General features: G+C 71.6%; 184 protein-coding genes, 1 pseudogene and 1 riboswitch (1 of these 186 cut by a window edge). Of the genes and pseudogenes, 72 read left to right on the top strand and 113 right to left on the bottom strand.

All coding sequences use genetic code 11. The annotated features are described in order from the left end of the window. Nucleotides 1-347 precede the first annotated feature (347 nt). Nucleotides 348-998: a DNA-3-methyladenine glycosylase gene (locus ACIPSJ_RS08605; protein WP_359220459.1), complete on the bottom strand. Its 651-nt coding sequence runs from the start codon at nt 996-998 to the stop codon at nt 348-350. Between the two features lie 137 nt (nt 999-1,135). On the opposite strand from ACIPSJ_RS08605, the gene ACIPSJ_RS08600 reads away from it, so the two are divergent. The 3 genes from ACIPSJ_RS08600 to ACIPSJ_RS08590 all read left to right on the top strand — a co-directional run bounded on the left by ACIPSJ_RS08600 (nt 1,136) and on the right by ACIPSJ_RS08590 (nt 3,178). Next, complete coding sequence (locus ACIPSJ_RS08600) at nt 1,136-1,918, top strand: sporulation protein (RefSeq protein WP_359220461.1); 783 nt, start codon at nt 1,136-1,138, stop codon at nt 1,916-1,918. Between the two features lie 43 nt (nt 1,919-1,961). Next, nucleotides 1,962-2,501 carry a YbhB/YbcL family Raf kinase inhibitor-like protein gene (locus ACIPSJ_RS08595; RefSeq protein WP_355716162.1) on the top strand — a complete coding sequence of 180 codons (540 nt, stop codon included), beginning with the start codon at nt 1,962-1,964 and terminating at the stop codon, nt 2,499-2,501. Between the two features lie 167 nt (nt 2,502-2,668). Beyond that, nucleotides 2,669-3,178, top strand: a complete 510-nt coding sequence (locus ACIPSJ_RS08590) for an HNH endonuclease (protein WP_355716159.1) — start codon at nt 2,669-2,671, stop codon at nt 3,176-3,178. A 113-nt stretch (nt 3,179-3,291) separates the two neighbouring features. On the opposite strand, the gene ACIPSJ_RS08585 is transcribed toward ACIPSJ_RS08590, so the two are convergent. From ACIPSJ_RS08585 to ACIPSJ_RS08575, 3 genes are all read right to left on the bottom strand, one after another. Next, a complete protein-coding gene (locus tag ACIPSJ_RS08585; protein WP_355716156.1) occupies nt 3,292-4,242 on the bottom strand; it encodes an SPFH domain-containing protein in 951 nt (316 codons plus the stop codon). Between the two features lie 130 nt (nt 4,243-4,372). Further along, nucleotides 4,373-4,804, bottom strand: a complete 432-nt coding sequence (locus tag ACIPSJ_RS08580; protein WP_359220465.1) for an NfeD family protein — start codon at nt 4,802-4,804, stop codon at nt 4,373-4,375. 61 nt (nt 4,805-4,865) lie between these two features. Beyond that, nucleotides 4,866-5,657, bottom strand: coding sequence for an ABC transporter ATP-binding protein (locus ACIPSJ_RS08575; protein ID WP_355716152.1), 792 nt, complete (start codon nt 5,655-5,657; stop codon nt 4,866-4,868). 150 nt (nt 5,658-5,807) lie between these two features. On the opposite strand from ACIPSJ_RS08575, the gene ACIPSJ_RS08570 reads away from it, so the two are divergent. Next, on the top strand, nt 5,808-6,593 hold the full coding sequence (locus ACIPSJ_RS08570; protein ID WP_359220467.1) for a hypothetical protein: 786 nt from the start codon (nt 5,808-5,810) through the stop codon (nt 6,591-6,593). Nucleotides 6,594-6,642: 49 nt separating this feature from the next. Here ACIPSJ_RS08570 and ACIPSJ_RS08565 read toward each other — a convergent pair whose 3' ends face one another. From ACIPSJ_RS08565 to ACIPSJ_RS08550, 4 genes are all read right to left on the bottom strand, one after another. Continuing rightward, nucleotides 6,643-6,882 (bottom strand): chaplin, encoded by a 240-nt coding sequence (locus ACIPSJ_RS08565; RefSeq protein WP_359220470.1) that lies wholly within the window; start codon nt 6,880-6,882, stop codon nt 6,643-6,645. A 212-nt stretch (nt 6,883-7,094) separates the two neighbouring features. After that, nucleotides 7,095-7,343, bottom strand: a complete 249-nt coding sequence (locus ACIPSJ_RS08560) for a chaplin (RefSeq protein WP_359220472.1) — start codon at nt 7,341-7,343, stop codon at nt 7,095-7,097. A 170-nt stretch (nt 7,344-7,513) separates the two neighbouring features. Further along, nucleotides 7,514-8,155 (bottom strand): response regulator transcription factor, encoded by a 642-nt coding sequence (locus tag ACIPSJ_RS08555; RefSeq protein ID WP_359220474.1) that lies wholly within the window; start codon nt 8,153-8,155, stop codon nt 7,514-7,516. Further along, nucleotides 8,148-9,293, bottom strand: coding sequence for a GAF domain-containing sensor histidine kinase (locus ACIPSJ_RS08550; RefSeq protein WP_359220476.1), 1,146 nt, complete (start codon nt 9,291-9,293; stop codon nt 8,148-8,150). Before ACIPSJ_RS08550 ends, ACIPSJ_RS08555 begins: the two co-directional genes overlap by 8 nt. A gap of 226 nt (nt 9,294-9,519) precedes the next feature. Between ACIPSJ_RS08550 and ACIPSJ_RS08545 the strand changes: the two genes are divergently transcribed. From ACIPSJ_RS08545 to ACIPSJ_RS08535, 3 genes are all read left to right on the top strand, one after another. Next, nucleotides 9,520-10,215: an SDR family NAD(P)-dependent oxidoreductase gene (locus ACIPSJ_RS08545; RefSeq protein WP_401344498.1), complete on the top strand. Its 696-nt coding sequence runs from the start codon at nt 9,520-9,522 to the stop codon at nt 10,213-10,215. Further along, entirely contained in the window at nt 10,212-11,345 is a 1,134-nt protein-coding gene (locus tag ACIPSJ_RS08540; protein ID WP_401344496.1) for an S-adenosylmethionine:tRNA ribosyltransferase-isomerase, read from the top strand. The genes ACIPSJ_RS08545 and ACIPSJ_RS08540 overlap by 4 nt, the downstream gene beginning before the upstream one ends. A gap of 301 nt (nt 11,346-11,646) precedes the next feature. Then, nucleotides 11,647-12,480, top strand: coding sequence for a transglycosylase SLT domain-containing protein (locus ACIPSJ_RS08535; RefSeq protein ID WP_359220484.1), 834 nt, complete (start codon nt 11,647-11,649; stop codon nt 12,478-12,480). Nucleotides 12,481-12,564: 84 nt separating this feature from the next. Here ACIPSJ_RS08535 and ACIPSJ_RS08530 read toward each other — a convergent pair whose 3' ends face one another. Continuing rightward, nucleotides 12,565-15,108: an FHA domain-containing protein gene (locus tag ACIPSJ_RS08530; RefSeq protein ID WP_401344493.1), complete on the bottom strand. Its 2,544-nt coding sequence runs from the start codon at nt 15,106-15,108 to the stop codon at nt 12,565-12,567. Between the two features lie 232 nt (nt 15,109-15,340). Here ACIPSJ_RS08530 and ACIPSJ_RS08525 point away from each other — a divergent pair, with 232 nt between their 5' ends. Continuing rightward, nucleotides 15,341-17,695: a streptophobe family protein gene (locus ACIPSJ_RS08525; protein WP_401344491.1), complete on the top strand. Its 2,355-nt coding sequence runs from the start codon at nt 15,341-15,343 to the stop codon at nt 17,693-17,695. Nucleotides 17,696-17,925: 230 nt separating this feature from the next. After that, nucleotides 17,926-19,134, top strand: a complete 1,209-nt coding sequence (gene serB, locus ACIPSJ_RS08520; protein ID WP_401344489.1) for a phosphoserine phosphatase SerB — start codon at nt 17,926-17,928, stop codon at nt 19,132-19,134. A gap of 99 nt (nt 19,135-19,233) precedes the next feature. On the opposite strand, the gene ACIPSJ_RS08515 is transcribed toward serB, so the two are convergent. The 4 genes from ACIPSJ_RS08515 to ACIPSJ_RS08500 form a co-directional block, all read right to left on the bottom strand. After that, nucleotides 19,234-19,752 carry a histidine phosphatase family protein gene (locus tag ACIPSJ_RS08515; protein ID WP_355716126.1) on the bottom strand — a complete coding sequence of 173 codons (519 nt, stop codon included), beginning with the start codon at nt 19,750-19,752 and terminating at the stop codon, nt 19,234-19,236. 79 nt (nt 19,753-19,831) lie between these two features. Continuing rightward, nucleotides 19,832-20,038 carry a hypothetical protein gene (locus tag ACIPSJ_RS08510; RefSeq protein WP_365680969.1) on the bottom strand — a complete coding sequence of 69 codons (207 nt, stop codon included), beginning with the start codon at nt 20,036-20,038 and terminating at the stop codon, nt 19,832-19,834. Between the two features lie 207 nt (nt 20,039-20,245). Beyond that, a complete protein-coding gene (locus tag ACIPSJ_RS08505) occupies nt 20,246-20,362 on the bottom strand; it encodes an SGM_5486 family transporter-associated protein (protein WP_089107830.1) in 117 nt (38 codons plus the stop codon). A gap of 56 nt (nt 20,363-20,418) precedes the next feature. Continuing rightward, entirely contained in the window at nt 20,419-21,678 is a 1,260-nt protein-coding gene (locus ACIPSJ_RS08500; protein ID WP_401344618.1) for a CynX/NimT family MFS transporter, read from the bottom strand. 129 nt (nt 21,679-21,807) lie between these two features. Here ACIPSJ_RS08500 and ACIPSJ_RS08495 point away from each other — a divergent pair, with 129 nt between their 5' ends. Continuing rightward, nucleotides 21,808-22,500 (top strand): FadR/GntR family transcriptional regulator, encoded by a 693-nt coding sequence (locus ACIPSJ_RS08495; protein ID WP_401344485.1) that lies wholly within the window; start codon nt 21,808-21,810, stop codon nt 22,498-22,500. Here ACIPSJ_RS08495 and ACIPSJ_RS08490 read toward each other — a convergent pair. The 3 genes from ACIPSJ_RS08490 to fabG form a co-directional block, all read right to left on the bottom strand. Continuing rightward, nucleotides 22,478-22,828 (bottom strand): hypothetical protein, encoded by a 351-nt coding sequence (locus tag ACIPSJ_RS08490; protein ID WP_359220501.1) that lies wholly within the window; start codon nt 22,826-22,828, stop codon nt 22,478-22,480. The two genes, ACIPSJ_RS08495 and ACIPSJ_RS08490, sit on opposite strands and share 23 nt — an antisense overlap. Before the next feature lie 151 nt (nt 22,829-22,979). After that, on the bottom strand, nt 22,980-23,747 hold the full coding sequence (gene fabI / locus ACIPSJ_RS08485; RefSeq protein WP_401344483.1) for an enoyl-ACP reductase FabI: 768 nt from the start codon (nt 23,745-23,747) through the stop codon (nt 22,980-22,982). A 5-nt stretch (nt 23,748-23,752) separates the two neighbouring features. Beyond that, nucleotides 23,753-24,472 carry a 3-oxoacyl-[acyl-carrier-protein] reductase gene (gene fabG, locus ACIPSJ_RS08480; protein WP_355716113.1) on the bottom strand — a complete coding sequence of 240 codons (720 nt, stop codon included), beginning with the start codon at nt 24,470-24,472 and terminating at the stop codon, nt 23,753-23,755. A 236-nt stretch (nt 24,473-24,708) separates the two neighbouring features. On the opposite strand from fabG, the gene ACIPSJ_RS08475 reads away from it, so the two are divergent. The 3 genes from ACIPSJ_RS08475 to tyrS all read left to right on the top strand — a co-directional run bounded on the left by ACIPSJ_RS08475 (nt 24,709) and on the right by tyrS (nt 28,960). Further along, on the top strand, nt 24,709-26,232 hold the full coding sequence (locus ACIPSJ_RS08475; protein ID WP_401344481.1) for a TldD/PmbA family protein: 1,524 nt from the start codon (nt 24,709-24,711) through the stop codon (nt 26,230-26,232). Then, the gene (locus ACIPSJ_RS08470) at nt 26,229-27,623 is read left to right on the top strand and encodes a metallopeptidase TldD-related protein (RefSeq protein ID WP_401344479.1); all 1,395 of its coding nucleotides are present in this window, start codon (nt 26,229-26,231) and stop codon (nt 27,621-27,623) included. The genes ACIPSJ_RS08475 and ACIPSJ_RS08470 overlap by 4 nt, the downstream gene beginning before the upstream one ends. 68 nt (nt 27,624-27,691) lie before the next feature. Continuing rightward, nucleotides 27,692-28,960: a tyrosine--tRNA ligase gene (tyrS, locus tag ACIPSJ_RS08465; RefSeq protein WP_359220509.1), complete on the top strand. Its 1,269-nt coding sequence runs from the start codon at nt 27,692-27,694 to the stop codon at nt 28,958-28,960. Nucleotides 28,961-29,091: 131 nt separating this feature from the next. Here the strand turns inward: tyrS and ACIPSJ_RS08460 are convergent, their stop codons facing one another. Continuing rightward, nucleotides 29,092-29,370: a GlsB/YeaQ/YmgE family stress response membrane protein gene (locus ACIPSJ_RS08460; RefSeq protein ID WP_355716103.1), complete on the bottom strand. Its 279-nt coding sequence runs from the start codon at nt 29,368-29,370 to the stop codon at nt 29,092-29,094. Between the two features lie 245 nt (nt 29,371-29,615). Between ACIPSJ_RS08460 and ACIPSJ_RS08455 the strand changes: the two genes are divergently transcribed. After that, entirely contained in the window at nt 29,616-30,014 is a 399-nt protein-coding gene (locus ACIPSJ_RS08455; RefSeq protein WP_401344475.1) for a DUF3099 domain-containing protein, read from the top strand. A gap of 241 nt (nt 30,015-30,255) precedes the next feature. Beyond that, entirely contained in the window at nt 30,256-30,471 is a 216-nt protein-coding gene (locus tag ACIPSJ_RS08450; RefSeq protein ID WP_359220510.1) for a hypothetical protein, read from the top strand. Here the strand turns inward: ACIPSJ_RS08450 and moaA are convergent. From moaA to ACIPSJ_RS08435, 3 genes are all read right to left on the bottom strand, one after another. Continuing rightward, complete coding sequence (gene moaA / locus ACIPSJ_RS08445; protein WP_401344473.1) at nt 30,468-31,457, bottom strand: GTP 3',8-cyclase MoaA; 990 nt, start codon at nt 31,455-31,457, stop codon at nt 30,468-30,470. The two genes, ACIPSJ_RS08450 and moaA, sit on opposite strands and share 4 nt — an antisense overlap. Before the next feature lie 154 nt (nt 31,458-31,611). Continuing rightward, the gene (locus ACIPSJ_RS08440) at nt 31,612-33,240 is read right to left on the bottom strand and encodes a cation acetate symporter (RefSeq protein WP_401344471.1); all 1,629 of its coding nucleotides are present in this window, start codon (nt 33,238-33,240) and stop codon (nt 31,612-31,614) included. Beyond that, nucleotides 33,237-33,593: a DUF485 domain-containing protein gene (locus ACIPSJ_RS08435; protein WP_355716089.1), complete on the bottom strand. Its 357-nt coding sequence runs from the start codon at nt 33,591-33,593 to the stop codon at nt 33,237-33,239. The genes ACIPSJ_RS08440 and ACIPSJ_RS08435 overlap by 4 nt, the downstream gene beginning before the upstream one ends. A gap of 334 nt (nt 33,594-33,927) precedes the next feature. On the opposite strand from ACIPSJ_RS08435, the gene ACIPSJ_RS08430 reads away from it, so the two are divergent. Together ACIPSJ_RS08430 and ACIPSJ_RS08425 are read left to right on the top strand one after the other, a co-directional pair. Further along, nucleotides 33,928-35,454 carry a S8 family peptidase gene (locus tag ACIPSJ_RS08430; RefSeq protein ID WP_401344469.1) on the top strand — a complete coding sequence of 509 codons (1,527 nt, stop codon included), beginning with the start codon at nt 33,928-33,930 and terminating at the stop codon, nt 35,452-35,454. Between the two features lie 62 nt (nt 35,455-35,516). Continuing rightward, nucleotides 35,517-37,058 carry a S8 family serine peptidase gene (locus tag ACIPSJ_RS08425; protein ID WP_359220524.1) on the top strand — a complete coding sequence of 514 codons (1,542 nt, stop codon included), beginning with the start codon at nt 35,517-35,519 and terminating at the stop codon, nt 37,056-37,058. 56 nt (nt 37,059-37,114) lie between these two features. On the opposite strand, the gene ACIPSJ_RS08420 is transcribed toward ACIPSJ_RS08425, so the two are convergent. Beyond that, complete coding sequence (locus ACIPSJ_RS08420; RefSeq protein WP_401344467.1) at nt 37,115-37,267, bottom strand: DUF6281 family protein; 153 nt, start codon at nt 37,265-37,267, stop codon at nt 37,115-37,117. A gap of 267 nt (nt 37,268-37,534) precedes the next feature. After that, nucleotides 37,535-37,888 carry a hypothetical protein gene (locus ACIPSJ_RS08415; RefSeq protein WP_401344465.1) on the bottom strand — a complete coding sequence of 118 codons (354 nt, stop codon included), beginning with the start codon at nt 37,886-37,888 and terminating at the stop codon, nt 37,535-37,537. Nucleotides 37,889-38,064: 176 nt separating this feature from the next. Here ACIPSJ_RS08415 and ACIPSJ_RS08410 point away from each other — a divergent pair, with 176 nt between their 5' ends. Both ACIPSJ_RS08410 and ACIPSJ_RS08405 read left to right on the top strand, forming a co-directional pair. Continuing rightward, on the top strand, nt 38,065-39,456 hold the full coding sequence (locus tag ACIPSJ_RS08410) for a CoA transferase (protein WP_401344464.1): 1,392 nt from the start codon (nt 38,065-38,067) through the stop codon (nt 39,454-39,456). A gap of 132 nt (nt 39,457-39,588) precedes the next feature. After that, a complete protein-coding gene (locus ACIPSJ_RS08405; protein WP_401344462.1) occupies nt 39,589-40,599 on the top strand; it encodes a CopD family protein in 1,011 nt (336 codons plus the stop codon). A gap of 72 nt (nt 40,600-40,671) precedes the next feature. Here ACIPSJ_RS08405 and ACIPSJ_RS08400 read toward each other — a convergent pair whose 3' ends face one another. The 8 genes from ACIPSJ_RS08400 to ACIPSJ_RS08365 form a co-directional block, all read right to left on the bottom strand. After that, entirely contained in the window at nt 40,672-41,718 is a 1,047-nt protein-coding gene (locus tag ACIPSJ_RS08400) for a zinc-dependent alcohol dehydrogenase family protein (protein WP_401344460.1), read from the bottom strand. A gap of 36 nt (nt 41,719-41,754) precedes the next feature. After that, nucleotides 41,755-42,420 carry a lysoplasmalogenase gene (locus ACIPSJ_RS08395; RefSeq protein ID WP_401344459.1) on the bottom strand — a complete coding sequence of 222 codons (666 nt, stop codon included), beginning with the start codon at nt 42,418-42,420 and terminating at the stop codon, nt 41,755-41,757. Further along, the gene (locus ACIPSJ_RS08390) at nt 42,417-43,283 is read right to left on the bottom strand and encodes a sterol desaturase family protein (protein WP_401344457.1); all 867 of its coding nucleotides are present in this window, start codon (nt 43,281-43,283) and stop codon (nt 42,417-42,419) included. The genes ACIPSJ_RS08395 and ACIPSJ_RS08390 overlap by 4 nt, the downstream gene beginning before the upstream one ends. 100 nt (nt 43,284-43,383) lie before the next feature. Continuing rightward, entirely contained in the window at nt 43,384-44,097 is a 714-nt protein-coding gene (locus ACIPSJ_RS08385) for a VIT family protein (protein WP_401344455.1), read from the bottom strand. 45 nt (nt 44,098-44,142) lie between these two features. Continuing rightward, on the bottom strand, nt 44,143-45,375 hold the full coding sequence (locus tag ACIPSJ_RS08380; RefSeq protein WP_401344454.1) for an amidohydrolase family protein: 1,233 nt from the start codon (nt 45,373-45,375) through the stop codon (nt 44,143-44,145). Then, entirely contained in the window at nt 45,372-46,658 is a 1,287-nt protein-coding gene (locus ACIPSJ_RS08375; protein WP_401344452.1) for an amidohydrolase family protein, read from the bottom strand. Before ACIPSJ_RS08375 ends, ACIPSJ_RS08380 begins: the two co-directional genes overlap by 4 nt. Nucleotides 46,659-46,683: 25 nt before the next feature. After that, the gene (locus ACIPSJ_RS08370) at nt 46,684-47,568 is read right to left on the bottom strand and encodes an SDR family NAD(P)-dependent oxidoreductase (RefSeq protein ID WP_359220549.1); all 885 of its coding nucleotides are present in this window, start codon (nt 47,566-47,568) and stop codon (nt 46,684-46,686) included. Further along, nucleotides 47,568-48,362, bottom strand: coding sequence for an acetoacetate decarboxylase family protein (locus ACIPSJ_RS08365; protein WP_401344449.1), 795 nt, complete (start codon nt 48,360-48,362; stop codon nt 47,568-47,570). The genes ACIPSJ_RS08370 and ACIPSJ_RS08365 overlap by 1 nt, the downstream gene beginning before the upstream one ends. A gap of 242 nt (nt 48,363-48,604) precedes the next feature. Here ACIPSJ_RS08365 and ACIPSJ_RS08360 point away from each other — a divergent pair, with 242 nt between their 5' ends. The 5 genes from ACIPSJ_RS08360 (at nt 48,605) to ACIPSJ_RS08340 (ending at nt 53,373) form a co-directional block, all read left to right on the top strand. After that, nucleotides 48,605-49,597, top strand: a complete 993-nt coding sequence (locus tag ACIPSJ_RS08360; RefSeq protein ID WP_401344447.1) for a DEDDh family exonuclease — start codon at nt 48,605-48,607, stop codon at nt 49,595-49,597. A gap of 79 nt (nt 49,598-49,676) precedes the next feature. Further along, nucleotides 49,677-49,910: a hypothetical protein gene (locus ACIPSJ_RS08355; protein ID WP_046727968.1), complete on the top strand. Its 234-nt coding sequence runs from the start codon at nt 49,677-49,679 to the stop codon at nt 49,908-49,910. A gap of 49 nt (nt 49,911-49,959) precedes the next feature. Next, entirely contained in the window at nt 49,960-50,757 is a 798-nt protein-coding gene (locus tag ACIPSJ_RS08350; protein ID WP_401344445.1) for an SURF1 family protein, read from the top strand. A 70-nt stretch (nt 50,758-50,827) separates the two neighbouring features. Then, a complete protein-coding gene (locus ACIPSJ_RS08345) occupies nt 50,828-52,612 on the top strand; it encodes a glycoside hydrolase family 15 protein (protein ID WP_401344443.1) in 1,785 nt (594 codons plus the stop codon). A gap of 5 nt (nt 52,613-52,617) precedes the next feature. Continuing rightward, nucleotides 52,618-53,373, top strand: a complete 756-nt coding sequence (locus ACIPSJ_RS08340; RefSeq protein WP_359220562.1) for an SDR family oxidoreductase — start codon at nt 52,618-52,620, stop codon at nt 53,371-53,373. Nucleotides 53,374-53,457: 84 nt separating this feature from the next. Here the strand turns inward: ACIPSJ_RS08340 and amaP are convergent, their stop codons facing one another. Genes amaP through ACIPSJ_RS08315 form a run of 5 tightly spaced genes read right to left on the bottom strand, consistent with a single transcriptional unit; the run spans nt 53,458 to nt 55,680 of the window. After that, nucleotides 53,458-54,036: an alkaline shock response membrane anchor protein AmaP gene (gene amaP / locus ACIPSJ_RS08335; protein ID WP_401344441.1), complete on the bottom strand. Its 579-nt coding sequence runs from the start codon at nt 54,034-54,036 to the stop codon at nt 53,458-53,460. A 4-nt stretch (nt 54,037-54,040) separates the two neighbouring features. Next, on the bottom strand, nt 54,041-54,646 hold the full coding sequence (locus ACIPSJ_RS08330) for a DUF6286 domain-containing protein (RefSeq protein ID WP_401344439.1): 606 nt from the start codon (nt 54,644-54,646) through the stop codon (nt 54,041-54,043). Continuing rightward, entirely contained in the window at nt 54,646-55,005 is a 360-nt protein-coding gene (locus ACIPSJ_RS08325) for a hypothetical protein (protein WP_359220569.1), read from the bottom strand. Before ACIPSJ_RS08325 ends, ACIPSJ_RS08330 begins: the two co-directional genes overlap by 1 nt. Next, complete coding sequence (locus tag ACIPSJ_RS08320; protein ID WP_355716039.1) at nt 55,002-55,196, bottom strand: hypothetical protein; 195 nt, start codon at nt 55,194-55,196, stop codon at nt 55,002-55,004. The genes ACIPSJ_RS08325 and ACIPSJ_RS08320 overlap by 4 nt, the downstream gene beginning before the upstream one ends. Nucleotides 55,197-55,215: 19 nt before the next feature. Beyond that, nucleotides 55,216-55,680 carry an Asp23/Gls24 family envelope stress response protein gene (locus ACIPSJ_RS08315; RefSeq protein ID WP_359220571.1) on the bottom strand — a complete coding sequence of 155 codons (465 nt, stop codon included), beginning with the start codon at nt 55,678-55,680 and terminating at the stop codon, nt 55,216-55,218. A gap of 87 nt (nt 55,681-55,767) precedes the next feature. Here ACIPSJ_RS08315 and ACIPSJ_RS08310 point away from each other — a divergent pair, with 87 nt between their 5' ends. Then, entirely contained in the window at nt 55,768-56,463 is a 696-nt protein-coding gene (locus ACIPSJ_RS08310) for a nucleopolyhedrovirus P10 family protein (protein ID WP_359220573.1), read from the top strand. Between the two features lie 85 nt (nt 56,464-56,548). Here the strand turns inward: ACIPSJ_RS08310 and ACIPSJ_RS08305 are convergent, their stop codons facing one another. From ACIPSJ_RS08305 to ACIPSJ_RS08290, 4 genes are all read right to left on the bottom strand, one after another. Next, nucleotides 56,549-57,352, bottom strand: a complete 804-nt coding sequence (locus tag ACIPSJ_RS08305) for an enoyl-CoA hydratase/isomerase family protein (protein ID WP_355716030.1) — start codon at nt 57,350-57,352, stop codon at nt 56,549-56,551. Nucleotides 57,353-57,480: 128 nt separating this feature from the next. After that, entirely contained in the window at nt 57,481-57,699 is a 219-nt protein-coding gene (locus tag ACIPSJ_RS08300; RefSeq protein ID WP_046727957.1) for a helix-turn-helix domain-containing protein, read from the bottom strand. Nucleotides 57,700-58,068: 369 nt separating this feature from the next. Beyond that, the gene (locus tag ACIPSJ_RS08295; protein ID WP_359220575.1) at nt 58,069-59,667 is read right to left on the bottom strand and encodes an ABC-F family ATP-binding cassette domain-containing protein; all 1,599 of its coding nucleotides are present in this window, start codon (nt 59,665-59,667) and stop codon (nt 58,069-58,071) included. Between the two features lie 92 nt (nt 59,668-59,759). Further along, nucleotides 59,760-60,635 carry a hypothetical protein gene (locus ACIPSJ_RS08290; protein WP_401344436.1) on the bottom strand — a complete coding sequence of 292 codons (876 nt, stop codon included), beginning with the start codon at nt 60,633-60,635 and terminating at the stop codon, nt 59,760-59,762. A 234-nt stretch (nt 60,636-60,869) separates the two neighbouring features. Between ACIPSJ_RS08290 and ACIPSJ_RS08285 the strand changes: the two genes are divergently transcribed. Beyond that, nucleotides 60,870-61,760, top strand: a complete 891-nt coding sequence (locus ACIPSJ_RS08285) for a neutral zinc metallopeptidase (protein ID WP_401344434.1) — start codon at nt 60,870-60,872, stop codon at nt 61,758-61,760. A gap of 164 nt (nt 61,761-61,924) precedes the next feature. Beyond that, entirely contained in the window at nt 61,925-62,338 is a 414-nt protein-coding gene (locus tag ACIPSJ_RS08280; RefSeq protein ID WP_355716021.1) for a VOC family protein, read from the top strand. Between the two features lie 30 nt (nt 62,339-62,368). Here ACIPSJ_RS08280 and ACIPSJ_RS08275 read toward each other — a convergent pair whose 3' ends face one another. The 3 genes from ACIPSJ_RS08275 to ACIPSJ_RS08265 form a co-directional block, all read right to left on the bottom strand. After that, a complete protein-coding gene (locus ACIPSJ_RS08275; RefSeq protein ID WP_355716018.1) occupies nt 62,369-63,757 on the bottom strand; it encodes a hypothetical protein in 1,389 nt (462 codons plus the stop codon). A gap of 687 nt (nt 63,758-64,444) precedes the next feature. Then, nucleotides 64,445-65,572 carry an alpha/beta hydrolase family protein gene (locus ACIPSJ_RS08270; RefSeq protein ID WP_401344431.1) on the bottom strand — a complete coding sequence of 376 codons (1,128 nt, stop codon included), beginning with the start codon at nt 65,570-65,572 and terminating at the stop codon, nt 64,445-64,447. Nucleotides 65,573-65,748: 176 nt separating this feature from the next. Then, on the bottom strand, nt 65,749-66,483 hold the full coding sequence (locus ACIPSJ_RS08265; protein ID WP_355716013.1) for a class II aldolase/adducin family protein: 735 nt from the start codon (nt 66,481-66,483) through the stop codon (nt 65,749-65,751). A 196-nt stretch (nt 66,484-66,679) separates the two neighbouring features. On the opposite strand from ACIPSJ_RS08265, the gene ACIPSJ_RS08260 reads away from it, so the two are divergent. From ACIPSJ_RS08260 to cobI, 10 genes are all read left to right on the top strand, one after another. Then, nucleotides 66,680-67,456 (top strand): lysozyme, encoded by a 777-nt coding sequence (locus ACIPSJ_RS08260; RefSeq protein ID WP_401344429.1) that lies wholly within the window; start codon nt 66,680-66,682, stop codon nt 67,454-67,456. Nucleotides 67,457-67,632: 176 nt separating this feature from the next. Next, entirely contained in the window at nt 67,633-68,871 is a 1,239-nt protein-coding gene (locus tag ACIPSJ_RS08255; protein WP_359220586.1) for an inorganic phosphate transporter, read from the top strand. A gap of 19 nt (nt 68,872-68,890) precedes the next feature. Next, nucleotides 68,891-69,118, top strand: coding sequence for a hypothetical protein (locus ACIPSJ_RS08250; RefSeq protein WP_401344427.1), 228 nt, complete (start codon nt 68,891-68,893; stop codon nt 69,116-69,118). 151 nt (nt 69,119-69,269) lie between these two features. Continuing rightward, nucleotides 69,270-69,412, top strand: a riboswitch (cobalamin riboswitch). Between the two features lie 99 nt (nt 69,413-69,511). After that, complete coding sequence (locus tag ACIPSJ_RS08245) at nt 69,512-70,453, top strand: cobalamin biosynthesis protein (RefSeq protein WP_401344426.1); 942 nt, start codon at nt 69,512-69,514, stop codon at nt 70,451-70,453. Beyond that, nucleotides 70,450-71,982 carry a cobyric acid synthase gene (locus ACIPSJ_RS08240; protein WP_359220592.1) on the top strand — a complete coding sequence of 511 codons (1,533 nt, stop codon included), beginning with the start codon at nt 70,450-70,452 and terminating at the stop codon, nt 71,980-71,982. The genes ACIPSJ_RS08245 and ACIPSJ_RS08240 overlap by 4 nt, the downstream gene beginning before the upstream one ends. Next, the gene (gene cobN / locus ACIPSJ_RS08235; protein ID WP_401344424.1) at nt 71,979-75,635 is read left to right on the top strand and encodes a cobaltochelatase subunit CobN; all 3,657 of its coding nucleotides are present in this window, start codon (nt 71,979-71,981) and stop codon (nt 75,633-75,635) included. The genes ACIPSJ_RS08240 and cobN overlap by 4 nt, the downstream gene beginning before the upstream one ends. Next, entirely contained in the window at nt 75,632-77,644 is a 2,013-nt protein-coding gene (locus ACIPSJ_RS08230; RefSeq protein WP_359220597.1) for a putative cobaltochelatase, read from the top strand. The genes cobN and ACIPSJ_RS08230 overlap by 4 nt, the downstream gene beginning before the upstream one ends. Further along, nucleotides 77,644-78,243: a cob(I)yrinic acid a,c-diamide adenosyltransferase gene (cobO, locus tag ACIPSJ_RS08225; RefSeq protein ID WP_355715989.1), complete on the top strand. Its 600-nt coding sequence runs from the start codon at nt 77,644-77,646 to the stop codon at nt 78,241-78,243. Before ACIPSJ_RS08230 ends, cobO begins: the two co-directional genes overlap by 1 nt. A gap of 15 nt (nt 78,244-78,258) precedes the next feature. Further along, nucleotides 78,259-79,710, top strand: coding sequence for a cobyrinate a,c-diamide synthase (locus ACIPSJ_RS08220; RefSeq protein WP_401344421.1), 1,452 nt, complete (start codon nt 78,259-78,261; stop codon nt 79,708-79,710). Beyond that, complete coding sequence (gene cobI / locus ACIPSJ_RS08215; protein WP_359220603.1) at nt 79,695-80,441, top strand: precorrin-2 C(20)-methyltransferase; 747 nt, start codon at nt 79,695-79,697, stop codon at nt 80,439-80,441. Before ACIPSJ_RS08220 ends, cobI begins: the two co-directional genes overlap by 16 nt. A gap of 11 nt (nt 80,442-80,452) precedes the next feature. Here cobI and ACIPSJ_RS08210 read toward each other — a convergent pair whose 3' ends face one another. Next, nucleotides 80,453-81,181 carry a ZIP family metal transporter gene (locus ACIPSJ_RS08210; RefSeq protein ID WP_359220606.1) on the bottom strand — a complete coding sequence of 243 codons (729 nt, stop codon included), beginning with the start codon at nt 81,179-81,181 and terminating at the stop codon, nt 80,453-80,455. Nucleotides 81,182-81,265: 84 nt separating this feature from the next. On the opposite strand from ACIPSJ_RS08210, the gene cobM reads away from it, so the two are divergent. From cobM to cobC, 6 genes are read left to right on the top strand one after another with little or no spacing between them, the layout of a single operon-like run. Next, nucleotides 81,266-82,090, top strand: coding sequence for a precorrin-4 C(11)-methyltransferase (gene cobM / locus ACIPSJ_RS08205; RefSeq protein WP_359220608.1), 825 nt, complete (start codon nt 81,266-81,268; stop codon nt 82,088-82,090). After that, nucleotides 82,087-83,394 carry a precorrin-6y C5,15-methyltransferase (decarboxylating) subunit CbiE gene (gene cbiE, locus ACIPSJ_RS08200; RefSeq protein WP_401344419.1) on the top strand — a complete coding sequence of 436 codons (1,308 nt, stop codon included), beginning with the start codon at nt 82,087-82,089 and terminating at the stop codon, nt 83,392-83,394. The genes cobM and cbiE overlap by 4 nt, the downstream gene beginning before the upstream one ends. Further along, a complete protein-coding gene (gene cobJ, locus ACIPSJ_RS08195; protein WP_401344417.1) occupies nt 83,391-85,082 on the top strand; it encodes a precorrin-3B C(17)-methyltransferase in 1,692 nt (563 codons plus the stop codon). The genes cbiE and cobJ overlap by 4 nt, the downstream gene beginning before the upstream one ends. Then, nucleotides 85,079-85,663, top strand: a complete 585-nt coding sequence (locus tag ACIPSJ_RS08190) for a precorrin-8X methylmutase (protein ID WP_401344415.1) — start codon at nt 85,079-85,081, stop codon at nt 85,661-85,663. The genes cobJ and ACIPSJ_RS08190 overlap by 4 nt, the downstream gene beginning before the upstream one ends. After that, a complete protein-coding gene (locus ACIPSJ_RS08185) occupies nt 85,660-86,580 on the top strand; it encodes a sirohydrochlorin chelatase (protein ID WP_355715964.1) in 921 nt (306 codons plus the stop codon). The genes ACIPSJ_RS08190 and ACIPSJ_RS08185 overlap by 4 nt, the downstream gene beginning before the upstream one ends. Beyond that, the gene (gene cobC, locus ACIPSJ_RS08180) at nt 86,570-87,646 is read left to right on the top strand and encodes an Rv2231c family pyridoxal phosphate-dependent protein CobC (RefSeq protein ID WP_401344413.1); all 1,077 of its coding nucleotides are present in this window, start codon (nt 86,570-86,572) and stop codon (nt 87,644-87,646) included. The genes ACIPSJ_RS08185 and cobC overlap by 11 nt, the downstream gene beginning before the upstream one ends. A 127-nt stretch (nt 87,647-87,773) precedes the next feature. On the opposite strand, the gene ACIPSJ_RS08175 is transcribed toward cobC, so the two are convergent. From ACIPSJ_RS08175 to ACIPSJ_RS08150, 6 genes are all read right to left on the bottom strand, one after another. After that, on the bottom strand, nt 87,774-88,670 hold the full coding sequence (locus ACIPSJ_RS08175; protein WP_401344411.1) for an SCO1860 family LAETG-anchored protein: 897 nt from the start codon (nt 88,668-88,670) through the stop codon (nt 87,774-87,776). 142 nt (nt 88,671-88,812) lie between these two features. Then, the gene (locus tag ACIPSJ_RS08170) at nt 88,813-89,904 is read right to left on the bottom strand and encodes an amidohydrolase family protein (protein WP_401344409.1); all 1,092 of its coding nucleotides are present in this window, start codon (nt 89,902-89,904) and stop codon (nt 88,813-88,815) included. A gap of 5 nt (nt 89,905-89,909) precedes the next feature. Beyond that, nucleotides 89,910-90,536, bottom strand: a complete 627-nt coding sequence (locus tag ACIPSJ_RS08165) for a hypothetical protein (RefSeq protein ID WP_401344407.1) — start codon at nt 90,534-90,536, stop codon at nt 89,910-89,912. Between the two features lie 44 nt (nt 90,537-90,580). Continuing rightward, nucleotides 90,581-91,363 carry an amino acid ABC transporter ATP-binding protein gene (locus tag ACIPSJ_RS08160; protein WP_401344405.1) on the bottom strand — a complete coding sequence of 261 codons (783 nt, stop codon included), beginning with the start codon at nt 91,361-91,363 and terminating at the stop codon, nt 90,581-90,583. Continuing rightward, nucleotides 91,360-92,193: an amino acid ABC transporter permease gene (locus tag ACIPSJ_RS08155; RefSeq protein ID WP_401344403.1), complete on the bottom strand. Its 834-nt coding sequence runs from the start codon at nt 92,191-92,193 to the stop codon at nt 91,360-91,362. The genes ACIPSJ_RS08160 and ACIPSJ_RS08155 overlap by 4 nt, the downstream gene beginning before the upstream one ends. Then, nucleotides 92,190-93,044 (bottom strand): transporter substrate-binding domain-containing protein, encoded by an 855-nt coding sequence (locus ACIPSJ_RS08150; protein WP_355727275.1) that lies wholly within the window; start codon nt 93,042-93,044, stop codon nt 92,190-92,192. The genes ACIPSJ_RS08155 and ACIPSJ_RS08150 overlap by 4 nt, the downstream gene beginning before the upstream one ends. Before the next feature lie 198 nt (nt 93,045-93,242). On the opposite strand from ACIPSJ_RS08150, the gene ACIPSJ_RS08145 reads away from it, so the two are divergent. The 6 genes from ACIPSJ_RS08145 to thpD all read left to right on the top strand — a co-directional run bounded on the left by ACIPSJ_RS08145 (nt 93,243) and on the right by thpD (nt 98,277). Continuing rightward, on the top strand, nt 93,243-94,343 hold the full coding sequence (locus ACIPSJ_RS08145; protein WP_401344401.1) for a pyridoxal-phosphate-dependent aminotransferase family protein: 1,101 nt from the start codon (nt 93,243-93,245) through the stop codon (nt 94,341-94,343). 51 nt (nt 94,344-94,394) lie between these two features. Next, entirely contained in the window at nt 94,395-94,922 is a 528-nt protein-coding gene (locus ACIPSJ_RS08140; RefSeq protein ID WP_401344399.1) for a DinB family protein, read from the top strand. Nucleotides 94,923-95,161: 239 nt separating this feature from the next. Next, a complete protein-coding gene (gene ectA / locus ACIPSJ_RS08135; RefSeq protein WP_359220632.1) occupies nt 95,162-95,677 on the top strand; it encodes a diaminobutyrate acetyltransferase in 516 nt (171 codons plus the stop codon). 11 nt (nt 95,678-95,688) lie between these two features. Next, entirely contained in the window at nt 95,689-96,960 is a 1,272-nt protein-coding gene (gene ectB, locus ACIPSJ_RS08130; protein WP_401344397.1) for a diaminobutyrate--2-oxoglutarate transaminase, read from the top strand. Between the two features lie 28 nt (nt 96,961-96,988). Then, a complete protein-coding gene (locus tag ACIPSJ_RS08125; RefSeq protein WP_355727268.1) occupies nt 96,989-97,387 on the top strand; it encodes an ectoine synthase in 399 nt (132 codons plus the stop codon). A gap of 2 nt (nt 97,388-97,389) precedes the next feature. After that, nucleotides 97,390-98,277, top strand: coding sequence for an ectoine hydroxylase (thpD, locus tag ACIPSJ_RS08120; RefSeq protein WP_401344394.1), 888 nt, complete (start codon nt 97,390-97,392; stop codon nt 98,275-98,277). 68 nt (nt 98,278-98,345) lie between these two features. On the opposite strand, the gene ACIPSJ_RS08115 is transcribed toward thpD, so the two are convergent. The 5 genes from ACIPSJ_RS08115 to ACIPSJ_RS08095 all read right to left on the bottom strand — a co-directional run bounded on the left by ACIPSJ_RS08115 (nt 98,346) and on the right by ACIPSJ_RS08095 (nt 103,122). After that, nucleotides 98,346-99,407, bottom strand: coding sequence for an aminotransferase class V-fold PLP-dependent enzyme (locus tag ACIPSJ_RS08115; protein WP_359220639.1), 1,062 nt, complete (start codon nt 99,405-99,407; stop codon nt 98,346-98,348). Between the two features lie 97 nt (nt 99,408-99,504). Next, entirely contained in the window at nt 99,505-100,221 is a 717-nt protein-coding gene (locus ACIPSJ_RS08110; protein ID WP_359220641.1) for a DsbA family oxidoreductase, read from the bottom strand. Between the two features lie 88 nt (nt 100,222-100,309). Beyond that, nucleotides 100,310-100,816, bottom strand: coding sequence for a GNAT family N-acetyltransferase (locus ACIPSJ_RS08105; protein ID WP_401344392.1), 507 nt, complete (start codon nt 100,814-100,816; stop codon nt 100,310-100,312). Between the two features lie 64 nt (nt 100,817-100,880). Beyond that, nucleotides 100,881-101,489, bottom strand: a complete 609-nt coding sequence (locus tag ACIPSJ_RS08100; RefSeq protein WP_359220646.1) for a DUF1349 domain-containing protein — start codon at nt 101,487-101,489, stop codon at nt 100,881-100,883. Nucleotides 101,490-101,592: 103 nt separating this feature from the next. Further along, a complete protein-coding gene (locus ACIPSJ_RS08095) occupies nt 101,593-103,122 on the bottom strand; it encodes an aldehyde dehydrogenase (NADP(+)) (RefSeq protein ID WP_359220648.1) in 1,530 nt (509 codons plus the stop codon). Nucleotides 103,123-103,263: 141 nt separating this feature from the next. On the opposite strand from ACIPSJ_RS08095, the gene ACIPSJ_RS08090 reads away from it, so the two are divergent. Both ACIPSJ_RS08090 and ACIPSJ_RS08085 read left to right on the top strand, forming a co-directional pair. Next, a complete protein-coding gene (locus tag ACIPSJ_RS08090; RefSeq protein ID WP_046727921.1) occupies nt 103,264-104,037 on the top strand; it encodes an IclR family transcriptional regulator in 774 nt (257 codons plus the stop codon). A gap of 85 nt (nt 104,038-104,122) precedes the next feature. After that, nucleotides 104,123-105,580, top strand: a complete 1,458-nt coding sequence (locus ACIPSJ_RS08085) for a peptidoglycan D,D-transpeptidase FtsI family protein (protein ID WP_401344389.1) — start codon at nt 104,123-104,125, stop codon at nt 105,578-105,580. Nucleotides 105,581-105,701: 121 nt separating this feature from the next. Here the strand turns inward: ACIPSJ_RS08085 and ACIPSJ_RS08080 are convergent, their stop codons facing one another. Beyond that, on the bottom strand, nt 105,702-107,153 hold the full coding sequence (locus tag ACIPSJ_RS08080; RefSeq protein WP_359220653.1) for an NCS2 family permease: 1,452 nt from the start codon (nt 107,151-107,153) through the stop codon (nt 105,702-105,704). Between the two features lie 244 nt (nt 107,154-107,397). On the opposite strand from ACIPSJ_RS08080, the gene ACIPSJ_RS08075 reads away from it, so the two are divergent. Together ACIPSJ_RS08075 and ACIPSJ_RS08070 are read left to right on the top strand one after the other, a co-directional pair. Continuing rightward, nucleotides 107,398-107,967, top strand: a complete 570-nt coding sequence (locus tag ACIPSJ_RS08075) for a SigE family RNA polymerase sigma factor (RefSeq protein ID WP_359220655.1) — start codon at nt 107,398-107,400, stop codon at nt 107,965-107,967. After that, nucleotides 107,964-108,815, top strand: a complete 852-nt coding sequence (locus tag ACIPSJ_RS08070; protein WP_401344387.1) for a hypothetical protein — start codon at nt 107,964-107,966, stop codon at nt 108,813-108,815. Before ACIPSJ_RS08075 ends, ACIPSJ_RS08070 begins: the two co-directional genes overlap by 4 nt. A 263-nt stretch (nt 108,816-109,078) precedes the next feature. Here ACIPSJ_RS08070 and ACIPSJ_RS08065 read toward each other — a convergent pair whose 3' ends face one another. The 18 genes from ACIPSJ_RS08065 to ACIPSJ_RS07980 all read right to left on the bottom strand — a co-directional run bounded on the left by ACIPSJ_RS08065 (nt 109,079) and on the right by ACIPSJ_RS07980 (nt 127,959). Continuing rightward, nucleotides 109,079-110,233 (bottom strand): right-handed parallel beta-helix repeat-containing protein, encoded by a 1,155-nt coding sequence (locus tag ACIPSJ_RS08065; RefSeq protein WP_359220659.1) that lies wholly within the window; start codon nt 110,231-110,233, stop codon nt 109,079-109,081. Between the two features lie 145 nt (nt 110,234-110,378). After that, complete coding sequence (locus ACIPSJ_RS08060) at nt 110,379-111,176, bottom strand: HAD family acid phosphatase (protein ID WP_401344385.1); 798 nt, start codon at nt 111,174-111,176, stop codon at nt 110,379-110,381. A 108-nt stretch (nt 111,177-111,284) separates the two neighbouring features. Next, nucleotides 111,285-112,397: a chondroitinase-B domain-containing protein gene (locus ACIPSJ_RS08055; RefSeq protein WP_401344383.1), complete on the bottom strand. Its 1,113-nt coding sequence runs from the start codon at nt 112,395-112,397 to the stop codon at nt 111,285-111,287. Nucleotides 112,398-112,419: 22 nt separating this feature from the next. Continuing rightward, nucleotides 112,420-113,454 carry a pectinesterase family protein gene (locus ACIPSJ_RS08050; protein ID WP_401344381.1) on the bottom strand — a complete coding sequence of 345 codons (1,035 nt, stop codon included), beginning with the start codon at nt 113,452-113,454 and terminating at the stop codon, nt 112,420-112,422. A gap of 1 nt (nt 113,455) precedes the next feature. Then, nucleotides 113,456-114,571: a pectinesterase family protein gene (locus ACIPSJ_RS08045; RefSeq protein ID WP_401344379.1), complete on the bottom strand. Its 1,116-nt coding sequence runs from the start codon at nt 114,569-114,571 to the stop codon at nt 113,456-113,458. Between the two features lie 102 nt (nt 114,572-114,673). Further along, nucleotides 114,674-115,990 (bottom strand): pectate lyase, encoded by a 1,317-nt coding sequence (locus ACIPSJ_RS08040; RefSeq protein ID WP_359224823.1) that lies wholly within the window; start codon nt 115,988-115,990, stop codon nt 114,674-114,676. 17 nt (nt 115,991-116,007) lie between these two features. After that, nucleotides 116,008-116,781, bottom strand: a complete 774-nt coding sequence (locus ACIPSJ_RS08035) for a rhamnogalacturonan acetylesterase (protein WP_401344377.1) — start codon at nt 116,779-116,781, stop codon at nt 116,008-116,010. 87 nt (nt 116,782-116,868) lie between these two features. Further along, the gene (locus ACIPSJ_RS08030) at nt 116,869-118,206 is read right to left on the bottom strand and encodes a sugar ABC transporter substrate-binding protein (protein ID WP_359224828.1); all 1,338 of its coding nucleotides are present in this window, start codon (nt 118,204-118,206) and stop codon (nt 116,869-116,871) included. 175 nt (nt 118,207-118,381) lie between these two features. Then, nucleotides 118,382-119,233, bottom strand: coding sequence for a PmoA family protein (locus ACIPSJ_RS08025; RefSeq protein ID WP_401344375.1), 852 nt, complete (start codon nt 119,231-119,233; stop codon nt 118,382-118,384). Beyond that, a complete protein-coding gene (locus ACIPSJ_RS08020) occupies nt 119,230-120,369 on the bottom strand; it encodes a Gfo/Idh/MocA family oxidoreductase (protein WP_359224833.1) in 1,140 nt (379 codons plus the stop codon). The genes ACIPSJ_RS08025 and ACIPSJ_RS08020 overlap by 4 nt, the downstream gene beginning before the upstream one ends. Nucleotides 120,370-120,463: 94 nt before the next feature. After that, nucleotides 120,464-121,348, bottom strand: coding sequence for a carbohydrate ABC transporter permease (locus ACIPSJ_RS08015; protein ID WP_401344373.1), 885 nt, complete (start codon nt 121,346-121,348; stop codon nt 120,464-120,466). Continuing rightward, entirely contained in the window at nt 121,345-122,280 is a 936-nt protein-coding gene (locus tag ACIPSJ_RS08010; protein WP_359224838.1) for a sugar ABC transporter permease, read from the bottom strand. The genes ACIPSJ_RS08015 and ACIPSJ_RS08010 overlap by 4 nt, the downstream gene beginning before the upstream one ends. A 115-nt stretch (nt 122,281-122,395) precedes the next feature. Next, on the bottom strand, nt 122,396-124,129 hold the full coding sequence (gene araD, locus ACIPSJ_RS08005; protein WP_401344371.1) for an L-arabinonate dehydratase: 1,734 nt from the start codon (nt 124,127-124,129) through the stop codon (nt 122,396-122,398). Next, entirely contained in the window at nt 124,126-125,037 is a 912-nt protein-coding gene (locus tag ACIPSJ_RS08000) for a dihydrodipicolinate synthase family protein (RefSeq protein ID WP_401344369.1), read from the bottom strand. The genes araD and ACIPSJ_RS08000 overlap by 4 nt, the downstream gene beginning before the upstream one ends. Then, the gene (locus ACIPSJ_RS07995; protein WP_359224845.1) at nt 125,034-125,690 is read right to left on the bottom strand and encodes a GntR family transcriptional regulator; all 657 of its coding nucleotides are present in this window, start codon (nt 125,688-125,690) and stop codon (nt 125,034-125,036) included. The genes ACIPSJ_RS08000 and ACIPSJ_RS07995 overlap by 4 nt, the downstream gene beginning before the upstream one ends. 163 nt (nt 125,691-125,853) lie before the next feature. Continuing rightward, on the bottom strand, nt 125,854-126,408 hold the full coding sequence (locus tag ACIPSJ_RS07990; protein WP_359224848.1) for a GNAT family N-acetyltransferase: 555 nt from the start codon (nt 126,406-126,408) through the stop codon (nt 125,854-125,856). 165 nt (nt 126,409-126,573) lie between these two features. Continuing rightward, the gene (locus tag ACIPSJ_RS07985; RefSeq protein ID WP_401344366.1) at nt 126,574-127,326 is read right to left on the bottom strand and encodes an MBL fold metallo-hydrolase; all 753 of its coding nucleotides are present in this window, start codon (nt 127,324-127,326) and stop codon (nt 126,574-126,576) included. Nucleotides 127,327-127,377: 51 nt separating this feature from the next. Continuing rightward, a complete protein-coding gene (locus ACIPSJ_RS07980; protein WP_359224853.1) occupies nt 127,378-127,959 on the bottom strand; it encodes a TIGR03086 family metal-binding protein in 582 nt (193 codons plus the stop codon). 169 nt (nt 127,960-128,128) lie between these two features. Between ACIPSJ_RS07980 and ACIPSJ_RS07975 the strand changes: the two genes are divergently transcribed. Further along, complete coding sequence (locus ACIPSJ_RS07975; RefSeq protein ID WP_401344364.1) at nt 128,129-129,358, top strand: MFS transporter; 1,230 nt, start codon at nt 128,129-128,131, stop codon at nt 129,356-129,358. On the opposite strand, the gene ACIPSJ_RS07970 is transcribed toward ACIPSJ_RS07975, so the two are convergent. Continuing rightward, nucleotides 129,301-130,458 carry a hypothetical protein gene (locus tag ACIPSJ_RS07970; protein WP_401344362.1) on the bottom strand — a complete coding sequence of 386 codons (1,158 nt, stop codon included), beginning with the start codon at nt 130,456-130,458 and terminating at the stop codon, nt 129,301-129,303. The genes ACIPSJ_RS07975 and ACIPSJ_RS07970 overlap by 58 nt on opposite strands. Before the next feature lie 26 nt (nt 130,459-130,484). Next, nucleotides 130,485-131,426: a 5-dehydro-4-deoxyglucarate dehydratase gene (locus ACIPSJ_RS07965; protein WP_401344360.1), complete on the bottom strand. Its 942-nt coding sequence runs from the start codon at nt 131,424-131,426 to the stop codon at nt 130,485-130,487. A gap of 224 nt (nt 131,427-131,650) precedes the next feature. Between ACIPSJ_RS07965 and ACIPSJ_RS07960 the strand changes: the two genes are divergently transcribed. The 7 genes from ACIPSJ_RS07960 to ACIPSJ_RS07930 all read left to right on the top strand — a co-directional run bounded on the left by ACIPSJ_RS07960 (nt 131,651) and on the right by ACIPSJ_RS07930 (nt 138,990). Then, nucleotides 131,651-132,460, top strand: coding sequence for an NAD-dependent epimerase/dehydratase family protein (locus tag ACIPSJ_RS07960; RefSeq protein ID WP_401344358.1), 810 nt, complete (start codon nt 131,651-131,653; stop codon nt 132,458-132,460). Nucleotides 132,461-132,739: 279 nt separating this feature from the next. Continuing rightward, nucleotides 132,740-133,510 carry a DeoR/GlpR family DNA-binding transcription regulator gene (locus ACIPSJ_RS07955; protein WP_359224874.1) on the top strand — a complete coding sequence of 257 codons (771 nt, stop codon included), beginning with the start codon at nt 132,740-132,742 and terminating at the stop codon, nt 133,508-133,510. Between the two features lie 79 nt (nt 133,511-133,589). Next, a complete protein-coding gene (locus ACIPSJ_RS07950; RefSeq protein WP_359224876.1) occupies nt 133,590-134,957 on the top strand; it encodes a sugar ABC transporter substrate-binding protein in 1,368 nt (455 codons plus the stop codon). Beyond that, nucleotides 134,954-135,889, top strand: a complete 936-nt coding sequence (locus ACIPSJ_RS07945) for a sugar ABC transporter permease (protein WP_359224879.1) — start codon at nt 134,954-134,956, stop codon at nt 135,887-135,889. Before ACIPSJ_RS07950 ends, ACIPSJ_RS07945 begins: the two co-directional genes overlap by 4 nt. Then, complete coding sequence (locus ACIPSJ_RS07940) at nt 135,886-136,731, top strand: carbohydrate ABC transporter permease (RefSeq protein WP_401344355.1); 846 nt, start codon at nt 135,886-135,888, stop codon at nt 136,729-136,731. The genes ACIPSJ_RS07945 and ACIPSJ_RS07940 overlap by 4 nt, the downstream gene beginning before the upstream one ends. Beyond that, complete coding sequence (locus tag ACIPSJ_RS07935; protein WP_401344353.1) at nt 136,728-137,717, top strand: zinc-dependent alcohol dehydrogenase family protein; 990 nt, start codon at nt 136,728-136,730, stop codon at nt 137,715-137,717. Before ACIPSJ_RS07940 ends, ACIPSJ_RS07935 begins: the two co-directional genes overlap by 4 nt. A 70-nt stretch (nt 137,718-137,787) precedes the next feature. Beyond that, on the top strand, nt 137,788-138,990 hold the full coding sequence (locus ACIPSJ_RS07930) for a TerD family protein (protein ID WP_401344351.1): 1,203 nt from the start codon (nt 137,788-137,790) through the stop codon (nt 138,988-138,990). 34 nt (nt 138,991-139,024) lie between these two features. On the opposite strand, the gene ACIPSJ_RS07925 is transcribed toward ACIPSJ_RS07930, so the two are convergent. Beyond that, nucleotides 139,025-139,591, bottom strand: a complete 567-nt coding sequence (locus ACIPSJ_RS07925; RefSeq protein ID WP_355715154.1) for a helix-turn-helix domain-containing protein — start codon at nt 139,589-139,591, stop codon at nt 139,025-139,027. 152 nt (nt 139,592-139,743) lie between these two features. Here ACIPSJ_RS07925 and ACIPSJ_RS07920 point away from each other — a divergent pair, with 152 nt between their 5' ends. After that, complete coding sequence (locus ACIPSJ_RS07920; RefSeq protein WP_401344349.1) at nt 139,744-141,198, top strand: MFS transporter; 1,455 nt, start codon at nt 139,744-139,746, stop codon at nt 141,196-141,198. Here the strand turns inward: ACIPSJ_RS07920 and ACIPSJ_RS07915 are convergent, their stop codons facing one another. The 10 genes from ACIPSJ_RS07915 to ACIPSJ_RS07870 all read right to left on the bottom strand — a co-directional run bounded on the left by ACIPSJ_RS07915 (nt 141,199) and on the right by ACIPSJ_RS07870 (nt 156,097). Next, on the bottom strand, nt 141,199-142,068 hold the full coding sequence (locus tag ACIPSJ_RS07915) for a carbohydrate ABC transporter permease (RefSeq protein ID WP_401344347.1): 870 nt from the start codon (nt 142,066-142,068) through the stop codon (nt 141,199-141,201). After that, entirely contained in the window at nt 142,058-143,056 is a 999-nt protein-coding gene (locus ACIPSJ_RS07910; protein ID WP_401344345.1) for a carbohydrate ABC transporter permease, read from the bottom strand. The genes ACIPSJ_RS07915 and ACIPSJ_RS07910 overlap by 11 nt, the downstream gene beginning before the upstream one ends. Before the next feature lies 1 nt (nt 143,057). Further along, nucleotides 143,058-144,362, bottom strand: a complete 1,305-nt coding sequence (locus tag ACIPSJ_RS07905; protein ID WP_401344343.1) for an ABC transporter substrate-binding protein — start codon at nt 144,360-144,362, stop codon at nt 143,058-143,060. Between the two features lie 183 nt (nt 144,363-144,545). Further along, the gene (locus ACIPSJ_RS07900; RefSeq protein WP_401344341.1) at nt 144,546-145,598 is read right to left on the bottom strand and encodes a LacI family DNA-binding transcriptional regulator; all 1,053 of its coding nucleotides are present in this window, start codon (nt 145,596-145,598) and stop codon (nt 144,546-144,548) included. A 51-nt stretch (nt 145,599-145,649) separates the two neighbouring features. Beyond that, on the bottom strand, nt 145,650-148,937 hold the full coding sequence (locus ACIPSJ_RS07895; RefSeq protein WP_401344339.1) for a hypothetical protein: 3,288 nt from the start codon (nt 148,935-148,937) through the stop codon (nt 145,650-145,652). A gap of 125 nt (nt 148,938-149,062) precedes the next feature. Further along, nucleotides 149,063-150,079, bottom strand: a complete 1,017-nt coding sequence (locus ACIPSJ_RS07890; RefSeq protein WP_401344337.1) for a 1-aminocyclopropane-1-carboxylate deaminase — start codon at nt 150,077-150,079, stop codon at nt 149,063-149,065. A gap of 23 nt (nt 150,080-150,102) precedes the next feature. Further along, entirely contained in the window at nt 150,103-150,759 is a 657-nt protein-coding gene (locus tag ACIPSJ_RS07885) for a GntR family transcriptional regulator (protein WP_359224910.1), read from the bottom strand. 112 nt (nt 150,760-150,871) lie between these two features. After that, nucleotides 150,872-152,461: a TROVE domain-containing protein gene (locus ACIPSJ_RS07880; protein ID WP_401344335.1), complete on the bottom strand. Its 1,590-nt coding sequence runs from the start codon at nt 152,459-152,461 to the stop codon at nt 150,872-150,874. Between the two features lie 453 nt (nt 152,462-152,914). Beyond that, nucleotides 152,915-154,357, bottom strand: a complete 1,443-nt coding sequence (locus ACIPSJ_RS07875) for an alkaline phosphatase PhoX (RefSeq protein ID WP_359224915.1) — start codon at nt 154,355-154,357, stop codon at nt 152,915-152,917. 309 nt (nt 154,358-154,666) lie between these two features. Beyond that, the gene (locus ACIPSJ_RS07870) at nt 154,667-156,097 is read right to left on the bottom strand and encodes a hypothetical protein (RefSeq protein WP_359224919.1); all 1,431 of its coding nucleotides are present in this window, start codon (nt 156,095-156,097) and stop codon (nt 154,667-154,669) included. Nucleotides 156,098-156,467: 370 nt separating this feature from the next. Between ACIPSJ_RS07870 and ACIPSJ_RS07865 the strand changes: the two genes are divergently transcribed. Beyond that, a complete protein-coding gene (locus ACIPSJ_RS07865; protein WP_359224921.1) occupies nt 156,468-158,294 on the top strand; it encodes an endonuclease/exonuclease/phosphatase family protein in 1,827 nt (608 codons plus the stop codon). An 11-nt stretch (nt 158,295-158,305) separates the two neighbouring features. Here the strand turns inward: ACIPSJ_RS07865 and ACIPSJ_RS07860 are convergent, their stop codons facing one another. The 5 genes and pseudogenes from ACIPSJ_RS07860 to ACIPSJ_RS07840 all read right to left on the bottom strand — a co-directional run bounded on the left by ACIPSJ_RS07860 (nt 158,306) and on the right by ACIPSJ_RS07840 (nt 161,372). Then, on the bottom strand, nt 158,306-159,049 hold the full coding sequence (locus ACIPSJ_RS07860; RefSeq protein WP_401344332.1) for an SRPBCC domain-containing protein: 744 nt from the start codon (nt 159,047-159,049) through the stop codon (nt 158,306-158,308). A 17-nt stretch (nt 159,050-159,066) separates the two neighbouring features. Continuing rightward, nucleotides 159,067-159,675: a helix-turn-helix domain-containing protein gene (locus ACIPSJ_RS07855; protein WP_359224925.1), complete on the bottom strand. Its 609-nt coding sequence runs from the start codon at nt 159,673-159,675 to the stop codon at nt 159,067-159,069. Between the two features lie 199 nt (nt 159,676-159,874). After that, nucleotides 159,875-160,459: a circumsporozoite protein gene (locus ACIPSJ_RS07850; protein ID WP_401344329.1), complete on the bottom strand. Its 585-nt coding sequence runs from the start codon at nt 160,457-160,459 to the stop codon at nt 159,875-159,877. 77 nt (nt 160,460-160,536) lie between these two features. Then, nucleotides 160,537-161,238: pseudogene (locus ACIPSJ_RS07845) on the bottom strand (hypothetical protein). After that, nucleotides 161,235-161,372 (bottom strand): hypothetical protein, encoded by a 138-nt coding sequence (locus ACIPSJ_RS07840; RefSeq protein ID WP_359222022.1) that lies wholly within the window; start codon nt 161,370-161,372, stop codon nt 161,235-161,237. The pseudogene ACIPSJ_RS07845 and the gene ACIPSJ_RS07840 overlap by 4 nt, the downstream one beginning before the upstream one ends. A 172-nt stretch (nt 161,373-161,544) precedes the next feature. Between ACIPSJ_RS07840 and dapA the strand changes: the two genes are divergently transcribed. Next, nucleotides 161,545-162,456 (top strand): 4-hydroxy-tetrahydrodipicolinate synthase, encoded by a 912-nt coding sequence (dapA, locus tag ACIPSJ_RS07835; RefSeq protein WP_401344327.1) that lies wholly within the window; start codon nt 161,545-161,547, stop codon nt 162,454-162,456. Here dapA and ACIPSJ_RS07830 read toward each other — a convergent pair whose 3' ends face one another. Both ACIPSJ_RS07830 and ACIPSJ_RS07825 read right to left on the bottom strand, forming a co-directional pair. Continuing rightward, nucleotides 162,457-163,674 (bottom strand): WD40 repeat domain-containing protein, encoded by a 1,218-nt coding sequence (locus ACIPSJ_RS07830; protein WP_401344325.1) that lies wholly within the window; start codon nt 163,672-163,674, stop codon nt 162,457-162,459. Then, the gene (locus ACIPSJ_RS07825) at nt 163,671-164,231 is read right to left on the bottom strand and encodes a SigE family RNA polymerase sigma factor (RefSeq protein ID WP_359222028.1); all 561 of its coding nucleotides are present in this window, start codon (nt 164,229-164,231) and stop codon (nt 163,671-163,673) included. The genes ACIPSJ_RS07830 and ACIPSJ_RS07825 overlap by 4 nt, the downstream gene beginning before the upstream one ends. A gap of 138 nt (nt 164,232-164,369) precedes the next feature. On the opposite strand from ACIPSJ_RS07825, the gene ACIPSJ_RS07820 reads away from it, so the two are divergent. Further along, nucleotides 164,370-164,879, top strand: coding sequence for a hypothetical protein (locus tag ACIPSJ_RS07820; protein WP_359222030.1), 510 nt, complete (start codon nt 164,370-164,372; stop codon nt 164,877-164,879). Nucleotides 164,880-165,351: 472 nt separating this feature from the next. Here ACIPSJ_RS07820 and ACIPSJ_RS07815 read toward each other — a convergent pair whose 3' ends face one another. The 3 genes from ACIPSJ_RS07815 to ACIPSJ_RS07805 all read right to left on the bottom strand — a co-directional run bounded on the left by ACIPSJ_RS07815 (nt 165,352) and on the right by ACIPSJ_RS07805 (nt 167,362). Continuing rightward, nucleotides 165,352-166,212, bottom strand: a complete 861-nt coding sequence (locus ACIPSJ_RS07815; protein WP_401344323.1) for an RNA polymerase sigma-70 factor — start codon at nt 166,210-166,212, stop codon at nt 165,352-165,354. Next, the gene (locus tag ACIPSJ_RS07810; RefSeq protein WP_401344322.1) at nt 166,209-166,787 is read right to left on the bottom strand and encodes a carboxymuconolactone decarboxylase family protein; all 579 of its coding nucleotides are present in this window, start codon (nt 166,785-166,787) and stop codon (nt 166,209-166,211) included. Before ACIPSJ_RS07810 ends, ACIPSJ_RS07815 begins: the two co-directional genes overlap by 4 nt. Nucleotides 166,788-166,879: 92 nt before the next feature. After that, complete coding sequence (locus tag ACIPSJ_RS07805; RefSeq protein ID WP_401344320.1) at nt 166,880-167,362, bottom strand: hypothetical protein; 483 nt, start codon at nt 167,360-167,362, stop codon at nt 166,880-166,882. A 149-nt stretch (nt 167,363-167,511) separates the two neighbouring features. Here ACIPSJ_RS07805 and ACIPSJ_RS07800 point away from each other — a divergent pair, with 149 nt between their 5' ends. Together ACIPSJ_RS07800 and ACIPSJ_RS07795 are read left to right on the top strand one after the other, a co-directional pair. Beyond that, nucleotides 167,512-167,883 carry a hypothetical protein gene (locus tag ACIPSJ_RS07800; protein ID WP_401344318.1) on the top strand — a complete coding sequence of 124 codons (372 nt, stop codon included), beginning with the start codon at nt 167,512-167,514 and terminating at the stop codon, nt 167,881-167,883. A gap of 33 nt (nt 167,884-167,916) precedes the next feature. Continuing rightward, nucleotides 167,917-168,240 carry a hypothetical protein gene (locus ACIPSJ_RS07795; protein WP_401344316.1) on the top strand — a complete coding sequence of 108 codons (324 nt, stop codon included), beginning with the start codon at nt 167,917-167,919 and terminating at the stop codon, nt 168,238-168,240. A gap of 126 nt (nt 168,241-168,366) precedes the next feature. Here the strand turns inward: ACIPSJ_RS07795 and dapD are convergent, their stop codons facing one another. The 6 genes from dapD to ACIPSJ_RS07765 all read right to left on the bottom strand — a co-directional run bounded on the left by dapD (nt 168,367) and on the right by ACIPSJ_RS07765 (nt 173,251). Further along, nucleotides 168,367-169,356 carry a 2,3,4,5-tetrahydropyridine-2,6-dicarboxylate N-succinyltransferase gene (gene dapD / locus ACIPSJ_RS07790; RefSeq protein ID WP_359222046.1) on the bottom strand — a complete coding sequence of 330 codons (990 nt, stop codon included), beginning with the start codon at nt 169,354-169,356 and terminating at the stop codon, nt 168,367-168,369. Nucleotides 169,357-169,468: 112 nt separating this feature from the next. Beyond that, nucleotides 169,469-170,479: a CU044_5270 family protein gene (locus tag ACIPSJ_RS07785; protein ID WP_401344314.1), complete on the bottom strand. Its 1,011-nt coding sequence runs from the start codon at nt 170,477-170,479 to the stop codon at nt 169,469-169,471. A gap of 2 nt (nt 170,480-170,481) precedes the next feature. Then, nucleotides 170,482-171,135, bottom strand: a complete 654-nt coding sequence (locus ACIPSJ_RS07780) for an RNA polymerase sigma factor (RefSeq protein ID WP_401344312.1) — start codon at nt 171,133-171,135, stop codon at nt 170,482-170,484. Nucleotides 171,136-171,268: 133 nt separating this feature from the next. Beyond that, nucleotides 171,269-171,805, bottom strand: a complete 537-nt coding sequence (locus ACIPSJ_RS07775; protein ID WP_359222051.1) for a TetR family transcriptional regulator — start codon at nt 171,803-171,805, stop codon at nt 171,269-171,271. Further along, complete coding sequence (locus ACIPSJ_RS07770; protein ID WP_355715218.1) at nt 171,805-172,125, bottom strand: multidrug efflux SMR transporter; 321 nt, start codon at nt 172,123-172,125, stop codon at nt 171,805-171,807. Before ACIPSJ_RS07770 ends, ACIPSJ_RS07775 begins: the two co-directional genes overlap by 1 nt. 112 nt (nt 172,126-172,237) lie before the next feature. Continuing rightward, nucleotides 172,238-173,251, bottom strand: a complete 1,014-nt coding sequence (locus ACIPSJ_RS07765; protein WP_401344309.1) for a sulfotransferase family protein — start codon at nt 173,249-173,251, stop codon at nt 172,238-172,240. 244 nt (nt 173,252-173,495) lie between these two features. On the opposite strand from ACIPSJ_RS07765, the gene ACIPSJ_RS07760 reads away from it, so the two are divergent. Then, on the top strand, nt 173,496-174,392 hold the full coding sequence (locus ACIPSJ_RS07760; RefSeq protein ID WP_401344307.1) for an AbfB domain-containing protein: 897 nt from the start codon (nt 173,496-173,498) through the stop codon (nt 174,390-174,392). 56 nt (nt 174,393-174,448) lie between these two features. On the opposite strand, the gene ACIPSJ_RS07755 is transcribed toward ACIPSJ_RS07760, so the two are convergent. From ACIPSJ_RS07755 to ACIPSJ_RS07720, 8 genes are read right to left on the bottom strand one after another with little or no spacing between them, the layout of a single operon-like run. After that, nucleotides 174,449-174,781: a metal-sulfur cluster assembly factor gene (locus ACIPSJ_RS07755; protein WP_355715227.1), complete on the bottom strand. Its 333-nt coding sequence runs from the start codon at nt 174,779-174,781 to the stop codon at nt 174,449-174,451. Then, nucleotides 174,778-175,248, bottom strand: a complete 471-nt coding sequence (sufU, locus tag ACIPSJ_RS07750; protein WP_355715230.1) for a Fe-S cluster assembly sulfur transfer protein SufU — start codon at nt 175,246-175,248, stop codon at nt 174,778-174,780. Before sufU ends, ACIPSJ_RS07755 begins: the two co-directional genes overlap by 4 nt. Before the next feature lie 18 nt (nt 175,249-175,266). Next, nucleotides 175,267-176,523, bottom strand: coding sequence for a cysteine desulfurase (locus ACIPSJ_RS07745; RefSeq protein ID WP_359222059.1), 1,257 nt, complete (start codon nt 176,521-176,523; stop codon nt 175,267-175,269). Further along, complete coding sequence (sufC, locus tag ACIPSJ_RS07740; protein ID WP_355715235.1) at nt 176,520-177,284, bottom strand: Fe-S cluster assembly ATPase SufC; 765 nt, start codon at nt 177,282-177,284, stop codon at nt 176,520-176,522. The genes ACIPSJ_RS07745 and sufC overlap by 4 nt, the downstream gene beginning before the upstream one ends. A 7-nt stretch (nt 177,285-177,291) precedes the next feature. Then, nucleotides 177,292-177,615: a non-heme iron oxygenase ferredoxin subunit gene (locus ACIPSJ_RS07735; RefSeq protein ID WP_355715238.1), complete on the bottom strand. Its 324-nt coding sequence runs from the start codon at nt 177,613-177,615 to the stop codon at nt 177,292-177,294. Continuing rightward, the gene (sufD, locus tag ACIPSJ_RS07730) at nt 177,612-178,832 is read right to left on the bottom strand and encodes a Fe-S cluster assembly protein SufD (RefSeq protein WP_359222062.1); all 1,221 of its coding nucleotides are present in this window, start codon (nt 178,830-178,832) and stop codon (nt 177,612-177,614) included. Before sufD ends, ACIPSJ_RS07735 begins: the two co-directional genes overlap by 4 nt. Nucleotides 178,833-178,889: 57 nt before the next feature. Then, on the bottom strand, nt 178,890-180,311 hold the full coding sequence (gene sufB, locus ACIPSJ_RS07725) for a Fe-S cluster assembly protein SufB (protein WP_189260921.1): 1,422 nt from the start codon (nt 180,309-180,311) through the stop codon (nt 178,890-178,892). Further along, complete coding sequence (locus ACIPSJ_RS07720; RefSeq protein WP_359222065.1) at nt 180,308-181,042, bottom strand: metalloregulator ArsR/SmtB family transcription factor; 735 nt, start codon at nt 181,040-181,042, stop codon at nt 180,308-180,310. The genes sufB and ACIPSJ_RS07720 overlap by 4 nt, the downstream gene beginning before the upstream one ends. Nucleotides 181,043-181,214: 172 nt before the next feature. On the opposite strand from ACIPSJ_RS07720, the gene ACIPSJ_RS07715 reads away from it, so the two are divergent. The 4 genes from ACIPSJ_RS07715 to ACIPSJ_RS07700 are packed head-to-tail and all read left to right on the top strand — an operon-like array spanning nt 181,215 to nt 184,821. After that, nucleotides 181,215-182,018, top strand: a complete 804-nt coding sequence (locus ACIPSJ_RS07715; protein WP_401344302.1) for an aminoglycoside N(3)-acetyltransferase — start codon at nt 181,215-181,217, stop codon at nt 182,016-182,018. Between the two features lie 46 nt (nt 182,019-182,064). Then, entirely contained in the window at nt 182,065-182,988 is a 924-nt protein-coding gene (locus ACIPSJ_RS07710; RefSeq protein ID WP_355715251.1) for an ABC transporter ATP-binding protein, read from the top strand. Continuing rightward, the gene (locus ACIPSJ_RS07705; protein ID WP_401344300.1) at nt 182,985-183,767 is read left to right on the top strand and encodes an ABC transporter permease; all 783 of its coding nucleotides are present in this window, start codon (nt 182,985-182,987) and stop codon (nt 183,765-183,767) included. The genes ACIPSJ_RS07710 and ACIPSJ_RS07705 overlap by 4 nt, the downstream gene beginning before the upstream one ends. 34 nt (nt 183,768-183,801) lie before the next feature. Continuing rightward, entirely contained in the window at nt 183,802-184,821 is a 1,020-nt protein-coding gene (locus ACIPSJ_RS07700) for a heme A synthase (protein WP_401344298.1), read from the top strand. On the opposite strand, the gene ACIPSJ_RS07695 is transcribed toward ACIPSJ_RS07700, so the two are convergent. The 3 genes from ACIPSJ_RS07695 to ACIPSJ_RS07685 form a co-directional block, all read right to left on the bottom strand. Then, the gene (locus ACIPSJ_RS07695; RefSeq protein ID WP_401344296.1) at nt 184,776-185,513 is read right to left on the bottom strand and encodes a nucleotidyltransferase domain-containing protein; all 738 of its coding nucleotides are present in this window, start codon (nt 185,511-185,513) and stop codon (nt 184,776-184,778) included. The two genes, ACIPSJ_RS07700 and ACIPSJ_RS07695, sit on opposite strands and share 46 nt — an antisense overlap. Nucleotides 185,514-185,531: 18 nt before the next feature. Continuing rightward, nucleotides 185,532-186,638, bottom strand: coding sequence for an amidohydrolase family protein (locus ACIPSJ_RS07690; protein ID WP_359222077.1), 1,107 nt, complete (start codon nt 186,636-186,638; stop codon nt 185,532-185,534). Between the two features lie 178 nt (nt 186,639-186,816). Next, nucleotides 186,817-187,061 carry the 3' portion of a hypothetical protein gene (locus tag ACIPSJ_RS07685; RefSeq protein ID WP_365680673.1) on the bottom strand. Its footprint extends 82 nt past the window's final position, so only the last 245 of its 327 coding nucleotides appear in the window; the start codon falls outside the window, past its right edge — the gene reads right to left on this strand; the stop codon is at nt 186,817-186,819.

Genomic DNA, 187,061 nt, shown 5'->3' with positions numbered 1-187,061 from the left:
CCGTTTTCCGATCCGATTTCCTCGGTGCTTTCCAGGTTTCCGCTCTCGCGTTTCCCTTTCCGGCGGTTCCGACTCTATCAGATCCTTTCGGCGTCCGATTCCCGGTCGGCGGGATTGTCTTCAGGCTTTCCGGCTTTCGCCTGTCGGCCTTTCGACATTCACTACGTTAGCCGACTCCCGTCGAGACTCATAATCGAGTTCCGCGAGTTCGAATTCAGGCATGCGGGCATGACGAATTCGACCCCGTCAGGGGAAGTCGTAGGTAGTGGGTGGCCACTTCCGGCTGCTGGCGATTGCCGTACCCGGTTCAGCGGCTCGGGCTACATTACGCACCTTCCAGGGACGCGTCAACTTGAGCGGCGCCGGGGTACGTGGGCCCGATAGGGGCTGACGGTCGGGTCGTTGGCGACCCAGAAACGCCAGGGGTGGATGTCGCCGTCGCCGCCCTCGCCGGCGACTCCGGTGCGCGGACCGTTGCGTACCTGGTCGGAGGGCACGGGAGTACCGGTCAGTATCCGCAGCGGTGTCTCGCCGGCGGCACACGCGTCGGTGCCGTCCAGGGCCCGGTCGACGCCCAGGGCGGTGGCGAGGCGGGCCGGGCCTTTGGCCAGTTCTCGGTCGTATCGGGCCGAAAGTCGACGTTTGCGGGCGAGCTCGGTGCCTTCGAGGATCTCGCCCGCGCGGAGCAGGACCGCGCTGGCGGTGCCCGCCGGACCGCAGACGAGGTTCATGCAGAACCACATGCCGTAGGTGAAGTAGACGTACACATGTCCGGGCGGACCGAACATCACGTCGTTGCGGGGTGTGGGACCGCGATAGGCGTGCGATCCGGGGTCGTTCGGGCCGTCGTACGCCTCCACCTCTGTGAGGCGGACCGCGATCGGACCGTCCGGGGTGGTGCGGACGAGGATGCGGCCGAGGAGGTCGGGGGCGACCTCCAGTACAGGGCGGTCGAAGAAGTCCCTGGGGAGTGGCGTACGGTCCGGGGGCGCGATCATGGCGTCCGAGCCTAGTCCAGGCCGGTGGAGCCCAAGGGGTGGTCAAGGATTCGTCTCCTTGCCAGGGTGTGGGCCGGAACCGGTCGCGGCCGGATCGCGTTTGTAGGGGTCAGAGGTCCGTACGTAAAGGGAGAGTCATGGGGTTCAAGAAGCTGCTCGCGAGCCTGGGTGCCGGCGGGGCGTCGGTCGAGACGGTGCTCACCGAGGTGAACGTCGTTCCGGGCGGTGTCGTCCAGGGCGAGGTACGGATCCAGGGCGGCTCGGTGAACCAGGAGATCCAGGGGCTGTCCGTGGGGCTCCAGGCGCGGGTCGAGGTGGAGCGCGGCGACGAGGAGTACAAGGAGAACATCGACTTCGGCAAGGTGCGGCTCGGCGGTGCCTTCGAGATTCAGGCCGGGGCGGTGCACGCGGTGCCGTTCGGGCTGGAGATCCCGTGGGAGACCCCGGTCACGATGATCGACGGGCAGGCGCTGCGCGGGATGCACATCGGCGTGACGACGGAGCTGGAGATCGCGCGGGCCGTCGACTCCGGGGACCTGGACCCGATCAACGTGCACCCGCTGCCGGCGCAGAAGGCGATCCTGGACGCCTTCATCCAGCTGGGCTTCCGCTTCAAGAACGCCGACCTGGAGAAGGGGCACATCCGGGGGACACGGCAGACGCTGCCGTTCTACCAGGAGGTGGAGTTCCACCCGCCGGCGCAGTACCGGGGCCTGAACCAGGTCGAGCTGAGCTTCGTGGCGGACGCGCACGCCATGGACGTCATCCTGGAAATGGACAAGAAGCCGGGGCTGTTCAGCGAGGGCAGCGACACCTTCCGGTCGTTCCAGGTGGGTCTGCACGACTTCCACGGGACCGACTGGGCGGCTTACCTCAACCAGTGGCTGTCCGAGGTCGGCAGCAAGCGCAACTGGTTCTAGGCTCGGTACTGCTGATTCCGTTGATCGATCAGGAGGTACCGAGGTGTCCGAGCTCAAGCGGCGGCCTCTCCCCCATGACTTCCACCCGTCCGTCCCGTCGTTCACGGTGACGAGCGAGGACATCGAGGAAGGGGCGACGCTCAAGGACGCTCAGGTCTACGCCGAGGGCAACACCTCGCCGCATCTGCGGTGGGCGGGCTTCCCGGACGGGACCAAGAGTTTCGCCGTGACCTGCTACGACCCGGACGCCCCGACGGGCAGCGGGTTCTGGCACTGGGTGGTGTTCGACATCCCGGCCTCGGTGACCGAGCTGCCGGTGGGTGCGGGCAGCGGCAAGTTCGAGGGGCTGCCCGAGGGTGCGGTGCAGGTGCGCAACGACTACGGGTCGAAGGACTTCGGTGGCGCCGCGCCGCCGCCCGGGGACGGGCCGCACCGGTACGTCTTCACGGTGTACGCGGTGGACCAGGCCAAGCTCGGTCCGGACGCCGATGTCTCGCCCGCCGTCGTCGGGTTCAACCTGCGGTTCCACGCGATCGCGCGGGCGCAGTTGATCGGCGAGTACGAGAACCCCGAACAGGGCTGACGCACCGCGCGATATCAGCCGAGCGTTCATTGAACGTTTGCCCGCCTCTGGTCTTGGAAGTGATCAGAGGCGGGCAGTTTTTATTGCGTTGTCCATCTCGGCGCGCCCGTCCAGAGTTGATCCAAGCCCGCCGGGGGTGGGCACGGTGCACAAAGGAGGTGGGCTGGATGCGTGACACGCTGGTGCTGAACGCGAGCTTCGAGCCGCTGTCCACGGTGACGTTGAACCGCGCTGTCGTCCTGGTGCTCCAGGACAAGGCCGTCGTCGAGCAGGCCCACCCCGAACTGCGCATGCGCGGTGCCGAGGTGGACATACCCGCTCCTCGGGTCATACGGCTGTGCAGGTATGTGCGGGTGCCCTTTCGGAGACAGGCGCCCTGGTCGCGGCGGGGGGTGCTGGTCAGGGACCGGCACCGGTGCGCGTACTGCGGGAAGCGGGCGACGACCGTGGACCATGTGGTGCCCCGGGCGCAGGGTGGCCAGGATTCGTGGCTGAACACGGTGGCCTCGTGCGCGGAGGACAATCACCGCAAGGCGGACCGGACGCCTGAGCAGGCGGGTATGCCGTTGCTGCGGGAGCCGTTCGAGCCTTCGCCGCAGGACGCGATGCTGCTGGCGATGGGGGCGGAGGATCTGGCGGCGCTTCCCGAGTGGCTGGCGGGGGATGTGGCCGCCTAGGCGTCTGCCGGGTTGGTCCCGTCCCGCGGCTGCGGGTTCGCTGTGGCTTGTCGCGCGGTTCCCCGCGCCCCCAAGAAGAGGTGGGCGCGGGGAACGTCGGCTTTGGGGCGCCGCTAGTCGATGTTCGGCTTCTCGCGGCGTTCCTGGGTGGGGATGTTGCCGCTGCCGCCGTTGCCCGAACCGCCGCCCAGGGAACCGAAGTTGCCCATGGCCCCGGAGAGGCCCTTGAGGGCGTCGCCGATCTCGCTGGGGACGATCCAGAGCTTGTTGGCGTCGCCTTCGGCGATCTTCGGGAGCATCTGGAGGTACTGGTAGCTCAGGAGCTTCTGGTCGGGGTCTCCGGCGTGGATCGCCTCGAAGACCGTACGGACCGCCTGGGCCTCGCCCTCGGCGCGCAGGGCGGCCGCCTTGGCCTCACCCTCGGCGCGCAGGATCTGGGACTGCTTCTCGCCCTCCGCGGTGAGGATCGCGGCCTGGCGGGTGCCTTCCGCGGTGAGGATCGCGGCTCGCTTGTCACGGTCCGCGCGCATCTGCTTCTCCATCGAGTCCTGGATGGAGGTCGGCGGCTCGATCGCCTTGAGCTCGACGCGGTTGACGCGGATGCCCCACTTGCCGGTGGCCTCGTCGAGGACGCCGCGCAGGGCCGCGTTGATCTCCTCGCGGGAGGTCAGGGTGCGTTCCAGGTCCATGCCGCCGATGATGTTGCGCAGCGTCGTGACGGTCAGCTGCTCGATGGCCTGGATGTAGCTGGCGACTTCGTAGGTGGCCGCCCGGGCGTCCGTCACCTGGTAGTAGATGACGGTGTCGATGTTCACGACCAGGTTGTCCTGGGTGATCACCGGCTGGGGCGGGAACGGTACGACCTGTTCACGCAGGTCGATGCGGTTGCGGATGGTGTCTATGAACGGGACCACGATGTTGAGGCCGGCGTTGAGCGTCCGCGTGTAGCGGCCGAAGCGCTCGACGATGGCGGCGCTCGCCTGTGGGATGACTTGGATTGTCTTGATCAAGGCGATGAAGACCAACACCACCAGAATGATCAGGACGATGATGACCGGTTCCATCGTCGTTCCCCGTACCCTTCTCCGCCTCGGCGCTTCGGCAGATCTTATGGTTGTTGAAGATCTTGCTGGACGAGTCTGACAGACCCTTGCCCAACTCGGGAGTCGTTCAGCCCAGTTGCGTCGTACGAGGTCAGATGACGATGGCCGTGGCCCCCTCGATCTCCACGACATCCACTTCCTCTCCGGCTTCGTAGGCCCGCCCGGTGTCGAGGGAGCGCGCCGACCAGACCTCGCCGGCGAGCTTGATCCGTCCGCCCGAGCCGTCGACGCGTTCCAGTACGACGGCCTGCCTGCCCTTCAGGGCGTCGACGCCGGTGGCGAGTTGGGGTCGCTGGGCGGCGTGCCGGGCCGCGATGGGCCGTACGACGGCGATCAGCGCGACGGAGACGAGGACGAAGACGAGGACCTGGGCGACGATGCCCGCGCCGAGCCCGGCGGTGCCGGCCGCTGCCACGGCGCCGACCGCGAACATGCCGAACTCCGGCATCGCGGTCACCACGAGCGGGATGCCGAGTGCCGCCGCGACGACGAGCCACCACACCCATGCGTCGATGTTGTTCACATTGTCATGGTAGGGCCGCGGGTACCGAACCCGACAGGGCGCTCCGCCATGACAACGCCCGTCAGGACAGGGGCAGTCCGTGGGCGGTCCAGCGGTCGCCGACCTGCTCGACGACGAGCGGCAGGCCGAAGCAGAGGGAGAGGTTGCGGGAGGTCAGTTCGAGCTCCAGCGGGCCGGCGGCGAGGACCTTGCCCTGGCGGATCATGAGGACGTGGGTGAAGCCGGGGGCGATCTCCTCGACATGGTGGGTGACCATGATCATGGAGGGCGCGATCGGGTCGCGGGCGAGCCGGCCGAGGCGGCGGACCAGGTCCTCGCGGCCGCCGAGGTCGAGGCCGGCGGCGGGCTCGTCGAGGAGCAGCAGCTCGGGGTCGGTCATCAGGGCGCGGGCGATCAGGGTGCGCTTGCGCTCGCCCTCGGAGAGGGTGCCGAAGCGGCGGTCCACGTACTCCGTCATGCCGAGGCGGTCGAGGAAGGCGCGGGCGCGCTGCTCGTCGACCTCGTCGTACTCCTCCTGCCAGTGGGCGGTCATGCCGTAGGCGGCGGTGAGCACGGTCTCCAGGACGGTCTGGCGCTTGGGGAGCTTTTCGGCCATGGCGACGCCGGCCATGCCGATGCGGGGGCGCAGGTCGAAGACGTCGACCTTGCCGAGGGTGTCGCCGAGGATGGTGGCGGTGCCCTTGCTGGGGAAGAGGTAGCTGGACGCGATGTTCAGGAGAGTGGTCTTGCCGGCGCCGTTGGGGCCGAGGATGACCCAGCGCTCGCCCTCCTTCACCGACCAGGAGACCTGGTCCACCAGAGCCCGGCCCTCGCGGACCACGGATACGTCCTGAAGCTCCAGAACATCGCTCATGAGCGCGTTGTCTCCCCTTGCAGTGTGGCCGGTCTCGGCTGTCGCGTACGCCTGTGGCTCGGGCGGCGGCACCGGTGGGCGCAGCCCTTATGAAATCTACGCCACGAGTGCGGCGCTCCATTCCATCGGTCCGGTCCTTAGGGTGGGGGCATGCTCTCGGAACCGCGTTCAGGACGCCTCGCCGCTTGGGGAAATGCCCTCTTGGCCGGACTTGTCTCCCCGGATGACGCCGTGCTCGCCATCGTCGGTGAGGACGCGGTGCACCGGGTGGAGGGGCTGCCGGGTGAGTCGGCGCCGGTCGGGCTCACGCTGGCGCTGGGGCGGCTGCGGGCGCTCGGGGTGACCGGGCTGCGGGTCGCGCTGCCGGCGCCGGGGCATCCGCTGGGGCTGAGCGGGCCGCCGGAGTTCAACGCGCGGGCTCTGGAGGCCGAGGAGGCGGTGGTCTGTCACGGCGCCGCGTTCGGTCTGGTGCCGGAGGTGTCCGAGGCGGGGCCCGCCGGTGATGTGCATGTCGAGGTGGTCTGGCATGTGCTGCCGGTGCGGGAGGCGCCGCCGGCCGACGTGCCGTCGCTCGGTGAGGCCGAGCGGGAGCTGGCGGAGGCGCTGCGGGATGCGACCGACGTGCTGTCGAAGCTCGATGTCGCCGGGTCGGGGCCGGTGGCGGACGCGGCGATCGACGCGTACCGGGCGCGGTCCGAGCGGGGGCGGGAGGTGCTGGCTCCGGGGTATCCGCCGCGGGCGGTGCGGGTGCTGGAGCTGGCGCAGCGGGTGGGGCTGCTGGTCTCGCTGGCTTACGAGAACGGGCACGGCGGGGCGGTGAGCGCCTCGGAGATGGCGGCGCGGGGGGCGGCGCTGCGGCCGGTCGAGCGGACGGCCCGGCGGGCGCTGGTCGCGGCCTACAACTCCGTCGTGGAGGAGCGTGAGCGGGGGCGCTAGGGACCTGGGGTCACGCCGGACGGCGTGGCCCCCAAGGGTCGTGTCGGTGCTACTTGTTGACCGCGGTGTTGCCGAACGCCGGGTTCAGCAGGCCGATGATGTTGACGGACAGGCCGCTGGCGTTGACCGGGACGTTGACCGGGATCTGGGCGATCAGGCCGGAGGCGACACCCGGGGAGTTCGCGGCCACGGCGGCGGCGTCCGCGTCGGCGGCGGCGGAACCGGCGGAGGCGCCCGCCGCGATGCCGGCGACGGTCATGGCGACGGCGGCCTTCTTGGCGATGTTCATGGGATGGGTTCCTCCTGCGGGTGCGGGTGCGGGTGCGGGTCCGGCCCGGCCGTGGGCCGTGCGCTGACCAACGGCGCGGGGGCTTCGGCGGTACGGGACGCCGGACCGTGTGTGCCCGTTCGGATCATTGGGCGTAAGAGTCGCTGGGAGGACAAGCCGACCGGCCTTCCGGGGGCGCCCGGAAGGCCGGAGGTCGATGCCGCGGTGCGGTCTCAGCGGTTGACGCAGACGTTGCCGAACGCGGGGTTCAGCACGCCGATGACGTTCACGCTGTTGCCGCAGGCGTTGACCGGGATGTGCACCGGGACCTGGATGACGTTGCCGGAGACGACGCCCGGAGAGCCCTGGGCACCGCCGTCGGCGTGGGCGCCGCCCGTGTGGGCGGAGGCCATGCCCGCACCGGCGGCCAGGATCCCGCCGGCCACCATCGTCACGGCCGCTGCCTTCTTCAGGTTCTTCACTTCTTGAGCCCTCCTTGGCGATCGCCGCGGCGGTCGCCGCGGCACGCACTGAAGAACGGCGGTGGCCGGGAGAGGATGCGCCGTCCGGGTGACATTCCCACGACGGTATGAATCTCAGCCCGGAAGGCGACCCTCCATGTTGCCGTCGGTGAAGCGTTACGGAGGGCGTCTCAGCCGGTCACGCCATGGCGAACGGCCCACAGGGCGGCCTGGGTGCGGTCGGCGAGGTCGAGTTTCATCAGGATGTTCGAGACGTGCGTCTTGACGGTCTTCTCCGACAGCACCAGGGCGCGGGCGATCTCGCGGTTGGAGCGGCCGTCCGCTATCAGGCCGAGCACCTCGCGCTCCCGCTCGGTGAGCGAACCGCCCCGGCCCTGACCGGAGTTGGCCTCCTCCTGGGAGAGCAGGGCACCGGCCACCTCGGGCTGCAGCAGGACGTGCCCGGCGTGCACCGAGCGGATGGCGGTGGCGAGCGCGTCGGGATCGACGTCCTTGTAGACGTACCCGGCGGCGCCCGCGCGCAGCGCCGGGACCACCGTGCGCTGTTCGGTGAAGCTGGTGACGATCAGCACGCGCGCGGGGTTGTCGAGTTCGCGGAGCCTGCGCAGCGCCTCCACGCCGTCCATGCCGGGCATCTTGACGTCCATGAGGACGACGTCGGGGCTCAGTTCTTGAGCGCGCTCGACTCCTTCGGCGCCGTCGGCGGCCTCGCCGACGACCTCGATGTCGTCCTGGACCTCCAGGAAGGTGCGCAGGCCCCGGCGGACGACCTGGTGGTCGTCGACCAGCAGCACCCTGATCGCATCAGCCACCGGGGACCTCCATCTCGATCGTGGTGCCCTTGCCGGGCGCCGATTCCACGGTGAGCGTGCCGCCGACGCCGCCGGCCCGGTCCCGCATGGAGACCAGGCCGAGGTGGCGTCCGGCGCGCCGGGTGAGGTGCGGGTCGAAGCCGCAGCCGTCGTCCGTGACCCGCAGGACGGCGCCGCCGCCGCGCCGGTTCACCGTCACGTCGACGTGCTCGGCGGCGGAGTGCCGCAGGGCGTTGTGCAGCGCTTCCTGGGCGACCCGGAGCAGGGCCTCCTCCTGGGCGGCGGGCAGGGCGCGGAAGCCGCTGGCGGCGAAGGTCACGCGGGCGGTGTGGGCGCGGTCGAGGACCTGGACCTGGGTGCGCAGGGTGGCGATCAGGCCGTCCTCGTCGAGGGCGGTCGGGCGCAGCTCCACGACGGCGGCGCGCAGTTCGTCGGCGGCCTCGGCGGCGAGCACGGCCACCTGCTGCAACTCGCCCTTGGCGCGGGAGGGATCGCGGTCGACCAGGGCGGCGGCGGCCTGGGCGGTGAGGCGCAGCGAGAACAGCTTCTGGCTGACCGCGTCGTGCAGTTCGTGGGCGAGCCGGGAGCGTTCCTCGGAGATGGTCAGTTCGCGGCTGCGCTCGTAGAGGCGGGCGTTGGTGAGGGCGATGGCGGCGTGCTGGGCGAGGATGGAGAGGAGTTCCTCGTCCTCGGCGGTGAAGCCGCAACCGCCCTCGGGCTTCTCGCAGTTCTTGTTCGCGAGGAACAGCGCGCCGATGACCTCGTCGCCGTCGCGGATCGGCAGGCCCAGGAAGTCGGACATGTCGGGGTGGGCGGACGGCCAGCCCTCGAAGCGGGGGTCGGTGCGCACGTCGGCCAGCCGCTCGACCTTCGCCTCGCGGAGCATCGCGGCGAGGATGCCGTGCTGGCGCGGGAGCGGGCCGATGGCCTTCCACTGGGCGTCGCTGACGCCGTCGACGACGAACTGGGCGAAGCCGCCGTGGTCGTCGGGGACCCCGAGCGCGGCGTACTGCGCGTCGAGCAGTTCACGGGCCGAGGCGACGATCGTCTTGAGGACGTCGCGCACCTCCAAATGCCTGCTCATGGCCAGCAGCGCGGTGCTCACCGCGGCGAGGCCGGACCGGGGACCTTGACTCATGTCCTCACGGTACCGGCGGGGTGTGACACCGGGGATCGGGCCGAGGGCGGCAGGGCCTGCACCGGTGGCCCTAGACCCGGGGACCTAGGGCGCGCGGCCCGGACCGGCGGCGTAGTCCGAAGGGCCCCGCCCGGTTGCGGCCCGCGTCCGAGGCGGCCGGGGCGGTCCCGTTCCTACGTTGGGGTCACCGCCGACACGGGCGGACGGAGCCGAGGGGACGGTTGTCATGCCGGTAGCGATCATCACGGGGGCCTCCAAGGGGCTGGGGCGGGCGCTGGCCGGGGCGCTGGCCGAGCGGGGCTGGGACCTGGTGCTGGACGCCAGAGGTGCCGGAGCCCTGAAGGAGACGGCGGAGGCGGTCGCGCGGCCCGGAACGCGGGTGGCGGCGCTGCCGGGGGACGTCACGGACGCCGGGCACCGGGCCGCTCTGGTGGCCGCCGCGCGGGGGCTGGGCGGGGTCGATCTGGTGGTGAGCAATGCCAGCGCGCTGGGGGCCGAGCCGCTGGTCCGGCTCGGGGAGCTGCCTCTGGAGGGGCTGCGCCGGGCGCTGGAGGTGAACGTGGTGGCCGCGCTGGGCCTGGTGCAGGAGGCGTTGCCGCTGCTGCGGGAGTCGGCGGCGGGCGCGGTGATCGCGGTCAGCTCGGACGCGGGCGCCGAGGCGTACGAGACCTGGGGCGGCTACGGCGCCTCGAAGGCGGCCCTGGACCAGCTGGCGGCCGTGCTGGGCGTGGAGGAGCCGGGGCTGCGGGTGTGGGCGGTGGATCCCGGGGACATGGCGACCGGCCTGTACGCGGCGGCCGTACCGGACGACGACGATCCGCGGCCGGCGCCGGACAGTGTCGTACCGGCGTTCCTGCGGTTGCTCGACGAGCGGCCGGTGAGCGGGCGGTACGGGGCGCCGGCTCTGGTGGAGGGGCGATGACGACCGTGGTGCGGGTGCCGGAGGAGCTGTCCGCGCGGGTGCCGGCCGAGCAGCGCGGGCCGGGTCTGGAGCGGGATGCCGTACGGCTGCTGGTGTCGCGCGGGACGGCGGTGTCGCATCACGCCTTCGCCGAGCTGCCGTGCCTGCTGCGGGCCGGGGACCTGCTGGTGGTGAACACCTCGCCGACGCTGGCGGCCGCGGTGGACGGGCGGGTCGGGCACGCGCGCGTGGTGGTGCACTTCTCCACGCGCGGGGACGACGGGCGGTGGGCGGTCGAGCTGCGGGAGCCGGACGGACACGGGACCACACGCGCGCGTGCGGGTACACGCGCGGGGAGTGCGGTGCGGCTGCCCGGGGGCGGGCGGCTGGTCCTGGAGGAGCCGCTGAGCGCGTCGGGCGAGCGGCTGTGGTGGGCGCGGGCCGGGGCGGACACGGACGTGCCGGGGCTGCTGCGGGAGCACGGGCGGCCCATTCGCTACTCCTATACGGAGCGGGACCAGCCGTTGTCCGTGTACCAGACGGTGTTCGCGCTGCCCTCGGCCGACGGGACGGGGAGCGCGGAGATGCCGAGTGCGGCGCGGCCCTTCACCGCGCGGCTGGTGGCGGAGCTGGTGAGCCGGGGCGTGCAGTTCGCGCCGATCACGCTGCACACCGGGGTGTCGTCGGCGGAGGTGCACGAGCCGCCGTACGCGGAGCGGTTCGTGGTCCCGGAGGCGTCGGCGCGGCTCATCAACAACGTGAAGGCGAATCAAGGAGGGCGCGAAGCGCTTCCTCGGAAGGGTGGTGGCGGGCGACGGGCGGGCGGCCGAGTCGTGGCGGTGGGGACGACGGCCGTGCGGGCGGTGGAGTCGGCCGCGGGGGCGGACGGGGTGGTGCGGGCGGCCTCGGGGTGGACGGAGCTGGTGGTGACGCCCGAGCGCGGGGTGCGGGTGGTGGACGGGCTGCTGACCGGTCTGCACGAGCCGGAGGCCTCGCATCTGCTGATGCTGGAGGCGGTCGCGGGGCGGGCCGCGGTCGACCGTGGTTACGAGGAGGCGCTGCGCGGGCTCTACCTGTGGCACGAGTTCGGGGACGTACACCTCATCCTCCCGGAGGAGAAGCCTCACGCAGAGCATTGCTCCAGCAACTAGCGGTGAGATTCATATGAGGCCGATGTGAGGACGCACATAGGGCGCACATCACGTACGAACGGACATAGGAGATAAAGGCCCCCCGCACGAACGGGACAGACGCTCCAGTCTGTCCCGTTTTGCCCCTCCAGGCTCTCCTATGGAGGATCGTACGTCACACCTTTGCCAGGGCATTTTGCTGCCGCTAAGAATGGCTGCCGTCGCTCTGCACCGCGGGTTCCCCCCGCGGTGTTCGTGCAGGAAGAGCCGGTCTCCCCCACGGACAACGAGCGACCTCCGCGCTATTCGAAGAGGTCCTGCCATGCCGAAGAACACCCACAGTCCCGCGCTGACCAAGCACCACAAGATCGCGCTCGCCGGTGTAGCCACCCTCGGCGCCGCAGCCCTCGCCCTCTCGGCCGTGCCGAGCAGCGCCGAGACGCTCGTGTCCGGGTCCCCCCAGGCCGCGGCCAACGTGGCCTACACCACCCAGCAGATCAAGGACGTCAAGGGCACGGTCACCGACCAGCTCGCGCTCCAGAACGTCAAGATCGAGGCCATCGCCGCCAAGAAGAAGGCGAAGACGGCCCACGAGCTGCACGTGGCGCACCTGAAGAAGGTCCACGCCGCGCACGTGGCACACGTGAAGAAGGCGCACGCCGCCCACGTGGCCAAGGTGAAGAAGGCCCACGCGGCCCACGTCAAGCACGTCGCCGCGCAGAAGGCCCACGCCGCCCACGTCCAGCACGTCGCCGCCAAGAACCGCGCCGCCCAGCAGGCCGCGAGCCGGTCCGCCGCGCGCCCGCAGATCCAGCAGGTCGCCGCGAAGACCTACGCCAACAACCTCGACGGCTGGATCCGCCAGGCCCTCGACATCATGAACGCCAAGGGCATCCCGGGCTCCTACAGCGGCCTGCACCGCAACATCATCCGGGAGTCCTCCGGCAACCCCAACGCCATCAACAACTGGGACATCAACGCCATCAACGGCATCCCCTCCAAGGGCCTGCTGCAGGTGATCCCGCCGACCTTCGCCACGTACCACGTCTCCGGCACGTCCTGGAACATCTACGACCCGGTCGCCAACATCACCGCCGCCGCCAACTACGCGGCCCACCGGTACGGCTCGATCGACAACGTCAACAGCGCGTACTGAGGCAGGCGCGGACCTCTGCACGCACACGCCGAAGGGCGGCACCCCACTGCGGGGCGCCGCCCTTCGGCGTACCTACGGGAACCGCTACTTGCGCATGACCTCGGGCTCGTGGCGGCGCAGGAAGCGGGCCACCAGGAAGCCGCAGATCACACCGATGGCGATCAGCGCGGCCATGTCCATGGTCCAGGCGCCGGCCGTGTGGTTCCACAGCGGGTCGGTGTTGGTCGGGTCGTCGGTGTTGGGCGCGATGTTGTTGAAGTCCAGCGTGGCGCCGTCGGCGCCGACCGCCCAGCGGGACGGCATCAGGAACGAGACCTGGTTCACGCCGACCGCGCCGTTCAGGTTGAACAGGCAGCCGGTGAACACGACCTGGATGATCGCGAACATCACCAGCAGCGGCATGGTCTTCTCGGACGTCTTCACCAGCGAGGAGATGACCAGGCCGAACATCATCGAGGTGAAACCGAGCCCCATGATCGGGATGCACAGCTCGAAGAGGGTGGAGTGGCCGAGGACCACGCCCTCGCCGGGGATCGTGCGGCTGGAGAAGCCGATCAGGCCGACCATCAGGCCCTGCAGCACGGTGATCACGCCGAGCACGACCACCTTGGACATCAGATACGCCGACCGGGACAGGCCGACGGCGCGCTCCCGCTCGTAGATGACCCGTTCCTTGATCAGCTCACGCACGGAGTTCGCGGCGCCCGCGAAACAGGCACCGACCGCGAGGATCAGCAGGACCGTGGTGGCCGTGCCGTTCGGGACCGGCACCCCGGTCTTCGAGTTGATCGGGTTCACCAGCAGGGTCTTGTCGCTGTCGATCAGCAGGCTGACCGCGCCGAGCACCGCCGGCAGGATCACCGTCAGCGCCAGGAAGCCCTTGTCCGAGGCGATGACCGACACGTACCGCCGGACCAGGGTCAGCAGCTGCGAACCCCAGCTCTGCGGCTTCTTCGGCTTCATCACCTGCATCGGCGGCATCTGTACGGACTGCGGAGCGATCGCGTCGATGTCCGCGGCGTACATCTGGTAGTGCTGCGAGCCCTTCCAGCGTCCCGCCCAGTCGTAGTCGCGGTAGTTCTCGAAGGCGGAGAAGACGTCGGCCCAGGTGTCGTAGCCGAAGAAGTTCAGCGCCTCCTCGGGCGGGCCGAAGTAGGCGACCGAGCCGCCCGGGGCCATCACCAGGAGCTTGTCGCACAGCGCCAGCTCGGCCACCGAGTGGGTGACGACGAGGACCGTGCGGCCGTCGTCGGCGAGCCCGCGCAGCAGCTGCATGACATCGCGGTCCATGCCCGGGTCGAGGCCCGAGGTGGGCTCGTCCAGGAAGATCAGCGACGGCTTGGTGAGCAGCTCCAGGGCCACCGAGACGCGCTTGCGCTGGCCGCCGGAGAGGGAGGTGACCTTCTTCTCCTTGTGGATGTCCAGCTTCAGCTCGCGCAGCACCTCGTCTATCCGGGCCTCGCGCTCCTCGCCCGTGGTGTCGGCGGGGAAGCGGAGCTTGGCCGCGTACTTGAGGGCCTTCTTGACGGTCAGCTCCTTGTGCAGGATGTCGTCCTGCGGGACCAGACCGATGCGCTGGCGCAGCTCGGCGAACTGCTTGTACAGGTTGCGGTTGTCGTACAGCACCTCGCCCTCGTTGGCGGGCCGGTAGCCGGTGAGCGCCTTGAGCAGCGTCGACTTGCCGGATCCCGACGGGCCGATGACCGCGATCAGGGACTTCTCCGGGACGCCGAAGGAGACGTCCTTGAGGATCTGCTTGCCGCCGTCGACCGTGACGGTCAGCCGGCGTGCGGAGAAGGAGACCTCACCGGTGTCGACGAACTCTTCCAGGCGGTCGCCGACGATCCGGAAGGTGGAGTGGCCGACGCCGACGATGTCGTTCGCGTCGAGGACCGCCGTGCCGCCCTTGGAGATCGGCATACCGTTGACGTACGTGCCGTTGTGCGAGCCCAGGTCGCGGATCTCCATGCGGCCGTCGGGCGTGGAGTGGAACTCGGCGTGGTGGCGCGAGACCTGGAGGTCGGACACCACCAGCTCGTTGTCCAGGGCACGGCCGATCCGCATCACGCGGCCGATGGAGAACTGGTGGAACGTGGTCGGGCTGCGGTCGCCGTAGACCGGCGGCGCCCCCGCGCCACCACCGGAGGCCACGGCCGGCGCGCCCTGCTGCTGCGGGATCGCCGGCGAGGCCTGCTGCCAGCCCTGTTGCGGAGCCTGCTGCGCGGCCGACGGCTGCGGCGCCGGCGGCTGGGACCAGCCCGCGCCGCCCGCGCCCTGCGCGGCGAACGGCTGCTGCCGGGGCTGCGGTTGGGCGACGGCGGTCGCGGCGCCGGACAGGCCGAGGCGCGGTCCGTCGTTGGCGTTGCCGAGGTGCACGGCCGAGCCCGGGCCGATCTCCGACCGCTGGACCCGCTGGCTCTGCACGAAGGTGCCGTTGGTACTGCCGTGGTCCTCGATGACCCAACTGCGGCCGTCGAAGCTGATCGTGGCGTGTCGCCAGGAGACCCTGGCGTCGTCGAACACGATGTCCCCCTGCGGATCACGTCCGAGGGTGTATGACCTGGACATGTCGAGCGTCCAGGTGCGTCCGTTTGATTCCAGTACGAGTTCCGGCACTCCAAGCCCCATGAGTAGTCCCCCGAGTTACCCCCATCACAGGGAGTCTAGGGATGTCGAACATCGTCGGGAACTATTTCAGGCTCGGCCCTCTGACCGAAAGTCGGGCCTTGTGGAGGGCTCGTGCGAGCGCTTCAACTCTTTCCGTTGACGGGGTTGAAACCGGGCCGGAGAGTGGTAATCCACGCGAGGGGGACATGCGCGACGGAGCGGCCCCGGGCGTTCGCGGATCGGGGGGTCTGCCATGGGTTCTGGCACGTCTGGCACTTCCGGCACGGGAGTCGAGAGCACAAGGCATGGCGCGCGGCTGCCGTGGGGCGACATCCTGCTGTCCGGGATCGCCGCCGTGAGCTGGGCGTTGATCGGCATGGCGGGTACGGCGGCGCTGGGTCTGCACCTGTTGCAGGCGGACGCGGCGGGCTCACTGGGCCCGATGACCGCGGCGGTTGTGGCGCTCGGGGCGGGTGGTTCGGTCACTCCGAACGGGGATCTGTCCGCTTTCGGCCTGAGTGGAGCGGAGGCCACGACCGCCATCGAGATCACGCCATTGGGAGTGAGCCTGGTCGGTGCGCTCCTTTTGTCATGGTTCTTCTTACGATCCCTGCGCGCGGCCGGAGTCGTGATCGCACCGGCCGAACTGCTCGCCCGGGCGGGCGCGGTGGTCGTGCTGTTCGTGGCGACGCTGGGCGGGCTGGCGTGGGCGGGGCACTCCGTCGTGACGATCGACGGCGGTGCGCTCGGCCTTGACAAGCTGCCGGGGGGCGGCGGTGGCGGCGGAGGGCTGAAGATCCCCGGCATCGGTGACGTCGGCGGGCTGCTGCCGGACCGCCTCGGCGACCTGGTGCACGCGAACGCGGCGGTCGGCTTCCGGGTGGACACGGCGCAGACCCTGCTCGGCGGACTCGGCTGGTGCACCGGCATCCTGCTGATCGCCCTGCTGGCCTCGCGCCGCACTCCGCTGCCGCGCGGCTGGGAGGCCGTGCACCGGGTGGTGCGGCCGGCGGCCTCGGCGCTGGTGACGGTCCTGCTGGTGGCCGTGGCGGCCGGCTGGGCGGCGGCGGCCTACGCGGCGATCGGCGACCCGCACCCGGCCCGGATCATGGGCGCGGCGCTGCTCGGCGCCCCGAACGGCGTCTGGCTCGGCATCCCGATCGGCCTCCTCGTCCCGTTCGACGGCCGGGCCACGGGCGTCCTGACCGCCTTCCTGCCCCACCCCCTCGACGACCTCCTGAACTCCGGGTCCGACCAGTCGGTGACCCTCGGCCACCTGGCCGACCTGGACGGACGGGTGTGGCTGCTGGGGGTCGCGGCGGCCCTGATGATGCTGCTGGCCGGGGTGTTCATGGCGGTGCGGACGCCGGTGGGCCCACCGGGCGGAGCGCAGGCCACCGGCAGCGGGCGCACGGCCCGTCCCGGCGCCCTCGGTTTCGCCGGACGGTGTGCCGTACGACTGGGGATCGCCACCGCGCTCACCCTGCCGCTGCTGGCCTGGCTGACGAACGTCTCCGTGGACGCCTCCCTGTCAGTGCTGGGCTTCGACGCGTTCGGCGCCGGGATCCGACTCCACGGGCACCTGGGCATGGCCCTGCTCCTCGGGGCCGCCTGGGGTGCGGCGGCCGGAGCGACGGGCGCCCTGCTGGCCTGGGCCACCGGCGCGGCCGGCTCCCACGCGGCACCACTGGCACGGGGTGACATGGCAGCCGGCGGAACGGACACCACCGGGAACCCCGCGTCGGCCTACCCGAGCGCCCCCACCGGGCCACCGGACCGGACCGGCGACGGCACGACCGGCCCCTACGCCCCGGGAACTCCGTACCGTCCCCCCAACCCGAACACCAATCCCTACCTCCGCGTACCGGACGAGCTGCGGGAAACGGACGGCGGCCCCGACGCCCGGCCCGGGAGAGGACAGAGCCGGGGCCGACAGACACCCGGGCCCTACGAGGGGCAGGCCGCCCAGCCGTACGAGGAGCGCGCCGCCGAACGTCCGTACGGCGAACGGACACCCAGGCGGTACGGGCAACAGCCGCCCGGACCGTACGACAGGCAGCCACCCGGGCCGTACGGCGAACAGAGCCCCGGCCCCTACGACAGGCAGCCACCCCGGCCCTACGACGGACAGGCCACCGAGCCCTACGACGGGCGGCCGCCCCGGCCGCACCAAGGGCAGACGCCAGGGCCGTACGGCGGGCAGGCCGCCGAGCCCTACGGCGGGCAGGAGCCGTGGGCCGGTGGGGTGCCGGAGGCGGGGGGAGCGCCGTCGGAGCGGTGGGCTCCCCCGGGGCATCGGTATCCGCCGGGCGCACCGCCCCCTGCGGACGCCCCGCGCGCAGACAGCGGACGGCCCTCGGAGGAGGGGCGGCCCGGCAGCGGCGGCGGCCCCTCCTCGGACGTACCGCCCGGCTCGGGCGATGTGTACGGCGCTCCCACCATGGCCCGGCCGGTCGACCCGCCGCCCCGGTCCCCGCGGCGGCGGCCGGGGGTGCGTCCCGGTGACGGTGACGGATCCCCGGACGGTCCGGGCGCCGGGCCTCCACCACCGCCTCCGCCGCCTCCCCCGCCGCCCGCTCCGCCGCCGCCCAGGCGGCCCCGCCGGTGAGGCCGGCCGGCGGGCACGGGCGCCGTGTCCGCACTGTGCGTGGCGCGGTGCTGAACCGTGCGTGAAGGCCGGGCCCGATGCGGCGTGCGCCGGGCCGCCGACATCGCACGCACGTTCGCTCGTAGTGCGGAAGCAAGGCGTCCGACACCGATCCGACACTTATTGTTCCGTGTCCGTCAGGCGGACCACCTGCGCCGCAGGCACTGGGTGCCGGTTACGGTGGTTACACCATGAGCGATCCGCAGACCTCCGAGGTCCCCACTCTCCTCGTCAAGATTTTCGGCAAGGACAGGCCGGGCATCACGGCCGGCCTCTTCGACACCCTTGCCGCGTACATGGTCGACGTGGTCGACATCGAGCAGGTCGTCACGCGTGGCCGCCTGGTGCTGTGCGCGCTCGTGACCCAGCCCCCGGCGGGCCTGGAGGGCGACCTCAGGGCGACCGTGCACAGCTGGGCCGAGTCGATGAAGATGCAGGCGGAGATCATCTCGGGCCGCGGTGACAACCGGCCGCGTGGTCTGGGCCGCTCCCTGGTCACCGTCCTCGGCCACCCCCTGACCGCCGAGTCGACGGCCGCCATCGCCTCCCGGATCGCCAAGGCCGGCGGCAACATCGACCGTATCTTCCGGCTCGCCAAGTACCCGGTGACGGCCGTCGAGTTCGCGGTCTCCGGTGTGGCGACCGAACCGCTGCGCACCGCGCTGGCCTCCGACGCGGCCGAACTCGGCGTGGACGTGGCGGTCGTCGCGGCGGGCCTGCACCGGCGGGCCCAGCGGCTGGTCGTCATGGACGTGGACTCCACGCTCATCCAGGACGAGGTGATCGAGCTCTTCGCCGCGCACGCCGGCTGCGAGGACCAGGTCGCCGAGGTGACGGCGGCCGCGATGCGCGGCGAGCTGGACTTCGAGCAGTCGCTGCACGCGCGCGTGGCGCTGCTGAAGGGGCTGGACGAGTCGGTCGTGCGGAAGGTGCGCGCCGAGGTGCGGCTGACGCCGGGGGCCCGGACCCTGATCCGCACGCTGAAGCGGCTCGGCTACCAAGTCGGCGTCGTCTCGGGCGGTTTCACCCAGGTCACCGACGATCTGAAGGAGCGGCTGGGGCTGGACTTCGCCCAGGCCAACACGCTGGAGATCGTCGACGGGAAGCTGACCGGCCGGGTGACCGGCGAGATCGTGGACCGGGCGGGCAAGGCGCGGCTGCTGCGCCGGTTCGCCGCCGAGGCGGGCGTGCCGCTGGCCCAGACGGTGGCCGTCGGTGACGGCGCCAACGACCTGGACATGCTGAACGCGGCCGGTCTCGGTGTCGCCTTCAACGCCAAGCCGGTGGTCCGCGAGGCCGCGCACACCGCGGTGAACTTCCCCTTCCTGGACACGGTCCTGTATCTGCTGGGCGTCACCCGCGAAGAGGTCGAGGCGGCGGACACCCACGACGAGAGCTGAGCCGTCCGGCCGCTGTCCGCGAACGAGGGCCCGGCACCGATCTCCACGGTGCCGGGCCCTCGTCGTGTCACGTCAGTGGTGGTGCGGTGGTCGCACGTCTCATTCGGAGGGTGCCCAGTAGTCCGCGAGCGTGGCCACACCGGGCTCCAGGCCCTTCCAGGTGCCCTCGAAGGTCACGACGGCGAAGGCGGCGGCCGGAAAGCCCCGGCGGTTCATCCGCTCGCGGACGTCGCCGTCGGCGGATCCGGCCAGGATCTCGGTCACTCCGTGCACGCCGGGGTTGTGACCGATCAGGATCACGTCCTTGGCGTCGTCGGGCACCTCGTTGAGCACGGCGATCAGCTCGCCGGGCGAGGCCTCGTACACCCGCTCCTCGTAGACGGTTTTCGGCCGGTGCGCCAGCTCGTGGACGGCGAGCTTCCAGGTCTCCCGGGTGCGCACGGACGTGGAGCACAGGGCAAGGTCGAAGGTGATGCCGCTGTCCGCCAGCCTGCGTCCGGCGACGGCTGCGTCCATTCGGCCCCGGTCAGCGAGCGGTCGCTCGTGGTCGGTCACCTGTGGCCAGTCGGCTTTCGCATGGCGGAAGAAGACAATCCTGCGGGGTTCTGCGACGCTCATGGCACCCAGCTTCGCATGAAACAGGCCATCGGGCGCAGGGAGTTGACATGCGGATTCGCCCTGCCGGGAGGTGCGGGCGCTAGCGGGTGACGATCTGCTGTACGCGCTCGAAGAGGTGGGTGACGGCCGGGTCGCCGGTGGCCGCGTGGGCGTCCGCCGGGTTCAGTATGAGCAGCAGCAGGGTCACGAAGGCGAGCGCGGGGAGGGCCAGTGCCCACCAGGGAAGCCGGATGTCGACGCTGCCCGGGGTCGCCGGGTGGGGCCGGGTGTGCGTTCGGGCCGACATGATCGCCTCCGCTGGTCTCCGCGTTCCGGTGACCACCCCTCGTGGCCACATCTCGAAACTACGGAATCCGCGGTCGCCAACCCATCCGGTGACCCACCCACTTGACCCTGACCCTCACCCCCTAGGGGATGGGGGGGCTAGCACCACCATGGGCCGCCGGGCAGCCGGGGCGCCAGGCCGCCGGGGCGGTGGCCACGGCGGCAGCGGTCAGGGTGACGCGAGGGTCGCGATGACGGCGATGACGATGAAGATGGCGAAGAACGAGCCGAAGACGATCAGCATCTTCTTCTGACCGTTCTGGGGGTTCGGGTCGAGCACTGGCATGCGCCCAGTCTGGCACCTCCCGGAGCGGACGGGCCGGGCGGGGTGCTCGCGGCGTGTCAGCCGGCCGCGGCCTCGTCCTCCACCGTACGGTCGCGGCCCGCCAGGACACCGACCGCCATCTGCGGGATCATCAGGCCGATCATGAGGGCGATCGGCAGCCCCCAGCCGCCGCCGCTCTGGTAGAGCACGCCCACCAGCAGCGGGCCCGGGATGGAGATGAGGTAGCCGGCGCTCTGCGCGAACGCGGAGAGCTGGACGACACCCGCGCCGGTCCTGGCCCGCATCCCGACCATGGTGAGGGCCAGTGGGAAGGCGCAGTTGGAGATGCCCAGCAGCACGGCCCAGGCCCAGGCGCCGCCGGCCGGGGCGGCCCACAGGCCGGCGTATCCGGCGAGGCCGCAGACGCCGAGCGCGATCACGATCGGGCCCTGGTGCGGCAGCCGGGTGGCCACGCGCGGGATGACGAAGGCCAGCGGCACGCCCATCACCATGGTGACGGCCAGCAGCAGCCCGGCCGTGCCCGCGGGCACCCCGGCGTCCCGGAAGATCTGTGCCATCCAGCCCATCGTGATGTAGGCGGCGGTGGCCTGGAGCCCGAAGAAGACGGCGAGCGCCCAGGCGGTACGGCTGCGGGTGATCCGCAGGGCGGGCGGCTGCCGGTCCGCACGCGCGCGTGCCTCGGCCGCGGGCGCCGGGGCGACCCCCGGGCCCCGGTCCCGGACCAGCGGCAGCCACGGCAGTACCGCGAAGGCCGCGAGGCCGCCCCACACGGCGAGCCCGGACTGCCAGCCGCCGCCCAGCGCGTCCGTCAGGGGCACGGTCACCGCGGCGGCGACCGAGGTGCCCGCGGCGAGGGCCATCGAGTACAGGCCGGTCATGGAGCCGACCCGGTCGGGGAACCAGCGCTTGACGATGACCGGCATCAGCACGTTGCTGACCGCGATCCCCATGAGCGCGAGCACACTGCCCGCCAGGAATCCGGCCGTGTTTCCGGCGTACGGCCGTATCAGCAGGCCGGCCGTGATGGCCACCATGCCGGCGCAGACCACCGCCGCCGGGCCGAAGCGGCGGGCGAGGCGCGGGGCCATCACACCGAAGACGGCGAAGCAGAACGGGGGCACCGAGGTGAGCAGCCCGGCCACGCTGCCGCTCATGCCCAGCCCGTCGCGGACCTCCTCCAGGAGGGCGCCGAGGCTGGTGATGGCGGGACGGAGGTTGACCGCGGCCAGCAGGATGCCGACGACGACCAGCCGCGTCGTCCACGCGCGCGTGGAGTTCGCGGGGGTCCGGTCGGGTGCCGTCGGGGGTGCCGCCATGGATGCCGTCGTCGTTTCCTCGCTCGCCATAAGACCATCATAGAATCATAGGATGATTGGTTGTCCAGCCTCGGGCCTGCCCAGCAGCCCCCGCCGCTCCCGCCCGGCCGTCTCGTGCGAAGGTGTGTCATGCCTCTGAGCCACCCGCGCCGCTCGGCGCTCTCCGAGCAGGTCATCGCCGCGCTGCGGAACCAGATCGCCTCGGGCGAGTGGCCGGTCGGCTCGCGCATCCCCACCGAGCCGGAGCTGGTCGAGCAGCTCGGGGTGGCCCGCAACACCGTGCGGGAGGCCGTCCGCGCGCTGGCGCACAACGGCCTGCTGGACATCCGCCAGGGCTCGGGGACGTATGTCGCGGCCACCAGTGAGCTGGCCGGCGTGATGCACCGCCGGTTCGCCGACGCCGACCCCCGGCACATCGCCGAGCTGCGCTCCACCCTGGAGTCCTCGGCGGCCCGGCTGGCCGCGGCCCGGCGCACCGACAAGGACCTCAGGCAGCTGGACACCATGCTGACGCGCCGCGAGCAGGCCTGGGGGTCGGGCGAGGCGGAGGCCTTCGTGACCGCGGACGCGGCCTTCCATCTGGCGGTGGTGGCCGCCTCGCACAACGACGTGCTGACGGCGATGTACGCCGACCTGGGCGAGGTGCTGCGGGACTGGCTGCGCGCGGACGTCGGCGCCGAGCTGACGCCGGAGACGTACATGGACCACGCGCGGCTGGTCGACGCGATCCGCGCGGGCGACGCGGACGCGGCCGCCAAGGAGGCGGCGAGCTATCCGTTCCTGTGCCGTCCGGACCGGTTCAGTCCGCCTTCTGGTGGCTGATCCACACCGCGCGGACGTCCTTCCAGCAGCGGCCGGTGAGCCGTACCGTCATCGCGGGTCCGGTGTCCACCGGGGAGCCGTCGGTGTCGATGTCCCACCACTGGGCGCACTCGATGTGCAGCCGTACCCGATCGGTGTCGACGTAGGGGTTGTGGCAGTAGGCCACCACATGGGACCCGCGGACGGTGGTCCGGCACTCGGCGCCGAACAGCTGCGGCGCCGGACCGTGCCCGCTTCCCACGCGCGCGTGGGAAGCGGCGTCGTACGGCAGGGACAGCACGAGGGCGACGGCCAGGGTCAGCGGAGCCAGGCTGCGGGACAGGCGCACAAGGGGACCTCCTCGGCCGGGCTGGGGAGGGACATCGCGCGGGGGACGCGTCTCCAGGGTGCGCCGCCGGAAGGGTGACGGCCCGGCCGGTGGGCCGAACGGGTGAGGCCCGCACCCTCGCGGGGTACGGGCCTCGAAAACCGCGTGCGGATCAGGCGCCGATGGCGTGCAGACCGCCGTCCACGTGGATGATCTCGCCGGTGGTCTTCGGGAACCAGTCGCTCAGCAGGGCGACGATGCCCTTGCCGGCCGGCTCCGGGTCCTTCAGGTCCCACTCCAGTGGGGAGCGGTGGTCCCAGACCGAGGCGAGCTCGGTGAAGCCCGGGATGGACTTGGCGGCCATGGAGCCGAGGGGGCCCGCGGAGATCAGGTTGCAGCGGACGTTCTGCTTGCCCAGGTCGCGGGCGAGGTAGCGGCTGGTGGCCTCCAGGGCGGCCTTCGCCGGGCCCATCCAGTCGTACTGCGGCCAGGCGTACTGGGCGTCGAAGGTGAGGCCGACGACCGAGCCGCCGTTCTGCATCAGCGGCAGGCAGGCCGTGGTCAGCGACTTCAGGGAGTACGCCGAGACGTGCATGGCCGTGGCGACCGACTCGAAGGGCGTGTTGAGGAAGTTGCCGCCGAGCGCGTCCTGGGGGGCGAAGCCGATGGAGTGCACGACGCCGTCGAGGCCGCCGAGCTCCTCGCCGACGAGGTCGGCCAGCCGGCCGAGGTGCTCGTCGTTGGTGACGTCGAGCTCGATCACCTTGGTGGGCTTGGGAAGCTTCTTGGCGATGCGCTCGGTCAGCGTGGGCCGCGGGAACGCGGTGAGGATGATCTCGGCGCCCTGCTCCTGGGCCAGCTTGGCCGCGTGGAAGGCGATGGAGGACTCCGTCAGTACACCCGTGATCAGGATGCGCTTGCCCTCGAGAATTCCACTCATGGTGATCAGTGACCCATTCCCAGTCCGCCGTCAACAGGGATGACGGCTCCAGTGATGTACGAGGCGTCGTCCGAGGCGAGGAACCGCACCGTCGCGGCGACCTCCTCGGGCTGCGCGTACCGGCCGAGCGGCACCTGCGACACGATGGTGGCGCGCTGCTCGTCGGTGAGCACCTTCGTCATGTCGGTGTCGACGAAGCCGGGCGCGACGACGTTGAAGGTGATGTTGCGCGAACCGAGCTCACGGGCGAGGGAGCGCGCGAAGCCGACCAGGGCGGCCTTGGAGGCGGCGTAGTTGGCCTGGCCGGGGCCGCCGTAGAGGCCGACGACCGAGGAGATCAGGACGACGCGGCCCTTCTTGGCCCGCAGCATGCCGCGGTTGGCGCGCTTGACCACGCGGAAGGTGCCGGTGAGGTTGGTGTCGACGACCGAGGTGAAGTCCTCCTCGGACATGCGCATCAGGAGCGTGTCCTTGGTGATGCCGGCGTTGGCGATCAGGACCTCGACCGGGCCGTGCGCGTCCTCGATCTCCTTGTAGGCCTGCTCCACCTGCTCGGAGTCGGTGATGTCGCACTTGACGGCGAGGCAGCCCAACTCCTTGAGGGCCGCCGGCGGCTCACCGGAGCGGTACGTGATGGCCACCTTGTCGCCGGCTTCGGCGAAAGCACGGGCGATGGCGAGGCCGATGCCCCGGTTGCCTCCGGTGACAAGAACCGAGCGGCTCAACGGATCACCCTTTCGTTCGGTCTGACAACCCGCCCGAGCAGCTGGCATGACAGGCGGCTTCATCGAAAACCTATCGGTCCGGCCATCGCCGCGGGCAAGCGGGCACCGACAGTGGCTCGGGGGCGTCGCTGTCGGGTCCCTACAGAAAGGCCCGACGCCGGAGCCAAACCTGTGGTCCCCGCGCCCGCGCGCGCGACATGATCGGACCGACAGGCCACGACAACAGGGAGACCTCCGTGCCTCATTCCATCGACGAAGCCTTCACGGCGCTTCCGCTACGAGCCCTGGCCGACGCCGCGCTGGCACGCGCGCGTGCGCTGGGGGCCGAGCACGCGGACTTCCGGTTCGAGCGGGTGCGCAGTGCGTCCTGGCGGCTCAGGGACGCGAGGCCCGCCGGGTCGTCGGACACCACCGACCTCGGGTACGCGGTCCGGGTCGTGCACGGCGGTACCTGGGGCTTCGCGTCGGGGGTGGACCTGGCCCTGGACGCGGCCGCCAAGGTCGCCTCGCAGGCCGTGGCCATGGCGAAGCTCTCGGCCCAGGTGATCAAGGCCGCCGGGTCGGACGAGCGGGTGGAGCTGGCCGCCGAGCCGGTGCACGCGGAGAAGACGTGGGTCTCGTCGTACGAGATCGATCCGTTCTCCGTGCCGGACGAGGAGAAGGCCGGGCTGCTCGCGGAGTGGAGCAGGCGGCTGCTGGCGGCGAACGGGGTCGACCACGTCGACGCCTCGCTGCTCACCGTGCACGAGAACAAGTTCTACGCCGATACGGCGGGGACCGTGACCACGCAGCAGCGGGTGCGGCTGCACCCGGAGCTGACCGCCGTGTCGGTGGACGGGTCGAGCGGCGAGTTCGACTCGATGCGGACCATCGCGCCGCCGGCCGGCCGCGGCTGGGAGTACCTGACCGGCACCGGCTGGGACTGGGACACGGAGCTGGAGCAGATCCCCGAGCTGCTCGCCGAGAAGATGCGGGCGCCCAGCGTCAAGGCGGGGCTCTACGACCTGGTCGTCGACCCGTCCAACCTGTGGCTGACCATCCACGAGTCCATCGGCCACGCCACCGAGCTGGACCGCGCGCTCGGCTACGAGGCCGCCTACGCCGGCACCTCCTTCGCCACCTTCGACCAGCTCGGCAAGCTCAGGTACGGCTCCGAGCTGATGAACGTCACCGGTGACCGCACCGCCGAGCACGGCCTGGCGACCATCGGCTACGACGACGAGGGCGTCGCGGGCCAGTCCTGGGACCTGGTGAAGGACGGCACGCTCGTCGGCTACCAGCTGGACCGCCGGATCGCGCGGCTGACCGGCTTCGAGCGGTCCAACGGGTGCGCGTACGCCGACTCCCCCGGGCACGTGCCCGTGCAGCGCATGGCCAACGTGTCGCTGCAGCCGGATCCGGGCGGTCTGTCCACGGAGGACCTGATCGGCGGGGTCGACCGGGGGATCTACGTGGTCGGGGACCGGTCCTGGTCCATCGACATGCAGCGCTACAACTTCCAGTTCACCGGCCAGCGGTTCTTCAGGATCGAGAACGGGCGGCTCGCCGGGCAGCTGCGCGATGTCGCCTACCAGGCGACGACCACCGACTTCTGGGGCTCCATGGCGGCTGTCGGCGGCCCGCAGACGTATGTCCTGGGCGGCGCCTTCAACTGCGGCAAGGCCCAGCCGGGCCAGGTCGCCGCCGTGTCCCACGGCTGCCCCTCGGCCCTCTTCAAGGGCGTCAACATCCTCAACACCACGCAGGAGGCCGGTCGATGAGCGCCCGTAGCAACAAGCCGCACGAGATCGTCGAGCGCGCTCTGGAACTCTCCCGGGCCGACGGCTGCGTGGTCATCGCCGACGAGCACTCCACCGCCAACCTGCGCTGGGCCGGCAACGCGCTCACCACGAACGGTGTCACGCGCGGGCGTTCGCTCACCGTCGTCGCGACCGTCGACGGCAAGGAGGGCACCGCCTCGGGTGTGGTGTCCCGGGCGGCCGTCACCGCCGAGGACCTGGAGCCGCTGGTGCGGGCCGCCGAGGCCGCCGCACGCGGCGCCGGTCCCGCCGAGGACGCGCAGCCGCTGGTCACCGGCGTACCGGAGTCGCCCGACTTCGCGGACGCGCCGGCCGAGACCTCCTCCGCCGTGTTCGCCGACTTCGCCCCGGCGCTCGGCGAGGCCTTCGCACGCGCGCGTGCGGGCGGCCGGGAGCTGTACGGCTTCGCCAACCACGAGCTGGTCTCCACCTACGTGGGCACCTCGACCGGGCTGCGGCTGCGGCACGACCAGCCCACCGGCACGCTGGAGCTGAACGCCAAGTCGCCGGACCGCACCCGGTCGGCCTGGGCCGGGCGGTCCACCCGGGACTTCAAGGACGTCGACCCGGGGGCGCTCGACGCCGAGCTCGCCGTACGGCTCGGCTGGGCGGAGCGGCGGATCGAGCTGCCGGCCGGCCGGTACGAGACGCTGCTGCCGCCGACCGCCGTGGCCGACCTAGTGATCTACCAGCTGTGGTCGGCGTCCGGGCGGGACGCGACCGAGGGGCGGACGGTGTTCTCCAAGCCGGGCGGCGGCACCCGTGTCGGCGAGAAGCTGACCGACCTGCCGCTGACCCTGCGCACCGACCCGAACGAGCCGGGCCTGGAGTCCGCGCCGTTCGTCGTGGCGCACTCCTCCGGCGGTGACCAGTCCGTCTTCGACAACGGGCTGCCGGTCGCCGCCACCGAGTGGGTCTCGGGCGGCGAGCTGAAGCACCTGACGACCACCCGGCACAGCGCCGGCCTCACCGGGCTGCCGGTCGCTCCGGCGGGCGGCAACCTGATCCTGGACGGCGGCCAGGACCGCTCCCTGGAGGAGATGGTCGCCGCCACCGAGCGCGGGTTGCTGCTGACCTGTCTCTGGTACATCCGCGAGGTCGACCCGGCGACGCTGCTGCTCACGGGCCTGACCCGGGACGGCGTGTACCTGGTGGAGAACGGGCAGGTCACGGGGCAGGTGAACAACTTCCGGTTCAACGAGTCGCCGGTGGACCTGCTGGGGCGGGCGACCGAGGCGGGGTGCACGGAAAAGACGCTGCCGAGGGAGTGGAGCGACTGGTTCACTAGGGCTGCGATGCCCGCGCTGCGGGTGCCCGACTTCAATATGAGCTCTGTCAGTCAGGGCGTATAACCTCGTAGCCGGTGGTCGCACGACCGCCCAGAGATCGCACGAAGATCATCCAAGGAGATACGAGAACCGTGACGGACATCGTCGACGAGCTGAAGTGGCGCGGGCTGTTCGCCCTGTCCACTGACGAGGACGCTTTGCGCAAGGCGCTCGCGGACGGTCCCGTCACGTTCTATTGCGGTTTCGACCCGACCGCGCCGTCCCTGCACGTCGGGCACCTGGTGCAGGTGCTCACCGTGCGCCGGCTCCAGCAGGCCGGGCACCGGCCGCTGGCGCTGGTGGGCGGGGCCACGGGTCTGATCGGCGACCCGCGCCCGACGGCCGAGCGCACGCTGAACGCGCCCGAGACGGTCGCCGGCTGGGTCGGCAAGCTCCGCGCCCAGATCGAGCCGTTCCTGTCCTTCGAGGGCGAGAACGCGGCCGTCATGGTCAACAACCTCGACTGGACCGAGGGTCTCTCCGCCATCGAGTTCCTGCGGGACATCGGCAAGCACTTCCGCGTCAACAAGATGCTGACCAAGGACTCCGTGGCCCGCCGCCTGGAGTCCGACCAGGGCATCAGCTACACGGAGTTCAGCTACCAGATCCTCCAGGGAATGGACTTCCTCCAGCTGTTCCGGCGGTACAACTGCACCCTCCAGCAGGGCGGCAGCGACCAGTGGGGCAACCTCACGGCCGGCCTGGACCTGATCCACCGCCTGGAGCCGCACGCGAGCGTGCACGCGCTGGCGACGCCGCTGATGACCAAGGCGGACGGCACCAAGTTCGGCAAGACCGAGGGCGGTGCGATCTGGCTCGACGCCGAGATGACGACGCCGTACGCGTTCTACCAGTTCTGGCTGAACGTGGACGACCGGGACATCTCGACGTACCTGCGGATCCTGTCCTTCAAGTCCCGCGAGGAGCTTGAGGAGCTGGAGAAGCAGACGCAGGAGCGGCCGCAGGCGCGGGCGGCGCAGCGGGCGCTGGCCGAGGAGCTGACGACGCTGGTGCACGGGGCCGACCAGACGGCCGCCGTGATCGCCGCGTCCAAGGCGCTGTTCGGGCAGGGCGAGCTGGCGGAGCTGGACGACCGGACGCTGGCCGCGGCGCTGGCCGAGGTGCCGCATGTGCGGGTGGCCGAGCTGGGGCCGGTGGTCGACCTGTTCGCCGAGGTCGGGCTGGTCGCCAGCAAGTCCGCTGCGCGACGGACCGTGAAGGAGGGCGGGGCCTACGTGAACAACGTGAAGGTGACCGCCGAGGACGCGGTGCCCTCCGGGGAGGAGCTGCTGCACGGGCGGTGGCTGGTGCTGCGGCGGGGGAAGAAGAACCTGGCGGCCGTGGAGGTCGTGGGTTCGTAGCCGCCGTGGGGGTGCGGGTGCGTTGCGGAGTGCCGGTGCGTTGTGGCTGGTCGCGCCCGCGCGGCGGTAGCCGCAGATCGAAACAGCCCCGCGCCCCTTTCGGGGCGCTCCGGTGCGGGGCGTTGAAAAGCTCAGGTGTGCTGCTTTCGCTTGCCCAGGGTCGCCATGTACGCCATGTCGCCCAGGAAGACGATGATGATCGCGGCGACCAGCTGGAAGAGGTGGCGGCTCCAGTCGATGCCGCGGGTCGCCTCCACGCCCAGGGCGCGGGCGATCGCGTTGCCGGCGATGGCGCCCAGCATGCCGAAGATGGTCGTCAGCCAGAGGGGGCTGTGCTGCTTGCCCGGGATGACCGCCTTGGCGATCAGGCCCAGCACGAAACCCACGATGATCGCCCACAACCAGCCCATGGCTGCCTCCTCGTACGGCTCGACGTGAGCATTACGCCAAGTCTCGGGCCGTCCGCCGTACGGCGCATGTCGGTACGCCCGTACGCGGTACGGCGCAGGACGTTCACGCAGGCGGGCGGGCGACCCGGTCTCGAAGGCGGCGCAGACGCGGCGTAACGTGGGAGGCGTCCCGGCCCGGTTCCCCGTACGGGTGCGGACAGGGTACGGGCCGGGGAGAGTCCGATGCGGGCGGATGGTGGAATGTGATGCGGAAGCAGCGCGACGGCGGGAACGTCCAGGTGTTCCGGATCAGCGGAGCCCGCACCGGCCTGACGGAGGACGTGCGCGGCCGGCAGCGGCGGTACATCATCTCGATGTCGGTCCGGACCGTGGCGGTGATCATGGCGGCCACGTTGTGGAACGTCGAACGGTATGTCGCCGTCGTGGCGTTGGTCCTCGGGGCACTGCTCCCCTATGTCGCGGTCGTCATCGCCAACGCGGGCCGGGAACGGCCGCCCTCGCTTCCGTCGACGTTCGGTATCGCGCCGACGCGGCTGATGATCACGGCGCCGCGGGCGGAGGAACCCCACGCGGAACCCGTCCCGGAGGACAGGGTGACCGATCCGGCGGCGGGGGTACGCGGTGAGCGGCCGGAGTCGATGTGAGCGTCGACGACGTGGTTTGAGCACTTGGTAGTTCCGCACGAACCTCAAGAAAAGCTCAGATCAATCGTGCTGTTCCAGTGCCGGGTGGCGGGTGACCCATGACATACTGCGTGAGCGCTCCGCATCCCCCGTCGGAGCGACGGACCGACGCCGGGCAGCTCCCCCCGTGGCTGCTCGGCGTCGCCTTTTCTACGGGGCCTTTGCGCAAGTCGATCAAGACGACGGGGTGCGGGACGAAGCAGTGAGTGACGTCATTTGTTCAGCGAAGGGGTGCCGGGCCGCCGCCGTGTGGGTGCTCGCCTGGAACAACCCGAAGATCCACACTCCCGAGCGCCGGAAGACCTGGCTCGCCTGCGAGGAGCACCGGGAGCACCTTTCCCAGTTCCTGGGCGTGCGGGGGTTCTTGAAGGACGTCGTGCTGTTGAAGGAGTGGGAGGAGCGCGAGGGCCCGGCCTAGCCTCCGATCGCGGACATCGGCCGGTCCGGCTGGATGAAGGTCGGGTCGTCCAGGCCCGCGCCCGCCTTCTTGCCCCACATCGCGAGCCGCCAGAGGCGGGCGATCTCCTCGTCGGAGCCGCCCGAGCGGAGCGCGCCGCGCAGGTCGGTCTCCTCCCGGGCGAACAGGCAGGTCCGTATCTGGCCGTCGGCGGTGAGCCGGGTGCGGTCGCAGGCCGCGCAGAAGGGGCGGGTCACCGAGGCGATGACGCCGACGCTCTGCGGGCCGCCGTTCACCAGCCAGCGCTCCGCCGGGGCCGAGCCGCGGTCGTCCGCGCCCTCGGGGGTGAGGTCGAAGCGGGTGCGGAGCGAGGCGAGGATGTCCGCGGCGGTGACCATGCTGTCGCGCTTCCAGCCGTGCTGGGCGTCCAGGGGCATCTGCTCGATGAAGCGCAGTTCGTAGTCGTGGTCGAGGGCCCAGGCCAGGAGATCGGGGGCCTCGCCCTCGTTCAGCCCGGGCATCAGGACCGTGTTGACCTTGACGGGGGTGAGTCCGGCGTCGCGGGCCGCCCGGAGGCCGTCGAGGACGTCCTGGTGGCGGTCGCGGCGGGTGAGGGTCTTGAAGACGTCCGGGCGGAGGGTGTCCAGGGAGACGTTGACCCGGTCGAGACCGGCCGCCTTCAGGGCCGTCGCGGTGCGGCGCAGGCCGATGCCGTTCGTCGTCAGGGACATCCGGGGGCGGGGTGCCAGGGCCGCCACCCGCTCCACGATGCCGACCAGACCGGGGCGCAGCAGCGGCTCGCCGCCGGTGAAGCGGACCTCCTCGACGCCCAGCAGGCGCGCGGCGATGTCGATCAGGCGGACGATCTCGTCGTCCGTGAGCAGGTCGGGCTTGGCCAGCCACTGCAGCCCTTCCTCCGGCATGCAGTAGGTGCACCGCAGATTGCACCGGTCGGTCAACGAGACTCGCAGGTCGGTGGCCACCCGGCCGTAGGTGTCGATGAGCACGTGGGCCCCCTCCCTCGCTCCGGACCAGATCTCTACCGTCACCTGCGAGCCTACGTGACCGGACTGACAACGCGAGAGGCCCGATGCCACGAGGTACGGCGCGGCCGCGTCGTAGGACCCTACGATCCCGTCGACGCGGCCGGTCGTACGAAGGTCAGTGCGCTCCGGTGCCCGTGAGGGACCGCACCTCCAGCTCCGCGTACTTCTGGGTGTCGGGCTCCTCCTTGGACAGGAGGGTGCCCACGATGCCGAGGAGGAATCCGACCGGGATCGAGATGATGCCGGGGTTCTCCAGCGGGAACCAGTGGAAGTCGACGTCCGGGAACATCGAGGTCTCCTTGCCGGACACCACCGGGGAGAAGAGGACCAGGCCGACGGCGGTGACCAGGCCGCCGTAGATCGACCAGAGGGCCCCGGCGGTGGTGAACCGCTTCCAGAAGAGGCTGTAGAGGATGGTCGGCAGGTTGGCGGAGGCGGCGACCGCGAAGGCGAGGGCGACCAGGCCGGCGACGTTGAGGTCGCGGGCGAGGGCTCCCAGGACGATCGAGACCGCGCCGATGCCGACGGTGGCCCAGCGGGCGGCGCCCAGCTCCTGCTTCTCGGTGGCCTGGCCCTTCTTGATGACGTTGGCGTAGATGTCGTGGGCGAAGGAGGAGGAAGAGGCCAGGGTGAGGCCGGCGACCACGGCGAGGATCGTCGCGAAGGCCACCGCGGAGATCGTGGCCAGCAGGATCGCGCCCCAGTTGGAGTCGACACCGCCCAGGTGCAGGGCGAGCAGTGGTGCCGCGGTGTTGCCGGACTTGTTGGAGGCGATGATCTCGTCCGGTTTGATCAGCGCGGCGGCGCCGAAGCCGAGGGCGAGGGTCATCAGGTAGAAGGCGCCGATCAGGCCGATGGCCCAGAGGACCGACTGCCGGGCGGCCTTGGCGGTGGGGACGGTGTAGAAGCGGATCAGGATGTGCGGCAGGCCGGCGGTGCCCAGGACCAGGGCGATGCCGAGGGAGAGGAAGTCCAGCTTGCTGGTGCCGGTGGCGCCGTACTTCAGGCCGGGCTCCAGGAAGGGGGAGCCCTTGCCGCTGTTGTCGGCGGCCTTTCCGAGCAGATCGGAGATGTTGAAGTGGAACTTGGCGAGGACCATGAAGGTCAGCAGCAGGGCGCCCGCGATGAGCAGCACGGCCTTGACCATCTGGACCCAGGTGGTGCCCTTCATGCCGCCGATGGTGACGTAGACGATCATCAGGACGCCGACCAGGGCGACGATGGCGATCTTGCCGCCGTCGCTGGTGATGCCGAGCAGGAGGGAGACGAGGACGCCCGCGCCCGCCATCTGGGCGAGGAGGTAGAAGATCGACACGACGATCGTGGAGGTGCCGGCGGCCGTGCGGACCGGGCGCTGGCGCATGCGGTAGGCGAGGACGTCGCCCATGGTGTAGCGGCCGGAGTTGCGCAGCGGTTCGGCGACCAGGAGCAGGGCGACCAGCCAGGCGACCAGGAAGCCGATGGAGTAGAGGAAGCCGTCGTAGCCGAAGAGGGCGATGGCGCCGGCGATGCCCAGGAAGGACGCGGCGGACATGTAGTCGCCGGAGACGGCGAGGCCGTTCTGGAAGCCGGTGAACTGGCGGCCGCCCGCGTAGAAGTCGGCGGCGTCCTTGGTCTGGCGGCCGGCCCAGATGGTGATGACGAGGGTCGCGGCGACGAACACCGCGAACAGGGTGATGATCAGCGTCCGGTGCTGGCTCGCCTCGCCGGCCGCGAGCAGGGTGGTGTGCTGTGCGGGGCTCATGCGCCGCCCTCCATCCGGGACTTGATGGCCTCGGCCTTGGGGTCGAGCTTGGCGGCGGCGTGCCGCGCGTACCACCAGGCGATGAGGAACGTGGTGAGGAACTGGGCGAGGCCGAGGACCAGCGCCACGTTGATGTTGCCGACGACCTTGGTGCCCATGAACCCGTCCGCGTAGCTGGAGAGCAGGACGTACAGCAGGTACCAGGCGATGAAGGCGACGGTCAGCGGGAAGGCGAAGGAGCGGTAGGAGTGCCGCAGTTCGGCGAACTCCGGACTCTGCTGCACCTCGGCGAACTCCTCGCTGGAGGGGTGCCGGGTCTGCGCGTTCGAGGGCGGTGGTGTCTCGGTAGCCACGGAGTCTCCTCGCGATACGGACATGCGGATTCTGACCTCACAGACACATGGACCACCTACTCGGAGTGAGGGAACGACTCCTGTGGGTGATTCCAACAGGGGGCCTCGATCCTGCTGCGGCTCCCTGCCCAAGGTCACGGCGCCACGCGTGGGCAGGTTCAACTCGCCCGGGTTCTTTCGGAAGTCGACCGCGCGAGTGGTCTCCGGTCATTGCTGGCCGGTGAGTGCGGGAGATAGCTTCACCCTGCACAACCAGTCATGTACCTGCCCAAGCGCCACACGCGTCTTGGGCGGTCCCGTTTTCGGTTGCCGTTCCGGATGATGTGGAGATCCCATGGCTCATCTGCGTTCCAGACGCGGGCTGGCGCTCGCCGTACCGGTCGTCCTGTCGCTCACCGCCTCGCTCGGCCTGCTGCCGACGGCGGCTTCCGCGGCCCCGTCGACGACCTTGGCGACGTCGGCGGCGGAGGGACCGAATCTTGCCTATGTCGTCAACACCAGGACGGATCACCGCACGATCGAGTCGGTGCGGCGCGCGATCACGCGCAACGGCGGCACCATCGTCGTGTCGTACGACAGGATCGGTGTGATCGTCGCGCACTCGGCGAACCCCGGCTTCGGTTCGGCGATGCGCGCGGTGCGCGGGGTGCAGTCGGCCGGGGCCACCCGGACGGCTCCGCTGAGCGCGGCCGGGACCACGGACGAGGGGGCCGTGCAGGTCCTGTCGAAGTCGGCGGCCGCGAAGATCGAGCAGAAGGCGACGGCCGGCCAGGAGCCCCTGGAGGCCGACCAGTGGGATCTGCGGGCGATCGGTGCCGACAAGGCCGCCGCGATCAACCCGGGGAGCCGCTCGGTGACCGTCGGCGTCATCGACACCGGCGTGGACGACACCCACCCGGACATCGCCCCGAACTTCTCCGCCTCGCAGTCCGCCAACTGCGTCAGCGGCAAGGCGGACACCACGTACGGCGCCTGGCGGCCGGTGGACGCCGACCATTACCACGGCACCCATGTCGCCGGTGAGATAGCCGCCGCCCGCAACGGCATCGGCGTGGCGGGCGTGGCACCGGGCGTGAAGGTCGCGAGCATCACCGTGGCGCAGCCCGACTCGACGCAGCTGTTCTACCCGGAGAGCGTGGTCTGCGCGTTCGTGTTCGCCGCCGACCACGGCGTGGAGATCACCAACAACAGCTACTACGTTGATCCATGGCTGTACAACTGCATGGACGACCCCGATCAACGTGCCATCGTTGACGCGGTCAACAGGGCGCAGCTGTACGCCCAGAGCAAGGGCACGCTCAATGTGGCCTCGGCGGGCAACTCGAACGACGACCTCGACGCGGACGCCCTCGTCGACGACTCCAGCCCCGACGACTCGACCGCGACCACCCGCACGGTCGACCCGCACGAGTGCTTCGACGTGCCGACCCAGCTGCCCGGTGTGGTCACCGTGAGCGCGGTCGGCGTCAACGACACGAAGTCGTACTACTCCAGCTACGGCCGGGGCGTCATCGACGTGGCGGGCCCGGGCGGCGACAAGTACCAGATCCCGGACACGCCGTCGAAGAACGGCCGCGTCCTGTCCACGCTGCCGAACGACCAGTACGGCTTCCTCCAGGGCACCTCGATGGCGTCCCCGCACGTGGCCGCGGTCGCCGCGCTGCTGAAGTCGACCCACCCGCACGCCACCCCGGCACAGCTCCAGGCCCTCCTCAAGGCCGAGGCGGACAACCCGGGCTGCCCGGCGGGCCCGTACGACGGCGACGGCGACGGTGTCGTGGACGCCACCTGCGTGGGCGGCAAGCACGTCAACGGCTTCTACGGCTCCGGTGTCGTCGACGCCCTCCGCGCCGTCAGGTAGCCACCGCAGAGCAGGACTTCCCGCACGGCATGCCCGTTCCGCGAACGAACTGGAGACCTCAGATGACCGCGCCCAAGCCGCGCCACCGCCGCGCCCTCGCCCTCCCGCTCGGCATGGCCATGGCCACGGCCCTCGCCTTCCTGCCCGACGTCTCGGCGTCCGCCGCCGACACCGGTACGTCCGCGTCCGTCTCCGCGGCCGACGCCACTGACGCGACGTCCCTCAGTTATGTCGTCAACATCCGTCCCGGACACGGCACTTCCGAGCGCGTCCAGAAGGCGATCGCGCGGGCCGGCGGTTCGGTGGTGATCGCGTACGACGAGATCGGCGTGATCGTCGTGCACTCGTCCAACGCCGACTTCGCCAAGACCATCCGCAAGGTGCCCGGCGTGGACTCGGCCGGGAACACCCGCAACGCGCCGCTGCCCGCCCAGTCGACCACCGACGTCGGCACGCCGGAGGTGCTCAGCTCCGAGCAGGTCGCGGCGGCGGACGCGCAGGCGACCGACGGCCAGGACCCGCTGGAGCCGCTGCAGTGGGACCTGCCGGCCATCCAGGCGGACAAGGCGCACGAGAAGACGCTGGGCAGTTCGAAGGTCACCGTCGCCGTCATCGACACGGGCGTCGACGACACCCACCCGGACATCGCCCCCAACTTCTCCGCCGCGCAGTCCACCAACTGCGTCACGGGCAAGCCGGACACCACCTACGGCGCCTGGCGGCCCACCGCGGCGGAGAGCCCGCACGGCACCCATGTGGCGGGCGAGATAGCGGGCGCCAAGAACGGGATCGGCATCACCGGTGTGGCGCCGGGCGTCAAGGTGGCCGGCATCAAGGTCGCCACCACCGCCGGTTACTTCTACACGGAGGCCGTGGTCTGCGGCTTCGTGTGGGCGGCCGAGCACCACATCGACGTGACCAACAACAGCTATTACACCGACCCCTGGTACTTCAACTGCACCGACGACCCGGACCAGAAGGCGCTCGTCGACGCCATCACCCGGGCCTCGCGGTTCGCGGAGCGCAAGGGCACGGTCAACGTCGCGGCGGCCGGCAACGAGAGCTACGACCTGGCCTCCGACTCGATCACCGACCCGGTCTCGCCGAACGACGGCACGCCGGTCGACCGGGTGATCGACCCGCACACGTGCTTCGACATCCCGACCCAGCTGCCGGGTGTCGTCACGGTCGCGGCGACCGGCGCGAAGGGCCTCAAGTCGTCGTTCTCCAACTACGGCCTCGGGGTCATCGACGTCGCCGCGCCCGGCGGCGACTCGACGGCCTACCAGCCCCCGGCGCCCCCGGCGACCAGCGGCCTGATCCTGGGCCCGCTGCCGGGCGGCAAGTGGGGCTACATGGCAGGCACCTCGATGGCCACCCCGCACGTCGTCGGCGTCGCCGCATTGATCAAGTCAACCCATCCGCACGCCTCCGCCGCCCTGGTGAAGGCCCTGCTGTACGCCGAGGCGACCGCCACCCCGTGCACCGACCCGTACGACATCAACGGCGACGGCAAGGTCGACGCGGTGTGCGAGGGCTCGAAGAACCGCAACGGCTTCTACGGCTGGGGCACGGTCGACGCGCTGGCGGCAGTGACCAAGTAGCGCACCGCGACGAAAGTGCGGGGTGCCGGGGTACGAGGTCTCCCCGGCACCCCGCGTCATGAGCCCTTGACCGACTTCTTCACCTCGGGCGGGAGTTCGTTGCCGGAGCAGACCGCGACGAAGGTCGTGTCGCCAGGCGTGTCCCCGACGGCGATGGCCACCTCAGGGGAGACACCCGTCACGGCATAGGCGGTCTCCGCCGACCCCACGGTAGATGCTACGGAGACCGAGGACGTCTCCCTTGCCGAGCGGCCTGGCCTTCGTGTTGCACAGGAACTCCGGCCTCATGAGTACCGACGGCGCGGATGTCGTATTTGTTCGTGCAACTGCTCGTCGGTTTGTTGGTGAAGTCGTGATCGTGGGTGTTGAAGCGGACGCCGGCCTCGCGCAGATCGTTCTTGACGCCTGGCATCGGCCAGGTCCGCGAGCAGGTCACAGCGACGTGATCGCCTTGAGATCGCCCGCGTCCCAGGTGCTCAGCCCGTCCCAGGAGGTGCACTGGGACTTGTCGTTGATGTCCGGTCAGCGGTGGCGTACGCCCCGTCGCTGCTGGCTCCGGTCGAGCTGAGGGCGTCCGTGTCCGCCACCTCGGCGCCCTCCGCCGCGGCGTCGGACGCGACCTCCATCGTGAAGCCGTGTGTCCCACCGTCGGTGGCCAGCGCGTCGGTGCTCACAGCCGTGCCCGGCTCGGGCACGGTCAGACCGGTGTCGTCGTACGTGACGACCCGCCCCACCGCGTCACACTTGATCACCGACGAGCCGGCAGGCAGGTCGCTGATCGTCAGGTCTCCCTCTCCCAGCTCGCAGACGTCCGCCCCTGCCACCGCCACGTTCGCGCTGCTGCCGAGCGCCGACAGCGAAGCGACAAGCGCGAGAGTCGTGATCGTTCTGCCGACGTTCCACTTGAGCCCCGGGAGGCGAGCACCGGGAACGGCTTGATATCAACCCCCATCGGGCGCCATCCTTGAGCAGTAGATTGATTGGATCAATACTGCACAATGCAATCATGACTGGAATCAAGTATGCGTGGTCCGCGCTGGGCGGCGATCCTTCGCTGCTCGCGCGGGTCGCGACCGTGCCGCGTCGGGGCACGCTTCAGGCACGCCTTCCGGTACGAGAGCTCGCCCGCGCGTGCGTGGGGGCGTGCGCGCTCGCCGCGGCCGAGCTGGGCGCGCGGCGGGCCGGAGCCGCGGAGGTGCGCGAGGTCCTGGTGGACGACGGAGCCGTGGCGACGGCGTTCAGCAGCGAGCGGCAGGTGCTGATCGACGGGCGGGCCCCGGTGTCGTTCGCCCCGCTGTCGCGGTTCTGGCGTACGGCCGACGGGTGGGTGCGGACGCACGCCAACTACCCGCACCACAGGTCCCGGCTGCTGGGCGCGCTGGGCCTGCGCGAGGACGCCTCGGTCGAGGACGTGGCGGCGCGGATCGCCGAGCGGCGCGCGGTGGAGACGGAGGAGGCGGTCTACGGCGCGGGCGGGCTCGCCGTGGCGCTGCGGTCGCCCGCGGAGTGGGCCGCGCACGGGCAGGCCGCCGAGGTCGCCGCGCGCCCCCTGGTCGAACGGGGCCGGCTGGACGCGGCACCCCCGCGCGTGTTCCCGCCGCTCGGCTCCGCCGCCGCTCCCCTGCTGCCCGCCGCCGGGCTGCGCGTCCTGGACCTGACCCGGGTCCTCGCCGGGCCGGTCGCGACCCGCACCCTGGCGCTGCTGGGCGCCGACGTCCTGCGCCTGGACGCGCCGTGGCTGCCCGAACTCCCCGACCAGCACGCCGACACGGGCTTCGGAAAGCGGTCGGCGACGCTCGACCTGACGGCGGACCGGGCGGCCTTCGAGGAGTTGCTGGGCTCGGCGGACGTCGTGGTCACCGGGTACCGGCCGGGTGCCCTGGACCGGTTCGGGCTCTCCCCCGAGGCGCTGGCCGAACGGCGGCCCGGGCTCGTCGTGGCCCAGGTGTCGGCGTGGGGCGGATACGGGCCGTGGGGCGGGCGGCGCGGCTTCGACAGCCTGGTGCAGGTCGCCACCGGCATCGCGGAGATCGAGGGCTCGGCGGAGCGGCCGGGTGCCCTGCCCGCGCAGGCGCTGGACCACGGGACCGGCTATCTGCTGGCGGCGGGCGTGCTGCGGGCACTCACCGAGCAGTCGTACGAGGGCGGTGGCAGGTTCGTACGGCTGGCCCTGGCGCGGACCGCGCGGTGGCTCATGGCGGAGGCGGAGCCGGGTCCCGAGGCCGGTGAGCCCTACGCGGGGCCGGACGCCTGGCTCGCCGGGACGGACAGCGCGCTGGGGCGACTGCGGTACGCCCGGCCGCCGTTGTCCTTCACGGGCGGCCCGTCCGACTGGGCACGGCCTCCGGTGCCCTGGGGATCGGATCCGGCGCGCTGGGGGTCGGCTCCGGCGCGCTAGGGACGGGATCCGGTGCGCGGGCGTGGTCGCGCCCGCGCGAGTGGCCGGAAACGAACGAATGGGTGGATTGGCGAACGGTCAGTTGATTTCCTGTACTTGCCCGGTTCTGTCATGGCTGGCGAAGATCATGGGGTGACGGTGACACGACCGACCGCCGAAGCGGCCGACGCGAGCGGCCCCGCGAGACGCCCCGGGACCGGCCGGGCCTTCGCCGTCCTGACCCTGGTGACGCTGGGTGCGCTGGTGCCGCTGCTCGGGCCGTCCGTCGCGCTGCACGACACCGGGGAGGCCGCGGCGCCGGGGGTGGGCGGGATCGCGTTGCTGCGTGGGGTGCTGTTCGCCGCCCTGTGCGTGCCGGCGGGCGAGCTGTTCGTGACCCGGCTGGCCCGCCGGCTGCCGGACGCGCCGCCCGAACGGCCGTCCAGCTGGGCGGTGTTCGCGGCCGTGGCCGGTTTCGCGGCCGCGCTGGGGCTGGCGTCGGTGGTGTCGACGGGCAACCTGGTGCCGCGTTCGCTCGCCGACGTCGACGTGGGCGGCCTCTACCAGTCCCGCGACGGCAAGCTGGCGCTGATCGAGGTCAACGCCTTTCTGCTGGCAGGACTGTGCGCCCGCGCGCGCCGCCCGGTCCTCCAGGTGTGGCCGCTCGGGGCGGTGGTCGTGGCCGAGGCGCTGCGCGCGCATCCCGCGCCCGAGCACAACCCGTTGCTCGGGTCCACGCTGACCCTGGTGCATCTGACGTGCGCGACGCTGTGGGTGGGCGGTCTGCCGTACGCGCTGCGCATGCTGCGCCGGTGGCCCGACCGGGCGGCCGGGGCCGCGCTGCTCGGTCTCTACGCGCGCGTGGCCGCCGTCCTGCTCGCGGCCATCACCGCGACGGGCGTGTGGAGCGCGCTGCGGCGGATGCCCGCGGGCACCGTCCTGGACCAGCTGACGACGACGGCGTACGGGCGCACCCTGGTGGCCAAGGTGATCCTCGTCGCCGCCGTCGCCGTACTCGCGCTGTGGGCGCGGTACCGGCTGCGCCGGGCGGCCGATCCGCTGACCGCGTACGTCCCCGCGCGGGCCGAGGTGGTCGCGCTGGGGGCGGTGGTCGCGGTGTCGGGGGTGCTGACGGCGCTGCCGCTGCCGATCAGGTGGACTTGATCAACCATTGATCGGATCGTTGATCCAGCCGTTGGTTCAGTCGTTGATCCAGCGATTGATCCAGCCGTCGGTTCAGCCGTTCGTGACGAGCACCTTCAGGGCGGTGCGCTCGTCCATCTCCTTGTAGCCGTCGGGGACGCCCTCGATGCCGACGGTCAGGTCGAAGACCGGCGACGGGTCGATCGTGCCGTCGAGGACGTCGGGCAGCAGGTCGGGGATGTAGGCGCGGACCGGGGCGACACCGCCGCGCAGGGCGATGTTCCGGTCGAACATCACGCCGAGGTCCAGGCCGGTGCCGCTGCCGTGCGGCACGCCGACGAAGCCGATGGCGCCGCCGTCCCGGGTGATCTCGACGGCCGTCCGCATGGACTGCTCGGTGCCGACGGCCTCGACGACGGCGTGCGCGCCCTGGCCACGGGTGAGTTCGCGTACGGCGGCCACGGCCGCGTCGCCGCGTTCGGCGACGACGTCGGTGGCGCCGAAGCGGCGCGCGATGTCGGTACGGACCTCGTGCCGGCCGAGCGCGATGATCCGCTCGGCGCCCAGCCGCTTGGCGGCCAGCACGGCGCACAGGCCGACCGCGCCGTCCCCGACGACGGCGACCGTGGCACCGGGACGGGCGCCCGCGCCGAGGGCCGCGTGGTGGCCGGTGCCGAGCACGTCGGAGAGGGTCAGCAGGGCGGACAGCAGATGGTCGTCGGAGGCCGCCTCCTTGGGCAGCTGGACCAGCGTGCCGTCGGCGAACGGCACGCGCACGGCCTCGCCCTGGCCGCCGTCGTAGCCCACGGCGCCCCAGAAGCCGCCGTGCTCGCAGGACGTCGTCAGACCTTCACGGCAGTAGTCGCAGACGCCGTCGGACCACATGAAGGGCGCGACCACGAGGTCCCCGCGCCGCACGGTGCCCACCTCGGAGCCGGTCTCCTCGACGACACCGAGGAACTCGTGCCCGATGCGCTGCCCCGGCTGCCGGGCCGCCTCGCCCCGGTACGCCCACAGGTCGCTGCCGCAGATACAGGCGCGCAGCACCCGTACGACGGCGTCGGTGGGCAGTTGCACCACGGGCTCGGGTACGTCCTCCACGCGCATGTCGAACGGGGCGTGGATGGTGGTGGCGCGCATGGCGAGGGTCCTTCTCGTGCGGTGTCGTGGGTGCGCTCAGGGGGTGGTCGAGCGCACTTCACGGTACGCCGTGGCCGGTGCGGGCCGCGCGTCGAGGGTGCCCCGGACCAGCAGGAACTGTCCGGCCGCGTAGGTGAGCATGATCCAGAAGTCGGGCCGGGGCAGCTGCGGCCAGTCGGCGACGCCGGTCGCGATGAGGGTGTCGGAGAGCATGAAGAGCGCGCCGCCGAGCCCGGCCACCGGACCGAGCCGGACGGCGGCGGTGTACGCCATGGCCGTCAGGAGGGCGCTGTAGCAGGCGACGGGGACCCTGAGGCCGGCGGGCAGGTCCGGCCAGAGCAGGGCGACCAGGGTGACGAGGGCGGCGGCGTAGCCGGCGGCGAGCACGCGCGCGCCCGCGCGGGGCGGACCCTGCCGGCGGAACAGGACGAGATAGCAGACGTGTCCGGCGGCGAAGCAGGCCATGCCGGCCATGAAGGCCGGGTCGGCGTCGGAGAGCAGCAGTACGTCGCCGCCCCAGCCGCACAGCAGGGCGGCGACCAGGAGCCGCGGGCCGCCCGCGCGGGCGGCACCGGCGGCGAGCAGCGGCATCAGGAGCACCTTGGCGACCACGTGCCCCGCGTGGAAGCCAGCGGCGAGACAGCCGAGGTCTACGACGGTGGCGAGGAAGAAGGCGGCGAGCAGCGCCCGGGGCACTCTCACGCGGCCACGGACTCCTCGGCCTGCTCCACGGCGGCCGGCGGCGCCCAGCCCGGCCCCCGGAACACCCGCCCGGCCCGCTCCCGCCAGTTGCGCGCGGCCTTGAGGTCCCGGCCGATGGCCGCGTACTCGTGGGTGGCCACCTTGATCGGATTGAACGTGTTGATGTTCTTGGTCAACCCGTACACGGGTCGCTCGACCTCGGGCACCCACGATCCGAACAGCCGGTCCCAGATGATCAGGATCCCGCCGAAGTTGCGGTCCAGGTAGCCGCCCTGGGAGGCGTGGTGCACACGGTGGTGGGACGGCGTGTTGAACACGAACTCGAACCACCGGGGCATCTTGTCGATGCGCTCGGTGTGGATCCAGAACTGGTAGACGAGGTTCGCCGAGGAGCAGAAGGCGAGCGCGGCCGGATGCACACCGGCGGCCACCAGCGGGACGTAGAACGGCCAGACGGTCAGGGAGGTCCAGGGCTGGCGCAGCGCGGTGGAGAGGTTGAACTTCCTGCTGGAGTGGTGGACGACGTGGCAGGCCCACAGGATGCGGATGACGTGGTGGCCGCGGTGCGACCAGTAGTAGAAGAAGTCCTGCGCGAGCAGCATCAGCGGGACCGTCCACCACAGGACGGGCACGCGCAGCGGGGTGAGTTCGTAGACCGCCGTGTAGATCGCGACGATCGGGATCTTCCACACGAAGTCGAAGACGAGCGACCCGAGCCCCATGCCGATGCTGGTGGCCGCGTCCTTGGCCTGGTACCCGGCGGCATCGTCGTCGGGATGGACGCGGTAGCTGATCACCTCGATCACGGTGAGCAGCACGAAGGCGGGTATCGACAGCAGCACGACATCGGGCAGGTTCGGCATGGGGGCACCGTAGAACCGCCGGTCGGCCGCGGCTAGACGTTGTTACCCACAAGTATTTCCAGCGGTATGCGCTTGCTTGTTGGCGATCTCCGCCAACGGGCTAGATCCCCACCGCCCCCAGCAGCCTCCCCGCCCCATAGGTGACCCCCATGGCCAGCGCCCCGCCCACCACGTTCCGCAGGATCGCGCGGCCCGGGGCCGCCGCACCCAGCCGTGCGCTGGCCCAGCCCGTCAGGACCAGGGCCGCCAGCACCGAGACCACGGTCACCGGCAGCCGCCACTCCGCCGGCGGCAGGACGATCGCCAGGAGGGGCAGCAGAGCCCCCACCGTGAACGCCAGGAAGCTGGCGAGGGCCGCGTGCCAGGGGTTGGTGAGCTGGTCCGGGTCGATGCCCAGCTCCACGCGCGCGTGGGCGCGCAGGGCGTCCCGTTCCGTGAGCTGGACCGCCGCCTCGCCGGCCACCTCACGCGAGAGGCCGCGCCGCTCCAGCAGCCCGGTCAGCTCCTCCAGCTCGGCCTCCGGCTGCTCCTTCAGCTCGCGCTTCTCCAGGGCCAGCGCGGCCAGTTCCGAATCGCGCTGGGTGGACACCGACACGTACTCGCCCGCCGCCATCGACATGGATCCGGCGAGCAGACCGGCCAGCCCCGCCGTCAGCAGGGTGCTCCGGTCACCCGTCGCCCCGGCCACGCCGACGACGATGCCCGCCGTCGACACGATGCCGTCGTTCGCGCCCAGTACGGCCGCCCGCAGCCAGTTCAGCCGGGAGCCGAGCGCTCCCCCGTGGGCCTCGTTGTCGTGCGTTGGTTCGGTCACAGCAGGGAGGATCGCACCCGGAGGCCCACGGGCGCCGTACCGACGTCACCAGACCCGTACCGAGGCGCCCTTCGCGAACACCGGACTCGTCGCGTCCGCCGGAGGGGTCGACAGCGGTTCGGCGATCTCGGCCACCGTCGGTCCCACCTTCGCCGCGATCGGGTCCAGGAGGTCCAGATCGAAGCCGTAGACGCGGGCCGCGTTGCCGCCGAGCATCGCCGCGAGCTCGCCCCGCGGGACGCCGGCGAAGGCGAAGCGCAGGCCCTCACGGGTGTAGGGGTACGTCCCCTCGTCGTGCGGGAAGTCGCTGCCCCACATGATCTTGTCCAGGCCGATGCGGTCGCGCAGCGGTACCTCGTGCGGACGCATGAAGCTGGCGCCGACGAAGCAGTTGTCCCGCCAGACCGCGGACGGCGCCTCGCCCATCGAGTCCGCCAGGCCGACACCGAACTTCGACTCCGCGGTCGTCGCCCTGGTGGCCGCCGCCAGCATGCGGCCGTGGTAGTAGTCCAGCATCGCCAGCACCCCGGGGATCCAGCCCGAGCCCTGTTCCGTCAGGACCAGCTTGAGGTCCGGGTGGCGGCGGAAGGCGCCGCCGAAGATCAGGTGCCACAGCGCCCGGTGCGAGAACCAGGTCGTCTCGACCATGAAGACCGCGCGGGCGGCCGGTTCGTCGCCGAGCGGCGGGGACGCCGAGCCGGCGTGGTGGTTGACGGGGACGCCGAGTTCCGCGCAGACGGCCCAGATCGGGTCGTACACGCGCGCGTGGAGTTCGGGCAGGCCCGAGCCGGGGGGCGTGCCGGGCAGCAGGAGGCCGCCCTTGAGCCCCGCGCCCGCCGCCCAGCGGATCTCCTTCACCGCCTCCTCGACGTCGTTCAGGAGGATCTGGAAGACCCCGGCCCTGCGCCCGGGCGCGGCGGCGCAGAAGTCGGCCAGCCAGCGGTTGTGGGCGCGCAGGCCCGCCCAGCGCCGTTCGAACTCGGCCGCCGTCGGCGCCGGGGCCATCAGGGACCCGGACGGGAAGAACGGCGGGATGGTGTTCGGGAAGATCACCTCCGCGACGATCCCGTCCTCCTCCAGCTCCGCGAGCCGCCGCGCGGAGTTCCAGTTCCGGTCGGCCGAGTCGGCGAGCAGGTCCTCGTACGGGTTGACGTACGTCGCCGCCCAGACGTCGAAGTCGTCGTGGTGGCGCTTGTCCAGGTACGGCTTGTAGTCGAGGAGGTCGGCGCCCGCGTGGCAGTCGGCGGAGATCACCGTGTAGCGGTCCTGTCCGTTCATCGTTCCGCTCCCAGCACAGGGAAGTCGTTGTCCGTCAGCCAGTGCCGGCCCACCTCGCGCGAGCGGGCCCAGGAGGCCTCCACCACCGTCTGGTCGGCCTGCTGGCCGAGGTCGGCGGGGGTGGGGCCGATCCGGCGGGCCAGCGGGGCCAGGCGGTCCACGTCGAAGCCGAAGACCTCGGCCGCCGCGAGGCCCAGCATCCGGCGGGTCTCGGCCACCGGGATGTCGTGGAAGGTGCGGCGCAGCCACGCGCGCGTGTCGGGCCAGGTGCCCTCGGGGTGCGGGAAGTCGCTGCCCCAGAGGATGTTGTCGACGCCGATCTCGTAGCGCTGGGCGAGTTCACGGCGCTTGGTGTTGGTGGCGCAGACGAAGACCTGCCGGTCCAGGTACTCGTGCGGCGGGCGGCGCAGTTCCTCGAAGGGGGACAGCTTCTTGCCGCCGTGGGCGCCGAGGTAGAGGCGGTCCATGAACCACAGCAGGTTCGGCAGCCACCAGCAGCCGGACTCGGCGACGCCGAAGCGCAGCCCCGGGTGCCGTTCGAACGCGCCGGACCAGAGCAGGAACCACAGCGGACGGGCCGGCCACCACGTCACCTCGCTGACGTAGATGCCGAGATGGTCGCCGTACTCGTGGCGGGGGGCCGCCCCGGAGTGCGTGACGACCGGCAGCGCGCACTCGGCGGCGGCCGCCCACACGGGGTCGTAACGGCGGTCGTGGTAGGGCTCCTTGTCGACCCACATGGCCGGGATCATCAGCGCGCCGAGGCCCGACTCCTTCGCGCGGTACACCTCGGCGACCACGCGCTCCGTCGGTGCCGTGACGGGCAGCAGGGCGACCCCGCAGTGCCGTTCGGGGTGCTCCGACACGAACTCCGCCAGCCAGCGGTTGTGGGCCTGGGCGCCCGCCATGCCCAGCTCCGGGTCGTGGTCCCCGGAGAGGCCGAGGCCCACCCCGAAGGGCGCGGCCGTCCGGCTGTCGACCGCGTCGGCGTCCGGGAACACCACCTCGGCGGCCACCCCGTCGCCGTCCAGCTCCTTGAGGCGCTGCGCGCTGTCCCAGCCCCCGCGCAGCCCCTCCTCGTTGTCCTGGAACCACTTGGCCGCGAACGCCTCGTTGCGGATGCCGAGCCGGGTCATCTCCTCCCGGCGGCGCTCCCGTCCGGCGAGGAACTCGTCGAAGTCCCGGTGGAACCGGGCGTCCAGATAGGGCCGGTACTCCTCGGTGGGCAGTCCGGCGTGGCAGTCGGAGGAGATGATCAGATATGGGTCGTCGTACGCGGTCACCACTGCCCCCTGTCGGTCCAGGTGCTCAGTCCAGGATGAAGCTCTCGAGGTACGACGGGTTCGCACGGTCCAGCATCGAGGCGGCCCGTGCCCGGATCTGCGCGTCGCTGTGCGCGCTGTCGGGCAGCAGCCAGAAGCGGTCCGCGCGGATGCCCGCCACGACGAAGTCGGCGACCTCCTCGACGGGCGTGAAGGCGACCTCCTCGCCCGCCGCGCGCATCGCCGCCTCCCACTGGTCGAGACTGCGGTACGGCGTCCTGCGCGGCCGTTCCTTGGCCCAGCGCTCGGGCCGGTTGCGGTGCGACTCCCACAGCCCCGTGCGCAGCATGTGCGGCCCCGGGAAGAGCACCGAGGCGCCCACGCGCGCGTGCTCGGCCTTCAGGTGGGCGTACAGGGACTCGGTGAGGGTGACCACGGCCGCCTTCGTCACGGCGTACACGGAGGCCGTCGGGAGCGGGGCGATACCGCCGTCGCCGGAGGATGTATTGACCACATGACCGGGTTGACCCGACTTGATCATCCTGGGGAGGAAAGCCTGTACGCCGTGGAAGACGCCCCACACATTGACCTCGAACGCCCACTTCCAGTCGTTCGGTTCGTGCTCCCACATCCGGCCCTCGGCGCCCGAGCCGACCCCGGCGTTGTTGCACAGGACGTGCACCGCGCCGTAGGTGTCGTAGGCCGACTCGGCGAGTTCCAGGACCTGTTCGCGGACGCCGACGTCGACCACGCGCGCGTGCACGTCGGCGCCCTCCGCGCGCAGGCCGTCGGCGGCCTTCTCCAGCGCGGCGGTCTCGACGTCGGCGAGGACCACCTTGAGGCCCTCGGCGGCGAACCGCCGTGCCATCGCGAGCCCGAGTCCGCTCGCGGCGCCCGTGACGACGGCGACCTGTCCGGCCCGCAGCTCCATCAGGCCTCGCTTCCCTCGGGCGGCGCGTCGTGGATCTGGCGCGGGTCGTCGTACCGCTGGTGGACGTACGGCAACAGGGCCTGGGCGTCGACCCGTTCGGCGACCCGGCCGCGCTGGTCGCTGGTCTTCTCGCCCAGGGTGAGGTCGAGCAGGCGCAGCACGGGGAGGTCGGCGACCGGGTCGTAGGCCGACTCACGGAGGATCACCTCCCCGGTGACGCGCTCCAGTCGGCGGACCTTCTCCTCGCGTACGCAGTGCACGAGCAGCGGGTCGCCGTCGAAGCCCGAACCGTCCACGGCCGGGAGGAACTTGAAGTAGAAGTCGGTCTTCGGGGCGGGCGCGGGCGGCGGCAGCGGGCCGTCGACCCTGCCGCGCACCTCCACGAAGGCGACGCCGTGCCGGGCGAGGGCCGCGCGAACCTCCGGGCCCTCCCGTTCGACGGTCACCTCGCCGAGCTTCTTGGGCTCGCCGAACACCTCGCGCCCGCCGGTCAGGGCGCGTTCGTGGGTCATCGGCATCACCAGCGGGTACCAGCCCTCGACCGCGCCATGGGCGGCGGCGACGGCGAACGAGCCCGCGCCGAGCGGGTATCCGGGCAGCTGGACCTTGCTGATGCTGACCCGGGCCAGGGGCCGGCCGGTGGGTTTGAGCGGGGGCGGCAGCACCGCCGCGACCGCGTCCGGGTCGGTCTCCCAGACGGCCACCACCCCGGTGGACCAGACGTCCGGGAGCCGCGCGGTGCGCGCGGCCCCGATCTCCGCCTCGGTCCGAGCGCCGTACCGTACGCGTGCCATCCGCCGTACCGCCCTTCCGTCGGCCGCCGTCTGCGCCGGGCGGGGTGCACGCTTGCACCGGGCGGTGAAAAGGTCCATAGCCGCGCGAAGGGCAATCAGGACAAAGGTCCGCGCGCGGGCGACGGATTATCAGGACGAAGGTGCGCGGGTGTGCGACGGATTATCAGGACATGCGAACGGGTGGCTGACGCAGGTGACCTGACGGACCGGACTGTCGGTCGGGGCCCGTATCCTCAATGACCATGCTCGAAGACCGTACGACCGCAGTGTCCCCCGGCACCCCGTGGCCGGCCGCGTATCCGAAGGGATACGCGGTCGTCGACGTGGAGACCACCGGACTGGCCCGGGACGACCGGATAATCTCCGCGGCCGTCTACCGGCTGGACGAGCGCGGCGAGGTCGAGGACCACTGGTACACGCTGGTCAACCCCGAGCGGGACCCGGGTCCGGTGTGGATCCACGGTCTGACGAGCGAGGCGCTCGAAGGGGCTCCGCTCTTCAACGACATCGCCGAGGAGTTCTCGGCCCGGCTGGACGGCCGGGTGCTGGTCGCGCACAACGCCGTCTTCGACTGGCAGATGATCGCGCGGGAGTACGCGCGCGCGAAGGCCGAGCCCCCGGTGCGGCAGCGGCTGTGCACGATCGCGCTCTCCAAGGAGCTGGCGCTGCCGCTGCCCAACCACAAGCTGGAGACCCTGGCCGCGCACTTCGGTGTCGTGCAGCGGCGGGCGCACCACGCGCTGGACGACGCGCGGGTGCTCGCGGAGGCGTTCCGGCCCAGTCTGCGGGCCGCGGCGGCGGGCAACGTACGACTGCCGCTCCTTGAGTGCCGACCGCTGACGGAGTGGTCGGACACGCCCCGGATCGGGCAGCAGGCGAGCGGCGGCCACGGCGGCGGCTACCGGCCGACCAGCTGGCGGCCGTCCCGCAAGCGCCCGGCGTGCCCGTACCCGAACCCGGGGCGGTACGAGGACGGCGCGCCGCTCCGGCAGGGCATGCGGGTGGCGTTCTCCGGGGACACCTCGGTCGACCGGGAGCTCCTGGAGGACCGGGCGGCGGAGGCCGGTCTGCATGTCTCCACCAGCATCTCGCGGCTGACCAGCCTGCTCGTCACCAACGACCCCGACTCGGGGACGTCGAAGGTCGTCAAGGCCCGCCAGTTCGGCACCCCGGTCGTCGACGAGGCGGCCTTCGGCCAGCTGCTGCGGGACGTGGCACCGGCCTTTGGGAAGTGACCGTACGGACGGGTGATTGCCGTGCGACTCGCCCCGCGCCCGCTCGCCCGCGCGAGGACGACCGCCCACCCTGTGGCGCATGGCGAAATGCGAAGTATGCGGCAATGACTACGGAATGACCTTCGAGGTGCACGCGCAGGGCGCGGTCCATGTCTTCGACTGCTTCTCCTGTGCGATCCACCGCATGGCCCCGGTCTGCGAGCACTGCAAGGTCTCGATCATCGGCCAGGGCGTGGAGGCCGAGAACCAGTGGTTCTGCGGCGCCCACTGCGCCCGCGAGGCCGGGAAGGCGGGCATCGTCGACCGCGTGTGACCCGGTACCCGCCCGATCGCGCCCCACGACCGAGTTGTACGGTCGTGGGGTGTACCGCTTCCTGTTGACCCGGCAGTGGGTGATCCTCACCCTGATCTCGCTGCTTCTCATCCCCACGATGATCCGGCTGGGGATCTGGCAGAAGCACCGGTACGAGGAGCGCAGCGCCCGCAACCAGTTGGTGGCCGAGGCGCTGCACGCCAAGCCGGTGCCCGTGGAGCGGGTGACCGAGCCGGGGCACGCGGTGACCCGCAAGGAGCGGTACCACACCGTCACCGCGACCGGCACCTTCGACACCGCCGACGAGGTCGTCGTCCGCCGCCGTACCAATGACGACGACGAGGTCGGCTATCACGTCCTCACCCCGTTCGTCCTGGCCGACGGCAGGGTGCTGCTGGTCAACCGGGGCTGGATCCCCTCGGACGGCCCCAGCCAGACCGCGTTCCCCAAGATCCCGGCCCCGCCGGCCGGCCAGGTCACCATCGAGGGCCGGCTGATGCCCGACGAGACCACCGCGGCGAGCGGCATCAAGGACATCAAGGGCCTGCCCGACCGTCAGATCATGCTGATCAACAGCGCGGAACAGGCGCGCCGGCTCGGCAAGCAGGTGCTCGGCGGTTACATCCAGCAGACCGCGCCCGAGCCCAAGGGCGACACCCCGGAGCAGATCTCCGACCCGGGCAAGGAAGACGCCCCGCTGAACTACGCGTACATGATCCAGTGGTGGCTGTTCGCCGCGGGCGTCCCGTACGGCTTCTTCGTCCTGGCCCGCCGCGAGGCACGCACGCGTGCGGAGGCGGCGGCCGAGCAGGAGACGGCCGAGGAGGCGGAGCCCGCCGCCGTCTGAGCGCGGTCCCGTGTCACTCCCCCGGCCCACCCCCTGATTGGCCCCCCGGCCGGACGGGAAACCGGCTCCCGTGGACCGACGCATCGAGGACTACGCCCTCATCGGCGACGAGCAGACCGCGGCCCTGGTCGGCCGGGACGGCTCCATCGACTGGCTGTGCCTGCCCCGCTTCGACTCGGCCGCCTCCTTCGCCCGGCTCCTGGGCGACGAGGACCACGGTCACTGGCGGATCGCCCCGCAGGGCGCCACCGTCTGCACCCGGCGCGCCTACCGGCCCGACACCCTCGTCCTGGACACCGAGTGGGAGACGGCCGAGGGCACGGTCCGGGTGACCGACCTGATGCCCCAGCGCGACCGCGCCCCCGACGTCGTACGCATCATCGAGGGCGTCAGCGGCCGGGTCACCGTGCAGAGCACGCTCCGGCTCCGCTTCGACTACGGCTCGGTCATCCCGTGGATGCGCCGCTCGGGCGGCAACCGGGTCGCCGTGGCCGGACCCGACGCGGTGTGGCTGCGCAGCGAGCCGTCCGTACGGACCTGGGGCGAGGACTTCGGCACGCATTCGGAGTTCACCGTCGCGGAGGGCGAGCGGGTCGCGTTCGTGCTCACCTGGCACCCCTCGCACGAGCCCCGGCCGCCGCTCGTGGACCCGTACGAGGCGCTGCGCGCCAGCGTCACCGACTGGCGGCGCTGGACCGCCCGCTGCACCTACGACGGCCCCTACCGGGACGCGGTCGTGCGCTCCCTGATCACCCTGAAGGCGCTCACCTACCGGCCGACCGGCGGCATCGTGGCGGCCGCCACCAGCTCGCTGCCCGAGGAGCTGGGCGGGGTGCGCAACTGGGACTACCGCTTCTGCTGGCTGCGCGACTCCACCCTCACCCTCGGCGCGCTGCTCTCCGCCGGCTACCACAAGGAGGCCGAGGCCTGGCGCGACTGGCTGGTGCGCGCGGTCGCCGGCGACCCGGCGGACCTGCAGATCATGTACGGTCTCGCGGGCGAACGCCGGCTGCCCGAGTTCGAACTGCCCTGGCTGCCCGGGTTCGCCGGATCGGCGCCCGTACGCGTCGGCAACGGCGCCGTCGACCAGCTCCAGCTGGACGTCTACGGCGAGGTCATGGACTCGCTGTCGCTGGGCCGCACCGCGGGTCTGCCCACCAAGCCGCACATGTGGGCCATCCAGTGCGCGCTGATGAAGTTCCTGGAGAAGAGCTGGCGGCAGCCGGACGAAGGGCTGTGGGAGGTGCGCGGCGGCCGCCGCCACTTCGTGCACTCCAAGGTGCTGGTGTGGGTGGCCGCGGACCGCGCCGTGCGGACCCTGGAGGATCACGCGGAACTCAAGGGCGAGCTGGAGGGCTGGCGGGCGCTCCGCGACGAGGTGCACCGGGAGGTCTGCGAGAAGGGGTACGACCCGAAGCGCAACACCTTCACGCAGTACTACGGCTCGCGCGAGCTGGACGCCTCGCTGCTGCTGATCCCGCGCCTGGGCTTCCTGCCGCCGGACGACCCCCGGGTGATCGGCACGGTGGACGCGATCCGCGACGACCTCGGCCACGACGGTTTCGTGCGCCGCTACGACACCGACGCGGTCGGCGTCGACGGCATGCCGGGCGGTGAGGGCGCCTTCCTGGCCTGCTCGTTCTGGCTCGCCGACGCGCTGCACATGACGGGCCGCACCGACGAGGCGAAGGAACTGTTCGAACGGCTGGTGGGGCTGGTCAACGACGTGGGGCTGCTCGCCGAGGAGTACGACGCGGGGCTTGAGCGCCAGCTGGGCAACTTCCCTCAGGCGTTCAGTCACATCGGGCTGGTGAACACCGCCCTCACGCTGTTCGGGAGCGACCAGGCAGGATAGGGGCCATGGATCTTGGACTGAAGGACCGGGTGTACGTCGTCACCGGAGCGACCCGCGGGCTGGGCAACGCGACCGCGCGGGAGCTGGTCGCCGACGGGGCGAAGGTCGTGGTGACCGGACGGGACGAGAAGCGGGCCGTGGAGGCCGCCGCCGAACTGGGCCCGAACGCGGTCGGCGTCGCCGTCGACAACGCGGACCCGGACGCGCCGGCGCGGCTGATCGCGGTCGCGCGGGATCACTTCGGCGGCTTCGACGGCATCCTCGTGAGCGTGGGCGGGCCCCCGGCCGGGTTCGTCGCCGACAACACGGACGAGCAGTGGCGGAGCGCCTTCGAGTCGGTGTTCCTCGGGGCCGTACGGCTGGCCCGGGCCGCCGCGGCCGAACTGACGGACGGGGGTGTCATCGGGTTCGTGCTGTCCGCGTCCGTGTACGAGCCGATTCCCGGGCTGACGATCTCCAACGGGCTGCGGCCGGGTCTCGCCGGGTTCGCCAAGTCGCTGGCGGACGAGCTGGGGCCGCGCGGGATCCGGGTGGTGGGGGTGCTGCCGTCCCGGATCGACACGGATCGCGTGCGCGAGCTGGACGGGATGTCCGCGGATCCGGCGGCGACGCGAGCGGAGCACGAGTCGCGGATTCCGTTGCGGCGGTATGGGACGGCGGAGGAGTTCGGGCGGGTGGCCGCGTTCCTGATGTCTCCGGGAGCTTCTTATCTGACGGGGATCATGGTTCCTGTCGATGGGGGGATGAGGCACGGGTTCTGACGGTTGTTCGTCGGGTGCGGGTTGTGGGGGCTGGTCGCGCAGTTCCCCGCGCCCCTGACGGGGCGCTTCTTCTTGACGGGATTTTCAAGTGACCCTCTCCGCGCGGTGTTTGACTGACGTCAGTCGGACATCTGCGGGGAGTTTCTTCAGGGCCGCCGAGTCACGGGCGTGTGCGAGGGCCTGGGCGGTCAGGTCGTCCAGGGCCGTGGCCGGGGAGACGTCCGGCTCCAGTTGGAGCCAGACCCGGACCTCCGGGGCCGTGCGCTTCCCCCGGAGGACCGCCTGGGCGTGGGCCACGCCCTCCTGGTGGGCCGCGTCCGTCGCGAGGACCGTCTCCAGGGCCCGGCCGCGCAGGAGTGCGCTCTCGCCGTCTCCGGTGTCCACCAGGACCTCGGGCAGCCGGCGGCGGCGCAGTTGGGCGGTCAGCCACCACAGGGAGAGCAGGACCAGCACGGCCAGTGCGGCGAGGACCGTCGGCCACCACCAGCCCGCGGCCCGCCAGTGGGTGCGCTCGGCGGTGCTGAGCAGCACGTCGTGGCGGCCGGTGTGGATCCACCAGGACGGCGGCGGGGCGCCGAGGCCGACGGCCAGCACAGCGCCGCCCAGGGCGAGGAGCAGCAGGCCCGCCAGTCCGACCAGTACGCGGTTGACCGCACCGAGCATGACGTCACCCCTTCCGGCCGGGTCGCAGCACCAGCAGGGTCAGTTTGGGCGGGCGGGCGAGGCCCAGGCCGCGGATCGCGTCGTTGAGGGTCGCGTCCAGGTCGGCCCGTACCTCGTCGAGTTCCCGGAAGTGGGAGATGACGAGGACGTGGGCCCGGGAGCGGTGCAGCCGGACCCGGACCCGCCGGACGCCGGAGATCTCCATGGCCCGGTCGCGCAGCACCATCGCGGCCGCGTCGCGGCGCAGGCCCGCGCGGACGTCGGGGTGGGTGCGGCGCATGGGCAGCAGGTGGCGCAGGCCGGGGGTGGCGGCCAGGATCAGCAGCCACAGGCCGAGGGCGGCGGCGACGCCCGCGCCGGCCAGCACCCAGGTGTCGTCGAGGGGCCGCTCGGCGAGTTGGCGGGCCAGTGCGCGGCGCCAGTGCATGGCGGGGTGGTGGGCGCGTACGGCCGCGATGTCGTACAGGAAGGCGCCCGCGGTCACGAGGACGAGCACGGCCACCACGGCCGCCGGGACGCGGCGCGGGGACCAGAAGCGGGCCTCGCGTCCGGCCGGGGGTGCGGTCTCAGGCGGCGGTTTCTCGATGACCTGTGTCTGCTCGGTGCTCATCACGCCCTCCCCTGGGTCCGGGCCGGATGCAGCCGTTCCACGTGGACGGCGACCTCCGGGACCTCCATGTCCACCAACGCGCCTACCCGCTCAACCACATGCCGACGCACGGCCGCGCACCGGGCGCCGATGTCGGACGGATAGTCCAGTTCGAGATGGACCCGGACCCGGACCGCCTCGTGGAGCACGACGACCGTGGCGTGCGGGGGCACGGCGTCCTTCGGGAGGCCGCCGAGCGCCTCGCGGGCCGCCTGGGAGGCGACCTTGGCCACCACCCGGTCGGCGATCCGCAGGGCGCCGCGCTCGCCGGGCGCCACGGCCGCCGGGGCGCTCTGTGTCTCACCGCTCGTGGAGGTCATCGCCGACGGTCACGCCGGTCGTCGCGGGTGCGGAAGAAGTCACCGAGTTCGATGTCGCCCTCCGCGAACCGGCCGACGACGAACCCGACCGCTCCCAACGCGGCCACCAGCAGGAAGGCGCCGAATCCGCCGAAGTACCCGGCGAAGCCGAGCGCCATGCCGGCGATCATGCCGACCACGGCCGTGCTCATGGTGCGCTCCCCTCAGCGGTCACTGGAGCCGGGACTCCGGCTCTTCTTCCTCTTCCTCCGGGAGCTTCACATCACTCACGGCGATGTTGACCTCGACCACTTCGAGTCCGGTCATGCGCTCCACGGCGGCGATCACGTTCTCCCGCACCGCGCGGGCGACATCGGAGATCGACACGCCGTAGTCCACGACGATCTCCAGGTCGAGCGCGGTCTGCACCTCGCCGACCTCGGCCTTCACCCCGCGGGTCACGGACTTCGAGCCGCCGGGCACCCGGTCGCGCACCACGCCGAAGGTGCGGGCCAGTCCGCTGCCCATCGCGTGCACGCCGACCACGTCCCGCGCCGCCAGTCCGGCGATCTTCTCCACGACGCCGTCGGCGATCGTCGTACGCCCCCGGGAGGCCGGATCGCCGCCGCCCCGTCTGGTCGTCTTGCGGGTGGTCACCGTGGGGTCCTTCTCGGCCTCGGCCGCCGTCTCGCTCATCGCCGCGCGTCCCTTCCGGTCGTCGTCCTGCGACCACGGTAAGTGCGGATGCCCCGTCATGCCCCGGTGATGCGGCAGGCTGGAGGAATGACGGCGGACCGATGGACAGAGGCGGTACGGCACCCTTTGGGCTTCGGCAGACTGCTTCCGCTGGGTGGCCCGCACGACGGGGCCTGGCTCGCGGAGGCGGCGGCCGACGGGGTGCTGCGACGGGCGGCGACCGAGGTGCCGGGTGTACGACTGGGTGCGCTCAGGATCGCGCCGGCGGATCCGGCCGACGTCCAGGAGCCGGCCGTACCCCCACCGCCCGGCGCCGTCCCACCGGGTCCGCTGCGCCTGACGGCGGACTTCGCGGCGACCGCCGCGGAGCCCCTGCCGACAACAGCAGCCGCGCTGCGCCGGGCCCTGGCAGCGGCCACGGACCGCCTCGGACTGGCGGTGACCGAAGTGGACCTGCGCGTGACCGACCTGCTGGACGAGGACACGGCGGAACCGGCGGCCGTACGTCCGCCTCGGCCGCCGTCGGTCCGGGAGGGCACCGATCCGGAAGGGGCCAGGGTCACCGCGGCGGCGCTCACCGTGCCCGGAGTGGACCGGGTCACGGGCGCCCTGAGCCGCGAGATCCACTTCGACGCCGCACTACCGCGCCGCCACGTCCGGGTGGAGGTCGCGGTGAGCGACGGCCTGCGGGCCGTGGAGGTGGCCCGGCAGGTCCGTACGACGGTCGGCGAGGCGTTGGACGATCAGCCGACAGTGGCTGTACTGGTGACAAGCGTCGATTGAAGCGCGCCCCTCAGGGGCGCGGGGCCGCATTCGATGTGCGGCTCCGCCGCGTGGGCGCGACCGGCCCCCACCGGCCCGCAGCGAACTACTCCCCCACCCCCGCGAGGTCCCGCAGCCGCCGAGCCTGCGCCTGCCGCTCGGCGGCCCGCTGCTCGTCATACGTACGACCCCCGGCACCGCGCAGCAACGCCTTCGTCTCCACCACGGCGTCCCGCGGCGCAGCCAGCAGCGCCCCGGCCAGGTCCCGCACGGCCGCGTCGAGTTCGCCCACCGGTACGGCCACGCTCGCCAGCCCGGAGGCCACCGCCTCCTCGGCCAGCACGTACCGTCCGGTCGCGCAGATCTCCAGCGCGCGGGCGTAGCCCACCAGGGAGACCAGCGGATGCGTACCGGTCAGGTCCGGCACCAGCCCCAGGCTGGTCTCGCGCATGGCGAACTGCACGTCGTCCGCGACGACGCGCAGGTCACAGCCGAGGGCAAGCTGGAAGCCGGCCCCGATGGCGTGTCCCTGCACGGCGGCGATCGACACGATGTCGTTGCGCCGCCACCAGGTGAACGCCTCCTGGTATTCGGCGATGGTCGCGTCGAGTTCGGCGTCGTCGCGGTGCGCGAGCTCGATGAAGGTCGGCTCGCCCGGGATCCCTTCCGGCGTGAACATCTGCCGGTCGAGGCCCGCGGAGAAGGACTGGCCCTCGCCGCGCAGCACGACAACCCGGACCGACCCCGGCAGTGACCGCCCGGCCTCGGCCAACGCCCGCCACAGTGCGGGGCTCTGGGCGTTGCGCTTGGCCGGGTTGGTCAGCGTCACCGTGGCGAGCGCGTCGTCGACGGTGAGCCGTACGCCGTCCTTGTCGAGAACAGGAGTGAGGTCCTGGTCGGGCGAAGCCATGGGGCGCCTCCGATGTGTGCGGTCATCACGCATTGCCGTACGGCATGCTAAGTGACTGCACAGTAACCACCCGGTCGATCACCCGACCGACCGGGTGGCCACCATCGAAGCCGATGGGCCGCCCGGGGTCAGGACGCGGCTTTCTTGCCCCGCGTCGCCCCGCCACGCCCACGCAGCGTGACACCCGACTCACTGAGCATCCGGTGGACGAAGCCATACGAGCGGCCGGTTTCCTCGGCCAGTGCCCGAATGCTCGCACCGGAGTCGTACTTCTTCTTCAGGTCTGCCGCGAGCTTGTCGCGCGCGGCGCCGGTTACCCGGCTGCCCTTCTTCAGAGTCTCGGCCACCCGTGCCTCCTCATGGGAAGTGCGCTCTGGTCCCCTCATGATCACCCCTCCGGGGCGTGATGGCCACCCATTCGGCAAGGTCCGTGAGACATCGTTGTGACGACAGGAGCACATCCCCACAAGCGGAATCTGTGATTCCGGTGAGAGTTGTCCACACGGCCGAACGGGTTCATTCGTGAAGTACCAGGTCAGGCACGACGAGCGGCCGACCCCTTGTCGACAATGGGATCGGCCGCGAAATCGATGTAGGACACACCTCGATACGAGGAGATCTCACACAGATGATGGATCACCGATAGGCCGAATGATCCATAGCCAGTGGATCAGGCATTCGATCAAACGACGGCGACACACGCGTTCCACGTGTTCTCAGGCGAGGGCGACGAGGTCCGCGTAGTCGGCGCCCCACAGGTCCTCGACACCGTCGGGCAGCAGGATGATCCGCTCGGGCTGGAGCGCCTCGACCGCGCCCTCGTCGTGGGTGACGAGGACGACCGCGCCCTTGTAGGTGCGCAGGGCCCCGAGGATCTCCTCGCGGCTGGCGGGGTCGAGGTTGTTGGTCGGCTCGTCGAGGAGCAGGACGTTCGCGGAGGAGACGACCAGGGTGGCGAGGGCGAGACGGGTCTTCTCGCCGCCGGACAGGACGCCGGCCGGCTTGTCGACGTCGTCGCCGGAGAACAGGAACGAGCCCAGCACCTTGCGGACCTCGACGAGGTCCATGTCGGGGGCGGCCGAGCGCATGTTCTCCAGGACCGTGCGGCCCGGGTCCAGGGTCTCGTGCTCCTGCGCGTAGTAGCCCAGCTTGAGGCCGTGGCCCTCGATGACCTCGCCCGTGTCGGGCTGCTCCACGCCGCCGAGCAGGCGCAGCAGGGTGGTCTTGCCGGCGCCGTTGAGGCCGAGGATGACGACCCGGGAGCCCTTGTCGATGGCCAGGTCGACGTCGGTGAAGATCTCCAGCGAGCCGTACGACTTCGACAGCCCCTCGGCGGTCAGCGGGGTCTTGCCGCAGGGCGAGGGCTCCGGGAAGCGGAGCTTGGCGACCTTGTCGGAGACCCGGACGGCGTCCAGGCCGGCCAGCAGCTTGTCCGCGCGGCGGGCCATGTTCTGCGCGGCGACCGTCTTGGTGGCCTTCGCCCGCATCTTGTCCGCCTGGGAGTGCAGCGCGGCGGCCTTCTTCTCGGCGTTGGCGCGCTCGCGCTTGCGGCGCTTCTCGTCGGCCTCGCGCTGCTGCTGGTAGAGCTTCCAGCCCATGTTGTAGACGTCGATCTGGGAGCGGTTGGCGTCCAGGTAGAAGACCTTGTTGACGACCGTCTCGACCAGGTCGACGTCGTGGGAGATCACGATGAAGCCGCCGCGGTAGGTCTTCAGGTAGTCGCGCAGCCAGACGATCGAGTCCGCGTCGAGGTGGTTGGTCGGCTCGTCGAGCAGGAGCGTGTCCGCGTCGGAGAACAGGATCCGGGCCAGCTCGATACGGCGGCGCTGACCGCCGGAGAGCGTGTGCAGCGGCTGGCCGAGCACCCGGTCGGGCAGGTTGAGCGCGGCGGCGATGGTGGCGGCCTCGGCCTCGGCGGCGTACCCGCCCTTGGTGAGGAACTCGGTCTCCTGGCGCTCGTACTGCTTGAGCGCCTTCTCGCGGGTGGCGCCCTGGCCGTTGGCGATGCGCTGCTCGTTCTCGCGCATCTTGCGGATCAGTACGTCGAGGCCGCGCGCGGACAGGACGCGGTCGCGGGCGAGGATGTCGAGATCGCCGGTGCGGGGGTCCTGCGGGAGGTAGCCGACCTCGCCGGAGCGGGTGACGGTGCCCGCGGCGGGGATGCCGTCACCGGCCAGCACCTTGGTCAGGGTGGTCTTGCCGGCGCCGTTGCGGCCGACCAGCCCGATGCGGTCGCCCTTGGCGACACGGAACGTGGCGTTCTCGATGAGGATGCGGGCACCGGCGCGCAGCTCGATACCGGAGGCGGAGATCACGGACAGACTCCAGAGCGTACGGAGAGTGACGGGTGGGCGGCTGAGGACGTTCCCGCCGTCTAATGCGCGAGGAGAATGGCCATGGGCCAAGTCTAACGGGGCGGCGCAAGCGCTTTTTCGGTGCGCGCGTGTTCGGGGCGGCCGGCGCCGGGGCGGTCGTTGCCCAGGGGTGCGCGGTGCGGGGCGATCCCGCCCAGGTCGTCCACGGCGACGAGCTGCGCGGTCCAGGCGCCGTACCGACAGGGCTGGGCGACGAGCAGGGCGGTGCCGTGACGAACGGCACGCTCCGGGTGGAACGCGCATCCCGCGCGGGCGGGCAGCAGCCAGCGCAGGTCGCCGTCGGCGGTGCGGTAGGCGGCGATGCGCGACGGGGTGACGACGGCGAGGATGCCCCGGCCCAGGGGGCGCAGGACTCCGGTGCCGCCCTGGCGCCGGAGCCAGCCGGTGGCGGCGGGCAGGGCGCGGTGCCAGCGCACGGCGCGGCCGTCGGTGTCGGTGACGAGCCCGTCGTCCCAGAGGGCGATCGCGTGCCCCCGCGCGGGCAGCACGCTGAGCGGCCGGCGGCCCACGCGCGCGTACCGCCACCGCAGACTCCGCCCCTCGTAGGCCTCGACGACGTCCCCACGCGCGCGTGCGGTGTGCGCGGGCGGGCCAGGGGTGCCGGGCGTGAGGTGGTCGCCGTAGGGGGCCGGGCGGATCGCGTGGGCGACGGCCAGCAGGGCGGTCATGACGAGGAGGGCGCCGGCGACGGCCAGGGAGCGGTGGGGGCGGAGCGGGCCGAGGGAGCGCTTCCGGGTGGGGTGCGTCGGCGCGGGGGCGGCCGGTGGGTGCGCCGGGTGATGCGCCGGAGGCCGCGCCGGGGAGTGCACATGGGAGCGGGTCGGATGGTGGGCCAAGGAGTGGGCCGCTTCGTCCGGGGGGTTCTCCGCTTCGGGTGGCGCGGTCCTCCCGTACGGCAGAACGGCCACCGTTTCCCCCCTTCGGCGCCCGGTCGGGTGCCCGTGTCCCATGGATCAGGCGCAGAGCGTAGCCACGCCCGCGAGGCGGGGCCGGGCGTGACGCGGCGGCCGCGCGGGACGTCGCCCGATCGGGGGTCGGTCCGGCCACCGACGCGAAGTGGCGGCGCGAATGGCGCAAGGTGGATGCGGAGGGGTGCAGCGGTATCCGGGGGACGGTGCGGTGCGAGCAGGAGGCGGTGCCCCATGCAGTTCGACGACGACGCGAACCTGGACACCTCCGAGGTCCAGGACGTGCGCGGCAGGCGGGTCCCGGGCGGGAAGGCGACCATCGGCGGCGGCCTGGCCGGTCTGATCGCGCTGCTGCTCGCCCTCTTCTTCGGTGTCGGCCCGGACCAGCTGGGCCTCTCCTCCGGTGACAGCTCGCCCGCGCCCGCCTCCTCCTCACTGGCGCAGGTGCAGCAGAGCTGCCGTACCGGACAGGACGCGAACACCAAGGAGGACTGCCGGATCGTGGCGGTGGTCAACAGCGTGCAGGACTTCTGGAGGCAGGAGTTCCAGGAGCGCCGGGGCACCTACACCGCCGCCCCCACGGTCTTCTTCACCGGGCAGGTCGGCACCGCGTGCGGGACGGCGACCTCGGCGGTGGGCCCGTTCTACTGCCCGCGCGACCGGAAGGTCTACCTGGACCTCGGCTTCTTCGACGAGCTGCGGTCCAAGTTCGGGGCGAGCGGCGGGCCGTTCGCCCAGGCGTACGTCGTGGCGCACGAGTACGGGCACCATGTGCAGGACCTCATGGGCACGTTGAGCCGGTCGCAGGACAACATGACCGGGGTGAACAGCAACGCGGTGCGGGTGGAGCTCCAGGCCGACTGCTACGCGGGGGTGTGGGCGCGGCACGCGACGACCACGAAGGACGAGTCGACCGGCCGGCCGCTGATCACCAGTCTGACGAACGCCGACATCCGGGACGGCCTGGACGCGGCGGCGGCCGTGGGCGACGACCGGATCCAGGAGCGGTTCCAGGGGCGGGTGACCCCGGAGACCTGGACGCACGGGTCGGCGCAGCAGCGGCAGGCGTGGTTCTACCAGGGCTACCGGACCGGGGACATGGCCCGCTGCGACACCTTCCGCTGAGCCGCCGGGCCACTGCGCCGATGCGCTGCCGGACCGATGCGCTGCCGAGCCGCTGACCTGCAACGACCGTGCGGGCATGGGACGTTGTCAGTGCCGGGTGCGAGACTGTGCAGCAGGTCGGAACGACGGCTTTCGGGGGACCGGCACACGAGGGAGTGATCGGGATGGCAGGTACGACCGGCGGACGGCCGAGCATCTATCCGTCGCTGCTGTACGCGGACGCGAAGGCGGCGATCAAGCAGCTGACGGAGGCCTTCGGCTTCACCGAGCTGTCGGTGTACGAGGGCGAGGACGGCATGGTGCTCCACGCCGAGCTGGTGCAGGGCAACGGCGCGATCATGCTGGGTTCCAAGGGCCGCGGCGGCCGCTTCGACGCCGCGATGGAGGGCGCGGGCCCGGCCGGGGTGTACATCGTCGTGGACGACGTCGACGCACACCACCAGCGGGCCGTGGACCACGGCGCCGAGATCCTGATGCCCCCGACGGACCAGGACTACGGCTCGCGGGACTACATGGCCGTGGACGTCGAGGGCAACGTCTGGAGCTTCGGCACCTACGCCCCCGAGATAACGGCCTGACCCGGGGCCCCCTGACCCGGCCCCCGTCGGCTATCCGCCGGTGTGCACCTGGAAGGCGGCCCGGCGGACGGCCTTGGCCAGCGCCGGGTCGGGGTGGGCCGCGGCGAGCGCGACCAGGACCTGCACGGTGCGCGGGTGACCGACGGCGCGCACCTCGTCGAGCAGCGCGGGGACGGTGGGCTGCAGCGCCGACTCCAGATGGCGGACGAGCAGCGGCGCCTCGCCGTGGTCGGCGACCGCGGCGGCGGTGTCCACCCAGAGCCAGGTGGCCTCTTCGCGGGTGAGCACCTCGTGGGCGTCCTCGGGGTCGACCCCGTCGTGCTCGGCCAGCCACAGCAGGGCGTACGGCCGCAGGGTGGGCTCGTCGACGACCGCGCGGACGTCCGGTTCGGCGGGGGCGCCGACGACCCGCAGCGCCTCGAAGGCGAGACCGCGCAGCAGGGCGTCCTCGCCGCGGGCGGCGTCGACGAGCTCCGTGACGGCGCCGCCGACGGGGCGGGCGGCGAGCCAGGCGCGGTACTCGGCGCGGGCCGCGTTGGGGCGGAGCTGGGCGCAGCCGCGGAGCATCTCCTCGGCGGCGACCTCGATGTTGCCGGCGGGGCTCTGCGCGGCCACGCAGATCTGCTCCAGCTTGACCCAGACCGCCCAGCTGCCCAGCGGGGTGAGGGTGGCCTGGCCGTCGCCGTAGGTCAGCGCGCCGACGGAGCCGAGGGCGTGCAGGGACCAGTCGAGGAGGGGGGCGAGCTCGGCGTTCTCGGCGGGGGCGGGGTCCTCGGCCGGTGCGCGGTCCGCCGGGTCGGCGTCGGCGGAGCGCAGGGCGGCGACCGGCCCGGCGGACCCGGTCCCGTTCTCCGTGTCGTAGGGCACCTCGCACCGCTCGGTGCGCAGTTCGGTGACCCGCTGCCGGAGCAGGTCCAGGAGCTGCTCGACCGGGACGGGGCCCGCGGACAGCTGGAGGAAGGAGAGCACCTGGGGCATGGCCGAGACGACCTCGGCGACGGCGCCCGCCTCGACGTCCGTGGGCTCCGGATGGGCGAGCGACCAGGCGTCGAAGAGGGCGACCCAGCCGCGCAGTACGGCGCTGTCGTCGCGGTCCCAGGCGCGCAGGCGCCAGCCGGGGCGTGCGCTGTCGCCGTGCACCTCGACCAGACCGGCGAGCCGGGCGGTGTCCCAGTCGGCCCGGATCTGAGCCACGGTCAGGCCCAGGTCGCCGGCCGCGCGTTCGGCGGTGGCGTCGGCGAGGGTGGCCTTGCCGTCGGCGGTCGCGCCGTCGCTGCCGGGGCCGAGGGCCGCGTCGGCCCAGTGGGCGACGCGGGCCGCTCCGGCGAGCCCGGAGCGTGCCATTCTGGCCAGCTCGCCGGGGGCCGGGGTGCCCTCGGGCGGGCGTGGTGCGGGGCGGCGCGCGGGCCGCTGGTTCATCGCTCGGGGGGCGGCGGCCAGGGGTCGCGTTCGGACGAGTCGAAGCCTTGAGTCGCGCGGGATACGGGACGTCACGGGTGCAGTCTTCCGGTTGACGGTCCGAAAACCCAAACGGAATGTCACGGCGGGCGACGGGGCTGGCCAACGCACGGGGTTCGGCGGGAGGCGGGGAGACATGTTCAGGCCAGTGGTACGGCCTTAAACGGAACCTGTGCGACCGACTGGAATCAGGGCCTCCGACCCGGGCCGAGGCGGCGCGCCGGGTGGGACCGCAGATGCGGGAAGAATCACATCGCGGGGCGCGCCCGGGGGGGACGGCGGGGAGGACGGGGCGGGTCTGCCCGATACCCGGAGGGGACGGGCCCAGGGATGGTCAGGGGCGGCTCTGCGCGATGCCCGGAGGGGGCGGGTCCTGGGGATGGTCAGGGGCTGGTCCGGGCGATACCCGGGGCCGGGGGGGTCCCGGTGACCCAAGGAGTCCCGAGGGCTGTCGCTGGGGCGCGTCCGGGGATGTCGCGGAGCCCTGTGCGGGGGGGATGCCGCGGAGCCCTGTGCGGGGGGGGGGGATGCCGCGGAGCCCTGTGCGGGGGGATGCTGCGGAGCCCTGTGCGGGGGGATGCTGCGGCACCTGCGCGAGGAGAGGGATGCGGCGGGCCCTGTGCCAGGGGATGTCGCGTGGGAATGCCGTCACATCAGGGGGGTGAGGAAGCGGCGGAGTCGCTCCTCGTAGTGCTTGGGGTCGGCGTTCCACATCGCGCCGTGCGGGGCGTCGGGCACGGTGTACAGGGCGACGCGGTCAGGGCTCCGGGCAGCGAGGCGGCGGGAGTGGAGCCAGGGGGCCACCGTGTCGTCGGGGCCGTGGATGATCAGGGTGGGCACGGTGGGGTGGTCCGGGCCGACGGGGTCGGCGAGGTGGTCGGGATGCAGGCCGGCGCGGCCCTGGGCGGCGCGCACCGCGAGCGGCAGCAGGGGCTCGGGGGTGTGCCGGGCCTGGGCGAGGGCGCGCAGGGTGGCCTCCCAGCTGAGCACCGGGGAGTCCAGGACCAGCCCGGAGACGCGCTCGCGCAGTGCCGAGTGGGCGGCGGCGCGCAGCGCCATGGTGGCGCCGGTGGACCAGCCGTACAGGACGACGCGGCGGGCGCCGTAGCGGACGGCGTAGCGGATGGCCGCGTCCAGGTCGCGCCACTCGCTCTCGCCGAGGTGGTTCAGGCCGTCCGGGGGGCGTGGGGCGCCGAGGTCGCCGCGGTAGGCGAGGGCGAGGACCGGCAGCCGGCGGCCGTGCAGGAACCCCATGACGTTCATGGCCAGCTCGCGGGTGGTGCCCAGACCGTGCACGGCGATCACCCAGGTGTCCCGGTAGCCGGGCACGAACCAGCCGGGCAGCGGGCCGAGTTCGCCGGGGATGTCGATGTCGGCGCACTCCAGGCCGAGCGCGGCCCCCGGGTCGCCGATGTGCACGTTGGGGGTGAGCCAGACCTTGTCGCCGGTCTCCAGGGTGCCGTGGGTCACCCGCTCCAGGCGCCGTACGACGCTGTCCGGGGTGCTCTCGGCGGACTCCAGGACGGCGCCGACGACCGCGTGCGTGCCGTCGCCGGCCAGGCCGTACCGGCCGGGGCGCAGCGAGGCGAGGTCCCGGGTGAGGGTGATGCGGCCGGCCGCGGTGGAGTGCACGGTGAGCCGGGGTTCGGTGGGCAGGGGCCGGCCCGGCTGCGCCTTGAGCGCGGCGCCACTGGCGAACCGCCCCGCGGCCACACCGGCCGCGCCGGCGGCGAGTACGGCACCGACGGCGGCGGCCGTGACTTTGACTGGGCGCACCTGTCCAGTGTCGGGGCGGACCGGGACGGCGGCCAGTGGAGGGAGACGCGTCTCCCCCAAGGGACCGGACCGCCAAGGAACCGGACCCCGCCAAGGAACCGGACCGCCAAGAGACCGGACCCGCCAAGGGACCGGACCCCGCCATGGGCCCGCGACGGGACCTGGCCCCGTGGCCTTCACTCCTTCCGCTGTCCGTATCCGCGCAGCTTCTCCCCCGCCTCCGCCACCTGTTCCGCGGAGAGCAGGGTCGGGGTCAGGCCGGGCACCGAGGACGCCGTCAGCCACAGGCGGCACATCCACTCCAGCTGGGCGGTGCGGTCGTAGGCCTGGGACAGGGTGGCGCCGTGGGTGATCGTGCCGTGGTTGCGCAGGAGGCAACCGGAGCGGTCGGTCAAGGCGCGGAGCATGTTCTCGGCCAACTCGTCGGTGCCGTAGGTCGCGTAGGGGGCGACCCGGACGGCGCCGCCGAGGGCCCCGGACATGTAGTGGATCGCCGGCAATTCGGGGACGAGCGTCGAGACGGCCGTCGCGTGGACGGCGTGGGTGTGGACGACGGCCCGGGCGTCGGTGGCGCGGTAGACCGCGAGATGCATCGGCAGCTCGCTGGTCGGGACCAGGGCGCCGAGCACCTGTCGGCCGGAGAGGTCCACGCCCGTCATGTCGTCGTCGGTGAGCCGGTCGTAGGGCACGCCCGACGGTGTGACCAGCACGGTGTCGCCGACGCGCACCGAGACGTTGCCGGAGGTGCCGACGACCAGTCCGTCGGTCACGGTGCGGCGGGCCGTGGCGACGAGTTCCCGCCAGGCGCTCGCCTCCGCCGCGCGTACATCGCGCCTTCGCGGCTCCGACACACCCTGTGCGCCACCCCGTTCAGCCCGCCCGTCACGCTCGTCCCGCCACCGCTCAGCCATGGCTCGATCCTGTCAGCCGACGCCCCGAACGGCCCGCGCGGCAGGGCACTTTAGGCCGGGTGTCCCGAATCCAGTAGAGCGCAAATCACTGCAAAGAGCCCTATGTCAAGGCTTGGCTGAAGATCGCCGATCATAGGCCGATCTTCCAATAATCTCTGGACGATTTTCCGTGCGCGTTGCCATTCCGGGGGGAAACATGGCCCGTGACAGCTCTCCGCCGTACCGCCACCGCCACCGCCGTCGCCACCGCGTCCGCGGCCTCGCGGCGTCCGTGGCGGCGCTCGCCCTCGTGGGGGCCGCGACCGCGCTCGCCGGGGCGCCGGCGTCCGCCGCGGACCCGCCGAAGGGGCACGACGTCTCCTCGCACCAGAAGAACGTCGACTGGTCGGGCGCCAAGGCGAAAGGCGCCCGGTTCGTCTACATCAAGGCGACCGAGTCCACCACCTACCGCAACCCCTACTTCAGCCAGCAGTACGACGGCTCGCGCAAGGCGGGGATCCTGCGGGGCGCGTACCACTTCGCCCTGCCGGACAAGTCGTCGGGCGCGCGGCAGGCCGCCTACTTCGTGAGCCACGGCGGCACCTGGACCGCCGACGGCTGGACGCTGCCGCCCGCGCTCGACGTCGAGTACAACCCGTACGACAAGAAGCACCGGTGCTACGGGCTGAGCAACTCCGGGATGGTCCGGTGGATCAGGTCCTTCAGTGACGAGCTGAAGCGGGAGACCGGCCGGCGGCCGGTGATCTACACGACCACCCACTGGTGGAACCTGTGCACCGGCGGCAGCAGCGCCTTCGCCGCCGACCACGCGCTGTGGATCGCCCGCCACGGCTCGGCGGACGCGGGAACGCTGCCGGCCGGATGGTCGTACTGGACCTTCTGGCAGTACGACAACAGCGGCAGCCTGCCGGGTGACCAGAATCTCTTCAACGGGTCGATGGGCCGGCTGAGGTCGTTCACCCTGGGCCGCTAGCCGCGAGGCCGACCAAGGGGCGCCTGGGCCGCCGGACCGGAAACGGAACGGCGGCCCGGGCGTCCTTCTTCACAGACCCGATCAGTGACACTCCAACGCCCACCCCAGTTCACCTTCCGTTCATCCAGGTTGCCTACGGTCCAACGGCTGATGACCTCTAAAGATTGTCTGGGTAAATGGAAAGCTTCTCGCTGATCCTCGCGATTGTGGTCGTCACCGCACTCGCGTTTGATTTCACGAACGGTTTCCACGACACCGCCAACGCGATGGCCACGACCATCTCGACCGGCGCGCTCAAGCCCAAGATCGCGGTGACCATGTCCGCCGCGCTCAACCTGGTGGGCGCCTTCCTCTCCGTGGAGGTCGCCAACACGATCTCCAAGGGCCTCGTCGACGAGAACGGCATCCGCCCCGAGGTCATCTTCGCCGCCCTGGTCGGCGCGATCCTCTGGAACCTCGTGACCTGGCTGGTGGGCCTGCCCTCCAGTTCCTCGCACGCCCTCATGGGCGGTCTGATCGGCGCCACCGTCGCCTCGGCCGGCTTCGGCGCGGTCCACGGCGACGTGCTCGTCGCCAAGGTCCTGCTGCCGGCGGTCGCCGCCCCGCTCGTCGCGGGACTCGCGGCGACGCTCGCCACCCGCCTGTCCTACGCGCTCTCGAAGAACGCCGAGGACGAGGCCACCCGCAAGGGCTACCGCGCCGGCCAGATCGCCTCGGCCGGCCTGGTCTCGCTCGCGCACGGCACCAACGACGCGCAGAAGACGATGGGCATCATCACCCTCGCGCTGATCGCGGGCGGTTCGATCGCCCCCGGCTCGAACCCTCCCACCTGGGTCATCCTCTCCGCCGGTCTCGCCATCGCGCTCGGCACCTACATCGGCGGCTGGCGGATCATCCGCACCATGGGCAAGGGTCTGACCGACCTTCAGCCGCAGCAGGGCTTCGCCGCCCAGACCAGCGCGGCCACCGCCATCCTGGCCTCCTCCCACCTCGGCTTCTCCCTCTCCACCACGCATGTCGTCTCCGGCTCGGTGATGGGCGCGGGCCTCGGCCGCAAGGGCGGCACGGTCCGCTGGTCCACCGCGACCCGCATGGTGATCGCCTGGCTGCTCACCCTCCCGGCCGCCGCGCTGGTCGGCGCGCTCGCCGAGTCCGTGACGGACCTCGGCGACTGGGGCACCGCGGTCGTCGCCGTCTTCCTGGTGGCCGCCAGCGCCACGATCTGGAAGCTGTCCCGCCGCGAGGTCGTGGACAGCGCCAACGTCAACGACACCGAAGCCGGCGAGCCGGCCGGTGTGGTGACCGCGGCGATCGCCGCCGTGACCCCGCCGCCCGCGGGCACCGTCACGGACGGCCTGACGGCCACCATCCCCTCCCCCGCCGCTCCCGCGACCGACCCGGCCGCCACCGTCTGACCCCCGAGGAAGAACCGACATGAACATCGACTGGGCAGCCATCGGCTCCGTCTTCGGCGTCAGCCTCGTGGTCGCGGTGGGCCTGGTGGCCCTCTTCACCCTCGGCATCAAGGGCCTCTCCGCCCGCGAACGCGCCACCGCCAGGGGCAACTCGGCGGCCCTCGCCGTGACCGCCGCCTACCTCTGCTTCGCGGGCTGCGCGGCCGCCGTGGCGTACGGCATCCACCTGATCGTGGCCAAGGCCTGACCGAGGCCCGGAAGGCTCCTCCCCCGCACGTTCGGGGAGGAGCCTTCGTCATGCACTTCGTCACGCCCTTCGCTATGCCCCAGGAGTCCCGCCGGGCAACCGGTGTGGGCCTTCGCACACTCTCCCCTCGCAGGTCAACGGCAAGTTGACGGCTCTTCCGGGGGCGTGGTGGACTTCCTGAGCCATGTACGGCGGCAAGAGAGGAAGCCGGTGTGAATCCGGCGCGGTCCCGCCACTGTCACCGGGGTAGCAATCCCCGGGAGCCAGGAACTCTCACCGCCGGTCTCGTCGAACCAGGGCGTGGACACCCTGAGTGAGGACATATCGCCATGCGCGGCTGCCGATCGAGGTTCCGTACCCGGCCCTTCCCCGACCCCTCGGCCGGCTGAGCCGATGGGTGCCGATCGCGTCTTCGCGTACGGCGCCGCCGCCGGCCTTCTCGGTGACCTGCTGCTCGGCGATCCTCGCCGGGGGCATCCGGTCGCCGCGTTCGGGCGGGCGGCCGGGGCCGTGGAACGGGTGCTGTGGCGGGACCACCGCGGGTGGGGCGCGCTGCACACCGCCGTGTGCGCCGGCGGCGCCGTGGCGCTGGGCGCCCTGACCCAGCGGGTCGTACGACCGTCCACCGCCGCGTCCATGGCGCTCACCGCCGCCGCCACCTGGGCCGTCGTCGGCGGCACTTCGCTCGCCCGCGAGGCCCGGGCCGTCGGGCACGCCCTGGAGGCGGGGGACGTCGAGGCCGCCCGTGCCCGGCTGCCGCATCTGTGCGGGCGGGACCCGCAGGCCCTGGACGCCGACGGGATCGCCCGGGCCGTGGTGGAGTCGGTCGCCGAGAACACCAGCGACGCCGTCGTGGGCGCGCTGGTGTGGGGGGCCGTGGCCGGGGTGCCGGGGCTGCTGGGCTTCCGGGCGGTGAACACGCTGGACGCCATGGTCGGGCACAAGTCGGCGCGGTACCGGCGCTACGGCTGGGCCTCCGCCCGGCTGGACGACGTCGCCGGGTGGCCGGGGGCGCGGCTGACGGCCGTACTGGCCACGGTCGCCGGTGGCGATCCCCGGGGTGCCGTACGGGCCTGGCGGGCCGACGCCGCGAAGCATCCGAGTCCCAACGCCGGGCCCGTGGAGGCCTCGTTCGCGGGGGCGTTGGGGGTGCGGCTCGGGGGGACGTTGTCGTACGGCGGCCGGGTCGAGCACCGGCCCGTGCTGAATCGGAAGGGGCGGGCCGTGGCGGTCGCGGACATCAGGCGGGCGGTACGGCTCTCCCGTCGCGTGGGGGTGCTCGCGCTCGGCGCGACCGTCACCGCACGCCTCGTCGCGAAGGGACGGACGTCATGAACGGTGGTCTCCTCGTCGCCGGCACCACCTCCGACGCCGGCAAGAGCGTCGTCACCGCCGGTATCTGCCGGTGGCTGGTACGGCAGGGGGTGAAGGTCGCGCCGTTCAAGGCGCAGAACATGTCCCTCAACTCCTTCGTCACCCGCGAAGGCGCCGAGATCGGCCGGGCGCAGGCCATGCAGGCGCAGGCCTGCCGCGTCGAGCCGACCGCGCTGATGAATCCCGTGCTGCTCAAGCCGGGTGGCGAGCAGAGCAGTCAGGTCGTGCTGCTCGGGAAGCCGGTCGGTGAGCTGAGTGCGCGCGGCTACCACGGCGGGCGGCAGCAGAAGCTGCTCGGGACCGTGCTCGACTGTCTCGCGGAGTTGCGGGGCACGTATGACGCGGTGATCTGTGAGGGGGCCGGCAGTCCCGCCGAGATCAATCTGCGGCGGACGGACATCGTGAACATGGGGATCGCGCGCAACGCGCGGCTTCCCGTGCTGGTCGTGGGGGACATCGACCGCGGCGGCGTGTTCGCCTCCTTCTTCGGGACCGTCGCGCTGCTCTCGCGGGAGGACCAGGAACTCGTCGCCGGGTTCCTCGTCAACAAGTTCCGGGGGGATGTCTCCCTGCTGGAGCCCGGGCTGGACATGCTGCACGGGCTGACCGGGCGCCGGACGTACGGCGTCCTCCCCTTCCGGCACGGCCTCGGCATCGACGAGGAGGACGGGCTCCGGGTCTCGCTGCGCGGGACCGTCCGCGAGTCGGCCGTCGCCCCGCCCGTCGGCGCGGACGTGCTCCGGGTCGCGGTCTGTGCCGTCCCCCTGATGTCCAACTTCACGGACGTGGACGCGCTGGCCGCCGAACCCGGGGTCGTGGTGCGGTTCGTGGACCGGCCGGAGGAGCTGGCCGACGCCGATCTCGTCGTGATTCCGGGGACCCGGGGGACGGTCCGGGCCCTGGAGTGGCTGCACGAGCGGGGGCTCGCGGACGCGCTGCGCCGCCGGGCCGCCGAGCAGCGGCCGGTCCTCGGCATCTGCGGCGGCTTCCAGATCCTCGGCGAGCACATCGAGGACGAGGTCGAGAGCCGGCGGGGGCGGGTGGAGGGTCTCGGGGTGCTGCCCCTAAGGGTGCGGTTCGCCCCCGAGAAGATCCTTACCCGGCCGGAGGGGAGGGCACTCGGCGAGCGGGTCGAGGGGTACGAGATCCATCACGGGGTCGCCGAAGTCACCGGCGGGGACGCGTTCTTCTCCGATGACGAGGGACGCCGCCTGGACGGGTGCCGGGTCGGGCAGACCTGGGGCACGCACTGGCACGGCTCCCTGGAGTCGGACGGTTTCCGGCGGGCCTTCCTGCGCGAGGTGGCGGCCGCCGCGGGCCGCCGGTTCGTGCCGGCCCCCGACACCTCGTTCGCCGCGCTGCGCGAGGAGCAGCTCGACCGGCTCGGCGACCTGATCGAACAGCACGCGGACACCGACGCGCTCTGGCGGCTCATCGAGTCGGGCGCGCCGCAAGGACTGCCTTTCATTCCACCGGGAGCGCCCGCATGAGCACTGTGTTGTTGTTGTCGACCGCCGACACCGATCTGCTGGCGGCCCGGGCCGCCTCCGGTGCCGACTACCGGATCGGCAATCCGACGCGCGTCGACGTCGCCGAGGAGCTGCCCGCGCTCGTCGAGGGCGCGGACATCGCCGTCGTACGGCTGCTCGGCGGCAAGCGGGCCTGGGAGGACGGGCTCGCCGCGCTGAAGGCCGCCGGGATCCCGACCGTGCTGCTCGGCGGCGAGGCGGTGCCGGACGCCGAGTTGATGGCCGAGTCGTCGGTGCCCGCCGGTGTGGTGGCCGAGGCCCTCAAGTACCTCGTGGAGGGCGGGCCCGCCAACCTGCTGGAGCTGTCCCGGTTCCTCTCCGACACGGTGCTGCTGACCGGTGAGGGGTTCGACGAGCCGCGGAAGATGCCCGAGTACGGGGTGCACGGCTCCTACGAGGTCCGAGACGGCCGTCCCACGGTCGGCGTGCTCTTCTACCGGGCGCATGAACTGAGCGGCAACACCGCCTTCGTGGACACCCTGTGCGAGGCGATCGAGGCGCGGGGCGCCAACGCCCTTCCGGTGTACTGCGGTTCGCTGCGCGGGGCGGACGCCGGGCTGTACGAGACCCTCGCCGGGGCGGACGCGCTGGTCGCCACCGTGCTGGCGGCCGGCGGCACCCACGCCTCGCACGCCTCGGCCGGCGGCGACGAGGAGGCCTGGGACATCGGCGCGCTCGCCGACCTCGACGTGCCGGTGCTGCAGGGCCTCTGCCTGACCTCCTCGAAGAGCGCCTGGGACGAGTCCGACGCCGCCCTCTCCCCCATGGACGCGGCGATGCAGGTCGCCATCCCGGAGTTCGACGGACGGCTGATCACGGTCCCGTTCTCCTTCAAGGAGCAGGGTCCGGACGACGTCCCGGTGTACGTCGCCGACCCCGAGCGGGCCGGACGCGTCGCCGGAATCGCCGTACGGCACGCCCGGCTCAGGCACAAGCCGAACGCGGAGAAGAAGGTCGCGCTGGTCTTCACCGCGTACCCGACCAAGCACTCCCGGGTCGGCAACGCGGTCGGTCTGGACACCCCCGCGTCGGCGGTGCGGGTACTGGACGCCCTCGCGGCGGCGGGTTACGGGGTCACCGAATACCCCTCCGGCGGCGATGAGTTGATCCACCGGCTCATCAACGCCGGCGGGCACGACGTCGAGTGGCTGACCGAGGAGCAGCTGGCCGCCGCGCCCGCGCGGGTGCCGCTGGCCGACTACCGGGCGTGGTTCGAGAAGCTCGACCCGGAACTGCGGGACGCGATGACGGAGGCGTGGGGGGAGCCGCCGGGCTCGCTGTACGTCGACGGGGACGACATCGTGCTCGCTTCCCTGCGGTTCGGGAACGTCGTCGTGATGATCCAGCCGCCGCGCGGCTTCGGGGAGAACCCGATCGCGATCTACCACGACCCGGACATGCCGCCGTCGCACCACTACATGGCCGCCTACCGCTGGCTGGAAAACTCGTTCGGCGCGGACGCGATCGTGCACATGGGCAAGCACGGCACCATGGAGTGGCTGCCGGGCAAGGGCCTCGGGCTGAGCGCCGGTTGCGCACCGGACGCGGTCCTCGGCGACCTGCCGCTGATCTATCCGTTCATCGTCAACGACCCCGGTGAGGGCACCCAGGCCAAGCGGCGCGGGCACGCCACCGTCGTCGACCACCTGGTGCCGCCGATGGCCCGCGCCGACACCTACGGCGACCTGGCCAAGCTGGAGCAGCTGCTCGACGAGTACGCGCTCGTCTCCGACCTGGACCCGACGAAGGCGCCGGCCGTCCGCGCCCAGATCTGGACGCTGGTCAAGGCGGCCGAGCTCCACCACGACCTGCATGTGGACGAGCAGCCCGGAGACGACGACTTCGACTCGTTCGTCATGCACATCGACGGCTATCTCTGCGAGATCAAGGACGTGCAGATCCGCGACGGACTGCACATCCTCGGCGGCGGCCCGGTCGACGAGGCCCGCGTGAACCTGGTGCTGGCCGTGCTGCGCGCCTCCCAGGTGTGGGGCGGGCAGGCCAACGCGCTGCCGGGGCTGCGGGCCTCCTTCGCGGCCCACTTCGGGCTCGGCGAGCAGGAGTTGCTCGCGGAGCCGGGCGCGCCGGTGAAGGTGCCGGTCGAGCTGTCGGATCTGGTCGAGGGTCCCTCGCGTACCGCGGCCGACGCCATCGACCTGCTGGAGCAGCTGTGCCGCCGGGTCGCGGAGGGCATGGAGCAGCGGGGCTGGGCCGTCGGCGAGAGCCGCGCGCTCGTGCGGGAGGTGCTGGGCACCGAACTCCCGGAGGCGGTCGCCGTGCTGGAGTTCGCCTGCACCGAGGTCGTACCGCGGCTCGCCCGGACCACGGACGAGATCGGGCACATCCTGAAGGCCCTGGACGGCGGTTACGTCCCGGCGGGTCCGTCGGGCTCGCCGACCCGCGGACTGGTCAACGTCCTGCCCACCGGCCGGAACTTCTACTCGGTCGACCCCAAGGCCATCCCGTCCCGGCTGAGTTGGGAGGTCGGCCAGTCGCTCGCGGACTCGCTCGTGCAGCGGTATCTGAGCGACACCGGTGAGTATCCGAAGTCCGTCGGACTGACGGTGTGGGGCACCTCCGCGATGCGCACCCAGGGCGACGACATCGCCGAGATCCTGGCGCTGCTCGGCTGCCGTCCGGTGTGGGACGAGGCCTCGCGGCGCGTCACCGGCTTCGAGGTGATCCCCCTCGACGAGCTGGGCCGGCCGCGCATCGACGTCACGGTCCGTATCTCGGGCTTCTTCCGGGACGCGTTCCCGCACGTGGTCGGGCTGATCGACGACGCGGTGCGCAAGGTCGCCGAACTGGACGAGCCGGCGGAGTCCAACTACGTGCGGGCGCACGCCGACGAGGACACCGCCGAGCACGGCGACCGGCGGCGCGCGACGGCCCGTGTCTTCGGCTCCAAGCCGGGGGCGTACGGGGCCGGGCTGCTGCCGCTGATCGACGCCCGGAACTGGCGCTCGGACGCCGACCTCGCCGAGGTGTACGCGGTGTGGGGCGGTTACGCCTACGGGCGCGGGCTCGACGGGCGGGCGGCGCGCGGGGACATGGAGACCGCGTTCAAGCGGATCGCGGTCGCCGCGAAGAACGTGGACACCCGCGAGCACGATCTCGTGGACGCCGACGACTACTTCCAGTACCACGGCGGCATGGTCGCCATGGTGCGCCACCTGACCGGCGCCAACCCCGAGGCGTACGTGGGCGATTCGGCCACGCCCGACCAGGTGAGGACGCGGACGCTGGGCGAGGAGACGCACCGGGTCTTCCGGGCGCGGGTGGTGAACCCCCGCTGGATGGCGGCGATGCGCCGGCACGGCTACAAGGGTGCCTTCGAGATGGCGGCGACCGTCGACTATCTCTTCGGCTACGACGCCACGGCGGGCGTGGTAGACGACTGGATGTACGAGAAGCTCAGCGCGGAGTACGTCTTCGACGCGGAGAACCGGGACTTCATGAAGAAGTCCAACCCGTGGGCGCTGCGCGGGATCACCGAACGGCTCCTGGAGGCCGCCGACCGGGGCCTGTGGGCCGAGCCGGACGCGGACACCCTGGAGCGGCTGCGCGCCACCTATCTGGAGCTGGAAGGCGACTTGGAGGGCGACGACCAGTGAGCACCCCCTTCCCCTTTACCGCCGTCGTCGGCCAGGACGACCTGCGGCTCGCGCTGCTGCTGAACGCCGTGTCCCCGGCGGTCGGCGGGGTGCTGGTGCGCGGCGAGAAGGGCACCGCCAAGTCCACGGCCGTACGCGCCCTTTCGGCGCTGCTGCCGGCCGTGGACGTGGTCGCCGGCTGCCGGTTCTCCTGCGATCCGGCGGCGCCGGACCCGGCCTGCCCGGACGGCCCGCACAACCCGCCCGGGGCCTTCGAGTCCCGTCCGGCGCGGATGGTCGAGCTGCCGGTCGGCGCCTCCGAGGACCGGCTGGTCGGGGCGCTGGACATCGAGCGTGCGCTCGCCGAGGGCGTGAAGGCCTTCGAGCCGGGGCTGCTCGCCGACGCGCACCGGGGCATCCTCTACGTCGACGAGGTCAACCTCCTCCACGACCACCTGGTCGACCTGCTCCTTGACGCGGCCGCGATGGGCGCGTCCTACGTGGAACGCGAGGGCGTCTCGGTCCGGCACGCGGCGCGGTTCCTGCTCGTCGGCACGATGAACCCCGAAGAGGGCGAGCTGCGGCCGCAGTTGCTCGACCGGTTCGGACTGACCGTGGAGGTGGCCGCCTCCCGCGAGCCCGACCAGCGGGTGGAGGTCGTACGGCGGCGGCTCGCGTACGACGACGATCCGGCCGGGTTCGCGACGCGGTGGGCCGGTGAGGAGGCCGCCGTCCGGCAACGGATCGTGGCGGCGCGGGAGTTGCTGCCGTCGGTGCGGCTGGGTGACGGGGCGCTGCGGCAGATCGCGGCGACCTGCGCGGCCTTCGAGGTCGACGGGATGCGCGCCGACATCGTGATGGCGCGGACCGCGACGGCGCTGGCCGCGTGGGCCGGGCGGACCGAGGTGCTGGCGGAGGACGTCCGGCAGGCCGCGTTGCTCGCGCTGCCGCACCGCAGGCGCCGCAACCCCTTCGACGCGCCGGGACTCGACGAGGACAGGCTGGACCAGACGCTGGAGGAGTTCTCCGGGGAGGACGAGAGCGAGGACGATCCGGATCCCGACGGTCCCGGCGGGGGCGGCGGGCAGCCGCGGCCCGACGAGGGGCCGCAGGGCGACGGCGGCTCGGACGGTGCCGCCCGGCCCGAGGCCGGGGAGGGCGACGGCGTACCGCGGCAGGCCGGGGGCGGCGAGCAGGCTCCGGTGCGGGCCGCCGAGCCCTTTCGCACCAAGGTGCTGAGCGTGCCGGGGATCGGCGAGGGGGCCGCCGGGCGGCGGTCCCGGGCGCGGACCGAGCATGGGCGGACCACCGGTGCGCGCCGGCCGCGCGGTGCGCTGACCAAGCTGCACCTGGCGGCGACCGTGCAGGCCGCCGCCCCGCACCAGCGGGCCCGTGGGCGGTCCGGGCCGGGGCTGGTGATCCGGCGGGACGATCTGCGGCAGGCGACCCGGGAGGGGCGCGAGGGCAACCTCGTGCTGTTCGTGGTCGACGCGTCCGGGTCGATGGCGGCCCGGCAGCGGATGACCGCCGTGAAGGGGGCCGTGCTGTCGCTGTTGCTCGACGCGTACCAGCGGCGGGACAAGGTGGGACTGGTGACGTTCCGGGGTTCGGCAGCCGATGTCGCGCTGCCGCCGACCTCGTCCGTGGACGCGGCGGCAGCCCGGCTGGAGTCGCTGCCGACCGGCGGTCGTACACCGCTCGCGGCGGGGCTGCTCAAGGCGCACGACGTGCTGCGGGTGGAGCGGTTGCGGGATCCCGCGCGGCGGGCGCTGGTGGTGCTGGTGACCGACGGACGGGCCACGGGCGGTCCCGAACCGGTCGCCCTGGCGGGGCGGGCGGCCCGGCTGTTCGCGGCCGACGGGGTCGCCTCGGTGGTCGTGGACTGCGAGTCGGGGCCGGTGCGGCTGGGGCTCGCCGGACAGCTGGCCGGTGAACTGGGCGGGACGGCGGTGACGCTCGACGAGTTGCGGGCGGACTCGATCGCCGGGCTGGTCAAGGATGTTCAGGGTCGTTCGAGGAGGGCCGCGTAATGCCGCAGGGGCAGCCGAGTGTCGTGCCGGAGGACGGGCTGACGACCCGTCAGCGCCGTAACCGGCCGTTGGTGGTCGTGCACACGGGCGTGGGCAAGGGCAAGTCCACCGCCGCCTTCGGGCTCGCGTTGCGGGCCTGGAACCAGGGGTGGCCCATCGGGGTGTTCCAGTTCGTCAAGTCGGCGAAGTGGAAGGTCGGCGAGGAGCGGGCGCTGCGCGTCCTCGGGGACTCCGGGGAGGGCGGGTCCGTCGCCTGGCACAAGATGGGCGAGGGCTGGTCCTGGGTGCAGCGGGACGCGCAGATGGACAACGAGGAGAAGGCCCGGGAGGGCTGGGAGCAGGTCAAGCGGGACCTCGCCGCCGAGTCGTACCAGCTGTACGTGCTGGACGAGTTCGCGTACCCGATGCACTGGGGGTGGGTGGACACCGACGAGGTCGTCGAGGTGCTGCGCAACCGGCCCGGGACCCAGCATGTCGTGATCACCGGGCGGAACGCGCCGGAGAAGCTGGTCGACCTCGCCGATCTCGTCACCGACATGTCCAAGGTCAAGCACCCGATGGACGCGGGGCAGAAGGGGCAGAGGGGCATCGAGTGGTGAGGTCATGGTGAGGTCGTGGTGAGTTCCCTCTCCGTCCCACGGCTGGTCATCGCCGCGCCCTCCTCGGGGAGCGGCAAGACCACCGTCGCCACGGGTCTGATGGCCGCGTTCGCCGCGCGGGGGCTCGCCGTGTCTCCGCACAAGGTGGGGCCGGACTACATCGACCCCGGGTATCACACGCTCGCCACCGGGCGGGTGGGGCGGAACCTCGACGCGTACCTGTGCGGGCCGGAGCTGATCGGCCCGCTGTTCGCGCACGGTGCGCGCGGCTGTGACCTGGCCGTCGTCGAGGGTGTGATGGGGCTGTACGACGGGGCCGCGGGCGACGGCGAACTCGCGTCCACGGCGCATGTGGCGAAGCTGCTGCGGGCGCCGGTGGTGCTGGTCGTGGACGCGTCCTCGCAGTCGCGGTCGGTGGCGGCGCTGGTGCACGGGTTCGCGTCGTGGGATCCGGAGGTGCGGGTCGGGGGCGTGATCCTGAACAAGGTGGCGTCGGACCGGCACGAGGAGTTGCTGCGGGAGGCGCTGGAGTCCTCCGGTGTGCCGGTGTTCGGGGTGCTGCGGCGGATGGCGCGGGTGGACACGCCGTCGCGGCATCTGGGGTTGGTGCCGGTCGCCGAGCGGCGGGCGGAGGCGGTGGACGCGGTGGCGGCGATGGCCGCGCAGGTCGCCGACGGGTGTGACCTGGAGGGGCTGCTGGGGCTGGCGCGGGGGGCGGGGGTGTTGTCGGGTGCGGCTTGGGACGCGGCCGAGGCCCTGGTTTCCTCGCCCCCGTCTCCGGGGGCCGCCGCCCCCGGACCCCCGCTTCGGCCCGAAGGGCCCCGTCCTCGAACTCCCCCGGAGGGGGCACCCCCGGACGGGCCAAGCGGAGTGGTGGCGGTCGCCGGTGGGGCCGCGTTCACCTTCTCGTATGCCGAGCATGCCGAGTTGCTTGCCGCTGCCGGGGCCGAGGTGGTGGTGTTCGATCCGCTTCGGGACGAGCGGTTGCCCGAGGGGACGCGCGGGTTGGTGATCGGGGGCGGCTTTCCCGAGGTGTACGGCGGTGAGCTGTCCGCCAACGAGTCGCTCAGGAAGGACATCGCCGCCCTCGCGCGGCGCGGCGCGCCGGTCGCCGCCGAGTGTGCCGGGCTGCTGTATCTCTGCCGGGAGCTGGACGGGCTGCCCATGTGCGGGGTGCTGGAGGCGGACGCGCGGATGTCGGAACGGCTGACTCTCGGGTACCGGGATGCCGTCGCCGTCGGGGACAGTGTGCTGGCCGTGGCCGGGACGCGGATGCGGGGGCACGAGTTCCACCGGACCGTGGTGGAGCCGGGGGCGGGGGCGGCGCCCGCGTGGGGTGTGCGCACCCCCCGGCCGCATGTCGAAGGTTTTGTACAGCAGGGTGTGCACGCGAGTTATCTGCACACGCACTGGGCGTCCGAGCCCGGTGTGGCCCGAAGGTTCGTGGAGAGGTGCCGGACGTCATGAGCAGCAGCAGGTTGGTCGGAGTCGGGGTGGGTCCCGGTGACCCCGAGCTGGTGACCGTCAAGGGGGTCAACGCCCTGCGCGCGGCCGAGGTCGTCGTCGTCCCGGTGATGGACACCGGCGAGCGGGGGCGGGCCGAGGCCACGGTGCTGCACTACGTGGGCGCGGAGAAGGTCGTACGGGTCGTGTTCGCGCTCAACGAGCGCAGTGACCGGGGGCGGCGGGAGGCCGCCTGGGACGCGGCGGGGGCGAGGGTCGCCGAGTTGCTGCGGGTGCACGGGTCGGTCGCCTTCGCGACGATCGGGGATCCGAACGTCTATTCGACGTTCACGTATCTCGCGCAGACCATCGCCGAACTGGTGCCGGAGACGGTCGTGGAGACCGTGCCCGGTATCACCGCCATGCAGGATCTCGCCGCCCGCTCCGGGGCCGTGCTCACCGAGGGGACCGAGCCGCTGACGCTGGTGCCCGTGACGGCCGGCGCACAGGCGCTGAAGGACGCGCTGAACGGGCCGGGGACGGTCGTGGCGTACAAGTTCGGCCGGCAGGCCGGTGCGGTGGTGGCGGCGTTGCGGGAGTCCGGACGGGTGGACGACGCCGTGTGGGGGTCGGCGCTGGGCCTCGACGAGGAGTCGATCCGGCCCGCCGCCGAACTCGACGGCTCCCCGCTGCCGTACCTCTCCACGCTGATCGCGCCCCCGCGCCGGGACGGTGGCAGAGGCGGGAAACTGTGAGCGGCGCGGCCTCAGCCGGACACGCCCACCACCAGCCAGATGAAGGCGGCGCCGGCCACCGTGCAGAGCAGGGTGGAGCGGGCCGGGTGCTCGTGGTGGGCCTCGGGGAGGATCTCGGCGGCGGCCAGGTAGAGCAGGACACCGCCGAAGAGGCCGAGATAGCCGCCGAGCAGGGTCTCGGGGATGGTGAAGAAGATCGTGGAGAGGGCGCCGAGGACCGGTGCGCAGGCGTCCGCGATCAGCATGCCTATCGCCCGGCGGCGCGCGTTGCCGTACAGGCTCGTGAGGGTGAACGTGTTGAAGCCGTCCGCGAAGTCGTGGGCGATCACGGCCAGCGCGACCGCCGCGCCCATGCCGCCGCCCACCTGGAAGGCCGCGCCGATCGCCACGCCGTCCATCGCGCTGTGGCCGACCATCGCCCCGGCCGCCGTCAGCCCCACCTCGGGGGCCCGGTGACCGTGCTCGTCGCCGCCGTGCGCGGCCTGGCGCAGGGCCAGGGTGCGCTCCACCAGGTGGGCCAGCAGGAAGCCGGCCACGAACAGGAGCAGGGCGGCCGGTACCCCGAAGACCTCGCGGCCGGCCGCGCGCAGCGCCTCCGGCAGCAGGTCGAGTCCGACCACCCCGAGCATCAGACCGCCGGCCAGACCCAGGACCAGGTGGCGACGGTCGGTCACGCGCTGTGCCGTCCAGCCGCCGGCCAGCGTCATCAGGAACGCGCCGAGCGCGACGAAGACCGCCATGGGGCCTTCGTATCCGATCGACCCGCCTCAGCGCACATCCAGCACCACCCGTAACACCCTTTGTCCAGAGAGGACCGAAATTTCATGGCCGATGCCGCCGCTTCCGCAGGCAAGGTGACCTTCGTCGGTGCCGGCCCCGGCGCCGCCGATCTGCTGACGTTCCGGGCCGCGCGCGCGATCGCCGAGGCCGATGTCGTGATCTGGGCCGCGAGCCTGGTGCAGGCGGAGGTCCTCCAGCACGCGCGCGAGGACGCGGAGATCCTCGATTCGGCCACGATGTCGCTGGAGGACGTCGTCGCCGTGTACGAGCGGGCCCGGGCGGAGGGGCTGCGGGTGGCCAGGATCCACTCCGGGGACCCGGCGCTCTGGGGCGGCACGCAGGAGCAGGTCGACCGGTGTGCCGGGATCGGTATCGAGGTGGAGATCGTGCCGGGGGTCTCCTCCTTCTCGGCCGTGGCCGCGATCGCCCGGCGCGAGCTGACCATTCCCGAGGTCGCGCAGTCCGTGGTGCTCACCCGGCTCGGCGGCGGCAAGACGCCGATGCCGCCGGGCGAGGAGGTGCGCGAGTTCGCGCGGCACGGGACGACCATGGCGGTCTTCCTGTCCGCCGCGCGCAGCGGGCAGCTGGTGCGGGAGCTGCTGGAGGGCGGCTATCCGACGTCCACCCCGGTGGTCGTCGCCTACCAGGCGACCTGGCCGGAGGAACTGGTCGTGAGGTGCACGATCGAGACGCTGGAGGAGACGGTCAAGGAGCACAAGCTCTGGAAGCACACGCTCTTCCTGGTCGGCCCGGCCCTGGACGCCGAGGGCACCCGCTCGCACCTGTACCACCCCGGCCACTTCCACGGCTTCCGCAAGGCGGACCCGCAGGCCCGCAAGGCGCTGCGCGAGCGGGGGGCGAGTACGTGATCACGGTCATCGGTACGGGAACGGGTGCGCCCGTCCCGCCGGAGGCGGTGGCCGGGGCCGAGCTGGTCGTCGGCGGCCGGCGGCACCTGGACGCCGTACGGCTGCCCGAGGGGGCCGAGCGGGTCGTCCTCGGGCCGCTGGCGCCCGCCCTGGACATCGTCGAGGAGTACGTCGGCAAGGACCGGCCGGTGCTCGTGCTGGCCTCCGGCGACCCCGGGTTCTTCGGGATCGTGCGGGCGCTGGCGGAGCGGTTCGGGGCGGACCGGCTCGATGTGCGGGCCGGGGTGTCGTCCGTCGCCGCCGCCTTCGCGCGGGTCGGGCTGCCGTGGGACGACGCGGTGGTCGTGAGCGCGCACGGGCGGGAGCTGCGGACGGCCGTCCATGTCTGCCGGGCGCATCCCAAGGTGGCGGTGCTGACGGGTCCGGGGGCGGGTCCCGCGGAGCTGGGGGCGGCGCTGCGGGATGCCGTCGGCACGCCACCGGGCGAGCCGGCGGACGGTTCCACGGAGGGCTCCGCACACGATTTCGCGAACGGTTCCGGGGCGCGTGTCCTCGTCGTCGCGTCGGCGCTCGGCTCCGCGCGGGAGCGGGTCGAACGGGTCACCCCTGCCGAGGCCGCCGCCCGGGACTGGGGACCGGACGTCAGCGTGGTGCTGTGCCTGGACGAGACCCGGGCGCCGGGCGGCGTGCGCACGGTCGCCGGGGCACCGGCCGGGCCCGCCGGATGGGCCCTGGACGAGCGGGAGTTCGCGCACCGCGACTCGATGATCACGAAGTTCGAGGTACGGGCGCTGGCCCTGGCCCGGCTCGGGCCCCGGCTCGGCGACCTGGTCTGGGACATCGGCGCGGGCTCCGGGTCGGTGGCCGTCGAGTGCGCACGCCTGGGCGCCGCCGCCATCGCCGTGGAGAAGACGGCGGACGGGGTGGAGCGGATCGCCGCCAACGCGCGGGCGCACGGGGTGTACGTGGAGGTGGTATGTGACATAGCACCGGACGCCCTGACCGCGCTCCCCGACCCCGACGCCGTCTTCGTCGGCGGCGGCGGAGCCGAACTGCCCGCCATCGTCGCCGCCTGCGCGCAGCGCGCCCGGCGGACGGTGGTGGTCGCGATGGCCGCCCTGGACCGGGTGCCGGCGGCGCGCGAGGCGCTCACCGGTGCCGGGTTCTCCTGCGACGGGGTGCTGCTGCAGTCCTCCCGTCTCGCGCCGCTGCCGGGTGACGTGACCCGGCTCGCCGCGACCAATCCCGTGTTTCTGCTGTGGGGAACCAGAATCCCCGTTTCCGACGAAGGAGTTGCCCAGTGATCGGCCTCATTTCCGCCACCGCGGCGGGGGCGGCGGCGCGCGACCGGCTGGCCGCGGCGTGGCCGGACCGTACGCGGGTGTACGACGGTCCCGTCGGGGACGCCGTGCGGTCCGCGTTCGCGGAGTGCGAGCAGCTGGTGTGTTTCCTGGCCACCGGTGCGGTGGTCCGGCTGATCGCCCCGCTCCTTCGCGAGAAGGCGACCGACCCGGGGGTGGTCTGTGTCGACGAGGGCGGGCGGTTCGCCGTGTCGCTGGTCGGCGGGCACGGGGGCGGCGCCAATGAACTCGCCGTGGCGGTGGGCGAGGTGCTGGCCGCGCGGCCGGTGGTGACGACAGCGACCGACGCCGTCGGCCTGCCGGGGCTCGACACCCTCGGCTTCCCCGTCGAGGGCTCGGTGGCCGCCGTGTCCCGGGCCCTGCTGGACGGCGAACCGGTCGCCCTGCGCGCCGAGTCGAGCTGGCCGCTGCCCCCGCTGCCGCTGGCCGACGAGGGCGCGTACACCGTCCGGCTGACCGACCGCGCGGTCGAACCCGCCGCGAACGAGGTGCTGTTGCGGCCGCCGTCCCTCGTGGTGGGCGTCGGTGCCTCCAAGGGCGCCCCCGTCGAGGAGGTGCTCACGCTGATCGAGGCGGCCGTGCGGGACGCGGGGCTGTCTCCTCGGAGCATCGCCGAACTCGCCACCGTCGACGCCAAGGCCGGTGAACCCGGGATCGTCGAGGCGGCCGCGCGGCTCGGGGTCCCCCTGGTGACCCACTCCGCCGAGGAGTTGGCCGAGGTCCGGGTCCCCAACCCCTCGGACGCGCCGCTCGCCGCCGTCGGCACCCCCTCCGTGGCCGAGGCGGCGGCGCTGCTGCGGGGCGGTGAACTCCTGGTCCCCAAGCGGAAGTCGGACGGCCGGCCCGCGATGGCGACCTGTGCCGTCGTACGGCGCCCCGCGCGCGGCCGGCTCGCGGTCGTCGGGCTCGGCCCCGGCGCCCGGGACCTGCTCACCCCGCGTGCCAGGGCCGAACTCCGGCGCGCCTCCGTGCTCGTCGGGCTCGACCAGTACGTCGACCAGATCCGCGACCTGCTGCGGCCCGGCACCCGGATCCTGGAGTCGGGGCTCGGGGCCGAGGAGGAGCGGGCGCGGACGGCGGTCGCCGAGGCGCGGGCCGGGCAGGCCGTCGCGCTGATCGGCAGCGGGGACGCGGGCGTGTACGCGATGGCCTCTCCGGCGCTCGCCGAGGCCTCGGACGACATCGACGTGATCGGCGTCCCCGGGGTCACCGCCGCGCTCGCGGCCGGGGCGATCCTGGGCGCGCCGCTCGGCCACGACCATGTCTCGATCAGCCTGTCCGACCTGCACACGCCGTGGGAGGTCATCGAGCGCCGGGTGCGGGCGGCGGCCGAGGCGGACCTCGTCGTGACGTTCTACAACCCGCGTTCCCGGGGCCGTGACTGGCAGCTGCCCAAGGCGCTCGCGATCCTCGCCGGGCACCGTGCGCCGGCGACGCCCGTCGGCGTCGTACGCAACGCCTCGCGCCCCGACGAGTCGAGCCGGCTGACCACCCTGGGTGCGCTCGACCCGGCGTGGGTCGACATGATGACGGTGGTGACCGTGGGCAACACGGCGACCCGGAACATCGCCGGACGCATGGTCACCCCGCGCGGCTACCGCTGGCAGACGTCCGAGGAGGGCGCCAAGTGAACCGAGTCGTCCACCCCATCGAGCAGGAGTCCTTCCGGCGGCTGCGCGCGCGTCTGGACACCTCGCACTTCCCGCCGCTGACCCGGGCGGTGGTCGAGCGGGTCGTCCACTCCGCCGCCGACCTGGAGTACGCGACCGATCTCGTGACCGACGAGGGCGACCTGGCGAAGGCACATGCCGCGCTGCACGCCGGGGCGCCGGTGGTCGTGGACGTGGAGATGGTCGCGGCCGGGATCACCCGCCGGGAGACGGTGTGCCGGCTGCGCGACGCCGGGTCCGGTCCCGGCCTGACCCGTTCGGCACACGCGATCCGGCTCGCCTACGAGCAGGTCGGGCCCGGCGCCCTGTGGGTGATCGGCAACGCGCCGACCGCCCTGGAGGAGTTGCTCACCCTGGACGCCTCCCCCGTGCTCGTCATCGGCCTGCCCGTCGGTTTCGTCGGCGCGGTCGAGTCCAAGGCCGCGTTGCGCGAGAGCGGGCTGCCCGCCGTCAGCAACGTGTCCGAGAAGGGCGGCTCGGCGGTCGCCGCCGCCGCGCTCAACGCCCTGCTGTACCACCCCACTTCCGAGGAGAACCTGTGACCACCCCGCCCGCCCTGCTCATCGCCGGCCATGGCACCCGGGACGACGCCGGGGCCGAGGCGTTCCGCGACTTCGTACGGGAGCTGGGGCGCCGCCACCCCGAACTGCCCGTCGCCGGCGGCTTCATCGAGCTGTCCCCGCCCCCGCTGGGCGAAGCCGTCACCGAGCTGGTGGAGCGGGGGGTACGACGGTTCGCCGCCGTACCCCTGATGCTGGTCTCCGCCGGGCACGCCAAGGGGGACATCCCGGCCGCGCTGGCGCGGGAGAAGGAGCGGCACCCGGGGATCTCCTACACCTACGGCCGTCCGCTGGGCCCGCACCCCGCGCTGCTGTCGGTCCTGGAGCGGCGGCTGGACGAGGCGCTGGGCGCCGGTGAGGGGCGCACCCCGCTGGACCGGGCGGACGTGACCGTGCTGCTGGTCGGGCGCGGTTCGACCGACCCCGACGCCAACGCCGAGGTGCACAAGGCGGCGCGGCTGCTGTGGGAGGGGCGCGGATACGCCGGAGTGGAGACGGCGTTCGTGTCGCTGGCCGCGCCGGACGTGCCGAGCGGACTCGACCGGTGCCGGAAACTGGGGGCGCGCCGGATCGTCGTCCTGCCCTACTTCCTGTTCACCGGGATCCTGCCGGACCGGGTGCGGCACCAGACCGAGGGCTGGGCGGACGCGCACCCCGAGGTCGAGGTGCGGTCGGCGGACGTCATCGGGCCCGAGCCGGAGCTGCTCGACCTGGTGATGGAGCGGTACCGGGAGGCGGTCGCGGGCGACCTGCGGATGAACTGCGACTCGTGTGTGTACCGGATCGCGCTGCCCGGCTTCGAGGACAAGGTGGGGCTGCCGCAGCAGCCGCACTTCCACCCGGACGACGACCACCACCACGGGCACCACCACCACGGCGGACACGCCCATGCGCACTGAGGACGGTCCCAGACCCGAGCACGATCTGCGCCACCACGGCGACGCCGAGGTCCGTGACGAGGGTTCCGCGCTCGTCGACCTCGCGGTCAATGTGCGCACCGGTACTCCCCCGGTCTGGCTGCGGGAGCGGATAGCCCGGTCGCTGGGCGGTCTCGCGGCCTACCCGGACGGGCGGGCGGCGCGGGCGGCGGTGGCGGCGCGGCACGGGCTGCCGGTGGAACGGGTGCTGCTGACGGCGGGCGCGGCGGAGGCGTTCGTGCTGCTGGCGCGGGCGCTGAAGGTGCGCCGGCCGGTGGTGGTGCATCCGCAGTTCACCGAGCCGGAGGCGGCGCTGCGGGACGCCGGGCACACCGTGGACCGGGTGCTGCTGCGGGCGGCGGACGGGTTCCGGCTGGATCCGGCGGCCGTCCCGGAGGACGCGGACCTGGTGGTGATCGGCAATCCGACCAACCCGACGTCGGTGCTGCACCCGGCCGAGGAGATCGCCCGGCTCGCCCGTCCCGGGCGGACGCTGGTGGTCGACGAGGCGTTCATGGACGCGGTGCCGGGCGAGCGGGAGGCGCTGGCCGGGCGGACGGACGTGCCCGGTCTTGTGGTGCTGCGGAGCCTGACGAAGACGTGGGGGCTGGCCGGGCTGCGGATCGGGTACGTGCTGGCGGCGCCGGAGGTCGTCGCCGAGCTGGAGCGGGCGCAGCCGCTCTGGCCGGTGTCGACGCCGGCGCTGGCGGCGGCCGAGGCGTGTGTGGCGCCGCGGGCGCTGGCGGAGGCGGCGCACGCGGCGCATCGGGGGGCGGCCGACCGGGCCCATCTGGTGGCGGGACTGGAGGAGTTCGCGCCGGAGGGGGTGCGGGTGGCGGGGCCCGCGGAGGGGCCGTTCGTGCTGGTCCGAGTGCGGGAGGCGGCCGCCGTGCGCCGACAGCTGAGGGTGCTGGGGTATGCGGTGCGGCGGGGGGACACGTTTCCGGGGCTGGACGAGGAGTGGGTGCGGATCGCTGTGCGCGACAGGGTGACGGTGAACGGGTTTCTGCAGGCGTTCGATCAGGCGTTGATGTTGATACGCGGATGAGGGAAGAGACGAGGGAAGAGGGGGGACTGCGCGCCGTGGGCGGGTGCGGGTGCGTTGTGGCTGGTCGCGCCCGCGCGGCGGTAGCCGCAAATCGACTACCGCCCCGCGCCCCTAAAAGACGGGCATGCTAGCGGCGGCGTCGGGTGAGAGTTGCCGCTCCTCCGCCTGCCGCGAGCAGGGCCAGCGCTCCTCCGACCATGTAGGGGGTCAGTGAACTGCCGCCTGTCTCCGCGAGCTTGGTCTGCTTGGCCGGGGCGCCCTGGGGTTGGACGTCGGTGACGGGGTCGGCCGGGTCGGTCGGTGCCGGCGGGGTCTCGCAGGTCGCCCTCGCCAGGGTCAACGTCCCCTCCACGTCCGCGACGTTCAGCTTCAGCGGGTTCACGGAGACCTTGAGTTCGAGGGCGCTGGCGGCCGCCGTGGTCGAGGTCGTCTCGCGGTGGGAGAGGTCGAGGCGGACCTCGCCGACGCCGGGGACCTTGACGTCGGTGGGGCCGCCCGCGCTGAGGGTCACCCGCTTGCCGAGCACCGTGACGGCGCCGAGCACGTTGGCGGAGGCCTCGGGGCGCTTGCCGGCCTCGCAGGTGGCGGTGGAGGTGACGGTGTCGAGTTCGACGAGGGACAGCAGGGGCAGGCCGGGCAGGTGCAGCCGGGCGTGGGCGAGGTGGACGGAGCCCTCGGCGCGGGTGGCGGAGACGGTCGCCTTCGCGGCGGCGACGTCCGCGCCGAGGACGCTGAACGGCTTGCCGTCGTCGACTCCGTCGAGGGTGGCGGTCAGGGCGGTCCGGTCGGCGCTGCGCGGTGCCTGGACCTCGTTCAGCGAGACCGCGAGCGGGACGTCCACGGTCTTGTTCAGGAGGGAGACGTCCAGGCCGGTGCGGAGGACGACCGCGCTCGCGCGACCGTGGTCGGCGGTGGCGTGCGCGGTGCCCGCACCGGCCAGGGCCGCGGGACCGGCGACCAGGGCCGTGGCCGTCGCGACGGTCGCGAGACGGCGTGCGGGCATGCGGAAGGCGTAGCTGTTCACTGTGGTGGGACCCCCAGAGGAAACTTGCTCGGGACCCGCCAAGAATTACGCACTGTGGGTGAACGGGCGGCAATCCTGCGTTACTTCACTCATTAGTGGACTTTCCGTGAATCTATTCGACCCGACCGGCACAGGAGTTCCCTTACTCCACGACCTGCCCGTTCAGCACCACCCGCCGGGGGGACGCGAGGACGCGTACGTCGGCGCGCGGGTCGCTCTCGTACACCACCAGGTCCGCCGGTGCGCCCTCCTCCAGGCCCGGCCTGCCGAGCCAGGCGCGGGCCGCCCAGCTGGTCGCCGCGAGCGCGTCGAGGGGCGGGATCCCGGCGGTCACCAGCTCGGCCACCTCGGCCGCGACCAGGCCGTGCGCGAGGGAGCCGCCGGCGTCCGTGCCGACGTACACCGGGATGCCGGCGTCGTAGGCGCCCCGGACGGTGTCGTAACGGCGCTCGTGCAGTCGGCGCATATGGGCGGACCACTGCGGGAACCTGGTGTCGCCGCCCGCCGCGAGCTGCGGGAAGGTGGCGATGTTGACGAGGGTCGGGACGATGGCGACGCCCCGGGCGGCGAAGAGGGGGATCAGGTCGTCCGTGAGGCCGGTCGCGTGCTCGATGCAGTCGATGCCGGCCTCGACCAGGTCCTGGAGGGAGTTCTCGGCGAAGCAGTGGGCGGTGACCCGGGCGCCGAGCCGGTGCGCCTCCGCGATCGCCGCCTCCACCGCGTCCCGGGGCCAGCTGGGGGCGAGGTCGCCGAGGTCGCGGTCGATCCAGTCGCCGACCAGCTTGACCCAGCCGTCGCCGCGCCGGGCCTCCTCGGCGACGTAGGCGACCAGGTCCTCGGGCTCGATCTCGTGGGCGAAGTTCCTTATGTAGCGGCGGGTGCGCGCGATGTGCCGGCCGGCCCGGATGATCTTCGGCAGGTCCTCGCGGTCGTCGACCCAGCGGGTGTCGGAGGGCGAACCGGCGTCCCGGATCAGCAGGGTGCCCGCCTCGCGGTCGGTGAGGGCCTGCTTCTCGGCGGTCGCCGCGTCGACCGGGCCGTGCGTGCCGAGGCCGACATGGCAGTGGGCGTCGACGAGTCCGGGCAGCGCCCAGCCCTCGACGGTCGTGATGTCACGGGCGGCGCCGGGACGGTCGTAGGAGATCCGACCGCCCACCACCCACAGTTCGTCGCGGACGTCCTCGGGTCCCGCAAGGACCCGGCCCTTCACGTGCAGCACCGCTTGATCGCTCATGGGCCTCAGCCTAGGACGACGGGGAGCCCCTCATCGATACGGCTCAGCAGCCGGCCGCCGTGCACGCGCGGGGCGTCGAAGCCGCGCGGGCAGTCCTCGCCGTCCGCGCGGAGCACCTCGGGGACGAGGACCGAGGCGGGGTCGACGTCCTGGGCGAGGTCGAGGTAGGCGGGCGCGACGACGGCGCCGTGCAGGGTGCCGCCGACGAGGTCGGGGCTGAACTCGCCGGACAGGACGGTCACCCTGGCCCGCAGATCGCCCTCGATCATGACGAGCTTGTCGGTCATGCCGCCTATGAAGGCGTCCACGGTGACGCTGCCCAGCACCAGCAGCTTGGCGTCGCCTTCGAGATAGACGTGCGCGGCCCGCAGGTCGCCGAGGACGACCAGCGCCGGACAGCCGTCGTCGACGTTGACGATGCTGCCCTCGACGGTCAGGTCACCGTCGACCACCACGCCGGTGCCGGAGGTCTCCAGGGCGTCCAGGTCCAGCCCGCCCGTGATCGTGAGCGGGCCGGGGTGGACGTCGTACGGCTCCTCGTAGAGGTTCTCGTACGACGACTCGGGCAGCCCGCGCCGCTCGAACAGGGCGACGGTCTCTTCCCAACCCTGGTCCAGGTGCTCTGTGTTCATGGCCGAACCCTCGCACACGGCACTGACAGCCGGACCTCGCCCGCCTAGTTCGCCTGGTCCGGGGCCCCCTCCTCCACCTGGGCCATGGCCGGGTCGAGGAGCCGGGAGAGGAAGTGGCGGGTGCGGTCGTGGGTGGGGGCGCCGATGACGCGGTCGGGGGTGCCGTCCTCGACGATCACCCCGCCGTCCATGAAGGCGACCCGGTCGGCGACCTCGCGGGCGAAGGTCATCTCGTGGGTGACGACCATCATGGTCATGCCCTCCTGGGCCAGCATCCGCATCACCGCGAGGACATCGCCGACCAGCTCCGGGTCGAGGGCCGAGGTCGGCTCGTCGAAGAGCATCACCTCGGGGCCCATGGACAGCGAGCGGGCGATCGCCACGCGCTGCTGCTGGCCGCCGGAGAGGGACGCGGGGTAGGCGTCCGCCTTCTCGGAGAGGCCCACGCGGGCGAGGTTCTCGGCGGCGACCCGTGCCGCCGTCGCCTTGTCCCTGCGCAGCACCCGGCGCTGCGGGAGCGTGAGGTTCTCGGTGACGGTGAGGTGCGGGAAGAGGTTGAACTGCTGGAAGACCATGCCGATCCGGCGGCGGACGGCATCGATGTCGACGTCGGGGTCCGTCAGCTCCGTGCCGCCCACGAACACCTGGCCCTGGGTGGGCTCCTCCAGGAGGTTGACGCAGCGCAGCAGGGTGGACTTGCCGGAGCCGGACGGGCCGATGACGCAGACGACCTCGCCCTGGCCGATCTCCAGGTCGATGCCGCGCAGCACCTCGTTGGCGCCGAAGGACTTGTGCAGGCCCTTCACCTCGATCTCGGGTCGGCTCATTTCACGGCCTCCCGGGCCTTCGCCTCCATGCGGCGCACGACGAAGCCGAGCGGGATCGTGACCAGCAGGTAGCACAGGCCGGCGACGAGGATCGGCGTGGAGTTGGCGGTCGTACTGGCCAGGTCGCGGCCGTACTTGGACAGTTCGCGCTCCTCCAGGGTGACGCCGAGGAAGAGGACCAGGGAGGAGTCCTTGAAGAGCAGGACCAGCTCGTTGGTCAGAGGCGGCAGGATGATGCGGAACGCCTGCGGGATGATGATCGAGATCATCGCGCGGGCGGGTGAGAAGCCCAGGGAACGGGCCGCTTCCAGCTGGCCCTTGGGGACCGCCTGGATGCCCGCGCGGATCGTCTCGGCCATGTAGGCGGCGGCGACCAGGCCGAGGGCCAGGGCCACCTTGCCGTAGGTGCCGCCGATGATCTCCGTGCCGGGGAAGGCCAGCGGGACCGCGACCCCGATGAAGATGAAGATCAGCAGGGCGGGCAGGCCGCGGAAGATCTCGATGTAGACGCCGGCCAGCCAGCGGTAGGGGCCGACGGACGACAGCCGCATCAGGGCTATCACCATGCCGAGCGCCAGTCCGACGACGAAGCCGGACAGGGTGTAGAGCACGGTGTTCTTCAGCGCCAGCGTGATGACGTCCGGGAACATCTGCTTGGCGATGTCCCACTGGGCGAACTGGTTCCGCAGCCGTCCCCAGTCGGCGGCGACCGCGAAGGCGATCACCGCGGCGACGAAGACGACGTACTGCACGCCGCGCGACAGGCTGCGCTTCTGCCGCCGGGTCAGGCCCTTTCTGCGGGGCTGGAGTTCCGTGTCCGCGGTGGTCATGACGCGGAGGGCGAGGCGGCCGACTCGTCGTAGGGGCCGATCCACTTCTCGTAGAGCTTCTTGTACGTGCCGTCGGCCTTGGCGTCGGAGATCGCCTTGTTGATCGCGGCGACGAGCTTGGTGTTGCCCTTCTTCACCGTGAAGCCGTACTGCTCGCCGGTGTTGATGTTGCCGGCGAGCTGGAAGGCGTCCGCGTTGGCCTTGTCCTTCAGCCAGCCCTGGACCACCGGGTAGTCGATGATGACGGCCTTGACCTGGCCGGTGCGCAGGCCGTTGAGGACGGCGTCGGAGGACTCGAAGGAGACCGGGTCGAAGCCCTGCGCCTTGGCGTAGTCCTCGCCGGTGGTCTGCGCCTGGGCGCCGAGCCGGGCCTTCTTGGCCTTGGCGTCGGCGAGCGAGGTGATGCCGCTGTCCTTGGCGACGAGGAGGGCCTGGGTGGCGTCGAAGTAGGGGTCGGAGAAGTCGACGTTCTTCTTGCGCTCGGCGGTGATGGTCATGCCGGCCGCGGCCAGGTCGCACTCGCCGGAGTTGAGGAAGGCGCCGGTCTTGAAGTTCTCGAAGGGCGTGTCGAGGATCTGCTGCTTCACGCCGAGGTTCTTGGCGACGAGGTCGATCATCGAGACGTCGAAGCCCTGCACCTTGCCGTCGATCTCCGACTGGAACGGCGGGTAGGGCAGGTGGGTGCAGGTGGTGAGCTGGCCGGCCTTGACGAGTTCGACCCCGCCGGCGGCGGTTCTGGAGGCGCTGGAGCCGTTGCCGCTCGACGTGCAGCCGGCCACGAGGGCCAGCCCGGCCGCGGCGGTGACGGCGGCCAGGGCGCGAGCCCGGCGGCGCCCGAGGAGCGTGGTCACGAGACCTCCAGAAGTCTGTGGGGGAGCTTTGCGTTCCAGTTCTGCGGGTTCCGATTATAAGGAGATGTTTGGGTCTCTCAAATCAAACCGATGGCCGTGGAGCCGTCCGGCCTAAGAAGTCGCCGGTCGGGGCCGGTGATCGCCCTGCCGGTTACGCTCATCCGGATCTCCCCCGCACCGACCGAAGAGAGCACCGCCGTGACCCATCCCTTCCTCGACCTGCCCCCGCTGAGCGCCGCGCACTTCGCCGCGATCGAGGACCGGGTGGCCCGGCTGCTGGATACCCGCCAGGACGTGGTGATCATGCAGGGCGAGGCGCTGCTGCCGCTGGAGGGCGCGATCCGGGCGACGGCGGGGCCGGAAACGGTCGCCCTGAACGTGATCACCGGCCCGTACGGGCAGACCTTCGGGAACTGGCTGCGGGACTGCGGCGCGACCGTGATCGACCTCGCCGTGCCGTTCCACACGGCGGTGACGGCCGCGCGGATCCGGGAGGCGTTCGCGGAGCACCCGGAGATCGACTTCGTCTCCCTGGTGCACGCGGAGGCGGCCACCGGCAACACCAACCCGGTCGCGGAGATCGGTGAGGCGGTACGGGAGCAGGGCGCCCTCTTCTACCTCGACGCGGTCGCCTCGGTCGGGGCGGAGCCGGTGCTGCCGGACGCGTGGGGTGTGGACCTGTGCGTGATCGGGGCACAGAAGGCGATGGGCGGGCCGGCCGGCGTCTCGGCGGTGTCGGTCAGCGAGCGGGCCTGGGCCCGGATGGCGGCGAACCCGCGCGCCCCGCGCCGCTCCTACCTCTCCCTGCTGGACTGGAAGGAGCGCTGGGTCGACGGCGGCCGCAAGGCGCTGCTGCACGCGCCGGCCCAGCTGGAGATGCTGGCCCTCGAAGCGTGCGTGGAGCGGATCGAGGCGGACGGCCTGGACACGGTGATGCGGCGGCACCGTACGGCCGCGCTGGCCACCCGGGCCGGGGCGGTGGCCCTCGGCGGCGGCCTGACACCGTACGTCCACGAGGAGTCCGACGCGGCACCGGTCGCCACGACCCTGCGGGTACCGGCCGGCGTGGTGGCCTCGGAACTGGTCGCCGAGGCCCTGGCGAGCGACGGCACCCTCCCGCTGGCCGCCGGCGGCGGCGCCCTGTCCGGCGAGATGATCCGGGTCAACCACTACGGACTCGACGCCACGGTCCGCGCCGTGCAGTCGAGCCTCGCGGCCATCGGCGCCGGCCTCGCCGCGCAGGGCCTGACCGTGGACCTGGAGGCCGCCCGGCGCGCGGCGGAGTCCGCCTGGCGATAGGGACCGAAAAGCGGCGGGTGGCACCGCGGCCTTCCGTGCCACCCTGCCCCCATGACCACCGAGACGCCCAGCACCCTCCCGGACGGCCGCCCCTTCCCGCTCCTGACCGGCGCCGAACGCCCCCTGCTGGAAAGCTGGCTGGACTACCACCGGGCGACCCTCGCGCTGAAGTGCTCGGGCCTGGACGACACCCAGGTACGGACGGCGTCGGCGGCGCCGTCCGCGCTGACGCTGCTGGGGCTGGTGCAGCATCTCGCCGAGGTCGAACGGAACTGGTTCCAGCGGGTGTTCGCGAGGCTCGACGTGGCTCCGGTGTATGAGGACGAGACGGGGTACGCGCTCGACCCCGGGCGCGGGCTCGGTGAGGCGCTGGGCGTGTGGCGGCGGGAGATCGCGCGGGGGCGGGAGTTGTGCGCGGGGCGGTCGCTCGACGACACCGGGCGGATCTCCGGTGGGCCGCTGGACGGTGTCGAGGTCAGTCTGCGGTGGGTGTTCGTGCATCTTGTCGAGGAGTACGCGCGGCACAACGGGCACGCCGACATCCTGCGCGAGGGTATCGACGGCGTTACCGGAGCCTGAATTCAAAGCAATTCCGAATTCCCTTTCAGTGGATGGCTTACCCGAGTTCTTCTGCCCGCTTTTTGCGGAGCTAAACAGGGGAGATTTCATCCGGGTTTCAACCCTGTGACACACTCCACATGACAGGGTTTTTTGTCTGGTTTGCGGTGGGAAATATCGGCACATACGGGCACCCCCGACTGAGCCGACAAGGCCACCCGCCGTGCATTTTCGTATTTGCCTCGCTAAATTCAAGCCGCATGACTGCCCCACAAGCAGACCTGACCGTCGAGCGCCCGCTGGTGACCGACGGCGCCGCTCTCTGGCGTATCGCGAAGGATTCGAGAAGCCTCGATCTGAACTCCTCCTACAGCTATCTGCTGTGGTGCCGGGATTTCGCCGGCACGTCGGTGGTGGCGCGCGGCGCGGACGGTGAGCCCGTCGGGTTCGTGACCGGGTACACCCGGCCGGACCGGCCGGACACCCTGCTCGTCTGGCAGGTGGCCGTGGACGCCGCGCAGCGCGGACGCGGTATCGCGGCACGGCTGCTGGACGGCCTCACGGCCCAGGTGGCGGCCGACCGGCCGCTCACCGCCGTCGAGACCACCATCACGCCCGGCAACACCGCCTCGGAGCGCCTGTTCACGTCGTACGCCGCCCGGCACGGCGCCGCCCTGGAGCGCTCGGTGCTGTTCGAGGCGGGCGAGTTCCCCGACGGTCCGCACGACCCCGAAGTCCTGTACCGCATCGGCCCCTTGACCCCCACATCGCACTGAGGAGCCCTACCGTGACCATCACCCAGCCCGACCTGAGTATCTTCGAGACCCTGGAGTCCGAGGTCCGCAGCTACTGCCGTGGCTGGCCGACCGTCTTCGACCGTGCCCGGGGCAGCCGGATGTACGACGAGGACGGACACGCGTACCTGGACTTCTTCGCCGGCGCCGGGTCGCTCAACTACGGCCACAACAACCCCGTACTGAAACGGGCGTTGCTCGACTACCTGGAACGCGACGGGGTCACCCACGGCCTCGACATGTCGACCACGGCCAAGCGGTCGTTCCTGCAGACGTTCCAGGACCTGGTGCTGCGCCCGCGCGACCTGCCGTACAAGGTCATGTTCCCGGGGCCGACCGGCACCAACGCCGTGGAGTCCGCGCTGAAGCTGGCGCGCAAGGTGAAGGGGCGCGAGGCGATCGTGTCGTTCACCAACGCCTTCCACGGGATGTCCCTCGGTTCGCTGGCCGTCACCGGCAACGCGTTCAAGCGGGCCGGGGCCGGGATCCCGCTGGTGCACGGGACGCCGATGCCCTTCGACAACTACTTCGACGGGACCGTGCCCGACTTCCTGTGGTTCGAGCGGCTGTTGGAGGACCAGGGGTCCGGGCTCAACAAGCCCGCCGCGGTGATCGTGGAGACCGTGCAGGGCGAAGGCGGCATCAACGTCGCCCGGCCCGAGTGGCTGCGCGCGCTGAAGGCGCTGTGCGAGCGGCAGGACATGCTGCTGATCGTCGACGACATCCAGATGGGCTGCGGACGCACCGGCGCCTTCTTCTCCTTCGAGGAGTCGGGGATCGTCCCGGACATCGTCACCGTGTCCAAGTCCATCAGCGGGTACGGGCTGCCCATGTCCCTGTGCCTGTTCCGGCCCGAGCTGGACGTGTGGGAGCCGGGCGAGCACAACGGCACCTTCCGCGGCAACAACCCCGCCTTCGTCACCGCGACCGCCGCCCTGGAGAGCTACTGGAGCGACGGCCCGGCGATGGAGAAGCAGACCCGGACCAAGGGCGAGCAGATCGAGCAGGGGCTCATCGCGATCGTCGAGGAGAACCTCGCCGACGTCCGCGAGTACCGGGGGCGGGGCCTGGTGTGGGGCCTGGAGTTCCACGACAAGGAGCGGGCCGGGCGGATCGCCGCGCGCGCCTTCGAACTCGGGCTGCTCATCGAGACGTCGGGGCCTCAGAGCGAGGTCGTCAAGCTGCTGCCGGCCCTGACCGTCACCCCGGAGGAGCTGGACGAGGGGCTGAGCATCCTCGCCCGCGCCGTCCGGGAAACCGTCTGAAACACCAGCTAGGAGGCATCGCAGAACCGTGATCGTCCGATCGTTCAAGGAAATCGAAGGCACCGACCGGCATGTGAGGTCCGCGTCCGGTACCTGGGAGAGCAAACGCATCGTCCTCGCCAAGGAGCGGGTCGGGTTCTCGCTGCACGAGACGATCCTGTACGCGGGCACCGAGACGTCGATGTGGTACGCCAACCACATCGAGGCCGTCGTCTGCGTCGAGGGCGAGGCCGAGCTGACCGACCGCGAGACCGGGACGTCGTACACGATCACGCCCGGGACCATGTACCTCCTCGACGGGCACGAGCGGCACACGCTGCGCGTCAAGGAGGACTTCCGCTGCGTCTGCGTGTTCAACCCGCCGGTCACCGGGCGGGAGGACCACGACGAGAACGGCGTCTATCCCCTGCTGACGGAGGAGGGCTGACCATGACCACGATCACCGACCTGTACCCGAGCCGTGGCCCCGCCGAGGTCGCCGTCCCCCGCAAGGACCCGGTCGTCTGGTCGGCGCCCGGCGCGCCCGGGCCGTTCGCCACGGACCGGCTGGAGGCGTTCGACCGCGACGGCTTCCTCGCCGTCGAGCAGCTGATCGCGGACGACGAGGTCGCCGTCTACCGGCGGGAGCTGGAGCGGCTGGTCGCCGACCCGGCGGTCCGGGCCGACGAGCGCTCGGTCGTCGAGCCGAAGTCGCGGGAGATCCGGTCCGTCTTCGAGGTGCACCGGATCAGCGAGATCTTCGCGAACCTGGTGCACGACGAGCGGGTGGTCGGCCGGGCCCGGCAGATCCTCGGCTCGGACGTGTACGTCCACCAGTCGCGGATCAACGTCAAGCCGGGGTTCGGGGCCAGCGGCTTCTACTGGCACTCGGACTTCGAGACCTGGCACGCCGAGGACGGCCTGCCGAACATGCGGGCCGTGTCCGTCTCGATCGCGCTGACCGAGAACCACGACACCAACGGCGGGCTCATGATCATGCCGGGCTCGCACAAGACGTTCCTGGGCTGCGCCGGCGCCACGCCCAGGGACAACTACAAGCAGTCCCTGCAGATGCAGGACGCGGGCACCCCGTCCGACGAGGCGCTCACCGCCATGGCGGGCGAGTACGGCATCAAGCTGTTCACCGGCAGGGCCGGCTCGGCGACCTGGTTCGACTGCAACTGCATGCACGGCTCGGGCGACAACATCACGCCGTTCCCGCGCAGCAACGTCTTCATCGTGTTCAACAGCGTGGAGAACGCGGCGGTGGAGCCGTTCGCGGCGCCGGTCCGCCGGCCCGAGTTCATCGGCGCGCGGGACTTCACGCCCGTGAGGTGACCGCTCCATGAGCCCCGGGCCGGGATCTCCTCGCGGGACGGGAGGTCCCGGCCCGGCCGTGTCCCCGGTCAGCCGGCCAGGACGTCCAGCAGGCGGTCCACGTCGGCGGGCGTGTTGTACAGGTGGAAGGCGGCCCGCAGGTTGCCGGCGCGGTTGGAGACCTCGATGCCCGCCCGGCTCAGCTCGGGCTGCCGGCCGCCGAGCCCGGGGACCGAGACGATCGCGGAGCCGGGGGCGGCCACCGGCTCGTGCCCGAGGCGCGCAAGACCGGCCCGGAACCGGTCGGCGAGGCCCACGTCGTGGGTGTGGACGGCGGCCACGCCGAGTTCCTCGATCAGGTCGAGCGAGCGGCGCAGGCCGGCGCAGGTGAACAGGGCGTGGGTGAGGTCGAACCGCCTCGCGGAGTGGGCGAGTTCGGCGACCGGGCCGTAACAGCTGTCCCACGGCTCCTCGGCCGCGACCCAGCCCGCGAGCACGGGGGTGAGCCCGCCGAAGTCCTCGGGGACCACGAGGAAGGCCGCGCCGTGCGGGCCGAGCAGCCACTTGAAGGCGACGGACGCGGTGAAGTCGAAGGCGTCGGCGTCCATCGGCAGCCAGCCGGCGGCCTGGGAGAAGTCGACGTAGGTCCGCGCCCCGTGGGTGCGGGCGGCCTCGCGCAGCGCGGGCAGGTCGGCGATCCGGCCGTCCGCGGACTGGGCCGCGCTGACCGCGACCAGGGCGGTGCCCGGGCGGACGGACTCGGCGATCCGCTCCAGCGGCACCGCGCGGACCTTGAGGTCGCCGCGGACGTGGAAGGGGTTCAGTACGGAGGTGAAGTCGTCCTCGGCGGTGAGCACTTCGGCGCCGGCCGGCAGCGAGGCGGCGATCACGCCGGTGTGCGCGGCGACCGAGGCGCCCACCGCCACCCGGGTCGGCGGAACACCGGCGAGCCGGGCGTACCCGGCCCGGCACGCCTCCACGTCCTCGTACAGGGAGGTCAGTGGCCGCCCCTCGGCGCGCAGCAGCGCCGCCGCGTGCAGGGCGGCCACGGTACGGGCGGGCAGCAGGCCGTTGCTGGCGGTGTTGAGGTAGGTGCTCTGCGGGGTGAACTCGGCGCGGACGAGGTTCTCGAACGTCTCCGTGGTCTCCATGCGTCCACTCTGCGGCCCACGGAACCCCCCGTCCATTGCGGATTATTACGTGGAACCGCTAAGCGATGCTTATACGACCGCGCCGACCTGGCCTTTCTCAGTGCTGCGGGACCGCGCACCCGTCCGGCCCACAGGCCTCGGCGCCGCCCTCGTCGATGAGCTTCAGCGGGGAACGCGCGTCCCAGGCCTGGCCGAGCGCCTGGGCGAAGAGCTCGGCGGGCTGGGCGCCCGAGACCCCGTACTTCCGGTCCAGCACGAAGAACGGCACCCCGTTCGCGCCGAGCTCGGCGGCCTCGCGCTCGTCGGCGCGGACCTCGTCGGCGTAGGCGGCCGGGTCGGCGAGCACCTCGCGCACGGCCGCCGCGTCCAGTCCGGCCTCCACGGCCAGCTCGACGAGCCGCTCGGGGCCCTCGGTGAACAGGGACCGCTCCTCGGCGAAGTTCGCCCGGTAGAGGATCTGGACCAGCTCGTCCTGGCGGCCCTCCGCCTTGGCGAGGTGCAGCAGCCGGTGCATGTCGAAGGTGTTGCCGTGGTCACGGCCCCGGGTGCGGTAGTCGAGACCCTCGGCGGCGGCCTGCGCGCCCAGGTTGTCCTCGCCCGCCTGGGCCTGCGCCTCGCTCATGCCGTACTTCTTGCCGAGCATGGCGAGCACCGGCTGGACGTCGTCCTTGGCGCGGCCGGGGTCCAGCTCGAAGGAGCGGTGCACGACCTCGACCTCGTCACGGTGCGGGAAGGCGGCGAGGGCCTTCTCGAAGCGGGCCTTGCCCACGTAGCACCAGGGGCAGGCGATGTCGCTCCAGATCTCGACGCGCATGTTCTCGGCTCTCCAGGTAGTGAAGGGGACGTCTCCGAACTACCTGAACCTTCAACCAGCCCGCTTCATTCCCGCTTCGTCCGCCGCGTCATTCCCCATGCACCGCGTACCGCAGGTAGAGATGGTGGTCGTCCTCGGCGGGCGGCTGCTCCGGATCCGGCACCCAGCCCTGCCGGGCGTAGAAGGCCTGGGCCCGCCGGTTGTCGACATGCACGTCCAGTACGGCCGTCCGCCTGCCCTCGGCCCGCCACTGCTCCACACAGGCGGTGTGCAGGGCGGTGCCGATGCCGGCCCGCCAGCGCCCGGGGTCGACATGGAACTGGAACAGCTTGACCGTTTCGGCGGGGGCGCCCTCCGCCGGGGGCCGGAAGGAGGCGACGCCGATGATCTCGCCCGCCTCGACCGCGCACAGCACCTGCCCGTCGGGCCGTTCGACGGCGGAGCGCCAGGCGGCCGTCCAGTCCATCCCGTCGTCCGGCAGCCCGTCCGGGTAGTACGTCGAGCGGGCCCGGTGGTGCAGCGCGGCGATCTTCTCCGCCTCGGCGGACAGCGCCGTACGGATCACACGGAGTCCATGCACACGGTCACTGATCATGCACCGGAAGACGCGCCCGGGCCCGCTCCGGTTCCCTGCCGCCGCGCCGCCCCGGCGTTCCCGGTCAGCTGCCGTCGCGCAGATCGGCCGGCCAGTCGGTCCTGAACTCGAGGTGGTCGTACGTCACCACGCACCCCTCGCCCATCGGCGACTGCGTCATGAAGCCGACCAGCGCGCCCCCCGTCTCCTTCTCGCCGCCCAGGGTGAACAGCCGGACGAAGACCCACTTCTTGCCGTCGCGGGAGGCGTGGAAGGCGAGCGCCCGCCCGGTCCGGCTGATCCGCAGCCACACCGAACTGCCCTCCACGGTGAAGGCGTTGGAGTCGTCGGAGTGCCCCCGGGTGACCACCGTGCAGACGGTCGGCACGTCCGGGGAGTTCTCCAGACAGAGCTTGGCCCAGGCCCGGTCGCCGACATGCACGTACAGCACACCGGCGTCGAAGGCGGCACCGAACCCGACGGTGACCCGGGCGATCAGCTGGAAGTCCCCTTCGGGCGCCCCAAGGAGCCGGGGCGCATCGGAAGCAGGATCCAGCGCCTCCCCGGTCGGCGAGACGAACCGGTCCTGCCGGGCCCCGGCCCACCCGGTGAGCACACCGTCCTCATAGAACCAGTGCCCGTCGGGCCCATAGGTGCGGAGGGGGAAAGGAAGTTCGGGAAGTTCCACGTCCATGGTCAGATTGTGTCAGCAGCCGCGCCCCGTCAGGGGCGCGGGGAACTGCGCGAGCAACCACATCGAACCGGCACTCCGCAACGCACCCCGCACCCCCACGGCGCTACCGCTCCAGCACCCCGTTGAACCGCCGAGGAAGCCCCAGCGGATTCTCGTCCCTCAACTCCGCCGGCAGCAGAGCCGACGGCGCCCCCTGGTACGCCACCGGCCGCAGCCACCGCTCGATGGCGGTCCCGCCCACGGAGGTCGACGTGGAGGTCGTCGCCGGGTAGGGCCCACCGTGATGCTGGGCCGGCGCCACGGCCACCCCCGTCGGCCACCCGTTGACCAGCACGCGCCCGGCCAGCGGCGTCAGCTCCGCGAGGATCTCCGCGCCGAGCCCCTCCCCCGCGGCCTCCCCGTCGGAGACATGGACCGTGGCCGTGAGGTTGCCCGGCAGCCGCGACAGCACCGCCGTCGCCTCGCCCCGGTCCTCGTAACGGACCACCACGGTCACCGGCCCGAAGCACTCCTCCAGCAGCAGGTCGTAGGCGCCGGCCTCGGCCAGCCGGCTCGCCGCCACCGTGAGGAACCCCGCGCTGACGGTGTGCTCGCCGCCCGCCCCCGGCGTCACCGGGCTGTCCACGTCGGGGAGTTCGCCGCGCTCGGCGACCCCGGCGATGAAGTTGTCCCGCATCCGGTGGTCGAGCAGCACCCCCGCGTCGGTGTTGCTGACCGCGTCCGTGAGGGACTTGACCAGGCCGTCACCGGCGGCACCGGCCGGTACCAGGACCAGGCCCGGCTTGACGCAGAACTGCCCGACGCCCAGGGTCATCGACCCGGCGAGCCCGGCACCGATCTCCTCGGCGCGCTCGGTGGCCGCGGCCTCCGTGACGAGGACCGGGTTCAGGGAGCCCAGCTCGCCGTGGAACGGGATCGGCACCGGTCGCGCGGCGGCCGCGTCGAACAGCGCCCGTCCGCCGCGGATGGAGCCGGTGAAGCCGGCCGCGGCGACCAGCGGGTGCCTGACCAGTTCGAGGCCGGCCTCGAAGCCGTGCACGAGTCCGAGGACGGCGTCCGGGATGCCGTGCTCGGCGGCGGCCCGGCGCAGCACCTTGGCGACCAGCTCGGACAGGGCCGGGTGGTCGGGGTGGGCCTTGACGACGACCGGGTTGCCGGCGGCCAGCGCGCTCGCGGTGTCGCCGCCGGCGACGGAGAACGCGAAGGGGAAGTTGGAGGCCGAGTAGACGGCGACGACGCCCAGCGGGACCTTGTAGCGGCGCAGGTCCGGGATGGGCGGGGTGGCGGTGGCGTCCGGGTGGTTGATGATGACGTCGAGGAAGGCGCCCTCGTCGACGATGTCCGCGAAGGCCCGCAGCTGGTAGACGGTGCGGGCGAGTTCGCCGGTGAGCCGGACCGGGCCCAGCGCGGTCTCCGCGTCGGCGGCCTCGACCAGCCGGTCCTTGGCCGCGTCGAGTCCGGCGGCGGCCGAGCGCAGGAAGGCGGCGCGGACCGTGCGGTCGGCGAGGGAACCGCGTACGGCGTGCGCGGCCGTGACGACGGCGTCCACCTCTTCGGCTGTGGCCTCCACCGCAACCTGTTCACGCTGCTTCCCGGTGCGCGGGTCGACACTCCAGACTGGTGCTGCTGCCACCGCGGGTCCCTCCATGAGTTGCGTTTTCTTACCGCAGTATCCGGGTTCATTCACCAGGGGTGTTCGATATACTGAACGCTGTCTCTGATGATGAATATGCTGTTGGAGACTATTTCCCGTCCAACGAAGGGGTCAAGGGCGATGTCGGCAGGCGAGACAGGCGGCGGGGCGCAGGTCAAGTCCGCGGTGCGGACCGTGGAATTGCTCGAGTACTTCGCCGGCCGGCCCGGTATGCACTCCCTCGCGGCGGTCCAGGAGGCCGTCGGATATCCCAAGTCCAGCCTCTACATGCTGCTGCGCACACTCGTGGAGCTGGGCTGGGTGGAGACGGACGCGACCGGCACCCGGTACGGCATCGGGGTGCGGGCGCTGCTGGTCGGCACCTCGTACATCGACGGCGACGAGGTGGTCGCGGCGGCCCGTCCGACCCTGGACCGGCTCTCCGACGACACCACGGAGACCATCCACCTGGCGCGCCTCGACGGCACCAACGTGGTCTACCTGGCCACCCGCCAGTCCCAGCACTACCTGCGCCCCTTCACCCGGGTCGGCCGCCGCCTCCCCGCGCACTCCACCTCCCTCGGCAAGGCGCTGCTCGCCACCCACACCGACGAGCAGGTCCGCAAGCTGCTGCCGGAGACCCTCCCGGCGCTCACCGAGCACACCCTCACCGACCGCGAGAAGCTCATCGAGGAGCTCCACCAGATCCGCGAGCAGGGCTTCTCCGTCGACCGCGAGGAGAACACGCTGGGGCTGCGCTGCTTCGGCGTGGCGATCCCGTACCGCACCCCGGCCCGCGACGCGATCAGCTGCTCGGTACCGGTGGCCCGCCTCACCCCCGCCCACGAACAGATGATCAAGGACGCCCTGTTCGACGCGCGGGACCGTCTGACGCTGGCGACGCGCAGGCTGTGAGGCGGTCGTCCGCCCCATGAGCGAACCATGAGAAATCGGCTCCGGGGGAACGAACACCCCGCCTTCGCTCGTCTGTCCGAGTGGGATGAACAAGACGATCAGGCGGGCGTCCGTCTTCACGCTGCTGCTCGTGCTCGCCCTGCTGGGCAGGGCGACATGGGTGCAGTTCTACGATGGACAGGCCCTCGCGGACGACACGCACAACCGGCGCAACGTCATCGAGACGTACTCACAGCCGCTCGGGAACATCATCGTGGCCGGTGAGGCGATCACCGGCTCGACGAGGTCCTCGGGCAACAGCGATCTCAAGTACAAGCGCACGTACACGGACGGCAAGCTGTACGCGGCGGTGACGGGCTACGCCTCGCAGAGCTATGCCCCGACCCAGCTGGAAGGCATCTACCAGGACCTGCTCAACGGCACCGACACCCGGCTCAAGACGGTCATGGACACGGTCACCGACCGGCGCGCCGACCCGGGTGACGTGGTCACGACGATCGACCCGGCCGTCCAGAAGGCGGCGTACAAGGCGCTCGGCGGCAACAAGGGCGCGGCCGTCGCCATGGACCCGAAGACCGGCAAGATCCTGGCGGTGGTGTCGACCCCGTCGTACGACCCCTCCTCGCTCACCGACGCCAACACCGCCGGCACGGCCTGGAAGAAGCTGAACGCCGACAGCGACAAGCCGCTCACCAACCGGGCGCTGCGCCAGCCGCTGCCGCCGGGTTCGACCTTCAAGCTGGTGGTCGCGGCGGCGGCCCTGGAGGACGGGCTCTACGCGAACGTCGACACCAAGACCGACAGCCCCGACCCGTACACCCTGCCGGGCACGACCACCCCGCTCAAGAACGAGAACACCTCGGCGCCCTGCGAGGACGCCTCGATCCGCACCGCCCTGCGCTTCTCCTGCAACAACGTCTTCGGCAAGATGGCCGTCGATCTGGGCCAGGACAAGGTGCGGGCGATGGCCGAGAAGTTCGGCTTCAACGACGACAAGCTGGACGTGCCGGTGCGCGCCTACACCAGCGTCTACCCCAAGGACATGGACAAGGCCCAGACCGGCCTCTCCGGCATCGGCCAGTTCGACGTCACTGCGACCCCGCTCCAGATGGCCATGGTGTCGGCCGCCATAGCCAACGGCGGCAAGCTGGTCTCGCCGCATATGGTCTCGCAGATCACCGACAGCGGCGGCGACGTGCTGAAGAACTACGACGACGAGGCGAGCAGCAAGGAGATCGTCAGCTCCTCGACCGCCGACCAGCTGCAGTCCGCGATGGAGACGGTCGTCAAGGACGGCACGGGTACGAACGCGCTGATCGACGGCGTGACCGTGGGCGGCAAGACGGGCACGGCCCAGCACGGCGAGAACAACAGCAAGACGCCGTACGCCTGGTTCACGTCCTACGGCAAGTCCGACAGCACGGGCAAGGAGGTCGCCGTGGCCGTCATGGTCGAGCAGTCCGACGCGGCCCGGTCCGAGGTCAGCGGCAACGGGCTGGCGGCGCCGGTGGCGAAGGCGATGATGCAAGCGGCTCTCAAGTAGACGCCCCGAGCTGAAGCGCCCCCTAAGGGGCGCGGGGCTGTATCAATATGCGGCTCCGCCGCGTGTGCGCGACCAGCCACGACGAACCCGCGGCCGACAACGCACTCCCGCGCCCCGCCCCCTACTTCACGCCCAGCACCTGCTCCACCGGATCGATCGCGAAGTACACCAGGAACAGCGCCGAGACCACCCACAGCAGCCAGTTGACCTCCTTCGCCTTCCCCAGCACCGCCTTGATGACGACGTACGACAGGAAGCCCGCCCCGATGCCGTCCGTGATGGAGTAGGTGAACGGCATCGCGGCGATCGTCAGGAACGCCGGGATGGCGATCTCGTACCTGTCCCAGTCGATGTGCTTGACGTGGGTCATCATCAGGAAGCCCACGGCGATCAGCGCGGGCGCCGCCGCCTGCAGCGGGACGATGGTCAGCAGCGGGGTGAGGAAGAGCGCGAGCCCGAACAGGCCGCCGGTGACCAGGTTGGCGAAGCCGGTGCGGGCGCCCTCCCCCACCCCGGCGGCCGACTCGATGTACGCGGTGTTGGAGGAGGCCGAGCCGATGCCGCCGGCCACGGCCGCCGCGCCGTCGATGAACAGCACCCGCCCGATGCCCGGCACCTGCCCCTTGTCGTCGAGCAGTCCGGCCTCCGCGCTGATGCCGACGATCGTGCCCATGGCGTCGAAGAAGTCGGACAGGATCAGGGTGAAGACCAGCAGCACGGCGGTGAGCACACCGGCCTTGGCGAAGCCGCCGAACAGGCTGAAGTGACCGACGAGCCCGAAGTCGGGGGCGGCCACGATCTTGTCGGGGACCTTCGGCGTGGTCAGGCCCCAGCTCTTGATGTCGGCGACCGAGTCGATGACGATCGCAACGACGGTCATCGTGACGATGCTGATCAGGATCGCGCCCTTCACCTTGCGGGCGACCAGCGCGATGGTCAGGAGCACGCCAAGACAGAAGACGAGTACGGGCCAGCCGGTGAGCCGGCCGACAGCACCCAGCTGCACCGGCACCGTGGTCTGCGCGGCGTCCGGGATCCGGCTGACGAACCCGGCGTCGACAAAGCCGATGAACGCGATGAACAGGCCGATGCCGACGCCGATCGCCTGCTTCATCTGCTGCGGGATCGCGTTCATGATGGCCTCGCGCAGGCCGGTCACCACGAGCACACAGATCAGCAGGCCTTCGAGGACGACCAGCCCCATCGCGTCGGACCAGCTCATCAGCGGCGCCAGTTGGAAGGCGACGACGGCGTTGAGGCCGAGACCGGCGGCGATGGCGAGGGGCAGGTTGCCGCCGACGCCCATGATGATCGTCATCACGCAGGCCACCAGCGCGGTGGCGGTGACGAGTTGGCCGGTGTCGAGGGTGTGGCCGAACTTGTCCTTGGCGCTGCCGAGGATGATGGGGTTCAGGACAAGGATGTAGGCCATGGTGAAGAACGTGGCGAAGCCGCCGCGTATCTCCCGGCCGAAGGTGGAGCCCCGTTCGGAGATCTTGAAGAACCGGTCGACGCCGTTCCCTACAGGTGGCGCCGCGCCGCGCGGCGGGTCCACCTTCTGCGTCTCGGACATGGTCGTACTCCTCGTCGACTGAGCGTTCGTGTGCGGATGCTGGCTGGATTGTTCCCGCGTTGAACCAGTTTCAGGTTTTCCCCGTGTTACGGAATCAGGCTCGGCACACCGAACCCCCGTACGAAGCACACGAAATGACCACTGCTACGCTCCGGATCTCGCCGAAACGTCTCTCCGGACGTTCACATGTCATCTGCATGACACAAGCACCCTGCCAGAAGCACCCCGACAGAAGAGGTCACCCGTGGGCACAGTCGTCGACGACGCCGCCTCCGTGGAGTTCCATGCCTTCTTCGAACGCCACTACGCGGAGCTCTCCCGCCTCGCCTACATGCTGACCGGCGAGTCCGACGCGGCCGACGACCTGGCGGCCGACGCGCTGCTGGCCCTCTGGCACCGCTGGGACCGGGTGCGCGCGGCCGACCACCCGGTGGCCTACGCCCGGGGTGTCGTCGCCAATCTGGCCCGCACCCGCATCCGCAGCGCCGTGCGCGAGCGGCGCCGTATCGCCCTGTTCTGGTCGCAGCGCGAGGAGAAGACCGAGAACCCCGATGTCGCCGGGGTGGTCGACGTCCAGGGGGCGTTGCGCCGCCTGCCCTTCCGCAAACGGGCGTGTGTGGTGCTTCGACACGCGTTCGACCTGTCGGAGAAGGACACCGCGCTCGCCCTGGGAATCTCGGTGGGTACGGTTAAGAGCCAGACGTCGAAGGGCATGGCCGAGCTGCAGAAGCTCCTGGGCGACCAGAGTGTTCCGCAGCGGGTGCACGCGGCGATGGCGCCGCGCGCCGGCCAGAGCGGAGGAAGGAACCGATGAGGCAGCAGGACGTGCACGACGAGCTGCGCGCCCGGCTGCACGAGGCGGCCGAGGCGCACGAACCGGACCGCGCCCGGATCCTGGCCCGGGTCGAGCGGGGCATGGCACCGCAGGCCCGCACCGGCCATCGCGCCACCCTGCCGCCCGTGTTCGGCTGGATCCGTGTGGTCAGCGCCACGGCCGCGGTCGCCGCGGTCCTCGGAGTCGGCGGCTACGCGGTCGCCTCGGCCGTGAAGGACACGCCCACGGAGAAGACGGTCGCGGTGTCTCCGGCGCCCTCCGGGTCCCCGGACGCGACCTCGCGCCCGCCGTCCCGCTCGGCCGCCCCGCCGGCCCCCAGCACGTCCGCCACGGCCTCCTCCCCGCGGGCGAGTGCGCCGCCCTCGTCGACCCCGAAGGCCTCCGCCACCCCGGTCGCGCCCGTCGCGAAGGGTGAGGAGGACGGCCCGCTGTGGTCGGACGGCTCGGTGGACCCGCACAGCAACGACTTCTGGGCCCAGTCCGACGTGACCCTCAAAGCCTCGCGGCAACTGACCTCGCTCACGGTTCAGTTGAAGGTCGCCCAGACCGGCGGGGTGTCCGACGCCGGAGCCTGGCGCTCGCTGCCGGAGAACGACTTCACGCAGACGGTGGCCGAGCAGGACGGCTTCCTGGTCTACACCTGGACGCTCAAGCCGGGCAGCAAGGTCGCCGTCGGCGAGTGGGTGTTCGCGGGCCAGTACAACCACCAGCAGGGCGGCCGCGACGCCAAGAAGGACAGCTACACGATCACCGGCGGCGCGGACGGCAAGCAGTACGCGGTGACCGGCGACTTCGCGACCCACACGACAGCCGACGGCGACTCGTAGAGAAGTTCCGCGGGCACGGCCAGAAGAAATTGCGCGGGCACGGCAACCTTCTGCCCGCCGGCGGCGACCGGGAAGTGACGGGCGAGCCCGGCCGTACTGCGGCGAACCGGCTCGCCCCGGCGGTCGCGAGGGCGGTGGTACGACCCCCGGTGGTGAGGTCCGGGAACATGCCGTCCGCAGCGGCCGTTCGAACACGGTTCCCCGCGCCCCCAGAAGAAGCGGCAGGGGCGCGGGGAACCGTGAGCCTCGGGCACGGACCGGCCTCAGTCCATGGTCGCCCCGATGGTGGTGGACCCCGTGGTCAGGAAGGTCGTGGCGGGCAGCGAGCCGTCGGAGCCCCGGGCCCCGTACGCGGTCGTCGCGTCCGTCGACCTGAACGTCGGGGCGCTCACCGCGCTGTCCCAGTTGTTCGCGGCGGAGACCGTGGCGGAGCCGAGCGTGGCCTTGCCGCCCTTGTTGCTCACCGACAGGTTCCGCGCCAGCCGCGACTTGCCGGTCTGGAAGAAGAACCCGGCCTCGCCGTTGGCGTACGCCGTGTTCCGGTTCAGCACGATCGCGCCGGTGTTGGAGTTCTCGGTGAACCCGTTGAGCGTGTTGTCCCAGGACGCGTCGTCGTTGACGACATGCGCGACGGCGACGCCGCCACCGCCCAGCTTGAACCCGTTCCCGTTGCCCTCGAACGCCGAGTCGTTCCACCGGTTCTTGCCGTTGCCGAAGGCCCAGCTGTGCTCGATCCTGACCGGCGAGGAGAACTGCCAGAGGTCCAGGCCGTCGTCCGAGTTGTTGTAGAGGCGCGCGCCGGTCACCTTGTTGCCCGTGCCCGAGCCGAACTTGATGGCGATCCCGTCGGCGTTCTGCCCGTGCCCGGCCTTGTCGTAGTTGCCGTAACTGTCCAGGTTCTGCACGAGGTTGTTCACGGTGTTGTCGCCGCGCAGGGTGAACCCGGAGTCGCCGTTGTTCGCGGTGACGAGGTTCTTGAAGATGCCGCCCGTGGACGAGGTGACGACGAAGCCCTGGGCCGGGGAGTTCTGGAAGGTGAGGTTCTGTACGGTCCAGTAGCTGCCGTAGATCCCGGTGAGCCAGGAGCCGGCGGGCAGCTTGGAGCCGTCGATCCTCACCTTCTCGCTGCCGTGGGCCTCAAGGGTGATCCGGGCGGAACCCGTGCCGCTGGCCGTCGACTTGAGGGTGGCGGTCGGGTAGTACGTGCCCGCGCGCACCTGGATGACGGCACCGGCGGCGGCGTTAGCGACGGCCGACTCCAGCTGTGCGGTGGTGGAGACGGTGACCGTGCTGCCGGCGGCCTGGGCACCGCCGTTCGACAGGCCGAGGTAGACGCCTCCCGCTCCCGCGGCGACGGCCACCGCCGCGGCGATCGAGAGGGTACGCGTCCTGCGGTGGCGTCCGGTGCTGAAGCGCACTGGCCGTTCCTTTCCTTGACGCCCCTGACGGGACGTACTGACGAGGGGGGGACGAAACGGGCCGGAGGGGCCGCCCCGGCCCGTTTCTGTCTCCCAGTCGCCGCCGTGGCCGGAAAGGGTTGCCACGGCGGCCGGGAAACTTTCGTCAGGACACGAAGTACGTCGGGTTCGGCAGCTTGTACGTGCGGTCCGCGTAACCGCCGTCCAGGTCCGAGTACTGGTCGCCGAGGTTGGCGACGATCTCGTAGCCGAGGTCGTCCTCGATGTGCTTGCGGGTGCCGGACTTGTACTGCACGGTGGTGCAGTTCCAGGTGCCCGGGGTGGCGCAGGCGCTCAGGTAGGCCGGCGGGTTGGCCTTGTCCTTGAGGAACATGTGCGCGGAGTCGAGGTTGACGTCGGCGCCGATCTTCTTCAGGTTCTCCACGGCGGCGGTGCGCTGCGCCTCGCTCAGACCGGAGTTGTAGAAGACCTCCACACCCTTGCTCGCCGCGTACCGCACGAGCTCGGCGCTGCCGAACACGCCCGGCCGGTCGGCCTTGTTGACGTAGTCGGCCCAGGTGGTCGAGTTGTACGTGTAGTTGTAGCGCTTCTCGTAGTCGAGGCTGAGCAGCAGCGTGTCGTCGATGTCGAAGACGACCGCGGGCTTCTCGCCCCGGTGGTGCGCCTTGCGCGCGGCCTGGTCGATCTGGCGCCTGGCGGCCGCGTCGACGCGCGCGAGGTCCTTTGCGTACGGGCTGTCCGCGGACGCCTGGTAGACACCGTCGGCGTCGGCGGTGGTGCCGTAGTAGGTGTCGATGTCCTTCACCAGGAGCCCGATGTTGTACGGCTCGTGGGTGGAGTTCGCGGTCGACTGACCGGCGGTGGCGGCACCGGCGCCGTACAGGGCGCCTCCCGCGACGGCACAGGCGGCGGTGATCGCCGCGATCCGAAGTGACTTATGCATGACAGGAGTTCTACGCGCGTCACCCCGGTGGGCGCGAGACCCGTTGCCTGATCGATATCTCATCCACAGGCAAAAACCGGGTCAAGCGCCCCGGACCGCGGATTCCGGTCAGTTCATCGTGGCGCCGATCGTGCTGCTGCCGGTGGTGAGGAACGTCGTCGACGGCAGGGAGCCGTCCGACGTGCGGGCGTTGTACGTGGTGGAGGCGTCCGTGGAGACGAACGACGGCGTGGAGATGCCGCTGTCCCAGTTGTTGCCGGCGGAGACCACCGAGGAGCCCTTGCTCACCGAGCCGCTGCCGTTGCTCACCGCGAGGTTCTTGCCGAGGCGGGCCGCGCTGGTGGCGAAGTAGTAGCCCCAGCCGCTGTTGGCGTAGGCGGTGGTGCGGTTGATGACGATCGCGCCGGTGTTGGAGTTCTCGGTGAAGCCGTTGCCGGCGTTCCCCCAGGCGGCGGAGTTGTTGACGACGTGGGCGACGGTGACGCCGTTGCCGCCGAGCTTGTAGCCGTTGCCGTTGCCCTCGAAGGCGGAGTCGCCCCAGCGGTTGACGCCGTTGCCGAAGGACCAGGTGTGCTCGATGGTGACCGGCGAGGAGAAGGACCACAGGTCGATCCCGTCGTCCGAGTTGTTGTACAGCCGGGCGCCGGTGACCAGGTTGCCGGTGCCGGAGCCGAACTTGATGGCCACGCCGTCCGCGTTCTGACCGTGGGTGGCGGCGTCGTAGTTGCCGTACGAGTCGAGGTTCTTGACCGTGTTGTTCACGGTCCCGTCCCCGGTGAGCGTGAAGCCGGAGTCGCCGCCGTTGATGGTCTTGACGTTGCTCCAGTTGGTGCCGGTGCAGGACTGGCAGACCACCGCGCTGTCCGGGGAGTTCTGGAAGGTGATGTTGGAGACGTTCCAGTAGTCCGCGGTCAGCTTGAAGATCCAGGAGCCGGCGGCGAGCGAGGAACCGTCGATCTTGACGGTCTCCGAGCCGTACGCGGTGAGCGTGATCGGCGCGGAGGAGGTGCCGTTCGCCGTGGACTGGAGGGTGGCCGTCGGGTAGTAGGTGCCGCCGCGGACCTGGATGACCGTGCCGGCGGTGGCGTTCTTGATGGCGCTGGTCAGGTCGGTGGAGTTGCTGACCACGACGGTCGCCGCGTGGGCCGGGGTGGCGATGACGGCGAGTCCGAGCGAGGCCGTGGTCACGGCGAGCGCGGTGAAGGTGCTGAGTCGACGCATGACGTGCGGGTCCTTTCGTCGATCAGGGGAGGGGAACGCGCTGGGGCTTCCAGTCGCCGAGGTAGGCCGCGGGGGTGTGCGACAGCGCCTCGGCGTCGGTGAGCTGGGGCCGGTTCCCGGGGACGGTGATCACCGCGCCCGGCCCGGAGTTGCGGTACTCGGCGAACCGCATGGACTGCCAGGGGTAGGCGTCCCGCATGTTCGTGTAGGGCGCGACGGGGTCGATCCCGGGGCCGATGAGGCTGTCCCGCACGACCAGCGAGGGCCAGGCGGTGGTCTCGTACGTCGGCACCCAGGGCCGCGCCAGCTTGTACGCCCCGTCCTCCGCGCCGGAGGAGAACCGGCAGCGGACGGCGAGGAACCCGTACGGGTTCGCACGGGCGGTCGAGGGGGCGAACACCATGCCCTTGGGGGTGAAGGCCACGTCCCGTGGCAGGGTGCGGAAGCGGCAGTGCTCGTACACCGCCCGCGCCCGCCCGAAGACGAAGTCGACATCGCCCTCGATGTGGCAGCCGTGGAAGAACTGCCGGTCGAAGGAGTCAAGCGCGGTGGTGTCCGCGAACAGGGTGTCCTGGTGGGCCAGGAGCCGGACGTTCTCGAAGTGGGTGCGGTCCCCGGTCAGGTACGCGGCGACGGCCTGGGTGCCGGTGATGTCGGGGTGGTCGGCGCGCAGCCAGTCGTTGGCGAGGGTGAGGTCGCGGACGACCAGCCCCGGCGCCGCCGAGGTGAAGGTGGCGGAGCCGGCCGTGCCGTAGGTCCCCGAACCGTCGGGCCGCTGCGTCCCGTTGGCGTTGTCGTAGACGATGACGGCGGCCCGCGGGTCGCGGCCGGCGCCCCGGATCGTCAACTCGGCTTTCTCGGCAGGCACGTTGACGACCTGGCGGTAGGTTCCCGGGTGCACGACGATGGTCCACCCGGGTCCGGCCACCGCGTCCACGGCGGCCTGCACGGAGTCACCGGGGCGGACGTGCAGGACACGGCGGTCGTGGGTGAAGCCGGTGGCCGAGCCCATGGCCAGCACGGCACCGGCGGCGAGGAGTGTGCGTCGGGTCGGCATGTCAGCACCCCCGCCACGGGGTCCAGTCGCCGAGGTAGGTCTCCCGGGTCGCCGACCCGGCCTGCTCGTCGGTGAGTTGGGGCCGGTTCTCGGGGACGGAGACGACCGCGCCCGGGCCGCTGTTGCGGTACTCGGCGAACCGCATGGACTGCCAGGGGAAGCTCGCCGACATGTCGGTGTAGGGGGCGACGGCGTCGATCCCGGGGCCGAGGACGGTGTCCCTCACGACGAGTGAGGGCCGGGCGGTGGTGTCGGAGCTGGGCACCCAGGGCCGGGCCAGCTTGTAGAAGGCGTCCGGGGCCGCGCTGCTCACCCGGCCGCGGGTCACCAGGTAGCCGCGCGGGTTGGCGCCGGCCGTCGAGGGCCCGAGGACGAACCCGTACGGGGCGGCGGCGAGGTCGCCGCGGTCCAGGGTGCGGAAGTGACAGCCCTCGTACACCGCCGTGGCCCGCCCGAAGACGAAGTCGACATCGCCCTCGACGTAGCAGTGCGCGAAGTACTGCCGGGCGAAGACACCGAGGGCCGTCGAGTCGGCGTACAGGGTGTCCTGGTGGCCGAGGAAGCGGCAGTGGTGGAAGGCGCTGCGGTCGCCCTGCACCTTCAGGGCCACGGCCTGGGTCCCGCTGATGTCGGGGTGGTCGGCGCGCAGCCAGTCGTTGGCGAAGGTGATCCAGCGGGCGGTGAAGCCGTCGCCCTGCACGGTGGCGGTGGCGGACCCGGTGGTGCCGTACGTCCCGCCGCCCGGCTTGGGGGTGCCGGCCGCCCTGTCGTAGACGATGACGACGTCACGGGGGTTCTCGGAGGCGCCGATCCAGGTGGCCTCGGTGCGGGTGGTGTCGGCGACGACCGTCTCCCGGTAGACGCCCGGCGCGAGGACCAGGGTCCGTCCGCTGCCGGTGGCGGCGGTGACGGCGGCCTGGACGGTGGTGAAGTCACCGCGCCCGTACGGGTCGACGTAGAGGGTCTGCGGGGTGAGGCGGCGCTGCGGGGAGCCATAGCGGCCGAAGGGGCGGCCCGAGGCGTGCGCGGGGAGGGCGGCCGGGCCGAGCGCGGCGCCCGCCCCGGCGCTCGCGAGCAGGAAACCCCGTCTGGACAGGGGAAGGTGGGGCGAGGACATGCGGGTGCTCCTTGACGGTGGCGAAGAAGGAGGGGTGGCGGTACGTCCTTTGCCGTGGGGGGTGTGGGGGCCGGGGCGCGCGCCGCCCCGGCCCCGGGGGTGTCAGCGCAGGCGGCCGGCGCCCGCGCCGCAGTCGACGACGCGCGGCACGGCCTGCGCCGGGTCGATCCGCGTGCGCAGGGTCGGGGTCCAGCCGGCGCCGGACTGGAGGATCTCGCCGGGGACCTCGGTGTTGTGGACGGCGATGAGGTCCGTCGGTTCACCGTTGACGTAGTTGTCGTCGGCGGTGAGCGGCGCCTCCTTCCACTTCTTCAGGATCGTGCCGGCGCCGATCCCGTCGGCGAGGGTGAACGCGTTGTGCTCGGCGACGAGTTGGGACTCCATGCCGATGCCGTAGCTGTAGCCGTAGCCGTCCTCGGCGACGAAGTGGTTGTTGTAGGAGTCGACCTGCCCGAACCGCACCCGCGGGGCCCGCTCCACCAGGTTGGCGAACAGGTTGTGGTGGAAGGTGACCTTGAGGTGCCCGCGGTCGACGGCCGCCGTGGACGCGCTGTCGCTGTTGCCGATGAGGATCGTCTTGTCGTGGTCCTCGAAGACGTTCCAGGAGGCGGTGACGTAGTCGGCGCCCTTGACGATGTCCAGTTCGCCGTCGTGCTGCTCGTAGATCCGCCCGAAGTAGTACGGCAGCGTGCTGTCCGGGTGGTCCCCGTCGGTGAACGTGTCGTGGTCCATCCAGACATGGGTCGCCCCGTAGACCACCGCGCTGTCGTACTCGGAGTTCCAGTTGCCGTCGGCGGTGTCGGTCGGGTCCCACTGCGGGAAGCAGTCCAGGGGGCTCTCGAAGCCCAGGTTGCGGACGATGACGTTGTCGACGGCCTTGATCTGCAGGCTGGCGCCCTTGAAGCCGGCGTCCTTGCCGACGCCGACGATGGTGGTGTTGGCCGGCACGTAGGCCTTGATGTAGGCGTCCTGCTGGGCCTGGGAGGCGCGGCGCAGCCCCTCCGGGCTGTCGTCGGGCTCGCTGTCCAGGGTGGTGGAGTGGCCCCAGGCCTCCGGTGAGTACTTGGCGAGGTAGGCGGCGAAGTCGTAGCCGGGCACGGCGAACGAGTCGCAGCTCGGCCCGTCCGCGTCGATGGTCCCCACGACCCTGACGATCTTCGGCGCGCTGCCGCCGTCGGCGAGGGCGGCCTTGAACTCGTCCCAGGTGGTGACGGTGTAGACGTGCGCGGCGTCGGCGGCGGACCCGCCGCTGGTGCCGGTGGTCGCAGAGCCCCAGCCGTCGTTGGCGGCGAGCACCTGGCGGTCGAGCGCGGTCCGGTGCGGGGCGGCGGCCTGGGCGGTCCCGGTCGCGGCCAGGACGAGGGCCGTGCAGCCGGCCAGCGCGCCAATGACGCGTCCATGACATATCTGTGTACGCACTGTGCGGTTCTCCTCGGCTATGCGGGTGGCCAGGTGATCCAGGACGTCGGTATGTCCTCGTGCAGCCGGATGACGTCGTGCCGGGCCAGCACCCGGGTGCGCAGCAGCTCCTGCGCCACGAGCCGGGCCACGGCGATGGCCCCCGGCGGGTTGAAGTGCGTGTTGTCCTGCTCGGTGTCGGTCCAGTTGAAGTACGTCTTGGTCGCCTCGACCCCGAGCGACTGCCACAGCGCGAGCGACAGCGCCTCGATGTCGAGCAGCGCCACGTGCTCCCGCTCGGCCAGCGCACGCATCGCCGCCGGGTAGTCGCCGTGGGTCGGCACGGCGTTGCCGTCGGCGTCGAACTTCCTGCGCTCGACCGGGGTGGCGAGCACGGGCCGGGCACCGCGCGCCCGCGCCCCGTCGATGTACCTCCGCAGATACTCCTGGTACGTCGACCACGGCTCGGTGTACCGGGTCGGATCGGCGCTCTTCTCGTCGTTGTGCGCGAACTGGACGAGCAGCAGATCGTGCGGCCGGATGGTGGCGAGGATGGCGTCCAGCCGTCCCTCGTCGACGAAACTCTTGGAACTCCGGCCGTTCACGGCCTGGTTGGAGACGCCGACCTCCTTCCGGAGGAAGAAGGGAAGCGCCATTCCCCACCCGGTCTCCGGAGCCGCGTCGGCGTATTTCTGGGCGGCGGTGGAATCACCGGCGATGTAGAGGGTTCGAGAGTTCCTCCCGGGAGACCGGCCGACGAGAGGAACGGCGGCGAGAGCCGCGGAAGTCACCTGCCTGCGCGTAAGGGACACAAGGGTGCACCTTTCAGGTCTTTGTCTTGGGGGCGCGGGGAACTGCGCGACCAGCCACAACGGACCCGCAGCTCCCCACAACCGCTCTCAGTGATGGGCCTTCCAGTCCGCCTGGGCCTTGTTCAGCTGGTCGGCCAACGTGTCCAGGAATTCCTTCGCCGTCATCTTCCCGAGCAGCACCTTCTGGAAGTTCGGCTCGTTGTCGGCCTTGGAGATGGTGTTCCAGTCCGGCAGGTAGTAGGGAAGCTGCACGATCTTCGTCGTGGCCCCGTTCAGCGCCTCGGCCGCCAGCTTCGTCGGCTCGGCCTTCTGGATCCACGCGTCCTGGGCGGCCTCCGTGTTCGCCGGAATCTGCCCCGCCGACTCGTTGAACTTCGAGTTCTCCTCGTGCGACACCGCGAACTCGACGAACTTCCACGCGGCCGACTTGTTCTTGCTGGACTTGAAAACGCTCAGCCCGTCGACGGGATTGGAGATCTGTACGCGCGTGCCGTCGTCCTGCGTCGGATTCGGCAGCCCCCGGAACTTGTCCGCGCCCAGCGCCTTCAGATGGTCCTGGTACGACCCCAGGTTGTGGCTCAGCATTCCGATCGTGCCGCTGTCCCACTGGGCGACCATCTTGGTGAAGTCGTTGTTGACGTCGGCGGACGGGGTGTCCTTCTTGTACAGCGCGACGTACTTCTCCAACGCGGCGACGTTCTCGGGGTCGTTGACCGTGGTCTTGTCGCCGTTCCAGAACGAGGTGATCCCGCTCTGGCTGTACGACGCGTCGAGCGCCGGCGCGATCGACCCCTCACCGCCCCGAATGGTGAACCCGAACTGGTTCTTGCCCTTGTCGGTGAGCTTGTCGGCGGCCGCATAGAACTTCGTCCACGTCGTCGGCGCGTCCAGCCCCGCCTTCTTGAACAGGTCGGTCCGGTACCACAGCACACCGTTGTTGGACGAGGTCGGGACCTGGTACAGCTTGTCGCCGCCGCCCGCGGCCCGGCTGCTGTCCAGCAGTTTCTGGTTCAGCTTGCCGTTCAGCGAGCTCTTCGCGAGCCGGCTGTCCAGCGGCTCCAGCGCGCCCTGGACCGCGACCTCGGCGAGCATCGCGGTCCCGACACCGCCGACGTCGGGCAGGCCGCCGCCCTGGATGGCGGTGTCGTACTTGGACTGGGCGCTCGCGGCGGGAATGCCGACGTATTTGACCTTGATGTCGGGGTTCTGCTTCTCGAAGTCGGCGATGATCTGCTTCCAGATGTCGGTGCGGACACCGCCGTTGTTGTCCCAGAAGGTGATCGTGCCCTTGCCCGAGCCCTCGCCGCCCTTGTCCCCCGCGCTGCCGCTGCCGCCGTCGCCGCAGGCGGTGGCGGTCAGCGCGAGCACGGAGCCCAGGGCGACGGCGAGGGCCGCGCGCCTGCTTCTGCGAATGCTGCTCTTCATCGGTCGGCTCTCTTCTCCGGGTCTCTGCTTCGGGATCCAGCGGACAGGTGCGGGCGTGGGGGAAGTCGGCCCTTGATCTGGTAAGCGCTTGCTACGGAGGTGTGGCATTGCGGCTCCCAACGGGGTGACGGAGGTGCGGACTAGGCGAGGCCGATCCGGGACTGCGGGTACGTCGTCACTGGGCCACCGCCTTGCGGACCAGCGTGGCCGCCTCGTCCCGGCCCGGGCGGCCGTCGGCGACGACGGTGACGATCCGGCGTACGACGGTCTCGCCGGCCGGGATCGGCAGCCGTGCGGCGGCGGCCAGCGAGGAGCCGACGCCCGGGTACTCGGCGGTGCGGACGAACCAGGGGTCGCGGCGGGTGTCCTCGGTGGCCCCCGCGAGGACGAGCGTCCAGTCGGCGCCGGCCAGCGCCAGCCAGTCGGCGCTCCGGCCGTGCACCGCCGCCTCGCCCTCCCGGTCCGCCGTGAACACGTCCGGGGCGACGGCCTCCTTGCGGGCCCGCCAGAAGAAACCGCCGTAGCCGGCGCCGGGGCGGCCGTTCGTGGCGGGGCTGCCGATCGAGAGCGGTCCGCCGCTGACGTTGGTGAGGGAGAACGTGAAGTCCAGCGCCCAGGCGGTGTCGGTGAGTTCGGTGGCGGCGACGGTGCGCCGCTCGCGCAGCAGGTCCGTCCCGCCGGCGACCCAGCGCAACTCCTCCACGAAGCCGTCGGGGTCGCTGAGCTGGAAGGCCACGTGGTGCTGGGTGCCGTGGTTGTCCAGCTCGGTCGGGCCCTGGTCGCGTACGTAGGTCCGCCCGCCCCAGAAGTTGTACCCCTCGACGTCGGGAACGGCGACACCGACGCCGAGGTGGTGGGTGTGGTCGGCCGGGGTCAGCTCGGTGACCGTGGTGCCGGCCGGGGTGGTGACGGGGTGGAGGTGGGGGCGCGGGGAGAGACGGGCGGGGAGCCTGTGGTATGTCACATAGCGGCCCACCGGCCGCCCGCCCACCCGCAGCACCGCCCCACCCGTCCTGCCGTCCGTCATGTGCCCACCTCCTTCGAAGTGGCCCAGGGGGCGCCCAGCTCGGAGTAGAGGGCGAGGGTGTCGGCGGCGGCCGCGACCAGTCCGTCGATGCCGGTCACCACCCGGCGGTCCTCCTCGGGGAGGAAGCGCCAGGTGTCGGCGGGCAGGACGGCCGGGTCGTCGGCCAGTCGAATCGCTTCAACGACCTTCATGAAGGCACCCGTCGAGTCCGGCTCCACCAGCAGCTCGGCGCCGTTGGTGAGGTGGTCGACGAGGTTCTCCAGCAGGTCCGTGCTGCCGTACTCGGTCTCCTCGGGACCGTGTCCGGCCCGCTGCACCAGCACCCGGTCCTGCTTGTACCAGAAGGTGATCCGGCCACCGGTGCCGTGCACCAGGACGTACGGGTCCCCCGGCTGCTCGGCGCAGAGCGTCGCGGCGACCGTGACCGGGCCGCGCGGGGTGGAGACGCGGACGCAGGAGGTGTCGTCGGACTCGATGTCGTTGGCGCGCAGCAGTTCGGTCTCGATGCCGGTGACGTCCTCGGCGCGGGTGGTGCCGAGCAGCGCGAGCCCGGTGGCGACGGCGTGCGCGAGCGGGTTGGTGAGGACGCCGTCGACGACGTCGACCCCGTTCAGGCGGCGCTTGCCCGCCCAGGGCGCGCGCCGGTAGTAGGACTCGGCGCGGGCCCAGGCGCCCGCCCCTCCGACGCCCGACACCGCGCCGATCGCGCCCTCCTCGATCAGCTTGCGGATCGCGGGCACGGCGTGCGAGCCCAGCGACTGGAAGCCGATCTGGCACACCACCCCGGCCTTGGCGACCCCGTCGGCCATCCGCCGGAACTCGGCGTACGACGGCGCCGGCGGCTTCTCCAGCAGCAGGTGCACGCCCCGCTCGGCCGCGGCCAGCGCCAGGTCGGTGTGGGTGGGGATCGGGGTGCAGATCACGGCGATCCGGGCGCCGGTCTCGTCGAGCAGGGTGCCGAAGTCGGCGGACTGGGCGGGCTGTCCGAGGCCCTCGGGCAGCTCGTCCGGGCCCAGCGGGGTCAGCTCGCAGATGCCCGCGAGCCGTACGACCCCCTTCTCCTGCAACCGCCGGATGTTCTCCAGGTGCCAGCGGCCGTGGCCCCGCGCGCCCGCCAGGACGATGTCGATGGTCATGGTGTCCTCCCTGCGTCGTCGATCTTTGCGTGCAGGGTAAGCGTCCGGCCCGGTCGGCCCCGGAGGCGTCTCATGAGGTGTCCCGCGAGGCGTGTCATCCCTTCACCGCCCCCGCGCTGAAGCCGGTGATCAGCCACTTCTGGATGAAGGCGAAGACGATCACGACGGGTACGGCGGCGATGATCCCGCCCGCGGCCAGCGCGCCCAGGTCGACGCTGTCGGCGCTCATCAGGGTGTTGAGGCCGACCGGGATGGTCTGCTTGCTCTGGTCGGAGAGGAACATCAGGGCGAACAGGAAGTGGTTCCAGGCGTGCACGAAGGCGAAGGAGCCGACCGCGATCAGCCCCGGCCGCAGCAGCGGGAGGACGACGATCCGGAACGCGGTGAACCGGTTGCAGCCGTCGACCCAGGCGGCCTCCTCCAGGGAGTACGGCACGTTCCTGATGAAGCCGCTGATCAGGATCATCGACAGCGGGAGCTGGAAGACGGTCTCGGCGAGGATGACGCTGCCGAGGGAGTTGATCATCTGGAGTCTGGCGAAGATCTGGAAGAGCGGGACCAGGAGCAGCGCGCCCGGCACGAACTGGGAGCAGAGCAGGGCCAGCATGAAGCCGCGCTTGAGCCGGAAGTCGAAGCGGGCCAGGGCGTAGCCGCCGGCCAGGGCGACGACGGTGGTCAGCACCAGGGTCGCGACGCCGACGTAGACGCTGTTGGTGAAGTAGGTGGCGAAGCTGCGCTCGGTCCACACCTTCTGGAAGTGGTCGAAGGTGACCGGCCAGGGCACGAGGGAGGTGGAGCCGGCCGGGCGGAGCGCGAAGAGCAGGATCCAGTAGAAGGGGACCAGGGTGAAGAGGAGGTAGATCCCGAGGGGGAGGTAGATCTGCCAGCGGGGGGCCTCGTCCCAGGCGCGGCGCTGTTTGCGCGGACGGGCGGGGGCCGTCCTGACGGGGCTGGCCTCGGGTGCGATCTCGGTGATCACTTCGTCTCGCCTCCGAACTTGCTCAGCCGCAGATAGACCACCGAGCAGAAGAGCAGGATCACGAACGCCACGGTGGTCAGGGCTGAGGCGTAGCCGAAGTTGTGGGCGTCGACGCTGGTGTTGGCGATGTAGAGGGGCAGGGTCGTGGTCTCCCCGGCCGGTCCGCCGCCCGTCAGGGTGTAGAGCAGGTCGACGTTGTTGAACTCCCAGACCGCGCGCAGCAGCGTGGACAGGACGATGGCGTCCTTGAGGTGCGGGAGCGTGATGTGCCAGAACTGCTTGAGCCGGCTCGCCCCGTCGACCTCCGCGGCCTCGTAGAGGTCCTTGGAGACGGACTGGAGGTCGGCGAGGATGAGGATCGCGAAGAAGGGGACGCCTCGCCAGAGGTCGGCGACCACCGCCGCCGGGAAGACGGTCGAGGTGTCGGAGAGCCAGCTGGTGCCGTACGACCCGATGCCCGCGTCGGCGAGATACCGCGTGATGCCCGTCTGGGAGTTGTAGAGCAGCACCCAGATCGCGGAGGTCAGCACGCCGGAGACGGCCCACGGCGAGAAGACCAGCGCCCGCCCCAACGCCCGCCCCACGAACGTCTGGTTGACGATCAGCGCCAGCGCGAGTCCGAACAGCAGCTGCAACCCGACTTCCACCACGACCCACTTGGCGCTGAAGGTCAGCGTGTCCCAGAACTGCGGGTCGTGGGCGAAGGCCTGGGTGAAGTTGTCGAGGCCCGCGAAGCCGTTCCGCCAGGGCTTGGTCGGGTTGTAGTTCTGCAGGCTGTAGTAGAAGACGCTGAGCACCGGGTAGGCGATGAAGCCCAGCATCAGCAGCGCGGCCGGCGCGATCAGCAGATACGGCAGTCTGCGCGGCGTCGCCGAGACACGGCGCCGCCTGGGTGGCGCGGGCGGTTTCGCCACGGCTGCGGCTTGGGCCATGACCTGTTCTCCGTTCGCGATGGGACGCTTACAGCGGGTGCAGGAAGCGCTTGCTGCATACACGTGATTGAAGCGCTTCGACGATCGTCAGAGGGAAACAAGGGGAAAGACGGGGTCAGCCCGCGTACGGGTCCGGGACTTCTCCCGGCCGGGCCAGGAACTCGAAGTCGCAGCCGGTGTCGGCCTGGGTGATCTGCTGGTCGTAGAGCGCTCCGTAGCCGCGCTCCTGGCGCACGGGCGGCGGTGTCCACCGCGCCCTGCGCCGCTCCAGCTCCTCGTCGTCCACGTTGAGCCGGAGGGTGCGCGCCGCGACGTCCAGGGTGATGGAGTCGCCGCTGCGCACGAGTGCGAGGGGTCCGCCGACGTACGACTCAGGCGCGATGTGCAGCACGCAGGCGCCGTAACTCGTGCCGCTCATCCGGGCGTCGGAGATCCGGACCATGTCCCGGACGCCCTGCTTGAGGAGGTGGTCGGGGATGGGCAGCATGCCGTACTCGGGCATGCCCGGGCCGCCCTTGGGCCCGGCGTTGCGCAGCACGAGCACGCTGTCGGCGGTGATGCCCAGCGACGGGTCGTTCAGAGTGCGCTGCATGGTCCGGTAGTCGTCGAAGACCACGGCCGGACCCGTGTGCTTGAGCAGGTGCGGTTCGGCGGCGATGTGCTTGATGACGGCACCGTCCGGGCAGAGGTTGCCGCGCAGCACGGCGACTCCGCCCTCGCTCGCGACCGGGTTGTCCCGGGGCCGGATGACGTCGTCGTTGTGGACCCGGGCGCCGGCCAGCTGCTCGCGGTAGCTGTCGTACGAGACCGTCGGCCGGTCGAGGTGGAGCAGGTCGGGGATGCGGGAGAGGAAGCCGGGCAGGCCGCCCGCGAAGTGGAAGTCCTCCATGAGGTACTTCTGGCCGCCGGGCCGGACGTTGGCGAGGACGGGCACGGTACGGGCGATGCGGTCGAAGTCGTCGAGGGTGAGCCGCACCCCGGCCCGGCCGGCCATGGCGATGAGGTGGATGACGGCGTTGGTGGAGCCGCCGAGGCCGAGCACGGTGGTGACGGCGTCCTCGAATGCGTCGGCGGTGAGGAGCTCGGAGAGCTTCCGGTCCCGGTGGACGAGTTCGACGATCCGCAGGCCTGCCTGCGCGGCCATCCGGTCGTGCCCGGAGTCGACGGCCGGGATGCTGGAGGCGCCCGGCACGGTGACGCCGAGGGCCTCGGCGGCGGCGGTGAGCGTGGAGGCCGTCCCCATGGTCATGCAGTGACCGGGCGACCGGGCCAGTCCGCTCTCCAGCTCCGTCAGCTCGCAGTCGCCGATCAGGCCGGCGCGCTTGTCGTCCCAGTACTTCCACATGTCGGTGCCGGAGCCGAGGACCTCGTTGCGCCAGTGGCCGGGGAGCATGGGCCCGGCGGGCACGAACACGGCCGGCAGGTCGACGGAGGCGGCACCCATGAGGAGGGCCGGGGTGGACTTGTCGCAGCCGCCCATCAGCACGGCGCCGTCGACCGGGTACGACCGCAGCAGCTCCTCGGTCTCCATGGAGAGGAGGTTGCGGTAGAGCATCGGGGTCGGCTTCTGGAAGGTCTCGGAGAGGGTGGAGACCGGGAACTCCAGCGGGAACCCGCCCGCCTGCCAGACGCCCCGCTTCACCGCCTGGGCCCGGTCACGGAGGTGCACATGACAGGGATTGATGTCCGACCAGGTGTTGAGGATCGCGATGACCGGCTTGCCGAGGTGCTCCTCGGGGAGGTAGCCGAGCTGGCGGGTGCGGGCGCGGTGGCTGAAGGAGCGGAGGCCTTCGGTGCCGTACCACTGGTGGCTTCTGAGTTCCCCGGGCTGCTTGCGAAGGGTGTTCATATGGACCATCCGGAGGCGATGGCGGCGACCTCGGCGCGGTCTTCCTCGGGCAGCTGCCTGCTGGGCGGCCGGACGTCGCGGCGGCACAGGCCGAGGGAGGCGAGGGCCTCCTTGACGACGGTCACGTTGTCGGCTGAGCCGTTGGCAGCGCGGAGTTCCTCGAACCGGCGGATCTGCTCCCAGACCTTCATGGCGGCCTGGTAGTCGCCTGATCGAAGCGCTTCGATCATGTTCAGCGAAACGGCCGGGGCGACGTTCACCAGACCGGAGGTGAAGCCGGTGGCGCCGGCCGAGAAGTAGGAGGGCGCGTAGGGCTCGGCGAGCCCGGCGACCCAGACGAAGCGGTCGAGCCCCGCGTCCCGGGCGAAGGCGGCGAACTTGGCGGCGTCCGGGACCGCGTACTTGACGCCGATCACGTTGGGGCAGGCGTCGGCGAGTTCGGCGAGGCGGGCGCCGGTGAGCTGGGCGTTGCGGACGTAGGGGACGACGCCCAGTTCGGGGACGGACTCGGCGATCGCGCGGTGGTAGTCGACCCAGCCGGACTGTGCGACGTACGGGTGGACGGGCTGGTGGACCATCACCATGTGGGCGCCGTGCTCCCGGGCGTGCCGGGCGGAGGCGACGGCGGTGGGCACGTCGTGTCCGACGCCGACGAGGACGGCGGCCCGGTCCCCGGTCTCGTCGAGGGTCGACTCGGTGACGAGCCGCCGCTCCTCGGGGGTGAGGGCGTAGAACTCGCCGGTGTTGCCGTTGGGGGTGAGGGTGCGGATCCCGCCGTCGAGGAGGCGGCGCAGCAGGGCCCGGTGGGCGTCCTGGTCGACGCTGCCGTCCTCGGCGAAGGGAGTCACCGGGATGGCCACGACGTCGGCCAGGGCCGCCCGTTGGGTCTCGAATGCCACGCTGCTCATTCCTGTCCTTCCTTTGCCTGGGCTTCGGGGTAGGCGCGCTCGACGAAGGACGCGATGTGGGCGTGCAGGGTGCGGGCGGCACCGTCGGCGTCCCCGGCCAGGGCGAGCCGCAGGATCTCGCGGTGTTCGCCGGCCTCGCGCTCCCAGGAGGGGGAGGCGGCCCAGGCCACGGCGGAGACGAGGGCGGCCTGGTCGCGGACCTCGTCGAGCATCCGGGCGAGCAGCGGGTTGCCGCACGGGAGGTACAGGGCGCGGTGGAAGTCCCGGTTGGCGAGGGAGCGTTCGGCGGTGTCGGTGGCGTCGTCGGCGCGGGTGAGGGCGTCGCGGGCGGCGTCGAGGGAGGCGTCGCGCCGCACGGCCCGGCGGAGCGCCTCGGGTTCGAGCAGGAGCCGTACGTCGTAGACCTCGCGGGCCATGTCCGCGTCCACCATGCGCACCGTGACGCCCTTGTACTGGCTCATCACGACCAGCCCGGTCCCGGCGAGGGTCTTGAGCGCCTCGCGCACGGGGGTCTTGGACACCCCGAACTGCGCGGCGAGCTCGGTCTCCACCAGGGCCTGACCGGGCGTCAGCTGCCCGGTGAGGATGCGGTGTTTGATCGCGTCCAGCACGTACTGCGTGCGGGACGGGATCGGCATGGGCACAGAGGTCATGCGCGCCTCTCGGGGTCACGTACCGGGCCCGGGGACCCGGTCTGACGTATCTGATCTCGCGTATCGCGTCTCATATATGACGTACGAAGTACGACGCGGACGAAGGTAGGAGGACGGCCGTGTTTCGTCAATGCTTCTGACAGAGGTGAGCCGGAAGGGCTGCTCAACTGCCGTGCCGGATGCGGCCCTTCATGGCCCGGTACTCCGAGGCGAGCAGCCCGAACAGGAGGTCGTCGGTCCACTCCCCCTTCATCCAGGTGCTCTGGACGAGACGGCCCTCACGGCGGAACCCGACGCGCTCCAGGAGCCGCGCCGAGCGGACGTTCCGCCCGTCGCAGTCGGCCGAGACACGGTGGCGCCCCTCGTCCACCAGCAGCAGGTCCACCACCCGCGCCACGGCCTCGGTGGCATAGCCCTGCCCCTGGTACGCCGGGGCGAACGTGAACCCCACCTCCGCCTGCCGCCCGTCCCGGCTCCGGCACACCCCGATGTCGCCGATCAGCCCCGGGGCGTCCCGCAGTTCGACGGCGTACTGGAACCACCCCGGATCCCCCGGGTCTCCGGCCGAGAACGCGGCCACGAGCCGCTCGGCGTCCCCGGCCGACAGCGGCGCCTCCCACGACTGGTACCGGCTGACCTCCGGATCCGACCGGTACTCCGCCAGCGCCGTCGCGTCCTCCGGCCCGAACCTCCGCAGCACAAGTCTCGCTGTCTCCATGCCCTCACCTTCGCCGATGGCCCCCGCCTTCTCCACCGCGATCCGATCGGGCGCCGGCCGTGGAGGCGGGTCGCGTGGCCGTCCGGGAGGGTTCCCGAGCCCGGCCCGGTGGCCCGGCGTGACGGTCACGTGACGGTCACGGGGCACAGGACCGCTTCGGTCGTGTCAGAACCCCCGTGCCTCGCCCTCCCGGGCGACCGCCGTCCCCCGGCCGAAGATCACTCCGGCCCGGGCCGCCGCCATCTCCCGGGTCAGGGCCGGCCCCACGTGGGTGATCAGGAGCTCCCGCGCGCCCGCGTCCCGGGCGAACCGGCCCGCGTCCTCGGGTGTCAGATGGACCCGTTCGCCTTCGCGATGCTCGTCGAGGTCGGCCTCGCACAGGAACACGTCCGCGCGGGCGGCCAGTTCGGTGAGCGCGTCGCAGGGGCCGCTGTCCCCGGAGTAGGCGAGCACGCTCCCCTGGCACTCGGCGCGCAGCCCGTACGCCTCGGTGCCGTGGGCGACCGCCCGCGCGGTGAGCCGCAGGTTCCAGTGCCGGACGCTGTGGCCGTCGTACAGGGGCCGGAAGTCGAGCACCCCGCGTAGGAAGCCCGGATCGGGTCGGCCGAGGAAGGCCGCGAGGCGCGGTGCGCACTCCTGGGGCGCGTACACCGGGATGGGCGCGGCCGGTGTCATCCCGCCGAAGGCGTAGGCGTACGCGGCGGCCAGCAGGTCCGCGCTGTGGTCGGCGTGCAGGTGCGAGATCCAGATCGCCGTGAGCCGCGCCGGATCCGTGTGCCGCTGCAACTCCGCGAAGGTCCCGGTGCCCGCGTCCACCCACACCTCGGCGCCGCCGCCCCGCAGCAGGTAGCCCGAGCACGGGCGGCCGGGGCGCGGGTGCGGGGAGGCGGTGCCGAGGACGGTGAGACTCAGGGGCATGGCGAGGAGAGTACGGATCCGGGTCCCCGTCCGCTCACCGTTCGCGTCCTGTCACGGCTTCCACCCCGGGTCCCGGCCGCTCAGCCCCACCGTCCGGTCCAGCAGCGAGGCCTCCTGCGGTACCGGCACGACCGGCCCGAACGGACCGCGGTCGCCCTGCGCCGCCATCCGCAGGAAGCCGTGCGCCGCTGCCAGCGCCGCCGGGTCCGGGGCGTACTCCTGGCCCGTGGCCCGGGCCAGGTCCCAGCCGTGCACGACCAGTTCGTCGGCGGCGACCGCGGCCGCCACCTCCCCGGGCAGGTCGACCCCGCCCGCCCGCGTCATACCGCTCCACGCGTCCGGATCCCGCCAGGCCGCCGCCAGTTCGTCGAGCGCCTTGGGCAGCTCCGCCCGCCAGTCCGGCCCGATGTCGGGCGTGACGGTGCCGGGCGGCGTGGCGGTCGTCGCCCCCAGGTCCTTGCGGGCCGCGTCCCGGAACGCCACGGAGAGTCCCGCCACATGGCCCAGCAGGTGCCGGACCGCGTAGGCCGGGCACGGTGTCACCCCGGCCAGCTGTTCGTCCGTCACCCGCTCGGCGAGCGCCGCCACGATCCTCGTCTGCGGACCGAGGTCGATCATGGTCGTGCCGGTCATTCCGGTTCCTCCTGCCGATACGGAAACAGCCTTCGAGGGGTGGACCGCGGCGACCGCCGAGACTCATCGGTCCGCCGTACTTCCCTCGTGCCTTCCGCGCACTCCCCGCGCACTTCTAAGGCACCTGCCCGATCCCCGCAGCCCCGCCTTAGACCCACGATGAGCAGGCATGAAAGCCACCTCCTGGTCCGTGTTCCGGCTGCTGCGCGACCGTAACGCGGCCCTCTACCTCGCCGGCGTCGTGGTGTCCGGGTTCGGCACGTCGGCGCTCTGGCTGGTGTCGGGTGTCTGGGTCAAGGACCTCACCGGCTCCGACGGCCTCGCCGCCCTGTGCACCGCCGCCCTCTGGGCCCCGACCCTCGCCGGGCCGGTCCTCGGCACCCTCGCCGACCGCGTCCGCCGCAAACCCCTGCTGATCTGTGTCAACCTCGGTCTCGCCGGTCTGCTGCTGTCCCTCCTGACCGTCGACTCCCCCGCCTCCGTCCGGCTCCTGTTCGCGGTCCTCCTCGTCTACGGCGCGGCGGGCGTCGTGGAGGACGCGGCGAACTCCGCCCTCGTCGTCGCCACCGTCGATCCCGCCCTCCTCGGCGACTTCAACGGGCTGCGGATGACCGCCCGCGAGGGCATGAAGCTGGTCGCGCCGCTGACCGGGGCCGCGCTGTACACGGCGTACGGCGGGCCGGGCGTGGTGCTGCTGGACGCGCTGACGTTCGTACTGGCGGCTGGGGTGTGCGCGCTGCTCCGGGTGCGCGAGGAGCGGCCGGGGCCGGCCGCCGGGAACTGGCGGCGGCAGACCGCCGAGGGCGTCCGGCTGCTGTGGGCGCGTCCGGTGCTGCGGCCGCTGGTCCGGGCCGGCGGCGCCACGATGTGCCTGGCCTCGCTCGGCAGCAGCCTGAACTACGCCGTCGTGGACACCGTCGGCCACTCCCCCGCCTATGTCGGCGTGCTGTACACGGTCCAGGGCGTCGGCTCGGTCGCGGTCGGGCTGGTCTCCGGGCCCGCGCTGCGGCGGCTGGGCGAGCGGCGGTTCGCGGGGTACGGGATCGCGCTGACGGGGGTGGCGATGGCCGTGCGGGCGGTGCCATGTGACATATCACTACTCATCTGCAGCCTGGCCGGCGGCCTCGGCCTCCCCTGCGTGCTGATCGCCGCCCACACCGCCGTCCAGCGCGAGATCCCGGCCGCCGCGCTGGGGCGGGCGTCCGCGACCGCCGACACGCTGATGTTCACCCCGAACGTGATCGGGCTGACGGCGGGCGCCGCCCTCGTCGAACTCGTGGACCACCGCTGGCTGTTGGCGGTCCTCGGCGGTGCGCTGCTGGCCACCGCCGGGTCACTGGCTCAGCGCAGCGCCTCCCGTACCGCCGCGAGGTCGCCGTCGGACGCCAACCCGGCGTGATAGAGCCGCAGTTCGGTGGCGCCCAGCTGCCGGGCGCGCTCCGCGTCGGCCGCCAAGGTGGCCGGGCTGCCGCCCATGCCGGAGACCACCCCGAAGTTGGCGGCGAGCACGGTGTCCACGGGCGCGTGCTCGGCGAAGGGCGCCAGCGGGGCCGTACCGCCCGCGCAGGGGACCACGACCCCGTCCGCGACCGCGAGTATGTGGGCGGGATCCACGCCCGCGTTGGCGCCGCAGTGGTAGGCCACCGGGTCGGCGTGCAGCAGCACCTGGAAGCCCTCGGGGGCCGCCGCGCGCACCGCCGCGACGGCCGTCTCCTGGAGGGTGCGGGCCTGTCCGTCGCGCCACGCGCGCGTGGCCGCCGCGACCGGTTCGCCGAGCAGCTTCTCCACCGTGGGCCAGCCGGTGTCGTCGGCCGCGCCGCGCCACAGCGGTTCCAGTGCCTCGCGTACGGCGGTCGCCAGCTCGTCGGCGTCCAGGCCCTGTTCGCCGTAGCCGGCCCGGCACGCCGGGCAGAAGCAGAGGGCCATCAGGTACTGGCCGGCGTCCCCGAGCGGGACCCCGGCGGTCTTGTCGTGGGCGTGCAGGTGCTGGAGGCCGTACCAGCCGAGGGACTCCAGTTCGGTGCCGGCGGCGCCCGGGCGGACGGCGGCCTCGGCGGCGAGGTCGGTCAAGTACGCGCGCGTGGCGGGCTGGGCGATGCAGGGGGCCCAGGGGTAGCGGTCGCCGTAGGCGTTGACGACGGAGGTGGCCGGATGTTCGGCGCCCATACGGGAGTTGTGGGCGAGGATCACCCAGGTGTGGACCTCCAGACCGGCGCCGCGCAGTGCCTCGGCCGCCTCGCCGTAGGCGTCGCCGGGGGCCCAGTCGCCCGCCGGGTACGGGCGCAGCTCGCGGCCCGTCCAGCGCCCGTCCGCCGGGTAGTAGACGGCCGCGTGCTCGGCGGTGACGACACGGCGGCGGGGGTGACGGGGGGTCAGGGCCCGGGTGGAGTGGTAGGCGGAGGCCAGGGTCACCTGGTCCACGCCGAGCGCGGCGACGCGGTCCGGGGCCCCGGGGTCCCCGTTGACGTCCCAGGGGTAGACGAACGTCGACGTCTTCATGCGGCCTCCTCCGGACGCGGAGGTGCTCACGCGTCCTCCTCCAGCAGCGCGTACCCACGCTCGATCAGCTGAGCGAGCTGCTTCACATGGTCCTCGCCCGGCTCGTGCAGCGGGGGCCGGACCTCGCCGACGTCGAGACCGCGCAGGCGTACGCCCGCCTTGACGAGGGAGACGGCGTATCCCCGTCCCTGGGCGCGGAGTTCGACGAACGGGCGGTAGAAGCCGTCCAGCAGGCGCTCCGCCGTCGCCCGGTTCCCCTCGCGGAGGGCGGCGTGGAAGGCGAGGGCGATCTCGGGGACGAAGCAGAAGACGGCCGAGGAGTAGAGGCCGATGCCGATGGCCTGGTAGGCGAGCTGGGCCTGTTCGGCGGTGGGCAGGCCGTTGAAGTAGAGGAAGTCGCCGGGGATCTCGGTGCGGACGGCGCTGACGATGCGCTGCATCAGGTCCAGGTCGCCAAGGCCGTCCTTGAAGCCGATGATGCCCTCGGTGCGGGCGAGTTCGACGACCGTGGGCGGGGTGAACACCGCGTTGTCCCGCTGGTAGACGATCACCGGGAGGCCGGTCGCCGCGGCCACCTCCCGGTAGTGCCGCAGCAGCCCCTCCTGGCCGGCGACCACCAGGTAGGGCGGCATGGCGAGCAGGCCGTCGGCGCCCGCGGCCTCGGCGAGACGCGCGTAGCGTACGGCGAGCGCGGTGCCGTAGCCCGCGCCCGCGATCACCGGTACCCGTCCGTCGGCCGCGGCCACGGCAGCGCCCACGCAGGCCTCGAACTCCTCCGGGAGCAGTGCGTGGAACTCCCCGGTGCCGCAGCAGGCGAACACGGCGGCTGCGCCGGCCTCGACGCCCCGGCGCACGTGCTCGCGGTAGACGTCGAGGTCGAGGGAGCCGTCGGGGCCGTAGGCGGTGACGGGGAAGAAGAGCGGCCCGCGCGGGTCACGAAGCCGGGCGGCGAGAGGGGCTGGCGTCACGGGCGCTCCCTGTCGATGCATGTCTCTGATCGGTGTCCATATTCATGAACGCGACCACGTTACGAGCCCTCCCGAGGGCCGGTCAAGCAGGCAAACACGCACCATGCGAGCAGATTTCCGCACGCGCATGCACACTTGACTCGGCACACCCCAGCTCCCTAGCGTGTCCACGCATGTGAATATCATGCATGTACGCGACCCGTGCCGAGTCAAGGAGACCGTGGATGCCCACTCCCCGCACGCTACTGCTGACCGGCGCCGCAGGCGGGCTCGGCACCCTGATGCGCTCCCTGCTCCCGGAGTACGGCTACACCCTGCGCCTCTTCGACGTGCGCCCGGTCGAGGGCGAGCCGGACGCGATCACCGCCGACCTCTCCGACAAGGAGGCGCTGCGCGAGGCCGTGCGCGGCGTGGACGCGGTCCTGCACCTCGCGGGGATCTCCCTGGAGGCACCCTTCGAGAAGATCCTGCGGTCGAACATCGAGGGCACGTACAACCTGTACGAGGCGGCCCGCGAGGCCGGCGTGCCGCGCATCGTCTTCGCCTCCTCCAACCACGCCGTCGGCCACACCCCGGCCCCCCGCGCGGGCGACCCCCTCATCCCGGTCGACACCCCGCACCGCCCGGACACCTTCTACGGCCTGTCCAAGTCCTTCGGCGAGGACCTCGCCCAGCTGTACTGGGACCGGCACGGCCTGGAGACCGTCTCCGTCCGCATCGGCTCCTGCTTCGGGGAGCCCACCGACGTACGGATGCTCTCCGTGTGGATGAGCCCCGCCGACGGCGCCCGCCTCTTCCACGCGGCCCTGACCGCCGAGGAGGTCGGCCACACCGTCGTCTACGGCTCCTCCGCCAACACCCGCCTGTGGTGGGACCTGACGAGCGCGCGGGCGCTCGGCTACGACCCGCGGGACGACTCCGAGCAGTACGCCGGGAAGCTGATCGCCGAGCACGGCGAGCTGGACCCGGAGAACCCGGCCCACACCCACCTCGGCGGCCGCTTCGTGAACGACCCGCCCATCTGGCCGTACTGACAGCGGTACGCGCGACGGCGCGAAACGATCGCACGCGGCGGCGGGCGGGCACCGAACGGGCCCGCCCGCCGCCGCGTTCGGGCATCCGGGCCGCCTGATCCCACCCCTCCCCGGACAGCCGCGCAGGTCCGAGGCGGGCACTCCGCCGGGCAAACGGGCCCACACGGGCAGTATCGGGCCCGCAACAGACCTGGTCAGCCCCGCACACCCGCTGTAGAACTTGCTGCATGGCCCGAACGGGCAGTTCCACGGCGTTTCCACAAGGGAGTGGGTGACGAGATGAGCACGCAGACGGCGGAGGAACGCCAGCGCGAGATCGTGCGGGCCGCACGCGCCTCGGGCTCCGTCGACGTCACCGCGCTCGCCGGCGCCCTGGGGGTGGCCAAGGAGACCATCCGGCGCGATCTGCGCGCCCTGGAGGACCACGGCCTGGTGCGCCGCACCCACGGGGGCGCCTACCCCGTCGAGAGCGCCGGTTTCGAGACCACCCTCGCCTTCCGCTCGACCAGCCATGTGCCGGAGAAGCGGCGGATCGCGGCGGCCGCCGCCGAGCTGCTGGGCGACGCCGAGACCGTCTTCGTCGACGAGGGCTTCACCCCGCAGCTCATCGCCGAGGCGCTGCCGACGGACCGGCCGCTGACCGTGGTCACGGCGTCACTGCCGGTCGCGGGCGCGCTCGCGGAGACCGAGAACATGTCGGTCCTGCTGCTCGGCGGCCGGGTGCGGCCCGGCACGCTGGCGACCGTCGACCACTGGACGACGAAGATGCTCGCCGGCTTCGTTCTCGATCTCGCCTACATCGGAGCCAACGGCATCTCGCGCGAGCACGGGCTGACCACCCCGGACCCCGCCGTCAGCGAGGTCAAGGCGCAGGCCGTCCGGGCCGCGCGCAGGACGGTCTTCGCGGGCGTGCACACCAAGTTCGGAGCCGTCAGCTTCTGCCGCTTCGCCGAGGTAGGCGCCCTGGAGGCGATCGTGACGAGCACCCTGCTGCCCACCGCCGAGGCCCACCGCTACTCCCTGCTCGGCCCCCAGGTCATCCGGGTCTGACCCCCGCCCCACTCCCTGCCCGAAGGCCTTTCCACACCCTCCACTGCCCCTTATATCCCGATTCCTCCAGGAGCGATCCATGCGAACCCCGAGCCGACGGAGGCCGCGCGTCACCCTCGCCATGGCCGCCGCAGGGACGCTGCTCGCCCCGCTGCTCTCCGGCTGCTGGGTCGGCGCGGGCGGGTCCGGTTCCGGCGGCGACTCGATCAACGTGCTGATGGTCAACAACCCGCAGATGACCGAACTCCAGAAGCTCGCCCCGCGCTTCACCAAGGAGACCGGCATCAAGGTCAACTTCACCGTCCTGCCCGAGAACGACGTCCGCGACAAGATCAGCCAGGACTTCGCCAACCAGGCCGGCCAGTACGACGTGGCCACCCTGTCCAACTACGAGATCCCGATCTACGCCCGCAACGGCTGGCTGCACGAGATGGACTCGTACGTCGCCAAGGACCCGGGCTTCGACCAGCAGGACATCCTCCAGCCGATGCGCGAGTCGCTGACCGCGAACGACGGCAAGCTCTACGGCGAGCCCTTCTACGGCGAGTCGTCGTTCCTGATGTACCGCAAGGACGTGTTCGCGGCGAAGGGCCTGACGATGCCCGCGCACCCCACCTGGCAGCAGGTCGCCGACCTCGCCGCGAAGGTGGACGGCGCGCGGTCCGGCATGCGCGGCATCTGCCTGCGCGGGCTGCCCGGCTGGGGCGAGCTGATGGCGCCGCTGACCACGGTGGTGAACACCTTCGGCGGCACCTGGTTCGACAAGGACTGGAAGGCGCGGCTGACCGGGTCCGGCTTCGAGAAGGCGACGAAGTTCTATGTCGACCTGGTCCGCGAGCACGGCGAGTCCGGGGCCCCGCAGTCCGGCTTCGCCGAGTGCCTCAACAACATGACCCAGGGCAAGACGGCCATGTGGTACGACGCGACCTCGGCGGCCGGTCTCCTGGAGGCGAACGGCTCCCCGGTCAAGGGCAAGCTCGGCTACGTCCCCGCGCCCGTCGAGCGGACCAAGTCCGCCGGCTGGCTCTACACCTGGGCCTGGGGCATCCAGAAGGCCTCCCGCAACCCGGACAAGGCCTGGAAGTTCATCTCGTGGGCGTCGAGCAAGCAGTACGAGCAGCTGGTCGGCGAGACCAGCGGCTGGTCCAACGTCCCGGCGGGCAAGCGGGCCTCGACGTACACGAACCCCGACTACGTGAAGTCGGCCGCCGCCTTCCAGGAGATGACCAAGGAGGCCATCGAGAGCGCCCGCCCGAACGACCCCGGCGTGCAGCCGCGCCCCGCGCCCGGCATCCAGTTCGTCGACATCCCCGAGTTCACCGATCTCGGCACCAAGGTCTCCCAGGAGATCAGCTCGGCCATCGCCGGACGGCAGTCCGTCGACTCGGCCCTGAAGAAGTCCCAGCAGCTCGCCGAGAAGATCTCCAAGGAGTACGAGGGACGATGACCGCGACGACAGCCCCCTACGCAGCGACACCCGTACGCGCCTCGCGGCCGCCCTCCGCCCGTCTGCGCGCCTGGGCCACCCGGGCCCCGCTCCTGCCCGCCCTGGTCTTCATGATCGTCGTGACCCAGCTGCCGTTCGTGGCCACGGTGGTCATCTCCTTCTTCGACTGGAACGCCCTCTACCCGAAGGCCCGGCACTTCGCCGGTGTCGACAACTACCGCCAGGTCCTCACCGACGCCGACCTGCGCCACTCGGTCTGGACGACCGTGCTGCTCACCGTGACCGTGGTCCTGGTCAGCCTGGTGCTGGGCCTCGCGCTCGCCCTGCTGCTGAACAACAGATTCCGCGGCCGGGGCGTCGTCCGCACCCTGCTGATCGCCCCGTTCCTGGTGGTCCCGGTGGCCGCGGCCCTGCTCTGGAAACACGTCCTCTACAACCCCGAGTACGGCCTGCTCAACGGCCTGTTGCACTACGTCGGCGGCCCGCAGCCCGACTGGATCTCCAGCACCCCGCTGCTCGCGGTCGAGGCCGCCCTGGTGTGGCAGTGGACGCCGTTCATGATGCTGATCCTGCTCGCCGGGCTGCAGAGCCGGGACCCCGAGCAGATCGAGGCCGCGCGGGTGGACGGCGCCAACGAGTGGCAGATCTTCCGCCATCTGACACTCCCGCACCTGCGCCGCTACCTCGAACTCGGCGCCCTCCTCGGCTGCATCTACATCGTGCAGAACTTCGACGCGGTCTTCACGATCACGTCCGGCGGCCTGGGCACCGCCAACCTCCCCTACACCGTCTACCAGAGCTTCTACCAGGCCCACGAGAACGGCCTCGCCTCGGCCGCGGGCGTCCTGGTGGTCATCGGCTCGATCGTCATCGCGACCTTCGCCCTGCGCGTGGTGTCGTCCCTGTTCCGAGAGGAGGCGTCCCGCGCATGAGCAGCCTCGCCCTACGCGCCAGGAAGCACCGGGGCCTGAGCATCGGCCTGGTGGCCTGGCTGGTCGGCATCGTCTTCTTCTTCCCCATCGCCTGGATGGCGCTGACGTCCTTCCACTCCGAGGCGGACGCGGCGACCAACCCGCCCTCCTTCGGTGCCGCCCTCACCCTGGACGGCTACCGCGAGTTCTTCGGCACGGGCGGCGGCGCGAGCCCCTGGCCGGCGCTGGTCAACTCGGCGGTGGCGTCGATCGTCTCGACCCTGTTCGTCCTGGTCCTCGCCTTCCCGGCGGCCTACGCGCTGTCGATCCGGCGGGTGCGGAAGTGGACGGACGTCCTGTTCTTCTTCCTCTCCACGAAGATGCTGCCGGTCGTCGCCGGCCTGCTGCCGATCTACCTGTTCGCGAAGAACACCGGGATGCTGGACAACATCTGGTTCCTGGTCATCCTCTACACCTCCATGAACCTGCCGATCGCGGTGTGGATGATGCAGTCCTTCCTCGCCGAGGTCCCGGTCGCCGTCATCGAGGCCGCGCAGATCGACGGCGCCCGGCTGCCGACGATCCTCGCGCGCGTGGTCGCCCCGATCGCCCTGCCCGGCATCGCCGCGACCTCCCTGATCTGCTTCATCTTCAGCTGGAACGAACTGCTCTTCGCCCGAGTCCTGACGGGCGTGGTCGCCGAGACCGCCCCCGTCTTCCTGACCGGCTTCATCACCAGCCAGGGCCTGTTCCTGGCCAAGGTGTGCGCCGCGTCGCTCGTCGTCTCCCTGCCGGTGCTCGCCGCGGGGTTCGCCGCCCAGGACAAGCTGGTCCAGGGCCTGTCGTTGGGAGCCGTGAAATGAAGGCCGCCGTCATCGAGTCCGTGGGCCGTGCCGTCGTCACCGAGGTCCCGGACCCGACCCCGGGCCCCCGCGAGGTCGTCGTGGAGGTGGCCGCGTGCGGCCTGTGCGGCACCGATCTGCACATCCTCCAGGGCGAGTTCGCGCCCAAGCTGCCGATCGTGCCGGGCCACGAGTTCGCCGGCGAGGTGGTCGGCGTCGGCTCCCAGGTGACCGAGGTGGCGATCGGCGACCGGGTCGCCGTCGACCCGTCCCTGTACTGCCACGAGTGCCGCTACTGCCGTGACGGCCACAACAACCTCTGCGAGCGCTGGGCCGCGATCGGCGTGACGGTACCGGGCGGCGCCGCGCAGTACGCCGTGGCCCCCGTCGCCAACTGCGTGAAGCTCCCCGAGCACGTCCGCACCCAGGACGCGGCCCTGGTCGAGCCCCTGTCCTGCGCGGTGCGCGGCTACGACGTCCTGAGGGCGAGGCTGGGCGCGCACGTCCTGATCTACGGCTCCGGGACGATGGGCCTGATGATGCTGGAGCTGGCCAAGCGGACCGGCGCGGCGAGCGTCGACGTCGTCGACCTGAACCCGGCCCGCCTGGAGACCGCCCGCCGGCTGGGCGTCTCGGCGTCCGCCGCGAACGCGGACGAGCTGGACCGGCCGCGGGGCTGGGACGTGGTGATCGACGCCACCGGCAACGCGGCCGCCATCCAGGACGGCCTGGAGCGGGTGGCCAAGGCCGGCACCTTCCTCCAGTTCGGCGTCGCGGACTACGCGACCCGGGTGACCATCGACCCGTACCGCGTCTACAACCAGGAGATCACCATCACCGGCTCCATGGCCGTGCTGCACAGCTACGAGCGGGCGGCGGAACTCTTCGCCAACGGGGTGCTGGACCCGGACATCTTCATCAGCGACCGGCTGCCGCTCGACAGCTACCCGCAGGCCCTGGAGCAGTTCGCGGCAGGGGTGGGGCGGAAGATCGTGGTGGTGCCGTAGAAGTCTGTGGTGCCGCAGAAGTTTAAGGGAACGGTAAAGAGAGGTCGTTCGTTCACCCGGCATGACAGCTATGACCCCTGGCTCGAACATCCCTCTCTCCGCCTCCCGGGTGGCGGTGGACGTCGCCGCTCCCGTGCGGCTCGACGTGTCGGGCCTGCTGCTCACGGGCGACGGCAAGGTGCGCTCCGACGACGACTTCATCTTCTACAACCAGCCGGCGGGCGCGGGCGTGACCTACCGCTCGGGCGGTGGCACGGCGCCCGACGCGATCATCGTCGACACCGCGTCGGTCCCGCCGGGCATCGAGAAGATCGTGGTCACGGCGAGCCCGGACGCCGCGGGCCAGACCTTCCAGGGCATCGAGCCGACGGCGACGATCCGCGACGCGGCCGACGGCTCGGTGCTGGCCACCTTCACGCCTCCGCAGCTCGGCACGGAGACGGCCCTGGTGGTCGTGGAGATCTATCTGCGCAACGGCGCGTGGAAGGCCCGCGCGGTCGGCCAGGGGTACGCCGACGGTCTGGCCGGTATCGCCACCGACTTCGGCGTCACGGTGGAGGAACCGGCCGCCGTGGTCGCTCCGGCCCCCGCGGCCCAGCCCGCACCCGCACCCGCGCCCGCCGCCACCCAGCCGGTCCCGCCCGCCGCTCCCCCGGCGCCCCCGGCACCGCCCGCCCCGCCCGCCCCCGGCGCCGGGAAGATCAACCTGGACAAGGGCAGGGTCAGCCTCCAGAAGAACCAGACGGTGTCCCTGGTCAAGGGCGGCCGCCCGCTGCTCTCCCAGGTCAAGATGGGCCTGGGCTGGGAGCCGGCGTTCCGCGGCAAGGACATCGACCTGGACGCCTCGGTCATCGCCTACGGCCCGCAGCGCAACCACATCGACAGCTGCTACTTCGGCAAGCTGTCCATCCTGGGCGGCGCGATCAAGCACTCCGGCGACAACCTCACCGGTGAGGGAGGCGGCGACGACGAGGTGATCGTGGTCGACCTCGGCCGGATCCCCCCGGAGGTCACCGGCCTGGTCTTCACGGTGAACTCCTTCTCCGGCCAGAAGTTCACGGAGGTCGCCAAGGCCTACTGCCGGCTCCTGGACGCCGCGACCGGCGAGGAGCTGGCCCGCTTCGACCTCACCAACGCCGAGGCACAGACGGGCGTGATGATGGCCAAGCTCGTCCGCCAGTTCTCCGGCGAGTGGGACATGACCGCGATGGGCCAGTTCGTGAAGGCCCGCACGGTCCGCAACATGGTGAAGCCGGGGGCGGAGTCCCTCTAGAGGTATCCCGGGAGCGGGTGCGCGGCCGTGGGTGCTACGGCCGCAGCCCCTCCGTGAGCAGCGACAGATACCGCCGGATGTCCTGGCCCTCTCCGTTGGCCAGCTCCGATGCCGTGGCGAGTCCGTGCGCGAGGCGCAGCAGTTCGATCGGCTCGATGTCCGGGCGCAGGGTGCCCTCCTCCTTCGCCGCGTCCACCAGACGGGTGGCCGTGCCGCGCACCAGCCGGCCGCAGGCCGTCAGCGGGGCCGAGCTGCCGTCGGTGACCGCCGAGCCCAGCAGGGCCTTCAGACCGCGTACCTGGATGGTGGCGACGCACAGTTCGTTCAGCCACTCCATGAGCGCCGCCCCCGGCGGCAGCTCCGCGGCGAACGCGTCACCGCTGGCCGCCAGCGCCTCCATCCGGTCGGTCATCGCGGCCTCCAGCAGCGCCTGCCGGGTCGGGAAGTGCCGGTAGAGCGTGCCGGAGCCGACGCCCGCCCGTTTGGCGATGTCGTCCAGCGAGGCGTTCTCCCCATGCTCGGCGAAGGCCTCGACGGCCACCTTCAGCAAGCGCTCGTAGTTGCGCCGAGCGTCCGCGCGCATGGGCCTGACCTGCGTCATCCAGTTACTCCTTGCAAACCGGGGACTCTCTCCGTATCTTGTCGAGCACTAAACGGAGACAGTCCCCGCTTATCGCCGTGTGCTCCACGGGCAGTCGGCCTGCCCGTTCGCGCCGGGGGCGTACAGGGGGACGCACAGACCGGGAGAACCTCATGTCCGCCCCGTCCAGCCCGTCCGTATCCGCCACCCCCGCCGGTGTCCCGCCGGGCTCCCCGCATCCCGCCGGGCTCCGCTCCGCCCTCCTCGTCATCGTCGCCGCCTACATGATGGTCGGCGTCGACTCCACCGTCGTCAATGTCGCGCTGCCCGACATCCAGCGGAGCCTGGGGTTCAGCCGCACCGGCCTGTCCTGGGTGCTCAACGCCTACACCCTCGCCTTCGGCGGCCTGTTACTGCTCGGCGGGCGGGTCGGCGACATCGTCGGCCGCCGTCGTACGCTCGGCGCCGGAGCGCTGCTGTTCGCCCTGTCCTCGTTGCTCGGCGGGGTGGCCGCCGAGGGCGGCTGGCTGCTCGCGGCCCGTGCGCTGCAAGGGGTCGGCGCCGCGCTGATCGCCCCCAGCACCCTGGCCCTGATCACCACCAACTTCCCCCAGGGACCGCGCCGCCACCACGCCCTGAGCGTCTACTCCTCCATGGCCGGCATCGGCGCCTCCGTGGGTCTGGTCCTCGGCGGCATGCTCACCTCCTGGGCCTCCTGGCGCTGGGCGCTGCTCATCAACGTCCCCATCGGCATCGCCCTGTTCCTGGCCCTGCCCCGGTTCGTCGCCGAGACCCCGCGCCACGCCGGCCGCTTCGACGCGGCGGGCGCGCTGACCGGGACCGCCGGGATGACCTCGCTGGTGTACGCGTTCATCCGGGTCTCCGAGGAGGGCTGGACCGACACCCAGTCCCTGCTCGGGTTCGGCTGCGCCGTCGCACTGCTCTGCGGCTTCACCCTGATCGAGTCCCGGGCCGGGCAGCCGATCATGCCGCTGCGGCTGTTCGCCGACCGCGACCGGGCGGGCGGCTACCTCACCATCATGCTGCTGCCCGCCGGCATGTTCGGCGCCTTCTACTTCCTCACCCTCGTCTGCCAGCAGGTCCTGGCCTACAGCCCGTTGCGGGCCGGGGTCGCGTTCCTGCCCATGACCCTGGCCATGTTCACGGTGGTACGGCTGCTGCCGAAGCTGCTGGCCCGCTTCGGGGCCAAGCCGATCCTGCTGACCGGCACCACCCTGCTCGTCGCCGCCGGCGGCTGGCTGTGGCGGCTGCGGCCCGGCGACGGCTACGCCACCGGGCTGCTCGGCCCGCTGCTGTTGCTGGGCATGGGCGTCGGGCTGAGCTTCATGCCGCTCAACGCGACCATCCTCGCCCGCATCGAACCCCGCGAGGCGGGTGCCGCCGCCGGACTGATGCAGACCCTGCAGTGGCTCGGCGGCACCCTCGGACTCGCCGTCCTGGTCACGGTGTACGGCACCGCGACCCGGCACGCCACCGGCACCCCGGCGCAGGTCCTCACCCACGGCGCCGCCCGCGCCTTCGGCATCGGCGCGCTGGTCGCGGCGGTCGCGTTCCTGGTGGCGGCCTTCGTGATCACGAACCCGCGCCGGGAGCAGGCCCGGCCCTGATCACATCTTCGTCGCCCCCGCCGCCAGGTCCCGCAGGAACTGCCGGGCCCCGATCAGGAACACCACGATCAGCGGGAGCACGCTCATCAGCGCGCCCGCCATCACCACCGCGTAGTCGGTGTTGTAGGCGACGTTGAGGTTGGCGAGGGCGACCTGGAGGGTGACCTTGTCGGGGTTGACCATGACGACCAGCGGCCAGATGTAGTCGTTCCAGAGGCTGATGAAGGTGAAGATGCCGAGGAACGCGAGCGCGGGCCGGAACAGCGGCAGCGCCACCTGCCAGTACAGGCGGAAGAAACCGGCCCCGTCGATGCGTCCGGCGTCGAGGAGTTCGTCGGGCAGGGAGTTCTGCGCGTACTGGCGCATCCAGAAGATGCCGAACGCGTTGGCCGCCCCCGGGACGATCAGCGCCTTCAGGGTGCCGGCCCAGCCGAAGTGGGCCATGGTGACGAACTGCGGGACCAGCGAGAGCTGCGCCGGGATCATGTAGGTGGCCAGCAGGATCCCGAACAGGATCTTCCGGCCCGGGAAGGCGTACTTGGCGAACGCGAAGGCGGCCAGGGAGTCGAAGAACAGCACCAGCAGGGTGCCGACGGTGGCCACGACGACCGTGTTGAAGAGCGAGGTGAAGAAGTCGATCCGGTGGATCACCTCCCGCATGTTGTGCAGGAGCTGGTCGCCCGGCAGCAGCCGGGGCGGGTAGGCCAGGATGTCCTGGGTGGTGACGGAGGCCATCACCACCAGCCAGTAGAACGGGAACAGCGAGACCAGCACCCCGAGGAGCAGGGCGATCCGGACGGCGATCCGGGTGCTCCTGCTCCCGGCCCCGATGGCGAGCCCCGCGTTCGAGGCGGTGCGTTCAGCGGCCACGGCCGGTCTCCTTCCCGAGCGGGATGCCGGGGCGGTCGTCGCGGCCGGAGCCGGACACCAGCCGCCAGTTGATGATCGCGAACAGCGCGATGACCGCGAAGAGCAGCCAGCCCATCGCCGCCCCGTAGCCGAACTGGAGGTCGTTGAAGGACTTCTGCCAGAGGTAGAGCACGATCGTCATGCCTTCCTGGCCGGGACCGCCGGCGGTGCCCGGGTCGTCCGAGTAGAAGAGCACCTGCGGCTCGGTGAAGATCTGCAGGCCGTTGATGGTGGACGTGATGACGGCGAACAGGATCACCGGCCGCAGCTGCGGCACGATCACCCGGAAGAGCAGCTGCCTGCTGTTCGCCCCGTCCACCCGGGCGGCCTCGAACAGCTCGGTGGGGATGGCCTGAAGACCGGCCAGGAAGATCAGCGCGTTGTACCCCACCCACCGCCAGATGATCATGAGGGCGATCGCCGACTTGATGCCCAGCGCCGAGGTCAGCCAGCTGACACCGTCCACCCCGACCGCCTTGAGCAGCGAGTTGGCCAGGCCCGCCTGGGCGAAGACCGAGCCGAAGACGATCGTCATCGCGACCATCGAGGTGACGTTCGGGATGAAGTACGCCACCCGCCAGGCCGCGGAGAACCGGGTCTGCGAGTGCAGCAGGAAGGCGAGGACCAGCGCCAGGAACAGCATCGGCACCGTGGACAGGAACCAGATCTCGAAGGTGTTCAGCAGCGCGTGCCAGAACACCGAGTCGTGCAGCAGCCAGTAGTACTGCCGGAAGCCCACGAACTTCATGTCCCCGATCCCGTCCCAGTCCTGGAAGGACAGGTACAGCGAGAAGCCCACCGGGAACGCGCCGAAGACGGCGAAGAGCACGTAGTACGGCGAGATGGCGGCGTACGACGGCAGGTGGCGCCGCCAGCGACCGCGCGGGGCCGGTGCGCGGACCGGCTCCGTGACGTCCGCCGCCGACGATGTCTGTGCCACTGCGGCCATGTCAGCTCACCCCCCGCTGGGCGAGCGCGGTCCGGGACGCGTCCATGGCGTCACGCCACGCCTTGTCGGGGTTCTTGCCGAGCGTCTCCACGTTCGTGAGCTCCTGGTAGACAGGGGTGTTCGCGGTGTTCTCGTAGGCGCTGAAGAAGATGACCGGGGCCTTCTCGGCGGCCGGTCCGAAGACGTCGACGGGGATCTGGCCGCCGAAGAAGGGATCGGGCTTGCGCATCGCGGGCCGGTCGTAGGCGGCCGGGGTGGTCGGGAACAGCGCCATCTCCTGATAGCTCTTCAGCTGGTTCGCGGGGCCGAGCATCCACTTGAGGAAGGCGAACGCGCCTTCCGGGTCCCGGCAGTAGCGGGTGATGCCGACGTACGAGCCGCCGTAGTTCGCCGGGCCGCCCGGCATCGTGGTGAGCCGCCACTTCCCCGCGGTCTTGGGGGCGGTGTCCTTGAGGCCGTTGATGTACCAGACGGCGGTGTTCATCGAGGCGATCCGGCCGCCGCCGAGCGCGGAGTTGAAGTCGGGCGTGCCGTCCAGCACACGGGCGCTCAGTCCCTGCCGGTAGGTCTCCACGGCCAGGTCCCAGGCCCGCTTGACGTGTTCCTGGTCGCCGATGAAGTGGTTGTCGGCGTCCACGAACTGCTTGGGGCTCTGGTACAGCGCCATCCGGAAGACGTACGCGATCTGCGAGATCAGGTACGGCTTGCCGGGCGCCTTCGCCTTGAGGGTCTTGCCGACGTCGAGGTACTTCTCCCAGGTCGAGGTGGCCTCGGCCACCTCGGCGGGCTCGGTGGGCAGTCCGGCCGCCTCGAAGAGGTCGCGGCGGTAGTAGAGCGCGGTCGGGCCGGCGTCGAGGGGGAAGCCGATCATCCGGCCGGACGGGCTGACGCAGCTCTTCCACTTCCAGGCCAGGTACTCGTCCTCGACCGCGTCCGCGCCGAGGTCCCTCAGGTCGAGGAACTCGTTCTCGTCCGGGAAGTAGTCCCCGATCGGGGAGTTCAGGCAGGCCAGGTCCGGCACGTAGGCGCGGGCCGCCATCACCGTGCGCAGCCTGCCCCGGTAGTCGCCGGCGATCGGCGCGCCCTTCACCTTGAGGCCGGAGACCCCGGGAACCCCTCTGGCGGAGGTGGCGAGCAGCTTGTCGCTCAGCGAGCCGTTCCAGTACCAGATGGTGAGGTGGTCGGTGCCCGCGGAGATCGAGCCGCTGCCCGTCCCGCATCCCGACAGCCCCAGCAGCGCGGCACCCGCGCCGCCCAGGGAGGCCCCCAGCAGCCGCCTGCGGGAGATCGTTCGGTGTGGTGCCATGGGCGCGCACCCGCCTTTCCGGAGCAAGGGGAGGACAACGATGTCGAAGGCCCCGTGAACGTTCACGTGAACGTTGCCGACGAGTATTGGGCTGGCCGAAAAGACCAGTCAAGAGACGTGCAAGCGCTATCTGTTGACGTGGTGTCAGAGCTGTTCGGGACCGCCGGGATCCGGTACGACGGCTCAGGCCGAGGCCCGCACCACCAGTTCGGGGATCACCCAGGCGTCCGCGCCGGTCAGCGGCTCCTCGCCGGCCCGCAGCCGGGCGACCTGCTCGACGGCCAGCCGGCCGAGGCGGCGCTTGTCGATGTGCAGGGTGGTGAGCGCGGGCTCCACCAGTTCGCCGAGCGAGAGCCCGTCGAAGCCGAGCACGGCCAGGTCGTCCGGCACCCGCAGCCCCCGGCTCCGGGCGGTCCGGATCGCGCCGATGGCGATCAGGTCGTTGAAGCCGACGACGGCGGTCACCTCGGGGTGCGCCGACAGCAGTCGGGCCATGGCGATCTCGCCGCCCGCCACGCTGTGCTCGGGGCAGAGCACGATCCACCCCTGGTCGACCGGCAGCCCGTGCCGCCGGGCCTCGTCGAGGAAGGCCGCCCGGCGCGGGCCTGGAGCGGAGAGGCCATCGCCGTCCAGCAGCCCGATCCGGCGGTGCCCGGCCGCGACCAGATGGGCGACGCCCCGCTCCATACCGACGGCGACATCGATGCCGACGGCGCCGAACCGGGTCTGCTGCGGGCCGCGTTCGAGCAGCACGAGCGGCACTCCGCCGAGCAGCCGCGCGAGTTCCGCGTCCTCGTTCTTGAAGTAGCCGACGACCGCGTCCGCCTGGTGCGAGAGCACGTCGAGGGCCTCGCGCTCACGGTCCACGTCGGTACGGGAGTCCCACACCACGACCTGCCAGCCGCGCTGCTCGGCCGCCTCCAGCACCCCGGCGGCCACCTCGGGGAAGAACGGGTTCATCAGGTCCGGGATCACCAGACCGGTGGTCACCGCCCCCTTGCGCACCATCCCCCGGGCGAACCGGCTCGGCCGGTAGTCCAGCAGCCGCGCCGCCTCCAGCACGCGTTCCTTGGTGACCGGGTCGATCTCACCCTTGTCGTTGACCGCACGGGAGACGGTCTGCCGGGAGACGCCGGCGAGGCGGGCGACGTCGTGGATCGTGGCCCGGCGCCGGGGGCCGTCCGGCCGCCCGACGCGTGAGTCCTGTTGGTGATCGTCCGCCCGCACGGTGTGCACTGTATCGTCGGCGGGCCCGGACCCGATCGCCGCGTGCCACGGCGGCGACGGTCACGGCCGCGCGACGTTCCAGAACTTGGCCGTCCCGTCCTGACCGCTGGCGGTGACCAGGGTGCGGTCGTCGGCGCTGAACGCGGCGCTGTCGACCGGAGCGCGATGCCCCTGCGTCGGTTTCCCCACGGCTCTGCCGGTGGCCACATCGATGACGATCACATCGTTCGACACCGGGTCGTCGGTGGCGAAGAGTCGCCCGTCCTGGCTGAAGGTCAGTGCCCTGTTGCCCGCGATATCCGCGTAACTGATCTTCCTGCCCGACCGAATATTCCAGAAGGTGTATGTTCCCGATCCGGCCAGAGCGATGACCCGACCGCTTCGATCGATCTTCGTCTCACTCTCCTCGCCGAATGCCGCCGTCTTCAGCAGCTTCCCCGACGTCGTGTCCCATACTTGCCATCCGGCATGCCCGGCGTTCCAGGCGGTGTCCGTCACGGTCGTGAGCGCGTGCCCGCCCGCTTCGAACGCGAGGTCCTGCACGACGCAGTGCGTATGCAGGGTGATCCGGACCTTTCCGGTCTCGGCGTTCAGCACCTTCACCTCGCACGAGTCGTTGAACGTGGCCGCCAGGGTCCGGCCGTCGGCACTGAATTCGAGGAGATCCAGACCCTGCTCCAGCAACTTCTCGACACGGACGGTGCTGACGACACGGGCGGACCTGGTGTTCCACACCTTGATGATCGAGTTCCCGTGGTAGTCGTTCCGGGCGGTGGCCAGTTCCCGACCGTCGGCGCTGATGGTCATGCTGTCCACCCAACCGGTCGGCAGGGTCGTGAGCGCCTTTCTGTGCCTGAGGTCCCACAGCCGCGTCTGCCCGGTACTTCCGTGCACGCCCGCCAGAACGGTGCCGTCGGCACTGATGTCGATCCCCCCGGGATGACGGATGAGCAGCGTCGCCCGGGACGTGTCCACCGGCATGCGGTGGACCAACAGGCTCCCCGCCGACGCGAGTACGGCGGCGGTGGCCGCGACGGCGATCGCGGCGTTGCGCGCCCTCCTCGGCGTGCGGGCCGGGTACGGCTGCTCCACCAGCCGTTCCTGCAGCCGGGCATGGCGGAACTGAAAGGTTCCCCCGGACTGCCGGAGGATCTCCCGGGCCCTGGCGTCCGTGAGAAAGCGCATCGACCGCCACGGCAGCCGGCCGCGAACGGCCAGGACGAAGGTGGTGAGCGCGAACCGGGGCCACGGCCTGGGCAGACAGGTGAGCAGCGCGACGGTGCTTCCCACGAGGCCCGCGATGGTGGCCGCGGTCAGATCCTCGGGCCGGTTCCCCGGCACGATGTCGAGGGCGTAGGAGACGAGTTGAGCCAGGCTCGGCTCCCCCGACCACCCGGTGAGGGCCGCGTTCATCAGGTATCCCGCGACCAGCCCGGCGATGACGGCGGGAAAGGCCAGCAGGGCCGTGATGACGCCCGCCGCCAGTGCGCCGACCAGCGCGGCACGGCGGTCCTCGCGCAACAGGGCGACCGGGTCGGCGTGCGCGGAGCGCACCGGGGCCGCGTCCAGCCAGCTCTGCATCGCGAGACCGAGGCTCACGGTCAGGCAGAGCATCGCTCCCACTGCCACGACCGTGCAGTAGTGGCGGGTCGAGGAGTAGGACCAGCCGCCGCCGACGGAGATCCCGACGGCCGCGGCCACCACGGCGGTCAGGCCCGGCACGCCGGTGACCATCAGGCCGTACCACAGGCCCCGCCGCAGGCGGGACAGAGAACCTCGCGGGGTCAAGGCGAGCCGCCCGGGCCGGCGCGTCGCTCCGGCGTACCAGGTGATGATCACGACGACCCCGGTGCCGGCGCCCGCGAACGCCCCGACGGTGACAGGTCCGGGAGCACCCGGAAGGTTGGCGGTGTCGGGGAACCCGGCCCACAGCAGCCAGGCCGTGACCACGGTCATGACCGGTACCGCCACGGCGAGCCCGAGGGCGGGCACCGTCCAGGTCGAGAAGGCCCGCCCCGGCAGCAGCCACCAGGCGAAGTCGCGTTCCCGCCGGCGGTGCAGATGGCGGGCGAGGTACGTCAGCCAGCGCAGGGCGTCCGAGGTGTCGGGGGCGTGCCGGGCCAGGGCCAGTGGTGCTCCGGACGGGAGCCGGTCGGGTGCGTAGGCCGCCCGGACCAGTTGCCCGAGCAGATGGTCCTCCACGGCGTGCCGGGAGCGGAACATGCTCTGATCGAGGAGCTCCGCCGGGTCACCGCCGAGCCGCTCATGGACCACGCGGGCCAGGGAGATCATCAGCGGCGTGGTCAGAGCGGTCGCCACCGGGCTGTCGGACACCGTACGCAGGTGCGCGTAGACAGGGCTCCAGTCCGTTCCCGGGGGCCAGTGCACGTCGGAGAGATAGGTGATGGCCGCCTCCGCGGGGACCCGGGCCACTTCCACCACCGGGGCGCGCCGCAGCGTGTGCAGTTCCGCGGCCGGTGTCGGTGACCCCGCTGTGATCACGTCCTCGTACTCGGCGGAGCGGCAGGTCACGACGACGGGACGATCCTGCCCGACGGCGTGGTCGATGGCCTTCACCGCGCTGCGGCGGGCTTCCTCGGAGATCTCGTCCAGTCCGTCGACGATCGGCAGCAGCAGCCCTCGGGCCAGCAGCAGCCGTGGCACCTCGCGCTGGCCCCGGTAGTACAGCGCGGCCACCGTCCGTACGATCCAGTCGTCCAGGGGCTCGCTGACGGGATCCCAGCCGGAGGGTGCCAGCAGCACCGGAACCGGTTCTCCCGGCCCACGGACGTCGAGCAGCCCCAGCGTCAGCAGCAGGGCGAGCACGGTCTTGCCGGCGCCCGGTTCGCCGAGGACGACCAGGCGTCCGCTGGGCACCTGGCGGTACGCCGCGGCCAATGCCTCGGCGCTCTCGTCCAGGGTGCCGGTCAGCCGGCCGTCCAGCCGCAGACGCAGCACAAGGGGTGATCCCGGAGGCTGTCCGACGATGTTGTGCGGAGCGTCGCTGACCGCCCGCCCGGTGGCCGCCCATGCCAGGGGGAGCACGCCGGCCCGGCGCAGGCCGCGTGCGACGGCCTCCTCGCGCCAGCTGTCCTGGACGGTCCGTGCCAGGTCGTCGGCGAGCTGGTCGGGGGCGAGGGGAGCGGAGCCGGTCGCGCCGAGGCCGTCCGCCAGGGTGAGTATCAGCCCGCCGAGCGTGAGGAAGAGGCCCAGGACACCGGCCCATGCGCTGGCGGTGGACAGATCTTCCAGCGCCAGCCAGAGCACGGACACGACGAAGGCGACCGACAGCACGGCGAGCAGGACGAGACGTACGCTCCGGCGCTGCCTGGTGGAGAGCGGCGGCATCCCTTTACGTTAGGCAATCGGCCGGTTCGGCTCTGTTGATTGGAAGAAGAGCGGAGTACGAGAAATGGTCGGGCAGGGGCATGATGAGCCCGTCCGTCTTCCGCCGACGATGTCGCGGTCCCGGCCTAGAACAGGGCGCTGTACGCGTTCAGCGCCGGCTGGCCGCCGAGGTGGGCGTAGAGGACCGTGGAGTCGGGGGCGATCTCGCCCCGTTCGACGAGGTCGATCATCCCCGCCATCGACTTCCCCTCGTACACCGGGTCCGTCACCATGCCCTCGGTGCGGGCCGCGAGGCGCATCGCCGCCAGGGTGGCGTCGTCCGGGATGCCGTAGACGCCCGCGTGGTAGCGCTCGTCGAGTTCGACGTCGTCGACGGTCAACTCCCGCTCGACGCCTATGAGTCGGCCGGTGCGGTGGGCGATGCGGGCGATCTGTTCGCGGGTCTCGGTGGGCTTGGCCGAGGCGTCGATGCCGATGACGCGGCGCTCACGGCCGCCCGCCTGCTCCAGCGCGGCGAACCCGGCGACCATGCCGGCCTGGGTCGACCCGGTCACCGAGCAGACGATCACGGTGTCGAAGAAGACGTCCGACTGCCGTTCCTGCTCGGCGACTTCATAGGCCCAGCCCGCGAAACCGAGGCCGCCGAGCGGGTGGTCGGAGGCGCCGGCCGGGATGGCGTACGGCTTGCCGCCGGACTCCTCGACCTCGCGCAGCGCCAGTTCCCAGCTCTCCTTGAACCCGATCCCGAACCCGGCCCGGACCAGCCGTACGTCGGCTCCCGCCAGCCTGCTGATGAGGATGTTGCCGACCTTGTCGTAGACGGAGTCCGGCCACTCCACCCAGCTCTCCTGGACCAGGACGCACTTGAGCCCGGCGCGGGCGGCGACGGCGGCCACCTGGCGGGTGTGGTTGGACTGCACCCCGCCGATGGAGACGAGGGTGTCGCAGCCCTTGGCGAGCGCGTCCGCGACCAGGTACTCCAGCTTGCGCGTCTTGTTCCCGCCGTACGCGATCCCGGAGTTGCAGTCCTCCCGCTTGGCCCACAGCGCCGCGCCGCCGAGGTGGGCGGTGAGGCGCTCCAGGGGGTGCACCGGCGAGGGGCCGAAGAGGAGCGGGTAACGGTCGTACGAGGAAAGGGACATGGGGGGCCTCCTGGAGGGGCGGTTCAGTCGGTGGTGTCGTCGTCGGCCAGGTCGGCGAGGGTGCGCCAGATCTCCGCGGTGACCCGGACCGCCGCCTCCGTGTCACCGGCCGCGCAGGCCCTGATCAGCCCCTCGTGCAGCCCGGCCGAGCGGCAGGAGCCGCCCTCGCCGAAGCGGCGGCGCTCCAGGCGGCGGATGAGCGGGGTGTAGCGGGCGACGGTGGCGGCGGCCGCGCGGTTGCCCGCCACGCGGACCAGGACGTCGTGCAGTTCGTCGTCGGCGCGCAGCGCCTCGTCCACGTCACCGTCCTGTACGGCGCCGGCGAACCGCACGTTGGCCGCGCGCATCTCGTCCAGGTCCGCGTCCCGGAGCCGGGGCACGGCGGCCCGGGTGGCCAGTTCGTGCATGGCGCCGACCACGGCCGCCGCGTCCCGCACCTCGGCGGCCACCACCGGGGTGACCCGGGTGTAGCTCTGCGGCTTGCTCTCCAGCAGCCCCTCGTCGACGAGCCGCGCGAACGCCTCCCGCACCGGCGCCCGGGACAGCCCGAGCCGCTCCGCGAACTCGGCGTCACGCACCACCGCGCCGGGTTCGATCTCCCCGGCGACGATGGCGTCCCGGATCGCGGTGTAGGCGCGGTCGCGGAGCAGGGTGCGGGGCAGGGGTCGTAGGGCCTCCATGAACTGAAATGTTAGATATCAGTGGCGTGGCAGGCAAGAGGGCGCGGCAGGGCGGGCATGGGTGTGACCCGCACCCCCCGTGAAGGTGCGGGTCACGATCGAGGGGCGACGGTCAGGCCGCCGTCGCCCACGGCCAGTCGGCGTCCTGCGCCGCCTCCAGCAGCGGCACCATGCGGAAGGCCGCGTCCGAGAGGCCGCCGAAGGTGTGCCGGCCGGCCTTTCCGGACGGGCCGTGGCCGACCCGGTAGCCGGCCAGGTTCCAGGTGTAGACCGGGACGTGCGCCGGGACCTGCCGGGTCGGGTCGCCGTGCTGGTGGTACGCGTACTGCTCGTCGGTGACGATCAGCACCCGGTCCTGCCCCCGGTAGTGCGCGCGGATCGCCGAGGTGGTGTCGGTGCCGCCCAGGTCGCCGAAGCGGCCGAGGATCTTCAGCACCGACTCGGCCCGGTCGAACTCCAGCCGCCTGCTCGTCGTACCGAACTCGACGAGGTCCGCGTCGGCCGCCCGCAGCGCGAGCGCCGTGCCGAAGATCGCCGCCGCGTCGGCCCGGTTGAGCTCCGAGCGGTCGGACAGCCGCGAGTAGAACATCGAGCCGGACCGGTCGACGAGCACCAGCGTCCGCCCCGGCAGCGCGGGCACGTTGGCCAGCGAGTGGCCGAGCGCCCGCTCCAGCGGGTAGGACCAGCGCAGCGACGGCGCGTGCTGGTACGCGGCGAGGTACCGGAAGGGGAACTGCCGCGACCGCGCCACCTCCGCCGGGTCGCTGATCCGGGCCGCGACCTGGGCGGCGACCTCGTCGGAGACCCCGGCCTCGTCGAAGTTCCGCAGGTTGCGGACGAGCGCCATGGTCCCCATGGAGGGGATCACGGCCTCCCAGGCCGCCTTGTCCATCGGCCCCTGCAGCCAGCCGGCCAGCGCCTCCCAGGTCAGGCCGGCCGACGCGAGCCGCTCGGCGCCGCCCGGCCCGGTGACGACCGCGCGCCGCCGCTCGACGGGCAGTGCCATCAGCTCGCGGTGCGCGGCGAGCACCGGGCTCGACCCGGGCGGTACGGCGGTGTCCGGGTGGTGCCGCCGGTCCAGCGCGTACCGGAACAGCTCGCCCTGCCACGGCTTGTCCGGGTCCGGCGCCGCGTGCACCAGGTTGAGGATGTCGCCGAAGCGGTAGCCCTTGGACGCGGTGTCGTACTTGAGCAGCGACTTGCCGTGGTAGAGCCGCCGTACGGCGTCGGCGATCCCCCGCTTGACGGGCTTGGGGACGGCACGGCCGTGGGTGGCGGTCCAGTAGGCGAGCAGCTCGCCGGGCTCGTCCGGCCGCCGCAGCACGGACGCGACGACCTGCCGGTTCGAGGGGCCGCCGGTGGCGCCCACGGCCAGCCGTGCGTGCACGTACTCGGCGGCGCCCACGAGCGAGGCGGTCCGCATGTTGCCCTCGCCGCGCAGCCAGCCGAGCAGGCCCGCGGTCCACTCCGGGTCGGTGACGGCGAGCTCGCGCACGAGCCCCGCGAACCGGTCGTCGCGGTCGGCGCCGGTCTCGTAGAAGGTCCGCTGCGAGACGAAGTTGGAGACGGCGAGCAGGAAGAGCTCGGAGCGCGCGTCCCGCTCCCGGCCCAGGCCGCCCTGGTAGGTACGGAGCACCCGTCCCGTCGAAGTGACTCGCAAAGTGGGCTGCGCCCGTGCCGACTTGGTGTTGAATCGCGCCATGGTGAATTCCCCCCGAATTCATTGGAGTTTCGGAGGAGGCGCAACAGAAGGAGGGTGTCCGAGTTCAGGGATCGACGACGGGACTATTACCTGGCGCGTCTGCCATTCCGCCACACCGGCCTTTGGCCGATGACGGGATTCGAACCCGCACCCCCTGTCGGGGACCATGCCCTGAAGTAACCGCTGCCTGCGCACCGGACACCCACCATGAGCTGCGCCTCCCGAGTTCACGTACACACGCACCGGGAGGTGCATGAAGTTTTTGGTGTCCAGAGATCGAAGTCGGCGGAACCGACGTAGGTGCTCTAACCCCTGAGCTACACCGGCGCGTTGTACCGGTGGCGGGACTCGAACCCGCGGCCGCCCCATTATCAGTGGAAGTAGGTCCTGCCTTCGCACCTGGACGTGCACAACCTTAGGAGGACGGCCGCGAATCGAGCGAACGAATTAAACTCAGCAGTGCTTCTGGCGCTTCCACGGCCCGGTGATGGCGAGCATGATGCCCGGGGTCTGGATGTTGGCGTAGAGGGTCCGGCCGTCGGGTGAGAAGGTGACGCCGGTGAACTCGCTGTACTCCGGCTCCGCTTCGGTGCCGATGTTGAGTTCGTTGCGGGCGATGGGGTAGGTGCGGCCGGTGTCGGTGGCGCCGAAGAGGTGCTGGAGGCCTTCGCCGTCCTCGGCGATGACCAGGCCGCCGTACGGGGAGACGGTGATGTTGTCCGGGCCGTCGAAGGCGCCTTCCGCGGACGGGTCCGGGTTGACGCCGATGAGGACCTTCAGGGTGAGGGTGCGGCGCTTGGGGTCGTAGAACCAGACGGCGCCGTCGTGCTGGACGGGGCTCTCGTCACGGGCGTAGGAGGAGACGATGTAGGTGCCGCCGTCGCCCCACCACATGCCCTCCAGCTTGCGGGCGCGGGTGACCTGGCCGGTGGTGAACTGCTTGCGGACGGACGTGGCCTTCGCGTCGCGGTCCGGGACGTCGATCCAGTCGACACCGTAGACCGTGCCGATCTTGGTGGCGCGGGAGAGGTCGTCGACGAACTGGCCGCCGGAGTCGAAGCACTTGAAGGCCTGGAGGACGCCGGCGTCGTCGGCGAGGGTGCGGAGCCTGCCGCGGCCGTGGCGGAAGCCCTCCGGCGGGCTCCAGCGGTAGAGCAGGCCGTTGGGGCCGGAGGCGTCCTCGGTGAGGTAGAGGTGGCCGCGCCTGGGGTCGACGACGACGGCCTCGTGGGCGTAGCGGCCGAGCGCCTTGATCGGCTTGGGGTCGCGGTTGGCCCGGCGGTCCTCGGGGTCGACCTCGAAGACGTAGCCGTGGTCCTTGGTCATGCCGCCCGCGCCGGCCTTGTCCTCGGTCTCCTCGCAGGTGAGCCAGGTGTCCCAAGGGGTGTTGCCGCCCGCGCAGTTGGTGGAGGTGCCGGCGATGCCGACCCACTCGGCGACCTGGCCGCCGGGGCGGACCTCGACGACCGTGCAGCCACCGGAGGCGGCGGGGTCGTACACGAGGCCCTCGGTGAGCGGCACCGGGTACTCCCAGGCGGACCGGGGGCCCTTCAGCTCGTGGTTGTTGACGAGGAGGGTGGCGCCGCGCGGGCCGTCGAAGGTGGAGGTGCCGTCGTGGTTGGAGGGGGTGAACTCGCCCGACTCCAGCTTGGTCCTGCCGCTGTACGTGATGATCTTGTACTTGAAGCCGGCGGGGAGTGCGAGGATGCCGTCGGGGTCGGCGACCAGCGGGCCGTAGCCGACCCCGCCGTGCGCGTCGGCCGACGCGGCGTCGGCGGACTCGGTGGCGGCGAGGGCGTTCGGGGCGGTGGCGAGGGCGCCGACACTGCCCGCCAGCGCGACGCCGGCACCGGTGATCGCGGATTTCCTGGCGAAGTCCCTACGGGTGAGCGACATGGTGTCTCCTGTGACGGTCGGGAGTGCCGTGGAGGGTGGCGGACCTCAACTCGGCGCACACGCTCGCGCCCACCCCTGAACACCGGTTGAACACCAGGCGACTTCGACGACGCCACTTCCATGAATCCGTATACACCGACCCACAGCATCCAAAAGACCCGCCCAAGAACACACCCCGCGGTTCCCCGGTTCCCTCCCGCCGCAACGGCGCCCGGCCCGGACAGGCGCCGACGACGGCGAGCCTCCAGGGCCCCCGCCGCGGTCCGTCTCTCCCGCCGCGGTCCGTCCCGCTCCCCCCGGTCGGCCGCCCTACCCCCCGTGCTGCGACCGCGCCTTGAACGCCGCCTTGCGGGCCTCCTTCGCCACCCGCTTGTCCGGGTGCAGGCGGCCCATCGCCTCCAGGACGTCGGCGGTGTCCGGGTGGTCCACGCGCCAGGCCTCGGCGAAGAAACCGGCGTGCTGCTGGGCCAGGCCCTCGACCAGGGCCTGGAGTTCCTCGGAGTTGCCTTCGGCGGCCAGCTGGGCGGCGACCGTGTCGATGGTCAGCCAGAAGATCATGTCCTGGGAGGGCGCCGGCACATCGGCGGCGCCGCCCTCGGTGAGCCAGACCCGGGCCAGGCCGCCCAGTTCGGGGTCGCCGAGGACCTCGCGGAGCGCCGGCTCGGCCTCGGGGCCGACCAGGGACAGGGCCTGCTGGCAGCGGAGGCGGCGCAGCGGCGCGCCGGCGTCCTCGCCACGGGCGGCGGCGAGCAGCTCCCGCGCCGCGGACAGGGATTCACGGCCCGCCAGCCACTGCTCGGTCTCGGCCTGCGCGGCCCCCTGCGGGAACGCGGCCGTACCGTCGAGCAGCGCGTCCGCGCCCTTGTCGGCGAGGTCCCCGACCGCCGGCGCCTCGAAGCCCGCCTCCAGCAGCCGCGCCCGCAGCCCGTAGGCGCCCAGCGGGGTGAGCCGCACCATGCCGTACCGGGAGACGTCGGCGTCGTCGACCGGCCCCGCCGCGGGCTCCTCCTCGGCGTCGGCCATGAGTGCCTCGTCGACCGGCTGGTACTCGACGAGCCCGACCGGCTCCAGCATCCGGAACTGGTCGTCGAGCCGCATCATCGCGTCGGAGACCTGTTCGAGGACGTCGTTGGTCGGCTCGCCCATGTCGCTGGGCACGATCATCGAGGCGGCGAGCGCGGGCAGCGGCACCGGCGCCTCGCCGGGCCCGCCCTCGCTCACCGTCAGCAGGTACAGGTTGCCGAGGACACCGTCGAGGAAGTCCGCCTCGGCCTCGGGGTCCCAGTCGAGTGACGAGAAATCGACCTCGCCGCCCTCGCCCAGCGCGTCGACAATTCCGTCCAGGTCGGGCACGCCCGCGTCGGCGATCACTGCCTCCAGCGCGGCCTGCCACACCGCGAGGACGTCGTGCGGCGAGCCGGCGGTGAGCAGCGCCAGCTCCTCGCCCGCCGCCACGGTCCCGGCGTCCTCGTCGACGATCTCGACGAGCCCGGCGTCCAGGGCGACCCGCCAGGCCTCGGCGGCGTACCCGGCGGCGTCGTCCCCGGTGAGGCCGAGCAGCTCGGCGGCGGCCGGGAGCTGCTCCTCGGCCAGTCCCCCGCCTGCGTCGACGCGGGTGTCCGGCCCCGCCCAGCGGGCGAGCCGGGCGGCCCGGGAGAGCAGCGGTGCGGCCAGCGCGGCACGCGCCAGCTCCGCTTCGGAACGCAACCGCACCGGGGGCAGGGGCGAGCTGTCTGACATCGGCGGGTTCTCCTCGGACGCCTCAAGGGTCGTACGGCGACATGGACACCGTACCGACGGCCGTACGACCACCTGGACGCCGTACGGCTCAGCCGCTCAGCCTAGACGGATTTCCACCCATGCCGCCCGGTTCATCTCCCCGCCGGACCGCGCACATGGCTGAAACCTTGACAACTCCCGTGACCAGGCAGGAGATTGACGCGCGTAGAAAACGGGGAGACAAGTGTTCACTCGTTGTCTACGCGCGTCACACCCGCGTCGCATGTCATACACGCACATGACATGCGGCGTCGCATCACCTCGCATATGTCATGCACGCTCCATGTTCACCCTCGTCCCGGCACGTCCGTATGTCCCCGGAGGGATTCCCTTGCCGAGCAGGTCTTCCGCGCGTCTCGCCGCGCTCACCGTCGCCGCCGTCTGCAGCGCGGCGTCCACCGTCGCCCTCACCTCGCCGGCGCAGGCCGACGGGCTGCGCATCCACGACGTCCAGGGCACCACGCGCACCTCCCCGTACGCCGGCCAGAAGGTGACGGACGTCCCCGGCATCGTCACGGCCACGCGCACCTACGGCTCCTCCAGAGGATTCTGGCTGCAGGATCCGACGCCGGACGACAACCCGGCCACCAGTGAGGGCGTCTTCGTCTTCACCAGCTCCACCCCGAAGGTCGCCGTCGGCGACTCCGTCACGGTGACCGGCACGGTCTCCGAGTACGTCCCGGGCGGCGCCTCCACCGGCAACCAGTCGCTGACCGAGATCACCAAGCCGACCGTCACCACCGTCTCCACCGGCAACGCGGTCCCGGCGCCGGTCGTGATCGACGCGAAGTCGGTGCCGGCCGCGTACACCCCCGCGGGTGACACGGCGGCGAGCGGTTCGGTCAACGCCCTGACCCTGGAGCCGAAGAAGTACGCCCTGGACTACTACGAGTCCCTGGAGGGCATGAACGTCCAGGTCTCCGACACCCGCGTGGTCACCGCCACGGACCCGTACAGCGAGCTGTGGGTCACGGTGAAGCCGCACGAGAACCGCACCCGCCGCGGCGGCTCGCTGTACGCCTCCTACGACGACCAGAACACCGGCCGGCTGCAGATCCAGTCCCTGGGCGCGACCGCCGACTTCCCGGTGGCGAACGTCGGCGACACGCTGACCGGCACCACGACCGGCCCGCTGGACTACAACCAGTACGGCGGCTACACCCTCGTCGCGAGCAGCCTCGGCACGCTCAAGAGCGGCGGCCTTCAGCGCGAGACGACGCAGAAGCAGTCGCGCGGCGAGCTGGCGGTGGCGACCTACAACGTCGAGAACCTCGACCCGTCCGACGCCACGTTCGACGCGCACGCCGCCGCGATCGTGAACAACCTGCAGTCGCCCGACATCGTGTCCCTGGAGGAGATCCAGGACAACAACGGCGCGACGGACGACGGCACGGTCGCCGCCGACGTGACGGTGAACAAGCTGATCGACGCGATCGTCGCGGCCGGCGGCCCGAAGTACGACTGGCGCTCCATCGACCCGGTCAACGACCAGGACGGCGGCGAGCCCGGCGGCAACATCCGCCAGGTCTTCCTCTTCAACCCGGAGCGGGTCTCCTTCGTCGACCGCGCGGGCGGCGACTCCACCACCGCGGTCGGCGTCACCAAGGTGCACGGCAAGGCCCAGCTGACGGCCTCCCCGGGCCGTGTCGACCCGTCGAACTCGGCCTGGACGAGCAGCCGCAAGCCGCTGGCCGGCGAGTTCGTCTTCCGCGGCAAGACGGTCTTCGTGATCGCCAACCACCTGAACTCCAAGGGCGGCGACCAGGGGCTGACCGCGCAGTACCAGCCCCCGACGCGCAGCTCGGAGGTCCAGCGGCACGCGCAGGCGGCGCTGGTCAACGCGTTCGCCAAGAGCATCCTCGACGTCCAGAAGAACGCGGACGTCATCGCGCTCGGCGACATGAACGACTTCGACTTCTCCGACACCACCAAGATCCTTCAGGGTGACGGCGAGCTGTGGTCGGCGATCCAGTCGCTGCCGAGGAGCGAGCGCTACACCTACGACTACCAGGGCAACCAGCAGGTCCTGGACCAGATCCTGATCAGCCCGGCGATCCGGCGCGGCTGCGACTTCGAGTACGACAGCGTGCACATCAACTCGGAGTTCCACGACCAGATCAGCGACCACGACCCGCAGGTGCTGCGCTTCCGCCCGTGACGACGCCCGGCTCAGGACTGGCTGTACACGCCGTTCAGCCAGTCCTGCCAGGCGGTCTCGTTCGCCCCGGCGTCGGCGTCCGGCGCGAAGTCGTGGACGCTGATGCCGACCGGGGCGCCCCAGTGGTTGCGGCCGAAGAACCGCACGAGGGCGTCGTCGGTGCGCAGTCCGATGAAGTAGGGGTTGCGGTAGTCGAGCACCGCGTCCACGGCCCGGCCGCCGGGTCCCCGGACGCTCACCTTGGCGCCCTCGGCCGCCTCGTCCGACAGGCCGAGGGCCCGCCCCACGGCGGCGAAGGCGTCCGGCGCCTGGGACGCCTCGGGCCCGCCCAGCTGGGCGAAGGTGACCGGGCGGGGCGCGAAGTGGGTGAGGTACTCGCGCAGGGTGTGCAGATAGAAGTCGTTGTGCTTGCTCGCGCCGTCGTACTGGTTGTCCCACTCGTCGGTGAAGATCCCGCTGTGCACGAAGCGCACCCAGGCGCGCCGGCCGCCGTCGCGGGGCTCGATGACGTGCTCCAGCTGGTTGGCGCTCTGGGTCGGGAAACCGACGTTCTCGCTGCGGACGACCAGGTGGTGCGGCGGGTCGTACGCGGTGACGGTGGAGCCGAAGGCCGCCGCGCCGCCGACCCGGGGCTCGGGCGGCTCCATCGGCCACAGATAGGCACCGGTGGCGTTGGTGATCGCCTCCCACACCTCCTCCGGCGTGGCGTCGACCTCGAACTCGCGGGCGATCTCGAATTCCTTGTCCTCGGACATGTCGGGGCTCCTGCTGCCTACTGATCCGGTTCGGGTACGGGCTGGTCCTTGACCGTGGGGTGAAGCGCGACGACGATCCGGTGGTCCCGGCCGCCCTCCGCGTCGGGTGCGTCGTACTTGCGGATGAGCGCGCTCACCCCCGCCGTCAGCTCCTGCGCGAACGCCGCGCGGTCGGCGGCGGAGGCGAAGCGCACCTCGCCGTCCAGCGCGTACGTCGCCAGCCGCTTACGGGCCTTGGTGGCGCCGGTGATCAGCGTGCCCACGTCACGCACCAGACGGGCGCCGAGCGCGAGCAGCCACCGCGCGGAGAGCTGGTCACGGAAGCGGTCCGGGTCCGGCTGCACGGCGGGCAGCGCGGCCGGGGAGATGACGTACGACGCCGCGGTCGCGCGCATCAGCCGCTCGGTGACGTTGCCCTTGCGCCGCTCACCCGCCAGCTCGACCAGGCCGTGCCGCTCCAGCGCCTTCAGGTGGTAGTTCACCTTCTGCCTGGGCAGCCCGACCTTGCCGGCCAGCATCGCGGCCGACGCGGGCGCGGCGGCCAGTTCGGCGAGCAGCCTGGACCGTATGGGGTCCAGCGTCACGGCCGCCGCCTCGGGGTCCTCGATCACGGTCACGTCCAGCATGGCTCCACCCTCTCACCGAAAACTTTTCTTGTCCAGACGGATCAAGTTTTCGGTGAGAGGGTGTGGCGTACCGCGGTCAGTGTTGGCGAAGGGGGATCTCGGCGCTCGGCGCTCGGCGCTCGGCGCTCGGCGCTCGGCGCTCGGCGCTCGGCGCTCGGCGCTCGGCGCTCGGCGCTCGGCGAGGAACCGTATCCGGATCTCAGCCGCGCGGGCTCCGGCGCAGCACGCGCGCGACCACGGCGGCGACACCGGCGGCAAGGGCCGCGCCCCCTGCCAGCGCCCGGCGCGGGTGCCGCCGGGCGGCCCGGACGACCGCGCGCCTGGACCGCGAGGTGCGCTCCTCGGCGGTGCGTCCGGCCCCGGCGGCCTTCTCGGACGCCAGGTGCCCGGCCCTCCCGGACCGTTCCCGCACCACGTGCCCGGCCCGCATCGCCCGTTCCCGCACGGCGTGCCCGCCCCGCATCGCCCGTTCCCGCACGGCGTGCCGGACCCACACCACCCGTTCCCGCACGACGTGCCCGGCCCTCGACGCCCGTTCCCGCAGCGCGTGCCGCGCCTTCAGGAGTCGCTCCTGGGCGGTGTGACCGCCCTTCGCCGCCCGGTCCTGGGTCTGGTGACCCGCCCTGGTCGCACCCTCGCGCAGATGTACGGTCAGCACGCCAGCCTTGTCCTTCAGCCCGGCGGCACGGGCCCGGGCGCGGCCCTCGAGACCGGCCTTCGCCGTCAACGCGCCCGCGGTGTCGGCCAGTCGGGCCCCCGTCGCGTGTGCGGTCCTCTTCGTCATCGCTGCCGCCCTCCTGGGTGTCGTCGGCGTCCGCTCTGTTCTGTCTCCAGACATGCGGCTACCCCGGCCGACGGCGCTCAGCCCTGTTCCCCGCGCTCCTCACGCTCGCCGAGCCGGGCCAGCCGGCTCTGGAACCAGTCCAGACGGGCCTGCAACAGGGCCGCCTCCGCCACAAGTTCGGGCACCCCGAACCCCTCGCCCGGCACCGCCCCACCGGGCGGCGCACCCCCGGCGGGCGCCCTCGTGCCCCCGGCGATCACCCGCAGCCGCTCCCCGGCCAGCCGCGCGAACCCGGCGAGCGAGACGGACGTACGCGTGGGCGCACAGCCCCCTCAGACCGCCGCCAGGGCATGCCAACCGGGCCTGCCCCAGCCCGCGTCGGCGAGCGCGACGGCCGGCGCCCCGCAGGCGCACGGGCCCACCGTGGCCGTGCGCACCCGCTGCCGGGCGTAGCGGAAGCCCCGCTCGAAACGGATGTAGGCGCCGAGGACGGAGACTTCGAGCAGCACGGCCGCCCGGTGCTCGGCGGTGCACAACAGGGCCTCGGCGGTCTCGCGTTCGTGCACGCAGTGGAAACCGCAGTCGCACAGCCGCGCGGGCGGGCGGTGCCGGCGGCCGTAGACGCAGGACGCGTCGTCCAGCACTCCGTACGGCAGCGCGCCGCCCAGCGACACACCGGTGAACCCGGCCCGGGTGCCGTCCCCGGACAGCATCGGGTGGGCGATCTTGTAGCCGGTCGGCGGCTCCGCCGGACGTTCCGCCGGGAGCCGCAGCCTCATCGGGCGGCCGGGACCTCTTCGGGCACGGACTCGGCCTGGGGCTCTTGGATCTCTTCGGGAAGTCCGGGTTCTTCGCCGTGCACGAGCGGCCGCTCCTCGGCGACCCCCTTGGCCACTGCCCTGCCGAGCCTCATGACGCCTCCCATGACCTGCCGTCGGTGACCGTCCGGCCCATAGTGGCCCATGAAGGGCCGAGTTGGACACAGGGCCTCGGCCCGCCGAGCAACCAACAACTTAGCGCTGCTAAGACATATCCCGTAGAAGAATTAAGTGGAGCTAAGTCGTCGCGCTGCCGAGACTACCCCCATGACGAACCCACGCGACACCGCCCGCCCGTCCCGCCCCTTCGGCCGGACCCTCTGCGCGATGATCACGCCCTTCACCGGCACGGGGGCGCTCGACCTCGACGGCGCGCGGCGGCTGGCCGCGCACCTGGTGGCGAAGGGCTGCGACGGTCTGGTGCTGAACGGCACGACCGGGGAGTCGCCCACGACGACGGACGCCGAGAAGGCGGAACTGATCACGGCCGTCCGGGAGGCGGTGGGCGACCGCGCGGCACTCGTCGCGGGGGTGGGCACGGCGGACACCCGGCACACGGTCGAGCTGGCGCTGGCGGCGGAGAAGGCGGGCGCGGACGGCGTGCTGGTGGTGTCGCCGTACTACAGCAGGCCTCCGCAGGACGCGCTGGAGGCGCACTTCCTGGAGGTGGCGGACGCGAGCGGGCTGCCGGTCATGCTGTACGACATCCCCGGCCGCACCGGCACCCGCATCGAGCCGGAGACGCTGATCCGGCTCGCCGCGCACCCCCGGATCGTCGCCGTGAAGGACTGCTCCTACGACTTCCTCGGCACCCAGAAGGTGCTGGCCCGCACGGAGCTGGCGTACTACGCGGGCTGCGACGAGCACATCCTCGCCCTGTACGCGGTGGGCGCGGCGGGCTGTGTCAGCACGGTGGCGAACGTCGTACCCGCCGAGATCACCGCGATCCTGGACGCGTTCGACGCGGGCGACACCGCTCGCGCCGCGGAACTCCAGCTGCGGGCGACCCCGTTGATCGAGGCGGTGATGGCCGCCGGCCTGCCCGGCACGGTCACGTCGAAGGCGCTGCTCACCGCGCTCGGTCTCCCGTCCGGACCGGTACGGGCCCCGCTGCGGCCCGCCGGCCGGGAGGCGGCCGACGGACTGCGGGCGGTGTACGAGGAGTTCGTGGCCGGCTGATCAGCGGCGGACGAAGACGGGCACCCACGCCTTCAGCTCGTCGTACATCTGCCGCTGGACCCCGCTCAGCGGCACGATCCTGTCGCTGCCGATCGTCACCAGCACCAGCCGGGCCCGGTAGGGCTCGTCCAGGCCGGTCACCCGCTCCCAGGCGACGAGCCGCCGGTCGTCGACCCAGGCGAGCAGGTCGGCACCGCGGACCTTGGTGATCTCCTTGCCGGTGCGGGGATCGCGGATCGAGGAGTACGACTTGCCGGGGGCGACCTCCTTCGTCAGGCCGAGCGCGGCGAGCCGGCCGTTCGGGGACAGCCGTGCGTCGACGTCCACGCGCAGGTACTTCTCGTCCGCCGGTGCGGCGGTCCGCTCGCCGTCGAGGTCGTAGAACTGCTCGGTGCCGTCATGGTCGCCCAGGACCTGCGCGTACACCTGACGGCCGGTACGGCTGTAGGAGAAGTCCGCGCGGGCGAGGGTGTCGCGGTCGTTCGCCACCGCCTTCCAGGTGCCCTTGCCGGAGGCCACGGAGAAGTCGTAGAAGCCGGTCCGGGTCGACGCCTCGAACGCGGGTCCCCAGTCCCAGCCGCCCTCGACGTTCTGGGCCTTGGACCGCACATCGGGGTTGCCGGTGTACGTCGTGGCCAGCAGCCGGGTCCCGTCGTAGGAGAACGCGAGCCCGGCGACCGCGTGCTCGACCGGGATCCACCGCTCGACCTTCCTGGTGGCGAGGTCGAGCAGGCCGATCCGGTGGACGGGCTGGTTCTGCTCCAGCACGGCCGCCGTCCGCAGGCCCGGCGCGACGGCGACGAAGGACCACCGGGAGTCCTTCACATACGTTCCGGTCCCGGGGTCGAGCAGCCGGTAGGTGCGTACGCCGATGCCCTTTCCTCCCGGCTGCGGCACGGTGCGCCAGGTGTAGTAGGCGGCGAGCGCCGTCTGCCCGGCCGCGATCAGTTCGCGCGGCGGCGACTGGTGCGGGTGCCCGGTGATCCCGTCCTGCCGCAGGATCCCGGACGGGCGCACATCGCTCTTCCCGGAGTCCAGCAGGGGCACCGCCACCGCGACGGCGACCACGGCGGCCGTCGCGGCGGCCATGGAGGCGAGCCTGCGGGTGCGGCGGCGCCGGCGCACGGCCAGCACCCGTTCGGCGAAGCCCGGTCCCGCCGGGGTCTGTTCCGCGGCCAGCTCCCGCAGGGAGTCGCGCACGAGTTCCTCGACGTTCACGGCCGCACCTCCACGGGCGAGTAGTCACGGGACGGCGGCTGGGCGCGGCCGGGGTCCGGATCGAGGGCGGCCAGTTCGGGCGCGAGGGTGCGCAGCCGGGCCAGCGAGCGGTGGGTGGTGGAGCGCACGGTGCCGACGGAGCAGCCGAGCAGCCGGGCCACGTCGGCCTCCGGCAGGTCCTCGAAGTAGCGCAGGACCAGCACGGTGCGCTGGCGGGCGGTGAGCCGGGACAGGGCGGCGCGCAGCACGAGCCGCGCCTCGGCGGCGGACGTGGCGTCGGGCGCGGGCGGGCTCTCCGGGGGTTCGGCGACGGTGAGTTCGCGCCGTCGCCACTTCAGCCGCCAGCGGCTGATCTGCTGCCGGTAGAGGACCTGCCGTACATAGGCCTCGGGTTCGTCGATGCGCTGCCAGCGGCCGGCCGCCTTGATCAGGGCGTTCTGCAGCAGGTCCTCGGCCGCGTGCCGGTCGCCGCCGGTCAGCAGCACAGCCGTCCTCAGCAGCGCCGAGGACCGGCTGTCCACGAACTCCACGAAGCTCTCCTGCAGTTCCGCATCCATCGTCACCTTCTCTTCCCCCGGGCCCACCTCGTGTCCGGGCCCTGTATTCCCTGGTGACGCGCGCGGAGCGGCCCCACTATGCCTGTCCGGCACGGAAAAATCACCGGAGCCGGCCGCGCCCTGCCGTACGTTGGCCCCGTGAGCCGCCCCCTGCTGTTCCTGGACGTCGACGGCCCCCTCAACCCGTACGCGGCCCAGCCCGAACGACGCCCCCCTGGCTATACGACAATTCGCGCGTCCGTACGCCCCGGCCGCCCCCTGCGCGTCTGGCTGAACCCCCACCACGGCCCGGCCCTGCTCGCCCTCGGCTACGAACTCTGCTGGGCGACCACCTGGATGGCCGAGGCCAACCGCTGGATCGCCCCGGTCCTCGGCCTCCCCGAGCTACCGTACGTCGACTTCGGCCACACCCTGCTGACCGAGCGACCGGACGGAGTCCACTGGAAGACCGAGGCGATCGTCGCCTACGCCGACGGCCGCCCCTTCGCCTGGGTCGACGACGAGCAGAGCCCACCGGACACCCTGTACGTCCGCACCCACCATCCCGCCCCGGCCCTGCTGCACCACGTCGACCCCCGACTCGGCCTGCGGGACACCGACTTCACCGCACTGACAGACTTCCGGGCCTCCCTGCCGCCCGACGACTGAGCACCCTCGTGTCGGCCGTCGCCGGGCACACCCTGAGGAAGGCGCTCTCCCGTGGCCGACTGTGAAATTGCAGGAAGGAGCAGGAGGACGTCGAACAGAACCTGCTGCACCGACTTCTCCGCACACTGACACCTGCACCACATGTGCACCAGATCGAGTGGGGAACAGCGTGACACCACGTAAAGCCGATGGTTCCGGTAGGGCACAGTTCGGCCGGCTCGTTGCCGTGGCCGAGTCGCGGAGCACGCGGCCGGCGGCTCCTCGCAGAACGAGCCGGCTTGAAGCTTGAAGACTGTCCGACAGATCCTCCGCGTGGGTGTCGGGTTGGATGGTGAGGGGTTGTGCGGGGGTCCCGGGGGGAGCTGGTCAGCTGGTCAGCCCGGGACCCCTGTAGATGGCGGAACAGTATGCGGCGGGCAGGCGTGGCGATCATGGTGGTGGTGACGGCTTGGCGGTGCGGGTGCTGGTGCGACTACCGGGTGAGATCGGCCGGTTCGTCGAGTCGGGTCAGCTTCTGTGGGTTGGAGGTCGCGTAGATCCGGGTGATGCGCCCGTTCTCGATCAGGAAGCTGACCGTGGCGCCTCCGCTGTCGGCTGCGATGCGGATCGCGGGGGCGCCGTTGAGACATACCGTCGTGGTTCTGCAGGCGGTCCGGTCGGTGGCGGCGAGCATCGTCGCCACGAGTGCGGCGCCGTGGACGGGGGCCGGGGCGGCGGCTGTGATCCCGCCTCCGTCGGCGACGAGGACGACGTCCGGCGCCATGATCTCCATGAGGTCCTGGATGCGCCCGGTGCGCAGCGCGGCGACGAAGCGGTCCACCACGGCCTTGTGCTCCGAGCGGCTCACCCTGACGCGTGGCTGTCTGGCGGCGACGTGATCACGGGCCCGCCGGGCGACCTGCCGGACCGCGGCGGAGGTCTTGCCCACGGCCCCGGCGACCTCGTCGTAGGGCATGTCGAAGACCTCGCGGAGCACGAACACCGCGCGTTCCACGGGTTCGAGCGTCTCCAGGACGGTCAGCATGGCGATGGAGACGTTTTCCGCGAGTTCGACGTCGTCGGCCACGTCGGGGTGGGTCAGCAGAGGCTCGGGCAGCCACTCGCCCACATAGTCCTCACGACGGCGGGCGAGGGTGCGCATGCGATTGAGGGCCTGCCGGGTGACGGCCCGGACGAGGTACGCCCGCGGGTCGTGCACCTGTGCCCGGTCGACGCCGGCCCACCGCAGCCAGGTCTCCTGCAGTACGTCCTCCGCGTCGGCGGCGGAGCCGAGCATCTCGTAGGCGACGGTGAACAGCAGGCCGCGGTGGACGACGAACGGGTCCTCCGTCATGCCGTGGACCCCGCACGGGACGCCGCCGGGCGCTTCGCGAGCGGGATCTCGCAGGCGTCGGAGAAGCCCTGTGAGGTGACCCCGTTCGCCACGTTGGCCCTGGTCGCCAGGTTGACGTAGGCGATGAACGCGGTGAGTTCCACCATCGCCCCCGTCCCGAGCCGCTTCAGCAGGGCGGCGTACTGCTCGTCGGTGACGGTCGGCGGCGTGTTCGTCATCGCCTCGGCGTACGCCATGACGTCGCGCTCCAGCGCTGTGAACACCTCCGCCTCCCGCCAGCGCGGCACCTGGCTCGCCTTGGCCAGGTCCAGGTTCTCGTTCCGCGCCTGGAAATAGCCGACGTCCAGGCACCAGCTGCAGCCGACCTGCGACGCGACGGCCATGTGCGCGAACGACTTCAGGCCGGCGTCGGCCCCCTCCCACACCCCCACCTTGGCGCCGAACTCCAGGTTGTCCTGGGCCACCCGGGGGCTGTGCCACAGCACCTCTACGTTCTCGGGCACAGCACCCAGCTGCTTGATCATGTTCTCCCGGAGCTCGGCGGGAAGCTCGGCCTTCGGCAAGCGCAGTGTCATGATGACCCTCCTTGTACGCGTCCCCGTGGGGCTGTTCGGCATGAAGACACCGCCCGGTCCCCGCGCGTGACACCCACGCCTGCCTCGGCCCGTCAGATGTAGGTCCAACGCCAGGCGTTCGAGCTGTAGGCGCACTCGATCTTCACGCCGCCCGCGGTGGTGGTGACGGCTCCGTGATCGCTGTTCCGGCAGAACTGTCCCGCCGAATAGCAGTTCCCCGCGTTGGAGACGATGGTGCAGGTGCCGGCGCTGTCCTGACCGCTACTGCCGCTGCCACTACCGCTGCCGGCGGCCTTGGCGGTGGCGGTCTTGGTGACCGTGACCGTGGGGCCGGGCTTCGCCTTGGCCTTGACGGTCTCGGTGACAGTCGGGCCGGGCTCGGGGGTGGCGGTGACAGTCGCGGTGATGGTGGTCGAGGGTTTGACCTTGGTCTCGACGGGCTGCTGCCCGTCGTTCCCGGCGGAGCCGATGAGCGCGCCCGTGACGAACAGGGCCGTGCCGCCGACCCATACGAGGACACGTCTGTGGAGCGGGCGCGGTGTCGGCGGTATGGGCGCGGTGTACGGGTTGGTCATCTCGTCCCCCCAGGGTGTTTCGGGTGGAGTGACCGTAGTGCCCGTCAGAACCCTGCGTGCAGAGCGTGTGGGATGGGTGGCCATACTGTGACCCGCGCTGGTCGGTGCGCTGGTGCGGGATTCAGGAACCGGAGGGAGGCGTCATCAGCGTGGGTACCGCCGAGCCCGTGGGGCTCCTGGGTGTGGTGATCGTGTACGAGCCGATCTCGGCGCACAGAGTGGTCTGTCACGCCCGCTGCATCAGTGTGGGGCGGAGCGTCTTTCCCGGTGATTCGGTGCTCCCACTCGACAGCCCACCGGATGGCCCGGCTTCCCCGGCCCAGGTACTCCGGATACACCGGGGGCCGCTCTTTGGGGAGTTCACCGAACTCACCCCCGGCTGGAGCGCCGTCGTCGAACTCGAAGGCGTGGACCTGTCCTGGGTGCAGCCCGAAGCGACCCTTCGAGTGGTCCCGACGGAGAGCCCTGCCGAGGTGTCGACGCACGGGCCACGGGTGAACCTTGACCGTGAACACCCGTGAGAGGAGGATCCCCTCCTCGATGAAGGAGTGGGGATGCTGCGGTTCATGGACTGGTCCGTGGTCGCGATGGGATGCGCGCTGGTCCTCATGAGTCTCGGCATCCGGTGGTGGGAGCGGACCGAGGTCCGGAGGGGAAAGAGCCCCGATCAGGACATGCGGTTCTTTCGCGCCTGGCTCCCGCTCCTCCTGGGCCTGGGGATGATCATCGCCAGAGTGCCCGGCCTGCTGCACGCGCCCCACTCCGTCGTCATGATCATGGACACGCTCAACTTCGCACTGGCGGTCACCGTGCTGGTCCTGGTGCTACGAGCGGCACATCGCGGCTTTCGGGCGCGGAGCCCTCGCATCACCGACTAGACACCCCTAAGGACGGCCCCCCTCAAGCCGCGAGCGCCCTTCCACGGTCCGAGGACGGTGGAAGGGCGCTCGGTGATGACCGGCATCGACGGGGCGGCCGCAGCAGGTCACGGCGGCCGTCGTACGTCAGTTGTGGCTGTGCAGGATCTCGTTCAGGCCGCCCCAGACCGCGTTGTTGGGGCGGGCCTCGACGGCGCCGGAGACCGAGTTGCGGCGGAAGAGGATGTTGGAGGCGCCGCTCAGCTCGCGGGCCTTGACGATCTGGCCGTCGGGCATGGTGACGCGGGTGCCCGCGGTGACGTACAGGCCGGCCTCGACCACGCACTCGTCGCCGAGGGCGATGCCGACGCCCGCCTCGGCGCCGACCAGGCAGCGCTCGCCGATGGAGATGATGACGTTGCCGCCGCCGGACAGCGTGCCCATGGTGGAGGCGCCGCCGCCGATGTCCGAGCCGTTGCCGACCACGACGCCGGCGGAGATACGGCCCTCGACCATCGACGTGCCGAGCGTGCCGGCGTTGAAGTTGACGAAGCCCTCGTGCATGACGGTGGTGCCCTCGGAGAGGTGCGCGCCGAGGCGGACGCGGTCGGCGTCGGCGATGCGCACGCCCTTGGGGGCGACGTAGTCGGTCATCCGCGGGAACTTGTCGATCGAGGTGACCTGGAGGTGCAGGCCCTCGGCGCGGGCGTTGAGGCGGACCGTCTCGATGTCGTCGACGGCGACCGGGCCGAGGGAGGTCCAGGCGACGTTGGCGAGGAAGCCGAACTGGCCGTCCAGGCTCAGGCCGTGCGGCTTGACCAGGCGGTGCGAGAGCAGGTGCAGGCGCAGGTAGACGTCGTGCGCGTCGATCGGCTTCTCGTCGATCGAGGCGATGACCGTGCGGACCGCGACGACCTCGACATTGCGGCGGGGGTCCGGGCCGATCGCGCCGGCCGCGCCCGCGCCGAGGAGTTCCACGGCCTGCTCGGCGGTCAGGGTCTCGGTGCCGGCCGGGCCGGGCTCGGCGACCAGTTCGGGAGCGGGGAACCAGGTGTCGAGAACGGTGCCGTCGGCGGCGATGGTGGCGAGGCCGGCGGCCGCGGCGCCGGTGGTGCGAGGAGCAGTCGTGTCGGTCATGAGGGAAACCTAACCGGCCGGGGCCCGCGCAGGCCAACCAGCGACAGCGGTGTCTCGGGTGGCGGGCGGCCCGCACTCCCCACGTGGTGCGGGCCGCCCCGGTCCGGAGGTGTCAGCCGCGGTCGCCGGCCTCGTCCACCACGGCCCTCGCGACGGTCGAGTCGCCGCCGACGACCTTGCCGCCCTGGACCATCCGCATGCCGACGATCCGGTACGTCTGCGGATCGATCAGCCACTGGTCCTGCATCGACTCCCCGCTCTTGGGGTTGTCCTCCCGGCCGTAGCTCACCGCGACCACCCGGCGCCCCGCGGCGGTCTCGACCAGGTGGTCGGTGAGCCGCCCGCCCGGCACCGTGGCGAGGGCGCGGTAGAGCGAGGCCAGCCCCTTGGACGGCATGACGTCGGCGGTCAGCAGGACGCTGATCTCGACGTAGTCGTCGTGCGCCCGGGACGCTCCCCTGCCGTCGGCGATGGCGTTCTTCTCCCGCAGGACCTTCAGCGTCTGCTCACCGCCGGCCGGCAGGGCGGCCAGTACCCGGTACATCTCGCGCGGCGAGCGGTCGTCGCCCTCCCCGCCGTTCTCCAGGTGCATCTTGGTGACGTTGAGCTTGCGGTGCTTGCCGGTGGTGTCCAGCCCCAGGTCGGCCATCGCGGTGCCGTCGTACCTGAGCCAGCTCTCCTGCGGGCCCAGCAGCGCCTTCATGGGGCCCGTGGCGTTCTTGGCCTGCTCGGTCAGCGGTTCCTGCACGCTCTTGGTGTAGATCCACTGCTTGGCCGTGGGTACGGTGCCGTCCGGCTCCGTACCGAGCACATCGGCCGCCCGGCGCAGGAACTCGGCCGCGCTCATCCCCTTGAGGCGCAGGCTCGGGGACCCGGTCGGCGAGGACGCCGGCCGCACCTTCCGCCCGGTGCCGCCGCCCAGCAGCAGCGACACGGTGACGGCGACGGCGGTCACCGCGGCCACCACCCCGGCGATCACGAACCCCCTCCGCCGCCACAGCGACCCGCGCCGTTCCCCGGCCAGCGCCGCTTCGGCCAGCTTCGCCCGCCCCGGCGCGAGCCGCGCGCGGTCGGGCACGAGTGCGCCGGACCGCAGTTCGCGCACCTTGGTCATCTCGTCCATCGCTACGCCACCTCCGTCGCGTCGCCCACGAATGCGGGATCGGCGCCCAGCGCCGTACGGACCTTGCGCCGCGCCCGGTTGAGCCGGGAGCGGACCGTGCCGACCGGGATGTCCAGCGCCTCGGCGACCTCCTGGTAGGTGAGTTCGGCCCAGGCGACGAGCAGCAGGACGTGCCGGTCCCCCACGCTCAGCGCGGCGAGGGCGCCGGCGAGCGGCCCCTGTGCGGCGATCCTGCTGTCGGTGTCCTCGACCCAGGACGCGCCCCCGGACTCGCCCCAGGAGGCGGCGACGGGGTCCTGGCCGGTGCGGGCCAGCGCCTTGAGCGCGCGCACCTCGGTGCGGCGCTGCCTGCCGATGAGGTTGCCCGCGATGCCGTACAGCCAGGGACGGGCGTTGGGGCGCGTCAGGTCGTAGCGGGACCGGATCCGGAAGGCGGTCAGGAAGGTGTCCGCCGATGGGGGTCCCCCCGCGCGAGCGCATTCGAGCGTGGGGGAGTCGTCGGCCGCCGAGTCGCCCAGGCGGCGGGCCGCGTAGCGGTGGATGTCGGGTGCGTACCGGTCGTAGAGCAGGGCGAACAGTTCCGGCTGCTCCAGCGACTGGGCGACGATCTCCGCGTCGTCCTCCGTCCGGGTCGTGGACGGCGGTGGTCCGCTCACAAGGCTCCCCCTGGTTCGTCGGTGCGTGCGTGTCACCTCCTGTTGCCCGGTGGGGACCCGGGAGTTCACGGTTTCCGGCAGAGGTTTCCACGATCCCGGGAAGCGGCCGTACCGCGGCGGACCGGCGAGGGGATCAGGGGATCACCCGTGCCAGCGCCTCCCGCGCGTACTCCTCGTCGTACGGGACGCCGGTGAGCAGCACCTGGAGGCAGATCCCGTCCATCAGCGCGACCAGCGCCCGCGCCGTGCGGGTGTCGGTACGGCGGGCGAGCCGGGCGGCGAGGTCCTCGGCCCACTCGGCGGCCACCGGGCGCAGGGCGGGGCGGCGCAGCGCGGCGAGGTAGAGCTCGTACTCCAGCTCGACGCCGGTACGGTCGCCCGCGAGCCATTCGCCCATCAGTCCGGCGAGTTCGGTGGCGAGGTCGGCCCGGGGATCCTCCAGTCCGCCGCGCGAGGCGACCACCTTGGCGAAGCCCTCGCTGGCCTGGCGCAGCGCGGCGACGATCAGCTCGTCGAGGGTCTTGAAGTGGTACGTCGTGGAGCCGAGCGGCACATCCGCCGCGGCGGCCACGGAGCGGTGGCTCAGCCCGGCAAGCCCCTTCTCGCCGACCACCCGGATCGCCGCCTCGATGATCCGCTGCCGGCGCTCGGGGTCGTAACGGCGTGGCATCAGTGCGCGCCTCCCAGGTTCAGGACCACCACTCCCCCGATGATCAGCACGATTCCGGCGACCTTGACCAGGCTCAGCCCCTCGCCGAACAGCATCAGGCCGAGCACGGCGATGGTCGCGGTGCCGGCGCCGGACCAGATCGCGTACGCCGTGCCGATCGACACGGTCTTCAGCGTCTGGGCCAGGAGCAGGAAGGAGACGACGTAGCCCAGCGTCGTCAGCAGCGTCGGCCAGAGTCTGCTGAAGCCGTCGCTGTACTTCATCGCCGTCGTCGCGGCGACCTCGGCGGCTATGGCGCCGGCGAGCGTGAGGTATCCCATGTGTACGAGTGTACGCACCGTTGTGTACGACCGTACGCATCAGCGCTCCCACGGACCGCCGGGGTCTGTGTCGCTGCGGCTGCGGCTGTCGCTGTCGGCGTCGGTGTCGGTGTCATGCCGTGACCTCGTAGCCGGACCGGGCCGCCGCCACCGGGCCCGGTTCGCGCAGCCGGGTCAGCCGGTCGAGCAGCCGGCGCTTGGCGTGGGCCGCGCGGCGCAGGGCGAAGACGCGGCGGTAGCGGAGGAGTTCGGCCGGGTCGGGCCGGACCGCTCCGCTCGGTTCGTAGCCGTACCGGGCGAGGCGGTCACCCAGGACGGCGTCGGCGAGCCGGATCTGATCCGGTGTCAGCCGTTGCTGCCAGCTGCCGGCGCGGGAGGTGTCGAGGGCGCCGCGGGTGCGGCGGTGCCAGGTCTTGCGGGCCGGTACGGCGGTGCGGGCGAGGCGGTGCGGCCGGGTCATGGCCGGGTCGTACTCCTCGCCCAAGTAGGCGCAGATCAGCCGGAGTTGGGTCTCGGGGTCGGCGACCAGGTCCTCGAAGCGGACCTCGTGCCAGGCGCCCGGGCCGAGCCGGCCGGCGTAGCGCCGGGTCACGTCCATCACCTGGGCCCAGGTGGCCACCGCCTCGTGGAAGCCGCGGTGCCACCAGGGCATGCCGAGCAGTGAGGCCGCGCAGTCCCGGCCGTCGCGGACCAGGTGCACGAACTGGGCGTCCGGGAAGAGCCGCAGGATCTCCTCGACGTGCAGGGCGTAGGCGGGCCGCTTGTCGCCCCAGCGGGCCTTGCCGTGGCTCTCCGCGTACGCCTTGAGGGCGATGCCGAGGGCCGAGCCGAGGGTGGGCGGGCCGTCGGCGATCCGGCCGGCGACGACCTCGGCGTCCAGGCCCAGTTCATGGAAACGGGTTTCCCTGCGGCCGGTGATCCACTGGGCGAGTCCGGCCCGGTTCAGGGGCTCCCGCAGGTCGCCGAAGCTGAGCCGGCGCTCGTACGCGGGCAGCACGAAGCGGGTCTCCGGCGGCAGGGCGATCCGCGGGTGGGCGTGCAGCATCAGCTGGAGCAGGGTCGTACCGGAGCGGGGGCAGCCGACGACGAAGACGGGGCGAGCAGGGGAAAGCGCTGAGGTAGCCATCCACGTCAGGCTGCCGTCGGGCGATGAGCCGGCACTGGGAGGGCGCTGAGAATGACGTTTGAACTCCCGTGCGCCACATGAGGATGTTTAATGCTCACAGAAACCGCTCGCTGAAACGGCTCCCCGCAGCCCCGCGACTCCACTAGTCTGTGCACCTCTGTGATCCATCACTGTTTCACATGTCACTCACCTCACCTTCACACCCCCGGCTGCCGCTGCCTTGGCGCCGCTGGAGGAAACGCGCATGCCAGAAACCACCCCCCAGCCCCCGCCGCACCCCTCCTGGGAGAACGGCTGGGCCCCCGACACCTCACGGGCTCCCGGAACCCGAAGACTCTGGCTGGCCGGCACGCTGGCGATCGCCACGATCGTCGCCTGCGTCACGGCGATAGCCGTCAGCCGCACCACCCCTGACCAGGCGTCATCGGCTCCCCCGGCGACCGACGCACACACCGACAACGGCCCCGGCCTGCTCTCCTTCGCCTCGCCCACGACCACGGGTGCGACCGCCCCCGCCAAGGACAAGTCGGGCATGGCGTCCACCGGGCCGACCGCGTCGGCCTCCGCCGCGGCCTCGGCGCACGGCACCACCCCCAAAGCCTCGCCGACCGGCGCGAAGCCGTCCAAGTCCTCGTCGTCCACAGGCGGTTCGAGCGGCTCGGGCAGTTCGAGCGGCTCAGGCGGTTCGAGCGGCTCGGGCGGTTCGGGTCAACAGACCAGCAGCGCCCGCAAGTCGGTCCGCTCGGTCAATTACCCCGACCGCTACTGGCACGTGAGCGACGGCCTGGTGAAGCTCGACGCGCCACGCGGCTCGGAGTCCCGCGAGGACTCCTCCTTCACCGTGGTCAAGGGCCTCGCGAACAGCTCCTGCTTCTCGTTCAAGACGGCCGACGGCAGGTACCTGCGGCACCGCAACTTCATCCTGCGCGCCATGAGTGACGACGGCTCGTCCCTCTTCAAGCAGGACGCCACCTTCTGCGCCCGGGCCTCCTCCTACTCCGGCGCGGTCATGCTGGAGTCGGTGAACTACCCCGGCCGCTATCTCCGCCACCAGAACTTCCAGCTGAAGCTGGACCCCTACCAGAACAGCGACCTCTACCGCGCGGACTCCGCGTTCCGGTTCGTGGACCCGCTGGACTGAGCGCACAGACGAAAGCGGCGGCACCCGGAGGTGCCGCCGCTTTCCCGTGTCCGGTCTCAGACGTTGAACCCGAGCGCCCGCAACTGCTCGCGGCCGTCGTCGGTGATCTTGTCGGGGCCCCACGGGGGCATCCAGACCCAGTTGATGCGCAGTTCGTTGACGAGGCCGTCCGTGGCGGACTTGGCCTGGTCCTCGATGACGTCGGTCAGCGGGCAGGCCGCCGAGGTCAGGGTCATGTCGACGGTGGCGATGTTCGCGTCGTCGATGTGGATGCCGTAGATCAGGCCGAGGTTGACGACGTCGATGCCCAGCTCGGGGTCGACGACGTCGTACAGCGCCTCGCGGAGTTCTTCCTCCGAGGCCGGCTTCATCTCTGCGGTCTCGCTCATGCCGTCTTCCTTTCGGCGTCGGCCGCGCCGCCCAGCGCCTGGGCCGTCGCGTCCTTCCACGCCATCCAGCTCAGGAGGGCGCACTTGACCCGGGCCGGGTACTTGGAGACCCCGGCGAACGCGACGGCGTCCTCCAGGACCTCCTCCATCGCGTCGTCGGGCTCGATCCTGCCCTTGGACTGCATCAGCTCCAGGAAGGTCTCCTGGATCTTCTGCGCGTCGGCCAGCTCCCTGCCGACGAGCAGGTCGTTCAGTACGGAGGCCGAGGCCTGGCTGATGGAGCAGCCCTGGCCCTCGTACGAGACGTCCTCGATGGTCGTGCCGTCGTACTTCACTCGGAGGGTGATCTCGTCGCCGCACGTCGGGTTCACATGGTGCACCTCGGCGTCGCCGTCCCGGAGACCACGCCCGTGCGGGTGCTTGTAGTGGTCCAGGATGACTTCCTGGTACATCGAATCCAGCTTCACGGTCTCAGCCCACGCCCTTCAGCCGAAGAAGTTCCGTACATGCTCCAGTCCCTCGACCAGAGCATCGATCTCGGCCGGAGTGGAGTACAGATAGAACGACGCTCGCGTGGTCGCAGGAATTCCGTACCTCAGGCAGACCGGCCGCGCGCAGTGGTGGCCGACCCGGACCGCGATGCCCTGCTCGTCGAGGACCTGGCCCACGTCGTGCGGGTGGATGTCCCCGAGGGTGAAGGAGATCGCGGCGCCCCGGTCCTCGGCCGTGGTGGGGCCGATGATCTTCAGGTCCGGGACCTCGGACAGCCGCTTCACCGCGTACTCGGTGAGCGCGTGCTCATGGGCGAGGATCTTGTCCATGCCGATGGCGTTGAGGTAGTCGATCGCCGCGCCGAGGCCGACCGCCTGGGCGATCGGCGGGGTGCCCGCCTCGAACTTGTGGGGCGCCGGGGCGTACGTCGAGGAGTGCATCGAGACCGTCTCGATCATCTCGCCGCCGCCGAGGAACGGGGGCAGGTCCTCCAGGAGCTCCTGGCGGCCCCAGAGGACGCCGATGCCGGTCGGGCCGCACATCTTGTGGCCGGTGAAGGCCACGAAGTCGGCCTGGAGGGCCTGTACGTCCAGCGGCATGTGGGGCGCGGCCTGGGAGGCGTCGATGCAGACGAGCGCGCCGACCTCCTGGGCGCGGCGCACTATCGCCTCGACCGGGTTGACCGTGCCCAGGATGTTCGACACCAGCACGAAGGAGACGATCTTCGTCTTCTCCGTGATGACCTCGTTGATGTTGGACAGGTCGAGCCGGCCGTCGTCGGTGAGGCCGAACCACTTCAGCTTCGCGCCCGTGCGCTGCGCGAGCAGCTGCCACGGCACGATGTTGGAGTGGTGCTCCATCTCCGTGATGACGATCTCGGTCTCGTGGTCCACCCGGTAGGGCTCGTCGGCCCAGCCGAGCATGTTGGCCACGAGGTTCAGCGACTCGGAGGCGTTCTTGGTGAAGATCACCTCGTCGCGGCTGGGCGCGTTGATGAACTCGGCGACCTTGTCGCGCGCGCCCTCGTACAGCGCCGTGGCCTCCTCGGCGAGCACATGCACACCGCGGTGGACGTTGGCGTTGTAGCGCTCGTAGTACTCGCTCAGGGCGTCCAGTACCTGGCGCGGCTTCTGGCTGGTCGCCGCGTTGTCCAGGTACACGAGCTTCTTGCCGTCGTGGACCAGCCGGTCCAGGACGGGGAAGTCCTTGCGGATCGCCTCGGTGTCGAGGAGGCCCGGCAGCTGTGTCACTCGGATGCGCCACCCTTCGTGTAAGCCTCGTAGCCCTCGTTCTCCAGCTTGTCGGCGAGCTCGGGACCGCCGGACTCGACGATCTTGCCGCCCGCGAAGACGTGGACGTGGTCGGGCTTGATGTAGCGCAGGATGCGCGTGTAGTGCGTGATCAGCAGGGTGCCGACCTCGCCGGTCTCGCGGACGCGGTTGACGCCCTCGGAGACGATGCGAAGGGCGTCGACGTCGAGGCCGGAGTCGGTCTCGTCGAGGATCGCGATCTTCGGCTTGAGCAGTTCGAGCTGGAGGATCTCGTGGCGCTTCTTCTCACCGCCGGAGAAGCCCTCGTTGACGTTGCGCTCGGCGAAGGAGGGGTCCATGGAGAGGCGCTCCATGGTCTCCTTGACCTCCTTCACCCAGGTACGCAGCTTGGGGGCCTCGCCGCGGATGGCGGTGGCGGAGGTGCGCAGGAAGTTGGAGACCGAGACACCGGGGACCTCGACCGGGTACTGCATCGCCAGGAACAGGCCCGCGCGGGCGCGCTCGTCGACGGACATCTCCAGGACGTCCTCGCCGTCGAGCAGCACGGTGCCGCCGGTGATCGTGTACTTCGGGTGACCGGCCAGCGAGTAGGCGAGGGTCGACTTGCCGGAGCCGTTGGGGCCCATGATGGCGTGCGTCTCGCCCTGCTTCACGGTCAGGTCGACGCCCTTGAGGATCTCCTTCGTGGCGTTGTCGGCCTCGACGGTGACGTGCAGGTCTCGGATTTCAAGCGTTGCCATGGGTGCCTCAGGACTCCTGGGTGAGGGAGACGAGCACGTCGTCCCCTTCGATCTTTACGGGGTAAACGGGGACGGGGCGCGTGGCCGGGAGGCCGGACGGCTTGCCGGTGCGCAGGTCGAAGCTGGAGCCGTGCAGCCAGCACTCGATCTGGCAGTCCTCCACCTCGCCCTCGGAGAGCGAGACGTTGGCGTGGGAGCAGATGTCGTGGATCGCGAACACCTCGCCCTCGGTCTTCACGACCGAGACCGGCGTGCCGTCGAGTTCCACCCGCTTCGGGGTGTCCTCCTCCAGCTCGCTCAGCCCGCAGGCGCGTACGAAGGTGCTGGTCATGCGACCGAGGCCTCCAGCTCCTCCTCGATCTTGGCGAGCAGGCGCTCCTCGATGTCGGCGACACCGATCTGCTGGACCAGTTCGGCGAAGAAGCCGCGGACGACGAGGCGGCGGGCCTCGTGCTGCGGGATGCCGCGGGCCATCAGGTAGAAGAGCTGCTCGTCGTCGAAGCGGCCGGTGGCGGAGGCGTGGCCGGCGCCGACGATCTCGCCGGTCTCGATCTCCAGGTTCGGCACCGAGTCGACCCGCGCGCCGTCCGTGAGGACCAGGTTGCGGTTCATCTCGTAGGTGTCGGTGCCCTCGGCCTTGGCCTCGATGAGGACGTCGCCGATCCACACCGCGTGCGCGTCGTCGCCCTGGAGCGCGCCCTTGTAGGCGACGTTGGACTTGCAGTGCGGGGTGTTGTGGTCGACCAGCAGGCGGTGCTCCTGGTGCTGCCCGGCGTCGGTGAAGTACAGGCCGTACAGCTCGGCCTCGCCGCCGGTGCCGGCGTAGGCGACGCGCGGGTGGAGCCGTACGACGTCGCCGCCGAAGGTGACGACCACGGACTTGAAGCTGGCGTCGCGGCCGACCAGGGCGTTGTGCTGGGCGACGTGGACGGCCTTGTCGTCCCAGTCCTGGACGGAGACGACGGTGAGCTTGGCGCCGTCGCCGAGGACGTACTCGACGTTGGCGGCGGTGACCACGTCACCGGTGTGGTCGATGACGACGACGGCCTCGGCGAAGGCACCCAGCTCGATGACCTGGTGGCCGAAGGCGACGCCGCCCTGGCCGTGCACGCTGATCCGGATCGGCTCGGTGAGCACCGTCTCCTTGGGGACGGTGACCACGCCGGCCTGCTCGAAGGCGGAGTACGCCTGGGCGGCGACCCGGTCCACGGGGGCGCCGGCCCGGCCGAGCCGGGGGTCGTCGCGGCCGACCAGCTCGACGGTGACGCCCTCGGGGGCCTCCACCGCGACCTTCAGGCTGTCGCCGGTGGCGACCGCCGTGCCGTCGTGCAGCCCGCGCAGGCGCTCCAGCGGGGTGAACCGCCACTCCTCCTCGCGGCCGTGCGGGACCGGGAAGTCCGCGACGTCGAAGGACGGGGGCGCGCTCATGCGCGTCGCGACGGTCGACTCGGCGGCCACCGCGATGGCGCCGGCGGTGGTGGAACCCACCGGTGGGGGTCCCCCCGCCGAAGCGAAGCCGGAGGTGGGGGAGTTCTGAGCCTCAGCCATGGCTGTCGGTCTGCTCGCTTTCTTACGTGAGTGGCTTGACGGGAGCGGCGGTGGCGCTTAGCCGACCGCGCCCTCCATCTGGAGCTCGATCAGCCGGTTGAGCTCGAGGGCGTACTCCATGGGCAGTTCCTTGGCGATCGGCTCGACGAAGCCGCGCACGATCATCGCCATCGCCTCGAACTCGGTCAGACCGCGGCTCATCAGGTAGAAGAGCTGGTCCTCGGAGACCTTGGAGACGGTCGCCTCGTGGCCCATGGACACGTCGTCCTCGCGGACGTCGACGTACGGGTACGTGTCCGAGCGGGAGATGGTGTCGACCAGCAGCGCGTCGCAGAGCACGTTGGACTTGGAGCCGGCGGCGCCCTCGCCGATCTCGACGAGACCGCGGTAGGACGTGCGGCCACCGCCACGGGCGACGGACTTCGACACGATGTTGGAGGAGGTGTTCGGCGCCATGTGGACCATCTTGGAGCCGGCGTCCTGGTGCTGGCCCTCGCCCGCGAAGGCGATGGAGAGGGTCTCGCCCTTGGCGTGCTCGCCCATCAGGTAGACGGCCGGGTACTTCATCGTCACCTTGGAGCCGATGTTGCCGTCGATCCACTCCATGGTCGCGCCCTCGTAGGCGACGGCGCGCTTGGTGACCAGGTTGTAGACGTTGTTCGACCAGTTCTGGATGGTCGTGTAGCGGCAGCGGGCGTTCTTCTTGACGATGATCTCGACCACGGCGCTGTGCAGCGAGTCCGACTTGTAGATCGGGGCCGTACAGCCCTCGACGTAGTGCACGTAGGCGCCCTCGTCGACGATGATCAGGGTCCGCTCGAACTGGCCCATGTTCTCCGTGTTGATCCGGAAGTAGGCCTGGAGCGGGATCTCGACGTGCACGCCCTTCGGCACGTAGATGAAGGAGCCGCCCGACCACACGGCGGTGTTCAGCGACGCGAACTTGTTGTCACCGACGGGGATGACGGTGCCGAAGTACTCCTTGAAGAGCTCCGGGTGCTCCTTCAGCGCGGTGTCGGTGTCCAGGAAGATGACGCCCTGCTCCTCCAGGTCCTCGCGGATCTGGTGGTAGACGACCTCCGACTCGTACTGGGCGGCGACACCGGCGACCAGGCGCTGCTTCTCCGCCTCCGGGATGCCCAGCTTGTCGTAGGTGTTCTTGATGTCCTCGGGCAGGTCCTCCCAGGACTCCGCCTGCTTCTCGGTGGAGCGCACGAAGTACTTGATGTTGTCGAAGTCGATGCCGGAGAGGTCGGAGCCCCAGTTCGGCATGGGCTTCTTCTCGAAGAGGCGCAGGCCCTTGAGACGGAGCTTGGTCATCCACTCCGGCTCGGACTTCTTCGCGGAGATGTCCCGGACGACGTCCTCGTTGATGCCGCGCTTGGCAGAGGCGCCGGCCGTGTCGGAGTCGGCCCAGCCGTATTCGTACTTGCCCAGGCCTTCCAGCTCAGGGTGGGCAGTCTCCGTGGGGAGAGTCATGCGGGGTTCCTCCCGGCCGTGCTTGCGGATGCGTCAGTGGAAATCTTGGGGATGAACGTCGTGCAGACGCCGTCGCCGTGCGCGATGGTCGCCAGTCGCTGGACATGTGTTCCGAGCAGCTCGGCGAAGATCTCCGTCTCCGCCTCGCACAGCTGGGGGAACTGCTCCGCGACATGGGCGACCGGGCAGTGGTGCTGGCACAGCTGTTCGCCGACCGGTGCGCTGCGCGCCGTGGCAGCGTACCCGTCCACGCTCAGCGCCCTGGCCAGCGCCTCGGCCCGCTCGTCGGGGCGCACGCTCTCGATCGCCTTGCGGTAGGCGCGCGCCTGGGCGGTGATCCGGGCCCGGGCGAAGGCGGCGACCGCCTCCTGGCCGCCCCCCTGCTCGGCGATCCAGCGCAGCGCGTCGGCGGCCAGCTTGTCGTACGACTGGTCGAAGGCGTCCCGGCCGCAGTCGGTGAGGGCGAAGACCTTGGCGGGGCGGCCACGGGTCCGTGCGCCGTACACCCGCTGCTCGCGTGCCTCCACGACATCGTCGGCGACCAGCGCGTCCAGATGCCGGCGTACGGCCGCCGGGGTCAGGCCCAGGCGTCCGGCCAGCTCGGTGACGGTCGACGGGCCGTGGTCCAGGATCGACCGCGCGACCCGGTTGCGCGTCGAACGCTCACCGGTCGCCAGCTCCTCCTGCGGGACCCCGATGGGGGTCTCCCGAGCCTCGTCGACGTTTTTCACAACGCCATTGTTGCGTAATTCCTCAGAGGCAGGCAAGCCGCGTCCGGGCGACCGGACGGTGCCCTGCGTCACTTAGGCATACCTAATCTGACCTGCGGAAACGATCTTTGATCGATCATCCCTCGGCCAAACCGGTGGCGCGCGACCGCCCCCTCCGCAAGACTCCGGAACCATGCCCACACCCCCTCCGACCGGCCCTCTTGTCACGCGGGACACCCTCGCGCAGCAGCTTCGCGCCCTCGGTGTCAAGCCCGGCGAGACCCTCCTCGCCCACACCTCCCTCAGCTCCCTCGGCTGGGTCAACGGCGGAGCCGTGGCCGTCGTCCAGGGGCTCCTCGACGCGCTCGGCACGGACGGCACCCTGGTGGTCCCCACCCAGACCGGTGACCTCTCCGACCCGGCGGTCTGGCAGCACCCGCCGGTGCCCGAGGAGTGGTGGCCGACGATCCGGGCGACCATGCCGGAGTACGACCCCCTGCGCACGCCCTCGCGCGGGGTCGGGGTGATCCCCGAGACCGTACGGAACTGGCCGGGCGCCCTGCGCAGCGCGCACCCGCAGACCTCCTTCGCGGCGATCGGCCCCCGCGCGGCCGAGATCACCGAGGGGCACGCCCCCGACTGCCGGCTCGGCGAGCAGAGCCCGCTGGCCCGGCTGGAGAAACTGGACGCGCGGGTGCTGATGCTCGGCACCGGCTACGCCACCTGCACCACCTTCCACCTGGCCGAATACCGCATCCCCTCGCCGCGCGTCGCGGTCGGCAGGCCCGCGCCCGGCGGCGGCTGGGAGGAGGTGACGGAGGTGTCGATCACCTCCGACCGCTTCGACGAACTGGGCTACGACTTCGAACGCGACCGCCCGGTCGTCGTCCGCGGCACGGTCGGCGCGGCCGAGACCCGGCTGTTCCCGATGGCCGAAGCCGTGGCCTACGCCGAGCGGTGGCTGGCCGTACACCGACCCCGTGAGGAGGAGATCTAGCACCCGGCCGTCCGGGTGACGCCGGGCGTCCTTAGACTCTGTCACCATGCGAAGTGAGCCCGTGGTCCAGGTGCGGGACCTGGTGAAGCGGTACGGCACGAAGACCGCCGTGGACGGCCTCGACCTGGTGGCCCGACCCGGGGTGACCGCCGTACTCGGCCCCAACGGAGCGGGCAAGACGACGACGATCGAGACCTGCGAGGGGTACCGCCGGCCGGATTCCGGCTCGGTGCGCGTCCTGGGCCTCGACCCCGTACGCCAGTCCGCCGAGCTGCGCCCCAAGGTGGGCGTGATGCTCCAGTCCGGCGGCGTCTACTCCGGCGCCCGCGCGGACGAGATGCTGCGGCACGTGGCCAGACTGCACGCGCATCCGCTCGACGTGGACGCGCTGATCGAACGGCTGGGCCTGGGAGGCTGCGGCCGGACCTCGTACCGGCGCCTCTCCGGCGGCCAGCAGCAGCGCCTCGCGCTCGCCATGGCCGTGGTCGGCCGCCCGGAACTGGTCTTCCTCGACGAGCCGACGGCCGGCCTCGACCCGCAGGCCCGGCGGGCCACCTGGGACCTGGTCCGGGACCTGCGCACCGACGGCGTCTCGGTCATCCTCACCACCCACCACATGGACGAGGCCGAGCAGCTCGCCGACGACGTCGCGATCATCGACGCCGGCCGGGTGATCGCCCAGGGCTCCCCCGAGGAGCTGTGCAAGGGCGGCGCCGAGAACACCCTGAGGTTCACCGGCCGCCCCGGCCTCGACGTCGGCTCGCTCCTCAAGGCGCTCCCCGCCGACAGCTCGGCCGCCGAGCTGACCCCGGGCTCCTACCGGGTCATGGGCAAGGTCAACCCGCAGCTGCTGGCCACGGTGACCTCGTGGTGCGCCCAGCACGGGGTGATGCCGGACCGCATCTCGGTCGAACGCCACACCCTGGAAGACGTCTTCCTTGAGCTGACCGGCAAGGAGCTGCGCTCATGACCACCGCGACCGACACCGGCACCGGCACGTACACCCCCCGGCCGGGCGCCGCCCCGCTGCTCCGCATGATCACGGCGCAGGCGGCCCTGGAGACGCGGATGCTGCTGCGCAACGGCGAGCAGTTGCTGCTGACGGTCGTCATCCCAACCCTCCTGCTGGTCCTGTTCAGCTCGGTGGACGTCGTCGACACGGGCGCGGGCAAGTCGGTCGACTTCCTCGCCCCCGGCATCCTCGCCCTCGCCGTCATGTCCACGGCCTTCACCGGCCAGGCCATCGCGACGGGCTTCGAGCGCCGCTACGGCGTCCTCAAGCGGCTCGCCTCCTCCCCGCTCCCCCGCTGGGGCCTGATGGCCGCGAAGACCGCGTCGGTCCTGGTCACGGAGATCCTCCAGGTGATCCTGCTGACGGTGATCGCCTTCGCCCTCGGCTGGTCCCCGCACGGCAACCCCCTCGCCGTCCTGCTCCTGCTGGTCCTCGGCACGGCCGCCTTCTCCGGCCTGGGCCTGCTGATGGCGGGCACCCTGAAGGCGGAGGCGACCCTGGCCGCCGCCAACCTGGTCTTCCTGCTGCTGCTCGTGGGCGGCGGGGTCATCGTCCCGCTGGACAAGTTCGGCGGCGCCCAGGACGTCCTCGGCCTGCTGCCCGTCTCCGCCCTGTCGGAAGGGCTGCGGGACGTGCTCCAGCACGGGGCCGGGACACCCTGGGGCGACCTGGGGATCCTCGGCGTGTGGGCGGTGCTGGGGCTGGCCGCCGCGGGCCGTTTCTTCCGCTGGGAGTGACCCTCGTGAACGCATGCACAAGCGGCCCCCTACGATGGTGCGCGTGCCAAAGCTGACCCCCGCCGACGCCGTAGCGGCGCTGCGCAACCCGCTCGCCTTCATCGCCGACCGCTGGACTCCGCAGCCCCGGACCGTCCGGCGGGCGGCGCTCGCCGCGCTCGTCATGTCGGTGGTCATCGTGGTCACCGGCGGTGCGGTGCGGCTCACCGGCTCGGGCCTCGGCTGCCCGACCTGGCCCGAGTGCACCGCCGGCTCGCTGACCCCGACGAACGCGCTGAGCTACCACAGCGCCATCGAGTTCACGAACCGGATGCTGACGTACGTGCTGTGCGCGGCGGTCGGCTGGGCGATCATCGCCGCCCGGTCCGAGAAGCCGTACCGGCGCGGCCTGACCCGGCTGGGCTGGGCGCAGTTCTGGCTGGTGATGAGCAACGCGGTCCTCGGCGGGATCGTGGTGCTGGTCGGGCTCAACCCGTACACCGTCGCCGCCCACTTCCTGCTGGCGACGGCCCTCATCACGGTCGCCGCCGTGATGTGGCAGCGCACCGGCGAGGGCGACGGGGAGCCGCGGCCGCTGGTCGGCAAGGCCGTGCAGCAGCTGGTGTGGGCCCTGGTGGTGGTGTCGTTGCTGCTGATCGCCGCGGGCACCGTGGTGACCGGCGCGGGACCGCACCCGGGCGACTCCGGCGATGTCGAGCGCATCGACGTCAGCTGGTCGGGCGTCGCCGAGCTGCACGCGGTGCTGGCCTGGGTCGTGGTGTCGCTGACCTTCGCGCTGTGGTTCTTCCTCAAGGGCGTCGGCGCGCCCCAGGGGCCGCGCGACCGCGTCCGCGACCTGTTCCTGATCCTGCTCGGCCAGGGCGTGATCGGTTACGTCCAGTACTTCACCCACCTGCCGACGGTCCTGGTCGGCCTCCACATGTTCGGCTCCTGCCTGGTGTGGATCGGCGTGCTGCGGGTCCTGCTGTCCCTGCGGGAGCGCGCCGACGTGACGGCCGGGCTGCCCGCTCAGTCGTACGACGCGGTGAGCGCGTCGATCGCCGGGACCAAGTAGTCCCGGGTGAGGCGGGCCCGGTCTGCCGTCCACTGCCCGGTGGGCGGCGCGGGGGTGTCGTAGCGGCGGCTGCGTACGTCCTCGACGACCTCGGTGGGGGCGCCCAGGCCGGGCAGCAGGTCGAGTGCCTCGCGTTTGGAGATCAGCCGGCCCTCGCGGGCGGTGACGGTGGCCCGGGCGAAGGTGATCAGCCCCAGGTCGACCCAGACGTCCCGGGTCCACAGCGGGGCGTTGTCCAGGGCGGGCCGCCAGAAGTCGCGCTGGTCGCGGACGACGAAGTCGGTGAGCTCCCGGTCCTCCACCGGCGGCAGCAGCCCGGCGGGCGGGCGGCCGTGCAGCACCCGTCCGAAGGCGTGCAGCTCGCGCCGGGTCACCGGGGTGACCGTCCGTCTGAACAGCTCCTCGTGCGCCCAGGTCAGATGGCGACGGCCAGGGTCGGCCGCCGTCGACGGGGTCAGATAGGTGCAGTGCAGCCCCGCGGCGAGCGGGAGTTTCCGCAGGCGGGCGTGGGCGGTGGCGATCCGCCATACGACGCCCGGGGTCAGCGGGCCCGGCAGCACCGCGATCAGGTCCAGGTCGCTGCGGCCCTCCTGGTAGTCACCGGCGGCGAGCGAGCCGTGCGCCCAGACGGCGACCGGGTCCAGTGACGACAGCTCGCGGACGAAGCGGGCCAGTAACGTCTCGGTGTCCATCCGCCCAGTCTGTACAGCTCAGTCCAGGCGGTACACCCGTTTCGCGTTCCCCGCCGCGATCAGCTTCGCCACCCGCTGGGCGTCGCCCAGCGACCAGGCGCCCTCGGCGGCCCAGCCGCCCAGCACCCGGGCGAGCGACTCGCGGAAGAGCCGGGCGCCGACCACGTGCAGTTCGGGCAGGCCGTGGGCGCCGCTGGAGAAGAGGATCTTGCCGAAGGGGGCCAGTTCCAGGATCTCGGCGAGGATGGTCGCGGCGCGGGCGCCGGTACGGACCAGGGCCGCGCCGGAGTCGGCGTAGACGTGCGGGAAGACACCGGCGAGGTGGGCGGCGTGGCGGTGGTAGGGGTAGCCGTGCAGCAGGACCAGGTCGGTGCCCAGCCCTGCGGTGGCCCGGACGAAGTCGGTGAGCAGGACCGGGTCGGTACGGTCGATCCGGGCGCCGGGTTCGCCGAGGCCCGCGTGCAGCTGGAGGGGGAGGCCGGAGGCCACCGCGATCCACAGCAGGTGCCGTAGCAGCACCGGGTCGGACAGCTCGCCGCCGACCCGGCGGGCCGCCAGCCAGCGGCCGGCCGCGCCCCGCACCTCGCCGGGGCCGGGCGGCTCGGGGGCCAGGGCGAGGCCGTGCCGGAGACCGGCGACCGAGGTGAAGGCGACCGCGTTCGCCGCCGCGCCGTGCACCGACTCGGCGAGGTTGGCGAGGAAGGACTCGACGGTGCCGGAGGTGTCGGCGACCTGCTCCGCGAGGAGTTCCAGGCGGACGATCTCGCGGGCCTCCGCGTCACCGGCCGAGGCCATCTCGGTGGGGCCGGTGAGGTCGCCGGGCAGGCCGGTGTCGACGAGGTAGGTGGTGATGCCGCTGCCGCGCAGGAGCCGGCGACCCGCCTCCAGGACGCCGAGTTCACGGCGCCGGGCGAGGTAGCGGGCGGGCGGGCAGTGGGGTTCCAGGCCGAGGAGCGGGGGGCACCAGCGGCGTACCGCGAAACCGGTCTGGGTGTCGAAGAGGGTGGTGCCGGGGGCCGGGGGGCCTTCGGTGCGGGCGAGCTGGGCCTCGAAGGTGCCGAGGCCCAGCTCCGTGCGCAGCACTCCGTGGCAGTACTGGTCCACCAAGGACGGCGTTTCGATCATCCTGGCTCCCGTGTGGACGGCTACTTGACCGTCTTAACGGGTGAACCGGGATGGAGGTCGCGGTCCGGGGTGGGTGGTACCGGTTGTACGGCGGGTGCGGGCCGTGTGTGGCTGGTCGCGCCCACGCGGCGGAGCCGCATATCAGATGCAGCCCCGCGCCCCCAAGGGGGCGCGTTGTTCAGCCGCCGATCTGGATGCCGGCCATGCGCTTCCACTCGTACGGGCCGGTCTGGACCTTGGCCGCGAACTCGCCGTCGAAGGACTCGTGGACGGTGATGCCCGCCTTCTCCACCGCCTGCTGGGCGATCTCGGTGCTCGGGGCCACCAGGTCGCCCCAGCCGCCGTCCGCGCCGACGAGGACGATGCGGGCGCCGCGTTCGCCGATGTAGGCCACCTGGCCCTCGGCGCCGCCGTGGGCCTTGG

Origin of the sequence: Streptomyces sp. NPDC090088 (genome assembly GCF_044747345.1) — a bacterium.
Lineage (GTDB): Bacteria > Actinomycetota > Actinomycetes > Streptomycetales > Streptomycetaceae > Streptomyces.
This window is presented reverse-complemented; position numbering and strand designations above follow the sequence as displayed.

Coding starts and splice junctions, on each gene's coding strand:
- ACIPSJ_RS08605 (WP_359220459.1), bottom strand. CDS start 998: ATGATCGCGCCCCCGGACCGTACGCCACTCCCCAGGGACTTCTTCGAC.
- ACIPSJ_RS08600 (WP_359220461.1), top strand. CDS start 1,136: ATGGGGTTCAAGAAGCTGCTCGCGAGCCTGGGTGCCGGCGGGGCGTCG.
- ACIPSJ_RS08590 (WP_355716159.1), top strand. CDS start 2,669: ATGCGTGACACGCTGGTGCTGAACGCGAGCTTCGAGCCGCTGTCCACG.
- ACIPSJ_RS08585 (WP_355716156.1), bottom strand. CDS start 4,242: ATGGAACCGGTCATCATCGTCCTGATCATTCTGGTGGTGTTGGTCTTC.
- ACIPSJ_RS08575 (WP_355716152.1), bottom strand. CDS start 5,657: ATGAGCGATGTTCTGGAGCTTCAGGACGTATCCGTGGTCCGCGAGGGC.
- ACIPSJ_RS08570 (WP_359220467.1), top strand. CDS start 5,808: ATGCTCTCGGAACCGCGTTCAGGACGCCTCGCCGCTTGGGGAAATGCC.
- ACIPSJ_RS08565 (WP_359220470.1), bottom strand. CDS start 6,882: ATGAACATCGCCAAGAAGGCCGCCGTCGCCATGACCGTCGCCGGCATC.
- ACIPSJ_RS08550 (WP_359220476.1), bottom strand. CDS start 9,293: ATGAGTCAAGGTCCCCGGTCCGGCCTCGCCGCGGTGAGCACCGCGCTG.
- ACIPSJ_RS08545 (WP_401344498.1), top strand. CDS start 9,520: ATGCCGGTAGCGATCATCACGGGGGCCTCCAAGGGGCTGGGGCGGGCG.
- ACIPSJ_RS08540 (WP_401344496.1), top strand. CDS start 10,212: ATGACGACCGTGGTGCGGGTGCCGGAGGAGCTGTCCGCGCGGGTGCCG.
- ACIPSJ_RS08535 (WP_359220484.1), top strand. CDS start 11,647: ATGCCGAAGAACACCCACAGTCCCGCGCTGACCAAGCACCACAAGATC.
- ACIPSJ_RS08530 (WP_401344493.1), bottom strand. CDS start 15,108: ATGGGGCTTGGAGTGCCGGAACTCGTACTGGAATCAAACGGACGCACC.
- ACIPSJ_RS08525 (WP_401344491.1), top strand. CDS start 15,341: ATGGGTTCTGGCACGTCTGGCACTTCCGGCACGGGAGTCGAGAGCACA.
- serB (WP_401344489.1), top strand. CDS start 17,926: ATGAGCGATCCGCAGACCTCCGAGGTCCCCACTCTCCTCGTCAAGATT.
- ACIPSJ_RS08515 (WP_355716126.1), bottom strand. CDS start 19,752: ATGAGCGTCGCAGAACCCCGCAGGATTGTCTTCTTCCGCCATGCGAAA.
- ACIPSJ_RS08510 (WP_365680969.1), bottom strand. CDS start 20,038: ATGTCGGCCCGAACGCACACCCGGCCCCACCCGGCGACCCCGGGCAGC.
- ACIPSJ_RS08505 (WP_089107830.1), bottom strand. CDS start 20,362: ATGCCAGTGCTCGACCCGAACCCCCAGAACGGTCAGAAGAAGATGCTG.
- ACIPSJ_RS08500 (WP_401344618.1), bottom strand. CDS start 21,678: ATGGCGGCACCCCCGACGGCACCCGACCGGACCCCCGCGAACTCCACG.
- ACIPSJ_RS08495 (WP_401344485.1), top strand. CDS start 21,808: ATGCCTCTGAGCCACCCGCGCCGCTCGGCGCTCTCCGAGCAGGTCATC.
- fabI (WP_401344483.1), bottom strand. CDS start 23,747: ATGAGTGGAATTCTCGAGGGCAAGCGCATCCTGATCACGGGTGTACTG.
- ACIPSJ_RS08470 (WP_401344479.1), top strand. CDS start 26,229: ATGAGCGCCCGTAGCAACAAGCCGCACGAGATCGTCGAGCGCGCTCTG.
- ACIPSJ_RS08460 (WP_355716103.1), bottom strand. CDS start 29,370: ATGGGCTGGTTGTGGGCGATCATCGTGGGTTTCGTGCTGGGCCTGATC.
- ACIPSJ_RS08455 (WP_401344475.1), top strand. CDS start 29,616: ATGCGGAAGCAGCGCGACGGCGGGAACGTCCAGGTGTTCCGGATCAGC.
- ACIPSJ_RS08440 (WP_401344471.1), bottom strand. CDS start 33,240: ATGAGCCCCGCACAGCACACCACCCTGCTCGCGGCCGGCGAGGCGAGC.
- ACIPSJ_RS08430 (WP_401344469.1), top strand. CDS start 33,928: ATGGCTCATCTGCGTTCCAGACGCGGGCTGGCGCTCGCCGTACCGGTC.
- ACIPSJ_RS08425 (WP_359220524.1), top strand. CDS start 35,517: ATGACCGCGCCCAAGCCGCGCCACCGCCGCGCCCTCGCCCTCCCGCTC.
- ACIPSJ_RS08410 (WP_401344464.1), top strand. CDS start 38,065: ATGACTGGAATCAAGTATGCGTGGTCCGCGCTGGGCGGCGATCCTTCG.
- ACIPSJ_RS08400 (WP_401344460.1), bottom strand. CDS start 41,718: ATGCGCGCCACCACCATCCACGCCCCGTTCGACATGCGCGTGGAGGAC.
- ACIPSJ_RS08390 (WP_401344457.1), bottom strand. CDS start 43,283: ATGCCGAACCTGCCCGATGTCGTGCTGCTGTCGATACCCGCCTTCGTG.
- ACIPSJ_RS08380 (WP_401344454.1), bottom strand. CDS start 45,375: ATGAACGGACAGGACCGCTACACGGTGATCTCCGCCGACTGCCACGCG.
- ACIPSJ_RS08370 (WP_359220549.1), bottom strand. CDS start 47,568: ATGGAGCTGCGGGCCGGACAGGTCGCCGTCGTCACGGGCGCCGCGAGC.
- ACIPSJ_RS08365 (WP_401344449.1), bottom strand. CDS start 48,362: ATGGCACGCGTACGGTACGGCGCTCGGACCGAGGCGGAGATCGGGGCC.
- ACIPSJ_RS08360 (WP_401344447.1), top strand. CDS start 48,605: ATGCTCGAAGACCGTACGACCGCAGTGTCCCCCGGCACCCCGTGGCCG.
- ACIPSJ_RS08355 (WP_046727968.1), top strand. CDS start 49,677: ATGGCGAAATGCGAAGTATGCGGCAATGACTACGGAATGACCTTCGAG.
- ACIPSJ_RS08340 (WP_359220562.1), top strand. CDS start 52,618: ATGGATCTTGGACTGAAGGACCGGGTGTACGTCGTCACCGGAGCGACC.
- amaP (WP_401344441.1), bottom strand. CDS start 54,036: ATGCTCGGTGCGGTCAACCGCGTACTGGTCGGACTGGCGGGCCTGCTG.
- ACIPSJ_RS08330 (WP_401344439.1), bottom strand. CDS start 54,646: ATGAGCACCGAGCAGACACAGGTCATCGAGAAACCGCCGCCTGAGACC.
- ACIPSJ_RS08325 (WP_359220569.1), bottom strand. CDS start 55,005: ATGACCTCCACGAGCGGTGAGACACAGAGCGCCCCGGCGGCCGTGGCG.
- ACIPSJ_RS08320 (WP_355716039.1), bottom strand. CDS start 55,196: ATGAGCACGGCCGTGGTCGGCATGATCGCCGGCATGGCGCTCGGCTTC.
- ACIPSJ_RS08315 (WP_359220571.1), bottom strand. CDS start 55,680: ATGAGCGAGACGGCGGCCGAGGCCGAGAAGGACCCCACGGTGACCACC.
- ACIPSJ_RS08310 (WP_359220573.1), top strand. CDS start 55,768: ATGACGGCGGACCGATGGACAGAGGCGGTACGGCACCCTTTGGGCTTC.
- ACIPSJ_RS08305 (WP_355716030.1), bottom strand. CDS start 57,352: ATGGCTTCGCCCGACCAGGACCTCACTCCTGTTCTCGACAAGGACGGC.
- ACIPSJ_RS08285 (WP_401344434.1), top strand. CDS start 60,870: ATGCAGTTCGACGACGACGCGAACCTGGACACCTCCGAGGTCCAGGAC.
- ACIPSJ_RS08280 (WP_355716021.1), top strand. CDS start 61,925: ATGGCAGGTACGACCGGCGGACGGCCGAGCATCTATCCGTCGCTGCTG.
- ACIPSJ_RS08275 (WP_355716018.1), bottom strand. CDS start 63,757: ATGAACCAGCGGCCCGCGCGCCGCCCCGCACCACGCCCGCCCGAGGGC.
- ACIPSJ_RS08265 (WP_355716013.1), bottom strand. CDS start 66,483: ATGGCTGAGCGGTGGCGGGACGAGCGTGACGGGCGGGCTGAACGGGGT.
- ACIPSJ_RS08260 (WP_401344429.1), top strand. CDS start 66,680: ATGGCCCGTGACAGCTCTCCGCCGTACCGCCACCGCCACCGCCGTCGC.
- ACIPSJ_RS08255 (WP_359220586.1), top strand. CDS start 67,633: ATGGAAAGCTTCTCGCTGATCCTCGCGATTGTGGTCGTCACCGCACTC.
- ACIPSJ_RS08250 (WP_401344427.1), top strand. CDS start 68,891: ATGAACATCGACTGGGCAGCCATCGGCTCCGTCTTCGGCGTCAGCCTC.
- ACIPSJ_RS08245 (WP_401344426.1), top strand. CDS start 69,512: ATGGGTGCCGATCGCGTCTTCGCGTACGGCGCCGCCGCCGGCCTTCTC.
- ACIPSJ_RS08240 (WP_359220592.1), top strand. CDS start 70,450: ATGAACGGTGGTCTCCTCGTCGCCGGCACCACCTCCGACGCCGGCAAG.
- cobN (WP_401344424.1), top strand. CDS start 71,979: ATGAGCACTGTGTTGTTGTTGTCGACCGCCGACACCGATCTGCTGGCG.
- cobO (WP_355715989.1), top strand. CDS start 77,644: ATGCCGCAGGGGCAGCCGAGTGTCGTGCCGGAGGACGGGCTGACGACC.
- ACIPSJ_RS08210 (WP_359220606.1), bottom strand. CDS start 81,181: ATGGCGGTCTTCGTCGCGCTCGGCGCGTTCCTGATGACGCTGGCCGGC.
- cobM (WP_359220608.1), top strand. CDS start 81,266: ATGGCCGATGCCGCCGCTTCCGCAGGCAAGGTGACCTTCGTCGGTGCC.
- cobC (WP_401344413.1), top strand. CDS start 86,570: ATGCGCACTGAGGACGGTCCCAGACCCGAGCACGATCTGCGCCACCAC.
- ACIPSJ_RS08170 (WP_401344409.1), bottom strand. CDS start 89,904: ATGAGCGATCAAGCGGTGCTGCACGTGAAGGGCCGGGTCCTTGCGGGA.
- ACIPSJ_RS08165 (WP_401344407.1), bottom strand. CDS start 90,536: ATGAACACAGAGCACCTGGACCAGGGTTGGGAAGAGACCGTCGCCCTG.
- ACIPSJ_RS08160 (WP_401344405.1), bottom strand. CDS start 91,363: ATGAGCCGACCCGAGATCGAGGTGAAGGGCCTGCACAAGTCCTTCGGC.
- ACIPSJ_RS08155 (WP_401344403.1), bottom strand. CDS start 92,193: ATGACCACCGCGGACACGGAACTCCAGCCCCGCAGAAAGGGCCTGACC.
- ACIPSJ_RS08140 (WP_401344399.1), top strand. CDS start 94,395: ATGACCACCGAGACGCCCAGCACCCTCCCGGACGGCCGCCCCTTCCCG.
- ectA (WP_359220632.1), top strand. CDS start 95,162: ATGACTGCCCCACAAGCAGACCTGACCGTCGAGCGCCCGCTGGTGACC.
- thpD (WP_401344394.1), top strand. CDS start 97,390: ATGACCACGATCACCGACCTGTACCCGAGCCGTGGCCCCGCCGAGGTC.
- ACIPSJ_RS08115 (WP_359220639.1), bottom strand. CDS start 99,407: ATGGAGACCACGGAGACGTTCGAGAACCTCGTCCGCGCCGAGTTCACC.
- ACIPSJ_RS08110 (WP_359220641.1), bottom strand. CDS start 100,221: ATGCGCGTCGAGATCTGGAGCGACATCGCCTGCCCCTGGTGCTACGTG.
- ACIPSJ_RS08105 (WP_401344392.1), bottom strand. CDS start 100,816: ATGATCAGTGACCGTGTGCATGGACTCCGTGTGATCCGTACGGCGCTG.
- ACIPSJ_RS08100 (WP_359220646.1), bottom strand. CDS start 101,489: ATGGACGTGGAACTTCCCGAACTTCCTTTCCCCCTCCGCACCTATGGG.
- ACIPSJ_RS08090 (WP_046727921.1), top strand. CDS start 103,264: ATGTCGGCAGGCGAGACAGGCGGCGGGGCGCAGGTCAAGTCCGCGGTG.
- ACIPSJ_RS08085 (WP_401344389.1), top strand. CDS start 104,123: ATGAACAAGACGATCAGGCGGGCGTCCGTCTTCACGCTGCTGCTCGTG.
- ACIPSJ_RS08080 (WP_359220653.1), bottom strand. CDS start 107,153: ATGTCCGAGACGCAGAAGGTGGACCCGCCGCGCGGCGCGGCGCCACCT.
- ACIPSJ_RS08070 (WP_401344387.1), top strand. CDS start 107,964: ATGAGGCAGCAGGACGTGCACGACGAGCTGCGCGCCCGGCTGCACGAG.
- ACIPSJ_RS08060 (WP_401344385.1), bottom strand. CDS start 111,176: ATGCATAAGTCACTTCGGATCGCGGCGATCACCGCCGCCTGTGCCGTC.
- ACIPSJ_RS08055 (WP_401344383.1), bottom strand. CDS start 112,397: ATGCGTCGACTCAGCACCTTCACCGCGCTCGCCGTGACCACGGCCTCG.
- ACIPSJ_RS08050 (WP_401344381.1), bottom strand. CDS start 113,454: ATGCCGACCCGACGCACACTCCTCGCCGCCGGTGCCGTGCTGGCCATG.
- ACIPSJ_RS08045 (WP_401344379.1), bottom strand. CDS start 114,571: ATGTCCTCGCCCCACCTTCCCCTGTCCAGACGGGGTTTCCTGCTCGCG.
- ACIPSJ_RS08030 (WP_359224828.1), bottom strand. CDS start 118,206: ATGAAGAGCAGCATTCGCAGAAGCAGGCGCGCGGCCCTCGCCGTCGCC.
- ACIPSJ_RS08025 (WP_401344375.1), bottom strand. CDS start 119,233: ATGACGGACGGCAGGACGGGTGGGGCGGTGCTGCGGGTGGGCGGGCGG.
- ACIPSJ_RS08020 (WP_359224833.1), bottom strand. CDS start 120,369: ATGACCATCGACATCGTCCTGGCGGGCGCGCGGGGCCACGGCCGCTGG.
- ACIPSJ_RS08010 (WP_359224838.1), bottom strand. CDS start 122,280: ATGGCCCAAGCCGCAGCCGTGGCGAAACCGCCCGCGCCACCCAGGCGG.
- araD (WP_401344371.1), bottom strand. CDS start 124,129: ATGAACACCCTTCGCAAGCAGCCCGGGGAACTCAGAAGCCACCAGTGG.
- ACIPSJ_RS08000 (WP_401344369.1), bottom strand. CDS start 125,037: ATGAGCAGCGTGGCATTCGAGACCCAACGGGCGGCCCTGGCCGACGTC.
- ACIPSJ_RS07995 (WP_359224845.1), bottom strand. CDS start 125,690: ATGACCTCTGTGCCCATGCCGATCCCGTCCCGCACGCAGTACGTGCTG.
- ACIPSJ_RS07990 (WP_359224848.1), bottom strand. CDS start 126,408: ATGGAGACAGCGAGACTTGTGCTGCGGAGGTTCGGGCCGGAGGACGCG.
- ACIPSJ_RS07985 (WP_401344366.1), bottom strand. CDS start 127,326: ATGCCCCTGAGTCTCACCGTCCTCGGCACCGCCTCCCCGCACCCGCGC.
- ACIPSJ_RS07980 (WP_359224853.1), bottom strand. CDS start 127,959: ATGACCGGCACGACCATGATCGACCTCGGTCCGCAGACGAGGATCGTG.
- ACIPSJ_RS07975 (WP_401344364.1), top strand. CDS start 128,129: ATGAAAGCCACCTCCTGGTCCGTGTTCCGGCTGCTGCGCGACCGTAAC.
- ACIPSJ_RS07970 (WP_401344362.1), bottom strand. CDS start 130,458: ATGAAGACGTCGACGTTCGTCTACCCCTGGGACGTCAACGGGGACCCC.
- ACIPSJ_RS07960 (WP_401344358.1), top strand. CDS start 131,651: ATGCCCACTCCCCGCACGCTACTGCTGACCGGCGCCGCAGGCGGGCTC.
- ACIPSJ_RS07955 (WP_359224874.1), top strand. CDS start 132,740: ATGAGCACGCAGACGGCGGAGGAACGCCAGCGCGAGATCGTGCGGGCC.
- ACIPSJ_RS07950 (WP_359224876.1), top strand. CDS start 133,590: ATGCGAACCCCGAGCCGACGGAGGCCGCGCGTCACCCTCGCCATGGCC.
- ACIPSJ_RS07945 (WP_359224879.1), top strand. CDS start 134,954: ATGACCGCGACGACAGCCCCCTACGCAGCGACACCCGTACGCGCCTCG.
- ACIPSJ_RS07940 (WP_401344355.1), top strand. CDS start 135,886: ATGAGCAGCCTCGCCCTACGCGCCAGGAAGCACCGGGGCCTGAGCATC.
- ACIPSJ_RS07935 (WP_401344353.1), top strand. CDS start 136,728: ATGAAGGCCGCCGTCATCGAGTCCGTGGGCCGTGCCGTCGTCACCGAG.
- ACIPSJ_RS07930 (WP_401344351.1), top strand. CDS start 137,788: ATGACCCCTGGCTCGAACATCCCTCTCTCCGCCTCCCGGGTGGCGGTG.
- ACIPSJ_RS07925 (WP_355715154.1), bottom strand. CDS start 139,591: ATGACGCAGGTCAGGCCCATGCGCGCGGACGCTCGGCGCAACTACGAG.
- ACIPSJ_RS07920 (WP_401344349.1), top strand. CDS start 139,744: ATGTCCGCCCCGTCCAGCCCGTCCGTATCCGCCACCCCCGCCGGTGTC.
- ACIPSJ_RS07910 (WP_401344345.1), bottom strand. CDS start 143,056: ATGGCCGCAGTGGCACAGACATCGTCGGCGGCGGACGTCACGGAGCCG.
- ACIPSJ_RS07905 (WP_401344343.1), bottom strand. CDS start 144,362: ATGGCACCACACCGAACGATCTCCCGCAGGCGGCTGCTGGGGGCCTCC.
- ACIPSJ_RS07895 (WP_401344339.1), bottom strand. CDS start 148,937: ATGCCGCCGCTCTCCACCAGGCAGCGCCGGAGCGTACGTCTCGTCCTG.
- ACIPSJ_RS07890 (WP_401344337.1), bottom strand. CDS start 150,079: ATGTCCCTTTCCTCGTACGACCGTTACCCGCTCCTCTTCGGCCCCTCG.
- ACIPSJ_RS07885 (WP_359224910.1), bottom strand. CDS start 150,759: ATGGAGGCCCTACGACCCCTGCCCCGCACCCTGCTCCGCGACCGCGCC.
- ACIPSJ_RS07880 (WP_401344335.1), bottom strand. CDS start 152,461: ATGGCGCGATTCAACACCAAGTCGGCACGGGCGCAGCCCACTTTGCGA.
- ACIPSJ_RS07875 (WP_359224915.1), bottom strand. CDS start 154,357: ATGTCGCTCACCCGTAGGGACTTCGCCAGGAAATCCGCGATCACCGGT.
- ACIPSJ_RS07870 (WP_359224919.1), bottom strand. CDS start 156,097: ATGTCAGACAGCTCGCCCCTGCCCCCGGTGCGGTTGCGTTCCGAAGCG.
- ACIPSJ_RS07860 (WP_401344332.1), bottom strand. CDS start 159,049: ATGTCCGAGGACAAGGAATTCGAGATCGCCCGCGAGTTCGAGGTCGAC.
- ACIPSJ_RS07855 (WP_359224925.1), bottom strand. CDS start 159,675: ATGCTGGACGTGACCGTGATCGAGGACCCCGAGGCGGCGGCCGTGACG.
- ACIPSJ_RS07850 (WP_401344329.1), bottom strand. CDS start 160,459: ATGACGAAGAGGACCGCACACGCGACGGGGGCCCGACTGGCCGACACC.
- ACIPSJ_RS07840 (WP_359222022.1), bottom strand. CDS start 161,372: ATGAGGCTCGGCAGGGCAGTGGCCAAGGGGGTCGCCGAGGAGCGGCCG.
- dapA (WP_401344327.1), top strand. CDS start 161,545: ATGACGAACCCACGCGACACCGCCCGCCCGTCCCGCCCCTTCGGCCGG.
- ACIPSJ_RS07825 (WP_359222028.1), bottom strand. CDS start 164,231: ATGGATGCGGAACTGCAGGAGAGCTTCGTGGAGTTCGTGGACAGCCGG.
- ACIPSJ_RS07815 (WP_401344323.1), bottom strand. CDS start 166,212: ATGACGGAGGACCCGTTCGTCGTCCACCGCGGCCTGCTGTTCACCGTC.
- ACIPSJ_RS07810 (WP_401344322.1), bottom strand. CDS start 166,787: ATGACACTGCGCTTGCCGAAGGCCGAGCTTCCCGCCGAGCTCCGGGAG.
- ACIPSJ_RS07805 (WP_401344320.1), bottom strand. CDS start 167,362: ATGACCAACCCGTACACCGCGCCCATACCGCCGACACCGCGCCCGCTC.
- ACIPSJ_RS07795 (WP_401344316.1), top strand. CDS start 167,917: ATGCTGCGGTTCATGGACTGGTCCGTGGTCGCGATGGGATGCGCGCTG.
- dapD (WP_359222046.1), bottom strand. CDS start 169,356: ATGACCGACACGACTGCTCCTCGCACCACCGGCGCCGCGGCCGCCGGC.
- ACIPSJ_RS07785 (WP_401344314.1), bottom strand. CDS start 170,479: ATGGACGAGATGACCAAGGTGCGCGAACTGCGGTCCGGCGCACTCGTG.
- ACIPSJ_RS07775 (WP_359222051.1), bottom strand. CDS start 171,805: ATGCCACGCCGTTACGACCCCGAGCGCCGGCAGCGGATCATCGAGGCG.
- ACIPSJ_RS07770 (WP_355715218.1), bottom strand. CDS start 172,125: ATGGGATACCTCACGCTCGCCGGCGCCATAGCCGCCGAGGTCGCCGCG.
- ACIPSJ_RS07765 (WP_401344309.1), bottom strand. CDS start 173,251: ATGGCTACCTCAGCGCTTTCCCCTGCTCGCCCCGTCTTCGTCGTCGGC.
- ACIPSJ_RS07760 (WP_401344307.1), top strand. CDS start 173,496: ATGCCAGAAACCACCCCCCAGCCCCCGCCGCACCCCTCCTGGGAGAAC.
- ACIPSJ_RS07755 (WP_355715227.1), bottom strand. CDS start 174,781: ATGAGCGAGACCGCAGAGATGAAGCCGGCCTCGGAGGAAGAACTCCGC.
- sufC (WP_355715235.1), bottom strand. CDS start 177,284: ATGGCAACGCTTGAAATCCGAGACCTGCACGTCACCGTCGAGGCCGAC.
- ACIPSJ_RS07735 (WP_355715238.1), bottom strand. CDS start 177,615: ATGACCAGCACCTTCGTACGCGCCTGCGGGCTGAGCGAGCTGGAGGAG.
- sufD (WP_359222062.1), bottom strand. CDS start 178,832: ATGGCTGAGGCTCAGAACTCCCCCACCTCCGGCTTCGCTTCGGCGGGG.
- sufB (WP_189260921.1), bottom strand. CDS start 180,311: ATGACTCTCCCCACGGAGACTGCCCACCCTGAGCTGGAAGGCCTGGGC.
- ACIPSJ_RS07715 (WP_401344302.1), top strand. CDS start 181,215: ATGCCCACACCCCCTCCGACCGGCCCTCTTGTCACGCGGGACACCCTC.
- ACIPSJ_RS07710 (WP_355715251.1), top strand. CDS start 182,065: ATGCGAAGTGAGCCCGTGGTCCAGGTGCGGGACCTGGTGAAGCGGTAC.
- ACIPSJ_RS07705 (WP_401344300.1), top strand. CDS start 182,985: ATGACCACCGCGACCGACACCGGCACCGGCACGTACACCCCCCGGCCG.
- ACIPSJ_RS07700 (WP_401344298.1), top strand. CDS start 183,802: ATGGTGCGCGTGCCAAAGCTGACCCCCGCCGACGCCGTAGCGGCGCTG.
- ACIPSJ_RS07695 (WP_401344296.1), bottom strand. CDS start 185,513: ATGGACACCGAGACGTTACTGGCCCGCTTCGTCCGCGAGCTGTCGTCA.
- ACIPSJ_RS07690 (WP_359222077.1), bottom strand. CDS start 186,638: ATGATCGAAACGCCGTCCTTGGTGGACCAGTACTGCCACGGAGTGCTG.